This window comes from Rhodanobacteraceae bacterium, from assembly GCA_024234055.1.
Taxonomy (GTDB): domain Bacteria; phylum Pseudomonadota; class Gammaproteobacteria; order Xanthomonadales; family SZUA-5; genus JADKFD01.
The window spans coordinates 57672-288357 of the sequence record JACKOW010000002.1 but is presented as its reverse complement, the minus strand read 5'-3'; the positions used below and the strand labels follow the sequence as shown (position 1 = coordinate 288357).

At 63.4% G+C, this 230686-nt stretch carries 190 protein-coding genes, 1 tRNA gene and 1 pseudogene (1 of these 192 running past the window's edge); 90 read left to right on the top strand and 102 right to left on the bottom strand.

All coding sequences use genetic code 11. The features are described from left to right. Positions 1–325: 325 nt before the first annotated feature. Genes gatB through gatC form a run of 3 tightly spaced genes read right to left on the bottom strand, consistent with a single transcriptional unit; the run spans position 326 to position 3509 of the window. Complete coding sequence (gatB, locus tag H7A19_05565; protein MCP5474293.1) at positions 326–1759, bottom strand: Asp-tRNA(Asn)/Glu-tRNA(Gln) amidotransferase subunit GatB; 1434 nt, start codon at positions 1757–1759, stop codon at positions 326–328. Beyond that, positions 1756–3225: an Asp-tRNA(Asn)/Glu-tRNA(Gln) amidotransferase subunit GatA gene (gatA, locus tag H7A19_05560; protein ID MCP5474292.1), complete on the bottom strand. Its 1470-nt coding sequence runs from the start codon at positions 3223–3225 to the stop codon at positions 1756–1758. The genes gatB and gatA overlap by 4 nt, the downstream gene beginning before the upstream one ends. After that, positions 3222–3509, bottom strand: a complete 288-nt coding sequence (gatC, locus tag H7A19_05555) for an Asp-tRNA(Asn)/Glu-tRNA(Gln) amidotransferase subunit GatC (protein MCP5474291.1) — start codon at positions 3507–3509, stop codon at positions 3222–3224. The genes gatA and gatC overlap by 4 nt, the downstream gene beginning before the upstream one ends. Positions 3510–4197: 688 nt before the next feature. On the opposite strand from gatC, the gene H7A19_05550 reads away from it, so the two are divergent. Then, the gene (locus H7A19_05550; protein MCP5474290.1) at positions 4198–5502 is read left to right on the top strand and encodes a DEAD/DEAH box helicase; all 1305 of its coding nucleotides are present in this window, start codon (positions 4198–4200) and stop codon (positions 5500–5502) included. Positions 5503–5816: 314 nt separating this feature from the next. Here the strand turns inward: H7A19_05550 and H7A19_05545 are convergent, their stop codons facing one another. The 8 genes from H7A19_05545 to H7A19_05510 form a co-directional block, all read right to left on the bottom strand. Continuing rightward, positions 5817–6659 carry an ABC transporter permease subunit gene (locus tag H7A19_05545; GenBank protein ID MCP5474289.1) on the bottom strand — a complete coding sequence of 281 codons (843 nt, stop codon included), beginning with the start codon at positions 6657–6659 and terminating at the stop codon, positions 5817–5819. 193 nt (positions 6660–6852) lie between these two features. Beyond that, complete coding sequence (locus H7A19_05540) at positions 6853–7770, bottom strand: ABC transporter permease subunit (GenBank protein MCP5474288.1); 918 nt, start codon at positions 7768–7770, stop codon at positions 6853–6855. Beyond that, positions 7767–8924, bottom strand: coding sequence for a polyamine ABC transporter ATP-binding protein (potA, locus tag H7A19_05535; protein MCP5474287.1), 1158 nt, complete (start codon positions 8922–8924; stop codon positions 7767–7769). The genes H7A19_05540 and potA overlap by 4 nt, the downstream gene beginning before the upstream one ends. After that, a complete protein-coding gene (locus H7A19_05530; GenBank protein MCP5474286.1) occupies positions 8921–9343 on the bottom strand; it encodes a four helix bundle protein in 423 nt (140 codons plus the stop codon). Before H7A19_05530 ends, potA begins: the two co-directional genes overlap by 4 nt. A gap of 68 nt (positions 9344–9411) precedes the next feature. After that, positions 9412–10560 carry a polyamine ABC transporter substrate-binding protein gene (locus H7A19_05525; protein MCP5474285.1) on the bottom strand — a complete coding sequence of 383 codons (1149 nt, stop codon included), beginning with the start codon at positions 10558–10560 and terminating at the stop codon, positions 9412–9414. Between the two features lie 246 nt (positions 10561–10806). After that, the gene (locus tag H7A19_05520; GenBank protein ID MCP5474284.1) at positions 10807–12177 is read right to left on the bottom strand and encodes an aspartate aminotransferase family protein; all 1371 of its coding nucleotides are present in this window, start codon (positions 12175–12177) and stop codon (positions 10807–10809) included. 199 nt (positions 12178–12376) lie between these two features. Then, positions 12377–13765 carry a glutamine synthetase gene (locus tag H7A19_05515; GenBank protein MCP5474283.1) on the bottom strand — a complete coding sequence of 463 codons (1389 nt, stop codon included), beginning with the start codon at positions 13763–13765 and terminating at the stop codon, positions 12377–12379. 2 nt (positions 13766–13767) lie between these two features. Continuing rightward, the gene (locus H7A19_05510; GenBank protein ID MCP5474282.1) at positions 13768–14523 is read right to left on the bottom strand and encodes a gamma-glutamyl-gamma-aminobutyrate hydrolase family protein; all 756 of its coding nucleotides are present in this window, start codon (positions 14521–14523) and stop codon (positions 13768–13770) included. 626 nt (positions 14524–15149) lie between these two features. Here H7A19_05510 and H7A19_05505 point away from each other — a divergent pair. Both H7A19_05505 and H7A19_05500 read left to right on the top strand, forming a co-directional pair. Then, the gene (locus H7A19_05505) at positions 15150–16517 is read left to right on the top strand and encodes a glutamine synthetase (protein ID MCP5474281.1); all 1368 of its coding nucleotides are present in this window, start codon (positions 15150–15152) and stop codon (positions 16515–16517) included. A gap of 213 nt (positions 16518–16730) precedes the next feature. After that, entirely contained in the window at positions 16731–18032 is a 1302-nt protein-coding gene (locus H7A19_05500; protein ID MCP5474280.1) for an FAD-binding oxidoreductase, read from the top strand. Between the two features lie 244 nt (positions 18033–18276). Here H7A19_05500 and H7A19_05495 read toward each other — a convergent pair whose 3' ends face one another. From H7A19_05495 to H7A19_05445, 11 genes are all read right to left on the bottom strand, one after another. Next, positions 18277–20568, bottom strand: a complete 2292-nt coding sequence (locus tag H7A19_05495; protein MCP5474279.1) for a tetratricopeptide repeat protein — start codon at positions 20566–20568, stop codon at positions 18277–18279. Between the two features lie 189 nt (positions 20569–20757). Further along, a complete protein-coding gene (locus H7A19_05490) occupies positions 20758–23457 on the bottom strand; it encodes a DUF11 domain-containing protein (GenBank protein ID MCP5474278.1) in 2700 nt (899 codons plus the stop codon). A gap of 283 nt (positions 23458–23740) precedes the next feature. Beyond that, positions 23741–25102, bottom strand: a complete 1362-nt coding sequence (locus tag H7A19_05485; protein MCP5474277.1) for a M28 family peptidase — start codon at positions 25100–25102, stop codon at positions 23741–23743. Between the two features lie 159 nt (positions 25103–25261). Beyond that, on the bottom strand, positions 25262–26461 hold the full coding sequence (locus H7A19_05480; GenBank protein MCP5474276.1) for a hypothetical protein: 1200 nt from the start codon (positions 26459–26461) through the stop codon (positions 25262–25264). Positions 26462–26572: 111 nt separating this feature from the next. After that, entirely contained in the window at positions 26573–27313 is a 741-nt protein-coding gene (locus H7A19_05475; protein ID MCP5474275.1) for a glycosyltransferase family 2 protein, read from the bottom strand. A 9-nt stretch (positions 27314–27322) separates the two neighbouring features. Next, on the bottom strand, positions 27323–28726 hold the full coding sequence (locus H7A19_05470; protein MCP5474274.1) for a DUF2029 domain-containing protein: 1404 nt from the start codon (positions 28724–28726) through the stop codon (positions 27323–27325). Next, positions 28723–30210 carry a glycosyltransferase gene (locus H7A19_05465; GenBank protein MCP5474273.1) on the bottom strand — a complete coding sequence of 496 codons (1488 nt, stop codon included), beginning with the start codon at positions 30208–30210 and terminating at the stop codon, positions 28723–28725. The genes H7A19_05470 and H7A19_05465 overlap by 4 nt, the downstream gene beginning before the upstream one ends. A 3-nt stretch (positions 30211–30213) precedes the next feature. Beyond that, on the bottom strand, positions 30214–31575 hold the full coding sequence (locus tag H7A19_05460) for a DUF1624 domain-containing protein (GenBank protein ID MCP5474272.1): 1362 nt from the start codon (positions 31573–31575) through the stop codon (positions 30214–30216). Positions 31576–31698: 123 nt separating this feature from the next. Further along, positions 31699–31893: a hypothetical protein gene (locus H7A19_05455; protein ID MCP5474271.1), complete on the bottom strand. Its 195-nt coding sequence runs from the start codon at positions 31891–31893 to the stop codon at positions 31699–31701. Between the two features lie 90 nt (positions 31894–31983). Next, entirely contained in the window at positions 31984–32232 is a 249-nt protein-coding gene (locus H7A19_05450) for a hypothetical protein (GenBank protein ID MCP5474270.1), read from the bottom strand. A 204-nt stretch (positions 32233–32436) separates the two neighbouring features. Beyond that, entirely contained in the window at positions 32437–32757 is a 321-nt protein-coding gene (locus tag H7A19_05445; protein ID MCP5474269.1) for a ferredoxin family protein, read from the bottom strand. A gap of 614 nt (positions 32758–33371) precedes the next feature. Between H7A19_05445 and H7A19_05440 the strand changes: the two genes are divergently transcribed. Next, positions 33372–34391: an acyltransferase gene (locus H7A19_05440; GenBank protein MCP5474268.1), complete on the top strand. Its 1020-nt coding sequence runs from the start codon at positions 33372–33374 to the stop codon at positions 34389–34391. Positions 34392–34577: 186 nt separating this feature from the next. Next, positions 34578–36233 carry an IS1634 family transposase gene (locus H7A19_05435; GenBank protein MCP5474267.1) on the top strand — a complete coding sequence of 552 codons (1656 nt, stop codon included), beginning with the start codon at positions 34578–34580 and terminating at the stop codon, positions 36231–36233. A 221-nt stretch (positions 36234–36454) separates the two neighbouring features. Here the strand turns inward: H7A19_05435 and H7A19_05430 are convergent, their stop codons facing one another. The 5 genes from H7A19_05430 to H7A19_05410 form a co-directional block, all read right to left on the bottom strand. Beyond that, on the bottom strand, positions 36455–37624 hold the full coding sequence (locus tag H7A19_05430; protein MCP5474266.1) for a hypothetical protein: 1170 nt from the start codon (positions 37622–37624) through the stop codon (positions 36455–36457). A 336-nt stretch (positions 37625–37960) separates the two neighbouring features. Next, complete coding sequence (locus H7A19_05425) at positions 37961–38476, bottom strand: hypothetical protein (GenBank protein MCP5474265.1); 516 nt, start codon at positions 38474–38476, stop codon at positions 37961–37963. A 469-nt stretch (positions 38477–38945) separates the two neighbouring features. Next, the gene (locus H7A19_05420; protein ID MCP5474264.1) at positions 38946–39434 is read right to left on the bottom strand and encodes a GNAT family N-acetyltransferase; all 489 of its coding nucleotides are present in this window, start codon (positions 39432–39434) and stop codon (positions 38946–38948) included. Then, positions 39431–39703, bottom strand: coding sequence for a DUF1778 domain-containing protein (locus tag H7A19_05415; GenBank protein MCP5474263.1), 273 nt, complete (start codon positions 39701–39703; stop codon positions 39431–39433). Before H7A19_05415 ends, H7A19_05420 begins: the two co-directional genes overlap by 4 nt. 268 nt (positions 39704–39971) lie before the next feature. Further along, positions 39972–40490, bottom strand: coding sequence for a hypothetical protein (locus H7A19_05410; protein MCP5474262.1), 519 nt, complete (start codon positions 40488–40490; stop codon positions 39972–39974). A 419-nt stretch (positions 40491–40909) separates the two neighbouring features. On the opposite strand from H7A19_05410, the gene H7A19_05405 reads away from it, so the two are divergent. Beyond that, positions 40910–41257 carry a hypothetical protein gene (locus H7A19_05405; protein ID MCP5474261.1) on the top strand — a complete coding sequence of 116 codons (348 nt, stop codon included), beginning with the start codon at positions 40910–40912 and terminating at the stop codon, positions 41255–41257. Positions 41258–41330: 73 nt separating this feature from the next. On the opposite strand, the gene H7A19_05400 is transcribed toward H7A19_05405, so the two are convergent. The 6 genes from H7A19_05400 to H7A19_05375 form a co-directional block, all read right to left on the bottom strand. Continuing rightward, positions 41331–42815, bottom strand: coding sequence for an IS66 family transposase (locus H7A19_05400; GenBank protein MCP5474260.1), 1485 nt, complete (start codon positions 42813–42815; stop codon positions 41331–41333). A gap of 75 nt (positions 42816–42890) precedes the next feature. After that, positions 42891–43250, bottom strand: a complete 360-nt coding sequence (tnpB, locus tag H7A19_05395) for an IS66 family insertion sequence element accessory protein TnpB (GenBank protein MCP5474259.1) — start codon at positions 43248–43250, stop codon at positions 42891–42893. Positions 43251–44377: 1127 nt separating this feature from the next. Continuing rightward, positions 44378–45694 carry a hypothetical protein gene (locus H7A19_05390; GenBank protein ID MCP5474258.1) on the bottom strand — a complete coding sequence of 439 codons (1317 nt, stop codon included), beginning with the start codon at positions 45692–45694 and terminating at the stop codon, positions 44378–44380. A gap of 158 nt (positions 45695–45852) precedes the next feature. Then, positions 45853–46020: a hypothetical protein gene (locus tag H7A19_05385; GenBank protein MCP5474257.1), complete on the bottom strand. Its 168-nt coding sequence runs from the start codon at positions 46018–46020 to the stop codon at positions 45853–45855. A gap of 788 nt (positions 46021–46808) precedes the next feature. After that, positions 46809–48569, bottom strand: a complete 1761-nt coding sequence (locus H7A19_05380) for an AIPR family protein (protein ID MCP5474256.1) — start codon at positions 48567–48569, stop codon at positions 46809–46811. Positions 48570–48801: 232 nt separating this feature from the next. Next, positions 48802–49869, bottom strand: coding sequence for a patatin-like phospholipase family protein (locus tag H7A19_05375; protein ID MCP5474255.1), 1068 nt, complete (start codon positions 49867–49869; stop codon positions 48802–48804). A gap of 227 nt (positions 49870–50096) precedes the next feature. Between H7A19_05375 and H7A19_05370 the strand changes: the two genes are divergently transcribed. After that, on the top strand, positions 50097–50657 hold the full coding sequence (locus H7A19_05370) for a hypothetical protein (protein ID MCP5474254.1): 561 nt from the start codon (positions 50097–50099) through the stop codon (positions 50655–50657). 349 nt (positions 50658–51006) lie between these two features. Here the strand turns inward: H7A19_05370 and H7A19_05365 are convergent, their stop codons facing one another. The 6 genes from H7A19_05365 to speB form a co-directional block, all read right to left on the bottom strand. Then, positions 51007–51996: a hypothetical protein gene (locus H7A19_05365; GenBank protein MCP5474253.1), complete on the bottom strand. Its 990-nt coding sequence runs from the start codon at positions 51994–51996 to the stop codon at positions 51007–51009. Positions 51997–52241: 245 nt separating this feature from the next. After that, positions 52242–53702: a biotin carboxylase gene (locus H7A19_05360; protein ID MCP5474252.1), complete on the bottom strand. Its 1461-nt coding sequence runs from the start codon at positions 53700–53702 to the stop codon at positions 52242–52244. A gap of 20 nt (positions 53703–53722) precedes the next feature. Beyond that, positions 53723–56575 (bottom strand): aminotransferase class I/II-fold pyridoxal phosphate-dependent enzyme, encoded by a 2853-nt coding sequence (locus H7A19_05355; GenBank protein ID MCP5474251.1) that lies wholly within the window; start codon positions 56573–56575, stop codon positions 53723–53725. 76 nt (positions 56576–56651) lie between these two features. Further along, a complete protein-coding gene (locus H7A19_05350; protein ID MCP5474250.1) occupies positions 56652–57545 on the bottom strand; it encodes a carbon-nitrogen hydrolase family protein in 894 nt (297 codons plus the stop codon). Positions 57546–57639: 94 nt separating this feature from the next. Next, entirely contained in the window at positions 57640–58974 is a 1335-nt protein-coding gene (gene gabT, locus H7A19_05345) for a 4-aminobutyrate--2-oxoglutarate transaminase (GenBank protein MCP5474249.1), read from the bottom strand. A 317-nt stretch (positions 58975–59291) separates the two neighbouring features. Then, positions 59292–60287, bottom strand: coding sequence for an agmatinase (speB, locus tag H7A19_05340; GenBank protein ID MCP5474248.1), 996 nt, complete (start codon positions 60285–60287; stop codon positions 59292–59294). A gap of 629 nt (positions 60288–60916) precedes the next feature. Here speB and H7A19_05335 point away from each other — a divergent pair. After that, a complete protein-coding gene (locus H7A19_05335) occupies positions 60917–62416 on the top strand; it encodes an aldehyde dehydrogenase (protein MCP5474247.1) in 1500 nt (499 codons plus the stop codon). 299 nt (positions 62417–62715) lie between these two features. Here H7A19_05335 and H7A19_05330 read toward each other — a convergent pair whose 3' ends face one another. Then, positions 62716–63102 carry a hypothetical protein gene (locus H7A19_05330; GenBank protein MCP5474246.1) on the bottom strand — a complete coding sequence of 129 codons (387 nt, stop codon included), beginning with the start codon at positions 63100–63102 and terminating at the stop codon, positions 62716–62718. 154 nt (positions 63103–63256) lie between these two features. Here H7A19_05330 and H7A19_05325 point away from each other — a divergent pair, with 154 nt between their 5' ends. The 6 genes from H7A19_05325 to H7A19_05300 all read left to right on the top strand — a co-directional run bounded on the left by H7A19_05325 (position 63257) and on the right by H7A19_05300 (position 67767). Continuing rightward, on the top strand, positions 63257–64120 hold the full coding sequence (locus H7A19_05325) for an MBL fold metallo-hydrolase (protein ID MCP5474245.1): 864 nt from the start codon (positions 63257–63259) through the stop codon (positions 64118–64120). Between the two features lie 666 nt (positions 64121–64786). Continuing rightward, positions 64787–65305: a YeeE/YedE family protein gene (locus H7A19_05320; GenBank protein MCP5474244.1), complete on the top strand. Its 519-nt coding sequence runs from the start codon at positions 64787–64789 to the stop codon at positions 65303–65305. Next, positions 65302–65862 carry a YeeE/YedE family protein gene (locus tag H7A19_05315; protein ID MCP5474243.1) on the top strand — a complete coding sequence of 187 codons (561 nt, stop codon included), beginning with the start codon at positions 65302–65304 and terminating at the stop codon, positions 65860–65862. The genes H7A19_05320 and H7A19_05315 overlap by 4 nt, the downstream gene beginning before the upstream one ends. 19 nt (positions 65863–65881) lie before the next feature. After that, positions 65882–66118 carry a hypothetical protein gene (locus H7A19_05310; protein ID MCP5474242.1) on the top strand — a complete coding sequence of 79 codons (237 nt, stop codon included), beginning with the start codon at positions 65882–65884 and terminating at the stop codon, positions 66116–66118. 6 nt (positions 66119–66124) lie between these two features. Continuing rightward, positions 66125–66802 carry a hypothetical protein gene (locus H7A19_05305; GenBank protein MCP5474241.1) on the top strand — a complete coding sequence of 226 codons (678 nt, stop codon included), beginning with the start codon at positions 66125–66127 and terminating at the stop codon, positions 66800–66802. Continuing rightward, the gene (locus H7A19_05300; GenBank protein MCP5474240.1) at positions 66799–67767 is read left to right on the top strand and encodes a sulfurtransferase; all 969 of its coding nucleotides are present in this window, start codon (positions 66799–66801) and stop codon (positions 67765–67767) included. Before H7A19_05305 ends, H7A19_05300 begins: the two co-directional genes overlap by 4 nt. Positions 67768–67794: 27 nt before the next feature. Here the strand turns inward: H7A19_05300 and H7A19_05295 are convergent, their stop codons facing one another. After that, positions 67795–68829 carry an MBL fold metallo-hydrolase gene (locus H7A19_05295; protein MCP5474239.1) on the bottom strand — a complete coding sequence of 345 codons (1035 nt, stop codon included), beginning with the start codon at positions 68827–68829 and terminating at the stop codon, positions 67795–67797. Positions 68830–69032: 203 nt separating this feature from the next. Between H7A19_05295 and soxC the strand changes: the two genes are divergently transcribed. From soxC to soxB, 7 genes are all read left to right on the top strand, one after another. Further along, entirely contained in the window at positions 69033–70277 is a 1245-nt protein-coding gene (soxC, locus tag H7A19_05290; protein ID MCP5474238.1) for a sulfite dehydrogenase, read from the top strand. Beyond that, positions 70261–71319, top strand: coding sequence for a c-type cytochrome (locus H7A19_05285; GenBank protein MCP5474237.1), 1059 nt, complete (start codon positions 70261–70263; stop codon positions 71317–71319). The genes soxC and H7A19_05285 overlap by 17 nt, the downstream gene beginning before the upstream one ends. 58 nt (positions 71320–71377) lie before the next feature. Next, entirely contained in the window at positions 71378–71839 is a 462-nt protein-coding gene (soxY, locus tag H7A19_05280) for a thiosulfate oxidation carrier protein SoxY (GenBank protein MCP5474236.1), read from the top strand. Positions 71840–72031: 192 nt separating this feature from the next. Further along, on the top strand, positions 72032–72343 hold the full coding sequence (gene soxZ / locus H7A19_05275) for a thiosulfate oxidation carrier complex protein SoxZ (protein ID MCP5474235.1): 312 nt from the start codon (positions 72032–72034) through the stop codon (positions 72341–72343). Between the two features lie 40 nt (positions 72344–72383). Beyond that, the gene (soxA, locus tag H7A19_05270) at positions 72384–73193 is read left to right on the top strand and encodes a sulfur oxidation c-type cytochrome SoxA (protein MCP5474234.1); all 810 of its coding nucleotides are present in this window, start codon (positions 72384–72386) and stop codon (positions 73191–73193) included. 12 nt (positions 73194–73205) lie between these two features. Further along, positions 73206–73856 (top strand): sulfur oxidation c-type cytochrome SoxX, encoded by a 651-nt coding sequence (soxX, locus tag H7A19_05265; protein ID MCP5474233.1) that lies wholly within the window; start codon positions 73206–73208, stop codon positions 73854–73856. Continuing rightward, complete coding sequence (gene soxB, locus H7A19_05260) at positions 73856–75568, top strand: thiosulfohydrolase SoxB (protein MCP5474232.1); 1713 nt, start codon at positions 73856–73858, stop codon at positions 75566–75568. Before soxX ends, soxB begins: the two co-directional genes overlap by 1 nt. 11 nt (positions 75569–75579) lie before the next feature. On the opposite strand, the gene H7A19_05255 is transcribed toward soxB, so the two are convergent. Next, positions 75580–75921: a metal-sensitive transcriptional regulator gene (locus tag H7A19_05255; GenBank protein MCP5474231.1), complete on the bottom strand. Its 342-nt coding sequence runs from the start codon at positions 75919–75921 to the stop codon at positions 75580–75582. Between the two features lie 82 nt (positions 75922–76003). Here H7A19_05255 and H7A19_05250 point away from each other — a divergent pair, with 82 nt between their 5' ends. The 3 genes from H7A19_05250 to H7A19_05240 all read left to right on the top strand — a co-directional run bounded on the left by H7A19_05250 (position 76004) and on the right by H7A19_05240 (position 78319). Continuing rightward, positions 76004–76435 carry a YeeE/YedE family protein gene (locus tag H7A19_05250; protein MCP5474230.1) on the top strand — a complete coding sequence of 144 codons (432 nt, stop codon included), beginning with the start codon at positions 76004–76006 and terminating at the stop codon, positions 76433–76435. Continuing rightward, positions 76432–76875, top strand: a complete 444-nt coding sequence (locus tag H7A19_05245; GenBank protein ID MCP5474229.1) for a YeeE/YedE family protein — start codon at positions 76432–76434, stop codon at positions 76873–76875. The genes H7A19_05250 and H7A19_05245 overlap by 4 nt, the downstream gene beginning before the upstream one ends. 97 nt (positions 76876–76972) lie before the next feature. Further along, entirely contained in the window at positions 76973–78319 is a 1347-nt protein-coding gene (locus tag H7A19_05240; GenBank protein ID MCP5474228.1) for an outer membrane protein transport protein, read from the top strand. 69 nt (positions 78320–78388) lie between these two features. Here the strand turns inward: H7A19_05240 and H7A19_05235 are convergent, their stop codons facing one another. Continuing rightward, positions 78389–78841 carry a DsrE family protein gene (locus tag H7A19_05235; protein ID MCP5474227.1) on the bottom strand — a complete coding sequence of 151 codons (453 nt, stop codon included), beginning with the start codon at positions 78839–78841 and terminating at the stop codon, positions 78389–78391. A 251-nt stretch (positions 78842–79092) separates the two neighbouring features. On the opposite strand from H7A19_05235, the gene H7A19_05230 reads away from it, so the two are divergent. From H7A19_05230 to H7A19_05215, 4 genes are all read left to right on the top strand, one after another. Further along, positions 79093–80544: a tetrathionate reductase family octaheme c-type cytochrome gene (locus H7A19_05230; GenBank protein ID MCP5474226.1), complete on the top strand. Its 1452-nt coding sequence runs from the start codon at positions 79093–79095 to the stop codon at positions 80542–80544. Then, positions 80541–83222: a cytochrome b/b6 domain-containing protein gene (locus H7A19_05225; GenBank protein MCP5474225.1), complete on the top strand. Its 2682-nt coding sequence runs from the start codon at positions 80541–80543 to the stop codon at positions 83220–83222. Before H7A19_05230 ends, H7A19_05225 begins: the two co-directional genes overlap by 4 nt. Before the next feature lie 70 nt (positions 83223–83292). Beyond that, entirely contained in the window at positions 83293–83838 is a 546-nt protein-coding gene (locus tag H7A19_05220) for a YeeE/YedE family protein (GenBank protein ID MCP5474224.1), read from the top strand. Positions 83839–83880: 42 nt separating this feature from the next. Beyond that, positions 83881–85182, top strand: coding sequence for a YeeE/YedE family protein (locus tag H7A19_05215; protein ID MCP5474223.1), 1302 nt, complete (start codon positions 83881–83883; stop codon positions 85180–85182). 254 nt (positions 85183–85436) lie between these two features. Here H7A19_05215 and H7A19_05210 read toward each other — a convergent pair whose 3' ends face one another. Further along, a complete protein-coding gene (locus H7A19_05210; protein ID MCP5474222.1) occupies positions 85437–85955 on the bottom strand; it encodes a GNAT family N-acetyltransferase in 519 nt (172 codons plus the stop codon). A gap of 26 nt (positions 85956–85981) precedes the next feature. Then, complete coding sequence (locus H7A19_05205; GenBank protein MCP5474221.1) at positions 85982–86665, bottom strand: HAD family hydrolase; 684 nt, start codon at positions 86663–86665, stop codon at positions 85982–85984. Positions 86666–86825: 160 nt separating this feature from the next. On the opposite strand from H7A19_05205, the gene H7A19_05200 reads away from it, so the two are divergent. Both H7A19_05200 and H7A19_05195 read left to right on the top strand, forming a co-directional pair. Beyond that, the gene (locus H7A19_05200) at positions 86826–87986 is read left to right on the top strand and encodes a BtaA family protein (GenBank protein MCP5474220.1); all 1161 of its coding nucleotides are present in this window, start codon (positions 86826–86828) and stop codon (positions 87984–87986) included. Beyond that, entirely contained in the window at positions 87983–88603 is a 621-nt protein-coding gene (locus H7A19_05195) for a methyltransferase (GenBank protein MCP5474219.1), read from the top strand. The genes H7A19_05200 and H7A19_05195 overlap by 4 nt, the downstream gene beginning before the upstream one ends. A gap of 167 nt (positions 88604–88770) precedes the next feature. Here H7A19_05195 and H7A19_05190 read toward each other — a convergent pair whose 3' ends face one another. After that, positions 88771–89895 carry a trypsin-like peptidase domain-containing protein gene (locus tag H7A19_05190; GenBank protein MCP5474218.1) on the bottom strand — a complete coding sequence of 375 codons (1125 nt, stop codon included), beginning with the start codon at positions 89893–89895 and terminating at the stop codon, positions 88771–88773. Positions 89896–90100: 205 nt separating this feature from the next. Here H7A19_05190 and gdhA point away from each other — a divergent pair, with 205 nt between their 5' ends. From gdhA to H7A19_05160, 6 genes are all read left to right on the top strand, one after another. Continuing rightward, complete coding sequence (gene gdhA, locus H7A19_05185) at positions 90101–91459, top strand: NADP-specific glutamate dehydrogenase (protein MCP5474217.1); 1359 nt, start codon at positions 90101–90103, stop codon at positions 91457–91459. Positions 91460–91615: 156 nt separating this feature from the next. Further along, on the top strand, positions 91616–92212 hold the full coding sequence (petA, locus tag H7A19_05180; protein MCP5474216.1) for a ubiquinol-cytochrome c reductase iron-sulfur subunit: 597 nt from the start codon (positions 91616–91618) through the stop codon (positions 92210–92212). Next, a complete protein-coding gene (locus H7A19_05175; protein ID MCP5474215.1) occupies positions 92212–93453 on the top strand; it encodes a cytochrome bc complex cytochrome b subunit in 1242 nt (413 codons plus the stop codon). The genes petA and H7A19_05175 overlap by 1 nt, the downstream gene beginning before the upstream one ends. Further along, positions 93446–94207, top strand: coding sequence for a cytochrome c1 (locus H7A19_05170; protein ID MCP5474214.1), 762 nt, complete (start codon positions 93446–93448; stop codon positions 94205–94207). The genes H7A19_05175 and H7A19_05170 overlap by 8 nt, the downstream gene beginning before the upstream one ends. Before the next feature lie 370 nt (positions 94208–94577). Continuing rightward, positions 94578–95210, top strand: coding sequence for a glutathione S-transferase N-terminal domain-containing protein (locus tag H7A19_05165; protein MCP5474213.1), 633 nt, complete (start codon positions 94578–94580; stop codon positions 95208–95210). A 167-nt stretch (positions 95211–95377) separates the two neighbouring features. Beyond that, on the top strand, positions 95378–95854 hold the full coding sequence (locus tag H7A19_05160; protein ID MCP5474212.1) for a ClpXP protease specificity-enhancing factor: 477 nt from the start codon (positions 95378–95380) through the stop codon (positions 95852–95854). Positions 95855–95885: 31 nt separating this feature from the next. On the opposite strand, the gene H7A19_05155 is transcribed toward H7A19_05160, so the two are convergent. Continuing rightward, positions 95886–96233, bottom strand: a complete 348-nt coding sequence (locus H7A19_05155; GenBank protein ID MCP5474211.1) for a DUF3301 domain-containing protein — start codon at positions 96231–96233, stop codon at positions 95886–95888. 157 nt (positions 96234–96390) lie between these two features. Between H7A19_05155 and H7A19_05150 the strand changes: the two genes are divergently transcribed. Both H7A19_05150 and H7A19_05145 read left to right on the top strand, forming a co-directional pair. After that, positions 96391–98919, top strand: coding sequence for an SUMF1/EgtB/PvdO family nonheme iron enzyme (locus H7A19_05150; GenBank protein ID MCP5474210.1), 2529 nt, complete (start codon positions 96391–96393; stop codon positions 98917–98919). A 40-nt stretch (positions 98920–98959) separates the two neighbouring features. Continuing rightward, positions 98960–99784, top strand: coding sequence for an FHA domain-containing protein (locus tag H7A19_05145; GenBank protein MCP5474209.1), 825 nt, complete (start codon positions 98960–98962; stop codon positions 99782–99784). 175 nt (positions 99785–99959) lie between these two features. Here the strand turns inward: H7A19_05145 and nadC are convergent, their stop codons facing one another. The 3 genes from nadC to H7A19_05130 form a co-directional block, all read right to left on the bottom strand. Further along, complete coding sequence (gene nadC / locus H7A19_05140) at positions 99960–100928, bottom strand: carboxylating nicotinate-nucleotide diphosphorylase (protein ID MCP5474208.1); 969 nt, start codon at positions 100926–100928, stop codon at positions 99960–99962. Next, positions 100891–103425, bottom strand: a complete 2535-nt coding sequence (locus tag H7A19_05135) for a DUF1631 domain-containing protein (GenBank protein ID MCP5474207.1) — start codon at positions 103423–103425, stop codon at positions 100891–100893. Before H7A19_05135 ends, nadC begins: the two co-directional genes overlap by 38 nt. A 130-nt stretch (positions 103426–103555) precedes the next feature. After that, positions 103556–103822 carry a hypothetical protein gene (locus H7A19_05130; protein ID MCP5474206.1) on the bottom strand — a complete coding sequence of 89 codons (267 nt, stop codon included), beginning with the start codon at positions 103820–103822 and terminating at the stop codon, positions 103556–103558. Between the two features lie 82 nt (positions 103823–103904). Here H7A19_05130 and purE point away from each other — a divergent pair, with 82 nt between their 5' ends. The 3 genes from purE to pyrC are packed head-to-tail and all read left to right on the top strand — an operon-like array spanning position 103905 to position 106633. Further along, positions 103905–104405, top strand: coding sequence for a 5-(carboxyamino)imidazole ribonucleotide mutase (purE, locus tag H7A19_05125; protein ID MCP5474205.1), 501 nt, complete (start codon positions 103905–103907; stop codon positions 104403–104405). Beyond that, positions 104396–105529, top strand: a complete 1134-nt coding sequence (locus H7A19_05120; GenBank protein MCP5474204.1) for a 5-(carboxyamino)imidazole ribonucleotide synthase — start codon at positions 104396–104398, stop codon at positions 105527–105529. The genes purE and H7A19_05120 overlap by 10 nt, the downstream gene beginning before the upstream one ends. A gap of 60 nt (positions 105530–105589) precedes the next feature. Next, positions 105590–106633, top strand: coding sequence for a dihydroorotase (gene pyrC / locus H7A19_05115; GenBank protein MCP5474203.1), 1044 nt, complete (start codon positions 105590–105592; stop codon positions 106631–106633). 78 nt (positions 106634–106711) lie between these two features. On the opposite strand, the gene sodB is transcribed toward pyrC, so the two are convergent. The 13 genes from sodB to H7A19_05050 all read right to left on the bottom strand — a co-directional run bounded on the left by sodB (position 106712) and on the right by H7A19_05050 (position 118579). Beyond that, a complete protein-coding gene (gene sodB, locus H7A19_05110) occupies positions 106712–107290 on the bottom strand; it encodes a superoxide dismutase [Fe] (GenBank protein MCP5474202.1) in 579 nt (192 codons plus the stop codon). A gap of 83 nt (positions 107291–107373) precedes the next feature. Continuing rightward, positions 107374–107916, bottom strand: a complete 543-nt coding sequence (locus tag H7A19_05105) for a 3-hydroxyanthranilate 3,4-dioxygenase (GenBank protein MCP5474201.1) — start codon at positions 107914–107916, stop codon at positions 107374–107376. Positions 107917–108272: 356 nt separating this feature from the next. Beyond that, the gene (locus H7A19_05100) at positions 108273–108701 is read right to left on the bottom strand and encodes a RidA family protein (GenBank protein MCP5474200.1); all 429 of its coding nucleotides are present in this window, start codon (positions 108699–108701) and stop codon (positions 108273–108275) included. 27 nt (positions 108702–108728) lie between these two features. Then, entirely contained in the window at positions 108729–110183 is a 1455-nt protein-coding gene (locus H7A19_05095) for an aldehyde dehydrogenase (GenBank protein MCP5474199.1), read from the bottom strand. Positions 110184–110539: 356 nt separating this feature from the next. After that, the gene (locus tag H7A19_05090; GenBank protein ID MCP5474198.1) at positions 110540–111325 is read right to left on the bottom strand and encodes an SDR family oxidoreductase; all 786 of its coding nucleotides are present in this window, start codon (positions 111323–111325) and stop codon (positions 110540–110542) included. A 500-nt stretch (positions 111326–111825) separates the two neighbouring features. Further along, a complete protein-coding gene (locus H7A19_05085) occupies positions 111826–113877 on the bottom strand; it encodes a histidine kinase (protein MCP5474197.1) in 2052 nt (683 codons plus the stop codon). Positions 113878–113982: 105 nt separating this feature from the next. Further along, complete coding sequence (dnaB, locus tag H7A19_05080) at positions 113983–115356, bottom strand: replicative DNA helicase (GenBank protein MCP5474196.1); 1374 nt, start codon at positions 115354–115356, stop codon at positions 113983–113985. Between the two features lie 459 nt (positions 115357–115815). Further along, positions 115816–116265, bottom strand: a complete 450-nt coding sequence (gene rplI, locus H7A19_05075) for a 50S ribosomal protein L9 (protein MCP5474195.1) — start codon at positions 116263–116265, stop codon at positions 115816–115818. Positions 116266–116276: 11 nt separating this feature from the next. Next, positions 116277–116501 carry a 30S ribosomal protein S18 gene (gene rpsR, locus H7A19_05070; protein ID MCP5474194.1) on the bottom strand — a complete coding sequence of 75 codons (225 nt, stop codon included), beginning with the start codon at positions 116499–116501 and terminating at the stop codon, positions 116277–116279. 23 nt (positions 116502–116524) lie between these two features. Next, positions 116525–116941: a 30S ribosomal protein S6 gene (rpsF, locus tag H7A19_05065; protein MCP5474193.1), complete on the bottom strand. Its 417-nt coding sequence runs from the start codon at positions 116939–116941 to the stop codon at positions 116525–116527. Positions 116942–117141: 200 nt separating this feature from the next. Continuing rightward, positions 117142–117609 (bottom strand): bacterioferritin, encoded by a 468-nt coding sequence (gene bfr, locus H7A19_05060; GenBank protein ID MCP5474192.1) that lies wholly within the window; start codon positions 117607–117609, stop codon positions 117142–117144. Positions 117610–117766: 157 nt separating this feature from the next. Further along, on the bottom strand, positions 117767–117985 hold the full coding sequence (locus H7A19_05055) for a (2Fe-2S)-binding protein (protein ID MCP5474191.1): 219 nt from the start codon (positions 117983–117985) through the stop codon (positions 117767–117769). 60 nt (positions 117986–118045) lie between these two features. Further along, a complete protein-coding gene (locus H7A19_05050; protein MCP5474190.1) occupies positions 118046–118579 on the bottom strand; it encodes an RNA pyrophosphohydrolase in 534 nt (177 codons plus the stop codon). Positions 118580–118782: 203 nt separating this feature from the next. On the opposite strand from H7A19_05050, the gene H7A19_05045 reads away from it, so the two are divergent. Both H7A19_05045 and H7A19_05040 read left to right on the top strand, forming a co-directional pair. After that, positions 118783–121446 carry a DUF1631 domain-containing protein gene (locus H7A19_05045; GenBank protein MCP5474189.1) on the top strand — a complete coding sequence of 888 codons (2664 nt, stop codon included), beginning with the start codon at positions 118783–118785 and terminating at the stop codon, positions 121444–121446. 47 nt (positions 121447–121493) lie between these two features. Beyond that, positions 121494–121790, top strand: coding sequence for a PilZ domain-containing protein (locus tag H7A19_05040; protein MCP5474188.1), 297 nt, complete (start codon positions 121494–121496; stop codon positions 121788–121790). Positions 121791–121823: 33 nt separating this feature from the next. Here the strand turns inward: H7A19_05040 and H7A19_05035 are convergent, their stop codons facing one another. Next, positions 121824–123113 (bottom strand): succinylglutamate desuccinylase/aspartoacylase family protein, encoded by a 1290-nt coding sequence (locus H7A19_05035; GenBank protein MCP5474187.1) that lies wholly within the window; start codon positions 123111–123113, stop codon positions 121824–121826. After that, positions 123095–123568, bottom strand: a complete 474-nt coding sequence (locus H7A19_05030; GenBank protein ID MCP5474186.1) for a transcriptional repressor — start codon at positions 123566–123568, stop codon at positions 123095–123097. The genes H7A19_05035 and H7A19_05030 overlap by 19 nt, the downstream gene beginning before the upstream one ends. A gap of 759 nt (positions 123569–124327) precedes the next feature. Here H7A19_05030 and H7A19_05025 point away from each other — a divergent pair. The 3 genes from H7A19_05025 to ltrA all read left to right on the top strand — a co-directional run bounded on the left by H7A19_05025 (position 124328) and on the right by ltrA (position 127876). After that, positions 124328–124882: an OmpA family protein gene (locus tag H7A19_05025; GenBank protein MCP5474185.1), complete on the top strand. Its 555-nt coding sequence runs from the start codon at positions 124328–124330 to the stop codon at positions 124880–124882. 134 nt (positions 124883–125016) lie between these two features. Next, positions 125017–125784 carry a class II aldolase/adducin family protein gene (locus H7A19_05020; protein ID MCP5474184.1) on the top strand — a complete coding sequence of 256 codons (768 nt, stop codon included), beginning with the start codon at positions 125017–125019 and terminating at the stop codon, positions 125782–125784. Positions 125785–126550: 766 nt separating this feature from the next. Beyond that, the gene (gene ltrA, locus H7A19_05015) at positions 126551–127876 is read left to right on the top strand and encodes a group II intron reverse transcriptase/maturase (protein MCP5474183.1); all 1326 of its coding nucleotides are present in this window, start codon (positions 126551–126553) and stop codon (positions 127874–127876) included. A 32-nt stretch (positions 127877–127908) separates the two neighbouring features. On the opposite strand, the gene H7A19_05010 is transcribed toward ltrA, so the two are convergent. Next, positions 127909–128352: a YkgJ family cysteine cluster protein gene (locus tag H7A19_05010; GenBank protein MCP5474182.1), complete on the bottom strand. Its 444-nt coding sequence runs from the start codon at positions 128350–128352 to the stop codon at positions 127909–127911. Positions 128353–128613: 261 nt separating this feature from the next. Between H7A19_05010 and H7A19_05005 the strand changes: the two genes are divergently transcribed. Beyond that, positions 128614–129300 (top strand): alpha/beta fold hydrolase, encoded by a 687-nt coding sequence (locus H7A19_05005; GenBank protein MCP5474181.1) that lies wholly within the window; start codon positions 128614–128616, stop codon positions 129298–129300. Positions 129301–129539: 239 nt separating this feature from the next. Here the strand turns inward: H7A19_05005 and H7A19_05000 are convergent, their stop codons facing one another. From H7A19_05000 to H7A19_04985, 4 genes are all read right to left on the bottom strand, one after another. Continuing rightward, positions 129540–129995: a DUF3598 domain-containing protein gene (locus tag H7A19_05000; protein ID MCP5474180.1), complete on the bottom strand. Its 456-nt coding sequence runs from the start codon at positions 129993–129995 to the stop codon at positions 129540–129542. Positions 129996–130125: 130 nt separating this feature from the next. Continuing rightward, the gene (locus H7A19_04995) at positions 130126–131031 is read right to left on the bottom strand and encodes a hypothetical protein (GenBank protein MCP5474179.1); all 906 of its coding nucleotides are present in this window, start codon (positions 131029–131031) and stop codon (positions 130126–130128) included. Between the two features lie 202 nt (positions 131032–131233). Beyond that, on the bottom strand, positions 131234–132226 hold the full coding sequence (locus tag H7A19_04990; GenBank protein MCP5474178.1) for an NAD-binding protein: 993 nt from the start codon (positions 132224–132226) through the stop codon (positions 131234–131236). A gap of 289 nt (positions 132227–132515) precedes the next feature. Then, positions 132516–134903 (bottom strand): choice-of-anchor B family protein, encoded by a 2388-nt coding sequence (locus H7A19_04985; protein ID MCP5474177.1) that lies wholly within the window; start codon positions 134901–134903, stop codon positions 132516–132518. A 310-nt stretch (positions 134904–135213) separates the two neighbouring features. On the opposite strand from H7A19_04985, the gene H7A19_04980 reads away from it, so the two are divergent. The 3 genes from H7A19_04980 (at position 135214) to H7A19_04970 (ending at position 138010) form a co-directional block, all read left to right on the top strand. Beyond that, entirely contained in the window at positions 135214–135558 is a 345-nt protein-coding gene (locus H7A19_04980) for a cupin domain-containing protein (protein ID MCP5474176.1), read from the top strand. 304 nt (positions 135559–135862) lie between these two features. Continuing rightward, on the top strand, positions 135863–136825 hold the full coding sequence (locus tag H7A19_04975) for a phosphate acetyltransferase (GenBank protein ID MCP5474175.1): 963 nt from the start codon (positions 135863–135865) through the stop codon (positions 136823–136825). 6 nt (positions 136826–136831) lie between these two features. Then, on the top strand, positions 136832–138010 hold the full coding sequence (locus H7A19_04970) for an acetate/propionate family kinase (GenBank protein MCP5474174.1): 1179 nt from the start codon (positions 136832–136834) through the stop codon (positions 138008–138010). Between the two features lie 19 nt (positions 138011–138029). On the opposite strand, the gene H7A19_04965 is transcribed toward H7A19_04970, so the two are convergent. The 9 genes from H7A19_04965 to H7A19_04925 are packed head-to-tail and all read right to left on the bottom strand — an operon-like array spanning position 138030 to position 144421. After that, complete coding sequence (locus H7A19_04965; protein MCP5474173.1) at positions 138030–138851, bottom strand: F0F1 ATP synthase subunit gamma; 822 nt, start codon at positions 138849–138851, stop codon at positions 138030–138032. After that, entirely contained in the window at positions 138848–140368 is a 1521-nt protein-coding gene (locus tag H7A19_04960) for a F0F1 ATP synthase subunit alpha (GenBank protein ID MCP5474172.1), read from the bottom strand. The genes H7A19_04965 and H7A19_04960 overlap by 4 nt, the downstream gene beginning before the upstream one ends. Continuing rightward, complete coding sequence (locus H7A19_04955; GenBank protein MCP5474171.1) at positions 140358–141086, bottom strand: ATPase; 729 nt, start codon at positions 141084–141086, stop codon at positions 140358–140360. Before H7A19_04955 ends, H7A19_04960 begins: the two co-directional genes overlap by 11 nt. A 4-nt stretch (positions 141087–141090) precedes the next feature. Continuing rightward, the gene (locus H7A19_04950) at positions 141091–141336 is read right to left on the bottom strand and encodes a F0F1 ATP synthase subunit C (GenBank protein ID MCP5474170.1); all 246 of its coding nucleotides are present in this window, start codon (positions 141334–141336) and stop codon (positions 141091–141093) included. Further along, complete coding sequence (locus tag H7A19_04945) at positions 141333–142022, bottom strand: F0F1 ATP synthase subunit A (GenBank protein ID MCP5474169.1); 690 nt, start codon at positions 142020–142022, stop codon at positions 141333–141335. The genes H7A19_04950 and H7A19_04945 overlap by 4 nt, the downstream gene beginning before the upstream one ends. Beyond that, complete coding sequence (locus H7A19_04940; GenBank protein MCP5474168.1) at positions 142019–142297, bottom strand: hypothetical protein; 279 nt, start codon at positions 142295–142297, stop codon at positions 142019–142021. The genes H7A19_04945 and H7A19_04940 overlap by 4 nt, the downstream gene beginning before the upstream one ends. Beyond that, entirely contained in the window at positions 142294–142581 is a 288-nt protein-coding gene (locus H7A19_04935) for an AtpZ/AtpI family protein (protein MCP5474167.1), read from the bottom strand. The genes H7A19_04940 and H7A19_04935 overlap by 4 nt, the downstream gene beginning before the upstream one ends. Continuing rightward, positions 142578–143018 carry a F0F1 ATP synthase subunit epsilon gene (locus H7A19_04930; protein MCP5474166.1) on the bottom strand — a complete coding sequence of 147 codons (441 nt, stop codon included), beginning with the start codon at positions 143016–143018 and terminating at the stop codon, positions 142578–142580. Before H7A19_04930 ends, H7A19_04935 begins: the two co-directional genes overlap by 4 nt. Continuing rightward, on the bottom strand, positions 143015–144421 hold the full coding sequence (locus tag H7A19_04925) for a F0F1 ATP synthase subunit beta (protein ID MCP5474165.1): 1407 nt from the start codon (positions 144419–144421) through the stop codon (positions 143015–143017). The genes H7A19_04930 and H7A19_04925 overlap by 4 nt, the downstream gene beginning before the upstream one ends. A 183-nt stretch (positions 144422–144604) precedes the next feature. On the opposite strand from H7A19_04925, the gene H7A19_04920 reads away from it, so the two are divergent. Then, positions 144605–145288 carry a class II aldolase/adducin family protein gene (locus H7A19_04920; protein MCP5474164.1) on the top strand — a complete coding sequence of 228 codons (684 nt, stop codon included), beginning with the start codon at positions 144605–144607 and terminating at the stop codon, positions 145286–145288. Between the two features lie 198 nt (positions 145289–145486). Beyond that, complete coding sequence (locus H7A19_04915; protein MCP5474163.1) at positions 145487–146593, top strand: hypothetical protein; 1107 nt, start codon at positions 145487–145489, stop codon at positions 146591–146593. Positions 146594–146787: 194 nt separating this feature from the next. Here the strand turns inward: H7A19_04915 and H7A19_04910 are convergent, their stop codons facing one another. The 7 genes from H7A19_04910 to H7A19_04880 all read right to left on the bottom strand — a co-directional run bounded on the left by H7A19_04910 (position 146788) and on the right by H7A19_04880 (position 153034). Beyond that, positions 146788–147879 carry a DUF2652 domain-containing protein gene (locus H7A19_04910; GenBank protein ID MCP5474162.1) on the bottom strand — a complete coding sequence of 364 codons (1092 nt, stop codon included), beginning with the start codon at positions 147877–147879 and terminating at the stop codon, positions 146788–146790. An 18-nt stretch (positions 147880–147897) separates the two neighbouring features. Next, on the bottom strand, positions 147898–148380 hold the full coding sequence (locus H7A19_04905; GenBank protein MCP5474161.1) for a rhodanese-like domain-containing protein: 483 nt from the start codon (positions 148378–148380) through the stop codon (positions 147898–147900). Beyond that, positions 148377–149186, bottom strand: coding sequence for a DUF547 domain-containing protein (locus tag H7A19_04900; GenBank protein ID MCP5474160.1), 810 nt, complete (start codon positions 149184–149186; stop codon positions 148377–148379). Before H7A19_04900 ends, H7A19_04905 begins: the two co-directional genes overlap by 4 nt. Beyond that, complete coding sequence (gene arsS, locus H7A19_04895) at positions 149183–150136, bottom strand: arsenosugar biosynthesis radical SAM protein ArsS (protein MCP5474159.1); 954 nt, start codon at positions 150134–150136, stop codon at positions 149183–149185. The genes H7A19_04900 and arsS overlap by 4 nt, the downstream gene beginning before the upstream one ends. Further along, entirely contained in the window at positions 150129–150416 is a 288-nt protein-coding gene (locus tag H7A19_04890; GenBank protein ID MCP5474158.1) for a hypothetical protein, read from the bottom strand. The genes arsS and H7A19_04890 overlap by 8 nt, the downstream gene beginning before the upstream one ends. Continuing rightward, complete coding sequence (locus H7A19_04885) at positions 150416–151456, bottom strand: methyltransferase domain-containing protein (protein ID MCP5474157.1); 1041 nt, start codon at positions 151454–151456, stop codon at positions 150416–150418. Before H7A19_04885 ends, H7A19_04890 begins: the two co-directional genes overlap by 1 nt. A 324-nt stretch (positions 151457–151780) precedes the next feature. After that, positions 151781–153034, bottom strand: a complete 1254-nt coding sequence (locus H7A19_04880; protein ID MCP5474156.1) for a hypothetical protein — start codon at positions 153032–153034, stop codon at positions 151781–151783. A gap of 940 nt (positions 153035–153974) precedes the next feature. Between H7A19_04880 and H7A19_04875 the strand changes: the two genes are divergently transcribed. After that, positions 153975–154481: a DUF3016 domain-containing protein gene (locus tag H7A19_04875; GenBank protein ID MCP5474155.1), complete on the top strand. Its 507-nt coding sequence runs from the start codon at positions 153975–153977 to the stop codon at positions 154479–154481. Positions 154482–154772: 291 nt separating this feature from the next. Here H7A19_04875 and H7A19_04870 read toward each other — a convergent pair whose 3' ends face one another. Continuing rightward, entirely contained in the window at positions 154773–157139 is a 2367-nt protein-coding gene (locus H7A19_04870) for a GNAT family N-acetyltransferase (protein MCP5474154.1), read from the bottom strand. Between the two features lie 222 nt (positions 157140–157361). On the opposite strand from H7A19_04870, the gene H7A19_04865 reads away from it, so the two are divergent. The 6 genes from H7A19_04865 (at position 157362) to H7A19_04840 (ending at position 164619) form a co-directional block, all read left to right on the top strand. Beyond that, on the top strand, positions 157362–157817 hold the full coding sequence (locus H7A19_04865; GenBank protein ID MCP5474153.1) for a (2Fe-2S)-binding protein: 456 nt from the start codon (positions 157362–157364) through the stop codon (positions 157815–157817). A gap of 13 nt (positions 157818–157830) precedes the next feature. Next, positions 157831–159987, top strand: a complete 2157-nt coding sequence (locus H7A19_04860) for a xanthine dehydrogenase family protein molybdopterin-binding subunit (protein MCP5474152.1) — start codon at positions 157831–157833, stop codon at positions 159985–159987. Between the two features lie 16 nt (positions 159988–160003). After that, the gene (locus tag H7A19_04855) at positions 160004–161014 is read left to right on the top strand and encodes a glycosyltransferase family 2 protein (protein ID MCP5474151.1); all 1011 of its coding nucleotides are present in this window, start codon (positions 160004–160006) and stop codon (positions 161012–161014) included. Between the two features lie 3 nt (positions 161015–161017). Continuing rightward, a complete protein-coding gene (locus H7A19_04850; GenBank protein MCP5474150.1) occupies positions 161018–161770 on the top strand; it encodes a class I SAM-dependent methyltransferase in 753 nt (250 codons plus the stop codon). Between the two features lie 75 nt (positions 161771–161845). After that, positions 161846–161989 carry a hypothetical protein gene (locus H7A19_04845; protein MCP5474149.1) on the top strand — a complete coding sequence of 48 codons (144 nt, stop codon included), beginning with the start codon at positions 161846–161848 and terminating at the stop codon, positions 161987–161989. 305 nt (positions 161990–162294) lie between these two features. Then, positions 162295–164619 (top strand): hypothetical protein, encoded by a 2325-nt coding sequence (locus H7A19_04840; GenBank protein ID MCP5474148.1) that lies wholly within the window; start codon positions 162295–162297, stop codon positions 164617–164619. 364 nt (positions 164620–164983) lie between these two features. On the opposite strand, the gene H7A19_04835 is transcribed toward H7A19_04840, so the two are convergent. Both H7A19_04835 and H7A19_04830 read right to left on the bottom strand, forming a co-directional pair. Further along, the gene (locus tag H7A19_04835) at positions 164984–166516 is read right to left on the bottom strand and encodes an aldehyde dehydrogenase family protein (protein ID MCP5474147.1); all 1533 of its coding nucleotides are present in this window, start codon (positions 166514–166516) and stop codon (positions 164984–164986) included. Between the two features lie 130 nt (positions 166517–166646). Continuing rightward, positions 166647–166720, bottom strand: a tRNA-Arg gene (locus tag H7A19_04830). A 747-nt stretch (positions 166721–167467) separates the two neighbouring features. On the opposite strand from H7A19_04830, the gene hflK reads away from it, so the two are divergent. The 10 genes from hflK (at position 167468) to pspF (ending at position 178692) form a co-directional block, all read left to right on the top strand. Next, the gene (gene hflK, locus H7A19_04825) at positions 167468–168523 is read left to right on the top strand and encodes an FtsH protease activity modulator HflK (protein ID MCP5474146.1); all 1056 of its coding nucleotides are present in this window, start codon (positions 167468–167470) and stop codon (positions 168521–168523) included. After that, positions 168520–169458, top strand: coding sequence for a protease modulator HflC (gene hflC, locus H7A19_04820; GenBank protein ID MCP5474145.1), 939 nt, complete (start codon positions 168520–168522; stop codon positions 169456–169458). Before hflK ends, hflC begins: the two co-directional genes overlap by 4 nt. A gap of 630 nt (positions 169459–170088) precedes the next feature. Beyond that, positions 170089–171864 carry a DUF4397 domain-containing protein gene (locus H7A19_04815; protein MCP5474144.1) on the top strand — a complete coding sequence of 592 codons (1776 nt, stop codon included), beginning with the start codon at positions 170089–170091 and terminating at the stop codon, positions 171862–171864. A 265-nt stretch (positions 171865–172129) separates the two neighbouring features. Further along, entirely contained in the window at positions 172130–172354 is a 225-nt protein-coding gene (locus tag H7A19_04810; GenBank protein ID MCP5474143.1) for a zinc-finger domain-containing protein, read from the top strand. Positions 172355–172413: 59 nt separating this feature from the next. Beyond that, the gene (locus tag H7A19_04805) at positions 172414–173583 is read left to right on the top strand and encodes a glycosyltransferase (protein ID MCP5474142.1); all 1170 of its coding nucleotides are present in this window, start codon (positions 172414–172416) and stop codon (positions 173581–173583) included. Beyond that, the gene (locus tag H7A19_04800) at positions 173580–174851 is read left to right on the top strand and encodes an O-antigen ligase family protein (protein ID MCP5474141.1); all 1272 of its coding nucleotides are present in this window, start codon (positions 173580–173582) and stop codon (positions 174849–174851) included. The genes H7A19_04805 and H7A19_04800 overlap by 4 nt, the downstream gene beginning before the upstream one ends. A 1-nt stretch (position 174852) precedes the next feature. After that, complete coding sequence (locus H7A19_04795) at positions 174853–175665, top strand: glycosyltransferase family 2 protein (protein ID MCP5474140.1); 813 nt, start codon at positions 174853–174855, stop codon at positions 175663–175665. Continuing rightward, positions 175637–176581, top strand: coding sequence for a lipid A biosynthesis acyltransferase (locus H7A19_04790; GenBank protein ID MCP5474139.1), 945 nt, complete (start codon positions 175637–175639; stop codon positions 176579–176581). Before H7A19_04795 ends, H7A19_04790 begins: the two co-directional genes overlap by 29 nt. A 618-nt stretch (positions 176582–177199) precedes the next feature. Continuing rightward, on the top strand, positions 177200–177598 hold the full coding sequence (locus H7A19_04785) for an acyl-CoA thioesterase (GenBank protein MCP5474138.1): 399 nt from the start codon (positions 177200–177202) through the stop codon (positions 177596–177598). A gap of 32 nt (positions 177599–177630) precedes the next feature. After that, on the top strand, positions 177631–178692 hold the full coding sequence (gene pspF, locus H7A19_04780) for a phage shock protein operon transcriptional activator (protein ID MCP5474137.1): 1062 nt from the start codon (positions 177631–177633) through the stop codon (positions 178690–178692). A gap of 297 nt (positions 178693–178989) precedes the next feature. Here the strand turns inward: pspF and H7A19_04775 are convergent, their stop codons facing one another. Further along, on the bottom strand, positions 178990–179577 hold the full coding sequence (locus tag H7A19_04775) for a malonic semialdehyde reductase (GenBank protein ID MCP5474136.1): 588 nt from the start codon (positions 179575–179577) through the stop codon (positions 178990–178992). A 102-nt stretch (positions 179578–179679) separates the two neighbouring features. Between H7A19_04775 and H7A19_04770 the strand changes: the two genes are divergently transcribed. Then, positions 179680–180642 (top strand): mitochondrial fission ELM1 family protein, encoded by a 963-nt coding sequence (locus H7A19_04770; GenBank protein ID MCP5474135.1) that lies wholly within the window; start codon positions 179680–179682, stop codon positions 180640–180642. A gap of 697 nt (positions 180643–181339) precedes the next feature. Here the strand turns inward: H7A19_04770 and H7A19_04765 are convergent. The 3 genes from H7A19_04765 to H7A19_04755 all read right to left on the bottom strand — a co-directional run bounded on the left by H7A19_04765 (position 181340) and on the right by H7A19_04755 (position 187231). Then, a complete protein-coding gene (locus H7A19_04765; protein ID MCP5474134.1) occupies positions 181340–182350 on the bottom strand; it encodes an SRPBCC family protein in 1011 nt (336 codons plus the stop codon). 307 nt (positions 182351–182657) lie between these two features. Continuing rightward, on the bottom strand, positions 182658–184883 hold the full coding sequence (locus tag H7A19_04760; GenBank protein MCP5474133.1) for a glycosyltransferase: 2226 nt from the start codon (positions 184881–184883) through the stop codon (positions 182658–182660). Positions 184884–184993: 110 nt separating this feature from the next. Next, the gene (locus H7A19_04755) at positions 184994–187231 is read right to left on the bottom strand and encodes a glycosyltransferase (GenBank protein MCP5474132.1); all 2238 of its coding nucleotides are present in this window, start codon (positions 187229–187231) and stop codon (positions 184994–184996) included. Between the two features lie 164 nt (positions 187232–187395). On the opposite strand from H7A19_04755, the gene mrcB reads away from it, so the two are divergent. Next, entirely contained in the window at positions 187396–189606 is a 2211-nt protein-coding gene (mrcB, locus tag H7A19_04750; protein MCP5474131.1) for a penicillin-binding protein 1B, read from the top strand. Between the two features lie 313 nt (positions 189607–189919). Here mrcB and H7A19_04745 read toward each other — a convergent pair whose 3' ends face one another. The 4 genes from H7A19_04745 to H7A19_04730 all read right to left on the bottom strand — a co-directional run bounded on the left by H7A19_04745 (position 189920) and on the right by H7A19_04730 (position 195432). Beyond that, complete coding sequence (locus H7A19_04745) at positions 189920–191554, bottom strand: BamA/TamA family outer membrane protein (protein ID MCP5474130.1); 1635 nt, start codon at positions 191552–191554, stop codon at positions 189920–189922. Next, on the bottom strand, positions 191544–193517 hold the full coding sequence (locus tag H7A19_04740; GenBank protein ID MCP5474129.1) for an LTA synthase family protein: 1974 nt from the start codon (positions 193515–193517) through the stop codon (positions 191544–191546). The genes H7A19_04745 and H7A19_04740 overlap by 11 nt, the downstream gene beginning before the upstream one ends. A gap of 466 nt (positions 193518–193983) precedes the next feature. After that, on the bottom strand, positions 193984–195078 hold the full coding sequence (locus tag H7A19_04735) for a hypothetical protein (GenBank protein MCP5474128.1): 1095 nt from the start codon (positions 195076–195078) through the stop codon (positions 193984–193986). A 3-nt stretch (positions 195079–195081) separates the two neighbouring features. Further along, positions 195082–195432, bottom strand: coding sequence for a hypothetical protein (locus H7A19_04730; protein ID MCP5474127.1), 351 nt, complete (start codon positions 195430–195432; stop codon positions 195082–195084). A gap of 309 nt (positions 195433–195741) precedes the next feature. Here H7A19_04730 and lptD point away from each other — a divergent pair, with 309 nt between their 5' ends. From lptD to H7A19_04685, 9 genes and pseudogenes are all read left to right on the top strand, one after another. Continuing rightward, positions 195742–198081, top strand: coding sequence for an LPS assembly protein LptD (lptD, locus tag H7A19_04725; GenBank protein ID MCP5474126.1), 2340 nt, complete (start codon positions 195742–195744; stop codon positions 198079–198081). Beyond that, positions 198078–198602: a SurA N-terminal domain-containing protein gene (locus tag H7A19_04720; protein MCP5474125.1), complete on the top strand. Its 525-nt coding sequence runs from the start codon at positions 198078–198080 to the stop codon at positions 198600–198602. Before lptD ends, H7A19_04720 begins: the two co-directional genes overlap by 4 nt. Further along, the gene (locus H7A19_04715; GenBank protein ID MCP5474124.1) at positions 198502–199374 is read left to right on the top strand and encodes a peptidylprolyl isomerase; all 873 of its coding nucleotides are present in this window, start codon (positions 198502–198504) and stop codon (positions 199372–199374) included. Before H7A19_04720 ends, H7A19_04715 begins: the two co-directional genes overlap by 101 nt. Before the next feature lie 29 nt (positions 199375–199403). Further along, complete coding sequence (gene pdxA, locus H7A19_04710; protein MCP5474123.1) at positions 199404–200414, top strand: 4-hydroxythreonine-4-phosphate dehydrogenase PdxA; 1011 nt, start codon at positions 199404–199406, stop codon at positions 200412–200414. Beyond that, a complete protein-coding gene (rsmA, locus tag H7A19_04705) occupies positions 200414–201205 on the top strand; it encodes a 16S rRNA (adenine(1518)-N(6)/adenine(1519)-N(6))-dimethyltransferase RsmA (protein ID MCP5474122.1) in 792 nt (263 codons plus the stop codon). Before pdxA ends, rsmA begins: the two co-directional genes overlap by 1 nt. Positions 201206–201373: 168 nt before the next feature. Beyond that, positions 201374–201898, top strand: coding sequence for a hypothetical protein (locus H7A19_04700; protein MCP5474121.1), 525 nt, complete (start codon positions 201374–201376; stop codon positions 201896–201898). A 5-nt stretch (positions 201899–201903) separates the two neighbouring features. Continuing rightward, the gene (locus H7A19_04695) at positions 201904–202242 is read left to right on the top strand and encodes a hypothetical protein (protein ID MCP5474120.1); all 339 of its coding nucleotides are present in this window, start codon (positions 201904–201906) and stop codon (positions 202240–202242) included. A 93-nt stretch (positions 202243–202335) separates the two neighbouring features. Continuing rightward, the gene (locus H7A19_04690; protein MCP5474119.1) at positions 202336–204225 is read left to right on the top strand and encodes an MFS transporter; all 1890 of its coding nucleotides are present in this window, start codon (positions 202336–202338) and stop codon (positions 204223–204225) included. Positions 204226–204234: 9 nt separating this feature from the next. Then, positions 204235–205411: pseudogene (locus H7A19_04685) on the top strand (cation:proton antiporter). 418 nt (positions 205412–205829) lie between these two features. Here the strand turns inward: H7A19_04685 and H7A19_04680 are convergent. Both H7A19_04680 and H7A19_04675 read right to left on the bottom strand, forming a co-directional pair. After that, on the bottom strand, positions 205830–207404 hold the full coding sequence (locus H7A19_04680; GenBank protein ID MCP5474118.1) for a DUF853 family protein: 1575 nt from the start codon (positions 207402–207404) through the stop codon (positions 205830–205832). Positions 207405–208123: 719 nt separating this feature from the next. After that, on the bottom strand, positions 208124–212230 hold the full coding sequence (locus H7A19_04675; GenBank protein MCP5474117.1) for a mechanosensitive ion channel: 4107 nt from the start codon (positions 212228–212230) through the stop codon (positions 208124–208126). Positions 212231–212393: 163 nt separating this feature from the next. Between H7A19_04675 and H7A19_04670 the strand changes: the two genes are divergently transcribed. Beyond that, a complete protein-coding gene (locus tag H7A19_04670) occupies positions 212394–213032 on the top strand; it encodes a response regulator transcription factor (protein MCP5474116.1) in 639 nt (212 codons plus the stop codon). Between the two features lie 552 nt (positions 213033–213584). On the opposite strand, the gene H7A19_04665 is transcribed toward H7A19_04670, so the two are convergent. After that, the gene (locus H7A19_04665) at positions 213585–216737 is read right to left on the bottom strand and encodes an Rne/Rng family ribonuclease (GenBank protein MCP5474115.1); all 3153 of its coding nucleotides are present in this window, start codon (positions 216735–216737) and stop codon (positions 213585–213587) included. Positions 216738–217116: 379 nt separating this feature from the next. On the opposite strand from H7A19_04665, the gene H7A19_04660 reads away from it, so the two are divergent. Then, positions 217117–218286, top strand: a complete 1170-nt coding sequence (locus H7A19_04660) for an RluA family pseudouridine synthase (protein MCP5474114.1) — start codon at positions 217117–217119, stop codon at positions 218284–218286. 402 nt (positions 218287–218688) lie between these two features. On the opposite strand, the gene H7A19_04655 is transcribed toward H7A19_04660, so the two are convergent. Both H7A19_04655 and H7A19_04650 read right to left on the bottom strand, forming a co-directional pair. Next, positions 218689–219204, bottom strand: coding sequence for a transposase (locus H7A19_04655; GenBank protein ID MCP5474113.1), 516 nt, complete (start codon positions 219202–219204; stop codon positions 218689–218691). 203 nt (positions 219205–219407) lie between these two features. Continuing rightward, positions 219408–219908, bottom strand: a complete 501-nt coding sequence (locus H7A19_04650) for a hypothetical protein (GenBank protein MCP5474112.1) — start codon at positions 219906–219908, stop codon at positions 219408–219410. 761 nt (positions 219909–220669) lie between these two features. On the opposite strand from H7A19_04650, the gene H7A19_04645 reads away from it, so the two are divergent. From H7A19_04645 to H7A19_04610, 8 genes are all read left to right on the top strand, one after another. After that, positions 220670–221638, top strand: coding sequence for a WYL domain-containing transcriptional regulator (locus H7A19_04645; GenBank protein MCP5474111.1), 969 nt, complete (start codon positions 220670–220672; stop codon positions 221636–221638). 399 nt (positions 221639–222037) lie between these two features. Continuing rightward, the gene (locus H7A19_04640; GenBank protein MCP5474110.1) at positions 222038–222295 is read left to right on the top strand and encodes a winged helix-turn-helix domain-containing protein; all 258 of its coding nucleotides are present in this window, start codon (positions 222038–222040) and stop codon (positions 222293–222295) included. Beyond that, entirely contained in the window at positions 222295–222573 is a 279-nt protein-coding gene (locus H7A19_04635) for a WYL domain-containing protein (protein ID MCP5474109.1), read from the top strand. Before H7A19_04640 ends, H7A19_04635 begins: the two co-directional genes overlap by 1 nt. A 640-nt stretch (positions 222574–223213) precedes the next feature. Continuing rightward, positions 223214–224860: a type I restriction-modification system subunit M gene (locus H7A19_04630; GenBank protein ID MCP5474108.1), complete on the top strand. Its 1647-nt coding sequence runs from the start codon at positions 223214–223216 to the stop codon at positions 224858–224860. Further along, positions 224850–226151, top strand: a complete 1302-nt coding sequence (locus H7A19_04625; protein ID MCP5474107.1) for a restriction endonuclease subunit S — start codon at positions 224850–224852, stop codon at positions 226149–226151. The genes H7A19_04630 and H7A19_04625 overlap by 11 nt, the downstream gene beginning before the upstream one ends. Before the next feature lie 11 nt (positions 226152–226162). Beyond that, a complete protein-coding gene (locus H7A19_04620) occupies positions 226163–227263 on the top strand; it encodes an SIR2 family protein (protein ID MCP5474106.1) in 1101 nt (366 codons plus the stop codon). Positions 227264–227272: 9 nt separating this feature from the next. Beyond that, positions 227273–228682 carry a putative DNA binding domain-containing protein gene (locus H7A19_04615; GenBank protein ID MCP5474105.1) on the top strand — a complete coding sequence of 470 codons (1410 nt, stop codon included), beginning with the start codon at positions 227273–227275 and terminating at the stop codon, positions 228680–228682. Positions 228683–228789: 107 nt separating this feature from the next. Further along, positions 228790–230686, top strand: partial view of a type I restriction endonuclease subunit R gene (locus H7A19_04610; GenBank protein MCP5474104.1) — the 5' portion only. The gene runs 1289 nt beyond the window's last position; the window shows 1897 of its 3186 coding nt (coding positions 1–1897); the start codon lies at positions 228790–228792; its stop codon lies off the right edge, out of view.

The following is a 230686-nucleotide window of genomic DNA, read 5'->3' as shown; positions in this document are numbered from 1 at the left end:
GGCTTTGTGTAGCCCCGAAGTGCGCGCAGCGCTCTCCGGGCGGTGACGCGAAAGAGCCCCGGTGAGCCGCTACGCGACACACCGGGCTACGCGCACCGAGCGACTTTATGGCCCGTGCATAGTGCCTGGGCCGACCCAGGCAACTCTCCATGAACCCATATCGCAAGTTGTTGATGCGTCATTGCGAGGAGCGCAGCGACGAAGCAATCCAGGGTAGCGCCGCACATCCCTGGATTGCTTCGCTACGCTCGCAATGACGCCGAGGGTTCATGGCCCGTGGGCAGTTTCAGGCCGATTCAGGCAACTCGCAACGATGCGCCAGACCCTAACCCAACTTCGCCTTCAGCAACTCGTTCAACTGCGCCGGATTGGCCTGGCCCTTGGTGGCTTTCATGGCCTGGCCCACGAAGAACTGCAGCAACTTCTCGTTGCCGGCGCGGAATTGTTCCACCTGCTTGGGATTGGCGGCGATGATCTCGTCGACCACGGCCGCCAGGGCGCCGGTGTCGGACACCTGCTTCAGTCCCAGGCGCTCGATCACGGCGTCGGCCGACTCGTCGCTGTGCCAGAGTTCCTCGAAGACCTGCTTGCCCATCTTGCTGGACAGGCTGCCGTCGACGATGCGGTGCAGCAGTCCGCTCAGGCGCTCGGCACTGATCGGGCTGGTGTCAGGCGTGAGCGCGTTGGCATTGAGTGCACCCAGCCATTCGCCCAGCACCCAGTTGGCGCAGAGCTTGGCCTGTTCGGGCAGCGTTGCGATCAGGGTCTCGAAGTACTCGCAGACGATACGATCGGCCGTCAGCAGGTTGGCATCGTATTCGGTCAACCCCAGTGCATCGATATAGCGCTGACGACGGGCCTCGGGCAGCTCCGGCATGCGCTGCCTGGCGCGCTGGATGTCGTCGGCGGCGATCACCAGCGGCGGCAGATCGGGATCGGGGAAATAGCGGTAGTCGTGGGCCGATTCCTTGCCGCGCATGCTGCGGGTCTCGCCCTTGTGGGCGTCGAATAGTCGGGTTTCCTGTACCACCTTGCCACCGCTCTCGATCAGGCGAATCTGGCGCTCGATTTCGTAGTCGATGGCCTTTTCGACAAAGCGGAAGGAATTGACGTTCTTGATCTCGGCGCGGGTGCCGAGTGGCTCGCCCTGGCGCCTGACCGAGACGTTGGCATCGCAGCGGAAGGAGCCTTCCTGCATGTTGCCGTCGGAGACTTCCAGCCAGCGCACCAGGGTGTGCAGCGTCTTCAGATAGGCCACGGCTTCGGCCGCGCTGCCCAGCACCGGTTCGCTGACGATTTCCAGCAGCGGCGTGCCGGCACGATTCAGATCGACCCCGGTCTCGGCGTGGAAGGCATCGTGGACGCTCTTGCCGGCATCTTCTTCCAGATGCGCACGGGTCAGCTGCACGAACTTGCTGCTGCCGTCGTCCAGACGCACATTCAGGCCGCCACCGACCACCACCGGTAACTCGTACTGGCTGATCTGATAGCCCTTGGGCAGGTCTGGATAAAAGTAGTTCTTGCGCGCAAACACGCTGCGTTCGGCCACGGTGGCGCCCACCGCCAGACCAAAACGGATGGCCAGTTCCACCGCCTGCGCGTTCATCACCGGCAAGGTGCCGGGCATGCCGAGGTCGACGGCGCAGGCCTGGGTATTGGGCTCGGCGCCATAGGCCGTTGCCGCGCCCGAGAAGATCTTGCTGCGCGTGGCCAGCTGCACATGCACTTCGAGGCCGATCACGGTTTCCCATTGGCTCATGACCGTGCTCCTGCGGCGGGCTCGGCCCAATGCCATTCGGTGGCCTGCTGATAGCCGTGACCGGCGCCGATCAGCAGATCCTCACGCCAGCTCGGGGCCACCAGTTGCAGCCCCACCGGCAGGCCCTCGGAGAATCCGCACGGCACCGACAGACCTGGCAAGCCGGCCAGATTGACACTGACCGTGTTGATGTCGGCCAGGTACAGCGCCAGCGGATCGCTGAGCTTCTCGGCGAGCTTGAAGGCCACGGTCGGGCTGGTCGGACCGCCCAGCACATCGACCTCGGCAAACACGCGGGCGAAGTCGTTGGCGATCAGGCGTCGCACTTGCTGCGCGCGCAGGTAGTAGGCGTCGTAGTAGCCGGCGCTGAGCGCATAGGTACCGGTCAGGATGCGTTTCTGCACTTCGTGGCCGAAGCCTTCGGCGCGTGAGCGTCGGTAGAGGTCGTTGAGATCCTTCGGATCGCTGCAACGATGGCCGTAGCGCACACCATCGAAGCGCGCCAGATTGCTGGAGGCCTCGGCCGGGGCGATGACGTAATAGGCGGGGATGGCGTACTCGCTGCTGGGCAGATCGACATCGATGATGATCGCGCCGCGGCGGGCGTAATCGGCCAGTGCAGCCTCGACTGCTGCGGCCACTCCATCCTCGATGCCAGCGCCGAACCACTGTCTGGGCCGGCCGATGCGCAAGCCCTTGAGCGGCATCTCCAGGGCAGCGCTGACGTCCACCTTGGGTCGATCGGCGCAGGTGGCATCACGCGCATCGAAACCGCTCATGACATCGAGCACCCGCGCGCAGTCTTCCACCGTCAATGCGATCACGCCGGCCTGATCCAGGCTGGAGGCGTAGGCGATCATGCCCCAGCGCGAGACCCGGCCGTAGCTGGGCTTGAATCCGGTGACGCCGCAGAAGGCCGCGGGCTGGCGGATCGAACCGCCGGTATCGGAGGCGGTGGCAAAGGGCACCACGCGCGCCGCCACCAGCGCCGCCGAGCCGCCGGAGGAACCGCCGGGGACGCGCTCGGTGTCCCAGGGATTGCGCACCGGGCCAAAGTAGCTGTGTTCATTCGACGAGCCCATCGCGAACTCGTCCATATTGGCTTTGCCGATCAACACCGCACCGGCCTGGGAGATGCGCTCGTGGATCGCCGCGCTGTAGGGCGGCACGAAATGCTCCAGATAGCGCGAGCCACAGGTGGTGAGCACGCCTTCGGTGCAGAACAGATCCTTGTGCGCATAAGGAATGCCGCCGAGCGGCCCGGCCTGGCGGTTGGCGCGGGCCTGATCCGCAGCATCGGCCGCCGCCAGCGCATGCTCGGCCCCGATGGCGCTGATCAGCGCGTTCAGGCTGCCCTGGGTGGCGGCAACGCGCGCCAGTGACTCCTCGGTCAACATCCGCGCCGTGGTCTGGCCCGCCGCCAGCGCCGCCAGCTGATCGACGACCGTGTTCAAGGACTCGCTCATTCGATCACCTTCGGCACCAGGTAGTAGCCGGCGCTCTCGGCGGGCGCGATCGCCGCCAGGGCGTCGCGCTGATCGCTTTCTGTGACCTCATCAGGCCGCAAGCGCAGCGTCGGATCGCCCGGATGCGACAGCGGCGTCAGGCCGTCAACGGGAGCGGCCTTCAACGCATCAAACAGATCCAGCACCGCCGACAGTTCGCGCGTCAGCGCGTCCTCCTGATCGGCAGGGATGGCCAGTCGGGCCAGTTCGGCAATGGAGCGCACTTGAGCGCGGTCTACAGACACGGTCTACACACCAGAAGGGTATTGCGCCGCAACATAGCAAGGAATGGGTAGGGACTTGTAGGCTTGAGTGCCTGGTCGGGCGCGAAAATCGGTGTGTGTCGTGGGTTGTGGCCAGAGGCGGGACGCGAAGATCGCGAAGGAAAAGCAGAAAGGACGCGAAGGAAAGCGAGTTAGGCCAGGGTTGTCGGCGAGATCCGAGAGCCCGTCGCAGGAGCGACCTTGGGTCGGGATCTGGCGGTCGGTATCTCCCGCCGGCACAGGAGCTGGACGCGGTACCGGCAGGAGGCTACGGGCTTTCTGCTCTTGTGGGTCCAGACTTGTCTGGACGCTAGTGGCAAGCTGAGGGAGAAGCCTCCAGACAAGTCTGGACCTACAAATCGCGGTCCCCAGGCGTAATTTCCATAATCGCTATCGCTTTCCTTCGCGTCCTTTGCGTCCGTCTTCTATCTGCAATCCCGCCCCAGGTCCCGGTTTTCGCGATCTGTCGAGCGCCCCAGGTCACGCTGAACGCTTCCCTCGCCGGCGGTTCTGGACTGGATCGCTTTCTCGAACTTTATCCTGTAAGGTGCCGTCTGCTCGTGTGTTTCTGTTCGTTCGTCTTGCAGTCCACGCTTCTCGTTTCATCCCTATCCCGCGATCGGCGCAGCCTTGGCAACGCATCGAGATCGCACTCCTCGATGAGGTTTCCATGTCTTTTGATCCCCTGGGGCTTGCCCCTGAGTTGCTGCGCGCGTTGACGGCAGCTGGTTATGACTCCGCCACGCCGATTCAGGCCAAGGCCATTCCCGAAGTACTCGCCGGCCACGATCTGATGGCCAGTGCCCAGACCGGTACCGGCAAGACCGCCAGCTTCGCTCTCCCCATTCTGCAAATGCTCAAGGCCAGCGGCGAAAAGACCGTGCCCAAGGGCGTGCGTGCGCTGATTCTGGTGCCCACCCGCGAACTCGCGGCGCAGGTGCTGGCCAGCGTGCAGCGCTATGGCAACGGCATGCGTCTGTCCAGCGCGGCCATTTATGGCGGCGTCAGTGAGCGCCCGCAGATCGCCGCTGCCTCGCGCGGTATCGATGTGCTGATCGCCACCCCGGGCCGATTGCTCGACCTGATGACCCAGAATGCAGTCTCGCTCTCGGGCGTGCAGCACCTGGTGCTCGACGAAGCCGATCGCATGCTCGACATGGGCTTTTTGCCGGCCATCAAGCGCATCCTGCAGAAGCTGCCGAAGAAGCGTCAGACCCTGATGTTCTCGGCCACTTTTTCGCCGGAACTGCGCGAACTGGCGCAGACCATGCTGCACAACCCGGTGTCGGTCGATGTCAGCCCGCGCAACAGCACGGCGGTGAGTGTCGAGCACGTCGTCCACATGGTGGAAGATTCGCGCAAGCGCGATTCGCTGCTGCATCTGTTGCACGCAGCGCCGCGGCAGACGCTGGTGTTCAGCCGCACCAAGCACGGTGCCGACAAGATCGTGCGTTTCCTGGAGAGCTACGGTTTCAACGCCGCCGCGCTGCATGGCAACAAGAGCCAGAACGCTCGCACCCGCGCGCTGTCGGGCTTCAAGAGCGGCGAGATCATGGTGCTGGTGGCGACCGATATCGCCTCGCGCGGCATCGACATCAAGGAACTGCCGGCGGTGATCAACTTCGATCTGCCCAATGTGCCCGAAGATTATGTGCATCGCATCGGTCGCACCGGTCGCGCTGGCGCTTCCGGTCTGGCGATCTCGCTGGTCGGTCGCGAGGACCAGAGCTATCTGCGCGGTATCGAACGCGTGCTCAAGCAGCCGCTCAAGCGCGAGCCACTGGGCGATCTGAGCTTGCCGATCAAGGTGGCCGCCGAAGCATCGGCACCGCCGCGCCAGCCGCAAGGCCAGCGCAAGCCGCAACGCTCCGGCGCACCGGCCTCGCGCGGGCACAATCTGCGCAGCCAGGGCCAGCGCATTCCGGCGCGCGGCAATGGCGGTGGCCAGCGCAGCGGTAGCTCGTCTAGCCGTTAAGCGCTTGCTCCAATGACACCTCGCAGCCCGCACCGTGCGGGCTGCGTTGTTTGTGGGGTTTGCCGTTGCTGCCGACCTGTGGGAGCGGAATCTGTCCGCGATCGGCCTGGCATCGGTGGGCTCGGTTGGCGCATCACCGGTCGCGACACGAGGTCGCTCCTACCGTAGGAGCGACCTTGTGTCGCGACCGTCAGACTTGCCTTGTCGCGTCGCCGTTCGCGGACAAAGTCCGCTCCCACAGGGGCTGGGCTGCGCCTCGGCCTACGCTACAAACCGACAACCGACAACCGACACCCAATAACCACCAACCAGCCTCACTCCTGCTTGGTCGCCATCTTCATCTCCATCTGGCGACGACGCTCGGCGCGTTCCATGAAGTACCAGCCGATGACGCCGACCAGGGATACGGTGACGATCAGGATGGTCGCCAGGGCGTTGATCTTGGGGCTGACACCCATGCGCGCCGACGAGAACACCTGCATGGGCAGGGTGGTCGATGAGGGGCCGGAAACGAAGCTGGCCAGCACCAGATCGTCCAGCGACAGCGTGAAGGCCAGCAGCCAGCCGGAGATCAACGCCGGCGAGATGATCGGCAGGGTGATCACGAAGAACACCTTGATGCGATTGGCACCCAGATCCATTGCCGCCTCTTCCAGCGAGCGGTCTAGCTCGGCCAGGCGCGAGGAAATGATCACGGTGACGAAGGCCATGCACATGGTCACGTGGGCGATCCAGATGGTCATCATGCCGCGTGACATGTCGATGCCGGTCCAGGTGCTCAGGGACACGAACAGCAGCAGCAGCGACAGTCCAGTGATGACTTCGGGCATCACCAGCGGCGCGGTGATCATCGCCGCAAACAGGGTCTTGCCCGGGAACGCGCGCATGCGCGTCATCACCATCCCGGCCATGGTACCCAGCACCACCGACGCACAGGCGGTGTAGAAGGCGATGCGCAGGCTCACCCAGGCGGCGCTGAGCATCTGGTCGTCCTGCATCAACTCGCCGTACCACTTCACCGAAAAGCCCGACCACACCGTCACCAGGCGGTTCTCGTTGAAGGAATAGATGATCAGGCTGAGCATCGGCGCATACAGGAAGAAGAAACCGACGCCGAGGAAGAGCCAGCTCCATTTGGAGGTGCGGGATGCATTCATCGTGAAGCGCCTCGGTTGGAGAAGCGGGGCACGGGGCAGGGGGCAGGGGGCACGGGAAGCGCGGTGGAGTCCGCTGTCCGATGGCAGTCAGGCGGGAATCTCTCTGTCCATGGCCCTACAACCCGATTGCAAGAGATTTGCAGCATGCCGCGCTGCTCCCGTGCCCCGTGCCCCGTTTCTCGTGCCCCGTATCTCATACCAATTTCCCCTCCATTTCCTTCGACTGCGCCCGATGGAACATGACGATGGGGATGATCAGCAGCGCCAGCATGATCATGGCCACGGCCGAGGCCACCGGCCAATCGCGGTTGTTGAAGAACTCCTGCCAGAGCACGCGGCCGATCATCAGCGTGTCCGGGCCACCGAGCATCTCCGGGATCACGAACTCGCCCACGGCGGGAATCGCTACCAGCATGCAGCCGGCGATGATCCCGGCCTTGGACAGCGGCAGCGTCACCTTGAGGAAGGCCTGCCAGGGCTTGGCGCCCAGATCTGAAGCGGCTTCCAGCAAACGATGGTCGTGCTTGACCAGATTGGTGTAGAGCGGCAAGACCATGAAGGGCAGGTAGGCATAAACGATGCCGATGTAGACGGCGATGGGTGTGTGCAGCAACTTCAAGGGCTCGCCGATCAGGCCGATGTTCATCAGGAAGTTGTTGATCAGGCCATTGGGCTTGAGGATGCCCACCCAGGCGTAGATGCGGATCAGGAAGCTGGTCCACGAGGGCAGAATCACCAGCAGCAGCGCAATATTCCGTGTCGCCGGGCTCATCCGCGAAATGGCGTAGGCCATGGGGTAGCCGATCGCCAGACACAACAGGGTCGAAACAACCGCGATCTTCAGCGAACTCAGATAGGCGTTGACGTAGATGCTGTCACCAGCCAGGAACAGATAGTTCTCGCCGCGTAGCTTGAGGATGGGGAAACCGTCCACCCAGTAGAGGATGTCGGTGTACGGCGGCATGGCAATCGCGGCCTTGGCGAAGGAGATCTTCAGCGCGATCAGAAAAGGAATGGCAAAGAACAGCAGCAGCCAGAAATAGGGAATGGAGATCAGACCCCAGCGCGCGCCGGGGACAAAACGCCGCCAGCCACCGGTCCGGGCGCTCATGAGGTCAGCACCACGCCTTCCAGATCTCCCCAGGAGATCCAGACCGCGTCGTTCCAGGTGAAGTTCTCCGAAGCCCAGCGCTCCTGATTGACGAAATTGCACATCACCTTGTCGCCACGGTCCAATCGCACGTGGTAGACCGAGTGACTGCCGAAATAGGCGATGTCCTCGATGATGCCGTGAGCCTTGTTGTGTGGCTCGGTGGGTTCGTTCTTGCTGATGCGGACCTTTTCTGGACGCAGCGCAAATGCCACGTCCATGCCTTCGAATCCGGTCACGCCGTGGGCCACGTAGATCGGATCCGGCAGATTTGGACAATCGATGGTGATGAAGTCCTTCTCGTCCTTGTCGATCTTGCCCTCGAACAAGTTCACCGAGCCGATGAACTCAGCGGTGTAGCGGCTGTTGGGTTGCTCGTAGATTTCGTCCGGCGGGCCGAGCTGGCGTATGGATCCGGCGTCCATGATCGCGATCCGGTGGGCCATGGTCATGGCCTCTTCCTGATCGTGGGTAACCATCACGCAGGTCACGCCGAGCTTCTCGATGATGTCGACCAGTTCGAGTTGCATCTGCGAGCGCAGCTTCTTGTCGAGCGCGCCCATCGGTTCGTCCAGCAGCAGCAGTTTGGGGCCCTTGGCGAGGGAACGGGCCAGTGCCACCCGTTGCTGCTGGCCGCCCGACAGCTGATGCGGCTTGCGCTTGGCAAATCGGGTCATCTGGACGGTGGTCAGCATTTCGTCGACGCGTCGCTGGATGGCGGTCTTCTCCAGCCCGTCCTGCTTCAATCCGAAGGCAATGTTCTGCTCCACCGTCATGTGCGGAAACAGCGCATAGGATTGGAACATCATGTTTACCGGCCGCTGGAATGGCGGCAGACCGGTCAGATCATCCCCCGCCAGAATGACGCGCCCGGCGGTGGGCTTCTCAAAGCCGGCCAATACCCGCAGCAGCGTGGATTTACCGCAGCCGGAGGCGCCGAGCAGGGCGAAGATCTCGCCCTGACGAATGGTGATGCTGACATCGTCGACGGCGACGAAGCCATCGAACTCCTTGCGGATGGTGTCGATGACCAGATAGTCATCGCCACGCTTGTCCGGGCGCCCGCCGGGGGTGGACGTCGAGGCAGCGGGTGTCGCGTCGCCTGTTGCTGTCATGGATGGGCCTCGACGGTTGTCGGTTGTCGGTTGTCGGTTGTCGGTGAAGGTCGCGTTCCGCGACCCAGATGCCCAATCAATCCGTTTAGAGGGCGTGCCACTTCACCCAGTTGGTCTTCCAAAATCAAAAGTTGGTTCGGCGTGAGGTAATCAAGTTTGTGAGCCACGACCAACAGCGTGTGCAGCTCGGCCAGGCTGCCCTTGGCGATATTCAGGTGCTGAAGGAACTCTTTCCGATGCTGCCTGCCCTGTCCCTCAGCAATATTCGCTGGAATCGAAACCACCGCCCTGCGAATCTGATCCGTCAGGGCGTAGGTCTCGAAAGTAGGGAAGGTCCTGATGGCCAGGTAAACGGCCGGCGTCAGGTCGATTGCGCGCTGCCAAACCACCAAGTCCCGATAGCTCTGCTTCACATCCATCGTTTCCTCCGACAGCCAGCCAACGACCGACAACCGACAACCGACGACCAGCAACCAGCAACCAGCCTTTACTGGCCGGTCTTGATCGTGGTCCAGGCGCGGTTGAAGATGCGGTCGACTTCGGGCGGGATCACGGCCAGGTTGAACAGGGTGGCCGAGACTTCGTCGCTCGGGAATACGCGGCCGTCGGCCAGCACTTCCGGATCCACCAGTTTCTTGGCTTCGGCATTGCCGCTGGCGTAGCTGACGTAGTTCTGAATGCCGGCCATGACTTCCGGCTTCATCATGTAGTTGATGAAGATGTGCGCGTTGTTCGGGTGTGGGGCATCCTTGGGGATGGCCATCATGTCGAACCACACCGGTGCACCCTGCTTGGGAATGCTGTAGCCCACCTTGACGCCCTTGCCGGCTTCCTCGGCACGGTCGGCGGCCTGGATGATGTCGCCCGACCAGGCGATGGCCAGGCAGGCGTCGCCGTTGGCCATGGCATCGATCACCTGCGAGGAATGGAACTGGGTGATGTAGGGACGGATCTTCATCATCAGATCCACGCCCTTCTGGATCACTGCCGGATCAAAGCTGTTGGGCTCTTCGCCCAGATAGAGCAGGGCAATCGGCAGGATTTCCGACGGCGTATCGAGGATGTAGACGCCGCAATCGGTCATCTTCGAGATGTATTCGGGGTCGAAGATCATCTTCCAATCGTCGATGGGGGCGTTGTCGCCCAGGCGCTCCTTCAACTTGTCTTCGTTGTAGGCGATGCCGGTGGTGCCCCACAGATAGTTCACCGCATGCGCATTGCCGGGGTCGTTCTGGGCAATCAGCGCCTGGATCTTCGGATCCATGTTCTTGAGGTTTGGCAACTTGCTCTTGTCCAGCTCCATGAACACGCCGGCCTGGATCTGTCGGGCGAGGAAGGTCAGGGACGGCACCACCACGTCGTAGCCGGAGTTGCCGGTCATCAGCTTGGCTTCAAGCACCTCATTGCTGTCGAAGACATCGTAGGTGACCTTGATGCCGGTTTCCTTCTCGAAGTTGGCGATGGTGTCTTCGGCGATGTAGTCCGACCAGTTCAGTACATTCAGCACCTTGTCTTCAGCCTTGGGTGCTGCCGGTGCCGCGGGGGTGGCGGCTGCTGTATCTTTCGGAGCCTCGCTCTGGCCACAGGCCACGAGGCTGGCGATTGCCAGCGCCAACAAACCAATACGGAGTTTCATCAGGGTTTCTCCTTGAGGTTGGGCGGCTGCAGTCAGCGCATCCGCAAAGTGATCGATCGTTTTTCCCACTGAATGTGCAGCTTGTCAATCAGCTTCGAGAAGCGATGACCTGTGGCCTGCGGCTTTGAGGAGGGACGCGCGCCTGCGCGGCCGCTTGTGATCTTCAGGCAGATACACCGCCGCGCCTCGCCGCGGCGCCCTCCACAGCGACCGCCTGCTGGGTGAACTGCCGGTGGCAGAACTGGCTCAGCCGACAATCCCCAACTCCTTCGCGGTCATGTCCAACGACTTCCAGGCCTTCTCGACCAGCTCGTCGACCTGAGCGCGCGAGATGATCAGCGGCGGTGACAGCAGCATGGTGTCATTGGTGGCGCGCAGGATCAGTCCGTTCTTGAGGGCGATGTCGCGGCAGCGGCTGCCGACCTTGCCGCGTTCGGCAAAATTCTTGCGTTCGGGCTTGTTCGGTACCAGTTCGAGCGCGCCGACCATGCCGGCGATCCGGGCTTCGCCCACCAGCGGATGTGCACCGAGCTCCATCCAGCGTTGCTGCAGGTAGGGGCCGGTGTCGGCCTTGCAGGTATCGATGATGTGCTCTTCCTGCAGGATGCGAATGTTCTCCAGGGCCACGGCGCAGCAGACCGGGTGCCCGGAATAGGTGTAGCCATGGTTCAACTCGCCGCCCTTTTCGGCCAGCACCTTGGCGATGCGGTCGTTGAACATCGAGGCACCCAGCGGGATGTAACCACTGGTCAGGCCCTTGGCGATGGTCATGATGTCCGGGCGGAAGTTGAAGTACTGCGAGCCGAACCACTCGCCGGTGCGGCCGAAGCCGCAGATCACTTCATCGGCCACCAGCAGCACGTCGTACTTGCGGCAGATACGTTCGATCTCCGGCCAATAGCTCATCGGCGGAATGTAGACGCCGATGGCGCCCATGATCGGTTCGCCGATGAAGGCAGCTACGCGCTCTGGTCCCAGCTCTAGAATCTTGGTTTCCAGGCGGCGAGCGGCCACCAGGCCGTATTCCTCCGGCGAGAGATCGCCGCCGTCGATGAACCAGAAGGGCGGGTCGATGTGGTGGATGTTGGGAATCGGCAATCCGCCCTGATCGTGCATGCCCTTGAATCCACCCAGGCTGGCGCCGCCGACCGTCGAGCCGTGATAGCCGTTGAAGCGGCCGATGAAGATGTTCTTCTGCGGTTGATCCTGCACCGCCCAGAAATGCCGCACCATGCGCAATATGGTGTCGTTGGCCTCCGAGCCGGAATTGGCAAAAAAAGCGTGGTTCAAATCGTATGGCGATAGTTCGGCGAGCTTGGCCGATAGCCGTACGGTGGGTTCGGTGGTGCACTGGAAGAAGCTGTTGTAGTAGGCCAGCTCGGTCATCTGACGAGCGGCGGCGGCACCCATCTCGGGGCGTCCGTAGCCGATGTTGACGCACCACAGCCCGGCAAAGCCGTCCAGCAGCTTGTTGCCCTGGGAGTCCCAGACATAAGCCCCTTCGCCTCGGGTCAGGATGCGCGTGCCTTTCTGCGCCAGCGCCGCATTGTCGTTGAAGGGATGTAGGTGGTAGGCAGCGTCGAGTTGCTGCAGGGTGCGGGTGTCGGGTTGGGTCACAGATCCTCCGGCTATAAGAGCTGGTTGTCCGCAAAGGACGCAAAGGACGCGAAACAAAGCAACGGCAACGGATTTGACACGTTTGCTGATGTCGTTTCCTGTTTCAACCCAGCATTGAATTGATCCGATCGCTGTTGAGCTCTTCTTGGCGTCCTTTGCGTCCTTTGCGGAAAAATGATTTTGACTTGCAGCAGATTTCTCAAACGGTGAGCAACAAGAACTCCCGCTCCCACGAGCTGATCACCCGCAGATAAGTCTCGTACTCCTTGCTCTTGACTGCCGTGTAGCAGGCCACGAAGCGGTCGCCAAGCAGGCCGCGCAGGGTCTTGCAGCCGCGCAGCAGGGCCAGTGCTTCTTCGAGGGAGCGCGGCAGGGCGAAGCCCTTGTCCTGGGCGCTGCCGGTCAAGGGTTCAGTGGGCTGCAGCTTCTCGATGATGCCGAGGTAGCCACAGGCCAACGTGGCCGCCATGGCCAGATAGGGATTGGCATCGGAGCCGGCAAAGCGGCTCTCGACCCGGGTGTTTTCCAGCGTGTCCATCGGTACGCGCAGGCCGCAGGTGCGGTTGTCGTAGCCCCACTGCACATTGATGGGCGCCACGCTACCGAACACCAGCCGCCGGTAGGAATTGACGTTGGGCGCAAAGAAGGCCATCGCCGTGGGCACGTACTTCTGCAAGCCACCCAGATAGTTGAGGAACATCTCGCTGTGCTGCCCGGGTTCGTCGCCAGCAAACAGGTTCTCGCCGCTCTTGAGGTCGATCAGGCTCTGGTGGATGTGCATGGCACTGCCGGGCTCATTCTCCATCGGCTTGGCCAGGAAGGTGGCGTAGATGCCATGGCGCATTGCCGCTTCGCGCATGCTGCGCTTGAACAGGAACACCTGGTCGGCTCGCGTCAGCGCATCGGCGTGCTGGAAATTGACCTCCAGCTGACCGGCGCCCGATTCGTGGATCAGCGTATCGACGTCGAGTTCCATGGTCTCGGCATAGTCGTACATCAGATCGAGAATCGGGTCGAACTCGTTGACCGCATCGATGGAGTAGGACTGACGCGCCGTTTCTGGCCGGCCCGAGCGTCCCGCCGGCGGCTGCAGCGGAAAATCCGGATCGGTGTTCTTCTGCACCAGGAAGAACTCCACCTCCGGCGCAACCACCGGGCGCAGACCTAGGCCCTCATAAAGCGCCAGCACCCGGCGCAGCACATTGCGCGGCGCCAGATCGTGCGGACGGCCCTCGCGGGTGTAGCAATCGTGGATCACCTGCGCCGTGGGGTCGCTGGCCCAGGGCACCATGCGCACGGTTTCCGGATCGGGCCGCAGATACATGTCCGAATCCGAGGGACTGATCAGTTCATCGTATTCATCGGGATAGTCGCCGGTGACGGTGGTTGCGAAGATGCCCTCGGGCAAGCGCGTGCCATAGTCATGGGAAAACTTGGCAGCCGGGATGATCTTGCCGCGGGCATTGCCAGTGAGGTCGGGCACCAGGCACTCCACCTCGGTGATGCGGCGCTGCTTCAGCCATTGCTTGAGCGTACTTTCCTGCTCGGCGGCAATGTTCTGGCGTTTGTTGCTGCTCTTGCGCGACATGATCAGTTTCTCGATTGCGCCCGCGCGTGCACGGCGCCGGCGAAGGCCCGGAAGATTCCGAGATAGAAGGGATTTTCCAGCACGCGCCACTCGGGATGCCATTGCACGGCCAGCAGAAAGGAGTCGTCCGAATCCAGTCGTACTGCTTCGATCAGACCATCAGGCGCCGTCGCCTCCACCAACAGACGCTCTCCCAGTCGGCGTATGCCCTGGCCGTGCAGCGAATTCACCCGCACCGTATCAGAGCCGGCGATGCCTGCGAGCAAGCCGCCGGGCGTCAGTGCCAGATCGTGCGCAAGGCCGTACTGGACCTCCAGCGACTGGTCCTTGTCCTCGCGGTGATCATTGAATCCAGGCGCTTCATGCACTTTTTGCCAGAGGCTGCCGCCGAAGGCCACATTGACCTCCTGAAAGCCGCGGCACACGGCCAGCACCGGAATCTTGCGTTCCACCGCGGCGCGCACCAGCGGCAGCGTGATCAGATCACGCTCGGGATCGTGCAGATTGCCCTCGTAGCTCGGCTCGTCGCTGTAATGCCGCGGCTCGATATTGCTGGGCGATCCAGTCAGCAGGATGCCGTCGAAGGCGGCGAGCACCGAATCGATATCCAGCGCCGGGTCCATCGAGGGAATCATCAGCGGCAGTCCGACACCGCTGTCGATGATGGCCCGCAGATATTTTTCGCCCACCGCCTGGAATGGATGCGGCCCGATCTGCTTGCGATCGGAGGGTACGCCGATGAGCGGTACTGGTCGCATAGACACCCGCGGATGGGAGTGGCCAACGGTACCCGGGCGGCTGGCTTTTTTCAACGGGGCACGGGGGGAACGGGGCACGGGGCACGGGGCGCGGGGCACGGGGCGCGGGGCGCGGGGCACGGGAGAGCCTCGCACTCCGGCGTCATTGCGAGGAGCGCAGCGACGAAGCAAGCAATCCAGGGTAGCACCGCACATCCCTGGATTGCTTCGCTACGCTCTCCATGAACCCATCTCGCAAGTTGTTGATTTGCTGTTGTAGGTCACGTTGCTCGCGTAGCGAGCTACGTGACGCAACTCGATGTCACGTAGTCCGCTGACGCGGACAACATGACCTACGACGGCGGGTTCATGGCCCGTGCGCAGTGTCGGGCCGAAACAGGTGGCTCGCAATGACGCTGGTTGATTGCTTCTGTAGTCCCGATCAGCCTGGACCCAGAAGAGCTCGAAGCCCGTAGCCTTTCCCGAGTCCCGAGTCCCGAGTCCCGAGTCCCGAGTCCCGAGTCCCGAGTCCAGCGCCCTCGTGCCCTCCCGCCCTCCCGCCCTCGCGCCCTCCCGCCCTCGCACCCTCGTGCCCCCGCCGCCCGCCCTTTGCTACTATCCGATCGAATTCCCGATCCGAGTCGATCATGCGCGAGAGCTCCTTGCCGGCGGCCGATGCCGCTGTGCTGCAACAGATGGGTGGCTGCGAAATGATCGATTTGATCCTGCCCGATCTGAACGGTCTGCTGCGCGGCAAGCGGGTCACCCGCGATGCGCTGGCCAAGATCTACGACAGCGGTGTGTGTCTGCCGATGTCGCTGATTGCCACCGACATCACCGGCAACACCGTCGAAGAGACCAACCTGGGCTATGCCATCGGCGATGAAGACCGCATCTGCAGGCCGGTGCCGGGCAGTCTGCGGCCGGTGCCGTGGCAGCAGAAGCCGATGGCGCAGTTGCTGCTGAGCATGGAGGATGCCGCTGGCGGCGTGTTCAGTGCCAATCCGCGTGAAGTGCTGAAGCGGGTGCTAGATCGTTACAGCGCACTGGGCCTGACTCCGGTGGTGGCGGTGGAACTGGAGTTCTACCTGCTGGATGCACAGCTGACCGTCGATGGCCGCCCGCAGACCTCGATCAACCCGGCCACCGGCGCGCGCAATCACACCACGCAGGTCTATTACATGGAGGATCTGAACGACTATCAGCCTTTCACCGACCGCTTGGCCGACATCTGCCGCGCTCAGCTGATTCCCGCCGACACCGCCGTGGCCGAGTACGCGCCGGGTCAATTCGAGATCAACCTCAAGCACCGCGCCGACGCACTGCAGGCCTGCGACGACGCCATCTACCTCAAGCGCGCGATCAAGGCCGTGGCCGGCCAGCAGCAGATGCTCGCCAGCTTCATGGCCAAGCCCTTTGTGGAGCAGGCCGGCAGCGGCATGCATATCCATGTCAGCCTGCTGGATCGCGATGGCCGCAATGTCTTTGCCGGCACGCCCGAGGCGCCATCGCCCCTGATGCTGAATGCCATCGGCGGGATGCAGCAGACGTCGGGCGATTGCATGCTGATCTTCGCCCCGCACGCCAACAGCTATCGCCGCTTCGTGCTCAATGCCTTTGTGCCGCTCAACGATTGCTGGGGTTTCAACAACCGCACCGTGGCCATGCGCATTCCGCACAGCGACGCCGCCAATGCCCGCATCGAACACCGCATCGCTGGCGCCGACGCCAATCCCTATCTGGTCACCGCAGCGGTGCTGGCCGGCATGCTCCACGGCATCGAACAAGAAGCCGACCCCGGCCCGCCCATCGTCGGCAATGCCTACGAACAAACCGAAGCTCGCTCGCTGTACTGGCGGGAGACCATCAGCGAATTCCAGCAAAGCGAGTTCATCGCCCAACACCTCGGCAGCGAGTTCCGCTTCATCTACGGCCAGCAGAAACTGAAGGAGTTGCGCAGCTTCTACACCGAAGTGACCACGCTGGAGTACAGCTGGTATTTGCGGCAGGTGTGAGGTGAAGCCGGGACTCGGGACTCGGGACTCGGGACTCGTACAAGCGAGTTGGCCAAGCGTGCTCGCGCGACCAGTTCACTGGGATCTCACCGGTTTCGGCTTTTGTTTCAGCGCGCGCTCCCCGCTGACTCAACACGTGCCGTTTCGCTCTTCGAGTCCCGAGTCCCGAGTCCCGAGTCCCGGTTCAGGCAAGTCAGCCGCGGAGCACACGAAGTGACCCCCACCCACGTCCCCTCCTGGTACGCCGCCACCGCGAACCCCGCGCCGGATCATCCGCTGCTGCAGGGGGAGCACAGCGCTGATGTGGTGGTGCTGGGGGCGGGTATTGCCGGGCTGTCGACGGCGCTGGAGCTGGCCGAGCGTGGCTACTCGGTGATCGTGCTGGAAGCCGAGCGCGTGGGCTGGGGGGCATCGGGGCGCAGTGGCGGACAGGCCATCTTCGGCTACGGCTGCGATATCTCGAAGATCGAGGCGCAGCTGGGCTACGACGACGCCCGCAAGCTGTTCGACTGGTCCGTAGAAGCGGTCGACATGATCGCCGAGCGCATCCGCCGCTACAGCATCGATTGCGACTGGACCCCCGGTCACGCCCATGCCGCCATCAAGCCGCGTCAGGTCGACGAACTCAAGCAATGGCAGGACGATCTGCAGCGCCGTTGGGGCTACACCGGCACCGAGCTTTGGGACCAGACCCGCTTGCAGCAGGAACTGGCCACCGAGCGCTACCCGGCGCTGCTGTTCGATCCGCGCAGCGGCCATCTGCATCCGCTGAACTACACGCTGGGACTTGCGCAAGCGGCGATCGGCGAGGGCAACTCCGCGATTCCGAAGGGCCGGGTACGGATCTTCGAAGGCAGCCGCGTGATTGGCATCGATCAGGGCGAGCAGATCGTGTTCCGCACCGCCCAGGGGCGGGCCCGCGGCAAGTTCGGTGTGGTCATGGGCAATGCCTGGCTCAAGCATCTGCTGCCGCAGCTGGAGACCCGCTACATGCCGGTCGGTACCTACATCTGCGCCAGCGCGCCGCTCGGGGCTGAGCGCGCGCGGTCGCTGATCCGCAACAACATGGCGGTGGCCGACATCAATTTCGTGCTCGATTATTTCCGCCTGAGTTCCGATCAGCGCATGCTTTTCGGCGGGCGCTGCAGCTATTCCTCGCTGGATCCGCCGGGTCTGCGATCACGGATGCGGCAACGCATGGTCGGCGTATTTCCGCAGTTGTCAGACGTGGCCATCGATTACGTCTGGGGCGGCTATCTCGACATCACCATGAGCCGTGCTCCCCATTGGGGTCGCATCGGCGACAAACTGTACTTTGCCCAGGGCTTTTCCGGCCACGGCATCGCCGCCACCGGTCTGGCCGGGCGCGTCATCGCCGAGGCCATCGACGGCCAGGCGGCCCGACTCGATATCTACCAGCGCATCAAGCACCACCCATTTCCGGGCGGCCATCTGTTCCGAACCCCGGCCCTGGTGCTGGCGATGATGTGGTACCGGTTGAAGGACTCGATCTAGCCCGCATTTCTCACACCTGCGCGAGCAGATGCCCTCAATCTTGTGGTGAAAAAAGGGGATTCCGAGGCACGCACCAGTCACAGAGTGTTTGGCTGCATCTGCCCGCTTTGCGGACCTCGCTGGTTCTTTGCGACTATCGCTGCGTTGCTCCTCCTCGCAATGGAATCACCATTCCTCGTCGTCGCGTCTTGCGCTAGTCGCAAAGCCCTGCGCGATCTTCCGCAACAGGTGTGAGAATTGCGGGCTAGTGTGGCTCTCCCGCCGTGCTCGGCTTTGATCCCGCCATCTCACGCAACTGCGCTTCGTCGGCGGGGCGCCACCAGTCGCCGGACTGCTGCTTGGCCTGGTAGGCAAGTACCAAGGCCTCGCGGTGCTTGCCTTGAGCCCATTTCGCCTGTGCCGACAGCAGCAGATAGGGATAGGCAGGTGGGTTGAGCGTGGACGCAGTCTCAAGCTGCTCTGCGCTCAAGTCAGGGTTGCTACCGAGGTGCAACTCCGCCAGTGCCAGCAGAGACCGCAGCTGCAGATCATTGATCAGTTCTGCTTTCGCCACGTCCAGCGCGGCCGCGAAATCGTTCTGGGCTGAGTGCAGATCGCCCAGCCTGCGCTGCAGTTGCCCGCTCAGCAAATGGAGTTCGCCTTGCCGATCTTGATCAAGCAGCGTCTGGTCGGGACCAACTTGAGCCCGCAGCTGCTCCCGTGCGCTTCGAAGTTGGTTCTCGTCAGTGGCCGAATCGACCAGGATCCGCAGCTGCATGATTCGTGCAGCCTGCACCACGCGATGCTGCTTGCGGCTGCTGGCCAGACGCATCGCTTCGGCGGCATAGACCGTGGCATCCGGAAAGCGTTGTTCCGCCAGCGCCAGGGCCGCCAGCGCCAGATTGCCCTGACTCATCAGATGGAAGTCTGACTTGCTGGCCGCCAGATCGAGACCGCGTCGGGCGTGTACGCGGGATGCGCGAAAATCGCCTTGTACGCGGGCAATCCTGGACAGATCGAAGGCCGACGCAGCCACGCCCAGTTCGTCGCCGATCTGCTCGCGGATGGCAATGGCCACCTGCAACAATTGCTCGGCTTGTTGGTACTGCCCCAGCCGGCTGCGCACATCAGCCGTTCGCGACAGCACGCTGGCGAGTTCACGGCGATTGCCTTCGGCATAGAACAGCTCGCGAGCCTGGTCCAGGGGTGGCAGGGTCTCGCGCAGGCGGCCGCTGCGCATCAGAATGCTGGCCAGCGTGTTCAGGGCACTGGCGGCGATGCGAGGATGACGAACTCGATCGGCGCTGCTGACCGCTTCGCGGGCGAAGGTCTCGGCGGCATCCAGTTGTCCCTGGTCCCTCAGCAGCAGCGCCAGATTGGTGGCTGCTGCGGCGCGCGTGTCGGGACTGGTGGCGTGCTGGTACGCCAGCCGCAGACTCGCGTTGGCCTCGTCGTACTCACCCATGCGCCAGAAGGCGATGCCTTTGCCATTGTGTATACGGTTCAGCCAGAAATCCGATCGATGATGGCTCTGCAGCGCATTCAGTTCCGCCACCGCGCGTTGATAGTCGCCATTCCGGCGCAGCGCCACGGCCAGTTCATAGCGGGCAAAGTCGAAGTTCGGATCTTCGGCCAGACAGGCCTCGAACAAGGCGATCGCGCGCTTGATGTCCCCGGCGAACTGCGCAGCCATGCCGCGCAGCAGGATTTCAGTGGCGAAGGCCCTGGGGGATGTGATGCCTGCGGCCGCGCCGAATTCAGGACTGATCCCGGTGCTGAGTACCACCTGATCAAGACTGGCGCCGAGCAGGTCTTCCGGCTTGGAGAAGTAGCGGGTCTGGCTCTGCGCCTCGGTCTCGCGGCTGGCGCTGCCGAACTGCAGGGCATAGCGCTGATCCGGGTTGTCCGATACCGCCAGGCTGAGTTCCAGGTACTGCACGCCCGGACGCTGGGGTGAGTCCTTGTCGGCCACCGTCACCGACGTCGACCCGCCGGAAGCACCGAGCACGAAGCTCAGGTATTCGGCAAAGGGCCTGGAGAGTGATTCCCCGGCTTCGGGTTCGATGGGCCGGATGAAGATGGGCCCCGCCGCCTGCACCTGCGCTTCGGAGCCTGGAGTGACGTTCCAGCGGTCCCACAGGAGCACGACCAAGGTCAATGCAGCGATCACCCCAAGGCCAATCAGGCCGGGAAGCCATCGTCGCCGGGTAGCAACGGCGACGGGCACGGCGGCGGCGGCCTGGTCTTCCTCGATTTCGACATAGCCCACGAACTGGTAGCCGCGGCCGTAGCGGGTGACGATCAATTCCGGAGACTTGGCGGAGTCGCCAAGCACCTGGCGGATGTCCTTGATGACCTGCGGAATGGCGCTTTCCGACAGCGCATCATGCCCCCAGACCTGCGCCAGGATCTGGTCCTTGGTCACGACCTCCGGCGCGCGCTCAAGCAAGAGCTTGAGTACGCGCAGTGCATGGTCACGCAGCGCCACCGGTCCGTTCGCATCGGCCAAGGTGTCGCGCTCGCTGTCGAGGCGATAGACCCCGAAGCGGTAGATCATCGGCGCGGCACCCAGCCGTGGCCGGCTGCTCTCGAGCCGGTTCGCCGTTCAGCGGCTGAGCCTTGTCGGCCCAGGCGGGAGCCGTGATCCCCGGCGATGTCGTCAACCATCGGCCAAAGCCTTTGTCTTGCGATCCCGCGACAACGCTAACACAGCTGCCGCAGTGCCTTGATGAAGCCAGCCCAGCGATCATTGCGGTGACTCAAGACCGTCGGCGAAGATGAAGTTGTTCGTCGGCTCCAGGGCCGTGCCGCTGTTTCCGGTGCTGTCGGTATTGTTGGCGGGTACGGGGTCCAGCTGATCGGCGCTGACGCTTGCACTCAGGTCGAAGCTGCCGCTTTGAGTCGCCTGCGCGGTGACCTCGATCGTTTCTGTTTCCAGCAGGCCGAGCGTGTCGATGGTGCAGGGCAGGCTCAGGCAATTGGCACCGACCGCCGACTGGATCTGCAGGTTCTGGGCGCTGGTGCTGATCACAACCTGGTCGGCATCGTCGCCGCCGAAGTTGCTGATGTTCATGCGATAGCGAATGTCCTGGCCGCGATAGATCGGTGGCTGGCTGAGCAAGGTCAGTGATAGCAGCACGTCTGCCGCCTGCACGGCGGTAAAGCCATCGTTGGCGACGTTGTTCGCCAGCTGGGGATCTGACTGGGCCGCCTGGACAGAGGCTTCGATCGTGACTGGACCACTGAATTGCAGCAAACCCTGCACCAGGACATCAACGCTTTGGCCCACGCTCAGCGAGCCGATCTCGCAGGGCAGCTGATTCGGGCCGCAATTGTTGCTGACGCCGGTGACGAAGAAGTTCTCTGCGTCAAACTGCATGCGCACGTCCGTGGCTGGGGCCGGACCGGTGTTTCCGATACGCACGAGATAGTCGACAACCTGCCCATTGATGAATGGTGGCGAGGATTGTCTGAGCAGAGCGAGCTTGACGTCGGTGGCCGCCTCGGCAGAACCGCCGTTGAAACGATCATCGATGTTGTTGGCAGGATTCGGGTCGAAAGTGCTCTGGCTCACCTGCGCCGTGTTGTCGAAGCGGGTGGCCGTGATCTCGGCCGACACATTGAGCAGCAGCGATCCGCCCGGCCCGATGATGGCAAAGTTGCACGGTCCGGCAGGTTGGTTGCTGCAGTTGGTGATGCTGTTGATATCCAGGCCTTCGGGGGTGTCGGTAATCACCACCGAGGTGGCGCTGGCCGGACCTGAGTTCTCGGCCAGCAACTGGTAGTTGATGGTCTGACCCACCGAGTAGGGGCCGGGCGTGAGCAGGGTCTTGGTGATGCGGGTATCGGCGGCGGCAGTGATCGAGCGACTGGCGCTGGCGCTGTTGTTGGCCGGGTTCAGATCATTGAAGGCCACGACCGACGGCCCTGCACTCGCGGTGAGTGTGAAATTCCCAGGCAGACTGGACACTGGGGTCAGTTGCACCGTGATCGTCCGGAAGGGAGCACCTGCAATCAAGGCCGCAATCGGGCAGGGAATGGACTGGCAAGCGCCGTCGACTGACAACAGGCTGAGGTTGTTCAGCGCCAGATCGATCTGCGGGTAGCTGGCATCGCTGGGACCGTCGTTGTAAATATTCAGGTTGGCCGTGATGGTTTGCCCGACATGGTAGGGCGGCGGCGTGAGCACCACCACGGCGATCTGTACATCGACGTTCTCGACAAACTCGAAGGCGCCGATGTCACAGCCATTGATTCGGCTGAGCCCACGCTGGTCACTGGGCGGGCATTGGCCGTTGTCGCCGGCATCGATGGTGCTGCTGAGCGGGTGCACCCTTTGGGTCCAGGTCGGCCCGCCATTGTCTGCGGCAGGAAACAGGGTGACGCCGCCTGGCGAGGCCGAACCGGTGCAGGAGTCGTCCTCGAAGAAACTGCTGATCACCTGATTGACCGTGATGTCGTCGACGCAGATGCCCTGGAACAGGGTGTTGATGAAATTCACGGTGTTGCTCGATTCCACGCTGACATCGATTTCAAACTCGTCAAGCGTGGAAGATCTGAAAGTGAGCACGCTGTCGTTGGCATAGATGCTGGGTTTGTCGCCGGGCCCCCGGTCTTCCGTCATTGTGGTGTTCGTGAATGTAGCGGTGCTGTTTCCAGCGATGGACAAGTAAATGTCGGTATTCCGGGCGGTGCTGGTCGAGACATTCGTTCGATACCCGAAATAGCTGTCCGAGACATTGACCTGCGAATTGAAGAAATAGAAGACGCCCCCCAGCCCTTCGAGATGATTGGCGGTCATCGTTGACCGGGTGATGCTGACTGGCGAGTTTGATACGCGGATCGCTGCGCCCCGGATCAGATTGCCGTTGTCGCTCACGATGCGATTGTCGATGATCAGGCTGTCGGCGATGGTGAGTGTCGAACTGATGGCGCGAATACCGCCACCGCCGTCACCGGTATTGATCAATTCATTGTCCCGAATGACGGCGTGGTCCAGGGTCAGGCTGCCATTGCGGACCCGCACGCCGGCGCCACCGCCATCCAGTATTCCGCGCAGATAGCCGCCGCTGACCTCGATTCTGCGCAGGGTCAGGCTGCCGTTGTCGACGTCCAGTACGCGGAACTGGTTGGACTGCCCGGCCGTGCGCCGCAGGGTCTTGGTGCCGGCGTCAGCCGAGACGATGGTGATGGTGCTGTCGATCATCGGCAACTCGGAGGTGATCTCGATCAGCGCCGGGGCGATTCGTATGGTGTCGGCCCCCGATCCAGCCGGGCAGTCGCCGCGCGCGGCATTGGCATTGGCGGCGCGGATGGCATCGGCCAGCGTGCAGCCCGGTGTCGAACTGGTCGTCACCGTGATCACGGCCGCGGTGGCGGGCAAGGCCAGCAACCCGCAGGTGATGGACAGGGTGAAAGCGCGGATCCAGGTTGAGATCTTGCTCACGATGCATGCCTGTGGCTTCCAGAGTTGCCGGACACCCTGGACCAAGCGTCAGCCGAGATCATCTGAACTTCTTGAGCAACTCTGAAAGATCTTGAAATGCGGGGCTCAGATCATCACCTGCTGGGCACGACGCCCCTGGTCTTACCTGGGATGGCTGGACCAAACATCCAGGATCGATTCCAGCGCGTCGAGGTATCCCGGCCCGCGCACGATCGGTTCGCGCGGCTACCGCCAGAATGCGAAAGCAGGAATCGTTCGAGCTTCGTGTGGGATTCGCGCGGGCCTACTCGAAACCATCCGCAAACATGGTGGCGAGCCCGGCCTTCTCGGCCAGCATCGCAGCGTCCATCTTCAGGATTCCGCCGGCCAGCTCCCGCGCTCGGGTCATGTTGGCGGGTACGTCGGTTTCCTTGTGGTAATGCGGATAGACGCTGGCGCCGTTTTCCCAGGTGAACACCGACGGCACGCCGGCGCCGAGGAAATACCAATGGTCCGAGCCGGCGCTGGTCGCACTGCTGGTAATGATGTTCAACTCCGGCGCATAGGTTGCCGCTGCGGCACTGTACTCGCCCAGCAGGGCGACATGCGCGCTGGTGGTTTCCACGCGCGCATCCAGCGCTCCACTGGCGTCATAGCCGAGCATGTCCAGATTGATCATGTGCTTGACCTTGGCGATCTCACCCGAACTCTGCAGCGACTCCACATAGCGCCGACTGCCCCAAAGGCCCTGCTCTTCGCCCGAGAAGCACATGAACAACACCGAACGCTCGGTGTCCACATCGGCGAATACGCGCGCCAACTCGATGACCCCCGCGCAACCGGAGGCGTTGTCATTGGCGCCGGGCTGAGGCGCCAGCGTGCCATCGCAACGGGCTACATTGCGCGAGTCGTAATGCGCGCCAACTACTACCCACTCGTCCGGCAAGGTCTGCCCCAGCCTGAATCCGATCGGATTGTCGATGCTGATCGGTGGCTGTGAAGGCGTGCAGTTGCTGAGATTCTCCAGCGTGAACGTGAAGCGGCTGCTGACCAGGCCAGTGGCCTCGAAGTGAGTCGATATCCAATCACGCGCGGCGCCCAGAGCTGGACTGAAGCTGTTTCGATTGAAGCTCGCGAGCGTGCTCATCGTGGCGAACCAGCGCTCGGCATCAACCCGGTTGACCAGGTTCTGCACCGCAGATGACACGGCCGTGGCCGACTTGGGATGGGCCTCGTTGCGCTGTTCTCTGGCGACCACCCCGTCAGCCGGCAGCGCGCTGCCAACAATGCCCGAGCGCTCGGCGATACGGATCACGCTGGCGGGCTGGCGCAGCAGCTCGTAACCACCCACCACGCCCAAGGCTGGCTGCAAAGCCTGATGGGCGCACACATGATCGCGAACCCAGATTTCTTCCGGCGCCAGCAAGCCCAGTCCATCGCGCACCCGCGGCCTCTTGCTCCATTCTGCAAGCTGCGTCGGGTCCACACCGAGCAGCAGCTCGTTGCCAAATTCGGCTGCCCAGCGTACCGAGGGCTCATTCTTCAGCGCCTGCAAGCGATCCGCACCCAGCGCATGAATGTCGACAATCACGGTAGGCACTGGCTCCGCCGCGGCCGTACTGGAGGTCATGGCAAAGGCCAGCAGCAAGCGTCGACACACATTCATTCCGCAAACTCCAGGCGCAGGAGGCGCGATCTTAGCGCGCAATGGCGGCGCACGGCTGACGGACGCGACCATTGATGAAAGCCAGGCCTGGCCCCACCTGCGGTCAACGGCCGAATTCGCACGACGAAGCCGCAGGGTCTCCGCAATCGGGAATCCGCCTCATGTGGATGGTCTGGACCAACGGTCCAGGATCGATTCCAGCGCGTCGAGGTATCCCGGCCCACGCACGATCTCCTGGTATCCAGGGACAGCTCCCACCCATTTACCCAGGCGCACATTCGGCGATGCGCTGAGATAGGCCGTGGGCAATCCGAGCAGGGCAGGGCCGTCCATGCCCGCGGTGGTGACGCCGATCTGGCCGATCAAGCCGTGGTGCTGACGGAGTTCCTCAAACAGCTGAAGCTGGGCGCGGCGCATGTCGGCGCCCTGGAACAGCGGCAATTTCCAGCACAGGGTGAGGTCGATGCCGCCATCGAGCGTCATCGAGGAATCGATGGCGTCGCCAAAGAAGACAGGCGTGAGACCGGCGTTGAGAACCAGGCGTGCGATCTGCTGCAGTTCATCGAAATCCGTGTTGCGGTGGGCGTCGTGGTCGCTGATACGCACCCAGAGCAGCACCTTCTTGTTCGGATCATGGCCCAGTCGCTGGGCTACCCACTCGACCAGCGTGGACGCGCGTGCCTCGGTTCCTAGAAACGCCGCCCTCAAGCGAGCTTGAGCGTGATCGGGATTTTTCCGGAAGGCCCGCGCAATGATGTCGGTCAGGTGCTTGGGGTTGGCCGGGCGCGATCGGTAAGGAACGATCGCCCCGCCAAGGCCGGCGTCATGAAGAAACTGCCGCGCTTGCGGCTCTTGCCGGGTGCCGGCCTTGATCTGGATCTGAACGCCCGCCAGCAGTGAAGCGGCTGCCAGATACCATCCCTCGCCAAAGGAGAAACCGGGGTCGGTGAAAAAGGTATAGGCCTGGTTGCGCTCGTCCAGGGTGCGCTGAGCCGCTGCAGCCGCGCTTTCAGCCCGGACGGCGAGAGTCCCCGCCTGATGCTTGCGCAGGATGTCGGCATGCCGGCGAGCCTCCAGAGCGGATGCCCTGGCATTCTCGACGATGCCTCGCACCTTGGACCAACCGTCTTCGCAATCCTCTCTCGTCGGCGCGCGTTGGGCGCTGCGTGAGAGCTGTCCAGCACCGTAGCGCGCATCTTCGGCGCGCGCAGCATGGGCCACGACCAGTCGCTGTCGAATCCGGGTTCGCAGGCGCTCGTCATCCATGCCCGGAAGCGCAAGCGTGGCGAGGGCAATGCCGCGTTCGATCTGGATCCGATAGTGGTCACGAACGCCCGGCAGGTGCAACGTGCCTTCCAGCGCCTGGGCCTGATGCAGAATCTCGGCCGCTTCAGCGGCGAGCATCGCGGCTTCGACATCGGGCGCCGTCATCGCGGCGGTGTCTCTGCCCGGGTCCATGCGCCCGGCGCCTCAGCCGCGGAACTCGGGTGAGCGAGCCATCCTGCTGTTCCAGCGTAGTCGGGCAATCATGGACAAGATGCCGATGCCGGCATTGACCGTGCCTTTGACGGTACCGCTGATCTTCGATTTTCCGATTCGAACCTTCGAGTCCACCGGATATTCACCCATCCGCATGCCGTGGATGATCGCTTTTACCTGCATCTCCACCGTCCATCCGAAAGCCTGATCCTGCATGTTCAGCTGCTTCAGCGCTTCGCGACGAATCGCCCTGAAGGGTCCGAGGTCCGTGAGGCGGTAACCCCACAACCATCTGATCAACTGTGCCGCCAACCAGTTGCCAAATTGCTGAGGGATGGTGAGCGCCCCCTTCTCCCGCCGGCCCAAACTGCGCGAGCCAATGGCGATGTCATCTCCCTGCGCCACTCCCTGCAGCAGTACCATGGCCTGCGCCACCAGGCAGGAATCATCTCCGTCCACAAACAGCACGATGTCGCAATCGGGCAAATGCTCCAGCGCCGTCAGGCAGGCAATGCCATAACCGGGTTGCGCCTGCCTCACCACCGTAGCGCCCGCACTCAGCGCTTGCTCGGCAGTTCGGTCAGTGGATCCGTTGTCGCATACGATGATGGCATCGATGACCGGAACCGAGCCCTCATCAAGCAGTTCGCGCAACTGCGTCACCACTTTGCCGATGGCCTGCTCTTCGTTCATTGCCGGTATCACCGCGGCTACGCTAAGGCTCTGATACATGGATCATTCTCACCGATGGCCAGCTGATTCAGCGGATTCCGACGACAAGCCGCCGAGAGAGAAGCGTGCGATCAGCAGCACCCCGATCAGGTAGCTCATCGCAATCAGGTAGACAGGCCAGAGGGCCGGCGACCAGTTCCCGCAGCAGACGAACTGATCGAGCACTTCGTACAAACCCGGCAAGACGATGGTCCAGGAAAGTACGGCGATATTCGGGGCCATCGCCAGCAAGGGAACCAAGGGCATCGCGTACCAGGGGAAGATGACTGGACTCAGCACCAGGGGAATGGACAGCGCCGCTTGCATTGCGAAAGCCGGCGCGTAGTAAGCATCCGCCTGCAATCGCCTATGCCTCATCAACAGACCAAGGGAAACTGCCAGAAAACCAGCAAGCGCGAGCCCCAGGCAGATGAAGGCGCTCTGCCATGCAGAGAAGTGCGAGTCCAGAATCAAGAACAGAGGAGAGCCTGAGCGCCACTTCTGGAAGAAGACAGCGAGACTCCCCAAGGGTTTGAATCCCATTGCCAGGGCCAAGCCGTAGCCACCGCCAATGACCATCAGGCCGGGCAACAGGGCAGCGACAGCACTCCTGAGACTTCGCTGCATGAGGACCAGCGGCAGCAGACATACCACCGGCACGATCTTGATCAGCGCTCCCAAGCCCAATGCCACGCTCGCCAGTGACCAGCGGCGACCTACCCAGGCATGGAGGGCCGCGGCGACAGCCAGGGTGGACAGGGTATCCAGATGCAGGCCTACGCCGGTTTCCAGTATCAACAAGGGAGAAAAGGCCACCAAGGGAAAATGATGGGCAGCGCCAATACGTCTGAGGGTCAGGAAACCCAGAAGCAGCGTCATCAAGCCGGCGGATAGCAGCAACACCCTCCAGACCCATTTCGCCTTCTCGATTCCTGCCGCCGCGCAGGCCGTGAATACTGCCAGCGCCAGCGGCGGATACAGCGTCGGATACTGCCGATGTTCCAGCGGCGGACGCCAAGCCGCAACCTCGTCCTTCAACTCCGGTAGTTCATGATTGGACACGTAGGGGTCCAGCCCGAGCACCACCATTCTTCCGTCAAACAGATAGCGGTCGGCGTCATTTGAGGTGTAGGGCTCCGCGCCCAGCAACAGGAGTCTGCAAAGAACAGCAGCCACCGCAACGGTGGCCAGAATGGTCGAGTTGCGGATATGGAAGCAAGCGTACCAGGCCGCCAACATGCAAACCGCCATCACGCTGAACTGGACAATGGTCAGCGTACCGATCTGGCTCTTCCGGAAAACAAAGCCAGCGTCGACAGGGGCATTGAACAAGGCCGAAAGATAGTATGCGAACAGCGTGCTGGAGACCATCCCGGCGACGCTGATCAGCAAAATCCAGACCCGGATGTCCGCCCAGTTCCATGGGCGCTTCATGAAGGCGATCTTTCCCTGAGGTCCGGAATCAGGGACTGCATCGAAGACACCGCAAAACCCAGGCAAATAAAGATCAGGAAGGGCACAATCAGCCACTGCTCATTGTGAATCGCCCAGAGAATGACAAAGACGTAGATCACTACCAACAATAGTTCGATCATGACTCCCTTGGGCTTGATTGCCTGGTAAATCGCCGCCTGCAGGTGTTGAGGAATCACGCGTTGCCGGGCGATATCCCCGATCTTGGGCGTTCTGACAAATTCGCTGGCATTGCCTCGCAGAGCCTCAAATCCGGCACGCGCATTGGTCGTCGTCAGCTGGATCGCCAGCAACAACAACCTGGGCAAATACATGAGCGCCCTTGATCGCGAATGCCCCAAAGCCACCTGACCGTAATAGAGATAGACCAGATGGCCGCCAGAGGAGACCAGGATCAAGGACAGGTCAAGCCACCACATGCCCACCAGCTGATAGTGCGAACGAATCCACAACGACGGCAACAGGAAGAACAGGGTGTCGACGAGCAACACGAAATAGGCCAGATTATTGGACAGATGGAACGTGGCCTCGATTTTCTGAGCGAGCGTGATTGGCGCTCTCCAGACGGTGACCAGCAGTTTCATCATGACCTGCACGCCACCTTTTGCCCATCGGTGTTGCTGACTCTTGAATGCCGCCATGTTGGCGGGCAATTCGGCCGGACACTCGACCTCGTTCAGATAACCCATGTCCCAGCCCCGGAGTTGCGCCCGGTAGCTGAGATCAAGGTCTTCAGTCAGGGTGTCGGCGCTCCAGTTTCCGGCATCGATGATGGCTTGCGTACGCCAGATGCCGGCGGTTCCGTTGAAGTTGAAGAACTTGCCGCTGGCACTGCGCACTTGTTGTTCAAGACCGAAATGGGCATCAAGCATGATCGCCTGTGCTTCGGTAAGACTGGAGCTTGCGCGATTCAGGTGTTCCCAGCGAAATTGGATCATTCCCATTCTTGGGTTGGTGAAATGGTGAATGTTCTCGATCAGGCAATCGGGCGCAGGAACAAAATCGGCGTCGAATATGGCGATGAATTCGCCGCGGGTGTGGTCCATCGCGCTCTTCAGCGCTCCGGCCTTGTAGCCCTCTCGGTTGTTGCGCTGCACATGATCGATGGGAATGCCATTGGCTCGGTGGAAAGCCACCTTGTTGCTGATCAGTTGGCTGGTATCATCGGTTGAATCATCGACAATCTGAATGTGCAGTTTCTCTCTCGGGTAGCGAATGGCAACCGCCGCGTCTATCGCTCTTTCCGCCACGAAGCGCTCATTGTAAATGGGAATCTGAATGGTGAGCGTCGGCAGCTGCGCGAACCTTCCCGCAATGCAGCGGCTGGCGCTGCCATAACGCTTCCAGCGCACCGCCATGGATAATCGGTGCAAACCGAAGCTGCACAGGATGGTCAGCAGGAATATGTGGATGGAGAAAAAAATTGCGCTGATCGCGAGCAACATAAATTAACAGACTCGTGCCATTTGGGAACCTTTATCAGGGAGGCGCATGAGCCGAGCCTGCTTCTTGGCGAGTTTAACCGTGGAATTCATGGGGTCAATTGCATCGTCTGCGTGAGTTTGGGGCAGGTTGGTGGCGACGGCGCCACGGACAGGCATGTACGGCGGCCGAACCGCCGGCGCAAGAATGCGATCACCCGCGCGCACTGCGGCCGTCATCACTGTCATCGCCACAACGGCCACCGCCAGTCGCCTGAGCTGCGCAAATCGAGGCCCGTGCCTGAGCTCCAGGGCGTTCCAGGCCCGAAGGATCAAGGCCAGGGTGAGGAATATCAGAACTACCAGGCCCGCACTTTGCCAGACGCTCAGCCGTCCGGCGACGATGACTTCCAATCCGGGACTGATCGGCGAGCCGTACAGAAGCAACAGATGGGCGACGTAGAGCAGCAGCGAGTGCTGTCCGACGCGGCGGACCCAGATTCGGATCGCACCATCGCGTGCGCGCACCCGCTGCAGGGTGGCATCCAGCGCCGCCAACGCGCCGAGGGCAATCATCAGCCACCCCAGGCGCCTGAGGAAGAAATAGGGACTGACCTTCCAGTAGCGATGCGGCCCGAATGCGTCGGGCCAGAATTTGTCCAGCTGCAGTGACAGGGCGACGAGCACGACACCGGCAAGGGCGAATGCGACCGCGATGCGGATCAGCGGCACGCTGGCGGCGAGCCGCTTCAACCAGGCACCGAGAGTCACGCCAACGAGCACGAATCCCGCCCAGGGCACCAGCGGAAAGGTGGATCCGAACTCGGAGCTCAGGTAGCCCGCCAGCGGCAGAGGACCCAGTTCCGTGGCGGCAATTCGGGAGACGGCGGGGCCTGACAGTACGATCGCCGCACCCAGAACCAATGTGCTGACGGCCACCGGTATCGGCCTGCGCAGCAAGATCACCAGGAGTTGGCAAAACAGGAGCGCCGCGCCGATGTTCTGCAGCGCTTCAACGCGCGCGAACTGATTCAGGTCACTCTGCAGCCATTGGACGGCGTTCTCGGCTAGAGGCGGCAGCTGCAGGGCATAGCCGATGACGATCAGGCTCAAGTAGCGATAGAGCCGGTGGCGCAATAGGGGTGTCCAGCGGGCATGCTGATCGATCCGATCGGACAAGGTCGTGAAGCCGAAGGCGAGGCCGGCTCCGAACATGAACCCGGGTGCGGTATAGCCGTGTATGTAGGAATGCCACTGATACCAGAAGGCGCTGCGGTCCGCGGAGGCCAGGGTCAGGTAGAAGGCATGACCCTGCACCATCAGCAGTACTGCGAGGCAGCGCAGGCTGTCCAGAGCATCGAAGCGTTGAACGGCTGCAGTTGAGCGCAAGTCAGCCATCCAGTCCCTGGGCGCTTTTGCAGATCAGTCTAGCGTGCGCACCTGGGCCCACACCAGCCGAAATCCCGCTGGAAATGGCGGGGTCCCGGCGGGCTCGTTCTGGGGTCAGGTCCTTCAGGGGGCTGATCGGGAATAGCCGTTGATCAGCCAGTAGACCTCACCGGTGAAGCGCGGATCGGCTTGTCCGCGGTCACCAGATCGACCGTCTTCGGAAACTTGGGTCGCCTGATTGCGCCAACTGCCAGTCGGCGATCCCAGCACGGCGTCGGGATAGCCCCCGGGATCGCCGAGTTGTACTCGGCGTTTCAACCTCCGGGCGTGCCAACCGCTACAGCGCCGATGGCAATCCCGTCACGGCGTCGAGATTCCCACCCGGGACGCGCCGCAGGCATTGCCAACTCAGACCAGGCTGGACAGCGCCAGATGGTGTGCGGCGAAAGTCCTGGCTTCCACGATTCGGCACTCGCGTAGTGCCTGATCGGTACGCCCGGTGGCCACATATTGCTCACCCAGGCGCTGGATCCTGGCCTTGCAGGCAGCCATCGCCCGTTGGTGATAGCGGCGCAGTTCGGAAGCATCTGCGGCTGTCGAGCCAGCCATGGGCAGGGCGACAGCGACAGTCGCCATTACGAATTCACGTCGATTCAAGCCAGGCTCCTTTGCGACGGATGCGGCGAAACCAGACTATCACTTCGGGCGGGTCTGTGTAGGCGGTTGAAGGCCGATGGAAGGCCCTCACCCGCTCCTGCCATCAGCCACGTCATCAGCCCAGGCACGTTTGCGGGCGCAGGCCCGAACGGCCCGAGTACCGGGAAGATCCGCCAGATTCCGAGTGGCCATCGAGAAGGATCGCTAGAAGCCCAGCTCTGCTTTCCTGGCTTCTGCGCCTGGCAGCGCACCGGTATTTGAGGTGATCGGCTCCTCACCGCGATCCTTCGCCTCCACAGCGCGGCTGGCATTGAACTCTGCGGCACCCGCAGAAGCCTCCGGCACCTCGTCTTCCGCGTAGATCGCTTCCACGGGGCATTCGGCTACGCATGCGGAGCAATCGATGCATTCTTCCGCGTCGATGACAACTTGGTTGTCCAGTTGATAAAAGCAGTCAACCGGACACACCAGTACACAGTCCGTGAACCTGCAGCCGACGCAATTGTCGGTAACCACGTGAGCCATGCATTTCCTCCCCAAAGGACAAGACATCCAATGCCGCCATTTGCATCTGGCTGCAATCGGGGCTGGGCACTGGATCGTTTCCGTCGGTCACCGCCGCCAGCCGACTCGACACCCGCGATGCTGCGCCGATCAGTGGCGGGCGACAAGATCAACAGCCCGGGTAAGCTGTCGCTTGCCCGAATCCAGGGGCGGTTCGCTCCCGGTCAGCGTAGGCCGGGCAAGCCTAACGCACCCGGGCTACTCGTTGATGAGGATGGGTACGAATCAGGAGACAGAAAGAACCTGACCGGCCGACTTCGAGCGAGTCGCGACCCAACTAGTCCAACACGCCTGCTTTGCCAGTCCACGTTTACACTCTATGCTGAAGTCAACGCTGGAACTCTTTTCTCGCTTCCTCTGGTCAGCGCAACTTTTGGACGACGTCAGGCTCCCTGGGGGGAACGCGTGGTGCAACAATCGGAGACTCCGATTCCAGTAAAGGCGAGACTGCTCGGACTGGACCTGCTTCGTTTGCTCGCCGTCTTGCTTGTACTGGGGCGGCACATGCCCCTGCCCCCAGAGTCGTGGCCTGAGCTCGCGAGACTGCCGCTTTTGGTTTGGATTCAGGGGGCTGGGTGGGGGTGGACCTGTTCTTTGTCCTCAGCGGGTTTCTTGTCTCCGGACTTCTGTTCACTGAATACCAGGCGCGCGGTCGCCTTGGGATAGGGCGCTTTTACGTAAGAAGGGGCTGGAAGATCTACCCTCCGTTCTTCGCGCTGATCGCAGCAACACTGGGGTTGATACTTCTGCTGGGGCGGCCGATCCCCACGATCCCACTCGCGTCGGAGGTCTTTTTTCTTCAAAGCTATGTGCCTGGGCTTTGGAAACACACTTGGTCTCTCGCGGTTGAAGAGCACTTCTACATACTGTTGCCACTGACACTCGCTCTGATCATCCGCTGGAACCGAGCTTCATCGACGCCCCTGCGTCCAGTGCTTACCGTCGCTCTAGTTGTGTGCGTGGTTTCCCTTGTCCTGCGGCTGGTAAATTGGTATCTGCGGCCGAACTATGGCCACTACACGCACCTCGTCGCCAGCCACCTCCGATTTGATTCGTTGCTATTCGGCGTCGCGATTTCCTACGCATACCATTTCCATTCTGACAGATTCCTGCGGCTATTTGCGCCGCGTCGAAAAGCACTGATCTTGGTTGGGGCCATTCTGCTAGCCCCCGCATTTGTCCTGCACCTGGAAACGACGCCGTTCATCTATACCTTCGGGTTGACCGTCTTCTACGTTGGCAGCGGCATGATGCTGGTTGGCACGCTCCTGTCGCCAATCTCGATTCACCGATCGGTGACGTTGTCGGCCGCACTTGGGGCTTACTCTTATTCAATCTATTTGTGGCATTTGCCTGTTTTGTTCTGGGGGATTCCGCTACTTGAGATCGCCCTGGGAGTGCGACTGGACTTCGCCACCACGCTCGCCATCTACTTCGGGGGCTCGATCTGTTTCGGGGTCGCAATGGCCAAGTGCGTCGAGGTGCCAGCGCTGAGACTGCGCGATCGATGGTTCCCGTCGCGTAGTCCGGGCGCAGTCGAGGTTGAGCCAAACCAACAACCGCAGCAGACCCAGCCCAACCCGACGGGAACATGAGGCGCAAAGCGGGCAACCCAATTTCCGCACCCGCAAACGTCCGATCACGCCCGTTGTAGCCAACGGCGCCTGTCGCATCAAGCACTTGTGATCCATGACCAGTGCGCCTTTCGGAAAGCTCTGTAGTCACACGTTCAGGTTCATTTATATCTTGAGAGCGGGTGTACTGACGTGTAGCGTATGTGCATGTTCACGCGCATATCCCGATCTGGCGGTCGTGCCTACCTGCAACTGGTGGAGTCTTACCGCAACGACAACGGCGAGCCTCGCCAGCGGCTGGTGGCGAACCTCGGGCGCCTCGATCAGTTGCGACCGAAGGATCTCGATCCACTGATCACGGGCCTGCAGCGTGCCCTCGGGCGCACGCCGGCGGCATTGCCGCAGGTGGAGTTTGTCGGCGCCAAGGCCATGGGCGACGTCTACGCGCTGCACGCGCTGTGGCGCGAACTTGGGCTCGATGACGCTGTGTCGCGGGCCATGCGCTCGTCCTATCGCCGTTTCGACGCCACCGCCATGGTTCGCGCCATGGTTTTCAACCGCCTGTGCGAACCCGAGTCGAAGCTCGGCGTGCTGCGCTGGCTGGATACCGTGGCCATCCCGGAGCACCCCGAGCAGGTGAGTCACGATCATCTGCTGCGCGCCATGGATGCGCTGATGGATCGGGCTGGCGCGGTCGAGGATGCAGTGGCGAAGCAGTTGCGGCCGTTGCTCGACGACGAGATGTCGGTGGTCTTCTACGACCTGACCACGGTGCGCATCAGCGGCACCGGCGCGGTCGCGAACGATGTGCGCGCCCACGGGATGAACAAGGAGACCGGTGGCATCGCCCGGCAGTTCGTACTCGGCGTGATCCAGACTCGCGAAGGTCTGCCGATTGCGCATCAGGTGCACGCAGGCAATATCGGCGAGGTGACCACGCTGCTGCCGATGATTGAGGCCACGATCAAGCGCTACCGCCTCAAGCGCGTGATCCTGATCGCGGATCGCGGCCTGCTGAGTCTGGACAATCTGACTGCAGTCGAGAGCCTCAAGAGCGCCAGCGGCGAGCCGATCGAATACGTGCTGGCGGTGCCGGGCCGGCGCTACGGGGAGTTCGCCGAGCTGGTCGCGGCGGTGAGCTTTGCAGGGGGTGTGGGCGAAACCCGCTGGCAAGAACGACGTCTGGTGCTGGCGCATGACGCCGACCGTGCGCAAGAACAGCGCCTGGCGCGTGAGGCTGCCATCGCAGCGCTGGAGGCCGAAGGCGATCGCCTGGCCACCCGCCTGGATGCGCAAGACCAAGGCCAACCGCAGCGCGGACGTCGATCCAACGACCGACGGGCGTATCTCAAGTTCTCCGAAATGATCAAAGCGGCGCGTCTGTCGCGCATCGTGAAAGCTGATCTGCAGGCCGAGCGCTTCAGCTACACCGTCGATGCCGCAGCCAAACAAGCGGCCGAAACCCTGGACGGCAAACTGCTGCTGGTCACCAACACCGATCTGCCAGCCGCCACCGTGATCGAGCGCTACAAGGCGCTGGCGGACATCGAGCGCGGCTTCCGGGTGCTCAAGAGCGACATCGAGATCGCGCCCGTGCATCACCGCCTGCCAGAGCGGATCCGAGCCCATGCACTGATCTGCTTTCTGGCCTTGCTCCTGCATCGCGTGCTGCGAATGCGGCTCAAAGCGACGGCCAGCCCACTCTCCCCGCAGCGCGCCCTGGCGCTGCTGCGTCAAATCCAGCAACTGCACGTGACGGTGGACCAGCAACCCACCACCCGTACCAGCCAAATCAACCCCGAGCAGCGTGGCATCTTGCAGCAGCTAAAACTGCCGTTACCCGAGATCAACGCGTCGTTGTAGTGACAAATCCGTTATGCCTGCATAGCGGAATCAATAACTTATGGCTGCGGCTGCGGAACTTGGGGGGTCCAGTGGTGCTACCTCCCGGAGAGCGCTGCGCTCACTTCCGGGCTACGACAAGCAGTCCATCCAACGTAGCCCGGGCAAGCGCAGCGCGCCCGGGGCTCTTGGTGCGGGTCGTCCCGGGCGCGCTGCGCTGACCCGGGCTACTCCCTGTTCAACTATGGATTGCCGATCGCATTGGCGACGATCCCCAAGCCATTGCGCCCGTCACTGCCGACCAGCACCACGCGAGCGATTGCGCCCTGCGCGTCGCGCTCGACCCAGCCGCGCCCGTAGACCGGCGGACGATTCTCGAAGGCGAACAATCCCGGCACTGGGGCGATGTCGAAATCGAAAAAGGCCGTGCTGATGTTGCGGATGGTCACGCTACCGGTCCATTCGCAAGCGCCGCCATTGCGCTGCAGGCAAATTCGCTGGTTGTCCTCGAACACCAGTCGATAACTGTCGTCGACAATCTGTCCCAATGCGCTGAACTGGAACTGGCGGTTCACCAACGCCTGTAGCGGCGCCGGCTGGACCAGCTTTGGATTACGCGGAGCATCGGGACGCAGCGCGAGCGCATTCAACCAGTTTGAATCGAGGTTTGCCGCCTCGAAATGCAGTGGCCCGAACACTTGAACCGCCACGCCGATCTCGAAGGATTCGAGCGGGAACCCAGACCCTTCGTCATCCAAGGCCGTGTTGCCCAGCGCCTGCAGATTCAGTCCCGGCGCTGGCAACGCGGGTGGCTGGCCCAGGATGACTGGCGGCGCCGGCTCCACGCTGACGAAGCGCGGCCCGCGAATGCGCGGCGACGTGGCCCACAGGTGGCCGTCTTCGTCGACCGCTGCGACCAGTTCAGTCGATCCGCTTGGCTGGGTCGTGGCGTAGCTGCCCTGGTACAGTCCTTCCGGCAAGCGATCGGAGTCGCAAGGCAGGCCGCGAAGTTGCGACAGGCGTTGCATGTGGATTTCGCCGCTGCCGAAACTCGCCCCCAACGCACTTTGACCGCGATAGCGCAGCGTCAGATCCCGGCAGGAATGCACTTCCAGATCCACCTGTCCCCATCGATCCAGGTTCAAGGTGGCCGGATCAAAGTCGCCGAAGCGCATACCGCTGCCGGCATAGGCGATGCCATGAATCTCCTGACCCTCAATGCGGCCATCGATATACAGATGCACCGGACGGCCGTCCCGGTCATAGACATACCAGAAGGCGATTGCGCGATGCGCATCGAGTATTTCGATGGAGACACCATGACCGTCCTGCGCCGGGTTGTACCAGACGCCGCTGATCCCTGAAGGTACTTGAGCGACGCCGGTCACCGACCAGGCAAGAAGGATCATCATCAGAATATTCAGACGCTTGTGCATGGCTTCAGGCTTATCTCTGCGAAATTGCAACTGATCGGTGTGCGATACGAGTACAAAGTTCCGGAGTTTGCAGAAACTTGGGCGCCGAACCAGGCGGCCAGCTTCCGGGTGACCCGTTTTGTAAACGGCGGACGACTCGCGACATCGGTATACGTCACGTAGCTCGCTGCGCGAGCAACATGACCTGCAAAAGCCAACGTAGCCCGGGTAAGCGCAGCGCACCCGGGATTCTTGATGCGGGCCGTCCCGGGTGCTCGGCGCTGACCCGGGCTATTCGCTGGTGCGCCAAAGGGTACTCGGACCGCGCCTGTTTCACGGCGAAATCCGCATAAAAACCTGGGTGCTGCCAGTATCGTGATCGCGGTCGTACTCGGCGCCATTGGCGATGTACGTTTCATTGCGCGTGAGCTTTCCGTCCGGGGCGTGTCGTATCCAGAACGCATGTTCGTGCGAACCCGCAGGGTCTTGCAGATTGGCCCCGTCCAGGAACAGAAAATGGTGCGCCCCTGCGCCATCGGTCTCCGTAAAGACAAGACGAGGCGCATTGCCTTGCGGACAGTAGTGCGTCGCCAGCAGGCGAGTGCCGTCCATGGTGTACACCGTCATCGATTGCCGGGTTGGGCTCATCGTCCAGGTTTCGACCAGTGTGCTGCCACCGGCGATCTGTGTGATCTCGACCAAGGTCTCTCTGCCCGATTCGGTGGCGCGCCACTGGCCAACCAGGGTCTTGAGCTGCTCAAAGGCGGCCTGGGCTGGCGACTCGGCCGCCTGGCACAGCGCCGGGATCGAGAAAAACAGGCAGACGGCCAGTCGTGTATTGCATCGCATCGTGGTTTCCAGAAAGCCTCAACCCGCGGAAGGCGGATCTTCAAGCGCGGCAGAGCCCGCCACCCGGACCATGGACGGCGGCGAGCGGCTCCGCAACGCGGATTCCGCCGCCAATCGCCGAGCCGACATCAGTCCGCGCCCACCGGAGTGGCCTTTCTCATCCAGGCAGGTGATGCGCGCAACTCCAAGGCCGCAATCACGCGTGACCCGTCCTGATCCGTGTTCATTCTCGTGGGCCCTACGCGAGCAATGCGACCTGCGACAACCAGCGTAGCCCGGGTAAGCGCAGCGCACCCGGGGCTCTTGGTGCGGGCCGTCCCGGGTGCGCTGCGCTTGCCCGGGCTACTCGCTGCCGTCCCCGGCATGGCGCAGCCCCAGCGGAGTGGTCACTCCCACACTGAGCGCATTCAACTGCAGATCGGGCGGCCGACCACCGGCCACGGCCATCGTGGGCACGGCAGCGACAGGGTCATCCAGAGTTCAAGCGCAGCATCAGCGTCATAGGATTGAGCGGCGATGCCTGAAAACCGTAGTGCTCGTAGAATGCCTTGGCGCGGTCGTGCAGCGCGTGTACCAGCAGTGCCCGAACACCGGCGTTCTGCGAAACCGTCAACGCCCGAATCACGGCGTCCTGCAGTAGCGCACCACCCAACTTGAGGCCCTGGGCACGATGGTCGACCGCGAGTCTGGCGAGAACCATCACCGGAACCGGGTCGGGCATGTTGCGACGCACGGCGCTTGTGGAGATTTGGTGCGAGACAGCGCCCGCCGCCATCGCGTAATAGCCGAAAACACATTGATCCGGATCGGCCACGACAAAGGTGCGGCTGGCTCCACTGAACTGGTTGGTCAGAGCGCGGCGTTTGAGCCATTCGTCCAGAACCGCCTCGCCACTGGCAAAGTCATCCAGTCGATGGGTCGTGGCCAGCGGCTGCGGCGCACTGATCTGCAAGCTCATGCGGCGCCGGAGTTCCAAGGGGCCTTCACGGCCATAAGGCGCTCAAGCCCGGGATTGGCACTGGGAGGCGCGTCGAGCATTGCCAAGAACGCCTTGAATTTGCTGGCGTCCAGGCTGAAGAAGACCTGATCCAGCAGCACGGCCTGAGCGCGTTCGCAGGCCGCTTCAAGCATGAAGTCCGAACGGTTCTTGCCGAGCAGGCTCGCAGCTTGATCGATCAGGTCACGCTGTTCGGGCAGGGCGCGCAGATTGATGGCGGCGTCACGCATTGGCGTCTCCTATTTGTGCATACACAAGTGATATACAAAGTGTGGCGCCACGTGTAGCTGATGTCAACACAGATTCGAGCCGCGCCCAGCGGTGCCGGAAACATGCCGGTGCAAGCGCATGGCGGCGCGGGCACACGGGAATTCTTCGTACCAAGAAGCCCTGTGGCCGTCGTTGCCAACGCAGCCTGCGTAGCCCGGGTAAGCGCAGCGCACCCGGGGCTCTTGGTGCGTGCCGTCCCGGGTGCGCTGCGCTTACCCGGGCTACTCGCTAACGACCAAAAATTCCAATGGCCAGCGACTCGGGAATTGGAAAGAGGAAGAAATAGACGACATACAAAGCAAGGATGCCTGCCGCTGTCCCGAGTGCAGGCTTGGCGGCGGCCAGCTTGTCGTGTCCTTGCGACATCCGGTACTGGCCGATCGCCATGACGGCAATGGCGCTGACCCAAAGTGCGTAGCCCAAACCGAAGCCGTGAATGATCTCTCCCATCTGCGCGGTGTTTCGCACCATCCGCGGGTTCACCAGAAAGGTAAGGGCCACAGCAAGCGACCAGATCGCCAGCTTGGCAGAGGATTTCTGCGAGATCTTTCGGAAAGACAACAGAAACAGGGGGTTCGCGAACCAGGCGACTTGCCCGAACAACAGGCCCAACCAACCCAAAACCAGATTGTAGATGCCCAGATACTCGAAGAACCCATGCGGGGATCCCACGTAATAGCCGGGCATTCCGAGCGACAGCACGTACAAAGCAATGCTGACGGGCTTATGGATGGTCGCGAACTTCATGGGACTCACCCTTTCGGCTTGGGTGCCGGGTTGGCGATCGGCATTGGAGCCCGTCAAGGCTCGTCGGAGTGTGACTGCGCGGTGAGTATGCCCGACTCCGTGTTATCAAGCCCATGGAGCCCAGGTGCGGAAGCTGGTCGCTGCGCGACTCTGCCTGCAAGGTGCGCTGCAGGCGGTGCGGACAGGCGCCAGCGGCCGCCCCTGTTACACCCCGGCCGTTGCACCGGAGAAAACAGGAGACGTGCCATCTCATGACTGCTGGCCTTGGGTGTACAGATCCTGCGCGCACCAAACCCATGCCAGTGCCGAGCTGCACGCGAACCCGCCCCGCGCACCTTGCAAATTGGCTCAATCACTGCCGTCCTTCGAGGTCGTGACCCAGCTATGCTCGCTCCGATCGCATCCCGGATAACGCTTCCATGGCCGACCCCGAACAAGCCGTAGAACAAAAGAAGAAGACGCTATTTGGCAGCGTGATCAAGGGGCTGGATTACGTCATTCGCGGGCTGAGCCTGGTGGCTACAGTGCCGGTCGCATTCGCGGGCTTCGTGATCTCCGTGATGGCGGCTGGGCTTAACAACCCGATCATGGCGATCGGTGCATTCGCCAGCGGCCTTATGCTGGCGATGGTACTCGCCACTTCGGCGATCGCCCCACAACGACTCACGCAACGGCTGCCCGTGTCTGCGGACATGCGCGTGCTGCTGTCCCGACTACCGGTCTTTATCGTCTTGTTGGGTATGTATCTCTTCTCCCGCGCCGGGTAGCTGGAATGCGGTAGCAACGTAAGCTTTCGCCGCGCCCCATTCTTGCGCAACTCGTGGTCTTTCAGGCAAAGACTCAGATCGGCAATAGCGCCTCGTAGCGCGCATTGGCGTCGCTGCTTTCTGGGTCGATCAGCGGCAGCTCGCGCATGGTGCGGGTGAGGTAGCCAAGTGGCTCCAGTCCGTTGGCTTTGGCGGTTTCGATCAGACTCAGTAGCGTGGCGGTGACTTCACCGCTTCGCTCATTGCCGACGAACAGGTAGTTCTTGCGTCCGATGGCTGCCAATCGGAGGGCGCGCTCGGCGGCGTTGTTGTCCAGCTTCAGGCGACCGTCATCGAGGTAGCGCGCGAACGCGTCCCAGTGATTGATCAGATAGTTCATCGCCCGCGCGGTCGGTGCTGCCGGCGCCAGCTTGGGTCGGTGCTTCTCCAACCAGGTCTTGATCTCGTCGACAATCGGTTTGGCCAACTGTTCGCGGCGCTTCCTGATCTCGTCGGGGATCAGTTTGTCTTCGCGCGCCTTGCGCTCAATGGCAAACAGCGCGTTGATCTGCTCGACGGCCTCGTGGGCCAGCACGCGGGTTGGGGCGTGCTCGGCGATCTCGTAGAACTTGCGCCGGGCGTGGGCCCAGCAGGCCACTTCCTGGATATGCGGGTTCTGGCGATATAACTCGTCGTAGTTGCTCGCCGCATCGGCATGCAGATAGCCGCTCCAGCCTTTCAGGAACTGGCGCACGTGCTCGCCGGCCTTGGTCGGCGTGAAGTGGTACAGGATGATCGGTGGCTCCTCGCCGGCACTCGACAGGTAAGTCCACATGCGCATCTTGCGGGTCTGTTCCTTGGCCAGACAGGGCATCGTGGTCTCGTCGACATGCAATTCGCTGCGCCTGAGCAGATGTTGCTGCAGGTGCACCCACAAGGGCTTCAGCGCCGTACCGCCAGTCAATACCGCCTCGCACATCGTGCTGATCGGCAAGGTCACGCCCTGGCGCTGGTAGATCTCGCGCTGGCGGTTCAGCGGCAGGTGGTCGTCGTACTTGGCCACCATGATCTGCGCGATGAAGCTCTCGTCATAGATGCCGCCGGTGATCAGACGCGGCGGCAGTTTGGCCGAGACCACACCCATCTCCGGCACCTTCGGGTGCGCGTATTTCTCGACCTCGATGCGGCGCACATAAAAGCGGCCTGGTGTGTAGGCCAGGCGGTCGCTGGTCTCCACACCGATTTTCACCAGGCCTTCGATCTCGGCCGCCGGCGGCGTGATCGTCTCGACCTCCACCGGCAGGTTCTCGGGAATCTGCATCCGCTGCGAGGCTTTGCGCGGCGGCTTGCCCGGGGTCTTGGACTCCGACGGCGGCGTGCTCGGTTCCTCGACCGGCAAGGTCGTCAGATCGAACAGCGCACCCTGCAGGTCCAGATGCTCGCTGGCTTCCGATTGGCGACCGAACAGGCGCTTCTTGAGGATCGCCAACTCCAAAGTCAGCTTCTCGATCAGCGCCGACTGCAACTTGATCTGCTCGCGCAGAGCGGTGTTTTCGGCGAGGGCGGCTTCCAAAGTCATGCTGCCCACAATGCCCTCGCGCGCCCGCGTACGCGAGGGCAAAGCCATGAAATATCTGGGCTTTTTAATGGCGCCTCAAGCCACTCGCTCAAACCGCACCGGCTTCAGGCGGCGAACCGACAAATCCACCCCCTCCAGCACCAGACGCAGATCCGCTTCGCTCAGTTCACCGGCAGACACCGACGCAAACCGGCCCCGCTCCAGGCGTTTGTACATCAACCACCAACCATGGCGGTCGTACCAGAGGATCTTCACCTTGTCGCGGCCGCGGTTGAAAAACACATGCGCCGACGACAACGCCCTCAGCGGACCGAGGCTCGCCTGCACCCGCAGCGACAAGCCATCAATGCCCAGCCGGAAATCCACCGCCTGGGCACACACGCACACCGGCAACCCGCCCACCATCAGCGCAAACCCATCGAGCGAAATCGCCAAGTACCGCCAGCGAGATCACGACATAACCGATTGCGCCACGCCATGAACGTGGCATACGACCAACCCTGCGACCGACAATACGCCGCAGCGCTCAAGCCGCTCGCCGAAGCCGCCGAGATCCGCATGAACCACACCACCGAACCCAACCGCTGACGCTGCGCCATCGACATCCTCCAAACAAACTTGGGGATCGACAGACTTCAGCATCCGAAGGCGCTGCGCCAGATTGGGGTCGGGCGAATGGATACGTAGCAACGGATACCCAGACCTGATTCGTACCAATCCTCATCAGCCTCAGGTTTGGAGGCCCATCGAGCGCTTGATCACGCCTCTAGCGGGCCCAACTCATTGGCCCGAGCCTCTTTCCCGGCGAGGAACGGAGCTCTGATGAGGATTGGTACGAATCAGGTACCCAGAAATCCGAGCGTTCGGGATGCCAAGCACCGAGCCCGGCGGGCGGTCATGCGTGGACGTCACTGATGGACCCTCCACGACTTCTGCGTGTCCAATTTTCCACGCCAGGAACTGCATCCGAACCGAGAAAAGCTAGGTCAAAAAGAAAGTGGAGTTTGTGGTTGACCGGGGGCCCCCATACCTGTCCGTTGTCCAGGCTCGGGAGCATCGACAGCCGACCTAGAGACCAGGAGACGGGCACCGCGAAGTACATCAAGCCGTGCCGAGGCAGCTCAGGGGTGACGTAGTCGACACCTGAGGATCATAGACCGGGGATAATAACGCATCCTAGTTGGTACTGAAAGTCGGAGAAAGTGCACAGTATCTAGCTCTTCTTCTGGCTTGCTCCAAGTGCTGGAGGCCGTCACTCTAGCGTTGCCAGACAATGTTGCTGGCGACGACTAGAGGAGCAAGTCATGGGTATTTTCTCAAAGGCCAAAGACACAGCTGTAGTGGCCGCTGCGATCTACTCCGGTGCCACTGGGCCGAATGAAACAACCGTTGGGCATGTTGCAAGGTATTGTGTGCCTACCAGCGTCGAACGTGGTCGCGAACCAGTCAACAGTGGCGCGAAGACAGAATCGGCGGCCTCGGCCTCCCCTCCTGCTAAATCTACGGGCTTGGCCAGCCTGCTCTTCAAATAAGCGGAAGGCGGTGCCAGCAATGGTACCGCCTCAAAATGTATGAAGTTCCTTCTCGATTCGATAATTGAATGCGAGTAGGTCGCGAATGTCCGCAGTCCCGCAAGGCTGGCCATCGCGCCATTTTTCAAGTTTTGATTCGGCCATTAGAAGCGATCTGGAAAGATTTTCCGTATCTCTAAGACCTGCGATACGCGCGTAACAAAGCACAGCCCCCAAGAATTCCACTCGAGGGATGCTGGGTTCACCTTCAATCAGTCGTTCGTCTTCTGCCAAGGCAAGAAAATCATTTAATACAGTAGCGGAATAATGATGGCTAATATACTCGATTTGACTCAAAAGCCCTAGAGTGCGGGCGTGTTCAATATGAGTGAAATTTCCAGTTATTGCGAGTGTTCTGGTGACTAATTGCTCGATCTCATTGCGGGCCTTACTAGCATCGCGAGATACCGCATCACGGGCCAGAGCGGCATCACGATTGTAAAGCGCGCCTTCGAGACGATCAATGTGCCCAGTAAGGCAGCTCCAGTAGACTGCGTTGTCAAAGTGAGATAGCTTCTGTGAGAAACACACGTTAGTATCGGCAACGCAAAGCGCCGATAAATTGTAGAGGTCTGCGACAGTTAGTAGATGTCCCGAGTCACGGGCTAGATGAGCCAACCCTAATAGCTCCTCCGCGAGTAGGCCGACCAAGCCTTTTTGGCGAACTTTGCTATCATTTGAGAGTATATCTAGCCATCCCTTTTCCAATCTGTATCTGTACGTGAAGCAACGATCCGTAGATCTTTTGGCGTAATGGTCCAGCAAGAATTGAGCTCGACCTAGCCGGCGGCGTTTGCGATAGAATCTGGCCATCTCCAGAGCTATTGCGCTGCGCAGTTCATCCGTTACGCCAGTAGCCTTTCCTGTTGCAATGCCCATGAGTCTGGCCATTCCGACGCCAGAATTACTGATCAACGAGTGTAGTATTTCTTCAATATGGCCAAATGAGCCGGCTTTTGGCGGCTTTGTATTCAACTGTGCGGAAGGAGTTGCTGCTCGCAATAAGGCGTCGATTTTTGAGGGTGCATCAAAATATGTGCCTTTTTGTCCAACTCTGACCTTGGAAATATCTAACTTTAGATCCTTATCTAAAATATCATATTTCCGCAGACTTTCGCGCTGCCCCTTTTCCAATTGATGCTGCTCATCAACTGCTCTAGCCAATACCATCCGTCTCAGCTGTTCGCGGACGATTGGCGAGGTTGGCCTACCGATCTTCGCCCCATGCTCCAAAGTCGAAGCAACCTTCACTTCAGCGAGGTTACCCAAGGCGTCCAACATGAGACAAAGATAGCCAGTTTTCGCCATTTCAGAAGATCCTGGGAATTACGTCAAAGTTTTTTGTAGCTTCACAATAGAGCCTTCGCACAATATAAGCACGCTTGTTTTTGGCATCGTCAGCCCAGGTTTCGCTGCCATTTAGGGCAGACGTCGTAGACGGCAGTAACGTCGAGCCATCGCCTTGCTCAATACCCCATGCCCAGCTCCTGGGCCTGGGTAGCGAGTTCGCCGAGCGCCTTGTGGCGATCCGAGTCGACGCGCTTCTTGCAGGTGATGACGTCTTGGTAGGGAACCTGGCGATGTGTGCCCGTCTTGTGGAAGGGCAGCTCGCCGCGTTCCAGTAGCTGGACCATGTAGGGTCGGGATACATTCAGCACAGCCCTCCGCAATGCCTACCATTGCAATATCGTTCCTCAAGCCCGGCAGAATCTCCACTCGAGCCATGGCCAGCAGCGAGTGGATCCGCAATGCAGATTCCGCCGCCAATCGCCGAGCCGACAACAGTCCGCGCCCGCCTGAGTGGCTTACTTCTGCCGGGCAGCTGATGCACTTCACTGCTGGGTCGGAAGCACGCGTGACCCGTCCTGGTCCTATACTTCTAGGTGCCCATTCTCATCGCGCGTGGCCTTCCCCATCACCCAACAAGGTCGACGTACCTGACTATTGACTTCGGAGCCAAATACCGCGCCTGCACTACAACCTGTCAACGCTTGGCCTGTACCGTTACCAGCCCCCCCCATGACTCGGCGCCTCGGCGGCTCGCTTCGTCCTACCGAGGAGAGGAACTTCCCCTCCGATGTTCTGCCGGATCTGTTCTGGCACTTCTGGGTGTCCATTGTTGTTGTTCGCCGATTGGCCCATCCGCGACTTCTGGGCGCGACTTCTGGGTGTCCATTCTTGCTGCTATCCATTCTGGCTGCTAAAAGAAAGTGCAGTTTGAGGTTGACCGGGGGCGTCCATGCGCGTCCAGTTTTCCGTCTCGCCGATTGACTCATCCGCGACTTCTGCGTGTCCATTCTTGCTGGTGTCCATGCGAGTCCGGTGTTGTGGAATCAGGCGCGTTGTTAGAAGACGTCCTGCGGGTTCAGCCCTACCTTACGCCCTGCGCGGATTGTGTGTCCAATTTCACGAAGGCTGGACGCTACTTCGCAATTGCCAATTGCTTTGAGAATTTCTTGTAGGCGTCTGCATTTGCCCCTGCCGTTGCCTGCACCAGACTCCTGAATACTCCAATTGCCTTCTGGGCCTTCTCGGCATTTTTTAGCCCGTCATTAAGCGCATCCAGCAACTGCTGAGTGAATGGGGAGACAATATCGACCACTTCCTTCCATATCTGCATCGATTCCAGCGGGGATACCCTTTGGCCAAACGAAACCCGCGCGGAATTCGAAACTTTTTTCCCGGCAAAAACTTCAAGACACGAGGAAACCGCCGAAACAAACAAGTATGTTGAACCGCGATGACGGAAGTAATCCAACAACTCTTCCTCTTGAGATGTTAAGCCGGAAGACGCTTTCGAGCGCGCAACGAGACCACGCTTTTTCTCCTCAACGGCGCGCAATAGCCCATAGGCAAATACCAGATTCGCGCCATTCGCCTCATCATTGAAGTATCTAGAGTAAAGTTTATCGTTTACCCAAATTTCGCTTTTTTGATTATAGGCGACTATCGGCTCAAGGTTAAATGCTGCCAAGGATTGGCCCACGGTATAGGAGGGAAGAAGATTTCTATTTCTCTCAATTACATCCTTGTGACCGCCTCTTCTGCCTCCTTCGTATTTTGCATTAGGGATCTTTTCGATCTCATCTCGAAGACGCTTCTGGATGCGATCTGTGCTCCTAAAGTCAGAGGCAGTTACTTTGTTCTGACTGTTATTGTACTGAATTATGTTGTATACCAATTCAGCGTCCGACGTAGCGACAAAACGTGCTGGCACCAGAACTTTTTGATCGGGGTTCTTTGGCAAAGAACCAAGAGCCCCCGTCGTTTGGGCTCCGTTGACAATAGATGCGCCTTTGATTACAAGAAACGTTCTTCCCTTTTCCTTCCGCTCTTCGAAGGAATGGGTAAGGACCGTAATTCCGTTGTTAAAAACCCAGAAATTTTCCGGCTCATACTGGGCGGTCTTCTTAATTCCGTTATTTATATTCGCATCGCTTTTCCGAGAGCCAAGATAGTCTCTAACGTTCGCAGAAAAGAGGCTAGTCTTATAGGTCCTATAGAGCTTGTAAAGCTGCCTAGCCTGAATTGGGGCAACATATGCCTTCCAACCATTCTCATAAATTTCGAACCCCGATGAAACTTCAAATTTAATTTCTTCGTTAACAAGGATCGGCGAAAGGGTTTCCTTGTACCACTCCTCCAAACGGCCACTTCCGATCTCCAGGCTTGAGATGGCCACATTCGATGGACCGACGAGACTACTAATTACCGTATTCGCGGTATGTTCAACAGTAGTCAATTCATCACGAACGTTGTTTGACTCCGGGAGATTGTGTACATACCAGATTTCAAACCGCCTGATCTCTCCTGCCCTAATCGAATCCCTTAGCTCCTTTGCGGCGGAGATAATCCTCTTAGGCAATTCATCTAGGGGCCGCTGAAGGAGCCAAGCGACGGCCGTATTCAAATCAGATGCCTTATTGGCCGGCGCACTCGCTTTGGCCCTCTGCGACGAGTAGCACTGTGCAACAACCGCAACGCCCTCCTCCTTGTCGAGGTAGATTAGGTCACACTTTTTATCGTCAGTTCCATCGGTTACAGACTCAGCGGCAACACTATGAATGTCGTCAACGTTGAAGCGCAGAGCTAATGCGAAAAGTCCGATCGCGTTGTCAGCGTATTGCCCGAGATCGTCTCGCGCAGCGAGCGCTTTGATCCAGTTGTCGTTTTGCTTTTCCAAAAACACTCTCCCTATCTATGGCCTGAACCAATGAACCTATCTTGAAACCGCCGTTTGCTGGGACTCGTGGGGACCAAATTTAGTATCTTGGACACCCAAAGTTCCTGCGGATCATCGGAAGCCGATTTGGTCAGTATCCCCTGGGGCTTCTTGCATGGAATGCAACTGCAAAGAGCTGCAAAGTTGATGCCGGGTGTGCGTCGGCCTGCTCATGACTACTTCGTTTCCAAAATCAAGTATTAATCACGCCGGCCCTCCTAACCCCCACATCCGCCAACGCATACCCCCACTCCACCAACCGCTTCTGCACATCCGCATCAAACGCCGCCAAGCGCGTCGGTACCTTCGCCAGCGCAGCGGTCGCCGGGCTGTCTTTCATCAGGGCCTGCGGATCCTTGTAGCTGCCGATCAGGGTGTCGATGCCCCAATAGGCGCCTTTTTGTTTGCGGGTGCGGAGTTCGCGCATGAGCATGCGTTTACGCAGGGCGCGGGTTTGGTCGATTAGGATGTCGCGCACGCGGCTCATCTGCAGCGGGCCGCGGGTGGGTCGGGTTTCCAGTTCGAAGGGGGCGCCGGCGTCGCTGACCAGGGTGATGTCGATCTTTCCTTGCTGCAGGGCTTCCAGGCCCATGTTGTCGTACACGCCGCCGTCGCTCAGGACCAGTCGGCCGCGCATGTCGTCGCGCTCGGGGCCGGGGATGCCGCCGCTCCAGTGGCGGGGGTTGGTGTTGATGACGATGGGTGAGAACAGCGGCGGGAAGGCGCTGGAGGCGGCGACGGCGAGTGCCAGGGGCACGTCGGTCTTGCTGGAGCTGCCGAGCATCCAGTCGGCGATGTAATCCTGGCGGAAGCGGAAGTTTCGGCCGGTTTGCAGGCTGGTGGCGTAGAAGATGAAGGTGGGTTGCCCGGGCGTGCCGGCGGCCGGAATCTGCTTGAGCGACAAACCAGCGAACTGGTAACGGTCGTAGCAGTCCGTGAGGTATTTGCCGGCCGAGCGGAAGGGGTCGATCAGGCCCTTGAGGCCGACGCCGATGTCGATGGTGCGGTTGCAGAACTTCAGAACCTGTGTGCCTACGATGTCATCGAAGTTGCTGGCGCGGCAATCGATGAAATCCAGTTCTTTCCAGCGCTGGGCGAGGATGCCGGCGAGGATGGAACCGCCAGAGACGCTGGTGATCAGATCGAGCTTGCCGAGCAGGCCGCCATCGTTGAGGCGCTTGAGGCTGCCCAGACCGAAGAGCGTGGCGCGGAAACCACCGCCGGAGAGGGCCAGACCTAGGGTTTTGCCGTCGATTGCCACGGGCTGGGTCCTGAGGGCGTTGGCCGATATTGGTAGCGTTTGCGCATGTTGGCAATGGTTTGCGAAGGCAGTGGCTTTCGGAACAGCAAGTGTGGCTGGGGCGGGGGTTGTCTCAGGTGGGTGGGTGAAGCTTTGTTACGGCGGCGGGGTGTCGGGCTTGAATGTCTGCGCGTGCGTGCGCGCAGAATGGGGCTGTGACTTGGATTCTCTGTACAGGTGATCACGACATGCGCCACCCGGGTGTGCTGGGCCTTCATTACTCGCGTTGGTTGGCGATCACCGTGCTGGTACTCAGCACTGCCAGCCTGACGGGCACATTTCCGGTGTTGCTGTGGGTGTCGCAGCTCGAACGACTGGGGCCGCTGGGCTGGCTGGGAATGGCTGTGTTGTTACCCGTTTATCTCTGGCTCTATCGCTACGTCTACATCGCATTGACCCAGCGGGAGGCCGTGGTCACGCTGGACGCCCATGGCATCACCGACACCCGCAAGCGGATCGAGTTTGTGCATTGGCAGGACGTGCGGCAGGTGCGTCTGGGGATAGGCAGCCGGTCGCAGTATCTGTGCCTTGATCTGAAGCCTGCGGCGGTGCCTGGCTATCGTCGTGGGCCCGCGGCCTGGCACGAGTTCTGGCGCTTCTTCACTTCGCAGGGCGATTGGGATGTGTATCTGCTGACGCTCAGTGGTTCGCGTATCGAGGTCTGGAAATCGGCCGAGGCACTGCGCAAGGCGGCAATTCAGGCACGGGTTCGGGAGTTGAATCAGAGTCATGCAGCGCACGCGCACTAGATCCTGCCGAGCAAGCTCGGCACTACAAAGGCCTCGTACGCCGTGGCTTTGGTAGAGCGGAGCTTGCTCCGCTGCTTTGGCTGGGCTTTGGCTTTGCTTTGGTGAGGAGAGCGTCCAGACGAGTCTGGACCCACAAGAGCGGTAGACCCTGCCGAGCAAGCTCGGCGCTACAAAGGCCTCGTACGCCGATGCTTTGGTAGAGCGGAGCTTGCTCCGCTGCTTTGGCTGGGCTTTGGCTTTGCTTTGGTGAGGAGAGCGTCCAGACGAGTCTGGACCTGCAAGAGCGGTAGACCCTGCCGAGCAAGCTCGGCACTACGAAGGCTTCTTACGCCGTGGCGCTATGGGTGCGTCAATAAACCGCCGCGCGGAGGGTGGGGTAGTGCACCTGCCTTTGGCCGGGGATGAACTGGTCCATGCTCAGGGTCCACTGGGCGTGGGGCCAGCGGTAGCTGAGGGTGCGGCGGCGGGGGTGCAGGGCGGCGGTGTAGAGGGTGCCGCGGTCACGGTTGAAGGCCAGCGAATACAGCGGCGGGCGCAGGAAGGCGCTGATGAAGCGCTCGGGTGGGTCTTCGTGCAGCATCAGGCGGCTGAGCAGATAGCGCTCGCGTTCGACCGTGGCGGACTGGAAGGCGTGGTCGCGGATGTCGTCGCCGGGCTGGTGATTGGTGGCTACCGGTGCGGCGGTGACCAGGGCCGGGCGGTCGGGTGCCAGGTGCACGGTGGCGCGATCGCCCGTGGCATCGACCACGGTGATGTTGTAGGCCATGTGCGTGGGGATGCGCGCCAGGGCGGCGGCAGCTTCGCGGGTGTTGCGACAGGTTTCCAGCACATAGCGCAACACGATGGGCACGCCGAAACCTTCGCCGACCACGCGGCGGCCGCCGAAGGTCAGCGAGACCGCCAGACCGGATTCGTTGAGGCCATCGACCAGTCCCATCAGACAATCGCTGGTGCCGAGCACGCTTTGGCCGCCCCAGCGGCTCAGAAGGGCGGTGGCATCGAAGAACTTGGCCGAATAGTCGTAATTGCGCACCAGCATGGGCTCGTCGCCGGGCCAGACCGCCTGCGAGCAGGCGCTGTCATAGGCGGGCGGGCACCACAGGCTGAGAAAGCGCGCGGTGACATCGCCGCCACCGGCCAGCTCCACCCGCCGCGCCCAGATCGGCACCAGTTCGGGCATGTGCACTTCCAGCGCACGTCGGCAGGCCAGAAAGCTGGGTCGGGCCAGAAAGCCGTCGCGCAGATACCACTGCCGGTAGGCCGGCCACAGATGACGGTAGAGCCGCAGCCAGGGCTGCCCGCTGGCGTCGTCGGCGATGGCGTGGAAGGTGAGGTTCATGGTGGCCGGGTGGTGATCGGTTCGCGCGGGGTTTTGTAACACGAGAAGGCCGGATGTGCGTTCCGGTGTGGTGGAGGGCGCCGCGATGCGGCGGCTCTTGTAGCCCGAACTGCGCGTAGCGCTGTCCGGGCGGTGACGCGGAAGAGCCCCGCTGAGCCGCTGCGCGGCACAACGGGCTACGAGGGGCAGGGTCGATGCCTGGCGTCGAGCAGACACACGCGCCGCCGTGCCGCCGTCTGCAGACCTCATGCGAACTTGAAGTGGTGTTCGGCTGGCAGCTGCGGTGGCAGCTCGACCAGTGGCTCGGCGCGATAGTGTTTGCGGATGCCGTCGATCCACTGCTTCGAGCGTTCGGTGAGGCTGAACTTGTCGGTCATGGCGCGGCCGCGCAGCACCAGGATGCCGAGGTCGGCGCCTTCGTAGCGCCAGTCGCCCTTGCCGACGATGCGCAGGAAGAAGGCTTCGTTTTCGGTGCGCACGGCGCGGCGGTGATAGTCGAAACGGTCGAAATGCACCTCGCCGGCTTCGTCCATGCGCCAGATGCCGGTTTCCGGGGCGTGGGTGATCTGACCGATGGAATCCTCGGTGTGCTTGATGACCATCTGGCACCAGGAATCGATGTTGTCCGGATCGGCCCAGCGGGCGTTCAACTCGGCGATGTCGATGTCGAAGGGCACGTTGGAGAATTCCAGCAGATGGAACAGGGCCAGCGGCGCGTCGGCGTGGGCGAAGGCGGCGTGGTTGGTCATCGAGCTGGCGCCGGTGATGCGCGGATTGAGCTCGCCCAGATAGATCTCGCGGGATCTGGTGTCGATCAGGAAGTCGAGTTCGAAGTAGCCGCGATAGCCTTCCTTGCGCAGCTGCTCGCCGAAGGCAAAGGTGTAGTCACGGGCCTGTTCGCGGGCGCGCTTGGAGAAGGCGTTGGCAAAGATCTCGTTGCCGCACCAGCCGCCGCGATAGGGCGTGAGCTCGCTGAAGCCGACCAGTTCGGTCATCAGCGGGCCGACGATGGTGCCGTGCTTGGTGGCGCAGGCTTCAATGGCCGCGCCGCGGCAATTGATGCGCTTCATCACCTTGATCTCGCCCTGACCGATGATGTCGTGCTGATGCTTGCGGAACTCGGCTTCGGACTTGATGAAGAAAGTGGTGTGGCCGGAATCGCCGTAGGCCGACTGCAGCACCAGATCGGTACCGAGCTTGGCCTCTTCCGCCACGTCCATCAGTTGCGCGTAGTCATTGATCTCGGACAGTGTGTTGGGCACGCTGGGTACGCCGGCCTTGTTGCCGATGCGCACGGTTTCGATCTTGTTGTCGATGCGATTGCGCAGGCTGGCGGGCGGAAACCACACCTCGGCGCCGATTTCCTTCGACAGGGCTTCGGTCTGCTCGTCGAACATCAGGAAGATGAATTTGGGTTTGCCGCCGCGTTTGGCAACGTGGTCGATGACTTCCTTGTGCTGCAGCAGGTAGTTGTTGATGTCCTCGATCGACTGGAACTCGGCATGCGGTTGTTCGGAGGGACAGAACACATTGGGGTGCTGGCCGTCATAGCAATCGATGTAGCTGATGTAGCTCAGATTCTTGACCCACTCGTCGAGGCCGAGCAGGTTGAAATTGGTGGCGCTGACGAAGTACACCGGCTCCTCGAAGCGATGAAAGTAGCGGCGGATTTCGGAGATGTTCTTCAGCTTGCGGCGTTTGGGCATGGGATTGACTCCTGAGTTTGTCAGCGCGCGGGGCGGGCGTGGGCCAGCGCTTCGTCGGTGAAGACACGCAGTCCAAGGTCTGGCCGGTAGCCATGAATTTCCTTGACGTCGAGCGCGCGCATGAAATGCAGGATCTCCTTGGAGATGACCTGCCCCGGCACCAGAATCGGAAAGCCGGGTGGATAGGGAATGATGAAAGCGGTCGAGACCAGTTCGCGGCCGCTGTCCATGGCGGCTTCCATCGATCCATCCTCGATCGGGAAGTAGTCGCAGTTGGACTCGTCGTAGGCCATGAAGTAGGCGCTGCGGATGTCGCCTTCAGCCGTGCCTTCGGCCTTGCCGGTGCGGAAGGCATCGTGGAAGCGGGAGAAGTCGGGCAGCGGTGGATAATCCTGGGTCAGCGATTTCACGCGCCGGTCGAAGGCACGCTTTTCCATGGTGCTGGCATCTTCGAGCTGGGCATCGATGTCGGCGGCCACCCGCACCAGTACCTCGATCAGATAGGCCACCGACGAGCGCGTGGTGCCGATGTTGGTCATGAACAGCACGGTGTTGCGTGAGGTCTTGTTGATCTGGATGCCGTGCTTGTTCATCAGCACTTCGTTCTTGAAGGTATCGCCGTCATAGCCGGCGTGGCCCACGGCCAGCGTCACCCGCGAGGCGTCGAGGGCGAATTCGTCGCTGGCGAAGGCATTCCAGGTGTCGTTCCAGCCCTGCTCCTGATCCCAGTAGGCATTGATGCCCGACTCGCGATGGGCTTCGGGGATCAGCTCCTTGACGGTGAGTACCTTGAAGTACTTGCGCAGCAGCGGGTGTGAATCGATGGCCTTGCGCATGGCCATCGCCGCCTCGATCTGCTTCTGCACGAACTCGAAACCTTCCAATTCCACCTGACGGCGACCGACATCGAGCGAGGCGATGATCTGGTAGTTGGGCGAGGTCGAGGTGTGGGTCATGTAGGCCTCGTGGAAGGCCTGTTCGACTTCGCCTTTGAAGTCCTGATCGTGCACGTGAATCATCGAACCCTGGCGCAGCGAGGTCAGGGTCTTGTGGGTGGATTGGGTGGCGTAGGCGCGCACCCGCACCTTGGCCGGATCGGGCAGCAGCCGCGTTTCCAGCAACTGCTGGTCGCTGGCGCCGGCCAGTTCGGCCTGTTGCGCGGCGTAGCGCTGGGCATAGGCCGGATCGCGATAGCGCGCCCGCAGCAGTGCGGCGGTGGCCATGGCGGTGCGCTGTCGGTAGGTGGGCGCGAATCGGGCGAAGGCAAACCAGGCCTCGTCCCACAGGAACACCAGATCGGGCTTGATCGCCAGGCACTCTTCCATGACCCGCTCGACGTTGTAGATGATGCCGTCGAAGGTGCAGTTGGTGAGCAGCAGCATGCGCACGCGATCGAGCTTGCCGGCCTTCTTCAAGGTGAGCAGCTGATGCTTGATCTCGCGCAGCGGCACGGCGCCGTACATCGAGTATTCGCTGAGCGGATAGCTGTCGAGATAGACCACGTTGGCGCCGGCCAGCACCATGCCGTAGTGGTGCGATTTATGGCAGTCGCGATCGACCAGCACGATGTCACCCGGGCGCACGATGGCCTGGACCACGATCTTGTTGCAGGTGGAGGTGCCGTTGGTGGCGAAGAAGGTCTGCTTGGCACCGAAGGCACGCGCCGCCAGTTCCTGAGCGTGCTTGATCGGGCCGGTGGGGTCGAGCAGCGAGTCCAGCCCACCGGAGGTGGCGGAAGTTTCGGCCATGAAGATGTTCATGCCGTAGAACTCGCTCATGTCGCGGATCCAGTTGCTGCGGATCAGCGATTTGCCGCGACTGATCGGCATCGCATGAAAAACGCCGGTCGGCTGCTTGGAGTATTCCTTGAGCGCGTTGAAGAAGGGCGTGTTGTAGCGCGAGTTCAGGCTGCGCAGGATGTTCAGGTGCAGCTCGGTGAAGTCTTCCTGGTTGTAGAACACGCGGGCGCAGCCACCCAGGTCGCGCCCGGCGATCTCCTCCACCGAGCGGTCAGTGACCAGAAAGACATCCAGCTCCGGCCGGATCTTGCGCAGCAGGCGGCAGAGTTCGGGGCCGTAATCCTCGGGATCGATGGATGACAGATCCTCATCGCCCACCCGCTGCAGATAGCGCTTGAGAATCTCCAGGTGGTTGGCCGAGGCAAAGCCGAAGTCATGGCGCACCACCACCGACTGGATGTTGTGATTGAACAGCACCCCGATCAGCGCATCCTCGAAGCTGCCGACCGATACCGCTTCGTAGACAAAGCGATCATCGTTGCGACGTTGGTCGCGCAAGGCCTGGCACTGGGCCTCGTGCTGTGCCGGGCTGAGGTCATCGACGATCAGCACTTCGAAATAGGGTCGCGATTGCGATTTCAGCTCGTGGGTTTCGATGCGGTCCTGCTCATCGTCCAGTTCGCGCTCGTGGTCGGCATGGAAATCCGATAGGCGGCGGCGGTAGGTACCGGCCTGCAGCGAGCGCACCATACGGGTGACGGCGCGGCCGAAGTCGATGAAGTCCTCGCGCGAGAGCAGCTTGCGCAACTGCTCCAGGCCGCGCCTTCCGGGGAAGGCCCAATAGGCTTCGATGGGTCCGAGTGAACTCAGCAGGTGCTGGATCTTGTCCAGAAGCTGGGATCGGTGGCCATTGCGCGAGCCGCCGGCCAGTTGCCCGGCGAGACTCTTGAGGGCGGTCCAGCGATCGTTGCGCAATTGCGAGGCGGAATAGTAGTCGCTGAGGGAGCCGTTTCCGGGCGGGGCGGCGGCGGTGGTGGCCGGTGCAAGGCGGCTTGTGCCAGGTGCCGGATCAGCCGAGATCACCGGCGCCGGTTTCCTGGCGCGCTGAAGCGGTTTGCTTTTGTTTGTGGGCATGGCTTGCTCCTCATGCGGGTCGGGTGTTGGTAAGAGCCGACGGTGGGGTCTCCTTCTTGTCGGTTGCGAGGGCGGGTCAAACGAGCTTGCGCGGGGGGATTGGCGCCAGCATTTCCGGCGAGGCGGATTTCAGTCCGGCGTCGCCTCCTTTCACTGGCATGGATAGCGGCCCGAGCGTGCCCAAATAGGCATCGGTGCCGGAATCGCGGCGGTAGACGCTGAAATCGACAGTACGATCGCGAAAGCTCTTCAAGGGTTGGCCGAGGCCGTTGACGCCGGTTTCCCGCTGTCGGCGCACGCGCGCAAAATCGACTTCCACCGGCAGAGTCTCGTTGGACCCGCCGGCCTGCGCCAGCACGGTGCCGGTGGGATCGACCACACAGGAGCGGCCGATGCCACCGGCGCCCAGGCCATTGATGTCGAAGACATAGCACTGGAACTGCGCCGCCGTGGCCCGGGCGATGGCCAGTTCGACATCGCGATCGATGGTGCCGGTCAATACCGGATGGATCAGCACCTCGGCGCCCATGGCGGTCAGGGTTCGGGTGGTTTCGGGAATCCAGATGTCGTAGCAGATCGACAAACCACAGCGGCCCAGACCGGGAATGTCGAACACGCAGAAATCGGTGCCGCCGGTGACATCGTGCTCATAGGGCATGAAGGGAAACATCTTGCGATAGCGATCCACGACCACGCCCTCGGGATTGATCACCGAGGTGGTGTTGTAGAGCTTGCCATCACTGCCGCGCTCGAATACCGAGCCCGGGATCAGCCAGATGCCATGTTTGGCAGCAGCTGCCTGCAGGGAAGTCTCCTCAGGGCCGGGCAGTGTCACCGGCTGATTCGGAACCGGGCCGCATTGGGCCAGTTCGCTGAAGACGATCATCTGGGTCCAGGGGAATCGGATCATCACCAGATCGATCCGGTGCAGCATTTCGATCAGATTGCTGTGCAGCGCCGGGACCATCATCTGAACACCGGCTATAGCGAAGGGCAAGCTCATGAATTTCCTTGTGATTTGAGTCGGTGGGCTCCGTGCTGTCGGCCATGAATCCTGGGCTTTCTCAAGCGCCAGGTGCCAGGGTGCCTTGTTCGATGAAGGCCTCGCGCAGTATCCCGACGCCCTCGCGCAGCAGTTCGTCGGAGATTGTCAGCGGCATCAGGAAGCGGATCACGTTGCTGCGCACGCCGCAGGCCAGCACCACCAGGCCACGCTGCGCGCAGGCATGCACCAGCAGCTTGGTGAGCGCAGCGTTGGGCTTGGCCGCGTCGCCGTCTGCCACCAGTTCCATGGCCACCATGGCGCCGACGCCGCGGATCTCGCCAATCAATGGCTGCAGGCGTGGGTCTGCTCGCATCTCTTCAAGCAGACTGCGCAGCAGGTTGCCGACCTGGTCGGCCCGCGCACAGAGTTGCTCGTCCTCGATGACGTCCAGCACTGCGAGCGCCGCGGCGCAGGAGATCGGTGAGCCGGCGTAGGTGCCGCCGAGGCCGCCGGGCATCGGCGCATCCATGATCTCGGCCTTGCCGATGACGCCGGAGATCGGAAAGCCGCCGCCCATGCTCTTGGCGACGGTCATCAGATCCGGCTCGATGCCGGCATGTTCGATGGCGAAGAGCTTGCCGGTGCGGGCGAAGCCGCTCTGCACTTCGTCGATGATCAACACGATGCCGTGCTGATCGCAAACTGCGCGCAAGGCCTGCAGGAATTCCGGCGGTGCAATGTAGAAGCCGCCTTCGCCCTGCACCGGCTCGATCACCATGGCCGCGATCTGGCTGGGATCCAGATCCGCATGCAGCAGGGTGTCGAGCGCAGCCAGCGTGTGCTCGACGCTGACGCCGTGATAGGCGATCGGGTAGGGCAGGTGATAGACCTCGCCGGGCAGCGTGCCAAAGCCAGCCTTGTACGGCAGCACCTTGCCGGTCAGCGACATCGCCATCATGGTGCGGCCGTGAAAGGCACCGGAGAAGGCGATGACGCCGTTACGCCGGGTATGGGCACGGGCAATCTTGACGGCGTTCTCCACCGCTTCGGCGCCGCTGTTGAAGAAGATGGTCTTCTTCGGCGTCGGGCCTGGGGCGAGTTGGTTCAGGCGTTCGGCGAGTTGCACATACTCGGGATAAGGGTTGATCTGAAAACAGGTGTGGCTGAATTTCTCCAGCTGGCCCGCGACCGCGGCTTTGACCCGCGGATGCATGTGGCCGATGTTCAGCACGGCAATGCCGGAGGCGAAGTCGATGTAGCGCCGGCCTTCGACATCCCAGAGCTCGGCGTTTTCGGCCTTCGCCACGAACACCGGCAGCAGGGTGGAGACGCCGCGCGGAATGGCGGCCTGGCGACGGGCCTGCCAGTCAGCGTTCGTGTCCGGACTATCGGACGACACAGTGGATTGCGGCATGCCCCCTCCAATAGAAAGTCGATGGTTGTGATCTTGCAGTGCCCAGCATTCTACTGAGGCCTGCTGCCGCGACAGGGAACACGGTGCGCCAAGCACTGCCAACGGCGCGTGACCATGGCCTTTCGCGGTCAAGACAGAGTGGGCCAAGGATCCCTGGAACACGCCCACTCAGAATGAAAAAGGCAGTTGAATCAAGCGCTCCCATGGTGACCGCCCGCCAGCCAAAAAGCAAATCGGACGGCGCGCGACGCATTCACCCTGCCGAGTATTGCCTGGCGTTGCGGCTCCAGGTCAGCAGCAGCGAGCGCTCGCGCGAATCAGGATTGAGCCCCCGGATTCGAGGAAACTGCCGAGCGTCCCGCGGCAAAGGCAGCCAACAGCTCCTGGGCCACACTGGCGGCGGCCAGCGCGGTGATCTCGGCGTGATCGTAGGGTGGCGAGACCTCGACCACATCCATGCCGATGATGTCGAGCCCGACCAGCCCACGGATCAGTTCCAGCGCCTGATGGGTGGTGAAGCCGCCAACCACCGGTGTGCCGGTACCGGGCGCGTGAGCCGGGTCCAGAAAATCGACATCGAAGCTGACATAGCAGGGTCGCGAGCCGACGCGGGCGTGGATGGCGGCACAGGCCGCTTCGATGCCGGCCCGGTGCAGCCAGCGCGCATCGCGGACGTCGAAACCGTGAGTGTCGTCGTTGCGCGTGCGCATGCCGAGCTGGATGGAGCAGGCTGGATCGACGATGCCATTCATGGCTGCGTGGAAGAACATGCTGCCGTGGTCGATGCGTGGACCGGCATCGGCCCAGGTGTCGCTGTGGGCATCGAAATGGATCAGGGCAATGGGCTCGGCCCTGCGGGCGCGCAGGGCCTTGAGGATGGGGTAGCTGATGAAATGATCGCCGCCCAGTGCCAGCGTGGTCACACCGGCCGCGGCAATGCCGGCGAATGCCGCCTCGATGAGGTCCGGGATCAGTTCGGGCCGACCCTGATCGAACCAGACATCACCCCAGTCGACGATGTTCAGCGTCTCGCAGGGATCGATGTCCCAGGCATAGGGACCGCACCAGGCCAGCGAGGCCGAAGCGGCGCGGATGGCTCGCGGGCCCAGCCGTGTGCCTGGGCGATTGGTGGTAGCGAGATCAAAGGGCACACCGACCACGGCGACATCGACCCCGCTCAGATCCTTGCTGTAACGACGCCGCAGAAAACTCAAGGCACCCGAATAGGTGGGTTCGGCCAGGCTGCCGTAGGGCGAGCTGCGCGTGAACGCCAGATCGCAGGTCTTCGGGTGAGCGGGGTCGTCTTTGGCCATGGTACAGAAGTCCGAAGGGAAGCAGGGCGTCGGCGATCGTAGGCCAGCTGGCGCCCTTGACGCTAGGTGAACAGACACCGTGTCACTTAGGCCTTCGGGGCCAGCGTGACCTGCGAAAGCCAGCGCTGTGGTAGGTCACGTTGTCCGCGCAGCGGGCTACGTGACGTTTCTCGAACGGTCGGCTTGGTCGCGACACCTACAAGATTGCACGTAGGAGCGACCTCGCGTCGCGACCAGCCAACCGCACGAACGCAACAGCGGTTCGCGCCGCAAGGGCGGGGGTTCATGGCCCGTGGGCAGTTTCAGGCCGGAACAGGTGGCTCTCCATGAATCCATGTCCTAAGTCATTGAATTCCCAAATTCCAGCAAGAGCCGGCTCTTGTAGCCCGAAGTGCGCGTAGCGCTCTCCGGGAGGTGACGCCAAAGATCCCCGCTGAGCCGCTGCGCGGCACAACGGGCTACGCGCACCAGGCGGGTTCATGGCCTGTGCGCGATACAGGTGGCTCGCAATGACGCAGGATGGTGTGCCCTGGTGAGTCCAGACAATTCTGGTTCCACCACCCAGTAGGGATATGCTTCCAACCGACAACCGACAACCGACAACCGACAACCGACAACCAGGAACTCCCATGCCTGCAATGACCCAGGAACAATGGCTGGCGCGCGCCGCCGAGTTGCGCATTCCGCATCAGGCCTTCATCGACGGCAAGGCCGTGGATGCCGCGAGCGGCGCTACCTTCGATTGCATCAGTCCGATCGACGGCCGCCTGCTGGCCAAGGTGGCGTCCTGCGGGGCCGAGGATGTGGAGCGCGCGGTGGCTGCCGCCCGGCGCAGCTTCGAGGCTGGGGTCTGGTCCGCGCGCCCGCCGGTGCAGCGCAAGAAGGTGCTGCAGCGCTTCGCGGAACTGATGCAACAGTACCGCGAGGAACTGGCCTTGCTGGAAACGCTGGACATGGGCAAGCCGATCAACGACGCGCTCAAGGTGGATCTGCCCGCCAGCGTGCGCTGCATGAGCTGGACCGCCGAAGCCATCGACAAGGTCTACGGCGAGGTCGCGCCCACCGGGCCGGATGAGCTGGGGCTGATCACGCGCGAGCCGCTGGGCGTGATCGGCGCCATCGTTCCGTGGAATTTTCCGCTGCTGATGGCCAGCTGGAAGATTGCGCCGGCGCTGGCCACCGGCAATTCGGTGATCCTCAAGCCCTCGGAGAAATCACCGCTGACCGCCCTGCGCATCGCCGAGCTGGCGATGGAAGCGGGCATACCCGCCGGCGTGTTCAATGTGCTGCCGGGATTCGGCAAGGAAGCCGGTGAACCGCTGGCGCTGCACATGGATGTGGATGGACTGGTGTTCACCGGGTCGACCGGGGTCGGCAAGCATCTGATGGGCTGCGCCGCGCGGTCGAACATGAAACGCGCCTTCATGGAATGCGGCGGCAAGAGTCCGAACATCGTGTTCGCCGACGCGCCCAATCTCAAGCGCGCCGCCTACGCCGCCGCCTCGGGCATTTTCTACAATCAGGGCGAAGTCTGTACCGCCGCTTCGCGCCTGCTGGTCGAGCGCAGCATCCAGGACGAGTTCGTGGCCATGGTGGTCGAGGCCGGCCGCGACATGCGTCCGCGCCATCCGCTCGATCCGGACGCACCGACCGGGGCCATGGTCGACGACATCCAGATGCAGCGCGTGCTTGGCTACATCGGCAAGGGCAATGAGCAGGGCGCACGGCTGCGTCTGGGCGGCGAGCGCGTGCTCAGCGAAACCGGCGGCTATTACATCGAGCCGACGATCTTCGATCAGGTGCGCCCGGACATGAGCATCGCCGCAGAAGAAATCTTCGGTCCGGTGTTGTCGGTGATTGACTTCGATGAGGAAGCCGAGGCGCTGAAGATCGCCAATGACAGCGCCTACGGTCTGGCCGCTGGCGTGTGGACACGCGACATCAATCGAGCCCACCGCATGGCCCGAAAGCTGCGGGCGGGCAGCGTCTGGGTCAATTACTGGGACGGCGGCGACATGACCGCACCCTTCGGCGGCTACAAGCAGTCGGGCAACGGCCGCGACAAATCCCTGCATGCTTTCGAGAAGTACACCGAGCTCAAGGCCACCTGGATCAATCTGGCGGATTGAGGGGGTTGCGGGGAAGCGCCGGGTCGGATCGCCGGTAGGGGCGACCTCGAGTCGCGACCGGCCGGCCGCACGTCCGCCGCAGCGGTCGCGCCGCAAGGGCGCTCCTACAGGTGAACAAGGCAGGCGTTGCGCTCACAAGGCGTCCGCGGAGAGGAGCAGAGACCCTCTAGCCCGCATTTCTCCGCGTTCTCCGCGTCTCCGCGTGAGCTATCCAGCGACCCGTTGCGGATTGCGGCGGTGGAGGGCCTTTCCCGGAAATCAGGGGCGGCCGCGCACGCGCGCGGCCCTCCTCAAGACCCTCAAACCTGCACCGCTCGCTGCTCCTGGGTCCAGCCGTTGAAGCCACCTGCCAGCGACAGTGGCTCGACAAATCCCAGCCGTTTCAGGGCTTCGGCTGCCAGCGCGCTGCGGCCGCCGCTGCGGCAATACAGGGCAATGGGCTGATCGCGATGCGCCAACGCGGGGTCCTTGACGAAATTGACTGCAGGATGGCCGTCGATCTCGAATTCCAGCACGCCGCGCGGAATGTTCACAGCGCCCGGGACATGCCCTGCGGCAAACTCTGCCGGTTCGCGTACGTCGACGATCGGACAGCCGCAGCCTTGGAGCCGCAGCAGCTCGTCGGCATCGATTTCCTTGATCTGTGATCGGGCCTGGGCGATCAGATCCTGTACCGTGGTGCGCATGGGCTGCTCCGAGGGCGTCTATGATAAGATTCATCTACTTTAGATATAACTCATGTAATATGCAAGGCTGCGCCGTCGTCGTATTGCCTGGATGACGTCTGATTCCTCAGACATGGGGCAAGCGGCCCGGTCAGTCTTCCAACGGAGATCTCCCATGCAGCCTCAGGTTCGACCCTTCTTTCACGCCCCGAGCAATACCTACACCTACGTGGTGAGCGACCCGGTGACCAGGGTTGCTGCAGTGATTGATCCCTGTCTGGATTTCGATGCCAAATCGGGTCGCACCGGCGTCGATTCGGTCAGCGCGGTGCAGGACTTTCTGCGCTCTGAGGATTTGCAGCTGCGATGGATCCTCGAAACTCATGCGCATGCCGATCACCTGAGCGCCGGACGCTGGTTGAAAGCTCGGCAACCACAGGCAGTGCTGGCGATCGGCCGGGGTATCCGCGAGGTGCAGCAGACCTTCAAGTCGGTGTTCAACCTGGGCGATGGATTCGCCACCGACGGCAGCCAGTTCGACCGGTTGTTTGCCGACGGCGAACACTTTGCCATCGGCGAGCTGGATGCCGAGGTGTTGGCCACGCCCGGACACACCAATGACAGCGTCAGCTATCTGATCGGCGATGCCCTGTTCGTGGGCGATACCCTGTTCATGCCCGATGGCGGCAGTGCTCGCTGCGACTTTCCGGGCGGCAGTGCCACCCGCCTGTACCAGTCGATCCAGCGGCTGTATGCGCTGCCAGACCAGACCCGCGTGTTTGTTTGCCACGACTACGGCCCCAATGGTCGCGAATTCCGCTGTCAGACCAGCATTGGTGAACAGAAGGCCGCGAACATTCACTTGCACAACGGAATCGCCCAGGACGAGTTCGTGCGCATCCGTGAGGCCCGGGATGCCACACTGGACATGCCGACGCTGATCCTGCCCTCGATACAGGTGAACATTCGCGCCGGCGAGCTGCCTGAGCCCGAGGCCAATGGTGTGCGTTATCTGAAGCTGCCGCTGGATCAGTTCTGAGGGCTGACAGCAGCCGGCTCCTGTAGCCCGAAGTGCGCGCAGCGCTCTTCGGGCGGTGATGCCAAAGAGCCCCGGTGAGCCGCTGCGCGGGTCATCTCGGGCTACGCGCACCAGGCGGGTTCATGGCCCGTGGGCAGTCTCAGGCCGATACAGGTGGCTCTCCATGAACCCATATCGCAAGTCGTTGATTTTCTTTGTGCACCTGTAGGAGCGCCCTTACGGCGCGACCGCCGCTTCGGACGTGCGGCTTCGCGGTCGCGACGCGAGGTCGCTCCTACAGGCAAGTTCGTGGTTCATGGCCCGTGGGCAGTGTCGGGCCGATGCAGGTGATTCGCAATGAGCCGTCCACCGCAGACGATGCCGGCCGGAAGATTGCCGCGGACACTCCGAAACTGATCAGACCCACCTAATTCATGTGTAACTAATTTAGCGGGTTTCTTCGCTCTGCCCCTGGAACCTCGCCGGCCCGTGACGGAAATCTATCCGCAAGGCATTGATTTGAATGAAGAGCGCTCGTGATTTTGCGGCGTCTTGCTGCATGCCGAGATGTTGCGGTGCACGGTTGACAGCCGCTGTGGGCATCATGAAAACTCACTGAACATACCCGGGGTGGTATCTGATGCGCCCCGAACGGTTGACCCATGCACGGCACCTGGGAGGGTGAACATGAGTTCAGAGGCGAAGCCGTTATGGCGTCCGCATGCAGCGGGTTTGCTGCTGGGATTGGGGTTGCTGTTGACCTTCCTGCTGACCGGCCATGGGTTGGGCGGTAGCGGCTTCACGACCGCACTGGCAGCCGCCGGCGCAGATGCGCTGGCGCCTTCGGCCACGGCAGGGAACAGCTACCTCGGCCCGATGGTGTCGGATGGCAACAATCCGCTGAATGCCTGGATCACCTGGCAGGTGCTGGGCGTGGCCATCGGGGCCTTCATCGGTGCGGTCTCGGCACGGCGCTTTCGTTTCGATGTTGACGGGCCGACCCGGCTGAAGAAGGCCGGCCGGCTGGCCATGGCGCTGACCGGTGGGGTCATCGCCGGTTTTGGCGCGCGCATTTCCCTGGGTTGCACCAGCGGCCTTGGACTGTCGGGCGCGGCAACGCTGGCGACCGCCGGCTTCGTGTTCCTCGGTGGCTTCTTCATCTCCGGCGCGATCTTCGGCCTGCTCACACGGAGGCTTTGGCAATGAGCTTTCCTCTCGGATACACCGGCGTCATCTCCGGCCTGGTCTGCGGCCTGGTCTTTGGATTTGCCCTGGAGCGGGCCGGCTTTGCCAGTGCCTGCAAACTTACGGCACAGCTGCGATTTCGCGACTGGGCCGTGTTCAACGTGATGTTCACCGCCATCCTCGTGTGCGCGTTCGGCCTCTACTTCCTGCAACTGGCGGGATTGGTCGCCAGTGACAGCCTGTACGTGCCGACCACGTATCTCTGGGCCACGGCGCTGGGCGGCGTGGGCGTGGGCGCCGGCATGGCCATCGGCGGTTACTGCCCTGGAACCTCGGTCGTGGGATTCATGTCCGGCAAGATCGACGGTTTGGTCTTTTTCCTCGGCATCGTGCTTGGCACCTGGGTCTTTGCCGGCGCCTACGATGCCCTCAAGCCGATGCTTGAGGCGGCGCCGGGGCCTCAGGGTCAGACCCTGTCGCAACTGCTGCATGTGCCCGATCTGGTGGTCCTGCTGGCGCTGACCGCGGTGGCGGCAGGGGTTGGCTGGTTCACCGCGCGTCCTGCTGCCCGATCCTGAACCCCCTGGGAGTACGCAAATGACATCCAAGACCTCAAAGTCACGTCAGCTCAGTGAGCGCCTTTCTGCACTGCTGATGGTGTCCGCGCTGGCGGTGTTGCCGGCGGCGTGCGCCCAGCCTGACGACAGCCAGGCCCCGACCACTGCGAAGACCGAGCCGGCGGCGCCTGCAGACACCGCGCCGGCCGATCAGCCGGCACCGGCCAATCCCTGCGCACCCAAGCCGAAGAAGAAGCCAGCCAATCCCTGCGAGTAAGCGCTGATGAGCCGCAGCGTCCTGATCCCCGAGCCCACCACTCGCGAGCGCAGCCATCTGCGCAAGGCCGGATCGGAACTGCTGGAGGTCATGGAAATGCTGCAGCAACAGGGACGCAATGTGGTCACTGAATTGCAGGGGAAAAGACCGTCGATGACCCAGTGGCAACACTATCCAGATGACGATGCCACCGATCCGGTGAGCGGCTACCGCTGGTACTACCACGCCCATCCGGAAGCCAGCTCCCGGGGTGAGCACGGTCATTTTCATGTCTTCGCAGCGGCTTCTACTGGTCGCGGATACACCCATCTGCTGGGGCTGTCGATGTCCGCTTCAGGCCTGCCATTCCGGGCCTTCACCACCAATCGCTGGGTCACCAACGAGATCTACCAGCCGGCGGCTCGGGTACTGCGTCTGGCGCGGCGGTTCGTCATGCGGCAGCCCGCGCAATGGGCACTGGTGCACCGATGGCTGGCGGCCACGATGACGCTGTTCCGTCCGCAGATTGCATGGCTGCTGCACGAGCGTGATCGGCGCCTGGCGGCGGCGCAGATCCGTCGAGCTACCGTGTTTGAAGACCGTCGCACCCATGTGCTGTCGCAGTGTCAGCTTGATCTGCAGGCGCAGTTCAAATGGCTGGACGCTGCCGGCCCCCTCAAGATCCGCCATGGAGCCATCCGATGAAACTGCAAGCCGTGTTTGTCCTGCTGAGCTCGCTGGGTTTCGCAGCGGCCGCTGCCGAATTGCCTGGCCCGGTGGTTTCGGTTGCCTGGCTCAACGAGCATCGCGCGGAGGTGGTGGTTCTGGATGTGCGCAGTGATGTTGCCGGATTCACCACGGCGCCCGAGTGGTCCACCGACGCCAAGACCGGTGCCAAGGTGCTCGACAGCAGCGGCGGTCATATCGCTGACGCCCGGCTGGTGGACTTCAATGCCTGGCGAGTCAGCGCGACGATCGAAGGACACAAGATCGACAAGTTGATTCCCAGCGCCGAGGAAGTGCAGGCATTGATGCGGGGACTGGGCGTGGATGCCGATGACACGCTGGTCTTGACCACGCCAGGAGCCGATCCCAGCGATGTCGACATGGCCGCGCGGGTGTATTGGACGCTGAAGACCTACGGCGGGACACAGATGGCCCTGCTGGATGGTGGCAATGCCGCCTGGCTGCAGGCCGGCTACCCGGTCTCGACGGACGCAGCGGTCAAGCTGGCTGCCGGCAACTGGTCGGCGGGCGAGCGCAACAGCGCCTGGCTGGCGCAGGCCGATGATCTGAAGCCCGGCAAGGGCGGCCCGCAGCTGATCGATGCGCGCCCGGTGCCGCAGTACCTGGGTGTGGTCTACAAGAAGCCGGCAGTCGCTGCCGGTGGACACGTCGAAGGCGCGGTGAACTATCCCATTGAACTGCAGACGCGCCCGGTGGGCCTGGCGCAGATGTTCCTGACGCCCGAGCAATATCGCAGCGTCATGAAGGGCCTGGGCTATGCGCCGCAGGCTGGCGCCATCACCTATTGCAATACCGGACACATGGCGGCCGGGGCCTGGTTTGTGATGAGCGAGATCATGGGCAACCCGGACACCCGTTTGTACGACGGCTCCATGCACGAGTGGACCACGCTGGGTCATCCAGTGGTTGGCGTGGGTCTCTGATCGATGGGCCTCGATCAACTCCGGTCTTCAGCGAGCGCCTTCGGCGGCAGCGCCGAGCATCTCGACCTGCATTTCCAGGTACACGCTGTAGGCATTGCGCCGATTGGCGGCCTCGAAAGTGGGCAGCTCGGCATACGCGGACCAGTCGACGGCCGCGTAGGCCTCGTCGAAGCTGCTCAGTTCTTCGACCGCAGCGCCCATCTGCGCACGCAGGAACCGCAAGTAGTCGGAGGTCAGGCGCAGGTCGTCATCGACCGCGCAGGACATATCGCCATGGCCGGGCACGATGCAGCGCGGCTGCAGTGCGCGCATGGCCTCGATATCAGCCAGCCAGCCGCGGGTGTTGCCGTCTACCACAAAGGGCAATCGACCATTGAAGTAGAGGTCGCCGGCAAACAGCACCCGCGGCGCGACCACCAGCAGCATCAGGTCGTCGGGTGCATGGGCGTGACCGGCCGAGATCAGGCGGAATGCTGTCCCGCCCAGGCTGAAATCCATGGACTCACCGGCGCGCAGATCGAGCCAGCGATCGGCCGGCAGCACACGGGTTTGCGCATCCACCCAGGGTGCCAGCGTGGACCGACGCTCCCTGAGTCGCTGCTGAGCCAGCTCGGAGTCGAGATAGATTCGGCCCTCCTGACGGGCCCAGATCTCGGCGCCTGCGGCCTTGAACACCTGCAGGCCGTAAACATGATCGGCATGGTAATGGCTGACGATCACGCGGCGCACGGGCTCGTCGGTGATGCTCTTGATGGCCTCCAGCATGGCTTGCGCCAGTGCCGGCGTGCCGAGCGCGTCGAAGACCAACACGCCATCGTCGGTGACGACGAATCCGGCATTGCTGGTGTAGCCCTGATTCTCGGCACTGGCCTGACCGGATTCCCCGCGGAAGTACCAGATGCGATCGCCCACGGCTTGGGGATGGAGGGTAGGCGGGTTCGGGCTTTCCGGCGCTTGCGCAGCGGCCGAGCCACCCAGTCCAAGCAGCAGTATCAGGATTCCAGACCAGCAACGGGGATTCATGCGCTCCAGATCAGTGATGTAGCGGGAAAGGAGGGACATCGTACCGAAAGCCGGGGCCGGAATGCAGGTACTACCCACCGTATCGGTCAAGTGGCCGCCATCGGCCGCCGCACTGGAGGATTGCAGTGAGTTCCAACCAGACCCCGCGGGGCCGCCTGCTGCGCGCACCCGAGTCCTTCCTTGATCAGAGTTTCGTCAAGGACGTGAACAAGAATGGTTTCAACGAGGAGCGCCGGAGCTGGATGCGACGTGCCTTTGGCGCTGCAGCGGCCACCGTCGCTGGCAGCGCGCTGGTCTCCCGGGCACAGGCCGAAGGCTTTGTCGGCGATCCCAATATTCTGGAGTTGCCGCCGTGGTCGACCTCGCTGGGATTGCCGGTGGCGCATCGCGGCTACGGCATGCCGGCTCAGTACGAGATGAACCTGATGCGCCGGGAAAGCCCGGGGCTGGCCAGTGTGGCCCAGGCCTCGGTGGCATTCACGCCGCTGCAGGGCATGTTCGGCATCATCACGGCGTCGGGGCTGCATTTCGAGCGTCACCATCAGGGCTGGGTGGAGATCGACCCATCCAGGCACCGCCTGATGGTCATGGGTCTGGTGAAGAACCCCAAGGTCTACACCATGGACGATCTGATGCGCCTGCCTTCGGTCTCGCGCATTCATTTCATCGAGTGCGGTGCCAACACCGCCATGGAATGGGGCAATGTGGCGGTGCCAACCGTGCAGTACACCCACGGCATGCTCGCCGGCAATGAGTACACCGGCGTGCTGCTGTCCACGTTGCTCGACGATTGCGGGATCGATCGCAAGAAGGCCCGCTATCTGTTGGCCGAAGGCGCAGATGGCTCGGGCATGACCCGCACCATCGATATCGACCGGGCGCTGGACGACGCCATGGTGGCCTACGGCTCCAATGGCGAGATGATCCGCCCCGAGAATGGCTATCCGCTGCGTCTGGTGGTGCCCGGTGTGCAGGGCGTGTCCTGGGTCAAATGGCTGCGCCGCATCGAAGTCGGTGATCAGCCCTATGGCGCCAAGGACGAGAACTCGGGCTACTCGGATCTGATGCCGGACGGCATGCAGCGCCAGTACACCTCGATCCAGGAAGCCAAGTCGGTGATCACCTCGCCCTCGGGTGGTCAGACGCTGCTCGACAAGGGCTACTACAACGTCACCGGTCTGGCCTGGACCGGTCGCGGATCGGTCAAGCGCGTGGATGTGTCCTTCGACGGTGGCAACAACTGGCAAACCGCCAGGCTGGAGACCCCGATCCTGCCGAAGGCATTGACTCGCTTCAACATCGGCTGGGTCTGGGATGGCAGTCCGGCGATTCTGCAAAGCCGGGTGATCGACTCGACCGGATTCGTGCAGCCGACCTATGCCCAGCTGCGGGCGGTGCGCGGCACCCGTTCGGTGTACCACAACAACGCGATCCAGTCCTGGAAGGTCGCCGAGAGCGGAGAGGTGAGCAATGTCCAGGTGGGGTGACGGGGCAGGGGGCAGGGTGCAGGGGGCGGGGGTGCTCCTCGGTGTGCTGGCAGGTTTTGGCCTGTCGATCTCGACGGCGCCGGCCAGTGCCTTCGAGGGCATCGGTCGCACCGCTACGGAGGCCGAGATCCGGGCCTGGGATATCGACGTGCGCCCCGATTTCGTCGGGCTGCCGCCGGGCTCGGGCAGCGTGGCCGACGGCGAGATGCTGTGGATCGAAAAGTGCAGCTCCTGTCACGGCGATTTCGGCGACGCCAATCATGTGTTCCCGCCGTTGATCGGCAACACCACGGCAGAAGACATCAAGACGGGTCGCGTAGCTGCGCTGCGCGAGGGTGGGCGCACGCGCACCACGATCATGAAGGTGTCGACCGTGTCGACGCTGTGGGATTTCATCAACCGGGCGATGCCCTGGGACAAGCCGAAGTCACTGAAGCCCGATGAGGTCTATGCGGTGCTGGCCTATCTGCTGAATCTGGCCGACATCGTGCCGGCCGACTATGTGCTCAGCAATGAAAACATCGATTGGGTGCAGTCGCGCATGCCCAATCGCAACGGCATGACCCTGGACCACGGTCTGTGGAAGATCGACGGCAAGCCGGACACGCACAACAAGGCCTGCATGAAGAACTGTTTGCCCGCGCCGGTGATCAGTTCCGAGCTGCCCGAGTTTGCCCGTAGCGCCCACGGCGAGTTGCTCAAGCAGACCCGCGAATACGGTGCCATTCGCGGTACCCGGACGCTGCCGGAACCGGAGCCTGAAGCGGCTGCCGAGCCCGTCTCCAAGGTGCCGCGGGACGTGCTGACCGCCAATGGCTGTCTGGCGTGTCATGGCCTGGACGGCAAGGTCATTGGCCCGGGCTTCAATCAGGTGGCAGAGAAATACCAGGCACGCGCCGACGCTCTCGAGTACTTGAAGGGCCGCATCCGCAATGGTGGCACCGGCAGCTGGGGCGATGTGCTGATGCCGCCGATGCCGCAGCTGTCGGAATCGGATCTGGACCGCATCGCCCTGTGGCTCAGCGAAGGCGCCGAACACTGATGCGCCCGAACCCGAAACTTTCCATGAATCCATTACTTGAACACCACCGGAGACCCTCATGAACATGCACCGCCGTTCCTTCCTGGCGATGAGTGCCTCGCTAGTCGCCGTGGCCACCACGGCAGCACTGTGGCCGCTGCGAGCGCTTGCCGAATGGGTGCGACCGCAGGCCGCCTTTGAAGCCAAGGCGCTCGACGCGGTGTACGCCAGTCTCGGCGGTACACCTGAAGACAGCGATCAGATCACCTTCATGAGCCCGGAAATCGCCGAAAACGGCGCCGTGGTGCCGGTCAGCGTCAGCAGCAAGATCGCTGGCACCGACCAGATCGCGATTCTGGTGGAGATGAATCCGAATCCGCTGGCGGCGCTGTTCCTGATCCCCGAAGGCACCGAGCCCGGTGTCTCCACCCGCGTCAAGGTGGCCCAGACCTGCAGGCTGCAGGCCCTGGTTCATGCCGATGGCAAGTGGTACCGCAGCTCACGCGAGACCAAGGTCACTCTGGGTGGGTGTGGCGGGTGAAGCGAGAGCGTTTATCCGCAAAGGACGCAAAGGACGCCAAGAAAAGCGCAGAGATGGATGAGACAGTCAGAATTCTCTTTACCTGATCAAGCTGCTTTCCTTTGCGTACTTTGCGTCCTTCGCGGACAAAAAACACAGTCATCGGGCTTGCGAATAGTCAGGTGACGAGATCGAGACAACAGGAGTAGAGACATGGGTAACCCGATGCGCATACGCGCGACCACCACTGACGGTGTGACCGAGGTCAAGGCCTTGATGTCGCATCCGATGGAAACCGGTTTGCGCAAGGACAGCAGTGGCGAGGCGGTGCCGGCTCATCACATCAAGCAGGTGATCGCCAAGCACAACGACAAGGTGGTGCTGGCGGCCGAGTGGGGCGCTGCGGTGTCGCAGAACCCCTTCTTGCAGTTCCGCTTCAACGGCGGTGCGCCGGGCGACAAGGTCAGCATCGAATGGACCGACAACACTGGAGACAGTCGCAAGGACGAGGTCGTGCTGACCTGAGCCTGCGTCTCGCCATCGTCCCCGTCTGCGGAGTGTGCTGATGAACATCCAACTCAAACTGAGCCTGATCCTGTGCCTGTTGCTGGGCGGGGCACAAGCGGCCTCGGCCGAGGGCGACGACGACATGTTCGCCGAGTACCGCGCCATGTTTGGCGATGACAACCCGGCCGAGCTGGTGGAGATGCAGGGCGAGGAGCTCTGGAATGCCGAGCGCGGGCCCAAGAAGGTGTCACTGGCGACCTGTGATTTCGGACTGGGCGCAGGTGTGCTGGCAGGCGCCTATGCGCAACTGCCGCGCTATTTCGCCGATACCGGTCAGGTGATGGATCTGGAGAGCCGGCTGCTGTATTGCATGGAGTCGATCCAGGGCATGGATGTGAGTGCCCTGCGCCAGCATCCGTACTCCGAACAAGGGCAGCCGCAAACCGATCTGGAAAGCCTGTCGGCCTATATCGCAGCGCAGTCGCGGGGCATGCCGGTAGCGGTACCGCAGAGCCACGAACTCGAGCGCCAGGCCTTTGCCGACGGCGCGAAGATGTTCAATTTCCGGGCAGGCCCGCATGATTTTTCCTGCGCCACCTGCCATGGCCAGAGTGGCAAGCGCATCCGCTTGCAGGCTTTGCCGCAGCTGAACACGCCCGAAGGTGCACGCAGTTCCTTCGGCAGCTGGCCGGCCTACCGGATTTCGCAGGGCGCCGTGCGCACCATCGAATGGCGCATGGCCGATTGCATGCGGCAACAGCGTCTGCCTGGACTGGTGCTGGGCTCCAAGGTGGCCATCGACCTGATCACCTATCTGGGTGTGCAGGCCAATGGCGCCGACATGTCCGCCCCCGGTTTGAAGCGATAGGAGTTCCAGATCATGACCCACTATCGCCATCGAATCAGCGCGTTCACCTTGATGCTGGCGGCTGCATGGATCGCCGACGGAGCCGCAGCCAAGGACAAGCCCCGTCCTGCCGCCAAGGTGGTCGAAGCAGCGCTGGCCGACTCCTTCGAAGCCAAGGGGCAGGCGGGCCTGGATCGCTTGAAGCAGGACAAGATGCAGCAGATCTGCAGCGAGTACGAGGGCAAGCCGGTGCCCGACGAACTGGCACAACAGATCATCGACGAAGCCAGTGCCGGCTTGCGCTTTCCGGCAGATGGCCAGTACTTCGGCGATTGGCGTGGCGGTGAGAAGATCGCCAAGACCGGTACCGGATTGCAGAGCAGCGATGACCCGGCCATCGCCAATGGCGGCAACTGCTACGCCTGCCACCAGATGGCCGCCGAAGAGATGGCCTACGGCACACTGGCGCCGACGCTGGCCGAGTACGGCAAGTTGCGCGGCAACAGCGAGCCGATCGTGCGATATGCGTGGACGCGCTTGTGGAACTCGCATGCCTACAACCCGTGCTCGCACATGCCGCGTTTCGGCGCCGCCGGCATCCTCACCGAGGCCCAGCTCAAGGATGTGATGGCCTATCTGTTTGATCCGCAGTCGCCGGTCAACCAGAGCGGTGCCGCGCCATGATGCAGCGCCGCGAATTCCTGCAGGTGCTGGCAGCGGCCGCCGTTGCCGGCAGCCTGCCGGGCTGCGGGCGGGTGCGTCCGGATCGGGGTTTTGCCGGGCTCTACGAGGCGCCGCGCAGCGGCAATGTGCATCTGCTGCACTTCACCGACAGCCACGCCCAGCTGCTGCCCATCCATTTCCGCGAGCCCTCGGTCAACCTGGGTCTGGGTGAGGCGCTGAACCGGCCGCCGCATCTGGTGGGCAAGGCCTTTCTGAAACAGTTCGGCTTGCAGCCCGACACCCCGGCGGCGCACGCCTTCACCTCGCTCGACTTCGTCGAGGCCGCTCGACGCTATGGGCGGGTCGGTGGCTTCGCCCATCTGGCCACGCTGGTCAAACAGCTGCGGGCCTCGCGCCCTGGTGCGCTGCTGCTGGACGGCGGTGATACCTGGCAGGGTTCGGCCACGGCACTGTGGACGCGCGGCCAGGACATGGTGGATGCCTGCAAATTGTTGGGTGTCGACGTCATGACCGGACACTGGGAGTTCACGTTCGGCGCCGAGCGTGTGCAGCAGATCATCGATCAGGATTTCGCCGGCAAGGTGGATTTCGTTGCCCACAACGTGGAAACCCGTGACTTCGGCGATGCCGTCTTCAAGCCTTATGTGATCCGCGAGAGTGGCGGCGTGCCGGTGGCGATCATCGGTCAGGCTTTTCCATACACGCCGATTGCCAATCCAGCCCATCTGATTCCCGACTGGAGCTTCGGCATCCAGGAAGAACATCTGCAATCGATGATCAATCAGGCCCGCGGCGAGGGTGCGCAGGTGGTGGTGCTCCTGTCGCACAACGGCATGGATGTGGATCTGAAACTGGCCTCGCGCGTGCGCGGGCTGAACGCCATTCTCGGTGGTCACACCCACGATGGTGTGCCGACGCCGACGCTCGTCAGCAATGGCGGCGGGCAAACGCTGGTCACCAATGCCGGCAGCAATGGCAAGTTCCTCGGTGTGCTCGATTTCGATGTGCGCGACGGCAAGGTGTTGGGTCACCAGTACCGTTTGCTGCCGGTGTTCGCCGATGCGCTCGCCGCAGACCCGGAGATGTCGGCACTGATTACCCGCGTCCGTGAGCCCTATCTGGATCGCCTCAACGAGCCGCTGGCGGTCACCGATGATCTGCTCTACCGCCGCGGCAACTTCAACGGCAGTTTCGATCAGTTGATCCTGGACGCGCTGCTGGATGTCAAGGACGCCCAGATCGCCTTTTCGCCGGGCTTCCGCTGGGGCACCAGCTTGCTGCCCGGCGACACCATCCGCATGGAACAGCTGATGGACCAGACCGCGATCACCTATCCGCAGAGCACGCTGACGGAGATGAAGGGATCGATGATCAAGACCATCCTGGAGGACGTGGCCGACAATCTGTTCAATGCCGATCCCTACTACCAGCAGGGCGGCGACATGGTGCGTGTGGGCGGCATGGATTACGCCATTGAGCCGGGCGCGCCCGCCGGGCAGCGCATCCGCGACATGACCCTGGGCGGCAAGGCCATCGAGGCCGAGCGCAGCTACAAGGTGGCCGGCTGGGCGCCGGTGGCAGCCAATGCCGAGGGCGAGCCGATCTGGGATGTGGTGGCGACCTGGTTGCGCAGCCAGAAACGGGTGTCACCGCGGCCGCCGCAACAGCCACGGCTGATCGGCATCAGTGACAACCAGGGCCTGGACGCATGAAATCGAAACGCTCAGGCGTATTTGCTGAGGATGCCAAGCACCTCGGTCATGCGTTCCTGGCGCTCGTGGCCATCGGCGCTGTCGCCAATTTCGCTTTCGAGCGTGCACGCCATCATTTCAAAGAAGGCGCGATCCAGCGCTTTGCGTACTGCCGCCAGCTGCTGCGCGATGTCCTGGCACGGTTCGTCCTGCTCGATCATCCGCAGCACACCCCGAATCTGGCCCTCGGCGCGCCGCAGGCGCAGCACGACGCCGCGTTTGTGTTCATTGCGGCGGTTCTCAGGATTGTCGGCCACGGCGCAGCGCGCAGGAGTGCGTCGTTTCAGCTTGGAATTGGTCGAGGCGCTGGGCATGGCGGCTTTCTGGATGTGGATGGCCCGATTTTGCCACAGCGGGTCTCCCGATTCCCGGTATGCCCGATCTTTGAGCCTCGCCATGTCCGCTGACTCACTCCACCTGGCGATGACCGGCGGCCTGATGATCGGCGCTGCCGCGGCCCTGCTGTACTGGCTCAATGGTCGCATCGCCGGTGTCAGCGGCATCTTCGGTGATCTCTTTCTGGAACGCGGCGACGGCCACTGGCCCTGGCGGGCGGCCTTCCTGGCGGGATTGATGATCGGCTTTCTGCTGGTGCGCTCGCTGCATCCCGAACTGGCCCGGATCCATCTGCAGAGCGGGCCGTGGGCCTTGATCGCCGCTGGCCTGCTGGTCGGCTACGGCACCCGCATGAGCAGCGGCTGCACCTCCGGCCATGGTGTTTGCGGTATTGCCCGCATCTCCAGGCGATCGCTGCTGGCCACGGGTTCCTTCATGTTCGCGGCGATGCTCACAGTGGCGGTGGTTCGCCACTCGGGTGTGGTTCGATGAGACCGGTCACGGCACTGGCTTGCGGCACCTTGTTCGGTGCCGGGCTGGCGCTGTCGGGCATGACCGACCCAACTCGGGTGCTGGGATTTCTGGATGTGCTGGGCAATTGGGATCCAACGCTGCTGGTGGTGATGGCCGGTGCAGTGCTGGTGAGCCTGCCGGCCTTTCAGTGGGCACGGCGACACCCGCGGCCCTTGCTGGATGTCCAGTTCTTTCAGCCGGAACGCACGCGAATCGACGCTGATCTGTTGATCGGCTCGGTTGTGTTCGGCATCGGTTGGGGCATGGCCGGTCTGTGTCCCGGTCCAGCGCTTGCCGGCCTGGCATCAGGGCGCTGGGAAATCGCGTTGTTCGTCGCCGCAATGGCGGCTGGTATGGCCCTGCGCAGCTGGCAGATTCGCCGGCGCGCTGGCGCGGGGAGTCTTCGATGTTCAACCTGAGTTATCGCCACCGGAATCTGGTGCGGCGCAGGCGCCGCCACTAGAGCCACCACCAGCCGGAACGCGCCGCGTCGCCGGCGCCAAGAGGGGGAATTGCATGTCCAGTTCGTATACACCCGGTAGTATTGTTGCCCGTGCTCTGCCAGCTGCACTGCTGCTGATCCTGGGTGGTCCTGCGACAGCCACGAATGGCTATTTCGCCCACGGCTACGGCACCAAGAGCAAGGCCATGGCCGGCACCGGCGTTTCCTTGTCGCTGGACACCCTGGCGCCCGCCACCAATCCCGCGGGCCTCGCCGGCGTCGACGAGCAGATCGATTTGGGCATTGCCTATTTCTCTCCGGATCGCGGCTATGACGTCACCGGTGCTGCCACCGGCGCTTGCCTGTCACCGCAGCAATGTACCTTTGGTATCGGCCCGGAATCCCGGCGCAGTGACCGCGATTACTTCCTGATTCCGCATTTCGGCATGGCCCGCAAGTGGAGCGACGAGGTCACGGTGGGTCTTGCGGTCTACGGCAACGGCGGCATGAACACGCGCTACGTCGGCGGCTCGGCCACGGTCGGTGCGCCCATGGGGACCGTGCCACCGGGCACCGCGTTCACTCTGCCCGGTACCTTTGGCTCCGGCACCGCCGGGGTCGACCTGATCCAGTTGTTTGTGGCTCCCACCTACGCGCGCAAGTTCGAGAACGGCGTCAGCATCGGCATCTCGCCGATTCTGGCCATGCAGTCCTTCGAGGCGCGTGGACTCGGCAGCTTTGCGCCCTTCTCCTCGGCGCCGACCAAGCTGACCAACAACGGTCATGACCGCTCCTACGGTCTGGGCCTGAAGCTGGGCTTCCAGGCACCGATTGGCGACAGCGCACGCTTCGGTGCTTCGTATCAGACCAAGATGTCGATGAGTGAGTTCGACAGCTACGCCGGCTTGTTTGCGGGGCAGGGTGACTTCGACATTCCCGCCTCGGCGACGGTGGGCTTTTCGGTCGATGCCAGCGAGGCCTTGACCCTGGCCTTCGACATCGAATGGATCGGCTACGGCGGTATCGATTCCATCGCCAATCCGATCTTCCCGAACCTGCAGCAGGCTCCGCTGGGTGCCGATGGTGGGGCGGGCTTCGGCTGGAACGACATGACCGTGTACAAGTTCGGGGCTGCCTGGAAAGCCGATGCCCAGAGCACCTGGCGCTTCGGTTACAGCTTTGGCAACCAGCCCATCGATTCCAGCGAGGTCCTGTTCAACATCCTGGCGCCAGGCGTGATCGAGCAGCATTTCACGGTCGGATACTCGCGCGACACCGAGGGCGGCAACGGTTGGGCGGTCGCAGTCATGTACGCCCCATCGAAAACGGTCAGTGGCATCAATCCGCTGGATCCGGCCCAGAACATCAAGTTCGACATGAGTCAGTTTGAACTTGAGTTCAGCTACACCTTCGGCAGATAGGTGTAGCGCTGCTCGATGCGCGACATCTGCTGCCCGAACCTCGTCGGCGGCCGTTCCGGTCGCCGACGCTCAGGGCTTGATGTAGGCGGCGCCTTCCGCGATCTGCAGTCGGGCGATTTCGGCGACGCCCGACGGCACGATCTGCACGTCTGGCAACAGGCTTGCGGCGTCGATGTGGCGACCCTTGAGGGTATTGCCACAGACGCGGAACTCCACGCCCTCCAGCATCAGCGGGTCGACCAGCGCGTCATAGGAATTGCCGCGGTCGTCGGCGTGGCCATCGACCAGGAAGTCGACGCCAGCACCGAGCGCCACCACCACGATGCGGATGCCCGGATCGGCCGCATGGTGGTTGGTGATATTGCGCAGCATCGGGATGGCACGCTCGCTGTCGTCGATATGGTAGACGACCGTGCGCCGGGGCTCGGTGGCATCACCCGCGATCAGTCCCGGACTGGCACACAGCGCCCACAAGGCAAACAGCAGCAACGAGGGCAGGCGGCGGTAGCGTTTCGGGGACATGGGGCGAAATCCTGGTGGCAACTGAGGGCTGCGAATCAGCGCCGTTTGCGGGCGCCGCTGGGGCCAGTGTACCGAAGGTGCCTGGGCATGAACTTGATCGTGGCATGGGAAATCGTGCCGACCTTGATATGCATCATGCCTAAATTAGATCGCATGCGTATAAATGAGTGTGAAGCAGCCCCGGAACCGGCTGGTGCGAGTTTCACGCGTGAGCCGAGTCCTGAGCCGTCGTCTGCCTAGGGAGCATCGCGATGAATGTGCGCTTTCCAGCCTGGCTGATCGGCCTGATCGTCATCGCCCTGCTGATTGTCCTGCCGACGCTGTACTTCCTGCCCTCGGTTGAGAAGCCGCAGGAACCAGCCGCCGGGCTTCCCGTACGCGCCGTGCACGTGGATCACGCCGATATCGTCAAGGGTGACTTCAAGAACGGGCAGGAGGTCACCCGTGCCTGCCTGGTCTGCCACGAGAATGCCGCGGCCGAACTGATGCGCACCACCCACTGGACCTGGGAATCCAAGCCCTTCAACGTGCCCTGGCGCGAGGGTGCAGTGACCATCGGCAAGATCAACCAGATCAACAACTTCTGCATCGGTACTCAGGGCAATGAGAACAAGTGCATGAGCTGCCACGCCGGCTATGGCTGGGAGGCCGGCCGTGCTGCCCAGCAGGCCAATCCCGAAAACGTCGATTGTCTGGCCTGCCACGCCGATCCCGGCACCTATGGCAAGGGTCTGTTCGGCAATCCCGCAGACGGCGTCGACCTGCTGGCCGCAGCGCGCAGCGTTCGCGCCACCACGCGTGAGAACTGCGGCAAATGCCATTTCGATGGCGGTGGCGGCAACGGCGTCAAGCACGGCGATCTCGACGAGAGCCTGTACTTCCCCGACCAGTCGCTGGATGTGCACATGGGCGGCAAACACAATCTGCAGTGCACCGATTGCCATGTCACCAGGGCGCACCAGATTCTTGGGCGGATCATCGCCGACAACTACAGCATCGATTCCGCCGAGCAGGTCTCGTGTACGCAGTGCCATGTCGGCAAGATCCACAAGGACGAGCGCATCGGCACCCATCTGGCGGCTGTGGCTTGTCAGACCTGCCACATTCCGGCGATTGCGCGGGAAGAGCCGACCAAGGTCACCTGGGACTGGTCAAAGGCGGCCGACGCCGGTCGCGCCGAAGATCACTACAGCTATCTGAAGATCAAGGGCGAATTCACCTACGAATCAAACTTCGCACCCAGCTATCTGTGGTTCAACGGCAACAACGAATACCGCTATCTGCTCGGTGACAAGATCAACCCGGATGGTCCCACCTACATCAACAAACCCGCCGGCAGCATCAGCGACGCCAAGGCGAAGATCTTCCCGTTCAAGCTGCACAAGGCCAGGCAGCCCTATGACAAGGTGCACCAGTACCTGCTGCAACCGGTGACCTCGGGCAAGGACGGCTTCTGGACGAACTTCGACTGGAACCAGGCCTTCGAACTGGCGGTGCCGATCACCGGGCTGGCCTACAGCGGTGAGTACGATTTCACCGAAACCTACATGTACTGGGCGACCACGCACATGGTGCAGCCGGCACGCGATGCCTTGCAGTGTGAGGCCTGCCACTCAGCCACGGGCAAGCCCGGTCGTCTGGATTGGGAGGCCTTGGGTTATCCCGGTGATCCCATCGAATGGGGCGGGAGAAAGCTGCCATGAAATTCCTCGGGCGGACCGCACTGTTGTTGCTCACCGTGCTCGTGGGGCCCACCGTCGGGCTGGCTGCCGAGCTTGCCGGTGCCAATCATCTGCACCCCGACTTCGCCTTGCTGGATGCCGATGGCGTCAACGTGCTGGACAGCGGCGCGTCCCTGTCGACGATGAAAACCTGTGGCCAGTGCCACGACACGGCCTACATCGAAAGCCATGCCTTTCACGCCGATCTGGGTCTGAAGTCCTTCGCCGCCAGCGCCGAGTCCTGGGATTCCAGTCCCGGTCTGTTCGGACGTTGGGATCCGCTGAGCTACCGATATCTGAGTCGCAGCGGCGACGAGCGCCTGGATCTGTCTACGCCCGAGTGGCTGATGCAGTTGGGTGAGCGCGTGGTTGGCGGCGGCCCGGCCGTGCGCTCGCGTGCCGGGACGCCGTTGGTCGAACTGCCGCCTGATGGCGCAAGCCCGGAAAGCGCGTTGCTGGCCGATTCTGGCGCCATCACGCCCTGGGACTGGGCCGAGTCGGGTGCCATGGAGATGAACTGCTTTCTCTGCCATCTGGAACAGCCCAACGTCAGCGCCCGCGCCCAGGCGCTGCACCAGGGCCAGTTCGGGCGCGCCAACACGGCCACCCTGTCGGGCCTGAACATCGTCGAGGCAGCCGGACAGGGCTGGACCTGGAACCCCGCCGCCTTCAACGAGCAGCGTGAGCTGCAGAGCCGCCTGGTGGCCATCCAGGATCCGACCAACGCCAACTGCGCCGCCTGTCATGGCGAGGTGCACCCGGCCACCGACGAGCCCCTGACCATCAGCGCCTGTGATCTCGACTATCCGCAAACCGCCACCACCGGCCAGGTGATTGCCTCGCAGCGCATCAATGCCTCGGGTGTGAATCTGGCCGGCAAGGGCGAACTGCGCCAAGCCTGGGATATCCATGCAGAGCGCCAGCTGCAATGCACCGATTGCCACCACGCCTTGAACAATCCGGCGCACCTGAGCCAGACCCAGGGCAACAATCCCGCCCATCTGCGCTACGACCCGCGCTCACTCGAGATCAACGAGTATCTGCGTAGGCCGGACCACAACTTCGCCCGTGGCCAGAGCGCCCAGTTCAATCTGGCGCCCGAATACAAGGGCACGATGCGCCGTTGCGAAAACTGTCATGACGCCGCTACCAGCCATCAGGCCTGGCTGCCCTATGTCGAAACCCATATGGCAGCGATGGCGTGCGAGACCTGCCATATTCCCAAGCTCCACGCGCCGGCGATCCAGAGTCAGGACTGGACCTTGATCCGGACTGACGGCGCTTCAGTCAGTCGCTGTCGCGGTGTCGAAGGTCCACCGGGCGATGTCCGATCACTGGTGACCGGCTACCAGCCGGTGCTGCTTCAGCGCACTAACATCGATGGTCAGACCCTGCTGGCGCCCTACAACCTGATCACCAGCTTCTACTGGGTGTACCGGGACAGCGGCGGACAGCAGCGGCCGGTGCGACTGATTGATCTCAAGGCAGCATTTCTCAAGGACGGTGGCCACGCGCCCGAGATCGTCGACGCCTTCGATGCCGATGGCGATGGTCGTTTGAGCGACACCGAACTGGTGATCGACTCGCCGGCCAAGGAGCAGTTGCTGCAGGCCAGATTGAGCGCGCTGGGACTGGCAGAAGTGCACATCGAGGGACGCGTGCAGCCCTACAGCGTCAACCACAATGTCGTCCGCGGCGAAAGTGCGTTGAACGATTGCGGCGACTGCCACAACAAGCACTCCAGGCTGACCCAGTCCATGCCGCTGGCGGATCACGCTCCGGTGATGCCGGAATTCGTGGCCACCACCAATGTCAGCGGCAGTGGCGAACTGATCCGCGATCTGGCCGGCGCGCTGATCTATCAACCGCAGCCCGCGCAGGATCGGCTCTATATCTTTGGCGCCAGCCGCAACAGCTGGATGGATCGCCTGGGTGCGCTGGCCTTTGCCGGCACCCTGTTCGGGGTCCTGGGCCACGGTACGCTGCGCTATCTGGCCTGGCGGCGACGGCCCCATGGCGTGGAGCACACCCGCCGTGTGCGCATGTACGACGCCTACCGCCGGTTCTGGCACTGGCTGCAGGCGACCAGCATTCTGGTGTTGCTGCTGACCGGTTTGATCATCCATCGGCCCGACATCTTCAGTGTCTTTTCCTTCCGCGGCGTGATCACCCTGCACAATGTGCTGGCCGTGATTCTGGTCATCAACGCCGTGTTCTCGCTGTTCTATCACCTGGCGACCGAGCGCATGCGCGAGTACATCCCGCGTCCGCATGGCTTCTTTGACGATTCGATTGCCCAGACCAAGTACTACCTGTCCGGCATCTTCAAGGGCGAGCCGCACCCCTTCGAGAAGCGCGCAGACGACCGCATGAACCCGATCCAGAAACTGACCTACTTCGGCATCCTCAATGTGCTGTTGCCGCTGCAGATTGCGACCGGCGTGCTGATCTGGGGCGTGCAGCGCTGGCCGGAGTTGGCCAGCAGCCTGGGTGGTTTGCCACTGCTGGCGTCGGTGCATTCGCTGGTGGCCTGGCTGTTTGCCAGTTTCATCGTCGGTCATGTCTATCTGACCACCACCGGCGCGACGCCGCTGGAAGGCATCCGCGGCATGGTCACAGGCTACGAGGAAGTCGAGGATCACCCAGGCCCGGCGAAGTGATGCGCAGAGGGCCACGGCCCCGGATCTGGCGCGAGCGGTAGTCGCGGGGCAATCAACGAGGAGTGACGTGATGGCGATCAGATTCATCCAAACGGTATTCAAGCGGCAGGAAAAGCCCTATGTGCATCCCTATCTGGCGGGCGCCATTCTCGGGGTCGTACTCTTTCTGGCCTTTCTGCTGACCGGCAATGGACTCGGCTCGTCGGGGGCCACAAGCCGCATCGACGCGGCCCTGGTCGACATGGTTGCGCCTGCACATGTCGACAACAATCCCTACCTGTTGAAAATGGCGGGCGGCGACAAGAACCCGCTGGACGACTGGATCGTGCCGGTGTTCCTGGGTGCCTTGCTCGGTGGCTTCAGCTCCGGCGCCCTGAACGGGCGCCTGCGCCTGACCACGACCAAGGGACCGAACATTTCCAACGGTACGCGCTGGCTGATGTCTTTCCTCGGCGGCGTGATCTTCCTCTACGGCGCGCGCATGGCCCGCGGCTGTACCTCGGGGCAGGCGCTGTCCGGGGGCGCCACGCTCGCCGCCGGCTCGTGGGTCATCATGTTTTCGATCTTCGGCGGCGCCTACGCGCTGGCCTATTTCGTGCGCCGGCTGTGGCTGTAGCGCAGTTTCGCCTGCAGCTGCGCAAGCATTGAGGAGAAGCTCATGCACTTTCCACTGGAAGCATTCAGCGCCGTCAGCGCCAGCAATCCGTGGACCTATATCGTGTTCGGCGCCATCGGATACGCCTTCGGCTTCACGCTGGAAATGGCCGGATTCGGTGATTCTCGAAAGCTGGCCGGTCAGTTCTATTTCCGGGAGCTGACGGTTTTCAAGGTCATGTTCACGGCCATTGCCGTGGCCATGGTCCTGATCTGGGGGGCGGTGGGGCTGGGATGGCTCGATTTCAGCCAGGTCTGGGTCAATCCCACCTATCTGGGCTCGGGCATCGTTGGCGGACTGATCATGGGTGTCGGCTTCATCATCGGCGGTTTCTGCCCGACCACCTCGCTGGCTTCGGCCTCCACCGGCAAGATCGATGGCATGTTCTTCATGCTCGGCGGCTTCGTCGGTGCCTTCCTGTTTGCCGAGACCCAGGGCTATTACGATCACTGGTACAACAACGCCGGTTATTACGGGCGGCTGACCCTGGATCAGGTGTTCGGCATTCCGGCGCCGGTCATCGTGCTGATCGTGGTCTGCGCGGCGCTGTTCTTCTTCTGGGGCAGCGAGCGGGTCGAGCGCGCGGTCGCCGGAAAGGATCGGGCTGCAGAGCCGGGACTTCGCAAGTTCGGTGCAGCCGGCCTGGCAGCGGCGGCAGTGATGGTGTTGCTGATCGGCAGTCCGACGCTGGAGGACCGATACCAGAAACTCAGCTTCCAGCGCACCGAAACCATCGAACAGGAGAACGCCGAGCCGCTGACCCTGAAGCGGGTCTACAGCGCCGACGAGATGCTGGCCAAACGTCTGGTGTTCATCTCGCCGGCCGAGGCCTTCAAGGCCCGTTACAACCAGGCCATCCATCCCGTGCTTCTGGATGTGCGCCGGGAGTCCGACTACAACCTCTACCACATCGCCGATTCCATCAGCGCGCCGCTGGAGGGCCTGACCCAGCGCGTGCCCGAGCTGCTCGCCGAGCCCCCTGCAAATACGGTCTTCGTGACCATCAGCAACGATGAGTCGGCTGCGGTGCAGGCCTGGAAGCTGCTGGTGGCTTCGGGCGTGCCCAATGTCTATGTGCTCGAGGGTGGAATCAATCGCTGGATTGCCTTCTTCGGCAAGGAAGACAGCCTGCTGCAGCCGGTGGCCAGTGCTGCCGACGATGAATTGGGCTACGTCTTCAAGGCCGCATTGGGCAGCCGTTATCCCTCGTGCGCGCCTGACCCCATCGAAAACGAGCATCTGGAGTTCGATCCGCGCATCGTGCTGCAGCTCAAGCGCGACAAGTCGGGGGGCGGCTGTGGGTGAGGTTGGTGTCGGTGGCTGGTATCGGTTGAAGGGGCGCCGATGAGCTTTCAGGGCATGTCGCCAGATCGTTGGCGAACAGCCCGGGTGCCTGCTCCTGCGGGTCCAGACTTGTCTGGACGCTGCTGGCGATGTGCTGAAGAAGCGCGCTTGTGGAGGGGCGCGCGCCTGCCCGCCCGCGCCTGGTCTTCCGGTACAGCAAGGCGGCGCCGCAGCGCAGCGCCCTCCACATCGACCGCCCGCAAGCCCGTGCTCTATCAGGGTGTCGCCAGAGCCATCGCGTACAGGCACAGCTCATCGTCCTCCGGCTTGACCCGGTAGCGCTGCTCCAGTTGCATGCCCAGCTGTTCCAGCAGATGCCTTGAGCGGATGTTCTCGGGCGTGGTGATGGCCAGCAGACATGGCATCCGGAACTGCTCGCGTGCCAGTGCCACGCAGGCGCGGGCGGCCTCCAGGGCGTAGCCGACGCCGGCATATTGGGGCAGCAGCGCGTAGCCCAGATCAGGCTCGGGCAGGGTCTCGCGCTTGAGCAGCCCGCAGATACCGATCAGCTGATGGTCGACCTTGCGCTCGATCGCGTAGAGCCCGAAGCCGTAGCGTTCATACATCTCCAGCGGGCCCTTGCGCAGATACTCCTGGGCGTCGGTCAGCGTGCGCACGCCGCGATCACCGATGCCCGCCAGCCAGGTCGGATCATTGACCAGCTGGAAGATGAACTCGGCATCTCCCAGTTCCAGCCGCCGCAGGATCAAGCGCTGGGTTTCGACGACGTGCATCTGCGTGGCTCCAGGTGTGGCAGGGCTTAGATCGACTCGACGAAATCGGCGAGCTGCGCGAGGCAACTGACGGTATGCGGCGGATGTCCTCCGTGCTGCCAGCCCAGCGATTCGCGGTCCAGCCAGACCGCATGCAGGCCGGCACCGAGCGCTCCGAGCACGTCCTGCTCCGGATGATCGCCCACGTGCAGCGTTTCCGCCGGAATGCTGCCCGCCAAGGCACAGGCGGCATGGAAAATACCGGGGTCCGGCTTGGCCGCACCATGACTGCGGGCCGTGATCTGCGCCCGGAACAAGTGCTTCAGGCCAACGCGGTCCAGACAGGCGTTGCCGTTGGTCAGTGATACCAATGGCGCCCGCCGAGCCAGTCTCTCCAGGGCATCGCCCACTTCCGGGTAGAGCTCGACCCGATTGCGGGCCGCGTAGAACACTTCAAAGGCTTCATTGACCTCGCGTTCGCCATAACCATAGGGCGTCAGTGCGGCGCGCAGGCAGAGCATGCGCAGCGTGGTGAAGTCATGGCCGAGTTCCGGATGCTCCAGGAAGGTACGGTCGCGCAGGCGGCGCATCTCGGCGATCGGCAGAGCCGCCGCGACCTCCGGGCAGTTCTGCTCGAACCATTGCTGCAAGGCCAGATCAGCCCTTTCCATGACCGGCGCAATTGGCCACAGGGTGTCGTCCAGATCCAGCGTGATGGCGGTAATTTTCATGTGGCGATTCTAGCTTCGCCTTGCTGACGGCGGTGGGAACGAGTCGATGGCGCTGGTGACCATGGCACCCATCGGCGACTCGGGGATGCATTGATTCGGTCCCAAAACCGCAACATGGTCGACCTAAGCTCGTCAGGAACTTCCACTCGATGACGACCGCATGAAAATCGCGCATCGCGCATACGACGCCTGGTTTCGCAAGGTGCATGGCTCGCGTCTGATCTACAACACCTGCTGGGAAGATCCGCGCGCCGATCGCCAGTTGCTGGGCATCCAGCCCGGTGACCGCATCGTCATGATCACCAGCGCTGGTTGCAACACCCTCGACTATCTGCTCGACGATCCGGCGGGAATCGATTGCGTCGACATGAATCCGCGCCAGAATGCGCTGCTGGAACTGAAACTGGCGGTGCTCGCCAAGGGCGATCCCGAGCTCCTGTTCCAGCTCTTCGGGCGGGGCAATCATCCGGATTTCGCGGCGGTCTACCGAACGCTGCGGCCGCAACTGTCGGCTTCGGCGCAGGCGCATTGGGATCGGAGTCCGGGCGCTTTCAGCCCGCGTGGGCGTGGAAGCTTCTATTTTCGCGGTGCCTCCGGCGACGTGGCCTGGTGGGTGCGGACCCTGCTGCGCAGCTTGCAGCCGCGTCTCTGGCGCGAGATCTGTGGTCTGCTCGAAGCGTCGAGTCTGGCCGAGCAGCGCGAGCGCTATGCGCGCATCGAGCCACGCCTGTGGGGACCACTGCTGCGCTGGTCGGCGCGCCAACCGGCGGTATTGACGTTGCTGGGCGTTCCGCGGGCGCAGCGCAATCTGATCGAAGCCCAGTACCCCGGTGGCATCAACCGCTACATCGAAGACAAGCTGCGCTATCTGCTCACCGAACTGCCCATCCAGGAGAACTACTTCTGGCGGGTTTATCTGCTGGGTGCCTACAGCGCGCAGTGCTGCCCCAACTATCTGCGCCCGGAGCACTTCGCGGCGCTGGCGCAGCGTGCCGATCGGGTCCGAACCCATACCGCCACCCTGTCCGCGTTTCTGTCTGAGTCCCAGACCCGCTTCAACCAGTTCGTGCTGCTGGACCACCAGGACTGGATGGCCGCGCATCGCCCGGAGTTGCTGGATGACGAGTGGGAACTGCTGATCCGGCGCAGTGCCGCCGATGCCCGCGTGTTGATGCGCTCGGCCGGGCTCTCGATCGATTTCCTGCCGGAATTTGCCCAGGCCCGGTTGCGGGCGCACCCGGATGATTGCGCACACTGGCATCGCCTGGACCGGGTCGGTACCTATGGCAGCGTGCTCTGCGCCACGGTCGCTGCGGCATGAGTACGGCACCGGCCGCCGAGACGCAGGCACTGGCCCGCTACTACCGCTGGCATGCGCGCATCTATGACCTGACTCGTTGGAGCTTCCTGTTCGGTCGGGACCGGCTGATCGAGGAGATTGTCGCCCAAGTCGGTCCGGCACCGCGGCGGATCCTGGAAATCGGCTGCGGCACCGGCCGCAATCTGCAGGCGCTGGCAGAGCGCTTTCCCAAGGCCGAGTTGCACGGTGTGGATCTGTCGGCCGACATGCTGGATCAGGCCGGCAAACGGCTGGCGCACTGCAGCGATCGGCTGAAACTGCATCACAGCGCCTACGCCGGCCTGCCAGGCCAGTACGATCTGATCGTCGCCTCCTACCTGCTGTCCATGGTCGGCCCTGGGCTTGATCAGTTGCTCGCCGATGCCAGCGACAATCTGTCAGCCAGAGGACGCATCGCCGTCGTCGATTTTCGCGACACCCCCAAGCCGTGGTTCCGGCGCTGGATGGGCCTCAATCACGTGCATCTGGACGATCGTTTGCTGCCCCGCCTGAAAAGCCGCTTCAGGGTGCAGGACAGCGGCACCCGTTGCGCTTACGGCGGGCTTTGGCGCTGGTTCTGGTTTGTAGGCGGCAGGTGAGGCGGGGGCGCGGGGCACGGGGCACGGGGCACGGGGCACGGGAAACGCTGGCACAGTGCCGGCTCTTTGTGGGTCCAGACAAGTCTGGACCCACCAAAACCCGTAGCCTTTTCCCCGTGCCCCGTGCCCCGTGCCCCGTGCCCCGTGCCCCGTGCCCCGTGCGCCGTTCAATGCGGCTTCTGCGCCAGTCTTACATGCTTGGCGAATACCAGACCGGCGCGGACGGCTTCGAGGTCGACCATGGTGCCGGGGGCCAGATTGGCTTCGGCGTTGCGGAATTGGGCGAGCGAGCTCACCGGGCTGCCGCGGAAGCCGATCAGGATATCGCCGGGACGCAGTTCGGCTTGCGCCGCGGGGGAGTTGTTGGCCACGGCCTGAATCTGCAAGCCGATCCGCAGCTCGCCCGTGATCGAGTGGCGCAGTTCCACCGCCGCCAGTTCCACCCCCAGCCAGGCTCGGGTGACATAGCCCTGTCGCACGATGTCGTCGAGCACGGCCCTGGCGGTTTCCGCGGGGATGGCAAAGCTGATGCCCTCGGCGCCTTCACCGCGACCGAACATGGCGGTGTTGATCCCGACCAGCTGGCCCTCGGCGTTCACCAGCGCGCCACCCGAGTTGCCGGTGTTGACCGCAGCGTCGGTCTGGATGAGGTACTCGTAGCCATTCAGTCCCACGTTCAGACGCTCGTTGCCGATGGCGCTGACGATGCCCATGGTGACGCTCTGGCCAAGGCCGAAGGGATTGCCGATGGCCAGCACCACATCGCCGATACGCAAGGAGCCCTTGTCGGCGAAGTGCACTGCCGGCAGCTCATCGGCGTCGATCTTGAGCACCGCCAGGTCGGTATCGGGATCGGTGGCCACGACCCGCGCGTCTGTCGTGCGGCCATCCCAGAGCACGGCGCGGATGTTGTCCTTCTTCTCGACCACATGATTGTTGGTCAGCAGATAGCCGTCGGCGCGCACGATCACGGCCGAACCCAGACTCTCCTCCAGTCGCTGTCGCGGCGGGCCTACGGGCGAAAAACTCGGTCCCAGGAAGCGCTGCGCAGCCGGATTGCCCTCCAGTCTTGAATAGCTGGGCTCAGTCACGATGCGATTGGCGTAGATATTGACCACGGATGGCCCGGCGGCCCCCACTGCCGGGGCGTAGCTGCGTGGCGCATGGGCTTCCGCGCCATTGCCGCGAGCAGGCCAGCCGAAGCGCAACAGCAGGATCAGCAGCGCCAGGGCCAGTCCGGCGATGGCCCATCCGCCAAAATACCGGAGGTGTTCGCGTAAGCCGTTGGCCATGTGGTTCGAATTGTTCATCGCGACATTCTAGAGGGGTGCAGGCGGGATCGGGTCTGAAAGGAAGACCTGCAAAGCCGAAGAATTCTGGCCCGACAGTCATGCCGAAGTGTAACGTGGGCACCGTCAGGGCAGGATTTAGGGAGTATGGTTCTGAGCCTGCACGAAGACTGTCCGGCCGCTGTGGCCATAACCTGGGAGTAGAGACATGGGGCGTGATACGGTACCGAGTCTTGACGAGTTCGTAGAGGGTGTGGAGAAACGCAATCCAGGGCAGCCTGAGTTCATCCAGGCGCTGCGCGAAGTGGCCGAGAGCGTGCTGGAGCATATCCGGGCCAATCCCAAGTACAACGAGTACCAGATTCTGGAGCGGATGGCCGAGCCCGATCGGGTGATCTCCTTCCGCGTCTGCTGGCAGGACGATGCCGGCAACATCCGCGTCAACCGCGGCTACCGGATTCAGAACAACAGCGCCATTGGTCCCTACAAGGGTGGCATCCGCTTCCATCCGTCGGTGAATCAGGGCGTGCTCAAGTTTCTGGCCTTCGAGCAGACCTTCAAGAACGCCCTGACCGGCTTGCCCATGGGCGGCGGCAAGGGCGGTTCCAACTTCAACCCCAAGGGCAAGTCCGAGGCGGAAGTCATGCGCTTTTGCCAGTCGTTCATGACCGAGCTCTACCGCCATGTGGGTGAAGACACTGACGTGCCGGCTGGCGACATCGGCGTGGGTGGTCGTGAGATCGGCTACATGTTTGGCCAGTACAAGCGCATTACCAATCGTTATGTGGGCGTGCTCACCGGCAAGGGCCTGGAATACGGCGGCAGCCCGATCCGCACCGAGGCCACCGGCTATGGCGCCGTGTATTTCCTCGAAGACATGCTGAAGCGCGCCGGCAGATCCATCGAAGGTCAGACCTGCCTGGTGTCGGGATCGGGCAACGTGGCCCAGCATGCGGTGGAAAAGATCCTGCACCTCGGTGGCAAACCGGTCACCCTGAGCGATTCCGATGGCTTCATTCACGATCCGGAGGGCTTCACGCACGAGAAGCTGGCCTTCATCAAGGACCTCAAGAACAAGCGCCGCGGTCGTATCGAGGAGTACGTGAGCCAGTTCGGCGGTACTTTCCACGCCGGGCAGCGTCCGTGGATCGTCCCTGGGCATATCGCCGTACCCTGCGCCACCCAGAATGAGATCAGCGGTGCCGATGCCAAGACCCTGTTGGCCAACGGCCTGTACGCAGTCTCCGAAGGCGCCAACATGCCGTCGGACCTGGAAGCGGTGCACCTGTTCCAGGCGGCGCGCATCCTGTTCGCGCCGGGCAAGGCCGCCAATGCTGGCGGCGTGGCTGTTTCCGGTCTGGAGATGAGCCAGAACTCGGCTCGCATCACCTGGAAGGAAGATGAACTGCAGCGTCTGTTGCGCGACATCATGCGCGGCATCCATGAGCGCTGTGAGCGCTACGGTGGCGTGGCCGGCGACGCCAAGTACATCGATTACGTCAAGGGTGCGAATATCGCCGGCTTCGTCAAGGTGGCCGACGCCATGATTGCCCACGGCGTGGTCTGACTTGCAATTGCGGGGGCGCTGTGGCAGCGCCCCCGCCTTGCCGGACTGATCGACCAATCTCGTTGTGTGGGCTTGGACCGATCCTGTAAACTTGCAGGGTTTCGGGGCCGCAACCATGGGCCGCCGAGTGCTCTTTCGTTTCGTATGGAGTCAAGCATGGCAGCAGAGTCCGTCAACCACGGCCGGCGCCGGTTTCTGACCGCTTCGACCGTCGTTGTGGGTGGGGTAGGTGGCGTGTTTGCCGCCATTCCGTTCATCAACGCCTGGAAGCCCAGTGCCCGAGCCGTCGCAGCGGGTGCGCCCGTGGCCGCCGATATCAGCAAGCTAGCCGTCGGCACGCAGATGACGCTGCTCTGGCGCGGCAGCCCCATCTTCATCGTTCGCCGCAGCGAGGAAATGCTGCAGCGGCTGCCTGCTGAAGATGGTCGGCTGAAAGATCCGAAGTCAGATGTTCAGGATCAGCAGCCCGAGTTCGCCAAGAACGAGTACCGATCGCTGAAGCCGGACGTTCTGGTGTTGGTTGGGGTTTGCACGCATCTGGGTTGCTCCCCCAAGCTGCACGCCGAGGTCCAGCCTGAACCCTGGGATGCGCAATGGAAGGGCGGCTACTACTGCCCCTGTCACAATTCGCGCTTCGATCTCGCCGGCCGCGTCTACGAAGGCTCGCCCGCCCCGACCAATCTGGTGGTGCCGCCGTACCGGTTCGAATCCGATACGCGCGTGATCATCGGCGAAACCGAAGGAGCGGCGTAATGGCTGGCGAACGCACGACAACCGTCAACGGCATTCTCGGCTGGCTGGACCAGCGCATGCCGGTGGTCGATTTCTGGAACAAGCATCTGGCGCAGTACTACGCGCCCAAGAGCTTCAACATCTGGTACTACTTTGGCTCGCTGGCGATTCTGGTGCTGGTCAATCAGATCGTGACCGGCATCTGGCTGACGATGCACTACAAGCCCAGTGCGGCCGAAGCCTTCGGCTCGGTCGAGTACATCATGCGTGATGTGCCCTGGGGCTGGCTGATCCGCTACCTGCATTCCACGGGCGCTTCGTTCTTCTTCATCGTGGTCTACCTGCACATGTTCCGCGGACTTATGTATGGCTCCTATCAGAAGCCACGGGAACTGGTGTGGGTGCTGGGCATGCTGATCTTCCTGGCGCTGATGGCAGAGGCCTTCCTCGGCTACGTGCTGCCCTGGGGACAGATGTCCTTCTGGGGCGCCAAGGTGATCGTGTCGCTGTTCGGCGCCATCCCGGTCATTGGCGACGGTCTGGTACAGTGGATTCAGGGCGACTATCTGCCTTCCGATGCCACCATCAACCGCTTCTTCGCGCTGCACGTCGTGGCCCTGCCGATCTCGCTGCTGCTGCTGGTGGTGCTGCATCTGGGCGCGCTGCACGAAGTGGGATCGAACAATCCCGACGGTGTCGACATCAAGAAGAAGAAGGATGCCAAGGGCGTGCCGCTGGACGGCATTCCCTTCCACCCCTACTACACGGTCAAGGATCTTTTTGGTGCAGGCGTCTTCCTGATCCTGTTTGCCTTCGTGATCTTCTTCGAGCCCACATTCGGGGATCTGTTCCTGGAGTACGACAACTTCTCGCCGGCCGATCCGATGGTCACGCCTGCGCACATCAAACCGGTGTGGTACTTCACGCCCTATTACGCGATGTTGCGCGCGATTCCGGACAAGCTGTTTGGCGTCGTGGTGATGGGTGCGGCGGTGTCGATCCTGTTCCTGATCCCCTGGCTGGATCGCAGCCCGGTGCGCTCGATCCGATATCGCGGACCGCTCACCAAGATTGCCCTGGCCCTGTTCACGGTGGCCTTTGTCACCCTGGGTTATCTCGGCCTGCAGGCCGGTAGCGAGTTGCAAAAGCTGGTCGCCCAGATCTGCACGGTGATCTATTTCCTGTTCTTCCTACTTATGCCGGTGTACACCAGGATCGATTCGGTCAAGCCGGTACCTGATCGGGTGACCATGCATGATTAAGCGCCTGCTTCCCTGGATAGTTCTGGTCTTTTCGGTGCCGGCGATGGCTGCCGGCGGTGAGGTGGTACTGCAGCAGTCAGGGGCGAACATTTCGGATCGCGCGTCTCTGCAGCGTGGCGCCCAGCTCTACTTCAATTACTGCGGCAGTTGTCATTCGCTGCAGTACATGCGCTATTCGCGTCTGGCCAAGGATCTGGGCCTGACCGAAGAGCAGACCATGAAGTACCTGAATTTCACTGGTGCCAAATTCGGAGAGACCATTGTTGCCGCCATGCCTGCCGGCCTGGGTGAAACCGCGGTCGGAGGTGAAGACTGGTTTGGCAAGGCACCGCCGGATCTGTCGCTGATCGCACGTGCCCGACACAACGGCCCGGACTACATCTACAGCTACCTGTTGTCCTTCTATCCCGACCCCACGCGTCCGGGTGGCTGGAACAACACGGTGTTCCCGAACGCCTCCATGCCGCATGTGTTGTGGGAGCGTCAGGGCATACAGACGCTGCGCCCGGCCGATGAGCATGCCGAAGAAGGCCACGGCCACGCTGGACCGACCTTTGACCTGGTCAAGCCCGGCACCCGAACGCCCGAGGAGTATCGGCAGGACGCCCGCGACATCACCGCTTTCCTGCAATACGTCGGCGAGCCGGCGGCGCTGGATCGGGAGAAGTACGGGATCTGGGTGATTCTTTACCTGCTGCTGTTCACCGGCGTGGCTTATCTGCTCAAGCACGAGTACTGGAAAGACGTGCACTGAGTTGGCGTGAATGCGAGACCAGAAAAGCCCCGCTCCGCCGGGGCTTTTTTGTGTCCGCTCATGGCCTGGATCGGGCTTTCTCCGATGGGTGTCAGCGGACACGCTTGAGTCCCTGGGGATCGTCTGAACAAGTTGCGTGGCCGCGACGGCGGCGTTGCAGCCGCCGTCCCGCAAGCGTTGCGGCCAATAGCGCGTGCCGCGTCCTTCCAGTCCTCGGCATCGTAGCGACGGCTACGACTTTCGGGCTGCGCCTGTGCCCAAGCGTTTTTGTCCGCAACGCGGCTCATGGAACTTGTTCAGAGGATCCCTAGATTCGTCAGCGCGGGTCGGCTAATCTGGAGACTGCTGGGGGATTTTGGATAGCATCTTCATGTCACCGCCGAGCCCGCGATCACGCAGCGCGATGACGCTGTTCTCACATCTGGATTGCCCGCGCTCTCATGCCATGCGATTTGTGCTTGCGCTGAAGGGCCTGCCGCACGATCTGGTTTACGTTGATCCCGAGAGGCCACCCAAGGATCTGGTCGCGGCGGTGCCGGGGGCCATTCTGCCGACGCTGATGGAGCGCGAAGTCGTGCTCTACGAGCCGCGCATCATTGCCGAGTATCTGGATGAGCGCTTTCCGCACCCACCATTGCTGCCCAGTGATCCCCTGGGCCGGGCCCGCACCCGACTGACCTATTACCGGATCGAGCAGGAATGGCTGGCACCGTTGGACCAGATCAGGGCTGGCAGCGCTGCCGCCGCTGCCCGGGCCCGCAGCGAGTTGCGCGAGGCCTTGATCGAATCCGACTCGATCTTCAATGCGGCCAAGTTCTTTCTGAGCTCGGAGATTGGTCTGGCCGATTGTCTGCTGCTTCCGATCCTGTGGAGGCTGCCTGCGGCGGGTATCAAGTGGCGGGATCTGGGCCCCGGCATCGAGGCCTACACCCAGCGTCTGTTCAACACCCCGCTGTTTCAGCGCACCCTGTCCGACAGTGAGCGTGCACTGGCGGAATCCTGATCCGGACGTGACCAGGAGGTGCGGCTGCGGTCGTCAGGCGCCGGTATAGATGACATCATTACCCGAGCGCGCGAGCGCAGCGCTCACCGTCGTCGTCCGTGAATCCGGACGATTGCCGCCGACATTCCGCGACAATCGTGCGGAAATTCAAGGAGTTGGAAATGGAAATGACCTCCACGCGCCCCTATCTGATCCGAGCCATCTATGAATGGATTCTGGACAATCGAGGAACGCCCTATCTGCTGGTCGACGCCGGATTCGCAGGGGTGCGCGTGCCTAGGCAGGCCATCAAGGAAGGGCAGGTCCTGCTCAATATTGCTCCGCATGCCATTGACCGCCTCGAACTTGGCATCGACGAGGTGCGCTTCAATGCACGCTTTTCAGGCGTCAGTCAGAGCATCGTGGCGCCCGTGGGTGCGGTCCTTGCGATCTACGCCCAGGAAAACGGGCAAGGCATGATGTTTCCGGCAGAAAGCATTCCGGAAGAGGATTCGCCCGATGCCCCAGAAGCCGCGCAGTCCGCGGCCGAGCCCTTGATGGCAGTTCCCGACAGCGGTGCTGAGCAGGACCTCGGCAATGACTCCGACGAATCCGAGCCGCCGCGTCCGGAGCGAGCACGGCCGTCACTGCGCATCGTCAAGTAGACGCGCGCACGCCCCGGTTCGAGGTCCCGTCTCAGAGCTCGGCTTCGTCTTCCATCCACAGTTCGTGTCCGCCGTCTGCGCGGGGCACTTCTACCCATTGCAGCACACCCTGGTGAAAGCGGATGCGTCCGTGCTGCCGACGCTGGCCATCCAGACTCACGTCGAAACCATAATCGACCTGCCACCCCAGCCGCTGCCGATGACGGGCCAAGCTCAGGTGCTGTAGTGACACGGTGGCGTCCAGCAGTTGCAGGCCCGCGTCCCTGCAGCTGCGGGCGGCAACCAGCAGCGCCCGCTCGTGCAGACCCCGCAGGAGCTGCCAGGTGAGCACGCCGGCGGCCAGGAAGAGCATGCTGAAGAGTGCCACTGCACTACTCATGGACGAATTCAGATTTCGGGCGAGGGTCAGATGATGGCATTGCAGCTGTCCTTGTGGGCACTTCGCAGTAGCGTGCGGCGTTCCGCAACGACCGCGATTTATCCGGTCCGACAGGCTAGAATGACAAATTCTGATCTGACCGGACGATGACCTCGGCGTGGGGGCAATTTCGATACCAGGCTACGAGATCGAGCGTGAGCTCGGGGTCGGCGGGATGGCACGGGTCTATCTTGCGATCCAGTCTTCGCTCGAGCGTCGGGTCGCCCTGAAGGTGATGGCGCCGGCGCTGGCGGCTGACGCCAGCTTCTCGAAGCGATTTCTGCGCGAAGCCCGGACCATCGCCTCGCTGACCCACCCGCATATCGTCGCGGTGTACGAAGTTGGCGTCACCAATGACCATCTGCATTATTTCTCAATGCAGTTTCTACCCGGCGGCGATTTTGCCCAGCGCATGCGCAAGGGGGTGGACCAGGCAGAAGTCGTGCGCGTGCTTTGCGGCATCGCCAAGGCCTTGGGATTCGCCCATCAGCAAGGCGTGGTGCATCGCGACGTCACGCCCGGCAACATCATGTTCGACGGTGCCGACACGCCGCTGCTGACTGACTTCGGCATTGCCCGCGCACTCTCTGGCTCGACCCGGATCACCAGCACCGGCGTCAGCATCGGCACCAGCAATTACATGAGCCCCGAGCAGGCACGCGGGGGCGAGGTCGACGCCCGTTCCGATCTGTACAGCCTGGGTGTGCTGGCCTTCGAGGCCTTGAGTGGCCGGCCGCCGTACCAGGGACCCGACGGCTTTGCCGTGGCCTATGCGCACGTCTTCGAACCTATTCCCAGATTGCCGCCGGCTTTGCAGCATTGGCAGGCATTCATCGATCGGGCGCTGGCCAAGGATCCCAAGGATCGCTTCGCCAACGCCGATGAGCTGATACTTGGCCTGCAGCAGGTCGAGATTCCCAGGGGTTCGACGGCGATGCAGACGCTGCCGGCTGCAGTCGGCGCGAATGGCGAGTCCTTGCCCGCAGCATCGCGGTCCTCGACAACGATCATCGAAAACCTGGCTCGCCATGTGGGACCTGCGCCCCGTGAGCAGGGTGGCCGCTGGCAGCGATATGCCTTGATGCTGGTTCTCGCAGGCGGACTCATGGCCGTCGCTTACGGAGTTTTTCGGGGTCCGACCGCTGTGCCGGTGGCTGCCGTCCCTGAAGCGCAGCTGCCGGTCGCAGGAAAGATTCCAACGCCGGTGCCCCCGACTGCAGTCGATGTTACCGCCGCGCCTGAGTTGCCCGGGCCTGATTCAACCGACGACGATGCGCTGACTTCGCTGGAACCGTCTGCCGTCGACGCGACAGACAGCGACTACTCGGGCGATGAGCTGGGACTGCCCGATGCCGCGGAGTATGGGCCGGTGACTCCGTCGAAGCGTATTTCGGCCTTGCTCGAATTTGCACAATCGCTGCTGCCGATGCAGCGTCTGCAGTTGCCTCCCGAGGCCAATGCCACATTGCTTTTCTCGCGTGTATTGGAACTGGAACCGGACAATGAAGACGCCAGGGCCGGGCTGGCGGCCGTGGTAGATGCCTATCTGCAGCTGGCGCGGCAGGATCTGGACGCCGGCCGGGTCGCCGAAGGCAAGGACCGGCTGGATCGTGCGCGACAGGTGGCGGCCACTCCCGGGCTCGATGTGGCAGCACTCAATGCCCGTATCGATCTGGAGTGGAACACGCGGATTGCGAGTCTGAAGACAGCGGCACGAACGGCCTTGGACGAGTGGCGCGGGGCCGATGCCGAGAATCTGATCAGCCAGGCGCTGACGCTGGTTCCCAATGACGGCGAGTTGCTCAAGTGGATGCGGGAGGCCAAGGTGATTGGCAAACCGGGCTACCGCTTTCGGGACGGTGCAGATGGCCCGGAAATGGTCATCGTCGGCAAGGGTTCGGTGCTGCTGACCGGCGCACGCAAGGGCAGTGATCTGAGGGTCCCCATTGCTACGCCCTTTGCCGTGGGGCGCCGCGAAGTCAGTGTGACCGAGTTCGGGCGCTTCGTTCAGGCCGCGCGGTATGCGGTGACGGCGAGCGGATGCCGGGACAAGGACGGAGGATTCTTCTTCTCCGGCTCCTCCAAGGACCGAACCTGGCGTGCACCGGGCTTCAGTCAGACTGGCGATCACCCAGCCGTCTGTGTGGGGCATGACGACGCGGTCGCCTATGCGCGCTGGCTCAGCACGACGACCGGGCAGCCCTACCGACTGCTTTCTGAGGCCGAGTGGCAGTATCTGGGTAGCCAGGTACAGGTCAAGCCCTGCCTCAGCGGCAATCGGGCCGATCAGAGCTACAAGAAGGCCGAGGGTGGCAACAGCGCGTTGTCCTGTGATGACGGGTTTGCCGCCACCGCACCTTCGGGGCGCTTTGAGGCCTCCTCCGCTGGGCTTTATGATATTGAGGGTAATGTGCGCGAGCATGTGGCGGATTGCGCCAATGACAGCCACGCTGGTCGGCGCAAGGATCAGAAGGCCCGCACCGATGGAAAATGTGACGAGCACATGATCATGGGCAGCGCGTGGCACAGCGACCGCGACGAACCAGCGGTCATTGACCGGCGCAGTGAGAAGGACGATTGGTTGAGCAATACCGTAGGTTTCAGGGTGGCGCGCGATCTGGCGCCGGCAAACGAGGGATCGCGGTGAGCAACCGCCGTCGTCGATTCGAGATTATCTTGGGGGACTCATGAAGCTGCTCTTTCCGAATGGAGAACACGCACCGGTCGAATTGGAATCAGGGCGCGCCGTCTTGGGCAGCGGACCTGATGCCGACGTCGTACTGCATGCACCCGGCATCGCGCCCAGTCATGCCCATCTCGATGTGAAGGGCAGCAGCGCAACGATTTCGCTGCCAAATCCGGCCAATGAAGTGACCATCAACGGCAAGCCATTGACCGTGCCGGCCGAGGTCAAGCCAGGTGATCTGGTGACCTTCGCCGGCGTGCGCGTGCGCATCGTGGCGGTCGAGAAGGCCGCGAGTGCGCCGCCCGTGGTGAAGGCCAGAGACATTGACGTGGACGACGATGGCCGCACCAAGGTACGGATGGCGTTGCCGCGATTCGTGTTGCGTGGCGTCTCCGGCGTGACCTTCGGCAAGGTCTTTCCCATTCAGGGCACGGTCGTGATCGGTCGCCAGAACGAGTGCGAGATTCCGATTCCGTCCGAAGAGGTATCCCGGCGCCATGCCGAACTGCGGGTCACGCCCGACGGCATCATGGTCGAGGATCTGGGCTCATCCAACGGTACCTACGTCAACGACAAGCGCATCACACGCCAACTGATGAAGGCCGGCGATGAGCTTCGTCTGGATACCATCCGCTTCCTGCTGCTGGCTCCAGGACAGGAGATGCATCAGGTCAGCGCGGGGAGGGCCGATGCGCCTGCCGCGGCGGCCACATCCCACGGCACCGCGAAGGCGGGAGGCAGCAAGACCGGCCTGATGTGGGCCATCGTGGTGGTGGCGGTACTGTCGCTGGCGGCGGTGGCAGCCAAGGTCATGGGCGTGTATTGAGCTGGTGGTCAGCTGAAATTCGGTAAGCCATTGATTTGAAGACGCAACAGAAGCGGGGCAGAGGGCAGGGCCCGGCTTCGGGGCACTTTCGAACGGTGCGTCGAGATTGCTTGCCTGGGTCCTTGGTCCCGAACCTGAGTCGGCTGGGACCAGTAGCCTCGCCTGAAGCGTGGATTCAACCGGCGGTCTTCCAGCGCATCGACAGATCGATGGCGTGGACATGCTTGGTCAGCGCGCCGATGGAAAGGTAGTCCACGCCCAGCGCACAGAGTTCGCTCAAGCGCTCCATCTCGATGCCGCCAGACAGTTCCAGTTCGATCTCCGCTGGGCGTTCGTCCAGCGCCTGCCGCAGGTCGCCGGGGCTGAGTTCGTCCAGCATGATGCGATCGGGTCGCGCGGCGACGGCCTGACGGTACTCGTCCAGTGATTCCACCTCGATCTCGACCATGCAGCCGGGTGCCAGTGCGCGAGCTCGGGCTATGGCGGTGGCGATGCCCCCCGCAGCCAGGATGTGGTTCTCCTTGATCAGGATCGCGTCATACAGGCCCATGCGGTGATTCACACCGCCGCCTGCACGGACCGCATATTTTTGCGCGTAGCGCAGCCCCGGCAGGGTCTTGCGGGTGTCCAGAATGCGCGTGCGACTGCCGGCGGTGAGAGCAACGTATTGTGCGGTGATGGTGGCGGTGCCTGACAATGTCTGCAGGAAATTCATGGCAGCGCGTTCGGCGCTCAGCAGCGCGCGGGCCCTGGCGCTGACCGAGCAGAGGCGTGAGCCGGCGCTCACCCTGCCGGCTTCGGCGTGATCCCAGGTGACGACGGCATTTGCGTCCAGCGCATGCACGCAGGCCTCGAACCAGGCCTGGCCAGCCAGCACCAGGTCTTCGCGCGCCCACAATTCTGCTTCGCCGACGGCATCGGCACTGACCAATTGCGCACTCAGGTCGCCGGGGCCAATGTCTTCGGCCAGCGCTCTGGCGACATCGGCGGCGACCACGCGGGCATCAGGTGCCCCAACGATGATCGGATTGCAGGAGCGGTCGGTACTCACGCTGGGCTCTGAACTGGACCGGGGCTGGCGAGCATACTGCCTGCAGCCGTCCAGGTCAGGATGGCTGACCGGCCTCCGACGGATCCGAGTCATCGTCTTCAGTGTGCTCAGCGCGCGCCTCTTGACCGACCGTCGTCTTGAGCCTTTCGACGATGGCGTCGAGCGCCCGATCGAACAGGGGTACATCCTCGAGCATCATGGCTCGCCCATTGCGGAGTTCACTGGCGAGTGCCCAGACCGTCTTGTCGGCGACCTTGAGGCCCTTGCGGTTGACGAACAGGTACTTGCTGCTGATCGGGCTGATCCAGGACAGCTTGGCCCGCTCTGCGCGGCTTTCGTCATGACGAAACTCGACCCAGGTTCCAACCTTGATGGCACGCGCAATCTCGTAATGTTCGTCGCGGATTTCCGACTCTGGATCGACTTCCGCCTCTGGCTGCCGGGATTGCCGAGCCAATTCGTCGACGAAATTGTCCTCGGCAGGCGCCGCTGCAGGCGTGCTCTCCGCGGCGACGACCTCAGTCTGCGAGTCGCTGGGGGTCTTGACCTCGACCTCCAGGCCCGGTGTGTCCTCTGCACCTTCGCTGCTGGCAGCGACGGCAGCTTCTTCTGCTGCGGGCGCTGGAGATTCGTCCGCGGGAGGTGCAGCGGTCGGGTTGAGCTGCGATTCGTAGAAGCGGCCAAGGTCGGACAACAGGTCGCGCACGTCATTGTCGTGATAGGCGACCATCGCCAGGCCCTGGCGCAGGGCTTTCTCCAACTCCGGCACCAGTGCCCGCAAGCGCGCACGCTCGGAGTCCGTTTGCTTGGGATGGGCGGCCCAGACGAGTTCGTCGGCCACCCGCAAGGAGGTCTTCCAGGGATGCGAGCCCTCACCCTGTCTCAAGATGGTCAGCACGAGGACATTGGCCCAGGGCCGCGTCAGGATGTGCCGGATCACTTCCGGCAGATTCTTGCCCTCGATCCGGGTCAGGATCTCGCGGGCAGCGGTCTTGCGGGCACCCTGCAGGCGTTCGCGTCCACGCGCCGCCTCGGCTGCACGCAGTTCCGAGACTTCGGCGCGCTTCTTCGAGGAGCCGACAAAGTCGCGGAATTCCTTGAGCTGCCGGTCAAAGATCTGAACGTCGTCGTCGAAGTCCTTCAGCAAGACCTCGACCACGGACTTGACCTTGTCGTAGAAACGACCGTCCTTGTCGCTTTCTTCGCTCCAGGCCAGCCCCGCCTGCGCGAGCTCGTCCAGCAACAGACGCGCCGGATGCTCCTTCTTGGCGAACATGGCCTTGTCGAGAATCGCGCACTTCAGATAGGGAATCTGCAGCCGTGCCAGCAGGGCCTGCATTTCTGCCGGCAGATTTCGATCCTGCAGGATGAACTCGAACAGCATGCCGACCAGATCGATGGTGTCCTCGTCGGCCGAGGTGATCCGGTGCTTTTCGTCACCCGACCCCAGTCGGTGGAGCTGTCCGACCAACTCGTCCTTGATCTGCGCAGTCGGCGGCACCTGACCAGCAGCGACGTAACCCTGCCCGGGCGACAGGGTCACGGTCTGACTCTGCAAGATCGACAACGCGTTGATCAGGTCGTTGGTCGCAAATGACTGGCCCGGGATGACGCCGGAAGCACCGCCGCCGGCATAGCCGCCGTGCCCGGTGCCCGGAGCCCCGAGGCCACGCCGATTGGCCAGCAAGGAGCGCACGGTGTTGTAGAGCTCGGCCTGAAGTTCAGCCTCTGCCGCTGATGCAGCGCCATAGCCCGAATGGCCTCCGTGGTTGCCGACAGCGCCTCCGCCAACCTGGTCGTAATCGCCGCCAGCCATATCGGCATCAGCGCCCGCCATCGGTGCCATCGGCACTCGTGGGCCGGCTGGCCCCCCCGGACGCTGCGAGGCAAACTGGTTCTTCAGTTGCGGCAGCACGCCTGCATTGACCAGGTGCTGATTGATTTCGTCGTAGAGCTGATCCAGCCCGCCCATCACGTGCTTGTCAAAGAGCTTCAGGATCAGCAGCTTGACATGCAGATCCACCTCAAGCTCGACCAGAGTGGTCTGAAAGGCCCGGCACAGCAATTTGGGACCGACCGGGTTGTTGTCCTCGTCGATCTTGGTGCCACCAGCCAACACGGCCAGGCGCTGGTCCAGCGCGTAAAGATGCCGGCTGAAGCGATTGGACGCCTTGCCCGACATGGCTGACACCGCCAGTGATTCTTCCAGTTCCTTTTCGTCCAGCAGGGCCAGACCGCCCAGGCGTGGCGCATCGGATTCTTCGGCAGAGGACTTGTTCTGACCGAAGTTGGCGAAATTTCGGGTCAGGTTTTCCTGGAAGAGCCTTTCCACCAGTTGGCGTTTGCGCCGAACTTCGCGCATGCCATCAAAATAACGGGTCTGAACGACGTTGTTCTCGCCCTTCTCGGCCAGATCAAACAGGGCGTCGTCGGTGCCATCCAGCAGACTGCCGATGCACATCGCCAAGCGCTTCTGGGCGATGCCACGACACTGCTTGATCAGTTCGCCGACGCGGTCGACCGCCTGCGTCTGCAGCGCCTGGCGCTGCTGCAGATCGACGACCTTGTTGTTGTCGGGACCATTGGTCACGCCATTTCCCCTGATTGAACGCAAGACCTGGCTTAGGATGCTTTACCACCTACTAAGCGTAACCCACCCCGGGGTCACTGATCGCAAACGGCTGGAAAAGTTTGACACTGATCACAGTTTCAAAGCCAGCTCAAACGGGAAAGCCCTGCCACTGCATGGTGCCGATGCCTTCTTCTGGCAGCAATACCGGGATATCGTCCTCGACGCGGTAGATCACGCGGCCATCGTCGGTGATCAGGCCGGCTTCGAGCGCCGAATTCAGAGGGCGATGGTCGACATCCTGCACGCCGCCTGCTGCAATCGCGTTATTGATCCATTGCAGCTGATCGGCACGCAGAGGACGCAGCGGGCGCCGGGATACCGGGCAGCACAGGATTTCGAGCAGGCGCCTATCGATGGCCATAAGCATTGGAGCCCAGAACAAGGACCGCTAAGATAGCGCGGTACCCCATCCCTCTCCAGAGTGCACAGTGGAATTGATCCTGCCTCAAGTCGGCGTCGTCATGGGCTCGCGATCGGACTGGGAAACCATGTCGGCAGCGGCGGAAATGCTCGAAGAGTTGCGTGTGCCGCACGAGGTCCGTGTGGTCTCCGCCCATCGCACCCCGGATCTGCTGTTCAGCTACGCCGAAGAAGCCGAAGAGCGCGGCTTGCGGGTGCTCATCGCCGGCGCCGGCGGTGCGGCCCATCTGCCGGGCATGCTCGCCGCCAAGACCTGGCTGCCGGTCCTGGGTGTGCCGGTGCAATCGCGGGTACTGAACGGGGTTGATTCGTTGCTGTCGATCGTGCAGATGCCTGCTGGCGTGCCGGTGCTGACGCTCGCAATCGGGCAGGCCGGGGCGAAGAATGCCGCCCTGGCCGCGGCGGCGATTCTGGCGCTCGGCAATCCCGGACTGGCCCTGCGCCTGAAGGCGCTGCGCCAGGCGCAGACTGAACGCGTACTGGCTGATCCTGACCCACGGCGGCCGGCATGCGAATAGGCGTGATCGGTGGCGGCCAGCTGGCGCAGATGATGGCGCTGGCGGCGATGCCGCTTGGGCTGCGAGTGCACGCGCTGGACCCGGCGGTGGACGCCTGCGCCGGCGACGTGGCGCCGCTGGAAGTGGCCGCTTTCGATGATCTGGCGGCCCTGCATCGGTTTTCCGACATCTGCGACGTCATCACCTTCGACTTCGAGAATGTATCGGCGCCGGCGCTGGCCGAGCTGGCAGCGCTGCGTCCGGTGCGTCCCAACCCGCTGTCACTGGCCACGGCCCAGGATCGGGCGGCGGAAAAAGCGCTGTTTGCGCGCATCGGCACGGCGGTCGCTTCCTTTGCCGTGATCGATTCGCGCGAGCAGATCGAAGCCGCGGCCGATACGGTTGAGTTCCCGGCGATCCTGAAAACGCGCCGTTTCGGTTACGACGGCAAGGGCCAGATCAATGTGCCCACGGCGGCGGCGCTGGCTGATGCCTGTACTCGCCTGGGCAACGCGCCCTGCGTACTGGAAAGCCGGGTGCGCTTCCGGCGAGAGCTGTCGATCGTGGCGGTGCGTGGGCTGGATGGGCAGATGCTGTGCTATCCGCTGGTGGAGAATCTGCACGTGGACGGCATCCTCTCGGCAACACTGGCGCCGGCATGCGTCAGCAATGCGATGGTCGCTTCAGCCCGGCTCTGTGCCGAGCGGGTAGCCGAAGCGCTGGACTATGTGGGCGTGTTCGCCATCGAGTTCTTCGACCTCGACGGCGTGCTCGTCGCCAACGAAATGGCGCCGCGAGTGCACAACAGCGGTCACTGGAGCATCGAAGGCGCAGTCACCAGCCAATTCGAGAACCACATGCGCGCGGTGACCGGACTGCCTCTGGGCGACACCTCCGCGGTGGGCGCCTCGTGCATGCTCAATTGGATTGGCGAGATGCCCGATCGCGCTGCTGCGCTGAGTGTGCCTGGCCTGCATTGGCACGACTACGGAAAATCGGCCCGCGCCGGGCGCAAGGTGGGTCATGCCACGATCACCGCCGTCGATCGGCAGTCGCTGGCCGAACGTCTGATCCTGCTGGCCGAAAAGCTTGAACGCCACGGCCAGATCGCGCCAGTCATCGAGCGCCTGAGCGAATCGGCATAAGCCGTCGCCGGTACCCGTCTGCGGCTGTAGTCTCTCATCCTCTTTCCGCCCGAGCCGATCATGAGCCAGACCCTCACACTGACCCGTCCGGACGACTGGCATCTGCATCTGCGCGATGGCACGGCGCTGGCAGCGGTGCTGCCGCATAGCGCGCGACAGTTTGCCCGGGCGATCGTCATGCCCAATCTGAAACCGCCCATCACCACCACAGCGCTGGCCGCGGCCTATCGCGAACGAATTCTGGCGGCGCTGCCGGCGGATGCGGATTTCGAGCCGCTGATGACCTTGTATCTGACCGACCGTACCGCGCCCGACGAGATCCGACGCGCCCACGCCAGCGCTTTCGTACATGCGGTCAAGCTCTATCCGGCCGGCGCCACCACCAATTCGGATGCGGGTCTGACCGCCCTCAAGCATGCCTGGCCGGCGTTGGAGGTCATGCAGGAGCTGTGCATGGTGCTGTGCATACACGGCGAGGCGGTGGATCCGGCCATCGATGTCTTTGACCGTGAGAAGGTCTTCATCGACGATCAGCTGATTCCGCTGCGCAGACAGTTCCCGGCGCTGCGCATGGTCTTCGAGCACATCACCACCGCCGACGCGGCTGATTACGTGCGCGAGGCCGAGGGCGACATCGCCGCCACGATCACCGCGCACCATCTGCTGTACAGCCGCAATGCGCTGTTCCAGGGGGGCTTGCGGCCGCACTACTACTGCCTTCCCGTGCTCAAGCGCGAGCAGCATCGGCGGGCGCTGCTGGCGGCAGCGACCTCCGGGCACCCGCGGTTTTTCCTGGGCACCGATTCGGCGCCGCATGCGCGCGGCGCCAAGGAGAGCGCCTGCGGTTGTGCCGGCTGCTACACGGCGCTTCATGCGCTGGAGCTTTACGCCCAGGCTTTCGAGAGTGCAGGCGCGCTGAATCGACTGGAAGCTTTCGCCAGTTACTTCGGCCCGGACTTCTATCGCTTGCCGCGCAACTCGGCACAGGTCAGTCTGGTGCGCGAGCCCTGGTCGATTCCTGCGCAGCTGTCGATGGGCGAGGACAGTCTGATTCCGCTGGCTGGGGGCGAGCAGCTGAACTGGCGCTTTGTGGGCCCTGCCTGATTCAAGGTCAATCGCGTTTCGACGGCAAAACGGACAGAGCGCGCCCGGCGCTCTGCCCGTCGATCAGGCCTGGATGGATCAGCGCATCTGCGATGCAGCAAAGTCCCAGTTGACCAGGTTCCAGAACGCTTCCAGGTACTTCGGACGGGCGTTGCGGTAGTCGATGTAGTAGGCGTGTTCCCACACATCGCAGGTCAGCAGCGGCTTGTCGTCGCCGGTCAGCGGGGTGGCGGCGTTGCTGGTGCTGGTCAGCGCGAGACTGCCATCGGCCTTCTGTACCAGCCAGGCCCAGCCTGAACCGAAGGTGCCGATCGCGGTCTTGGTGAACTCTTCCTTGAACTTGTCGAAGCTGCCGAAGGCGGCATCGATGGCCGATGCCAGCGCGCCAGTCGGGGCGCCGCCGCCGTTGGGCTTCAGGCAGTTCCAGTAGAAGGTGTGGTTCCAGACCTGGGCCGCATTGTTGAACATGCCGCCGGAGGACGAGCGCACGATCTCTTCCAGGCTCTGATTCTCCTGCGGCGTGCCCTTGATCATGTTGTTGAGATTGGTGACGTAGGTCTGGTGATGCTTGCCGTAATGGAAATCGATGGTTTCCGGCGAGATATGTGGCACCAGGGCGTCGCGGGCGTAGGGCAGAGCGGGCAGTTCTATGGCCATGACAATTCCTTTTGGCGATTGATGGGGATGGAGACCGGCGGGACGACGCCCGCTCGACTTCCCTATTTTAGCGGGTCACCCGGTTAAGCGGATGTGGCCCCGGCAGCATCGGCGTACTTTGCGGGCGCTGGATTGACGTGTCCGCAGGCCACGCAGCTGCGCCGGGTCAATGAGCCGTAGAAGCGATCGAAGACCGCCGGAAATTGGGTCTCGATGTTCTCCAGCGCGAAGAATTCCTCGTAGATCTTGTGGTTGCAGCGTTCGCAATACCATTGCAGGCCATCGAATTCATGCGGCAGACGCTTGCGTTCGATAACCAGTCCGATCGAGTCGGGCATGCGTTGCGGAGAGTGCGGGACACCCGGCGGCAGGTAGTAGATCTCGCCAGCGCGGATCGGTACATCCACGGCGCGGCCTTCCAGTTGCAGCCGCAGCACCATCTCGCCTTCGATCTGATAGAAGAACTCGGGGCCCTCGTCGACGTGGTAGTCGGTGCGCTGGTTCGGTCCACCGACGATCATGATGATGAAATCGCCATCGACGATGCACTTGTTGCCCACCGGCGGCTTCAACAGGTGTCGATGCTCGTCGATCCAGGTCTGGAAATTGATCGGGGCAGTCCACATGGCGGTCACCGGCGGCTGGGATGGTGTCTAGGTTAGCGGATCAGGCGGCGGCCTGCGTCGGTCGGGCGCGGAACGCGCAACCGTAGGTTGGGCTAAGCGCAGCGTGCCCAACACGAGGGCGGAGCGTTGGGCACGCTGCGCTTAGCCCAACGGTCATGGCTGCGAGTCACTCGCCATCACCAAAGTCGCTGGTGCCATGACCGTTGCATAAGGTGTCTTGCCCAACCCCTGCCCAGCCCGTCCGGCCCGGCGGCAAGCCGCCGCGCGTTCGCAGGCGCGGCCGGCATGCCGGCCAAGCGCGCCAGGCTCACCCCCGAACATCGGGGAGGGAGCGACAGCACTCGTCTGAACGACGTTCACGGCAACCCACACCTCGCCACACACTTGAGCTCGATCGCGATCGGCGTGGGCAGCGCATCGATGCCGAGCGTGGTGCGGCAGGGCGCCGTGGCGACGTCGGGGAAATACTCGGCCCAGATCGCGTTGTAGGTCTGGAAGTCGCCGCTCATATGGGTCAGATACACGGTGACGTCGACCAGATCGGTCCAGCTGGCGCCGCAGCTTTCCAGCACGGCGCGCACATTGGCGAAGACCGAATGGCACTGGGCGGCGATGTCGTAGGCCAGCAGGCTGCCGTCGCTGGCGTAGACATTGCCCGGGATGGAATTGTCGACCGCCGAGCGTGGGCCGATGCCCGACAGGAACAGCAGGTCGCCCACGCGCCGCGCATGCGGGTAGCGCCCTACCGGCTTGGGGGCGTTGTCGGTCTGGATCGAGACGCTCATCGGACGGGCTCCGTCACAGGTCGAGATTCAACAGGCAATGGCGACATTCTTGGCCTCGGTGAAGAAACGCATGGCGTCGACGCCGCCCTCGCGACCGAGGCCCGATTGCTTGACACCGCCGAAGGGCGTGCGCAGATCGCGGGCCATCCAGCAGTTGATCCAGACAATGCCGCTTTCCACGGCGGCGGCAAAGCGGTGTGCACGGGCCAGATCGCGGGTCCACAGCGAGCAGGCCAGGCCATAAGACGTGCTGTTGGCATATGCCAGTGCCTGATCCTCGTCGTCGAAGGGCACCAGCGTGGCCACCGGGCCGAAGATTTCTTCCTGATTGACCCGGCAATAGGGATCGAGCTGATCGAACAGGGTAGGTGCGAGGAAATATCCGTCCTGGCAGCGGCCTTCCAAGCTCGGTCGGGTTCCGCCGACCAGCAGACGACCGCCCTCTTCGTGCGCCAGGTCGATGTAGCGCTGCACTTTCGCCAGATGCGCCGCCGAAACCAGCGCGCCGAGTTGGCACTCGGGATCGCGCGGATCGCCGACCTTCAACTGACTCACTGCGGCCACCAGCGCATCACGGAAGCGCGGCAGCAGGGAGCGCTCGACCAGAATGCGCGATCCGCACAGACAGATCTGGCCCTGATTGGAAAAGGCCGCGCGCACGCACTCGCTGACGGTGCGCTCGAAGTCGCAGTCGGCAAAAACCACGGTGGCGTTCTTGCCGCCCATTTCCAGCGACAGCTTCTTGAACTGGCTGGCGGTCGCCGATGCGATGGCGGCGCCGGTGGCGGTGCTGCCGGTGAACGAGATCGCCTTGACGCCGGCATGGCTGACCAGCGCCTGTCCGCAGCGGGGGCCGCCGCCCTGCACGATATTCAGCACGCCGGCCGGCAGTCCTGCCTCCTGCGCAATCTCGCCCAGCAGCCAGGCCGTCACCGGGGTGATCTCGCTGGGCTTGGCAATCACGCAGTTGCCAGTCGCCAGTGCCGGCGCGATTTTCCAGCTGAGCAGATACAGCGGCAGATTCCAGGGACTGACGCAGCCGACCACACCCAGCGGCTGGCGCAGCGTGTAGTTCAACGTGCCGGCTTCGTCATGATGGCTTTCCGAGGCTTGAGTCTCGGCCATGGCCGCGAAGAAACGGAAGTTGGCGATGGCACGGGGAATGTCCACGGTCCGCGCCACGGTGACCGGCTTGCCATTGTCGCGCGACTCTTCCTCGGCAAAGGCATCCAGACGCGCTTCGATCAGATCGGCCATGCGCCGCAGCAGCTTCGCCCGCTGACTGGGTGAAGTGCCTGCCCAGCTGCGTCGCGCACCCTGCGCAGCAGCGACCGCCCCATCGATATCAGCCGTATTGGAGTCTGGAACTTCGGCATAGACCTTGCCCGTTGCCGGCTCGTACACCGGCAGATAGGCACCCGAGGCCGGCGCCCGATAGTCGCCGTCGATGAAATTGGTCAACCGCAACAGGGAATCACGCATGAGGATCAGACTTGCCTGGATGCTCTGAGCATAAACCTCTGTGGGCGATTGTTCCGCAATGGCGCCGGTGGCAAGGATGGGTCAGGCCGCGATGACACAAGATCCGGCCATTGCAGGCCCAGGGCTTGTCTGGACGCACTTGGCACTGATGCTGGATTGCTCCGCTGCGCTCTCTATCACCCCTTATCGTAAGTCATTGAATTGACGAGGTTGGCGCAAGGCGGCTTTTCGTGGCACGAAGTGCGCGCAGCGCTCTGCGGGCGGTGACGCGAAAGCGCTCCGCTGAGCCGCTGCGCGGCACAAGCGACTACGCACGACCGTTTTCCGGGCAGACCGAAGATATTCACGCTCGGCACTTAAAGCGCCAGCGTGCGTCCGCCATCGACAGCGATGCTGACGCCGGTGATGTAGGAGGCCGCCGGTGAGGCCAGAAAGGCGATGGCCGCCGCGACTTCGCTGGCATCGGCAAAGCGCCCCATCGGCACGGCGCTGAGCATGGCGGCGGTGACCGTGTCCTCGCTGCTCTGGCTGGACTTGATCTTGCCGGCGATCAGACCGTCCAGGCGCGCCGTGCGGGTGAAGCCGGGCAGCACATTGTTGACGGTGATGCCCTCGGGCCCGAGTTCGGTGGCCAGGGTCTTGGCCCAGGAGGCCACCGCGCCGCGGATCGAATTGGACACGCCCAGACCCTTGATCGGCTCCTTGACCGAAGTCGAGATGACGTTGACGATGCGCCCGTAGCCGGCGGCGCGCATGCCCGGCAGCACCAGACCCGTCAGCAATTGATTGCACAGCAGATGCTGACCGAAGGTCTGCAGGAACTGCTCTTCGGTGGCGTGTTCGATGGCGCCCGGCGGCGGCCCACCAGTGTTGTTGATCAGGATCTGTGCCGGATGCCGGGCCAGCCAGTCGCTGACGATGCGCGCCAGGGCGGCACGGTCGGAATAGTCGGCGATCAACGCATGATGACGGCCGGGACCTGCTGCCTGCAAGGACTGAACCGCCTGCTGGAGCCGCTCATGGTCGCGCCCGATCAGCGTCACATCGGCACCCAGTTGCGCCAGTTCCAGAGCCGCCGCGCGGCCAATGCCCTGACTGCCGCCCCCCACCAAAGCATGACGCCCGCCTAGATCGAGTTGCATGGTTAGCCCCGCCGGTTTCGAGGTCTGCAGTCTAGCGGGGCTGGTTGCTGGTTGCTGGTTGTCGGTTGTCGGGACTCGGGATTCGGGATTCGGGACGGGACACGGGGCACGGGGCACGGGGCACGGGGCACGGGACGGGACGGGACGGGACGGGGCACCCTCATCCTGGCGTCATTGCGAGGAGCGCAGCGACGAAGCAATCCAGTGCTTCTGCGACTGTGTGGCTGGATTGCTTCGCTACGCTCTCCATGAACCCATATCGTAAGTGATTGATTTGCTGTTGTAGGTCACGTTGCTCGCGTAGCGAGCTACGTGACGCGACTCGATGTCACGTAGTCCGCTGACGCGGACAACATGACCTACGACGGCGGGTTCATGGCCGGTGGGCAGCATCGGGCCGAAACCGGTGGCTCGCAATGACGCCAGTGTGTGAGTCTTTTCCCGTGCCCCGTGCCCCGTGCCCCGTGCCCCGTGCCCCGTGCCCCGACATCAAGACGCTGCTACTTCATCCCCTTCAGCCGCAGGCGGAATTCCACGCCCTGGCTGTCGGTCAGATTGCTGGCAGCGGCTTCGCCCTGATGCAGTTCGGCGATCAGGCGCACGATGTAGAGGCCGAGGCCGAGGTGTGGGGAGACCGTGGCGCGGCCGTCGCGGACCGAGATCAGCGAGTCGAACAGTCGGTCCTGCATCTTCTGCGGCAGCGGCGGGCCGTTGTTGGACAGGACTAGGTCGATGCTGTCCAGTCGCGGCTCCAGTGCCAGGCGGATCCAGCCGCCGGGCGGGCTGAAGCCGAGGGCGTTGTCGACCAGCTTGTCCAGGGCCTGGTGGATCAGTTCCGGCGCGCCGTGGAAGGGTACGGGATGATCAGGCACGCTGACCCGGAATTCGCGATCTTCGGCGAGGTCGCGGTAGCCGGCGGCGGCGCCGAGCAGGAATTCGCGCAGATCGAAGTCCTCCGCCTCGGCGCCGGCGATGGCGCTCTCGATACGCGAGGCCTGTGACAAGGTGCGCAGCAGTGCGCCCAGGCGCTCGGCCCCGGAGCGGGCGCGCTCGGCATAGATCCGCGCCGACTCGGTCATGGCTTCCTGTTCCAGATTCTCCAGCGAGGACTTGACCACCGCCAGCGGCGTCGCCAGTTCATGCGAGAGCTTGCCGCCGAGCGTGCGCAGATAGTCGGTGTAGGCGCTGACCTGATCGAGCAGGCGACCGAAACTGCGCGACAGATCGCCGATCTCGTCGACCCGGGTCGAACGCGGGAAGCTGCCGATGACGCGACCCTCCGGGCTCAGCGCATTTTCGGCCGCATTGCGCAGCTTGCGGATGCGGAAGGACAGATAGCCGGCATAGCCGAAGAGGATGGCGGCGGCGATCAGCATGGTCAGCAATCCGCCCAGCAGCAGGCTGCCGAGGGCTCGATTGGTCCACAGCAGCAGGGCATCACTGGTCTGCTCCAGCAGCACCACGCCGCGCACATCTCCCTCGTGCAGGATCGGTACTGCGGCGGTCAGGATCACGCTGGCCTGACTGGCCGCCGGGCGCCAGCGGGCGCTGGGGGTGCCGGTCAGCGCGTCATCGACCTGCTCGTTGGCCAGTTGCAGCAAGTTGAAGGCATAACCTTCGGTACGCACCATCTCCGGGGCCAGCACATGGCGATAGACCAGTGCCCGCAGCCAGCGCAGAAAGCTCAGATCGTCGTCGTCGTCGGAGATGTCGCTGCCGGGACGCAGACTGCCTGTGCGCGCCAGCACATAGCCGCTGCGATCGAGCACGCGCATACGGGTGTAGTCGGGTACCAGGCTGGGTAACAGACTGCTGTCCTGCCAAAGCACCGATACCGGTCGCCACAAGCTCGCGCCTTCGCCGGTACTGGCAATCGCTTGCGGCAGATCGGCACCGGGCACCGGATAGTCGCGAACCGTCAGACCCAGTTCGAAGCCGGGATCGGCCAGGGGCAGGCGTAGTTCCGCGTGATAGCCACCGGGTCGCTCGATCCAGGCCGCGGGCAGGGCAAAGCTGGGCTCGCGGCCATCAGGGCCCGGTACCGGCGTTGCCGCGCTGACGCCATTGCCGCTGCGGGCGATGCGCCAATGGCGCTCGCCAAAGCGATCGCGCACGGCAACGTCGATCTGATCGGCGTGTTCATCCATTGTGCCGTCGACCGCTGCCGTCACCGGGGTGGCGTCGTCCACGTCCAGCCAGAGATTGACTGCACTCGGTCCCAGGCCCAGATACAGACGCGCGGACAGGTTGCCGCTGGTGGTCTGCAGGCGCTCGGGGGCCGCGTGCCAGGAGCCCCAGTCGTCGGCATAGCCATCGGCGTCGATATCCACGCGCATCGGTCGCGCATGCAGCACCTCGGGCGCAAAGAGCTCGGCTCGCAGGCGCGCTTCGGCGGCCGGTATGGTGCTTGCCAGGGTGCGCGCCGTGGCCACCAGGGTGCGCTCCTGACTCTGCCGCAGCGTGGTCTCCATCTGCACCACGAAGCGCCAGCCGGCCAGCGGGAAGACCGCCGCCACCATGGCGATCAGCAACAGTTTCAGACGCAGTGGCATGGGCAGACCTGCAACAGGATCAGGCGCCGGAGTTCAACGCAAAGTGCGGTGAGACGCAAAGGACGGGGCGGGGCAGTTTGCGGGCGGATCCTGGTCAAGCGAATGTCAGCCGTAGCTGTCGAAGACACTGCCGGCCTCGCGGGCGATGGAATCGAAGCGCGTGTACTGACCCCGGAACCACAGATCGATCGAGCCCGTGGGTCCATTTCGGTGCTTGGCGACGATGATCTCGGCGGTGCCCTTCTTCGGCGAATCGGGGTTGTAGTACTCGTCGCGATAGATGAAGCAGATGATGTCGGCGTCCTGCTCGATGGCGCCCGACTCGCGCAGGTCAGCCATCATCGGACGCTTGTCCTGGCGTTGTTCCAGTGAGCGGTTGAGCTGGCTGAGCGCGATCACCGGAACATTCATCTCCTTGGCGATGGCCTTGAGGTTGCGCGAGATTTCACTGATCTCGTTGGTGCGGTTTTCCCGGGTGCCGGGCACCTGCATCAACTGCAGGTAGTCGACCACGATCAGCGCCAGCCCATGCTCGCGCTTGAGTCGGCGGGTGCGCGCGCGCAGTTCCGACGGCGAAAGTCCGCCGGTGTCATCGATGAACAGCTTGGCCTGGGTCAGCAGGGTGATGGCGCTGGTCACGCGCGGCCAGTCCTCGTCGGCCAGATCGCCGTTGCGCAGGCGTTTCTGATCGACCCGTCCGAGCGAGGAAATCATGCGCAGGGCCAGCTGGGCGACCGGCATTTCCAGGCTGAAGATGGCCACCGGCTGGCCGCTCTGGATGGCCGCGTGCTCGGCAATGTTCATGGCGAAGGAGGTCTTGCCCATCGCTGGCCTGGCGGCCACGATGACCAGATCGCCACCCTGCAATCCGTTGGTCAAGGTATTGAGGTCGACAAATCCGGTGTCGAGGCCGTTCAGTGAGCCCTTGTTCGAATAGCGGAACTCGATGGCCCGATAGGCTTCCTTGAGGGCTTCGGAGATCGGCACGAAACTGCCGCGGCCGCGCTTGCCGCGCTCGCCGATGTCGAAGACCAGCTTCTCGGCGCCCTGCAGCAGCTCTTCACTGCTGCGACCTTCGGGCACCAGGATGTCATCGACGATCTGGGTACCGGCCTCCATCAGCTGCCGCAGGATCGACTTCTCGCGCACGATCTCGGCATAGGCGGCGATATTGGCCGCGCCTGGCGTGTTGTTGGCGATCTCGATGACATAGCCGATGCCGCCAGCCGCCTCGGCCTGTTCCTTGTTCTCCAGCCATTCGCCCAGGGTCACGGCGTCGCAGGGCTGACCCTTTTCCTTGAGCGCAGCGATGGCGGTGAAGATGATGCGGTGATCCTGCCGATAGAAATCGTCGGCCACGACCTTGTCGGAGATCTTGAAATAAGCCTCTTCGGACAGCATCAGCGCGCCGAGCACCGCCTGCTCGGCATCGAGGGAATAAGGCGGAGTGCGGGCATTGGGATAGCGAGGATCGGTCATGGCTTGATGCTAGCAGCCTGTCGCAGGTGGAAAGGGGACACCGCACACGAGAAAGGCCGGTGTCGGCGACATCGCGAGCCACCTGTTTCGGCCTGAAACTGCCCACGGGCCATGAACCACCGGCGTCATTGCGACCCCGGACTTGATCCGGGGGAAGCAATCCAGGGGCGTGCGGCGCTACCCTCGATTGCTTCGTCGCTGCGCTCCTCGCAATGACGCATCAACCACCTTGGATATCGGTGCGTGTTTGCAGAAGCGTCCAGACAAGTCTGGACCTACCAGAGCCCGAAGCCCGTAGCCTTTTTCCGTGCCCCGTGCCCCGTGCCCCGTGCCCCGTGCCCCGTGCCCCGTGCCCCGTGCCCCGTGCCCCGTGCCCCGTGCCCCGTGCCCCGTGCCTCGCCCAAGAAAAAGCCCGCGACACCTTGCGGCATCGCGGGCTCGTGCTTGTCTTGGTGCCGATCAGCTTTCCGGCTGGACGACGACCTTGACCATGGTGTGCACATCTGCGTGCAGATGCACTTCCACCTCGGATTCGCCGACGCGGCGGATCGGGCCTTCGCCCATGATCACTTCGGACTTCTCCATCGGCAGGCCGATGGCGGTGAAGGCCTCGGCGATGTCGCGTGCCGTCACCGATCCGTAAAGCTTGCCCTCGGTGCTGGCATTGGCCTTGATGGTGACGGTGGCGCCTTCGAGCTTGGTCTGGCGGCTCTGGGCTGCGGCGAGAATTTCATTCGCCTTGGCCTCGAACTCGGCGCGACGCTGCTCGAACTCGGCCAGGTTGGTGGCCGTGGCCGGAACCGCCTTCCCGTAAGGGATCAGGAAGTTGCGGCTGTAGCCGGCCTTGACGCGAACCTTGTCACCAAGGTTGCCCAGGTTCTTCACCTTTTGAAGCAGGATCACATCCATGGATCGGCTCCTCAGTGACTGTCAGTGTAGGGAATCAGCGCGAGAAAGCGGGCGCGCTTGATGGCGGTCGAGAGCTGGCGCTGGAAACGTGCGCGCGTGCCGGTGATTCGGCTCGGCACGATCTTGCCGGTCTCGGTGACGTACTGGCGCAGGGTATTCAGATCCTTGTAGTCGATCTGGGTAATGCCCTCGGCCGTGAACTTGCAGAACTTCTTGCGGCGAAAGAAACGCGACATGGTCTATTCCTCAAATGTGGCGATCAGGCGCTGGCTTCAGCGCTGGACTCGTCGTCAGCAGTGCTGCTGGCGGCCGGGGAGTCACCGGAATCGTCATCGCGACGGCGCGGCTTCTCGTCCTTGGTCTTCATGATCGCGGACATCTCGGTCACGGCTTCCTTCATCTGGATGATCAGATGGCGCAGCACGGCATCGTTGAAGCGGAATGCGTCCTGCAATTCTTTCAGGGCACCGGCGGAGCACTCGATGTTGAGCATGATGTAGTGCGCCTTCAACAGGCGCTCGATCGGGTAGGCCAGCTGGCGGCGGCCCCAATCTTCCAGACGGTGGATCTTGCCGCCGTCGGTCTCGATCATGGTGCGGTAGCGATCGATCATCGCTGGCACCTGTTCACTCTGGTCAGGGTGGACCAGAAACACCACTTCGTAATGACGCATGATGTCCTCTCGGAAAAAGCTTCCCGGAATACCGGTGAAGCGAGGTTTGTCACCTGGATGGTGACTGCGGCGCTGCCGATGGCAACGCTTCGTACCCCGGGCTGACAGGCAACTCGGGGGCGCGGAGTCTAAGGCCAGTCGGCCCAAACAACAAGTTTGGCCAATTTCGCAGGGCAGCGCGGGTTCAGCTCAGCGAGCTGGAATCAGCTGATCTTGTCCTGCAGGTACAGGGCTTCGCCGAGGCTGTTGATCAGGCTGAGCTGGGTCTCAAGCCAGTCCACGTGTTCTTCTTCGCTGACCAGGATCGCTTCCAGCAGTTCCCGCGTACCGTAGTCGCGCACGCTCTCGCAGTAGGCGATGGCGTCGCGCAGATCCGGAATGGCGATCTCCTCGAGCTTGAGGTCGCAGCTGATCACTTCCTTGGGGGTCTCCCCGATCAGCAGCTTGTTGAGCTTCTGCAGATTGGGCAGTCCGTCCAGAAACAGGATGCGCTCGATCAGTTGATCGGCGTGTTTCATTTCATCGATGGATTCCTTGTACTCGTGCTCCGCCAGGGACGCGTAGCCCCAATTGCGGTACATGCGCGAGTGCAGGAAATACTGGTTGATCGCCGTCAGCTCGTTGGCGAGGATCTGGTTCAGGTATGCGATGACCTTGCTGTCGCCTTTCATGTCGTTTCCAGGGCATGGATCGCGGGGCGATCGGATGACCGATCATAGCGAGCAGGGACGACGCTGGCACCTCCCGGTCGAATTCAGACTCATGCCAGTCGCGAGAGATCAAGCCTCATCAGTCCTTGGGCGCAAGGGGAGAGACTTGATAGGAAGCTCAGGCAGACAGAGGGGGCGCGAGTAGCTGCAGTCCCGGACGGCGATGGCCCTCGGTATGCAGAGCTTCCATCAGCACCGCCTCTGCGGTCTCCAGGCAGCAACCGCAGCCGGCAGTGCAGCCGGTGTTGGCAGCCAGTTCTCCCAGCGTGCGGATTCCGGCAGCTGCAGCTCGCCGAATGGCCGACTCGGTAACGCCATTGCACATGCAGACGTACATCGCTCCGAGGACTCCTCTGTGGTCCACGGTCAGCTTATTGCTAATGCGAATGGTTGTCAATTAGCCTCGCGCGCTGGCCAAGATGCCGGATTCAGCCGCCGGCGCCTGCGGTATGTCGATCAGGCGCCGCGCTGCCGGCGCCAGATGGCGCAGGGCACGCTCATAGACGCCACGCTTGAACGACACCACGTGATCCAGCGGATACCAGAAATCCACCCAGCGCCAGAGATCGAACTCGGGCCGATCGGTGCCGTCCAGGCGCACGCAGCTGTCGTCGGCAACCAGCTTCAGCAGGAACCATACCTGCTTCTGTCCGATGCACACCGGGCGCACATTGCTGCGCACGCAATGGCGTGGCAGGCGATAGCGCAACCATCCTGGGGTGGCTGCAAGAATCTCAACGTGCTGCTCCGACAGCCCGGTTTCCTCGGTCAGCTCGCGCAGCATCGCCTCCTCGGGCGTCTCGTCACTGTTCATGCCGCCTTGCGGAAACTGCCAGCCATCCCGCCGCACGCGACGAGCCCAGAAGACCCGTCCGCACTCCTGCATCAGGACGATGCCCACATTCGGTCGATAGCCATCCGGATCAATCATCCGGGTGTACTCCAAGCATTCGCTGCCCTGATTTTGCATTCCGCGGGGCCGACCGACAAGCGGTCAGTGCCCATATCCGCTGATTTCAGCGCAACTTTTGCCGGTATCGAACAAAAATTGGCGTTCAAGGCCGGCCAGAATGGATCGGACGGGGTCAACTCCCAGTACAATCAGGCAGTTCGCCAATACTCTGAGCGGAAAACATGAGCCGTAGCGCCAGTCCTGCTGCAGATTTCCTGCCCTTCGCAAAACTGACGCAGAAGAACATTCCGCCGCGTGTGCGCAGCCTGCTCGAAGGACTGTACCAGACTGCCTGGCCCACGCTGGAGGAGGGCGTGGGCAAGGCGCTCGATGATCTTGATCGCGACCTGTTTGCGCAGGCCGAACGGGTGATGAACTCGAACGAGCAGCAGCGCTTCCTGGAGAGCAACCGTGAATTGCGCAAGCAGCGCGGTGCCTTCACGCTGGCGTGTCGGGACGCTGTGCAACGCACCTTGTTGTGTCTGGTCGATCCATCGATTGAAGAAGTCACACTGACCAGCCAGAAGAGGGGTGTCGGCAAGGACCAGTTGAGCCTGGTGGACACGGCTGAACTGGAACAACAACTGGCGCTCTCGGAGATTGCCGCCAGAGCGGAGATTCGCGCCAGCAATGCGCTCCAGGCGTTGTCATACCGGCTGGCCGTCATCGTTGGCAGGGCGCCGATGGATATGGATGCGATGGCACTGGGGCCGAACAAGATCTGCGCTGCGATTGCTGAAGGTGCGCGCAAGTTCGAAATTCCGGTGCTTCACCGAATTGCGCTGTTCAGGAGAATCGACAAGGCCATCTTCAGGGACCCTGTGGGCTTGTACAACGCGCTCAATGGCTTTCTGGTCGAACATCGGGTCTTTCCCAATCTTCATCTTGGAGCTCGGACGCCTGCGCATCGTGTGCAGCCGCCCGAGCATGTCGCCACCGCTGAGTCCAGCGCCGAAACACGGTTGCCGGCGCAATCCGAAGCGGTCGAGCAAGGACCGGCGCGCGCCGCCAGGATGGGTGATGCTCCCGCCGCGTCCGGGCATTCCACACCTGCGAGCGCTGCGAAGTTCGACCCCGTCGACGGTGCCTTGGGTCAAGCTCCTGACGACGCCACGCCGGCTGAGCCTGCCATCGGGATGGGCACTGCCGCAGTGGCAGGTGCTGATCATGCCCTTGCCGAGCCCGCGTTGTCGGCGACGGCGAGCTATGACAGCCCGGCTGCCCGCGCTTTTCAGCAGATCATCGATGCGGATGCCAAGGGCCAAACCAGCCCGAGACCAGCCCAGGCGCCCAGCAGTCCGGCGGCCGATGCCCAGTTCTTTGACACCCTGCGCGAACTGCTGGCGGGTCGCCGCGGTCCCGCGAATGCGGCCGAGGCGGCTGCGCTCCAGGCGCGGCCTGTGGCCGAGGTCCAGGATGTGCAGTCGGTGCTGTCGGTGCTGCAGAGCCAAGCGCCGGCGCCGGTCATGGTCGATGGTCGTTGGGTCACTCGGACCAGCAGCCATATCAAGCGCGATCTCATGAGTCAGCTGCGCGGGCTGAATGGAGGTACTGCGCCGAGACTGCGTGAGGAGGATTCAGACACCATCGATCTGGTCGGCATGCTCTTCGATCACTTGTTGGCCGAGCATCGCCCCAACAGCACCAGCCATGGCTTGTTGAGCAAGCTGCAGGTGCCACTGATGAAGGTGGCTCTGGGAGACAAGAGTTTCTTCACGCGCCGCGATCATTCCGCGCGGCAGCTGCTGAACTCGATTGCCGAGACCTCGTCCTACTGGATCGAAGATGATGAGGCCGACCGTCCGGTTGTCGAAAAGATGCAACTGGTCGTGGACCGTGTAGTCAGGGAGTACGACGACGACGTCGGCGTGTTCTCGCATCTGTTCGATGATCTCTCCCGCCATCTCGGAAGCCTGCAGAAGAAGGCCGAGGTCGCAGAGCGCCGGCACGTTGAGGCCGCCAAGGGCAAGGAGAAGCTGGAGTTGGCCCGGGCGGCCGCGCAGGAGGCCGTTCAGCAGCGCTTGTTCGACGCCAAGCCGCCCGAGGCGGTGAAGACCTTGCTCGAGAACGCCTGGGCAGATGCGCTGGCGCTGTCTCTGCTGAGGCTGGGCGTCGACAACCCGAAGACGCGCGAGCGCCTTTCCCTGGTCGATGATTTGCTGGCGGTCTTCGCCGAGGGCGTGCGTCCCGAGGAGCAGGAAGACCGGCTGGAAGCCCTCCGGCCTTGCCTTGAGGATGGCCTCTCCGCCGTCGGCTTTCATGGCGAGGCCGTCGCCAAGGTCTGGTCGGACATCAGCGCGCTGATTGAGTCGGCGAGCGAGCAGGACCAGGCCGCGGCCACCCACGCGATCACCGAACTGATCGGGAAGACTCCGAGGCTGGGTGGAGAATCCGTTCCCGCTGCGACTGCAACTGCCGCTGCCGGTGCCAGTGCCAGTGCCGGTGCAGAGCCCGGTGTCGGTACCTCGATACTCCGGAGCCTGCACAAGACCGAGCGCCTGCCGGTGGGTCCGAAGGAACAGGCGATGATCGAACGGATCCGTCAGTTGCCCTTCGGCACCTGGTTCGAATTCACCATGAACCAGCAGGGTGAAAAGGTGCGCAGAAAACTCTGCTGGTTCAGTCCGGTCACCGGCCGCTGTCTGTTCCTGAATGCACGGGGTGTTCGCGCTGAAGAGAAGATGATCGACACGCTGGCGCGTGACGTGCTGCGGGGCAACGCCAAGGTCATCGATGACACGCGCGAATCGTTCATCGACCGCGCCTGGAAAGGCATCATGTCCGTGTTGAAAGGTGCCGGCATCGCTGGTAGTCCCGATGCAGCCGACAAGATGGGGCAGACATAGCCATGGTTGCGAGAAGGTCAGTCAGAAAACGCGTTTCGCAGGCCCTGGTGATCAGCAATGCGATGACCGGGGAGTCGATGGGTCGTATCGGCAACCTCTCGGTGGACGGCATGATGCTGATCACCACCCACGAAGTTCCCGATGGCTGCCTTTACCAGGTGCAGTTCCAGTTGCGGGACGCACAGCAACAGGTGCAACGCATGGAAATCGGGATCCAGTGCCTCTGGAGTGAAGCAGCGCGCACCGAGCACAGCTACTGGATCGGATGCAAAATCGTCGACATCAGCGATGCCCAGCAGCAGGTGCTGGACGCCTGGGTGGAGCGAGCTACCGAGACCGTGTGAAGCGGGTGAGTTTGGGTTTGGTGGCTGGGCCGCTTACTCGGGCACGTCAGCATCGCTGTCCGGTGTGTATTCCTCGACCTGCTCGGTCGAGCCCTCGGTCGCTTCCGCGGGTTCGCCTTCATCCATTCGTTCGGCTTCCTCGACCGCGGCAGGTTCACGTTCGGCGTCGCGCACCACCTTGGCTTCAGTGGCCTCCTCTCCGACATGAAAAGCGGCGTAACCGGGCAGCACCACCTGGTTGAGCGCCATACCGATCACGCGCCCGCGGACGGGCGAGACCAACTCACTGGACTCATCATTCAGCGGATTGACGACCCGCCCCAGCCGTTGGCCCTGGCGCACCCGGTCACCCAGGCGCACATCGGAGAACAGCATCCCCGGGCGCGCCACCCGCACCCAGCGTGATTCGTAGAAGATCGGCTGCGGCTCGCGCCATTGGCGCACCCGCTGGGTCATGCCCATATTGTTCATCAGCGTCTCGATCGCGGCCACGCCGTGTTCGATCTCGGCGGGCTCCAGCCGCACCGGGGCCCCAAGTTCGAAGGTCACCGCCGAGATGCCGGCGTCGGTGGCTGCGCGCCGCAACATTCCCCGGGCCGAGGGCGTATGCAGCACCGCCGTGGCGCCGAAGCGCCGGGTCAGGTCGACCACCCGCGGCAACCGAAGATCTCCGCGCACCTGCGGCAGATTGGCGCGGTCAAAGGAACCGGTATGAAAATCGACCAGGGCATCGCAATGGACCACCACCAGGTCGAAGAAGTCACGGGCGATGCGTGAGGCGCTGCTGCCATTGGCATTGCCGGGAAAGAAGCGGTTCAGATCGCGACGATCGGGAAGATAGCGAGAGCCGCGCGAGAAACCCGCCATGTTGACGATCGGCACGCCAATGACGGTACCGACCAGATCCTCTGGATCGAGCGAGCCCAGCACCCGCCGGATGACTTCAACGCCGTTCAACTCGTCACCGTGGATGGCGCCTGTCAGGCACAGGACGGGTCCGGGTCTGACGCCGTGAACGACGTTGATCGGAACCTGCATCGAATCGCCGAGGAAGGTGGCGCCGGAGCGCCAGAACAGGCGGGCCTTGGTGCCGGGTTCGATCCGTTCGCCCAGCAGTCGCAGCGCCGGGTCAGGCGGCATCGCAGCCGTTTCCCGAGCCATGTCGGCCTCGTCTGCGGCGCGTTCCTCGGGTTGCGCGGTTGTTGTGTTCGATTGAGCGGCGAGGCCATCACTTTCGGACAGCGCTTCATCCATGGCACTGTCCTGCGCCAGCAGTGGCGCACTCCACAAGGCCAACAGCAGTATCAGCGCGCCTGACTGCATCGTGCGCAGAGTCCGTAAACCTCGATCGTGTGCCGGTGCGGCTTGAAGCCTTGTTCCTTGGCCTGCGTGCGCAAACGATCGGCGACACCCTCGGCGTCCAGTTCCAGCGTCTCCTGGCACTGCTCGCAAATCAGGAACTGGCTGCCGTGGTCCGTGGCCTCGGGGTGCGGGCACGGGACGTAGGCATTCAGGGTCTCCAGTCGATGCACGAATCCATTGCGCATCAGGAAGTCCAGTGCACGATAGACGGTGGGGGGAGCCGCCGGCCCGGAGCCCTGCCTGCCGACCTTTTCCAGCAGGTCGTAGGCCTTCACCGGGCGCGAGTCTGCAGCCACTAGTTCGAACACCCGACGCCGGATCTCGGTCAGCCGCAAGCCCCTCTCCGCACAGGCCTTTTCCAGGCTGCCCAGCAGATCGGCACTGGCATGATCATGCTCTGGATGCGTGCAATGCATGGAATCCTTGCTTCCGTCTGTTGCCCGGGTCAGATGGCCCGTCCTCCTTCAAGTCTATCCCGTGTGCCAGTTCCACGGGCGCATCGTCTGTGTACAAAGTATGTGTACAACCCCCCGCAAGGCGCCGAATTCGACACGCCAGATCGGCGATAGTGACGCCCGCGGCAGCGCGTGCCGCGGCGAAACCTGACTGTATCCCTGCCGAGTCTGTTCATTGACCACTAACGATTGCGCGAAAATGGCGCATAATGAATGGGCCAGAGGGGAATGATCGTTGTCCCTGCGCTACACGGCAGGGTGCCCGGGCTGGAGTTATCAAAATTGGAGATTTCGGATATGAAGAAGACGCTGTTATGCGCCGCGCTCGCTGCGGCTGCCGCGCTTCCGATGCTTGCTTCGGCAGCACCTCGGGAAGCTGGGCAGTGGTACGTCTCGCCCATGGTTGGTTACGGTTTCTCAGACGAAGATCGGGTCTCCGACAATGGTCTGGCGGTAGCGCTGGGTGCGGGATACGTGTTCAAGGACAACTGGACGGTTGAAGGCACGCTCCGGTACAACAAGTACGATCGCAACAACGGTGACAACGAGCCTTTCGAGTGGAAGCAGAACGGCATCGATGTGTCCGTGCGCTACCTGCTCGACATGGACATGGCCCACCCGTACTTCGGTGTGCTGGCCGGTTACGGCAAGAACGAACTCGACGGTGACTTCGATGACTCCGGCTATCGCGCCGGCGCCATCGCGGGTTTCGAGTGGGACATCACCGACTCGGGCGCCCTGCGTTTCGAAGTGGGTCAGATCTACAGCGATTTCAGCCGCGGCGCCTTCCGGGACGGATTCTGGGATACCACCGTGACCTTGGGCTTCTCGCACTACTTCGGTGGCAAGGTAGCACCGCCGCCGCCGCCGCCGCCGCCCCCGCCGCCGCCGCCGCCGCCGCCGCCGAAGCCGCCGGAGCCGCCGGTCAAGCCCCTGCCGGTGTCGATCACGTTGAATGGCGTGAACTTCGACTTCGACAAGTGCACGCTGCGTGCTGACGCCATCGCCATTCTGGATGAGGCAGTGCGCGTGCTGAACGGCAACGAGATCCGCGTTGAAGTGGCGGGTCACACCGACGCCATCGGTACCGATCAGTACAACCAGAAGCTGTCGGAGTGCCGCGCCAAGGTGGTTGCTGACTATCTGACCGGCCACGGCGTGTCCGGTGCCAAGATCAGCGCTGTCAATGGCTATGGTGAGTCGCGTCCGATCGACACCAACGACACGGCCGAAGGCCGCGCTCGTAATCGTCGCACGGAGCTGAACGTGCAGTAATCGCCTCGCGATTGCAGCATGTGTGTCACGAAGAACCCGGCCTAGCGCCGGGTTTTTCTTTTCCGGTTCTGGCTCGGCACGCCGGGCGCCGGCTACGGTTAGACTCGAAACTCAGTTCCCACCGGAGTGCCGAGATGAATCCATTGATCCGACCCGAAGTGCGCGCTGCGGTCAGCGCCGAAGAATGGCAGGCGCGTGTCGATCTTGCGGCCTGCTACCGTCTGGTGGCCGCCTACGGTTGGGCCGATCTGGTGTTCACCCATATCTCGGCCAAGTTGCCCGGCCCCGACGAACACTTTCTGATCAATCCCTACGGTGCGCTGTTCGAGGAGATCACCGCCTCCAGCCTGGTCAAGGTCAATCTGAACGGCGAAGTGATCGGTGAGTCACCGTTCCCGGTCAATCCCGCCGGATTCACCATCCACAGTGCCGTGCACGCGGCACGAACCGATGTCGGCTGCGTGCTGCACACACACACGGTCAACGGCATCGGCGTGTCGGCACAGAAGGGCGGTGTGCTGCCGATCTCTCAGCAATCGATCTTCGTGCTCTCCAGCCTGGGTTATCACGACTACGAGGGCGTCGCCCTGCGCGATGACGAGAAGCCGCGGCTGGTGGCGGATTTGGGTACGAACACCTTCCTGATGTTGCGCAATCACGGTTTGCTGACCGTGGGCCCGACCATTGCCGACGCCTTCCTGGCGATGTATCTGTTCGAGACCACCTGCGCCATCCAGCTCCGGGCTCAGTCCGGCGGTGGCGAACTGGTCCAGGTGCACCCGCAGATTCTGGCCACGGCTCAGCAGCAGGCGCAGCAGGTCACCCGCAATCTGGGCGGCGCCCTGGCGTGGCCGGCCTTGCTGCGGAAACTGGATCGTATTGATGCCAGTTTCAGGGACTAGCCCGCATTTCTCACACCTGTTGCGGAGGGTCGCGCAGGGCTTTGCGACTAGCGCAAGGCGCGACGACGAGGAATGGTGATTCCATTGCGAGGAGGAGCAACGCTGCGATAGTCGCAAAGAACCAGCGAGGTCCGCAAAGCGGGCAGATGCAGCCAAACACTCCGTGACTGGTGCGTGCCTCGGAATCCCCTTTTTTCACTAGTAGATTGGGGGCATCTGCTCGCGCAGGTGTGAGAAATGCGGGCGTGCGCTCTGCAAGCTGCACGCGATCCGAGTTGGCATGAAGCCGACCCACGAAGCCAATGGCATGGCAGTGGTAACCGAGTCTTGCGTGCGCGACCGGTAACGGCGGGTACGAAGCGTAGACAGGAATACACAGAGGTATGAGGTTGAACCCCGAAAATTTCATCGTCGAAGGTGCCGAGGGCTACGCCCGAGTTCCGCAGGCCACACGATCTGGCGAAATGCCTGACCCAGATCGACCTTCCGGGGGCATGGGCTCGTATCGAGGTGTACAGGATTGGTGTGGAACAGAGGAGATCCCGGTGTCACCACAGGGAAGTGGGCACCCGGCACAAGGCAAGAACCGAGTGCAGGGGGGTCAATGGCATGGGGAAGTCGGATGTCGTCGTAGTAGTGATGAAGCCTGCGAAGTCGCAGTTTGGCGAGTGGGTGGAGCGAAGGGCGGCACCGAGCAGGGATCCTGCGGGAGGGAACGATGGGCCGCACGCTGAGGTGGGAACCCATCTGCCCAAGACTTCGGCGGGTGCAGGAGAGGGCGCGAGCCCATCCGGAGGAGCAGTTCACGTCGCTGGCCCACTTGCTCGATGAGGGCTCGTTGTTGCGTGCTTACCGCGGCTTGCGGGCGGACGCGGCAAAGGGCATCGACGGCGAGAGCAAGGCCAGCTATGGAAAAGGATTGGCGGCACGGCTGCAGCAACTGCATGAGCGACTGCGCACGGGTCAGTACCGAGCGCAGCCGGCGAAGCGCGCGACGATCAAGAAAGCGGATGGCAGCGACCGGCCGTTATCGATCTGGTGCGTGGAGGACAAGGTCGTACAAGGCGCGGTGACCGAGGTGCTGAACAGCATTTTCGAAGCCGACTTCCGAGGGCTGAGCTATGGCTTCAGGCCGCAGCGCAGTGCGCATATGGCCTTGCAGGCGGTGCAGACGGTGCTGCAGAAAGGACGCGTGAACTGGGTATTGGACCTGGATCTGAAGCAGTGTTTCGATCGCATCGAGCACGAGGCATTGCGACAGGCAATCAGGCGCAGGGTGACCGATCGCAGTCTGTTGCGACTGATCGACAAATGGCTGACGGTCGGGGTGGTGGAGCAGGATGGCAAGCGGACACGGCAAACGTGCGGCACGCCGCAAGGGGCGCCGATTTCCCCGCTACTGGCGAACATCGTGCTGCATGAGGCGATGGACGAGGTGGTGGTGGAATGGCGTCGGACAGCGGCGCGCGGCGAGGTGTACATGGTGCGCTATGCCGATGACGCAGTCCTGATGTTCGAGCATGAGGAGGATGCGGTAGCGCTGCGAGCGGTACTGGAGACGAGTCTGGCGCGCTACGGGCTGGAGATGAATGTGGCCAAGACCCGCTTGCTGGGTTTCGGCCGCACACCGCCGGGCGGGGGCAAATCCGGGAGTTTCGACTTTCTCGGGTTCACGCACATCGCCGGCCAGGATCGCCAGGGCCGCTATCTGGTGCGACGTCAAACGATGGCGAAGCGCTTCCGGCGCAGCCTGACGCTCGCCCGTGAGTGGTGCCGCGCGCACCTGCACGATCCCTTGCGCACACAGTGGGCTGAACTGAGTGCCAAATTGAAAGGCCACTACGCGTACTACGGCGTGCGCGGCAACATGGATGCGCTCAAGCGTTTCCGCGCCGCGGTGCGAGCGATCTGGATCAGTGTGCTGATGAAGCGCAGTCAGACGTCTCGTCTCCCCGTCGTGGTGGCGCTGGTCGACACTCACTTCGCGCTGCCGACTCCCCGCATCACCCACCCGGATGATTGGCTCCCGGTCTCGCCGGGTTACCTGCTTGGAAGAGCCGGATGCGGGAAATCCGCCCGTCCGGATCTGTGAGGGCGAAAGCCTGTAAAGGCTTAGCTACTCGACTAGCAGTGCCCTTCCGGCCCCTGGATCATGGGATCGCCCCATTCGGGCATTGCCGGCGCGTCTGTCAGTGACGTTGCCGCAGGGGCGGGCGTAGCCAACGCGGATGCCGGCACCCAGTCGGCGGGTGTCAGCACTGGCAGGCCGTGACGAATGCGGGCGCGATCGCATTGATCGCTGGCGCGTCCATGCTCCCACGAGGCTTCGACTTCCCGGCAGGGGCCTGGTCTTTGCGGATAGATGCGGCAATGCGCGGCCGTGCCAACGGTTCCGCCCAGTGCTATGCAGCGGCCACGATCGGCCGGGTCCATGCGCATGGATACCCTCAGGGGATCGAGCTTTTCTGTCAGATCCGGATCTATGCCGAGCGCTTCGGCTTCGCTCCAGTACATGGCAACGAGATAAGTGGCACAACAAGCGCCGCAACGCAGGCAGGGATGGGTCATGAGCTGGCTCCAGGAGCGCGCAGCATATCGCTGAATTCGATCCTGCAATCAGCACTGGCAACGCTGTATCCGAACCGGAAAGCCGGCGTTCAGATTGCCAAACTGGAGCTGCTCCAGATCCGGGATCGACGGCATCCGGCCCTGGCTCCCAGCTGTACCAATGACCACTGGTGGACACCTGTCCGCTGACGGCACTCTGTGGTCACCCGGGCCGACCGGCCCGGATTGTTCAGCACCGGGGAGGGTGGAATGAACGCACGCATGTCAGTGAGTCTGATCTTCGGTATTGGTCTGGTCTATGCCAGCGCAGCGACAGCCATCTGTGCAGACAATGTGGTTCTGGTGCATGGCAACACCGGCAGCCCAGCCGATTTCGACAACACCTACAATGAGTTGCGCGCTCGCGGCTATGCCAGCAACCAGATCTATAGGCCCAGCTGGGGCAGCGCCTACTGCGCGGCCTGCAACGATCACTATGGCAGTGAGGAAACGCCGGTGGCCAATGCCTTGACCCAGGCCAAGGCCAGTTCCTGCACCGGCAAGATCGACGTCATCGGCCACTCGATGGGCGCCACACTGGCGGCGCGCGAGATCAGCAAGCTGGGCCTTGCGGGCTCGGTGCAGACCTTCGTGGGCATCGCCGGGGCTTTTCGCGGCCTCTGGAGTTGCGGCAGCTATCCCTACAATGTCTGGAGCAGTACCTGCGGCGCCTGGGGCCTGTCGGTGGGCAGCCCCTTCGTCAACAGCCTGCAGGGCCAGGTCTTCGGCGCGCGCTCCTATTCGATCAAGTCCTGGAGTGACCAGATCGTCTGTTCCACCGGCTTCTGTACCGTGGGCGGCGTGCATTCGTCCACGGTTCCCAATGAAACCGGCACCGTGACCTTCGTGCTCGGACATTTCGGACTGGTGACCAGCACCGCGACGACCCAGGTCAATCTGATTCAGTAGCGCAATCTATGGACTGGTTCCGGTTGCATCTGGCGGTGCGCCTATTCCTGCATCAAACAGGGGGCAGGGAGCGGGGGGCAGGGGACCAACGTCGCGGCACGGTCAGATCATGCGTCGAGGTTGGACCTCTGCCCCCTGCCCCTTGCCCCTTCTATTTATGGCCTAGGAATCAATGAGGTAGCGCATGTTTGGTGAGAGCAAGTTCGTGTCGCGACCGCCGTCGCGCGATCCCCATAGCCTCAATGCCCCTGCCACGCACGGCTGACCAAGACCTCGTCGATCAGGGTGCGCAGGCGCACGCGGCCGGCCTGGATCCACTGCCACATGCGTGAGCGGTACTGGCCGCAATCGGAGATCTGGACCATCTCGTACAGATAGGAATCCGGCATGTCCCGGCGCAACCACGACAGCAGCAGCGTCCGATGGTGGCGATCCTCGGGGGCCTCGACTGCCCAGCCGTGGATCTGGCCGCTGTCCCAATGCAAGCGGCCATCGCGCCAAACCGCCGGGAAGTCGCGTGTTTCCGAGCGACCATTGGCCCAGCGGTAGATGTTGGTCTGGTGATAGGGGTAGGGGCCGGATTCGGGCAGCCGGCAGATGAGACGCGAATCGTGCTCGTCGACCAGATGGCCGGCGGCGTCCAGATAGCGGTAGTGCCCCTCCCAGATACCCTCGTGCCGCGCCAGCACAGGCATTGCAGTCTTCAGGTCAAGCATCGGTGATGCTCCCGGCTCAGATGGTCGTCACAGCCTACTCCGAGTTGCGCCGCCGCGGGATTGATCGAGGTCATCAGCCGCGGCCGGGGAGCGAACTCGCCTCAGGGAATCAGTCCAGACGAGCGCCTTCCGGGAACAGGAAGAAGCCCTGCGGCGCCGGCCAGTAGAACCACAGTTCAGGCTGGCGTTCCAGCGCCGACAGGAATCGGTCGTTGAGGATATCCACCAGGGCACCCAGATCCTGGGAGTCGGGTAGATCGATCAATTCCAGCGCACGCTGACGGGTATTCCAGTCCAGGCGCACATCGAAACAGCGACGAGGTCCTTCTGTTTGCAGCGCCAGCTTGAGAATGCCGCTGCGCCACCAGGCCTGGCGCTCGCCCGGAAAGCGTACGCTGACCAGGCCGGTATTGGGGCGCGGCGGCGTGTCGGCTGCCACGCAGACCAGTCCGCCGGCCGCGATGGTCTGGGCTATACGCTCGCGCGCGCCGCCGGTGCCGATGCCGCGATTGCCGCAGACCACGGCGACCATGTGCAGGCGCAGGCGCATGTAGGCGTAGCGAGCCAGGCCCACGCCCGGGGGGCGCGATTCCAGCGAGCGATACACCAGATGGACCTGGAATCCGGCCGCACGCAAGGTGGCCAGTGCCGGCAGGCCCTGGTTGAAGTTGAAGAAGTAGCACAAGCCACCGTTGCGGTCGGCTGCCATGGAGCCCTGTAGCGGCATCGTGGCAGCGAGCCCACGCCAGCCCCGCCCAAGGGCGCGAAACACATCTGCATGTTCCAGCAGAAAGCCGAAACGGAAGCGCCGGTCGAACTGTTCATCATGTCGGGGCAGTCCCAGCATCTCGCGACCGCCCCGACTGCCCGCCACCTCCTCGCGCATCAGCAGCGGACTCGCGGCCAGACGCCAGTAAAGGCGCAGGCACCAGCGCCAGGGCAGCACCGCGGCCAGACCCGGAACCAGCCACAGGGACAGCAGGTCGCGCAACTCGCGCTTGATGGCCAACCACATGAATGCAATCAGGTCTCGAATCAGGCGCCCGAGTCTAGCCCGCAATTCTCACACCTGCGCGTGCAGATGCCGCGATTCCGTCGCAGCGCAAGGCGAATCGGTGGCCACGCGGCACCGGCAGAGTGTACGGCTGCCAGGTATTCGAACGCCGGTTCAGCGCCGGCCGGCTCGCACGCCTGGGGCGATTGCGCCGATCGGCGTGTCAGCCGCCTTGCTCGTTCAGGAGCGCCTCCAGGGCTTGCACCCCGACTGGCGAAGCCATGACGATCAACGTGTTCCCCGGCTCCAGTTTGTGTTCGCCGGGCGGATTGAAGATCCATTGCTGACCTTGTCGCACTGCCAGCAGCACAAACTCGCGACCCTGCAGATTCAGGTCGGCCAATGGCTGCGCCTGGAAGTGCTCGCCCAGTCGTACTTCCTCCATCCGGAGTTTTTGCTCGCTGCGCAGCATTTCATCCAGAAAGGTCTGCACATTGGGTCGAACCATGGCCGTGGCGATGCGCAGGCCACCCGTGAAGTCCGGTGAGACGATGGCATCGGCTCCGGCCTTGCGCAGCTTTCTTTCGTTGCGTATGTCGTGGCAGCGCGCCACCACGCGTAGCGATGCATTGAGCTGACGCGCCGTGAGGGTGATCATCAGGTTGCGGCTATCGTCTCCGGTGACGGCAAACACGCCCTTGGCGGATGCAATATTGGCCGCCAGCAACAGATCCTCGTCGCTGGCATCCCCGTGCACATAGAGCAGGGTGGGTTCCTTGTCCTTGTGCTCGCGCAGGATCGGCATGCTCTCGTCGATGACCACGTACCGACGATGAGTCGCTTCCAGTTCCAGGGCGACATTGCGGCCCACGCGACCGTATCCGCAAACGATGTAGTGCCCTTTCAGCTTCTTGATCGCTTGTTCCATGCGCTTTCTCCGCAAGGCCAGATTGATGTCGCTTTCCAGTATCCAGACCGTCAGGGTCGAGAACAGAAACCACAGGCTGCCCAGTCCGGCCGCGCCAATGAACACGGTGAACATGCGACCGCCGCTGATGTGCGACAGATCGATGATCTCGTCGTAGCCGATGGTGGTGGTGGTGATGAAGGTCATGTAGAAGCAGTCGAACCACGAGTACCCGGGCCCGCCCAGCAGCTTGTAGCCCAGCGTGCCGATCAACTGCACGCCCAGCAGAGCGCCCATGCCCCAGAGCATCTTCACGCGGAATCGGTTGACCAGTGGGGCGTTCATGTTCGGGGTCCGAGCCTGGAGTCACCAACAGCATCATGCTGCAAGCCGGATTCTATCCAGCCGCCCGACTCTGTCCCGGTGTCTGGATCAAGGTCGCAGTTCCCCAAGGCGAGGGCTTCCACCCTGCGTCGGGCGATTGGCGTACCAGCCGCGCCTTGGGGGCACGCCGCAGGTGGCTGAGCGCCTTGACACCGATCCTGGCTCGCCCCGGCCCGGATTCGGCACCGGCTTCCGAGGAAATGGTCGCTGAGGGCTATTCGAAGCCGTTGGCAAATACGCTCGCGGACACCGCCGTGCACTGGCCCGGCGCCTGGACGTGATTGACGGCCACATCATCCACCCACCAGCCCTGGCCACCGGTATTGGCGTCGGTGGAGAAGCGCCAGCGCAGCTGAATCGTGCCGCTGTAGGCCGACAGGTCGAAGTTGACCGGATTCCAGTTCAGGTTGGAGCCGGTGAAGGCCGGTTGGCTGTTGGGGAAACCGCAGGCGTCGCTGCTGTTGGAATTGTTCATCGCAGCCGGATATCCGCCCACCGGACTGATCACCTGCCAGTTGCTGCCGCCGTCGGTCGAAATCTCCACCAGGCCGGCGTCCCAGCCGCTCTCGATGTCGTAGCGGGTCTGGAAACTGAGGGTGGCGCTCTGGCCCGGGGTGATGGTCAGGGCAGGGCTGTACATGGCCAGGCAGTTGCCGTTGGGGTAGGTGGAGTAGTAGCTGCGGCTGCCGCTGAAGGCCACATCGCTGACCACTTCCCAGCCGACATGACGCTGCGCACCGGTGGTATTGAGAATAGGCTGGCCCAGTTCCGCGCCGCTGACAAACTGGCCATCGACGAGCGGCCCGGTTGCGCTGGTGCTGAGGAACACCGGGTTGTTGTCGCCGCTGCCCTTGCCGGCATCCACGGCCTGGACGCGGTAGGCATAGGGTGTGTCGTAGGCGGCGGTGGTATCGGAAAATACAAGGCCACTGAGGCCGGCAACCAGCGTACTCGATTGCGCGGCATTGAACTCGGTGCCGGATGAACGCTCGACGGTATACGTCACCGGTCCGTTGCAGCGAGCGCTGCCGCCGGGCCAGGCCAGATCAATCGCGCAACTGCTGCTGCCAGCCGACTGGGCACTGGCGATGCCGGCGAAACTGGGTGGCGCAGTACACAGCCCGGTGGTCTGCGCAGCCTGGCAGGTGGAGAACTCGGACACGCAGCGTTGATCGGCGCTGCGCTGGCGCACACGGTAGCCGTAGCTGATGCCGCCAGAGACTGGCGAGTCGATCAGGCTGTTGCTGGTGAGTCCTTCAGCAATCTGGGTTTCCGGGCCGCCGCAGCCATCGATGGACCGGTAGACCTCGAAGCTCGCGCCGGCTTCACCCGGAGCCCAGTTCAGCGCGATCTGCTGATCGCCGGCGGCCGTGGCACTGAGGCCAGTGACGGCGTCGGGCCCGGTGCACAGATTCGGCTCCAGCACGAACAGACCATTGCTGATGTCGCTCAGGATAACGGTGCCGCTGGCGAAATAGGGATAGATGCTCCAGGCGCCACTGGTGCCGGAGGCGTTGCTCTCGGGGTGGGTGTCGAAGTACGCCGCTTCGGTAATGGTGCCGCCGTCGATCTGCGCCAGATCGAGGATGCGCAAGCCCGAGAGGTAGTTGGACAGATAGGCGTAGCGGCCCTTGACGTAGAGATTGTGGTCGGTCGCCGCCACGGCCGCGGTGTAGGTCATGTGCAGTTGCGGCGCGTCCAGATCGCTGACGTCAAAGACATAGGTGCGGGTGTTGTGGCCGAAATCGATCTCGTCGATCTCGTCGTTGACCAGGAAATAGCGGGCGTCGTCGGTCAGCCAGCCCTGATGGGTGTACGAGCTGCCGCTGTAGCCGGTGCGCGAGATCTGCACCGGCGCGTTCTTGTTGGTGACGTCGACGATGGTAATGGTGTCTTCGTTGGCGGCGAGGCAGATCTCTCGGCCGATGTAGTTGGCGTCCGGACCGGAATAGTTCACGCACTGGGCGTCATGGGTGTAGCCGTCGCTGCCGAAACAGCCGGCGAAGGTGGGTGTCAGCGGCGCGCGGATATCGATGGCGTGCAGTCCGGCATTGCATTGTTGCGTGCCCTGGCGTGATCCCACCGCATAGGCAAAGCCCGAATCGGTGTTGATGACGATGTTGTGGGCACGCCCGAACTGGTTGTAGTGGGCATCTTCGGTGAAGGTGGTGGGCGGATTGGCAACGCTGCGCAATCGGCGCAGATCGAAGACCTGCATGCCGTGGCTGGTGGCCTCTGAGACGATGAAGGCGTAATAGCCGCGGGTCTTGATGTCGCGCCACGAGGAGTTGCCACTGTGGGTGGGCAACACGCCCAGACGGATCGGGAATTCAGGATCGCTGATATCAACAAAGGCGGTGCCGTTGTTGAGCCCCATCAGGGCGTATTCCTTGCCGGTGTCCGGATCGGTCCAGCCCCAGCTGTCGTTGCCTGAGCTGCCGCCGAGTTGTGCCAGCGTGATGTGCGCGGCGAGATTGACGTTGGAGCAGGGATAACCTTCCGCCAACCCGGCAACACAGGGTGTGGCGTGGGCGGGAACCGGTGCTTGCGGCGAGGCGTGGGCGGACACGGCCACAACTGCGCTCAGCAGTATTACAAGCATCCATCGGCTCACAGTGGCATCTCGCGCAAGAAAGTTCGGAGTTAAGGTTAGCGCAAGCCGATCTTCACAGGTGTGATTGGGGTAGCGGCGTGGGGCACGAGGGCACGAGGGCGAGAGGGCACGAGGGCGAGAGGGCACGAGGGCACGCAAGATCAAAAGCCTGCGTCTACACTGCCTTTGCGTGCCCTCGTGCCCTCGTGCCCTCTCGCCCTCAATTCAACGAGAAGCGGCGTGCAGACGGGAACGCGCTTGTGCCGCCCGCGCCTCGCGGCCATCCTCTGGCACCAACAGGGTCATGGAACACAGCCGCATGAGCGATCTGGTGATCTTCGATGTCGACAGCCTGCAACCCGAACTGAGCGCGCCTCCGCCGGAGCGGATCATTGCCGGCAACCCGCAATTTCGGACCTGGAATTTCGATGAGGCGAGCGGTGGTCTGTACGCCGGCATCTGGGAATCCACACCTGGCCACTGGCGCATCCACTACGATGAATGGGAGTTCTGCCAGATCCTGTCCGGCGAATCGGTGCTGCACGAGGACGGCGCCGGATCGACCCACCTGAAGGCTGGCGACTGCTTCGTGATCCGCCCGGGCTTCCGCGGCAGCTGGGAAGTGCGAGTGACCACGCGCAAGACCTATGTCATTCGGCTGTGAGAGGCTTGCACGAGGGCGTGGCAGAGCTTTTGTGGGTCCGGACTTGTCCGGACGCTCTCCGCACGGGCTGGGGGGAAGCGTAGCCCGATGTGCCGCGCAGCGGCTCACCGGGGCTCTTTGGCGTCACTGTTGCGAGAGTGCGAGAGAGCTTTTGTGGGCCCGGACTTGTCCGGACGCTTCTGCCAGGCCGGAGCGAGCAGCGTCCAGACAAGTCTGGACCCACAAGAGCCCGAACCCCTTGGCCTTTCCCGTGCCCCGTGCCCCGTGCCCCGTATCCGTGTTTTCCCCACCTTTACGAGCTGCCATGAACCAACCCAAACACGAAAAATACCGGGCGCTGATCGACTACTGCAGCGATCTCACAGCAGAACCCTGCGCCATCGTGCATCCCTGCAATGCCAGTTCTCTGGCTGGCGCGGTGCGGGCCGGCGAACTCAATCTGATCGTGCCGATACTCGTGGGGCCAAGACAGCGCATCGAGGCGGTCGCCCGCGAGTCCGATCTGGATATCAGCAAGCTGGCGCTGATCGACACGCCGCACAGCCATGCCTCGGCGGCAAAGAGTGCCGAGCTGGTGCGCGAAGGTCAGGCGCGCATGCTGATGAAGGGCAGCCTGCATACCAACGAGTTGCTGGAGGTGGTGGTCTCGCGCGATGGCGGCTTGCGTACCGAGCGCCGGATCAGCCATTGTTTTGTCATGGACGTGCCGGTGCTGGATCGGGTGGTCATCATTTCCGACGCCGCGGTCAACATCTTCCCGACGCTGGCTGAAAAGGTCGACATCGTCCAGAACGCCATCGATCTGGCCCACGCGCTGGGCAACCACGAGCCCCTGGTGGCCATCCTGTCGGCGACCGAATCGGTCAACCCCAAGATCCAGTCGACCCTGGACGCGGCGGCCTTGTGCAAGATGGCCGATCGCGGCCAGATCACCGGCGGCCTGCTCGATGGTCCGCTGGCGCTGGACAATGCCGTCAATCTCAATGCAGCCCGGATCAAGGAGATCGATTCGCCGGTGGCTGGCCGTGCCGATATCCTGATCGCGCCCGATCTGGAAGCCGGCAACATGCTGGCCAAGAGCCTGAGCTTCATGGCCGACGCCGATGCGGCAGGCATTGTCGTCGGCGCCCGGGTGCCGATCATTCTGACCAGCCGCGCTGACAGTCTGGAAACGCGGCTGGCGTCGTCGGCCATTGCAGCCTTGGTCACCCGTTACAGACAGCTGCAGTTGGCCAAGGCCGTCCAGGGTGACCCGGCAAGGGGTTGAGCACGCATGGAAGGCCATGTCCTGGTGCTGAACGCGGGCTCCTCCAGCCTCAAGTTCGGGCTGTATGAGGGTGCCTCGAAACCTCCGGCCGTGCGCCTGCGCGGACAGATCAGTTCGCTGTCGCAGCGGCCGCATTTCAAGGTACACGACGATCAGGGTCGGAGCCTGTGCGAGCGCAGGCTCGAACAAAGCACGGGTCTGTCACAGGCGGCCGCGCTGGACTATGTGCTCGACTGGCTGGCCGAGTCGGCCGGCGCGCAAACCATCACGGCGGTAGGCCATCGGGTGGTCCACGGCGGCATGGCCCATGCTGAACCAGTGCTGCTGAGTTCATCGGTAATGGCTGAGTTGCGCGAACTGGTGCCGCTGGCGCCCTTGCACCAGCCGCACAATCTGGCGGCCATCGAGCGCATCGCCGAGCGTCATCCTGCGCTGCCCCAGGTGGCCAGCTTCGATACCGCCTTCCACCGCAGCAACAGCGAAGTGGTGCAGCGTTACGCGCTGCCCGAGGCGCTGCACCAGGCTGGCGTGCGTCGTTTCGGCTTTCACGGTCTGTCCTATGCCTATGTCGCGGGCGTGTTGAAGGATCACGATCGGCGCGCCGCCGAAGGCCGCACCATCGTGCTGCATCTGGGTTCCGGGGCCAGTCTGTGCGCGCTCAAGGGCGGCGTCAGCGTCGCCAGCAGCATGGGTTTCAGTGCGCTCGATGGCCTACCCATGGCCAGCCGCTGCGGCGCTCTGGATCCGGGCGTGATTCTGTATCTGCTGCAGGAACGTGGCATGACTGCCGATCAGGTGCAGGATCTGCTCTACCAGCAATCGGGATTGCTCGGCCTGTCGGGCTTGTCCGGCGATCTGCAACGATTGAGCGAATCGCCCGCCGCTGCGGCCCGGCTGGCCATCGATGTGTTTGTCTATCGCATCGTCCGCGAGATCGGCTCGCTGGCGGCGGCACTCGGCGGGCTCGATGCGCTGGTGTTCACGGCCGGCATCGGCGAGCACTCGGCGCGGGTGCGGGCCGGGGTGTGCGAGGCGCTGGACTGGCTGGGCATGCGCCTGGACGCTCGCGCCAACGATCGGCACGAGGCCCGGATCAGCAGCCACGACAGCGCCCTGCTGGCCCTGGTGATCGCCACCGACGAAGAGTGTGTCATCGCCGCCGACGCAGCTCGCGTGCTGGGCTGAAACGAAGGCTGGCGCGGTCTCAGAGCTTGCCCAGGGAGAGTTCGATGATCTCGGTGGTCATCTGTTCCTGACGCGCGCGCTGAAAGCTGCCCTGCAGTTCGGCGGCAATCTGTTTGACATTGGATTGGGCTCTGGACATGGCGGCAGCGCGGGCCGCGTTTTCGGCTGCGAAGCCCATCATCAGAGCCTCGCACAATTCGGCAAACACGTATTCGCTGACCAGCGCCGAGAGCAGGGCATCGGCTGGGAGTGTGGTCAGTGGCGCGGGCGCCGTCGATCGCGGGAAGCGCCCGAAATCGAAGGGAAACAGGATGCGGCGAATCAGCGACTGTCCGGCATTGGCCGCATCGGCGTAGAGCAAGACGATCTGGGTATCGGCTGTCTGCGCCAGGCGCTCGAACAGGGCATCGGCCAGCTGATTGGCCAGGTCCGGCACTTCGTTGGCATGCAGGGCGCTCTCGCTGGACCAGACGGGCGTCGCATCACGTTCCTGCAGCGCGGACAGCGTGCGACTGCCGACCGCCAGCAAGGCGTTGCCGCGCTGGTACTCGGTCAGCGCGGCATCGGCGATGCGCTCGGCAAAGGTGCCGGAAAAGCCCTGGGCGGCACCGATGACGATGGCCATGCCGCGCTGTTCGGCCGGTTTCGCGGTGGCCGCGGGCAGCATCGACAGCGCGGTCGACAGCGCCGCAGCCACGCTGGCCTCATGAGCGTGGATGGCGTCCAGATGGGTGCGCGCTTCCAGTTGGTGGGCGACGGCCAGCGCGCGCAGCGTGGAGACGATGGTCTCGATCTCGCGCACATTGACCAGGCGATCGTTGATCTGCTTGGTCTTGTTCACGCGCTGGAGACCGTGCTGGCGGTTTGTGCCGGGGTCATCGCTGCACGCACGCAGCCAAGCAGGATCTTGCGCGATGCCTCATCGATGACATCGGCCGTGACATCAAGATTGGCCAGGGCGGGCTCGGCGCCGAGCGCAGCCGGCAGCGCCGCCTTCAGCGCCGGGAACTGTTCGACCGGCAGTGCATCCAGAATGCCCTCAGCCAGCGCCGCCAGCAGCGCGATCTGGGCGAGGATGGAGATCGGTGCGAAGCGCTCCTGCGCCAGCAGCGCGCCGATGCGTTCGCCATGCTGCAGGCGCTTTTTCATCGCGGCATCGCCAAAGCCGCCGAAGCGCGAGAACATCTTCATTTCCAGATATTGCGCGTAGTCCAGTCGCACCCGTCCGGCCACGGAGCGCAGGGCGCCGGCCTGAGCCTTGCCGCCGACGCGGCTGACGCTGAGACCGATATCCACTGCCGGCCGTTGATTGCCCGCGAACAGCGCCGCCGAGGTGACGATCTGGCCATCGGCGATCGAGATCAGATTGGTCGGGATGTAGGCCGAGAGATTGTCGGCTTCGATCTCTGCGATCGGCAGGGCGGTGAGAGATCCACCGCCGCGCGCGGCCGAGAGTTTGGCCGAACGCTCCAGCAGTCTGGCATGCAGATAGAAGATGTCGCCGGGATACGCTTCGCGACCTGGTGGCTGGCGCGACAGCAGCGCCAGCTCCCGATGGACGGCGGCGTGCTTGCTCAGATCGTCGTAGATGATCAGGGCGTGGCCGCCGCGATCACGCACCCACTCGGCCATGCTGGTGGCGGCAAAGGGTGCCAGCCAGCGCAGACCGGGCTCGGCACTGGCCGCGGCGACCACGAAGATGCTGCGCTCCAGCGCCCCTTGTTCGCGTACCGCTTCGATCACGCGTCGCACCGCCGTGGCGCGCTGGCCGATGGCGACGTAGATGCAGACGAGATCGCTGTGTTTCTGGTTGAGCATGGCGTCGACCGCGATCGAGGTCTTGCCGGTGCTGCGTTCGCCGATGATCAGCTCGCGCTGGCCGCGGCCGATGGCAAACAGCGCGTCGATCACCAGCAGGCCGGTGGCCAGCGGCTCGCTGACAAAATCGCGATCAATGATGGCTGGCGCAGGACGCTCGGTGGGTAGCGACTCGGAGGCGTCCACCGGGCCCAGTTCATCCAGCGGCCGGCCCAGCGGATCGACCACCCGTCCCAACAGCGCCTCTCCGACCGGCACGGACAGCAGCCTGCCGCTGCGTTTCACTTCGGATCCGGCTTCAACGGCGGTGGCCGGATCGAGAAAGGCCGCCTGCAGCGCATCTTCGTCCAGATTCATCACGAAGCCGCGCACGCCCCCGGCGAACAGCAATAGCTCGCCCTGTCGGGCACCGGGCAATCCGGAGACGTGGGCCAGACCATCCGCCAGCGCAGTCACCACGCCGGTTTCCTCGGCCTGTGGACCGAGCCTGGTCGCCGCCAGTCGTGCTTTCAGCCGCTCCAGTGGCGGGTCAATCGCCATGCTTCATCGCATCGGCGAGGGTCTGCAGATCGTGCGCCAGCGAGTTGCGGAGCACGCCCGAGCCGGAACGCAGCTCCAGTCCGGCGATCAAGTCGGGATCGGTCTCGGCGCGCCAATCGACGACGCCCAGCGGTGCCAGCAGCGCACGCAGGGAATCGACTTCGGCCGGCTCCAGCGGCTGCGCCGCCAGCAGTCGCAGCTGGCCGCCAGCCAGCAGTTCGCGTCGGTTCTGCTCGGGCATCGCTGTCAACGCCTGCACCAGGCGCTCGCCATAGCCGGATGCCGTCGGCGGCTGCGGCATGGCAGCCAGTGCCCGGCGGGCCATCGCTTCGGCCAGATCACGGGCCCGCTCCAAGGTCTGTGCCTCGGCCTGCTCGATGGTCTGGGCGGCCGTTGCCTTGGCTTCGGTCATGATTTTCGCCGCCTCGCGCCGCGCATCGTCGAGCAGGGCACGGGTGTGGGTCTCGCTCTCGGCCTGCAGCGCTGCGAGCAGATCGTGTCGCGCTGCCGCAGTCTGATCGGCTTGCGCCTGTGCCGCTGCTGCGGCCTTTTCCGATGCCGCACGCGCCGCCTGGGCGGCGTCCAGTGCACGCTCGGTGTCGGCCTGGCGCCGGGCCACGATGGCGGCGATCGGCTTGAACAGGAAATGATGCAGGATCGCCAGCAGCAACAGCACGTTGGCGATCTGAAAGCCGAAGGTGGCCCAGTCAAAGCTCATCGCTTCATTTCACGAAGGGATTGGCGAACAGCAGCAGCAATGCGATCACGAGGCAGTAGATGGCCATGGTTTCGATCATGGCCAGGCCCACGAACAGCGTGCGCGAGATGGTGCCGGCGGCTTCCGGTTGGCGGGCGATGGCGTCCATGGCGGCGGCCACCGCGCGGCCCTCGGCCAGCGCCGGCCCGATGGCGCCGAACGACACCGCCAGGGCGGCGGCAATGATGCTGACCAGATCGACATAGTTCATGACTGTTTTTCCTTGTCCTTGGGGCTGCCTTCCTCGACCGCTGCGGCGATGAACACCAGGGCGAGCATGGCAAAGATGTAGGCCTGCACGGCGCCGGTCAGCAGATCCAGCGCCATCAGCGGTATGGGAACCAGCAGACCGGTCAGCGAGAGCACGATGCCGATGACGAAGACGCCGCTCATGACGTTGCCGAACAGGCGCACCATCAGTGAAAAGGCGCGCGTGATCTGCTCGATCAGATTGAGTGGAATCATGATCCAGCTGGGGCGCAGGAAGCTCCTCAGATAACCGATCAGGCCCTGTTCGCGCACCCCGTAGCCGATGGTGGCGAGGAACACGATCAGCGTCAGGGCGGCGTCGGTCTCGATGTGCGCCGTGGGCGGTTCCACCAGCGGCACCAGCGAACTCCAGTTGGCCGCCAGGATGAACAGCAGCAGGGTGCCGATCAGACTGCGCAGGCGTGACGGGTCGCCCGGGACCGAAGCTCGGATCTGCTCGTCGATGGCGCCGACCATCAGCTCCAGCAGGGCCTGGGTCTTGCCCGGCCGGATCGACAAGCGACGGGTCAGCAGCCACGAGGCCAGCGCCAGTGCAGCCACGATCAACCAGGTGGTCAGCACGGTCCAGCTGACCGGTATGGGGCCCAGCATGAAGGCGATGCTGACATTCAAGGGTGACTCGGTCATGGGGTCTCCTTTGGCGCGCGTCGCATCACCAGCACACGGCCGATGTACACGCCGGCCGCGGCGGCCAACAGGGTGCTCGCGCCGAGCCGCGCGCACAGATACAGGAACAGCGCCAGCATCAGTATTCGGGTGATTTGCAAAAGCACCGCGGCCGGCTCACCGGCAACGAGCCGCTCAGCGACGCGACGCAAACTGCGGAAGTGCAGCCAGCCCAGGGCCACGCCCGCCAGCAGGGCGCCGCTCCAGAGTCCGGCATGGGCGAGCACACCGCTCATTGTTGATGCATCCAGCGCAAGGCCAGCCACAGCCCCAGTGCCGCGCCGAGCATGGTCATGGCAGCGGTCAGGGTAATGCCGGTGGTCAATCGATGATCGAGCCAGCTGCCGGCGAACACGCCGAGCAAGGTGGGGACAACGATGATCCAGCCGAGGACGCCGATCTGGCCGAAACGACGGGCGAGGGAGGGCTCGGGGTCGCGCTCCCCGGCCTGCTGCCGCTGTTGGGTGCGACGGGCGGCCTCCGCCAGATGCGCCGCCTGATCCTGATCCCGAGTGCTCATTGGAAATGCTCCGCCAGCGCATCGCTGCCCGGTTTGGCGGCGAGGCGTTGCATCAAACTGCGGATGGCCTGCGCCTGCAGCCGGGTGTGCTCGGCACGGGCGGCACGCGTGACATCCTGGCGCGCCGCCATCTGCGTGGTCACCAGATGCTCCAGTGCGGCCAGATCGTCGCCAGCCACCGCCTCGCGGCAAGCCACCCGTACCTGCTGGCCGCCAGCCACACTGAGCACGCCACCGCGCAGGGCGCAGTAGTGCCAGATCGCATCCGTGCGGCGCCAGCGCAGTACCGAGGCGCCGAGCACGGTCAGCAAACCGGTGTGTCCGGGCAGGATGCCGAAACTGCCGCTGGCATCTTCGGCCCGCAGCGAGGCCACATCGTCGGCTTGCAACACGACTTCCAGGGGCGTGGTGATGGTCAGCGACAGCAACCCGCTCATGCGGATACTCCCTGGCGCGAGGCCTCTTTGGCGCGGGCTTCGTCCAGATTGCCGATCATGTACAGCGAAGATTCGTCCCAGGCATCGCATTCACCGGCCAGAATGGCCGCGCAGCCGGCCACGGTTTCGGCCACCGGCACAGATCGTCCCGGCATGCCGGTGTAGGCCGAGGCCACGAAGAAGGGCTGAGTCAAGAAGCGCTGCAGACGCCGGGCACGACCCACCAGCAGCCGTTCCTCCCGGCCCAGTTCCTCCACGCCCAGCAAGGCAATGACATCCCGCAGCTCGCGATAGTGCTCGATCAGTTCGCGCAAGCGCCCGGCCACACGGGCGTGCTCCACACCTACAACTAGCGGGTCGAGCAGCACCGAGGTGGTGGCGATCGGATCGATGGCCGGATAGATGCCCTCGGCGGCCAGCTGTCTGGACAACACCACGGTGCTGTCCATGTGTGCACTGATGGCCGATACCGCGGGATCGGTGAAATCGTCGGCCGGCACATAGACCGCTTCGATGGCGGTCACCGAGGCCTTGCCCACCGAGGCAATCCGCTCCTGCAGATGGGCGACTTCGGATTCCAGCGTGGGCTGATAACCCACTCGCGAGGGCATGCGCCCGAGCAGACCCGAGACCTCCGCACCGGCCTGGACAAAGCGAAACACGTTGTCCATCAGCAGCAGCACATTGCGCGATTCCTCGTCGCGGAAGTACTCGGCGACGCTGAGCGCCGTGAGCGGCACGCGCCAGCGCGCGCCGGGTGGCTCGTTCATCTGGCCATAGACCAGCACGGTGCGTTCGAGCACGCCGCTCTGGGTCATCTCGTGCAGCATCTCGTGGCCCTCGCGGGAGCGCTCGCCGACACCGGCGAAGACCGAGATGCCGTCGTAGCCGGAGACCATGGCCCGGATCAGCTCGGTGACCAGCACGGTCTTGCCCACGCCAGCGCCGCCGAACATGGCCGATTTGCCGCCCTGCGCCAGCGGCGCCAGCAGGTCCAGCACCTTGATGCCGGTCGAGAACACCCTGGGCTGGCCGCGTTGCGAAGCCAGCGTCGGCGATTCGCGATGGATGGGGCGGCGCGGCGTATCGGCGGGCAGATCCGCCCGTTGATCGCCGGTGCGCCCCATCACATCCAGCAATCGACCGAGCACGGCCTGGCCTACCGGCACCTTCAGCGCAGCCCCGGTCAGGCGCGCGGGGGTGCCGCGGGCGATGCCCTCGGTGGATTGCAGGGCGATGACGCGCACGCGTTGCTCGTCCAGATGGGCCTGAACCTCGGTCATGACGATGCTGTCGCCAGAGTCGATCTCCACGGCTTCGTGGATGGCCGGCAGCGCTCCGTCGATGCGCAGATCGAGTACCGGTCCGCGAACCGAGATCACGTGGGCGGTCGATGGCGCCATGGCTGATTCCGTCATGCTGTGCGCGGGTTGCGGCATCGGACAATGCGGGAGAGACGATTGTAGGTAGCGGCCAGGCGACTCACCTTGCCCTGGAACAAAGTCTGACCGGCACGCCCGGGAGGATGGCGTTTCCTTCCCGGCTTCCCCGGTCGTCAACCCGGCTCCGAACCAGGGCGTGATCTAATGACGGCCTCTGCGACGCGAGGATCGTCAGCCTTGCAGCTATCAGACGATGAATGGGCGACCCGCCGGGCGCTGCTGGAGGCCACGCGCGAATTGCTCGGCGCCGGGCTCAATGGCGGCATGGCCGGCAACCTCAGCCTGCGCTTCGGCCAGGGCATGCTGATCACGCCGAGCGGCGTGCATCCGCGGGCCATGCGCGCCGAGCAGATGGTGCCGGTAGGGGCCGATGGACAGGCCGAAGGCCCATGTCTGCCCTCGAGCGAATGGCGCTTCCACCTGGACCTGTATCTGGCGCGACCCGAGGCTGGCGCCATCGTTCATACCCATGCGCCCTTTGCCACCGCGCTGGCCTGTCAGCGCCGCGAAATTCCGGCCTTTCACTACACCGTCGCGCGTTTTGGCGGCGACCAGGTGCGCTGCGCTGACTACGCCACCTTTGGTACAACGGAACTGTCGCAGGCGGTGCTGGCGGCCATGCGCGGGCGCAGCGCCTGCCTGATGGCCAACCACGGTGCCCTCGTGATCGGGCGTGATCTGAGAGAGGCGCTCGACCGTGCGGCTGAACTGGAACAGCTCTGCCAGATCTACTGGCATGCCCTGCAGGGCGGTGAGCCGGTGTTGCTGGATGCGGAACAGATGAGCCAGGTGCACCAGCGCTACCGCAGCTACGGCCAGCCAGGTTAGTGGCACTACGGTTCAATGACGCATCAATAACTTGCGGTACGGATTCATGGCGAGCGCTGCAGGTTGGGTTTGGGACGTGCTCAACTGGGTTGCTCTTCGAGCAGCCTGTTCCAGCGCCGCATGCGACCCATGGCACTGTACGTTTCGCCGCTTGCGCGCCACCATCCGGGCGCAGCGAACCCTGGAGTGAAAGGACTCATGCGCCGTATCTGGATTGCCCTGTTGGTGGCCTTTGGCATCGGCCTGGCTTGGTGGTGGGCCCAGCGCGAAACGCCTCAAGCAACGCCGGGTGGAATGGCAGGCGACAAACATCAGCAGGCACCCAAGACTGATTCGGCCTCGACGGTGGGGCAAGCTGATTCTGCCGTTCAGCCTGAGCGGCAGCGCGCCAGCGCAGGGCCCGGCAAGCAGGCCTCCACCGCTGCCGCTGCAGCGGCGCCGGAGAGCCAAAGCTTGCCCGCTCCCGGCCTGCCCTTGCGCGAAACCGCCACCGAACTGCTGGCAGCCAGCCGCGCCGGCAGCCTGCCGGCGACGCGCCGGCTGATGCAGGAGCTGAGCAATTGCCAGCGCCAGCGCTGGGCCAGCATGCGCATGGACATGATGATTGCCTTCGAGGACTCGCCGCGCGCGCATCGGGCCGGAGGCGAGCGCTTCCGCGAAGCCATGTCCTCGGCGGCCGAAACCGTGGCGGAACTCGCCGAACAGTGCGCCGGGCTGCCCTCCGATTTCGACGAGGCGATCCTGTTCGAGGTGCAGCGTCGTGCCGCCGATGCCGGCGATCTGGCCGGGCAACTGAGCTTTGCCCTGGTACCGGCGCTGTCGCTGGGCAAGTCGCTGCAACAGCTCGATCGACTGGAGGTCTACAAGACCAGTGCGCCGCAAGCACTGCAGCGGGCGCTGGAGCAGGGCAGCGGCCAGGCCGTGGCCGGGTTCATGGATGCCTACGAGCATGTGTTCGAAGGTTGGCGCGGCCGGCCCGCGGAAGGCACTGCGATGCAGACCCAGGCCATCCAGAAGATGATGGAAACCGTGCGCCCGTTGACCCCGATTCAGCAGGTGCTGGGCGAAGACCTGGCCGTGGCCTATCGCTATGCACTGCTGTGCAAGCGCGTCTGCAATGGTACCGATCAGGCCCGCGCCGAAAAGGCGACGGAGCGCCTGGCGGTGGCACTGGAACCCGCCCAACGCCGACTGGCGCGGGACGAGGCCGCCCAACTCTACGACCAGTATTTCCACGCCCAGGCACGCCCGGACGACATCGATCTGGAGGCGATGCGCGATGCGGTGCTGGGCTTCCGGCGGTAGCTGGCGTTTGAAAGGTCGGCCCAGGAGCCTTTTTTGTCCGCAAAGGACGCAAAGGACGCAAAGGAGAGCAAAGGCTCCAGATTGGGAGTGGCGCGACCTGGGGCCGTAAAGCGCGTTTTCTCAGTCGCTCTTCTTGGCGTTCTTCGCGTCCTTTGCGGACAACGATCTTGATCTTGCAGCGTTCGCGCTGCCGCCTAAGTCGTTGAGCGAGCACGGCGGTTTTCCAGGAACAAGGCCAGCAGACTGGCCGCGATCGCCACAGTGAAAGCCAGCACGCCCAGATTGATGCCGAGCAGCCTCTTCTCGCTGCCGTCGGAGAGCGTCATCGATCCGCCGTAGCTCGCGCTCAAGGCGTAGGCGAGCAAGAATCCGCCGGTCACCAGTCCGGACAGCAGTGCCGCCATTCGCAACTGGCCGCTGCGCCAGATCAGCCACAGACACGTCAATGCCAGGCCGCAATGGGTGGCCAGTTGCCAGACCTCGTGCAGGCGGGCGTGACCCGGCCACTCGGGGTTGTAGACATGGCTGGCATTGATCTCGAAGACTGGCACCACCAGACCGAACATCAGCACACCCAGACTCAGCAGCAGGCGTGCGGGCAAGCCGGGGCCGGAGAGCGACGGCCTGGAGTCCGAGGCTGGCGCCGGAGACGTTGCCCCGGTGGCGATGCGGAAACCCGGTGCGTGCGATTCCAGACCGAGGTCCGGCGGCGGCATCCAGTACACCCTTGCCGTTTCCAGGCCTTCCACCTCGACGTCAAGTCTGTTGCCGACGTCGAGGCCACACTGTTGGCAAAAGCGCTCGCTCAGCAGCAGGTACTCGCGTGAAGGCACCGAGTTCTTCAGCAGGCGATGAATCAGGATCACGGGTTCGCCGGCCAGTTCGGTGTACTGACGCCACTGGCGGATGGCGATCTCGCCCAGATGCACGAAAACCTTCAGCGAGAGCCCCGAGATGTTGGCGCAGGCGTCGCAATCGCAGTTCGAGCGCGCCCGTTGCAACTGCTGGCGTTGCGCATGGAAGGCTGCGAAGAAACGCTGCGCCTGCTGATGGACATCCTGGGCGACGGCCGTGAGTTCACGCTCGGTTTCGGCCTCGGCATGGAGCAGCAGGGCGTCGCCCTCGAACTTGTTCAGCGTCAGTGGATGCGCCGAGCCTTCGACGACTGCCGTCAGCAGATCGGCGATGACCTGTTCGGCGTGGATCAGTGCAATCTCGCGCTTGCGGATGAAGTCGGTGTAGCCGCTGATGTCGGCAATCACCAGTACGGCCTGAGTCAAACGCATGGCTCGCTCTCCGTTGGATTACCAGACGGCCTTGAAGTTGTCCGGCACGGCATTCCAGCGTCGGCCATAGACGTGCACGGCCCGCGTGGGCTGTCCCTGCGGGTCGACCAGTTCCCCGCCGGCCGCCAGCCAGGCCAGGATGCCGCCGCGCAGATTGACGGCATCAATTCCGCGTTGGCGCAGTTCCCGGGCGACAATGCCGCTGCGCAGTCCGACCGTGCAATAGACCACGACGCGGCTCCCGGCCGGAATCGATTCGGCATCGAAGATGGCGCCAGGGATGACTGAGACCGTGCGTTCGGCCTGGCTGCGCACGTCCAGCATCAGCGGCTGAGGCTGTGCCCGTCGCACTTGTTCAGCGAGAGTCACGGGCACATCTGCCACTTGCGGCTCGATCGCCTGTACCAGCGCTTCAATACGTTGCTTCAGCGCCGGATCTGGCGCGGTCTGGCCGGAGCTGACGGTCAATGCCAGTGTCAATCCGAGCACCGTCGCGATCACGGCGGGCTCCGATTGAGGTTCCAGTCATAGTCCAGGAAGTCGATCTCGTACTCGCCCATCGACACCTTGCGCGCCGAGCCGTCGTCCATGCCCAGCTCCTTGCGGTAGTGCGCCGCAAACGATGCGACCGAATCGGTGCCGCGGAAGGGTTTATCGAAGTCCTCGCCATACCAGTCGAAGATCTTCGACAGATACAGGGTCTGTTTCATCTCGTCGAAGTAGTTGCGCGAGCGGTCGCCCAGGAATCGCTCGGTCTGATCCTCGAGCTGGGCGTCAAGCTCGGCCGGCGTGTAGGCCTCTGGCCGCAGGGCCGGGCAACCCACCGACGCGCAGTTGACGGCGAAGTGTATGCGCGGGTCATCGTAGTCAGGCGCGCCACGAATCAGCCCGTGCTCGATGCCGTCGAGGCTCTGTTCCTCGCCAAACAGGGTGAAGAAGCGCTTCTTCCATGGCGAGGTGAACAGCGAGCCCAGATCCTTGATGGATTCCGGGGTCGTCTCGGCGCGCAGGATCAGCTCGACGGTGAAAGCATTGTAGGCATTGAGCAGAAAGGCCCGGCGCTGCGGTTTCATCCAGCCATCGAATTCGCGCCGCGGCACCGAGCTCAAACCGGCCAGATAGGCCTCCAGAATGGCCTGGTCGCGACGCATGCCCTCGTAGTCGACCTGGCTGGCGTGGCCGTCGGCTGTCCATTGCACGTGTTTGGACAGCAGACTGTTCCAGGTCGAATGCTGCTGGTCAAAGCCGGATTGCGCGGCCAGCGTTGTGCTCGCCAGCAGCAAGAAGATGGTCAGGACGCGGTTCATGCCAGTGCTCCGCCACAGCTGGAGCCTTGCCCGGCGGTACAGCCGAAGCAATGCCCCGCGACGCCGATCTTGCGTGGTAGCGGCGCGCTCAGCAGATCGCGCAGATGCACCGGGCGTTCCTCGCCGCCCAGCGGCAGTTTCAGCATCTGGTTGAAGTCGCAGTCATAGAGCTGCCCCTGGTAATCGACACTGATCAGGCTGCGGCACATCACATGGGACAGGTTCTCGTCGCGGTGCGAATTCACCAGCGTCTCGATGTAGCTGTCGAACTTGCCCTTGGAGATCAGCCAGGATCCAAAGCGCTGGATCGGCATGTTGGCCAGGGCAAACAGTTCATTGAATTCGATGCCGAAATTGTCGCTGAGCAGGCGTTTGTAGTCGGCCTGCAGCTTGTCCTGCGCGGGCGGCAGAAAGGCGCCATTGGGGTTGTAGACCAGATTCAGTGTCAGTCCGCCGGCGCGCCCGTAACCCAGCGCGTTGAGCTTCTTGAGTGCCGCAATCGACGATTCGAACACGCCGTTGCCGCGCTGCTCGTCGACATTGGCCTGACTGTAGCAGGGTAGCGAGGCCACCAGTTCCACGCCCTCGGCCGCCAGGAAATCGGCCACCCACTCGTAGCCGGGTTCTTCGATGATCGTGGGATTGAGTCGGTCCATCACCCGCATGCCACGCGCTCGCGCGGCGCTGACCAGCCAGCGGAAATGCGGGTTCATTTCCGGCGAGCCGCCAGTCAGGTCGAAGGTGGAGACCTTGAGCCGATCGGCGACCTGCAGCGCCAGTTCCATGGTGTCCTGGTCCATCAGTTCGGTGCGTCGCGGACCGGCATTGACATGGCAATGGATGCAACTCAGGTTGCACAGATAGCCCAGATTCAATTGCAGCGTATCGATGCGCTCGCGCTCGATCTGCGGAAAGGCACGCGCCTGCAGCAAAGGCCAGGTGTCACGCATGGGCTACTCCCGAGATCCGCTTTCTGGGCCTTGCAGCGAGGGCGGATCGAGCTTCGATGGTGCTGACGGAGCCTTGATCCGACTGTGGGCGGCGCGCGGGTGGCGCAAAGGCCACGCGCACCCGTTCGTGGGCCAGTTCCGGCCAGGGCTCCGCCGGAATGCGATCACTGCCGAAGACCACCAGCACGAACTGATCGACGCTCTGCAGGTGCCGGGTCAGTTGGGCGCGCGACTCGATGTCGTCATCGGCACGCAAGACGGTACAGATTCGGGTGTTCATCAGCAGCAGGCTCCGGCCGCGGGGGTGGACGACGGTGCCGGGGCGCAGTCGAACAATCCATGATGGGTCTGCTTGTCGCCCTGCAGTCGGAAATGCCTTGCATAGCGGGTGTCGGCCAGCATGTCGAAAGTGTTGCCGCAGACCAGCATCGGGCGGCCCGTTTCCAGACGGTGATGATCGTCAAGCTCGAAGGCGTGTGGCAGATTCGGCAGGGTGCCGAGATAGGTGGCAATCTGGCCATAGTCTTCGCAGCGGTCTTCCAGCGGCAGCTTGAAGGCGCGAATGGTGATGGAGCGGAAATTGATCATGCCAATCCTGGCGATCACGGCCTCATCGAACAAGGGCACAGGACTGCTGCTGACGGCGCGGGCATCGGCGCAACCGGCGGCGGCGATCATGCGCCGGAAGTCCTCGGTGTAGAGGGCGCCGGCCAGGCACTCACCGAGTAGCACCGGGTCATGACGGAGCGAGTCAGGTATGCGGCGATCGGCGAAGACATCCGAGAAATACAGTTCGCCGCCAGGCCTGAGCACGCGCATGATTTCGCTGAACACACGGCCCTTTTCCGGCGACAGATTGAGCACGCAGTTGGAGACCACGACATCGACACTGGCATCGCCTATCCCGCAGCCTGCCAGATCCTCGATGTAGCCCTCGATGAATTCGACATTGCTGCGCGCATGCGAATAGCGCTCCACGTGCCACTGCTGATGCTGGCGGGCCATGTCCAGCTGCTCGGCGGTCATGTCGACGCCGATGACGCGGCCGCTTTCTCCGACCAGTCTGGACAGCAGATAGGCATCACGACCGCTGCCGCAACCCAGATCCAGAACCGTCATTCCCTCCAGCGCTGGCGGCAGCGGGGAACCGCAGCCATAGAAGCGGGCTTTGACCTCCGGATGGACGTCCTCCAGCAGGCGCCGCAGATGCACCGGCATGGCCTCGGCGGTGCAACAGGCGCCGGTCTTCAGATCGCTGCTCGACTGCAGCACTTCGCCGTAGTAGCGGCGGACGTCGTCCAGGCTTTGCTGAATAGACATGATGCTCCCGTGGATCCGGTGATGTAGACAGGATGAAAGCTAGCAGATTGGCCCGAAGACCCGGTGATGGTGGCGCTCCTTGGCCGCGTCAGAGGAGAGTGTCCGGCTGGAGCGGAACAATGGGTACAGGCCAGTGAACGCGAGGCGCTGATGGCGATGCGGGGGACCTGCGTTTCATGGCCTGGCCTTTTTCGGAGGATGGACAGGCAGACCGCGGGCGAAGCAGAAGGCTTTCAAGCCACCGAAGGTTGCAGGTTCAACGGACCGAGAATCAGGTGTTCCCGGCAGCGACCCGCGCCATTGCGGCGCGGGTCGTGGAGCGTGTCAGCGGAAGCCGGCGATGGTCGCCCGGGTGTTATTCAATACCCGCTGATTGTGGTTCAGATTGGTCGTGCCCATGGGAACCCCGTTGCGGGTCTTGGCCGGGTTCGACCAGTAGTTGATGCGCGTGCAGTTGTTGCTGCAGGCATAGGCCATGATCGTGCGCCAGCCGCCGGCGGCGTACTGATAGCCGTGGCCATAGGCATACGGCGTGCTGGTCGGGTCATTGGCGGGATCATGACGGGCGCTCTGCAGATGGCCGACCTCGTGACCGAAGCTGTAGTAGCCGGTGGCACAGCTGTAGTGCACGGCGGCAAAAGCCGTCGCGGCGCTGGAACCGATGCCCGAAGCCAGACCGCAGGAGCTGGCATTGTCGATCATGAACACCACCACGTCGGCGGCGTTGCTGTTGCGCAGCGAATGCACGCTGTCGAGGATGCCGTCGTTGGTGCTGCGAATGCGCGCCAGATCGGTCGAGAAGCTGCCCGACTCGACGTAGGAGGTGGTGTAGATACCCGCTGCCTGCATCGTGATCGAGACGCCCGAATTGGCATAGCCGGCATTGGTCTCGCTGATCGCCAGATTGACGAAGTTGGTGACGTTGCCGATCTTGGCCTTGGCGGCATTGGTCACCACCACCATGACCCGAATCACCGTGTTGGCCTTGGTGGCAGCCTCGCTCTCACCGGCAGCGTGTTCGTCGTCATGGGCTTCGATGCCGATGTTCTCGATCGGCAGTGACTTGTACTCAGCCGGATGCTCAGGCGGCATCCGGGCTTCGTCGATGGCTGCCAGCACATGGCCGGAGCTGGACGGAAACAACTTGTAGAGCTGGCCGTTGATGCGGATGGTGCCGGTGATCTCGTTGCCACCCTTGACCAGGGTGACGCTGTTCATCAGGTCATCGGCATTGAAGTCGTTGTCCGCCGACTTCGACTTGCCGCCGACGGTGCCGTTCCAGATCAGGCTGCCATCCTCGGCAAAGCTGGCGCTGTCGCGGCGCACGGTCACGCGTTGCTTGCCGCCCAGGGCGATCTCGAAACTGTCGGTGTCGTAGGCCAGCGCCGAGCTGTCCACCTGCATCGGCGTCAGGCTGATGGTGGCGCGATCGGACTGCAGTCCGTTGACGACCTGATCGGTGCTCTTGAATCCGGCATTGGAAGGCTGCAGCAAAGGACCTGCAGCGAATGCAGCGCCAGCGCTCAAACCCCAGGCGATGGCCAGCGCGACGCGCCAACCGGTGTGTCGGTAGTTCATGGATGAATCCCCAAATCAAAGTTGAAATTACGGCCCACCGTCGAAGGCTCAGCAGCAGTGCTGCGGATCCCCATCCACAACACTTTCACCCACACGGCGATTGGCTTATCCGCCGGAATGATGAGTCCGTCAATGTGCAACGCAGCAATGTGTTAGCGTGCTAGCACAATGGAATTGTGATAGGCGTTTTGGAAAGGCTGCAGGAAGGGCGGCGCGTCGCGACCGGCTGCGCTACCGGCGCCGCGACGACTCCGTCCTGAGGCAGGTCGCGGCAAGAAGCCGAACGCAGAGAACACAAAGGAAAAGCAGCGAGCGCGCGGAGAGAAGCAGAGCCGTCCTGGACGGGCTTTTCTCTGCGTTCTCAGCGATCCTCTGGGTTCTCAGCGTCAAGACTCTCTGCCAAGGGGCGAGAAGTGCCGGCTCGCGCGCCACGAGGGCGCTCCTACCGCACCAGGTTCATGGCCCGTGGGCAGTTTCGGGCCGAAACCGGTGGCTCTCCATGAACCCACACCGTAGTTGTTGATGCGTCATTGCGAGGAGCGCAGCGACGAAGCAATCCAGGGTAGCGCCGCGCACTCCTGGATTGCTTCGCTACGCTCTCCATGAACCCATATCGTAAGTTGTTGATTTGCTGTTGTAGGTCACGTTGCTCGCGTAGCGAGCTACGTGACGCAACTGGAAGTCACGTAGTCCGCTGGCGCGGACAACATGACCTACGACGGCGGGTTCATGGCCCATGGGCAGTGTCGGGCCGAAACAGGTGGCTCGCAACGACGCCTCAGGCGTGTCAGCCTTTCCCGAGTCCCGAGTCCCGAGTCCCGAGTCCCGAGTCCCGAGTCCCGAGTCCCGTTCAGCCGCCTTAATCTCCGCCTGCCGGTTGGCGTGATAACGTGGGCGCATCGTGTCGAGGCACCGACACTTGATAGCGGATGGAGGCGTCATGCGTACCTTGGTTCTGATCGGCTGCGCGCTGGCAGCCGCGTTGCTGAGCACACCGGTGCCCGCGGCTGACCACGGCCCGGTGACCGTGGTGTTCGTGCAGCCCGAGAAGTTCACCGATGTCCGCGATCGCCAGTTCGCCAGTCCGCCGGACAAGAACCCCAATCTGAGCGGATTGCGGCGCTACCTCGAGACCCGCGGCAAACGCTATCTGACCGGCGGCCAGCAGCTTAAGATCGAGTTCACCGACATCGATCTGGCGGGCGACCACCGTGCCCAGAGCAACGTCGAACTGGCCGATGTGCGCCTGGTGACCAGCCTGTATCCGCCTAGGCTGGAGTTCAACTACCGCCTGACCGATGCGACTGGCACCGCGCTCAAGTCCGGCACCGTCAAGCTCCGAGACCTTGGTTTCGACACCACTTCCACCGGCACCGCCAGCGGCCCGCTACGCTACGAACAACGCATGCTGGACAAGTGGTTGCGACAGGAGATTCGTGGGGAGTAAGGCCATAGTCGACGCGAAGGCGGCACCAGTCCATGTCGACTCGAGGGGCCTGAGCGCACGCCAACTTGCCGACCGAAGGCCTGTGCCAAGAATTCGATGAGCCCATGCTCAAGGTGTTGAATCGGCACACCGTTGTCAGGTAGACCGCGCTGTGGGCAACGTGACCTGCATTCACGGCCATCGTCAGGTGGCTCGCAACGACGACGGTTTCGCGATTCTGCAACTCCAGACTTGTCTGGACCCACGGGGGCCCAAACCCCGCAGCTTCTCCCGTGCCCCGTGCCCCCAGGTTCACAGCCCCAGCGTCAACCGGATCAGATGATCCTTGAGCTCTTCGCGGAAGCCGAGCTTGCGGGCCAGCGCGCGCATGGCCTTGTTCTCGGGCAGGGTGTCGCCGTAGATCTGCTGCAGGCCGGCGGTTCGGGTGAGTTCGATGATGTGCATCATCAAGCGCGTACCCAGACCCTGGCCGGCGAGTTGGCTGGGAATGACGATGGCGAATTCGGCGCGGCCGAGGTCGGGTTCGAAACTGGCGCGGACGACGCCAAAGAGCTTGGCCTGACCCGGCGGTTCCAGATCGGCCAGCACCAGGGCGATCTCGCGGTCGTAATCGAGCTGGGTCAGCCGCGCCGCCAGATCGTGGGTGAGTGATTTCAGCGGATACAGGAAGCGCATCCGCACTTCGTCGGGGCTGAGCTGGGTGAAGCCTTCCTGCAGCGCGGGCTCATCCTCGGCGCGGATCGCACGCAGCAGCACCTGTTGGCCATCGGCCAGCTGCAGCGGCAGCGCCAGATTCCAGGGATAGGTGGCGAAGGCGCTGCTGGCGCGGCGGGCTTCCGGTTTCCAGTCGAATTGCAGATGCGCTTCGATCTCGCCGCCCGGGATCAGGTGCACACCTTCCAGTTCCATGCGCACGATTTCACTGCGCTCTACCATCAACTCGGCCATCTGCAGCAAATGGCTTTGCAGCGTGGCCCGCAGATCCGCATCGGCAGTGCTGGGTCCCCAGCCGCGCTCCAGCAGTCGATCGGCACGCAAGCGATCCAGTGGCAGGCACTCGATGTGTTGCCTTCCAGGGCTCTCGGCAATGGCATAGGGGCCGAGGCTGGCATGGCTGCGCAGGCCCAGACGCGCCGATTCGCCGCGGCGATCCGGATTCCAGTGCAGATCCACGCCGATCGAGGCGAGTAGAGCGGTTCCAAGTTTCTGCGGGTCGGTGCCCAGTTTCACCACCAGCCTGGAAATGTCGGCGGCGTCCACGCTCGGCCAGCGCAGCAGTGGCGGCGGTGTCTGCGTGAGTTCGACCTTCTGCCGGTAATGCCTGCGGTTCAAACCGTAGGCGCGCACGGCTGCCTCGGGCGTGGGGAAGGCGGCGATGCCGCGCTCACTGAGAATGCGCCTTGCATGCTGCTGTTCGGCACCGGCGAAGGCCGCCAGCACCAGCGCCTGACCCCGGGCCACCGGCTCCAGCGCCTCGGCGATCTGGCTGCCGCTGCTGAAACTGGTGGGATGGTGCAGCAGCAGCACGACATCGGTATCGGCGTCATCGGCCAGTGCTGCCGTGGCCGCGGCATAGCGTCTGGGGCCGGCGTCGCGCATCAGATCCAGTGGATTGCTGACCGCCGAGCGCGCCGGCATCAGCACCTTCAGCGCCTTGACGGTGTCGGCCGAGGGCTGTGCCAGCGTGCCACCGGACTGGATCACGGCATCGGCGGCCAGAGCGCCCAGGGCGCTGCCATTGCCGGCGATGAAGAAGCGTGAACCGGCGTGGGGCCAGGCCGGCAGATCGACATTGGCGGCGGCGCAGAATTCCTCGAGATCACGTGCCTGCAGCATGCCGGCGCGCAGGAAGGCGGCGTGGTGCACGGCGTCAGACAGCGCGGCAGCGGCGTCTCCGGGGGCGCGACCGGCTTCCTGCGGCTTGAGCACCACCAGCGGTTTGCGGAAGCCCAGCGTACGGGCTGCCGACATCAGGCGGCGGGCATTGCCCAGTTGCTCCACATGCACCAGCACAGCGCGGGTATCGGGGTCGCGGGCAAACCAGTTCAGGCAATCGGCGATATCCACGTCCAGCTCATCGCCCAGGCTGATCAGGGCCGACATGCCGATGCCACGTTGGGCGGCCCAGTCGGCCATCACACCCGAGACTGCGCCGGAGGTCGAGACAAAACCGATACCGCCGGGCGGCGGCAAGGCCGGGCACAGACTCAGGTTGAGTCCGCTATGGGACAAGGTGATGCCCTGACTGGCAGGGCCGATCAGGCGCAATTCGCTGCGGCTGACCTGGCGCTGCAGGCGCTTGAGCAAGCTCGCCCGGGAAGCCCAGGGCCAGCCGGTTTCGGTGGCGATGCCGACCACCACGGCGCCCGCGCAATGACGCCTGGCCAGCCGCTCGGTAATCTCGGCAACGCTGGCCCAGGGCGTCATGATCATGGCCAGATCAATGCCCGGCGGCAGTTCACCGACGTCTCTCAGGCAGTCACGGCCGAAGACCTGATTGCGCTCGCGGTTGACCAGATGGATGTTGCCCGGGAATTCGGATTCCAGAAGCTGTCGAGTGAAGGCGGTGCCGAGGGAGTCAGGCTGGTCGCTGGCGCCGATCAAGGCGATCGATTGCGGGGCCAATAGTCGATCGATGCTGCGTATGGGCTCGGTCACGGGATCCCCGTTCGCGTTTCGGCGTGTACGCCCTGGGCTCACATTATCGCGCCGGCTGTGGTGGTGCCGTCACTCGAACCTTCGGGCACCCGGTTCAGCAGCGAGCAGGGAATCTCTGAACAAGCATCGCCAGCCGCGTTGCGGAGTTGGATCGATTCTGCAACGCGAAGCTGACAGTCCTGAGCGTATCCTAAGGCGATACCTGGCGCGGTGGAGACCACGATGAAGCTCGAAGTCAACGGCAAGACTCACGATATCGACGCGGCGGAGGACATGCCGCTGCTGTGGGCGCTGCGCGACATCCTCGGCATGACCGGCACCAAGTTCGGTTGCGGCATGGCCCTGTGCGGTGCCTGCACGGTTCATTTGGACGGCGTCGCCACACGCTCGTGCACGCTGCCGCTGTCGGCAGCGGCGGGCAAGAAGATCACCACCATCGAAGGCATCGCCGAGGGCGAGACCCTGCATGCGGTGCAGCAGGCCTGGCTGGATCTGGACGTGGTCCAGTGCGGTTATTGTCAGTCGGGCCAGATCATGAGCGCCACTGCGTTGCTGGCCAACAACAAGAAGCCCAGCGATGCCGACATCGATGCCGCCATGGGCGGAAACATCTGTCGCTGCGCCACCTATCCGCGAATTCGCGCGGCCATCCACGCCGCCGCTGCCAAGCTGGCCTGAGCCGGAGATCGCCATGAATGACATCATCAATCTGTCGCGCCGCGGCTTTCTTCAAGGCAGCGCTGCCCTCGGCGGTGCCCTGGTTCTCGGCTTCCACCTGAGCACTCAGGCCTGGGCCGAGAAAGCCACCACCGGGTCTGCTGCTGTGGATCTGAACGCCTTCCTGACCATCGCCGCTGATGGCGCCATCACCGTGCACGCCAAGCATTCGGAAATGGGCCAGGGCATCCTCACCTCGCTGGCGATGATCATCGCCGAGGAAATGGACGCCGACTGGGCCAAGGTCAGCGCCGTTCCCGGCGATGCCAGACCGGAGTTCGCCCACGCCCAATGGGGCATACAGGCCACCGGTGGCAGCACCAGCACCTACACCTCCTACGAACAGATGCGCAAGGTGGGTGCGACGGCGCGGGCCATGCTGGTCGCGGCTGCGGCGGCGCGCAGCGGCCTGGATGCGGCCAAGCTCAAGACCGCCGATGGTGCTGTGGTTGGCCCTGACCCGGGACAACTCTGGAACTACGGTGAGCTGGCGGCCGAGGCGGCCAAGCTGAGCCCCCCGGCCGATGTTGTGCTCAAGGATCGCCAGCAGTTCAAGCTGATCGGCAAATCCCAGCACCGTCTGGATGGTCGCGCCAAGGTCACCGGCACCGCCGAATTCGGCATCGACGTCAAGGTGCCTGGCCTGCTGACCGCCGTGATCGTGCGTTCGCCGGTGTTCGGCGGCACGCTGAAGAAGCTGGATGGCGAGGCCGCCAAGGCAATGAAGGGCGTGCGTCATGTGGTCGAGGTGCCATCGGGCGTGGCCGTGGTGGCCGATCACTACTGGGCCGCCAGCAAGGCTGCCGAAGCGCTGGTCCTGGAATGGGATCCGGGCGCTGCGGCCGGATTCTCGACCGAAAGCCAGGCCAGGGATCTGGACCAGTTGCTGGCCGGCGAGGGTGCCGTGGCCAAGCAGGAGGGCGACGTGACGGCCGCCATGGTCGAGGCCAAGGATCCGATCGCAGCCGAGTTCGATTTTCCCTATCTGGCGCACGCGCCGATGGAGCCGATGAACGCCACCGCCGATGTGCGCGCCGACAGCGTGACGGTGTGGGCGCCGACGCAGTTCCAGACCTTCGACCAGATGGCGGCGGCGAAGGTGGCAGGTGTCACCCCGGACAATGTGGTGCTGCATACCACGCTGCTCGGCGGCGGCTTTGGCCGGCGCGCCAATCCGGCCTCGGATTTCGTCAGCGAAGCGGTCGCGGTTTCCAAAGCCGTCGGCGCGCCGGTGAAGGTGATCTGGTCGCGCGAGCACGACACCCGCGGTGGCTACTATCGGCCGCGTACGCGGGTATCGGCACAACTGGCACTGGACAGCGACAAACAGCCGCAGGCCTTGCGCGTCAAGATTGCCAACCAGTCGATCATGGAGGGCACGCCTTTCGGGGCCGAGATTGCCAAGACCGGCGTCGATCCGAGCCAGGTGGAGGGTCTGGACAACTGGCCCTATGCCACGCCCAATCTGCTGGTGAGTTATCACAAGGCCAGCGCTGCGGTGCCGGTGCTGTGGTGGCGCTCGGTGGGTCATACCTTCAGCGCCTACGTCAAGGAAACGCTGATCGACGAGGCCGCCGAACGCGCTGGCGCAGATCCCATCGATTACCGCATCAAGCTGCTGGAAGCGCATCCGCGCCAGGTGGCGCTGCTCAAGAAGCTCAAGGCCGAGTCGGGCTGGGGCAAGGCGGCCAAGGGCCGATTCCAGGGCGTGGCCATTCACGAATCCTTCAATTCGCTGGTCGGCGAAGTGGTGGAGATCTCGCTCGAAGGCAGCACGCTCACCTTGCACAAGCTGACTGCCGTCGTCGATTGCGGCAATGTCGTCAACCCGGATACGGTCCAGGCGCAGATCATGGGCGGCTCGCTGATGGGGCTGTCGGCCGCGCTCGGCGAGGCCATCACCTTCAAGGACGGCCGCGTGGTGCAGTCCAACTTCCACGATTACCCGGTGCTGCGCCTGCCGCAGGCGCCGGCTGTGGCCGTGCACATCATCGAAAGCGGTGCCGCCATGGGCGGCGTGGGCGAACCCGGCACACCGCCGGCGGCGCCGGCTCTGGCCAACGCCATCGCCAGGGCCAGCGGCAAGCGCTTGCGCGTGCTGCCGCTGGATCTGGCATCCTTGTCGGCCTGAGACAGCCGGTTCTTGCATGTCCCGTGACCAGATTGAACATGGACCGAGCAGTGAGCGGTCAACCCCGCACAGCGTGCCCGCAATGAGTGGCGAGTTGCTGTCGATCGTGGTGCCGGTATACAACGAGGAATCGGTGTTGCCGGCATTATTCGATCGTCTTGAGGCACTCGCAGGCGGACTCGACCTGGCGGTTGAAATACTGTTGGTCAGCGATGGCAGCACTGACAGCACCAATGCTCAGATTCGCGCCCAGATCGATCTCGACCCTCGTTATCACGGCATCTTGTTAGCACGGAATTTCGGACATCAGGCCGCGGTATCGGTAGGCCTGGAGCGAGCCAGTGGCGACTTTGTCGCGGTCATCGATGGCGACCTGCAGGATCCCCCCGAGGTTATCCGAGATCTTCTGGCGCGTGTGCGGAACGACGCCGATGTGGCCTATGGTGTCCGTGCCAAGCGCAAGGAGGGCTGGTTCAAACGTAGCCTCTATGCCACTTTCTATCGACTGCTCCGGCGGATTGCAAATATTCCGATCCCCCTGGATTCAGGAGACTTCTGCTGCATGCGACGTTGTGTGGTGGAAGCCATGTTGCAGCTGCCGGAGCGCAATCGCTTCATCCGTGGCTTGCGCGCCTGGGTGGGCTTTCGCCAAGTGGGGGTGAGCTATGAGCGCAGCGCCCGATTTGCCGGCGAAACCCACTACACCTGGCGCAAGCTGATGCGGCTGGCCACTGATGGCTTGTTTGGATTCTCAACCCTGCCCGTCACGCTTATGCAAGGACTGGGCTTCATCATCTCCATGGTGTCGGCCCTGGTGGCAGCAGTGTATTTCGGCTGGTACCTGATAGACAGCCAGCGCTTTCCTACCGGCTTTGCGACCTTGATTATTTCTATGTGGATGCTGGCCGGACTGCAATTGCTGTTTCTGGGTTTCATTGGGGAATACCTGGTGCGTACCTATGACGAGAGTCGCCGTCGCCCGGCAGCCATCATCGCCGAGCACCTGCATTCCGTTCGGGATCTCTAGCCCGTGGACGCTGACTACGGACAGCATTATCGTGAACTTTATCGCCGTCATTGGTGGTGGCGCGCGCGGGAACAGATCCTGTTGCGTGCGCTCTCGGCGCTGGATCTGCCCCCCGCTTCCCGTATTCTCGACGTCGGATGCGGCGATGCACTGACATTCCCTGTGCTGGAGCGATTTGGCTCGGTTGAAGGTATCGAAACCGATCAGCGCTTGCTTGATCCCGACAATCCGCGGCGGAGTAGGGTGCACACCGATCCACTCGGCCATCCACGCTACAGCCGCAGGCAGTTTGATCTGGTGACAGCGCTGGACGTTCTGGAGCACTTGGAGGACGACCGCGCTGGACTTCGGCAGATGTTGCGTTTGCTCAAGCCCGGTGGGCGATTGCTGCTGACCGTTCCGGCATCCATGGCACTGTGGGATCAGCACGACGAGATCAACCAGCATTTTCGCCGCTATTCAGCTGCAACGTTGCGTCAACTGCTACCAGCGGATGTAGAAGTGATGCAGTTGCGCTATCTGTTTCAGGGCCTGTATCCGCTGAAATGGATGGTTGCCAGGATCAATCGCTTGAGGCCGAACAATCAGCTGGCGCAGCACAACATACCCAGGCCATGGGTCAGCAATATGATCACGGCATGGTGCAGCCTCGAAGATCGCTTGCTGTCGCCGCTACGTTTTCCATTTGGAACCTCGCTGCTCGCCCTCATCCGGCTTCGCGAGTCTGAATCGGACATGTCTGGCAATCAGCAATGACCACTGCGCTCCCGGCAACGGCAGAGTACTGGACAGAGACGGCGACGATCGCGGGCTGGCTGCCGGCTTCGCCTCATGGCGTCAACATTGAGGGCGAAGGTCGAGCCCACACAGTTGCGCGCTCTGGCACTGGATGAGGGGCATTCGCAGTCCCTGGAGTTGATCGCTTTTCGCATCCATGCCTATTGCAACATCACTGGCTGCCAGACCTTTCCCTGAACCGCGTGCATGGCCTTTGCCCGAATCGGTGCGGTCGAGCGCACGACAAACGTATTCAGTGATGAATCGGGCCAAATATCGACGTGTTCGCGCTGAATCGAGGCAGACTCGGCGCTGACCGTCGTTTGCCACGTCAGATCGACGAGAGCGGTTTGCGCGGAAAGGAGATCGGGATGAGCTTGCAAGCATCGCCGCTTTTGATTGTCAGTGCCGCTGTGCTGCTGGCGGGGTGTGCCGGCACTCGTTCCGTCGCAGTACCCGATGCCGCGAGCGCGTCCTGCGCGCCTGCGCCATTTGGCGACGCCGTGCTCTACCTTCGAGGTTCCCTCAGCAGCTGGGCAGCGCTTGAGGAATACGCATTCCAGTATCGCTGCGATGGCTACTATCTCAATGTCGAGGCGAGCGCCCATCAGGAATTCAAGCTGGCCGATGCAGCTTGGACGCCAGCGACCAGCTTCGGCGCGGCAGTCGGCGGCGACAACACGCTCAGCGACTCGTTGCCTTTGGTGCTCGCCCGGGGTTCTGATCCTGGCGGCAATGCCAATCTGCGCTTCCGTTTTGCCGGCGAACATACGGTCAAGCTGGTTCTGGATCAGGGCAAGGCCACGATGACCATAGGCCCGAAGAGCTTTGATGATCCGCGGGCGCGGCCAGTGACCGATCCGGTGGCCCTGAGTCTGCGTTTCGATTCTCGGGTTCTGGAGGACAAATCGCCGTTTGGTGCGGTGGTCGCCGGTCAGCCGATCGACTTTGCCCTGACGGCCTTGCCCGGCGTCGACAGCGCCACGCTGGTCATTGAGTCACGGCTGCTGGCAGGCAATCAGGAGCAACTGGGCTACCACGAACTGGCCCGGATTCCGATGCGCGCACAGGCCAGCGGTGACCGCCAGCGCTGGCAGGCTGCCCATCGATTCGACGACATCGGCGTTTACGGCTACTGGTTCGACGTGATGATCGGCGGGCAGCACTACGTCTACCAGAACAACCGCAATACCGTGTTCTGGACCCGCGAGCGCGGCAATGGCGGCGAGGGACTGGTCAGTTTCGCGCCGGAATCCCCCGAATCCATCCGCCGTTATCGCCAGACGGTCTATCTCGCCGACTTCGTCGTGCCCGAATGGGCGCCGGACATCATCTATTACTACATTTTCCCGGAGCGCTTCCGCAACGGCGATCGCTCCAATGATCCTGAACCCGGCGTGCAGCGCTTTCACGATGGCACGGTCGAGTTCCACAGCGACTGGAACGACCGGCCCTGGCTCAATGGCACGGGCGATAGTTCCGATGCCCGTTACAGCAACGATTTCTTCGGTGGCGATATTGCCGGCATCATCGAGAAGCTGGACTACATCCGGGATCTGGGCGCCAACACCCTGTATCTGACGCCGGTGTTTCAGGCCGCCAGCAACCACAAGTACGACACCGCCGACTATCGCCGCGTCGATCCGGGCTTCGGCAGCGACGCTGACTTCGCGCGTTTGACGAGCGAGGCCGCCAAGCGCGGCATTCGGGTGATCCCCGATACCTCGCTCAATCACACCGGCGAGGACTCGCTGTACTTCAACCGCTACGGCAACTACCCGGGCATCGGCGCCTTCCAGAAAGGCGAAATCCGATCCGACTCGCCCTATGCCTACTGGTACCGATTTGATCCCGACAACGCCGAGCAGCCCTATCAGGGCTGGGTGGGCGTGCGAGATCTGCCGGAGTTGAACAAGGACTCCCGCGCCTTTCGCGATTTCGCCTACGGCAAACCCGATTCGGTGATGCTGCACTGGCTGGATCAGGGCGCCGCCGGCTGGCGCATGGATGTCGCCCCCTGGGTGCCGGACGATTTCTGGCGCGAGTGGCGCAGCGCCATCAGGGCCCATCGCCCCGATGCGCTGACCGTGGCCGAAACCTGGTTCGACGCGTCGAAGTTCCTGCTCGGCGACATGTTCGATTCGACCATGAACTACATCTTCCGCAATGCCGTGCTGGAATATGCCGGTGGCGCCGATGCCAGGCTGATGTACGGCCATCTCGAATGGTTGCGTGAGGCCTATCCGCCGCAGGCGCTGTATGCGCTGATGAACCTGCTGTCGACGCACGATCAGGCGCGCTCCTTGCACGTGTTGGGCGACCATGGGCCAGAGACCGATCCGGTGACCCGGGCGCTGGCCAAGCGTCGATTGCTTCTGGCCATGCTGTTGCAGATGAGCTACCCCGGCTCGCCAGCGATCTTCTATGCCGACGAGGTCGGCGTCACCGGCGGCGACGATCCCTACAATCGGGTGACCTATCCCTGGGCCGATCGGGGCGGTGAGCCGGATCTGGCCATGCTCGAACAGGTGCGGGGGCTGACCCGAATGCGGCAGGAACACGCCGTGTTGCGGCGCGGCAGTCTGGATGCGCCGCTGTATCTGGACGAGCATCTGATCGTGCTCCTGCGGCGGCTGGGTGATCAGATCGCCATCGTCGTGACCAACAACAGCGAGAGCGAGCAGAAGCTCTTTCTGGAGCTGCCTGAAGATCTGTCAGAAGTCGGTTTGCGCGATGTGCTCGCAGGTCAGGATTTCGATGTGGAGAAGCGGCGATTGGCGTTGAAAGTGCCGGCGCTGTCAGGACGGGTGCTGGTTGGATCGCGGTAGCGGCCCGAGTTGCGCCTTTGAGTAACTCGGGAATGCGTCGCAGCCTTGAATCGGCGTCATTGCGAGCCATCTGTGTCGGCCCGACACTGCCCAGGGGCCATGAACCACAAACCTGCCTGTAGGAGCGACCTCGCGTCGCGACCGGCAAGCCGCACGTCCGAAGCAGCGGTCGCGCCGCAAGGGCGCTCCTACAGGCGAACCGAACCGGGGGGGTCATGGCCCGTGGGCAGTTTCAGGCCGAATCAGGTGGCTCGCAATGACGCCCCAAGACTCTCCCGAATGGGTCAGACAGGCGTAGCGCCGCATACGCGGCGCCATCCCCGGAAATCCCATGGATCTGCGCAGTCGCAGACTGCGCGCATCCTTACAGGTCGAACTTGATGCCCTGGGCCAGCGGCAGCGCGTCGGAGTAGTTGATGGTGTTCGTCTGGCGGCGCATGTAGATCTTCCATGCATCCGAGCCGGACTCGCGTCCGCCGCCGGTCTCCTTCTCGCCACCGAAGGCGCCGCCAATCTCGGCGCCGGAGGTGCCGATGTTGACGTTGGCGATGCCGCAATCCGAGCCGGTGGCGGCCAGGAAGCGCTCGGCATGGCGCATGTCGGTGGTGAAGATCGACGACGACAGGCCTTGTGGCACGCCGTTCTGGATGGCAATGGCCTCATCCAGGGTGTCGAAGGGCATGATGTACAGGATCGGCGCGAAGGTCTCGGTCTGGATCACTTCACAATCGGGAGCGAGACCGTTGATGATCGTCGGCAGCACGAAGTTGCCCGAACGATTGACGACGGCACCGCCGCTCAGCACCGTGCCGCCGGCGGCCTTGGCGGCTTCGATGGCCTGGGTGTAGCGGGCAACCGAAGCCTGGTCGATCAGAGGGCCCATCAGGGTGCCTGCATCCAGCGGATTGCCGATCTTCGATTCGACCTGCTGGTAGGCCTTGACCACGCGCGCGGTGACGTCGTCGATGATCGAGCGGTGGACGATCAGGCGGCGGGTGGTGGTGCAGCGCTGACCGGCGGTACCGACGGCGCCGAAGACGATCGCCGGAATGGCCAGGTTCAGATCGGCGCTGGCGTCGACGATGATGGCGTTGTTGCCGCCCAGTTCCAGCAAGCTGCGGCCCATGCGTCGCGATACGCGCTCTCCGACCATGCGCCCGACCGCGGTGGAGCCCGTGAAGCTGATCAGCGGGATGCGGTGATCGTCGACGAAGGCCTGGGCAATCTCGCTGCCGATGTCGTTGAACAGGAAGAAGATGTCCGGGAAGCCGGCGGCGCGCAGGGCTTCGTTGCAGACCTTCATCGAGGCCACCGCGGTCAGCGGCGTTTTCGGCGACGGCTTCCAGATCGTGATGTCGCCGCAGACGGCGGCCAAAAAGGCATTCCAGCTCCACACCGCCACCGGGAAGTTGAAGGCGCTGATCACGCCGACGATGCCGATCGGATGCCACTGCTCGTACATGCGATGGCCAGGACGCTCCGAATGCATGCTGTTGCCGTACAGCTGACGCGACAAGCCGACGGCGAAATCGGCAATGTCGATCATTTCCTGCACTTCGCCATCGCCCTCGGGCTTGATCTTGCCCATTTCCAGGCTCACCAGTGAACCCAGCGCATCCTTGTGCTTGCGCAGGGCTTCGGCGCACAGGCGGATGGCTTCGCCGCGACGCGGTGCCGGCGTGGTGCGCCAGATTTTGAACGCAGCCTCGGCGCGGGCCATGATGGTGTCGTAGTCGCTGCGGCTGGACGCATAGGTGCGCGCGATCACTTCGCCATTGGCCGGATTGACGCTGCTGAGCACGCCGGAATCGGTGGTGGTCGACCACTCGCCGTTGCCGAGATAAGCGCCACTGTTGTCAGCCGACAGGCCGAGGGCGGAAAGAACTGCGTGGGACATGGGAACTCCTGGGATGTGTCTGGAGGGCACGAGGGCGAGAGGGCACGAGGGCACGTGAAATCAGGAGCTGAATGCTCTGGCTTCTTCGTGCCCTCGCGCCCTCGTGCCCTCGTGCCCTCTCGAAAAGGTGCGCCCCCGACACGATTCGAACGTGCGACCTTCCCCTTAGGAGGGGGACGCTCTATCCAGCTGAGCTACGGGGGCATTGAACCCGCCATTATAGCGGCTGGCTGCCCGGCGCGTCGGCACAGCCGCCGGGCGTTCATCTGACAGCGGCCCAAGGGCAAGCTGTTGTTGGTCCAGACAAGTCTGCGCCATCCAGAGCAGGCGTCATTGCGAGTCGCCTGTTTCGGCCCGACACTGCACGGTGGCCATGAACCCGCCTGGCGCGCGTAGCCCGTTGTGCCGCGCAGCGGCTCAGCGGGGCTCTTTGGCGTCACCTCCCGGAGAGCGCTACGCGCACTTCGGGCTACAAAAGCCGGTTCTTGCCGGAATATGGGGATTCAATGACTCAGGACATGGGTTCATGGAGAGCCACCTGTTTCGGCCCGAAACTGCCCGCCGGCCATGAATCGCCAGCGTCATTGCGATCCCGGACTTGATCCGGGGGAAGCAATCCAGGGGCAGGCCACAAAGCACTGGATTGCTTCGTCACTGCGTTCCTCGCAATGACGCTTCAACAACCAGCAACCAACAACCAATAACCAGCAACCAACAACCAGCAACCAGCAACCAGCAACCAGCAACCAGCAACCAGCAACCAGCAACCAGCAACCAGCAACCAGCAACCAGCAACCAACAACCAACAACCAACAACCAGCAACCAACAACCAACAACCAGCAACCAGCAACCAGCAACCAGCAACCAGCAACCATGCCCTCCGGCAGTCACTATTCGTTGCGAGTCTGCGTATCCTGTGGGCTTCCAGATCATGGCCGGAGGCCTATGCGATGAGCGAATCCGATGAAAAGATCGCCGCGCTGTTCAAGCGGGCGCGTGAGGGAGCAGGGGGCAACGGGGCTGGCGGTTCGCGTCGTTCCGGTGCCACTGATGGCGCCAAGGCGCTGTCCATTGCCGTGATTGTCGCGCTGGGCCTTGCGGCCTGGGGCGTCTTCAGCAGTTTCTACACGGTGCAGCCGGAAGAGCGCGCCGTGGTCAAGCGTTTTGGCGCCGTGGTGTCCATCAACGACCCCGGTCTGCATTTCAAGCTTCCGTTCGGCGTCGACGTGGTCCAGAAGGTGGCTACCGAACGCGTGCTCAAGCAGGAATTCGGCTTCCGCACGCTGGGTTCGGACGACGAGCGCTCGCAGTATTCGCCCAACGATTTTCCGGACGAGTCGCTGATGCTCTCGGGCGATCTCAACATCATCGATGTCGAGTGGGTGGTGCAGTACCGCATCTCCGACCCGGTGAAGTACCTCTACGAGCAGCGCGATCCGGACCGAACGCTGCGCGACATTTCCGAGTCGGTGATGCGCAGGGTGGTTGGCAACAGGCTGGGCAGCGAAGTGCTGACCACGGCCCGCGTCGCCATCGCCGGCCTGGCTCGCGATGAGATTCAGAAGGCCATGACGGCCTATGACAACGGTATCCATGTGGTCACCGTCGAGTTGCAGGATGTGGTGCCGCCGGCGGCCGTGAAACCGGCGTTCAACGAGGTCAACGAGGCCCGCCAGGAGCGCGAGCGCATGATCAACGAGGCCACCAAGCAGGCCAACCAGGAGATCCCCAAGGCCAAGGGTGAAGCCAATCGAGCCTTGTCCGAAGCGCAGGGCTACGCCACCGAGCGGGTCAATCGCGCCAAGGGTGAAACCGCCCGCTTCAATTCGATCTTGACCGAATACCGCGATGCACCCGAAGTTACGCGCACACGGCTTTATCTGGAAACGCTGAATGGCGTGTTGCCTACCGTCGGCACGGTGCTGGTGGTGCAGGACGGTCAGGTATCGCCGCTGCCGTTGATGAATCTGCGCGACGCCGGCCGCAAGCAGGAGAATGCACAATGAGCCGCCCCTTCCTGATTTTTCTGGCCGTGATCGTGGCCTTCTTCATCGGTCAATCGGTCTATGTGATCGACCAGGCCGAGCAGGGCATTGTCGTGCAGTTTGGCGAACCCGTGGGCGAGGTCGTGACCGAGCCGGGTCTGCACTGGAAGCTGCCCTTCATCCAGAACGTGCGCCGCTTCGACAAGCGCATCCTGCCCTGGGATGGTGATGTCTCGCAGGTGCCCACCCTGGGTCGCGAATTCATTCTGGTCGATGCCACCGCGCGCTGGCGCATTGCCGATCCGCTCAAGTTCCTGCGCTCGGTGCGTGATGAAACCGGGGCCCGCACGCGCCTGGACGACATCATCGACTCGGTGGTGCGCGACATCATTTCCGGCACGGATCTGGAAGAGATCGTGCGCTCGGCTGACTGGGCGGTGGACGTCAAACTGCTGGATGAGGAAGGCGTGGCTCGCGAGGACGTGGATCTGGAAAAGCCGAAGAAGGGTCGTGGTCGACTGGAACAGGAAATCCGCGTCGCCGCTTCCAAGCAAACGCCGGAACTGGGCATCGAACTGGTGGATGTACGCCTCAAGCGCATCAACTACATCGACAGCGTGCGTGCTCAGGTCGAAAACCGCATGGTCTCGGAGCGCCAGAGCATCGCCGCGCGCTTTCGCTCAGAGGGTGAGGGTCGCAGCCAGGAAATCCTCGGCGAGATGCAGCGCGAGCTGCGCACCATCCGTTCCGAGGCCGAGCGCCAGGCCGCCGAGATCCGCGGCAAGGCCGACGCCGAAGCGACCAGGATCTACGGTCAATCCTACGGCGCCGATCCGGAGTTCTATGCCTTCATGCGCACGCTGGAGAGCTACCAGACCATGGGCGAGAACACCACGCTGATGCTGAGCGCCGATTCGGAGTTCTTCCGTTACCTGGAATCGACCCGCAAACGCTGACCGGCGGCCCGCCGGTCCGCCCAGGCACTTTCATCATTGCGAGCCACCTGTATCGGCTCGACACTGCCGACGGGCGCTGAACTCGCCCGGCGTCATTGCGACCCCGGACTTGATCCGGGGGAAGCAATCCAGGGGTGTGCGGCGCTACCCTGGATTGCTTCGTCGCTGCGCTCCTCGCAATGACGCATCAACAACTTGCAATACGGGTTCATGGAGAGTGGTTCCAAACCATGAACGTTGGGCACGCTGCACTTTGCCCTGCAGGAGACGGCCCGAGCGCAGCGCAGGATCGACCGATGGACTGCATCACGGACGATTCAGATCCCTCCGAAAATCTGTGCGCTGTTCTTGGCGTTCTCTCTGCTCCTCCTTTGCCATTCCGCGTCCCGCTTCTTGCCACGACCGGCCTCAGGGCAAGATCGCCGCCCAGCAGCTCGCAACTCTTTGTCTGCACAAAGTCCTGATCTTTGCTGCACGGCACGGCCACGAAATCCGCACGCCGAATTGATACCAATTGCATCGTGCGTTGATGCCTGATTTCACATGCTGACCCTGCGCTGCCGATTCCCGGCAGACGAGTGGCAACGCTTGAGCGTTGTTTCCCCTCTGGCATCGCAGGAGTCATCCATCATGTTTCGAAAACCCATCGTCGCCGGCACGCTTGCTCTGGCACTGATTTCCTTCGGTAGTGGCGCCCTGGCCAATGCCCGGGTCACTGTCGGTCATTTCGCACCTTTCGCACCCACGCTGCAGGGCACTTCAGTCAGCATTCGCGTCAACGGCCAGACCGCTCTGCAGAACGTGCAGTTCGGCCAGTTCACCGAGTATCTGACGCTGGGTGGAGCGGGCAGCTATACCGTGGAAGTGCTGCCCACGGGCACCAACACCGTCGCCATCAGCGCGACGCTGGATCTGGCCGACAACACGGACTACACCGTGCTGGCGGTCGGCGACGGCAGCAATCAGGCGCTGTCGCTGCTGCCGCTGGTCGATGACAACAGCGCGCCGCCGGCAGGTCAGGTCAAGGTGCGCGTCGTTCATGCCGCGCCCTTCGCCAACACGCTGGCCGCTACCGAAGTGTCGGTGCGCGACAACAACAACGCCATCGTCGGCGGGCTCGGTCGGGTGCCATTCAAGGGCGCCAGCGGCTATCTGACCCTGCCGGCCGCCACCTACGATCTCAAGGTGGCCACGCCTGATGGCAACACCACGCTGATCGATCCCAAGCCCGCTGCCTTGCCGGCTGGCGGCATTCTGACGCTGGTGGCCACGGGTGGTGCCAATGGCTACGCGACCGGCATCACCGCGATCGCCGCCGGCGCCGCTCCGAGCAATCCGCTGCCCACCTTCGCCATCGGTCCGGTCAAGGTCCGCGTTGCCCACTTCGCCCCATTTGCCGCCACGCTGGACGGCACCGCGGTGCGCGTGCAGGTCAATGGCGCCGAGGTGCTGAGCAATTTCAAATTTCGCGAGTTCACCTCGGAACTGGATCTGACCCAGGGTTCCTACCAGATTGAAGTGTTCCCGCAGGCCTCGGCAACGGCAGCCATCAGCGGTACTGTCGAACTCGACGGCAACAAGAGCTACACCCTTGCCGCCGTGGGCAACGGCTCGCTGCAGCCGCTGGCCCTGCAGCAGTTTGAAGATCGCAACGGTGCGGCCCCGGCCGGCCAATATGCGCTGCGCATTGCCCACACAGCGCCGTTCGCTGCCAGCGCCGAGGCCACCTCGGTTTCGATCCGCACGGATGGTGGCGATGTGGTGGCAGGCTTGTCCAGCGTGCCCTACGGCGCCGCCAGTGGCTATCTGGAGCTGCCCACCGGTACGCTCGATGTCAAGGTGGCCACCCCGGATGGCAATACCAATCTGATCGACCTGGCGCCACTGAATCTGCCGGCTGGCGCCATCGCCACCGCCTATGCCGTCGGTGATGGCATCAACCAGCCGCTGGGCATTGTGGCCATTCCGGTCGGTGATGTGCCGCTGGAGGCCAATGTCGATCAGAGCGTGGATGGCATCTGGTTCAACCCGAGCCTGAGCGGCCAGGGCTGGAGTTTCCACAGCCTGCCGGCGCAGAACCGTCTGGTCGGTGCCTGGTACACCTACTCGAATGACGGCAGCGGCCGTCACCTCTGGTACACGCTGGACTCCTGCCGTTCGGCTCCGGGTTCCAGCACCTGTGCCATTCCTGGTGGCTTCGACAACCGCGAAGTGGAACTGTCGATCTATGAGAGCGAAGGCGGCTTGTTCAATCAGCCGGCCCCGGTGGTCACCCGTGATGTGGGTGTCATGACCGTACGCTTCCTCAGCTGCACCCAGGCCGAGCTGCGCTTCCAGATCGGCAGCTTCACCTCGGCCACCGTCCCGATCAGCAATCTGATCCCCAAGCCCGGCTGCAGCCTTTGATCTGCTTCGTCTGAACGGGTTGAGTCAAGCCCCCGGAGTTGGCGCTCCGGGGGCTACTTCATGGTCTGGCCGCGGACAGCGACCATTGCTTCAACACGGCGATGGGGCGAAGAGCCAGCGAGGGCCGAAGGCGGGCGGCTGCATACGGACACGCCGGAATGCCGCGAGATCCGACTAACCCCCACCACAAAGGAATCGTGTTATCCGCCCGCGCATCTGCGACGGGCTGCTAGACTTCCGCATCTCTCTGCGCCCGAGTCTTAGCATGGCCCGACATGACCCGAGTCAGGATCGACTGATCCAGCCCAACGCCGAAAACACCTATGAAGTCGGGCCCGCCGATCTGCCGCTGGCCTGTCCGATGCCCGGCATGCATTTGTGGAATTCGCACCCGCGGGTCTATCTGCCGGTCGAATCCAGCCCCTCGGTCAAATGTCCCTATTGCGGAGCCGTGTACACGCTGAAAGGCGCGCCGGTCCACGGCCACTGAACGGCAAACGCCGGCGGCGTCACTCCTCAGCTCGTGCGTCCGCAAATCCGATTGAGCCCATGAGTTCCGCAGGCGCCAGGACCTCAGGGCCGCGTTGGACCGTCGTCCAGCTGATTCCGCGGCTGTCACCGGGTGGGGCCGAACGTTCGACCATGGAAACGGCGCGGGCGCTGGTAGCCGCTGGTCACCGATCCATTGTCGTGTCGGGGGGCGGTCGTTGGGTATCGCGCCTCAAGGCCGAAGGCAGTGAACACGTGCAATTGCCCATAGGCTCCAAGGACCTGGGGGCAGTCTGGACAGCGCTGCGCTTGCGCCGGCTGATGCAGCGTTTGCGGCCCGATCTGGTGCATGCGCGCTCGCGGCTGCCGGCGTGGTTGCTGAAACTGGCGCTGCTGGGTAGCGGTGTACGCGTCGCCAAGGTCAACACCGTGCACGGTCTGAATTCGGTCTCGCGCTACAGCCGTATCCTGACCCAGGCGGATCGGGTGATTGCGGTCTCGCAGACCACTCGACACTACCTGCTGGCCAACTATCCCGGGATGGATGAATCGCGTCTGCGGATCGTGCCGCCGGGTGCCGATCCCGTGGAATTTCCACCGGGCACGCAGTGTTCCGACGAATGGCTGGAGGCGTTGCACCAGGATTTTCCGGCGCTGGCGGGCGGCATGCTGATGACCTTGCCCGGTCGCGGCACCCGTCTCAAGGGTCATTCTGATGCGCTGCAGCTTCTGGCGCGTGTGCGTCAGGCCGGTGTTGACGCGCGCCTGTTGCTGTTGGGCGTGGTCGAAGAATCCCGACGACCCTATGTGCGCGAGTTGCAGACGCTGGCTCGCCAGCTGGGCGTTGATGAGTTCGTGGCTTTCAGTGTCCCCCGGGGCGATGTGCGCGAGGTCTACGCGGCAAGTCGCCTGGTGCTGCAGCTCTCGACCCGTCCGGAGAGTTTCGGGCGAGTGGTGGCCGAGGCACTCTGCCTGGGGCGGCCAGTGCTGGGCTACGCCCACGGTGGGGTCGGCGATCTGCTGCGTGAGCTGTATCCAGCGGGGTGTTCGCCCCTCGGTGATCTGGCTGCATTGACCGAGCGCGCCTTGCTGCTGCTGCGCGAGGCGCCGGAAGTCGACACCGCCCGCGTGCCCACGGTCAGTGATTCCCAGAGACTGACGTTGTCGGTATATGCGGAGTTGCTGGAAGGCGCGGCACCGCATCCGGCGGCGCTGGCCCGGTTGCCATGAGCCAGCCTCTGCCGAATTCGGCGCTGACGCTCGCGGCCTTGATACTTCTGGTACCGCTGCTGCTGCCCTTTTCGCGCAGCGTCGAGGTGCCGCTGCTGACCGGTGCCATCATCGGGATCGTCGCCATCCTCAGGTCTGCCAATCAGATTCTACGGGTGCCGACCGGGAAGCTGCTGCTGCTGGCATTGGCAGCCTATGTGATGGCGGCGCTGTTGTCCGCGGTGGATGCGGTGGCACCGCAAAAGAGCTGGACCAACATGCTCGCGGCACTGCGTTTCATGGCTTTCGCCGTGGGTCTGCTGGCGCTGGCCGCGCAGGCGCTTGTTGCCGGCGTGAGCTCGAAGCGATTGTCGCGCCTGCTGATCCCGGCCGCGGCGGCGCCGATTGCCTTGTGGGTACTCGATGCCTTGCTGCAGGCGGCGACCGGCTGGTCGCTCGGTGGGCCGGCGGATGCTGACCGTCTGAGCGGTATCTTCGGTGCCGATGACCTCAAGCTGGGACCGCTGCTGTCGGCTCTCTCACCGCTGTTGCTGTGGCCGCTGCTGCCGGGACCACGCTGGCGCCTCGGCGTCTGCTACCTGGCCGTGCTGACGGTGGTGTTGCTGGCCGGCGCTCGTGCGGGCTGGGTGAGTTTTGCGCTGGTGAGCCTGCTGCTGGCCTGGCGGCTGGCTCGGGGGTCGAAGCGGGCGCTGCTGGCCTGGGCAGGTGCGGCGCTGTTGGCGGGCGTGTTGCTGGCCAGTGCCGGCTATCAGCTTTCGGATGCCTTCAAGGCCCGAGTGGACCGCACACTTGCAGCTCGTGATGGCCAGCTGGATGTCGCACTGGCCGGTCGATTGCCGATCTGGCATACCGCAGCGTTGATGTTTGCCGCGCACCCGGTCAATGGTGTGGGTGTTCGCGGTTTCCGCCATGCCTATCCCGAGTTTGCGGCTGCAGACGACCCCTGGGTGGATTCGGCCCGCGGCACCGGCGCCGCCCACGCCCACCAGATCGTGCTGGAATTGCTGACCGAAACGGGTTTGCTGGGACTGAGTCTGTGGCTGGCAGCGGCAGGGCTGTTGTGGCGTTGTTCCCGGCGCACGATCGACGATCCCGCCGCGCACGCCCCTTGGGTGGCGCTGCTGGTGCTGGTGTTTCCCCTGAATACCCACCTGGCCTTTTATTCGGTGCCGATGGGAATCACCCTGTGCTGGTTGCTGACCCTGGCTTGCCTGCAATCGGGCCTGCGGGCCGTCGGCGACGCCGTTGAATCGACGCTGGTGCGCTGACATGAGCGACCAATCCTCTGCAGCAACATCCCCCAGTTCCGAGGCTCGGCGCCAGCCGCTGTCGCTGGTCGTGACCACCCTGAACAATGCCGCCACCCTGCGCCGCTGTCTTGGGAGTGCGGCCTTCGCCGACGAACGGCTGCTGGTCGATTCCGGCAGCAGCGATGACACACTGGCGATCGCCGCCGAGTTCGGTTGTCGGGTGCTGCACAAGCCCTTCGCCGGCTACGGGCCGCAGAAACAATGGGCCATCGAACAGGCCCGCCATCGCTACGTGCTCCTGCTGGATGCCGATGAGTGGTTGCCCGAGGACTGTCAGCTCGAAATCCAGGCGCTGCTGGCGGGCATGGTAGCGGGACAGCCCGGCCTGGCCGGCTACCGCATACCGCGCCGTGAACTGATCTTCTGGCAATACCAGCATCGCGGCGCGCGCCTGAATCGCTATCTGCGCCTGTTTGATCGCCAGCGCTTTCACATGAGCGCATCGACGGTGCACGCGGCGCCTGAGGTGGACGGGCCAGTGGCAGATCTGCGCTACGCCTTCCACCATGATGGCGAGCCTGACATCCACACCAAGGTGGCCAAGATCAACGCCTATTCCAGCGGGCTGGTGGCCGACAAGCTGGAGCGTCAGGTGGGATTCGTGCGCACCCGCATGCTGCTCTACCCGCCCTGGTTCTTCCTGCGACAGTACTTCGGCAAGCGCCAGTGTCTCGATGGCTGGGCCGGTTTTGTGCAGAGCGCGGTGGGCGCATTCTATGTCTTCCTGAAATACGCCAAGGTCTATGAAGTCCGACGCCGACATCGCCGCTGAGCGCCTGAGCTGGCGCTGGCGACTGCTGTTTGCGCTGGCGCGCTGGCTGGCGAGGCGGCCGTACCGACGCCAGATGCGCATCGCCCATTGGCTGTCTGGTCCGATGTCGCTGCTCGCCGGCAAACGGGGCGCCATCGTGGCTGCCAATATCGGCTTGTGCTTTCCCGAGCTGAATGCCGAGCAGCAGTCGCAGCTGGTCTGGCGCAATCTGCGCTCGACCGCCGTGAGCGTGTTCGAGACCACCATGGCCTGGTTTGCGCCGCGCAAGGTCACGGCAGGCATCGTCGAGGTGGAAGGCCTGGAGCATCTGCAGCAGGCGCTGGACGCCGGCAAGGGCGCGCTGTGCCTGTTCAGCCATTTCACGATGATCGAACTGGGTGGACGGCTGCTGTCCGAGGCGCTGGGCAGGCCCATGCACCAGATGGTGCGACGGAATAACGATCCTGCCGTGGAAGCCATCATCGATGGCGCCCGCCGCCGCTTCTGCGAGCGCACGCTGGAGAAGAAGAATCTTGGCGATCTGCTGCGCTCGCTGCGGGAGGGCCATCCAGTGGGTTATGCGCCGGACCAGAACTTCAATCTGCACATGGCATTCGTGCCATTTTTTGGCCAACCCGCCGCCACCCTCACCATGACCAGCCGCATCGCGCGGCTGTCCCGGGCGCCGGTGCTCTGCTGCTGGATCAGCCGCAAGCCCGATGGCTACGGCTACCGCTTGCGCATCGATCCGCCACTGGCGCAGTTCCCCGGCGCCGACCCGGTATCCGACACCGCACGCATCATCGCCCTGCTGGAAACCGAAGTGCGCAAGGTGCCCGAGCAATACCTCTGGGCCCACCGCCGCTTCAAGACCCGTCCGGACGGCAGCGCGCTGGCCTACGAGGCCAAGCTGCTGAAACCCAGGCATCGGCGGTGAAGCAGTTGTCGGTTGCTGGTTGCTGGTTGCTGGTTGCTGGTTGTCGGTTGTCGGTTGTCGGTTGTCGGTTGTCGGTTGTCGGTGCGGGATGTCCGGCGCTTGCGCCTGTGGGAGCGGACTCTGTCCGCGACAGCTCGAAAACCCGTCCCGGCGTCATTGCGAGCTGCCTGTTCCGGCCCGGCACTGCCCACTGGCCATGAACCACAAGCTTGCCTGTAGGAGCGACCTCGCGTCGCGACCGGCAAGCCGCCCGTCCGAGGCAGCGGTCGCGCCGCAAGGGCGCTCCTACAGGTGAACAAGTCGAATCAAAAACTTGCGATAGGGGTTCATGGAGAGGAGCGTAGCGACGAAGCAACCCAGGGACTTGCGACAACGCATCTGGATTGCTTCCCCCGGATCAAGTCCGGGGTCGCAATGACGCCAGTTCATGGCTCGCGTGCGGAATCTGCCCAAGCAAATGGCTTGCAATGACGCCAGATATGCGAGCCTTTCCCGTGCCCCGTGCCCCGTGCCCCGTGCCCCGTGCCCCGTGCCCCGTGCCCCGTGCCCCGTGCCCCGTGCCCCGTGCCCCTACAACCGACAACCGACAACCGACAACCGACAACCAGGCCCCCCTTCGTGCTCATCGAAACCACCGTTCCCCTGCGCTGGCGTGATCTCGACGCCTACAACCATGTCAACAACTCGGTGTTCCTGACCTTTTTGGAGGAGGCCCGCATACAGTGGTTCGACAGCCTTGGCAGTCCCTGGCGCAGTGCCGAGTTCGAGCCGATTCTGGCGGCAACCACCATCAACTTCCGGCGCCCGATCCAGTATCCGGAGACCTTGCGGATTCGATTGGGCACTGAACGCATCGGCCGCACCAGTCTGACCATTGCCCAGCACATGTACGCAGCCGACGATCCAGCCGTGTGCTATTCCGATGGCCAGGCCGTGCTGGTGTGGGTGAATCCGGTCGATGGCCGCCCGGTACCCCTGCCAGAAGTCGTCCGGCAGGCTGCCGGCGCCACCGACTAGAATGGGCGCCTGACCGCCTTTCGGATACGTGCATGGCCGATGCCGACAACAACGATCTCTCGCTGCTGGGCTCAGCGCCTGCTTTTGCCGAGGTCATGGAACAGGTGTCGCGGGCGGCACCGCTGGACCGGCCGGTGCTGGTGATCGGTGAGCGCGGCACCGGCAAGGAACTGGTGGCGGCGCGTCTGCACTTTCTGTCCCGGCGCTGGGATCGGCCCTTCGTCAAGATGAACTGTGCAACGCTGGCCGAATCCCTGCTGGAAACCGAGCTCTTCGGTCACGAGGCGGGCGCTTTTACCGGCGCCACGCGCCGTCATTTCGGACGTTTCGAGATCGCCCATGAAGGCAGCCTGTTCCTGGATGAACTGGCCAATGCCTCACAGCGGGTGCAGGAGAAGATCCTGCGGGTGATCGAATATGGCGAGTTCGAACGCGTCGGCGGCCGCGAGACCATCCGCACCAATGTGCGCCTGATCGCGGCCACCAACCTCGATCTGCCCAGTGAGGCGCGTGCCGGTCGCTTTCGTGAGGATCTGCTCGACAGGCTGGCCTTTGACGTGATCACGCTGCCACCGCTGCGGGCCCGGCAGGAGGACATCCTGCTGCTGGCCGAGCACTTTGCCACGCGCATGAGCCAGGAGCTCAAGCGCGATCTCTTCCCCGGATTCAGCCAGCGCGCGCAGACGCAGCTGCGTGAGCATCCCTGGCCGGGCAATGTGCGCGAACTGCGCAACGTGGTCGAGCGCGCGGTCTACCGGATGGATGATCTGGAGGAAGAGATCGACGACATCGGCTTCAACCCCTTCGAGTCGCCGTGGCGCCCCGCACCCAGAAAGCTGGGCGAGGATGGCAGCCCGGCGCCGGCAGCAGTTGCGGCCGAGCCCGCGCCGGAGCAAGGGCTGGAACTCGACCTTCCCGCCGATTTTCGTGCCGAGATCGAACGCATCGAGATCTCATGGCTGGAGACGGCCATGCAGCAAGCCCGCTTCAACCAGCGCAAGGCCGCCGAACTGCTGGGTCTGAGCTACCACCAGCTGCGCGGCTATCTGCGCAAGTACAAGCTGGTGGGTGGTAATGAAGACGATGAGGGCTAGCCGTCAGGGATCCACTGAACAAGCCGTCGTTCCCGCGGAAGCGGGAATCCACGCATACGCAAGTAGCTGAGAGCACTGGATTCCCGCTTGCGCGGGAATGACGGTTAAGACCTGTTCAGAGCCTCTCTGGATCTGTAGTCATTGGTCCGCAAAGAACGCCAAGAGAAGCAGAGAGATTCATCAATCACTGCGAGCCTGTCCATGCATGCGGGCATATCATGTGACTTGCTCTTCTTCGCGTCCTTTGCGTCCTTCGCGGACCATTGCTCCTGATGCTATTCAGAGGGGGCGTGATCCTCAGGCGATCTTGCAGACCTCATCGAAGTTGAAGCGGGGTCCGCGCGGATGCAGTTTGCTGGCGTCGCCATAGCCCAGGTTGACCAGAAAATTGGAGCGGATTTCGGTGCCGGCGAAGAATTCGGCGTCGACCTTGGCGTTGTCGAAACCCGACATCGGTCCGCAGTCCAGACCTAGCGCCCGCGCGGCGATGATCAGATAGGCGCCCTGCAGCGTGCCGTTGCGGAAGCCGCCGGTCTGAATGGCCTCGGGCTTGCCGGCAAACCAGCTGCGGGCGCTCTGGTCATGGGGGAACAGCCGCGGCAAATGTTCGTAGAAGGCATAGTCCCAAGCCACTATCGCCGTCGCCGGTGCAGCCATGGTCTTGGCCAGATTGCCTTCGCTCAGCGCCGGCTTGAGTCGCTCTTTTGCCTCGGCCGACTTCACGAAGACAAAGCGTGCCGGAGAGCAATTGGCGCTGGTGGGGCCCCATTTCAACAGTTCGAACAACCGCTTCAAGGTCTCGTCGCTGACCGCTTTGTCCTGCCAGACCGTGTGGGTACGGGCTTCGGTGAAGAGCTGGGCGAGGGCGTCGTCGTTCAGTGCCATGATCAATCCTGGATTCGAAGAGGGCCTGATCATAGCGATACGGCGTGAAAGCGCTTGTGAGCATCACTTGGCAAGCGCCGCGCAACTGGCGATGCTGCGTGCATGGAGCTTTCGCGCAAACTGACGGTCTACAGCGATGGCGCCGCTGGCAACGAGCTGCCGGCGCTGGCCCTGGCTGCTGCACTGAGCACTGAGCCGGCCAGCTGCGTGCGCTTGCGAGCACCCTGGCCGCAGCGACTGTGGCTGCCCCACGGGCCGGTGCTGGCGGCTGCTCGCTGGCAACCGCCTCTGGACCCGGAAGCATGGCCGGATATCGCAATCGGTGCCGGGCGCATGGGTGCCGCTGCTCTGCTGACCGTCGGCCTAGCCAGCAGGGGCAGGACCCGCACCATCCAGATTCTCGATCCAAGGATCAATCCAGCGCACTACGATCTGGTGATTGCGCCGGCCCACGATCGCTTGAACAAACCCAATGTGATCGTGGTCGAAGGTTCGCTACATGCCATCGACAACGCCTGGATCTCCCGCGAACGGCTGGCGCACGCCGCGCTGGGGCGGCTGGCCTCGCCGCGCACGGTCGTGCTGGTCGGCGGCCATCGACGCGGGGTGAAGCTCGGCCGCCAGGAAATCGAGCGCCTGGCCGAGACGCTGCAGAACTGGCGCAATCATGACGGCGGCAGCTTGCTGCTGCTGGGCTCCAGGCGCACCCCCAATGCCTGGCAGAAAGCCTTGCGCCGGGCGCTGCCGCAAGCGGACGTGTGCTGGTTCGGCGCTGCCGATGGCGACAATCCCTATCGTGGAGCGCTCGCCTGGGGTGATCGTTTCATCGTGACCGCCGACTCGGTGAACATGCTGAGCGAGGCGTTGGGGACCGGGCGGCCGGTGTACAGCCTGTGTGCCGGCGTGCCTGCGGGAAAGCTCGGGGGTTTTCACCGCGCCCTGGTCGAATCCGGCCGCCTGCGCCCGCTGCGCGCCCAGCCCGCCGTCTGGGACTATCCGCCGTTGCGGGAACTGGAGCGGATCTCGCCGATCGTGCGTGAGCGACTGTCGCTGGGTACGGGGTAGGGCGCGAGGGCAGAGGCCGGCGCAATGTCAGGGCGTCATTGCGAGCCACCTGTTTCGGCCCGAAACTGCTCACGGGCCATGAACCCCCGGTGTCATTGCGAGCGTAGCGAAGCAATCCAGGGGCGTGCGGCGCCACCCTGGATTGCTTCGTCGCTGCGCTCCTCGCAGTGACGAATCAATAACTTACGGCATGGGTTCATGGAGAGCCATCTGTGTCGGGTGTCGGCCCGACACTGCCCATGGGCCATGAACCAGAAACCCGCCTGTAGGAGCGACCTCGCGTCGCGACCGGCAAGCTGCACCTTCGAAGCAGCGGTCGCGCCGCAAGGGCGCTCCTACAGGTGAACGAAGCAAATCAACGACTTGCGATATGGGTTCATGGAGAGCGTAGCGAAGCAATCCAGGGATGTGCGGCGCTACCCTGGATTGCTTCGTCGCTGCGCTCCTCGCAATGACGCATCAACAACTTGCGATATGGGTTCATGGAGACTGCAGCGAAGCAATCCAGAGTCACGGCATCAGAAGCGCTGGATGGCTTCGCCGCGCTATCCATGACGCCGGCTCTTGTGGGTCCAGACTTGTCTGGGCGCTTCTGTCTCACCGGGCGAAGAGCGTCCAGACAGTCTGGACCTGCAACAGCCGAAAGCCCGTAGCCTTTCCCCGTGCCCCGTGCCCCGTGCCCCGTGCCCCGTGCCCCTTACTCCACCGGCAGGTAGACCACACTGATCAGCTGATCTTCGGGCGTATCGCCGGGATCGCTGACAAACTCGGTGTAGACTCGATCGTGGGCCTTCAGCTTGTGTACCGCGATATAGGCCTCGCCCTTGCTCTGGGCATCGCCGAGGCCGGCATAGGCGCCGACGTAGCGCACGCGCACGGCGCGACCGGCGTAGGTCTGGCCGGCCTGCACCGGGGCCTGCAGCTCAATATCGGTGCGTGCAACCGGAATGGCCGCATCGAAGCCATAGCCGCGATCATCCCAGTAGTTGTCGATGCCCAGCACCGGGCCGGTGGGAACCAGTTCCGCCGCATTCATCAGCGGCAGGATCAGTCCGTAGGCATCGGCATAGGCCTTGGAGATGGCGTCCAGATCCTGGGAGCTGGAGGCGGTGACGTACAGGATCGGGCGCGCCGCGACGTCGATGAGCTCGATGTCCGCGCCTGCGATGTCGGTATTCGGAAAGGTCTCGACCAGCGCCTTCAGTTGGACCAGGCCCTTCTCGTAGTCGGCGCCGACGAAGCGGTCCATCAACAAACCGAAATAGCGGCCGACCAGGTCATAGCCGAAATCGGTCTGAAAGCCCCAGGTGACCCGTGTGCCCTGACCTTCCGGTGTGAGTTTCAGCTCGACCTTGGCAACACCCATCTCACCGAAGTCCAGATCCGTGGCAATGCGCGAATCGGGTTCGCTGGCGGTGATGGTCTGGGTGCCCACGCCCACCGCTTCATTGCCCTTCCAATCCATCCTGGCACCGACGCCGCTGGACGGGCCGCTGTAACTGTATTCAGCTGCTGGATCGAGGCCGTACCAGGGCGACCACTCATTGAAGCGCTCGAAGGAGTTCAGTACCGGGAAGATCAGGCTGGCCGGCCGATCAATGACGATGGAGCGCTCGACTCGCGCGCTGGAAGGGAGAAACAGACCGACGATCGCCAAAACGACGATCAGGCCGATGATGCCGAGGAACAAGCCTTTGAGCACTTTCACGGGATCAGCCTTTGGATGACGGGAATCGCAAGTTTACGAGATGTGACGCAGGCGTGCAGGGGAAAGGGGCAGTGGGCGTGACGATGCGCGGCTGTTGTGGGTCCGGACTTGTCCGGACGCTCTTCAGCATGTCGCCAGAAGCGTCCAGACAAGTCTGGACCCAGTGCGCTCGCAAGCGCACACACACAGCACGGTGGAAGTCCGTGTCCCCGTGCCTTTTCCCGTGCCCCGTGCCCCGTGCCCCGTGCCCCGTGCCCCGTGCCCCCCCGTTCCCCGTGCCCTCGTGCCCCGTGCCCCGTGCCCCGTGCTACCGCCGCCGATCCAGTATCTGCGCCAGCGCCGTGCGGGCGGCATCGAAGGAGAAATGCGACTGGATATTGGCCAGGCCGGCGTCGGACAGCTGCAGCCAGAGTTCGGCATCCTGATAGAGCCGGATCACGGCGTCGGCGAAGTCGTCGGCGTTCTCGGCGACCAGCGCCTCCTGGCCTGCGACGATTTCCATGCCCTCGACCGCGATCGGCGTGGCCACGACCGGCTGGCCGTAGGCCATGCTCTGGTTGACCTTGCCCTTGACCCCGGCGCCGTAGCGCAAGGGCGCAACGCTGATGCGGCAACCGTCGAGAAAGCGGCTGATGTCCTCGACAAACCCGTGCACTTCGATGCCGTTGCCGGTCAGTGCTTCCACCTCGGCGGTAATCTTGCTGCCGACGATATGGAAGCGCAGTTCGGGCAGGCTCTGACGCACCCGCGGCCAGATCGCCCGGGCGAACCAGAGTACGGCGTCGACATTGGGCTGGTGCTGGAATCCGCCGACGAACCAGATGTCCTTGCGCTCGGCGAACTCGGCGCGGCGTCCCGCCACCTCATGAATGTTGGAGAGCACTTCCACGCGCCGGCCTGGGGCCTCGCGGGACAGCAGTTCCTGTTCGACCGGGCTGACGACCAGGGTGACATCGCAACGGCGGATCAGGTCGAGCTCGGCATTGCGGGTGATCCCGGCCTGTCGGGCCAAGGCTTCGCTGCCGGCCACTGCGGCAGCGCGCTGTTCCCGCAGATAATGCAGATCGACAGTATCGAACAGCAGCAGGGCCTGTGGCGCATGCTCGCGGGCCAGATCCACGTACTGGCAGGCGACGTAGTGGCGACTGAGCATGATGGCGTCGAACTGCGGGCCGCGTTCGCGGAAGAAGCTGACCGGATCGCTGATCCAGGGGTGGAACAGCACCTCCACACCCAGCGCCCGCAGAGCGTCGGTGTAGCCGGGCACGTAGGCGCGGTTGTCGGCAAAGAAGGTGCATTGCCAGCCAATCGAACGCAGCACGCGAACCAGATTGATGTAGCGCACCGAGCCCGAATCCTGATCGGGCGTGGGCGTGGTGGCATCGATCAGCAGGATGCGGCCACGGGCGCGATGGGTGGCAGCGCGCCAGATGCCGGCGTGGTCGGTCGGGGCCGGTTGTAGCGCCAGGTCCGCTTTCCATCGCTCCAGGAACTTGCCCTGGTTGATGACCTGAAAGCGCTTGGTTCCAGTGCTGGTGTCGGTGCCGCCGGTGATGCCCTCGAAATGCACCACGCGGGACGCCGGCTGGTAGATCACGCGCAAGCCGCGGCTGCGCACCTTGAAGGCCAGATCAGTGTCTTCGTAGTAGGCTGGCTTGTACAGGCTGTCGAAGCCGCCGAACTGCTCGAACAGGGACTTGCGGATCATGATGGCCGCGCCCGAGCAGTAATCGGCTTCGCGCGGGTAATCGTAACGGGGATCGTCGGGATGGTCGAAGCGACCGTAGTTCCAGCCTGAGCCATCACTGAAGACGATGCCGCCTGCCTCCTGCAGGCGTCCGTCCGGATACACCAGTTTTGAGCCGACCAGGCCGACGTCGCTGAACTCGTCGAAGCTGCGCAGCAGTGGTTCCAGCCAGCCTGGCTGCACGGCGGTGTCGTTGTTGAGGAAGAACAGATACTCGCCGCGGGCCAGCTCTGCGCCGGCATTGCAGGCGCCGATGAAACCAAGGTTCTGCGGATTCTTGTGGAAGCGTACACCGCTGATCCGCGGCACTTCACTGGCGGTGGCATCACTGCTGCCGTCATCGACGACGATGACCTCGAAGGCCGTGGCGCTCGCCGTGTCTGCCAGCGCCTGCAGACACTGCCAGGTGTGATGCAACTGGTTGTAGACCGGGATGATGATGGATACCCGCGGCTGCTCGCTGCCCGGCATCGGGAAGGGCTGGTAACTGACTGCCGGCGTTGGATGTTCGATCTGTTTCGGGGTCGCCGGTTGCTGCGACTGTTCCTTGAGTTCCTGACGGGCGCGCGACCAGGTGCCGCGCAGGCCGCGTCGCGTCAGGCTGCCACGGAAACGTCGCAGCAGCGTCAGCAGCCGGGCCGTGCGAAAACGCAGCGAAGCCCGTGCGCGCTTGAGAAACTGGCCGACCAGACGCAGCGGTGCCGTCAGGCGCCAACTGGTGCTGGACAGAATTTCAGCGCGGTGATCGGCCAGCACGTTGCGTTCGTGCTGGAGGGTCTGCAGCATCGCTTGCAGTTTTACCTGTTCGGCCTCCAGCTCGGCCCTTGCTGCGATGGTGCCGAGATGTTCCTCGCGCTCCCTTTGCAGCGACAGATTGAGCTCGTTGATCTGCTGGTTCAGGGCCTCTTGTGCTGCGGTGTTGCTTCTTCCATCGCTCTCTCGAAATCGTCAGTGAGGCCCCGCAATCGGGATTCCATACGTCTTTGGCGGGTTTCAGCGTCGACCACGCTCTGTTCGTGGATGCGTTCGCGCTCGCCCAGCCATTGACGGGTGCGGGTCAGTTCCTGATCCAGCGACTGCGCCCAGCGGGTGCGCTCGCTCAGCTGCCGACTCAGGTTGAATCCCCAGTCGGCCCGTCGCACCAATTCGGAATCCTGCTCCTCAATGCGTGCCTGTGCCGCAGTCAGCCTGAGTTCCTGGTCATTGACCGCATCGGCCAGCAGGGATCGCTCCAGGTCCGAACTGTCGGCGCCCTTGACGGTGTAGCGCAGCGGCTCCCGGGCGCCGCTGGGCAGCAGAGGCAGATAATCGAGTGCCATTTCGTCCAGCGTGCGCGAGGGGCGCTTGCCCAACTCGCGCCTGATCTGGTTCAGCGGCCCCTGATCGCGGCTCAGGGCAAGCAACAGGGCCTGGATCTGATCGCAATCGGGATCCACCAGGATGCCGCTCAAACCGTCTTCGATACGCTCGGCATAGGCGCCCAGGCGGGTTGCGATCGGCGGTATTCCGAGATCCCACAGCTCGCTCAGCGTATAGGAAAAGGTCTCGGAGACGGTGCTCGGCAGCAGTGCCGCGTGTGGCTTGATGCGAGCCAGAATGGCCGGCAGCCGGGCATGACTGTAGTCCAGCAGAATGTGTGCACCGGATACGCCAAACAAGGCTTCAGCGGCCTTGCCGGCTCCGATCAGAAAGACATCGATAGTGCCATTCAGACGCGGCAGCAGTTGTCGGAGCAGGTGCAGGCCCTTGGCGTCGTTGATGCGGCCGAGCACCAGCAGTCGCAGGCGCTCCGCGCTGTGCAGCTTCAGGTCGACGGCACTCAGCTCCGCCCGCGCCGCGGCGGCATCCGGCCAGGACGCCGTGCCGTGGGCAATGTGTCGTTGCGGCAGTGTTGCCAGCCCGGGTGCCACCCGCTGCAGATTGCCCAGGACCGATCGTGACGGCCCGATCACTTCGGCTGAGGCCTGCCGCAGAAGTTCGACGGTTCTTGCGGCCATCGATTGCCACCAGTGGGCATCAAGTTCGGTGAAGGCGCCGCCACGCAAGGTGGCCAGATCCTGACCTAGTTCTGCCGCATCGAAGCGCGCCCCGACATCGCCAAAATCGCGATGCAATGCCGGCCAGAAGGGGAAATAGTCATGCGCCATCCAGCGCAGCGGCAAACCGGTGCGAAGCGCATCCAAGGAATGTCCGATCAGCGACGAAACCCAGATCTGCTCAACGTCGTAGTCTTCGATCCATTCCGACAGCAGCTCGGCATAGCCGGCGTGGTGCTCGCAGATGGCGCCGATGGACGGTGTCAGCAGATGTCGCCGCAGCACCGGCCCGCCGCGACCATCCTTGAGTTCCAGGAACTCGCCGTGCCGTCGCCGCGAAGGACTGCCGCTGGCCTGCAGCAACAGATGGTGCCTGCCGGAATCTGCTTGGGCCAGATCGAGCACGAAGCGCTGGGCACCACCGCCCCAGCCGTGCAGGATATGAAGAACGACAGGCCGGTCATCTCGCGTGGCTTGTGCCCAGGGTCCGACGCCGTGCACGGCTTGTTGATGAAGTTGTCGGCGCAGGAACGCCAGGGGATGAGCCGGCGCGCGCTCACGGCGATCAGCGGGTGTCGGCAGTCCCTGTATCGGCAGCTCCGGCGCATGAACGTAGAGATGATCGAGCACCGCCAGCGTGGCATCGGCATCGGCCTCGGCTGCCAGCGCCACCAGCGCCGGCTGTTCGGCCCCGAGCTCGAATCGGCGCCACGCACCCAGTGCAAAGATCGCGGCGTCCAGCGCTTCAGGGTTGCTGGCCTCAAGCTGGCTGTCAGGTGCTGCGGCGGTCAGTTGCGGATCGAGATTGGTCATCGCCGTCACCGGGCCGCCATGACCTGCTGCGCCCTTCAGAAGGCGCGACAACGCATCGGGGGCCAGCCAGAGTTGAGTCCGGCGCACGCGCAGCAGCGTGCGTGCGCCATGTTTCAGGCGCAGTTGTCGAAGCTCGCTTCGCCAATCGTTGACAACCGGCAGTGTTTCGATCGACAGGTCCGACTGACCAAGCGCCGCCACTGCCGCCTCCATGGCAGTGTCGCGGACTTCGGCAGGCAGTAACAAAACCAGTCCCGACTGGGACGTTGGAGCGTGTTCGGACATGCGGTCTGGTTCATCTGGCGGGGTCGGGGCTGCCCGTAGAGCAGGCCGGCCCCGATCGTGGGCCGCGGATTATCCCGCATTTCTCCAGCTTGTTGCGGGCCTGCCCGGCAATCGCCCGCAGTGGCCCGTTCGCTGTCGGCATCGCTCCGCTTATGCTCGCAGCCATGCGAATCTGGTTCTGGCGTCTGTTCTGGTTGGGGCTCGGCCTGTTTCTCGGGGCGGCGGGGCCGACCATTGTCTATCTGAACCGCGTGATCGACGCGCGCTTTGACCTCGGCAAGCAGCCGGTGGCCAGCCGCGTCTACGCGCGGCCACTGGTGTTGCAGCCGGGCATGCGCATCAGTGCCGACCTGCTGCAGATCGAATTGTCCGAGGCCCGCTACCGCAGCGATGTCACCGCATCCGCGCCGGGCAGCTACCGCCGCGACGGCGAGCATTTCGAGATCTACACCCGCAACTTCACCTTCAGCGATGGCGAAGAGCGCTCCGAGCGCATCGATGTGTTGCTGGAAAAAGGCAGGATCAAGCGCCTGATGCGCCTGCCGGATCGTCAGGCGCTGCCGCGCAAGCGCCTCGATCCTGCGCGTATCGCCACGATCATGCCGGCCGATGACACCGAGCGCCTGCCACTGGCGATCAAGGACATGCCCGGTTTGCTGGTGGCGGGTATCCAGTCGGTGGAAGACCGGAATTTCAAGGATCACCCCGGCATCGATATCTGGGGCATCGCCCGCGCCATGTGGGCCAATCTCAAGGCCCGGCGCTGGGTGCAGGGCGGTTCGACCATTACCCAGCAGCTGGTCAAGAACACCATGCTCAGCAATGCGCGCGACTTCCGTCGCAAGAGCAGCGAGATCGGTCTGGCCCTGCTGATCGACGCCCGCTTTGACAAGCGCACCATCCTTGAGGCCTATCTGAACAAGGCCTACATCGGTCAGAACGGTGCCTTGGCTGTGCACGGCTTCGGCGCCGGCGCCGAATTCTATTTCGGACGCTCGCTGGAGTCGCTGGACCCGGCCGAGATCGCCTTGTTGATCGGTCTGGTCAAGGGGCCGTCCTACTACGATCCGCGACGCAATCCGGAACGCGCGATTGCCCGTCGACGGGTGGTGCTGGGACAGATGCTGGAGACCGGCCTCATCAGTCAGCCCATCTACGAGCAGGCGCTGAAGGCGCCGCTGGCGGTGGTGCCAAGGCCGCCCTCGCGGGTGCGCTACCCGGCCTTCGTGCAGCTGGTGCGTGAGCAGATCCGACGTGACTACGATCAGGAACGCTTGCAGAGCGAAGGTCTGTCGGTATTGACCACGCTGGATCCAGGCGCGCAGGCGCTGGCGGAGGCGGCGCTGACCAAGACCATTACCGCCGTCGATCCGGACAAGGTGCTGCAGGGTGCAGTGGTGTTGACCCGTGCTCGCGATGGCGAAGTGCTGGCGCTGGTTGGTGGCCGCGACCCGCGGGTCGCCGGATTCAACCGGGCCATCGAAGCCAGTCGTCCGGTGGGCTCATTGCTGAAGCCCTTTGTCTACCTGCTGGCGCTGTCACAGCCCGGCAGATACAGCCTGGCAAGCCTGATCTCGGATGCCCCGATCAATCTGAAGCTGCCCACTGGCAAGGTCTGGAAACCGCAGAACTACGATCACAAGACCCACGGCACGGTGCCTCTCGTCGATGCCCTGGCGCGCTCCTACAATCTGGCGACGGCCCGGGTGGGACTCGATATCGGGGTCAAGTCGCTGGCTCGATTGATCGACAACATGGGCGTGCAGGCGCCCAGTGATCCTCAGCCCTCGTTGATCCTGGGTTCCATCGGTCTGAGTCCGCTGGAAGTGGCTCAGCTGTATCAGACGCTGGCCAGTGGCGGTCAGGTAGTGCCGATTTCGGCGGTGCGCGCGGTGCTCGATGACAACGGCCAGGCGCTCACCCGCTTTCCGCGGCCGGCGGGCAACCCGGCCGGTGCCGACGTGGTCAAGCTGGTCACCGTGGCTCTCAACGAAACCACGCTGTCGGGCACGGCCAGCAGCCTGTCAGGTGGCTCCGGCATCCGCCTGGACTCGGCCGGCAAGACCGGTACCTCGGACGATATGCGCGACAGCTGGTATGCCGGCTATACCGGTGAACATCTGGCCGTGGTCTGGCTGGGGCGCGATGACAATCAGCCGACCAGGTTGTCCGGCTCCACCGGCGCACTCAAGGTCTGGACGGCGCTGTTCCGGCAACTGCCCAGCGCCGATCTACGCCTGGAGTTCAGCGATGCCATCCGCTGGCTGCCCTTCGACACCGGCGACAACTGCGGCCGCATCCGCTTCTATCCGGTGCTGCCGCCCTATGAGCCGGCCAACACGCGCTCGTGCATGGAGCAGCTCACGGTGCCCTGAGGATTTTCTGCAAAGAGCCAAAAAAGCGTTGTCCGCAAAGGACGCCAAATACGCAAAGGAAGCAGAAGCACAACAAATGGATCGACTCAGATCGAGACGCCCGAACAGACGATCAAATGTTCCGCTCTTTTTTGCGTCCTTCGCGTTCTTTGCGAACCAATGCTCTTGACCGGCCGAGGACTCTCTGAACAAGACGTCATTCCCGCGAAAGCGGGAATCCATGCATGCGCAAGTGCATGAAAGCGCTGGATTCCCGCTTGCGCGGGAATGACGGTCAAGACTTGTTCAGATTCAGAGGGTCCCTGACCCAGCATCAGAAACTCTGCTCCGTGCTGATCAGGAACTGCAGCTTGGAGATGTCGGCGCCGCCATCGAGCGGGTGGGCGATGTCGATATGGATGACCCGTCCGAGCCCTGAGCGGGTGTTGGCCAGCCGCAGGCCGAAGCCGATGTCCTTGAGTACACCCAGGTTGTCTGGGCCCTCGGGCGTGTCGCCCCAGACCCGGCCGGCGTCCATGAACACCGCGCCGCCGACCCGGAACAGGCGGAAGGGGTACCAGTCGGTGTAGAAGCGCTGCTCCAGGGTGACCAGCGCGCTGCGCTCGCCATTGGCGTAGCGGTAGGGATAGCCACGCAGGCCGTTGTCGCCACCCAGCGCCAGCGGCTGGTCCAGATCCAGGTTCTGGCCGATGTCGCCTCTGACCCGCACATGGGTGGTGGTGAAGGCGTTGAAGCGGTGGTCATAGCGGGCGTCGATGGTGCTGAGCGTGCCGGCGCTGCCGCCGTTTTCGTAGCGTCCGCTGAATTCGCTGGACACCAGCCACGACTGGGTGTCGTTGGGACGATCACCGTAGGACAACGCGCCCTTGTAGATCCAGGCCCGGCGGTCAGCTCCAAAGGCCCCGGCGGCCAGACCCAGCCTGGCACTGGCGTGCCAGCCGAGCAGGATGTCTTCGGCCCGGCCCATCTGATCGCGATTCTGCTCGACGACGAAACGATTCTGAATCAACTCGTAGCCTATCCAGGGGTAGATCAGCTTGCGGTCTTCGGGCAGCAGCGTGGTGCCGATACCGTCGATGGGCGCGACTGCGCTGAAGCGGTGCTCCTCCAATGCCGCACCGAAGGTGAAGCGTTGGGTCAGGTCGCCGATCAATCCCGGTGACCAGCCGGCCTGGATGTTGAAGCCGCGCTGGTCGTCCAGATAGCGGTCGATGGTCTCGCCATAGCGATAGCGCTGTTCGCGGCGCTCGTCGTCGAGCAGATCGAAGCCGGCGCTCCAGCGGGTGTCCAGGGCAAAGAAGGGTCGGGCCAGGCCCAGCCGGTATTCGTGGCCATCGCTGTTGTTGGCCGCGACCACGTTCAATTCCCAGCGCGCGCGCCCGATCTGCGGGGCCCTGAAGGCCGCAAAGCGGGAGTCGCGATCCTTGTCGGAACTGTATCCCAGGCTGAGCTGCATGCCGAGGCCGAGGAAATTGAGCTCCTCGAAGCCGACCGAGGCCCGGTTGCGGCCACCACTGCGGCCAAACTGCAGGGCCGGGCGCAGACTCCAGATATCGCGGGTGCGCACTTCGACGATCACCTTGCCGCGTTTCATCCGCACCGGGCGGATCCTGGCGTCGAAGAAGGCGCGGCGGCTGCGCAGCAGGCGCTCGGACTCGGTCACGGCCTGTTCGGTGTACGGATCGCCGACCTTGAACAGCAACAGCCGCTCGATCGTGCCTTCGCGCGTCTCCACATGCCAGCGATTGGCCAGACGGTAGAGAAAACGGTTCTCTTCGGGCTGCTCCAGATCGAAGACATCGCCGGCATAGATGCGGATTTCACCGATGACGGTGCCTTCGGCCTCCAGCTTCTGGCGATCGAGCTTGGCGGCCTGCAGGCCACCGCAGGCCAGGATGCCGAGCAGCAGTCCAAGGAACTGACCGCGGAACTGGATTTCACTGGGCATCGGCTGCTCCGGCCAGAGGGGTGTTTCGAATGGGTGCGTCGAGGCGCATGGCGCCGCTGCCAAAGGCTTCGCTGGCTACCTGGTAGTAGCTGATGGCCTCATTGGTCATGCGCTCCGAGGCCTCGTCTTCTGGCTGTTCGACGCCGGTCGCTGCGTCGACGACCCGGGTGCGGGCATTGGGCTTGAGTTCGATCACACGCCCGTCCTGGTACCAACCGACTGTCTGGTAGTTGGCCAGCAAAGCGCGCTGCGGGGCGTCGGGGCTGAGCATGTCGCTGCCGAAGAAGCGTGACTCATAAGGCACGTTCATCAGGCCGAGGATGGTCGGCGCCACATCGATCTGCGAGGCAATATGCTCGACGGTGCCGGGGGCGATCTTGCTCGGCGCCCAGATCACCATGGGAATCAGATAGTTGCGTGGCGGCAGATCCATCTTGCCGCGGCCACGATGGGTGTGATCGGCGACGAAAATGAACAAGGTATGGTCAAACCAGGGCTTGCTGCGTGCGCGCTCGACGAAGTCGCCGATGGCCCAGTCGGTGTATTTGACACCGCCTTCGCGCCCGGTCTTGCTGGGGATGTCGATACGCCCTTCCGGGTAGGTGTATGGGCGATGGTTCGAGACCGTCATGATGTGCGCAAAGAAGCGTCGCCCGGCGGTTGCTTCCTTGTCGATCTCGCGCAGCGCGAGGGTGAACAGATCCTCGTCGCAAACCCCCCAGATGTTCTGGAAATGGATGTCCTCAGGCGCCAGTTCGGTGCGGTCATGGACCCGGTAGCCGTTGCCGCTGAAAAAGGCCTGCATGTTGTCGAAATAGGAATAGCCGCCGTAGATGTACATGGGCGTGTAGCCCTGCTGGGCAAAGACCGAACCCAGACTGTAGAGCTTGTCGTTGTTGGGGCGCTTGACGATGGAGTGGCCCGGCGTCGGCGGCACCGACAGCGTCAGCGCTTCCAGTCCGCGCACCGTGCGCGTGCCGGTGGCGTAGAGCTGCTTGAACAGCAAGCCTTCATCGGCCATCCGGTCAAGATTGGGTGTCAGCCCTTCGGTATTGCCAAAGTGCGCCAGATAGCTGGCGCTCAGGCTCTCGATCGACACCAGCACCACATTCCAGTCCTTCTGCGGGCCGGCGGGTTGCACCTCGCGTCGCAGGTCAAAGGGCGTCAGCGGCGGTCCCTCGATGTTCAGCGCCGCCCGAACGCCGCTCAGCGCCTGCGTCTGCGGCAGCGTTCGATAGAAACGCTCGTAGTCGATGGAGTTGGACTGGTAGGCATGGAAGAAGTCGAAGGTACCGTTGCCGGCGAGCTCATTGGCCTGGGCGTCGTTCGAGTACTCCTTGTAACTATCGTCGAGCAAGGCGTAGGCCGTGACCGGCAACAACATCCAGACCAGCGTGCGCGCCAGACGGCCGCCAAAGCGCGGCGCAGCCTCGCGCAGGGGGGCGCCGATCCAGCGCAGGATCAGGCGCCAGAACAACAGCGTGATGATGGCCACGGCCGACAGCAGCAGCGGCATGGGATAGCTCTCGCGGATATTGCCGATGACCTCATTGGTGTAGACCAGATAGTCGACCGCGATGAAGTTGAAGCGCGAGGCGAATTCGTTCCAGAACACGAATTCGGCCGCGGCGACGAAGACCAGCAGCCCGGCAAAAGGCAACAAGCTGAAACGGATGAAGCGACGGCCGAAGCCGCCATCACGTGGGCCGGGCGTATGTCGCAGCGTCAGCAACAACAGCAGCATCGGCAACATCATGAAGCCGGCCATGCCAATGTCGAACACGGCGCCGATCAGCATGGCGCCCACGATCCGCCCGGACCAGAACACGCTGGCATCGCCGTTGTACAGCGCCAGCCCGATGCGCACGGCGGCGTTGAACAGCACATAGACCAGTGTCAGGCCAAGAACCGCGCGGTAGGGGCCGCTGGCGAACCAGCGGTAGAAGGTTTGAATCAATCGCATGCCTGACGCGCTTCGTGGAATTGAAGCGCCAGTGGAGCACACGCGGATTGTGCCAAGGTTAGCTGCGGGTCAAATTTGCGTTAGGCAATGGTATGGCAATGTTGCGGGGGTGCGAGCGTGCCGGGTGGTGCGATGGTTTGAGGCGAACGAGGGGCAGCGGAGGGCAGAAGGGGCGAGGGGCAGGGGTCAGGGGGTCAGGGGGCAGGGCCGTGCGTCACGGACAGATCGTGCGGCGAGGTGCGTCCCCTGCACCCTTCACTTCTTCCAGCTTGTAAAATCAATGACCTGCGATCTGTCTGCTGAGAGTCCCGGTCGCCCCTGGCAGTGCGCTTGTTCCCGCAACAAACTCGGGCGAGGGGAAGTGGGGCACGCCGCAGCACGGTCAGATCATGCGTCGAGGTCGGTCCCCTGCCCCCTTTTTTGCAGTTATGAAATCAGCGGTTTACGACATTCTTGGTGAGGTCGGCTAGCCGCGTTGATCCGTGCTCTCGAACGCTTCGGCATTCGCCGTATTCGAGGACGTGCCGACGTACGCCTGCACCCAGCTGGCCAGCGTCTGTGCCGAGGCGTCACCGATGAACTCGGCATGTTGCCAGCCCGGGTCCGGCTGGGCGCGCAGTGCAAGCAGGCGCGTCGCCCGAAGGCCGAGTTCACGCTGTCCGGGCGTCAGATCGCCGGCCTTGAATACCAGCGCACCATGGCGCAGCAGTCTGACCACGCTCCGTTCGACCAGTGCGGCATTCGTCCCGGTGCTGGTCCAGCTGGCGGCAGCGATTGTCGGATCCCAGTGCAACTGGTCGTCGTCGGCGTTGAGCTCGGTCAGGCTGCTGCCGCCAGCGGGCGGCGCGAGATGGCCGCATTCATGAAACTGCACGTCCACGTACCAGAAGTCTGATGAGCGCAGATCGACGCGCTCGTGGACGACCCAGCCCAGACTGTGCGGATCCACGGTCACGCCGCGAATCTCGGCCAGCGTGCCCAGTTGCTGGGCAGAGACGAAGCGGAAGTGTTCGGGAATCTGCAGGGTGGCGAAGGCCGGGGCCAGCCGCACCAGGCTGCGGCGGAAGCGCAGCTCGTTGAGCGGGATCTGTCGAATCTGGGCTGGCGCTGCGGCGAATTGCATCTCTTCGGCCGCCGCACTGCCGCTGCGTGTATTGGCGACCGACGTGGCGACGATGCGTCCCGCGTTGCCCGCCGGCTCGTCTTCGAACTCCAGGGTCATGCCCATGGCTACCTGGCGTTTCTCGATCATGGCGGCAGTTTCCGGGTCGTGCTCACGCAGGTAGGCGATGTCGTCCGCATCCATGTTCAACGCCAACTGGTCGGCTGCCTTGTGGGTGTTGTAGATCAGCATCAGCGACGCCAGAGCGGTCAGCACGAAGGGAATGCGGATGTCGCTGTCGCGATCGCCCCAGTTGGTGAATAGCGGAACCACTGCGATCGGCCAGAAGATGAAGGTCATGGCGCCCATCGTGGAGCTGCTGCGGCCCACGCGCAGCGCCATCCACACCACCAGAACGAAGATCACCAGATACCAGAAGGTGAAGGATCCGAGATTCATGGCTTACTCCAACTCGGTACTGGCGACTTGATTGCGACGCAGCGCCAGTTCGGCGTAACCGCCGTGCAGTTCCGCCCGCAGCAGCAAGGATTGGTCATCGACACTCTCGATGCGGCCGCGATGGGTGCGGCCGGTGTCGGTTTGCACCTTGACCTTGACGCCCTTGAACTGGCTGAGCTCGGACCAGCTGATCCGGTAGCCGCTGCGGATCCCGGTGACCGTGGCCGAGTGGCCAGGCGCCGACATGTAGCGTTCGATCCACGCTTCGTCAGGGTCCGTGGCGGCCCGTGCGGTGGAGATCGTCAGCGCGCAGAGGGTCAAGGCAGACAGCAGGAGGACATGCCAGCGGTGCATGAACGGGCTCCGGTATGCGGCGGGTTTGCAGATGGGGAGTTGCATCCAGTCATTGCCATCGCCACCCCGGCGAGAGCGCCGGGTCGTATTGACAACAACTGTGACATCAAGTCTACGTGATCTCCCGGGCGACGGCCAGAGCGCCTAGGCATCCGCCGCGCGGCAGATCGATCCGCTGATCCCGACGGTCATGGTTCGGGCCAATCCGCATCTGCGCCTTTCGTCAACGGCCTGCCTATGCCATCGTACGCGGCTGCGGCGGCCCCCACGGCCGCATACCTGTCCAATGGCATGTTGATGGAACTGCGGATGATCCAATCGAAACGACCATCGCGCTGGCTGCTGCTGGGAGTGGCGATGACGCCCTTGTCCGCCGCGCTGGGCGCCGAGCTGTGCCCGGTAGACCCCTGGCACTGTGTGCGCGACGGCCAGACCTGGGTCTGCAGCGGTCAGCCTAAGGCGCTGGACAGCGAAACCGTTGATGCGGCTGCCCGGGCTGCCGCGAACACCGAACTCAGCGGTGATCGGCTGGAGGGTGTCGATGGGCAGAACATGACGCTCACCGGGAATGCCCGCGCCATCCGCGCCGATCAGCGCCTGCAGGCCGAGAGCATCGAGTACGACATCCAGAAGGACAGCGCGCTGGCGAAGGGGGCGGTGCGCTATGAAGACGCCACCAACGCTTTCTATGCCAATGAGGCCCGTGCCGATCTGGGCAAGGACAGCACCGAGCTCAGCGATGTGCGCTATGCGCTGAAAGCGCTGCGCGGGCAGGGACGGGCCAGCGAGGTGCGCACCACCGGGGGCAAGCAGACCCATCTGGAACAGGTGACCTACACTGCCTGCCCGGGCGAAGATCCGGCCTGGCAGATCGAGGCCAGCAGCCTGGATATCGACAACGAGGCAGGTCAGGCCAAGGCCCGCGATTTCAAGGTCCGGGTGGGCGGAATTCCGATCCTGTATTCGCCCTATGCCAGCTTTCCCATCGATGATCGGCGCAAGACTGGCTTTCTGGCGCCAAAGCTGGGATTCGGCAGCGATGGACTGGACTTTGCCGCACCCTGGTACTGGAATCTGGCGCCGAACTACGATGCCACCCTGACGCCGCGCCTGATCAGTGATCGTGGCGTGCAGGCCGGTGGCGAGTTTCGTTATCTCTACAGCGGCGGTAGCGGCCTGATCGACGGCGAGTGGCTGCCCAACGACAAGCTGCTGGATCGCGATCGTGAGCGTCTGCGCCTGCGCCACAACGGGGTACTGCTGCCGGGCCTGCGCCTGGACGCCGACATCAATCATGTTTCGGACGATCGCTACTTCGTCGACCTGGGCGATTCGCTGAACACCTCGTCGACCTCGGTCCTGTCCAGTCTGGCGCAGCTCTCTGGCGGTGGTCGCAACTGGAACTGGAGTCTGCTGGCCGACGAGTACGAACTGATCCTGCCGGATGTGGAAGAACGCTTTCAGGCCGATCCCTACAAGCGATTGCCGCGCGCTGCGCTGAATTTCAATGATCGCCGCGGTGGCTGGCGCTATGGCGTCCAGAGCGAGTGGGTGAACTTCAGTCGCGACAGCTTCTGCGTTGATGACGGCAGCGGCGGCTGCATCAGCACCCAGTCTGCCGAAGGCCGACGTCTGGATCTGGCGCCGTATCTCGGCTACGAGTGGCAGCCTAGCTTTGGCCATCTGCGCCTGCGCAGCACCCTCAGGCACACCAGCTATGAGCTCGATCGGCATCTGCCTGCCAACAGTCCCTGTCGTCTCGATGGCAGCTGTGCCGATAGCATCGATCGGACCACACCCATCTTCAGCCTCGACAGTGGCCTGATCTTCGAGCGCCCAAATGCCTTTGGTTTCAACGGTTTGCGCCAAACGCTGGAGCCCCGGCTGTACTATCTGTACGTGCCCGAGCGCGATCAGAGCGCCATTCCGGTCTTCGATACGGCACCGCTGGATTTCAGCTTCAACCAGCTGTTCCGGGAAAACCGCTACACCGGCGCCGATCGTCAGGCGGACGCCAATCAGCTGACGCTGGCCGTGACCTCGCGACTGCTGGACGATGAGCTCGGCAATGAACGTGCAGCGTTCAGCCTGGGTCAGGTCTACTACTTTGATGCGCCGACGGTCTATCTGCCCGATGAACTGGCGGCCGGAATCGTTGACGATCGCCAGCGCTCCGCTTATGTGGCTGAAGTGCGGGCGCGCCTGAGCGGAACCTGGTCGATCACCGGTGGTCTGCGTTATGACCCGGAGACCGATCGCACCGATTTCGGCGCGCTTCGGCTGCAGAAGCGATTCGGCGACCAGGGTTTGCTGAATCTGGGCTATCGCTATCGTCCGGACCAATTGGAGCAGGCTGATGTCTCGGCGCTGATTCCGATCAACGACAACTGGCGAGCCGTGTTTCGCTGGAACTACTCATTGCGCGAGCGCACCACGCTCGAAGCAGTGGCCGGATTCGAATACATCAACTGCTGCTACAGCGTACGTTTGCTTTCAAGGAATTATCTTCGTGGCATAGGTACAGAGCGCCGCAACGCAGTCTTCCTGGAGTTCGAGCTGACTGGACTTGGCTCTCTGGGACGCGATACGGGCGACTTCCTGCGCCGTGCTATTCTCGGTTATCAGCCTTTCGGGGGCATCTCGGAATGAAGTTCAAAGCACTGATTTTTTTGGGTTTTTTGGCAGTTTTCGCGAGTGCGTCGGAGGTCCGCGCGCAGTCCACGCTGACCCCGGTGGACAAGATCGTGGCCGTGGTCGATGAGGACATCATCCTGCGCAGCGAACTCGATCAGGCTTTGTCCGGCATTCGCCGTCAGTACGCCGGTCGCGAGAACCAGCTGCCGCCCAATGATGTGCTCGAACGTCAGGTGCTGGAACGCCTGACGCTGGTGCGGCTGCAGTTGCAGCGCGCCGAAGCCACCGGTGTGAAGGTGACCGACACCGAAGTTGACGACGCCATCACCCGAATCCTTCGCCAGAACAAGATCGACTTCAACCAGCTGCAGCAGCAGCTCTTGCAGGACGGATTCTCGCTGGCCGAGTTCCGTCGCACCATGCACGATGAACTTGATGGTGCAGAAGCTGCGTCAGCGCGTGATCGAATCGCGTTCCGATGTCAGTCCCTCGGAGTTGGAAATTGCGTTGGCCAGCAGCACCGCGCGCAAGGGTGAAGTGCGCTTGTCGGTGCTGCTGATCGGTGTTCCCGATGGTGCCAGCCCGGAGCAGGTCGACACCGCACGCACCAAGGCCGAGGGCGTGAAGAAGCTCATTGACGAAGGCAGCATTGATTTCACCGCGGCAGCCATCCGTTATTCGGATGCCGGTCAGGCGCTGGAAGGTGGCGATCTGGGCTGGCGACGCTACGACCAGGTACCGCCGTCCTTCGCCGATCTGGTGGCGGGCATGAACATTGGCGATGTTTCTCAACCGATGCGTACGCCCAGTGGCTTCTATCTGATCAAGCTCACCGACCGCCGCGAAACCAGCAAGATCGTGGTCACCGAATTCAATGCGCGCAAGATCGTGGTCCGGATTACCGAACTGCAGACCGAGGCTGAGGCCAAGCGCGAGATCGATGCCATCTACGATCGATTGCAGCGTGGCGAGGATTTCGAAAAGCTGGCCAAGGAGCAGTCGGACGACGATGCGACCGCACCGCTGGGTGGGGAAATCGGCTGGTTTCCGCTGGAAGGACTGGATCCGGAATTCTCCGAGTTGATCACCACGCTCAAGGATGGCGAGTACAGCCGTCCCTTCCGCGAAGCGACCGGCTGGCTGATCGTCAAGCGCACCGGTACCCGTCAGGCTGATCGTACCGAGTTCTATGTGCGTGGCCAGATGATGGAAAGTCTGCGCATGCGCAAGGGCGAAGAGGCGTACGAGCAGTTCCTGCGCCAGCTGCGTGGTGAAGCCTATATCGACTATCGACTGGCCAAATCCTGATCAGCGGGTCAGTGCCGGCCAGTGGCGACATGAAGACACATCGGATCGCGCTGACGGCGGGTGAACCCGCGGGGATAGGGCCGGAATTGCTGGTGCGTATTGCTCAGCAAGCCTGGCCCTTTCGCGTGGTGGCCATTGCCGATCGACGCTGTCTGCACGGCGCCGCGGCACGTCTGGGTCTGCCGTTGACACTGGTGGAAGATGAGCCGACCGAGCGCGAGTCGCTGCCGGCCGGGCATCTGGCCCTGGTGTCGACAGCACTGGCGCGCGCGGCCACGCCGGGGCAGCTTGATCCCGACAATGCTGCAGCGACGCTGTCCATGCTGCGCACCGCCGCCGACGGGGCCTTGCATGGCCGCTTCGATGCGATTGTCACCGCGCCGGTGCAGAAGAGTGTGCTTGACAGCGAGCAGCATCCGTTCTCGGGCCATACCGAGTATTTTCAGGCTCTGGCCGGCACCGAGCATGTGGTGATGATGCTGGTGGCGCCCGGCGATGGCACCCGGCCGGCCTTGCGGGTGGCGCTGGCGACCACCCATTTGCCGCTGCGTGCCGTCGCCGACGCCATCGCGCCGGACATGCTGGAACGCTGTCTGCGCGTGCTGGAGCAGGGTCTGCGCCGCGATTACGGCATCCCGGCGCCACGCATTGCCGTGCTCGGTCTGAATCCGCACGCGGGCGAGGACGGGCATCTGGGTCTGGAGGAGCAGCAAGTGATCGAACCGCTGCTGCGCAAGCTGCGCGCAGAGGGCATGCAGCTGGATGGACCGCTTCCGGCCGATACCGCTTTTGCACCCAATCGACTGGCGCACACCGACGCCTATCTCGCCATGTATCACGACCAGGGGCTGCCCGTGCTCAAGTTTGCTGGCTTCGGCAGTGCCGTCAACGTGACGCTCGGCCTGCCCTTCGTGCGCACCTCGGTCGATCACGGCACGGCACTGGATCTGGCCGGCACCGGCAGGGCAGATCCGGGCTCGCTGCGGGCAGCGCTGCTGGAAGCGGCGCGCATGCTCGACGCGCGCTCGCAGAACGCCTGATGCACGCGCGCAAGCGTTTTGGTCAGAACTTCCTGCGCGATCAGGAAGTCATCGATCGCATCGTGCGCGCGATCAAGCCCAAGTCCGGACAACATCTGGTCGAGATCGGTCCCGGTCGCGGCGCCATGACCTGGCCGCTGCTGCAGGCGCTGGGGCAGATGACGGCGATCGAGATCGACCGCGATCTGGTGCCCTTGCTGCGCGAGCAGAGTCAGGCGCACGGGCAGTTGAGCGTGGTCGAGGCCGATGTCCTCACCGTCGACTTCACCGCGCTAGCCGCCGGACGCATGCTCCGGGTGGTCGGCAATCTGCCCTACAACATCTCCACCCCGGTGCTGTTCCATCTGCTCGACCACGCGCCCGTGATCCAGGACATGCACTTCATGCTGCAGCGTGAAGTCGTGGAGCGCATGGCTGCGCCCCATGGCGACAAGGTCTACGGGCGATTGAGTGTGGCCCTGCAGGCACGCTGCAAGGTCGAAAAGCTGTTTCGGGTGATGCCCGGCAGCTTCTGGCCGGTGCCCAAGGTGGAATCGGCGATCGTTCGACTGACACCGCTGCACGATCCAGAGCGCGAAGCCTTGGCCCCGGCCCTGGATCGGGTCGTCCGCGCTGCCTTCGCGCAACGCCGCAAGACCCTGTCCAACGCCCTCCAGGGCGTGCTCGATCCAGTCACCATCGCCAGTTGTGGCGTACGCCCCGACAGCCGCGCCGAACAGGTCCCCGTGAGCGGCTTTCTGGAACTGGCCAGGGCCTGGCAGTCGATCGCAAACAACCAGGCGCCTGCGTAGGAGCGACCTCGCGTCGCGACCGCTGCTCCCTGCGGCGGCAACAGAGTGTTTTTCCGCGAAGGACGCAAAGAACGCAAAGGGAAGCAAGATCTGTTTCCGTCACGCGCCTCAGCATCTGACGAATCTGATCTTCTTCGCGTCCTTGGCGTCCTTTGCGGATAAGTGCTCTTGAACCAGGTGTCAGCGAACACTACGCTGGCCGCGGCAATGACCAATGACCCGGGCACCGGCATTGACGCCTGGTCTAGCCTGCACGGATTCTTCACGGAGATGTCCATGCGCGCCTTCCGCCTGTCCTTGCTGCTGCCGATGCTGTTACTCGCTGCCTGTGCCGCGATGCCTGATTCGCCGGATTCGGCTCTACAGGCTGCCATCGACCATCCAGATCGCAGCGCCGCAGACCGAGAGCGCGATACCCGCGACCAGCCGCAGGCGGTGCTCAAACTGGCCGGATTCGGGCCGGGCATGACCATCGCCGACATCTTTGGTGGTGGCGGCTATTACAGCGAGATTCTGTCGCGACTGGTGGGTCCGAATGGACGGGTGCGGCTGATCAACAACCAGCCCTACCACGACTATGCCAAGGCCGACGCGGTTCCGCGCTTTGCCAATGACCGGTTGCCCAACGTCAGCTATGAGATCAATCCGTCGGAGAACATGAAACTGGGGTCGCCTCGCTGGATGGCGCGCTGATCATCATGTCCTACCATGATCTGTATGTGGCTGATGAGGCTGGCGGCTGGCCGGCGATCGAACCTGGTCAGTTCATCGACCAGATCGTGACCGCACTCAAGCCGGGTGGCGTACTCCTGATCGTCGATCACTCGGCCGCGGCTGGAACCGGCAAGACCGCCGCGCAGACCCTGCACCGCATCGAAGAGGCTTTCGCCATCGCCGATTTCAAGGCGCATGGGCTGGAGTTTGCCGGCTCGATCCCGGCGCTGCGCAATGCGGACGACAGTCGAACTCTGGGCGTGATGAATCCAGCCATCCGCGGTCAGACCGATCGCTTTGTGCACATCTATCGCAAGCCCTGAGCGATGGTCATCACGCGTCCTGGCTGAGGAGGGCGCCGCGCTGGGGCGCCGAAGTGCTAGCCTCGCCGTCAACTTTCGCGCGCGCGTATACCCATGTCCGGACACAGCCAATTCGGCCTGCTGGCCCAGCGCCGTTTTCTGCCTTTCTTCCTCTCGCAGTCGCTGGGTTCCTTCAACGACAACGTCTTCAAGCAGGCTTTCGTGGCCCTGGTGGTGTTCGTCGGGGCGATCAAGACCGGGGTCAGCGATGCCAACTTCTCGCTGCTGGCCGGAGCCCTGTTCATCCTGCCCTTTTTCCTGTTTTCGGCGCTGGGCGGGCAACTTGCCGACAAGTACGACAAGGCCAGACTGGCGCGCTGGATCAAGGGCGCCGAGGTCCTGCTGATGTTGGGGGCGGCTGCCGGCTTCCTGCTCAAGAGTGCACCGATCCTGCTCGGCATCATGTTCCTGACCGGGCTGCAGTCGACGCTGTTCGGGCCGCTCAAGTACGGCATCCTGCCGCAGGTGCTGAGTGACGAGGAACTCACCGGCGGCAATGGCCTGGTCGAGAGTGCGACCATGGTGGCCATCCTGCTCGGCACACTGGCCGGCACGACGATGGTCAGCAACCCCGAGACCGGGCTGATGCTCACCGCTGCGGTGGTGATTGCGGTGGCCGTTGCCGGTTGGCTGGCGGCGCTGGCCATGCCGGCCACTGCGCCGGTGGATGCGACCCTGAAGGTCAACTGGAATCCCTTCACCGAGACCTGGCGCAGTCTGAAGTTTCTGGCGGGCAATCGCACGGTCTTCCTCAGCTGCCTGGGTATCAGCTGGTTCTGGTTCTACGGCTCGATGTATTTCCTGATCCTGCCGGTGTACGTGCGCGACATCGTCGGCGGTGGTGCCTCGGTATTCACGCTGATGCTGGCCCTGTTCTCGATCGGCACCGGCATCGGCGCCCTGCTGTGCGAGTTGCTGTCGCGGCGCAAGGTGGAGATTGGCCTGGTGCCGTTCGGCTCCATCGGCATGACCCTGTTCGGGCTGGATCTGTATTTCGCGCTGCCGCAGGCCAGCGGACTGGCTGATCTCAGCATCGCCGGCTTTCTGGCCACGCCCTTTGGCTGGCGCCTGACCATCGATCTGGTCCTGATGGCGATCTTTTCCGGCTTCTTCATCGTGCCCTTGTTCGCGCTGATCCAGCAGCGCAGTGCTGCCAGCCATCGCTCGCGGGTGATCGGCGCCAACAACATTCTCAATGCCATTTTCATGGTGACGGCATCGCTGCTGGCCGGGCTGTTGATGAATGGCATTGGCCTCAGCCTGCCCCAGGTGCTGCTGGTGACGGCGCTGTTCAATGCCGTGGTCGCGGTCTACATCTACACGCTGGTGCCCGAATTCCTGCTGCGCTTCATCGCCTGGATCCTGGTCAACGTGATGTACCGGCTGCGTATCCGCGGCATCGACGCCATCCCCGATGAGGGGCCGGTGCTGCTGGTGTGCAATCACATCAGCTACGTCGATGCGCTGGTGGTGCTGGGCTCGGTGCCGCGCCCGGTGCGCTTCGTCATGTACTACAAGATCTTCGACATGCCGATTGCGAAACAGGTGTTTCGCTGGGCCAAGGCCATCCCGATCGCCGGGGCCAAGGAAGATCCGGTGCTGATGGAGAGGGCCTTCGAGGAGGTTTCGCGGGAACTGCGCGACGGCAACATCGTCTGCATTTTCCCCGAGGGCGGCCTGACCCGCGATGGCGAGATCGCGCCTTTCCGTCCCGGCGTCGAGCGCATTCTCCAGCGCGATCCGGTCACGGTGGTGCCGATGGCCCTGCAGGGACTCTGGGGCAGCGTGTTCTCGCGCCAGAATCAGCTCCTCGGACGGCTCAAGCTGCCTCGGCGCTTCTGGTCCCGGGTGGGCCTGGTGGTCGGCAAGCCGAGGCCCCCGGAGGAAGCCCGTGCCGCCACGCTGGAGGCCGACGTGCGCGCGCTGCGGGGCGATCAGCCCTGAGATTGGCCCATGAACACCGCCGAAGTCTTCCTGATTGCGCTGACGATCATCTTCGCCGCGCCCTATCTGATCTGGCGGCTGGGGCGCACCGAATACTGGGCGCCGCTGGTCGTGGTCCAGATCGTCACCGGCATTGTGCTCGGTCCGGGCATGCTGGGATCGATCTTTCCCGACTATTACGCCTTCGTCTTCGATGCGCCAGTGATTGCGGCCCTGAACGGCATCGCCTGGTGGGCGGTGATGCTGTTCGTGGGCATTGCCGGCATCGAGCTGGATCTGCATCAGGCCTGGCGCTACAGGCGCGAGAGTGGAATCACCGCCGGGCTGGCCTTTGCCTTGCCGCTGCTGCTGGGCAGTTTGGCGGGCGCCGCGCTTGCTGTATTTCCCGGGATGGATTGGCGCCCGTGCACAGCACTGGCAGTTCATGCTCGGCATCGGCATGGCCTGCGCGGTCACGGCCTTGCCGATCCTGATCCTGTTCATGGAGAAACTGGCGATCCTGCGCCAGCCCCTGGGCCAGCGGATCCTGCGCTATGCCAGTCTCGATGACCTGGCGGTGTGGGCGGTACTGGCGCTGATCCTGCTGGACTGGGATCGGGTCGGTCGGCAGCTGCTGTTCCTCATCGGATTTACCGTCATCGGCTTCGGATTTCGCCGCTTGATGCGCAAGGTGCCCGAGGCAGATCGCTGGTATCTGGCGCTGATCTGGCTGGCGCTGGTGGGATTTGCCGCTGACTGGTCCGGACTGCATTTCATGGTCGGCGCCTTCCTGGCCGGAGCCATCATGGACAGCCACTGGTTCCATCAGGAGCGCATGGACCTGCTCCGCAGCCATGTGTTGCTGGTACTGATGCCGGTGTTCTTCCTCAGCACCGGCCTGCGCACGCAGTGGCAGGTGGGTGGGGCTGCGGTGTTCCTGGCAGCAGGTGCACTGTTGCTGGTGTCGGTGAGCGGCAAGCTCGCCGGCGTGCATCTGGCCGGCCGCATCCTGGGCTGGCCGGCCGGACAGGCCAGCGTGATCGGCTGGCTGCTGCAGACCAAGGCCCTGATCATGATCATCTTTGCCAATGTGCTGCTGGACAAGGCCATCATCAGCAACGAGACCTTCACCGCGCTGCTGATCATGGCGGTGCTCAGCACCATGCTGACGGTGCCGATGGTGACGCCGCGGCTGCGGCGGGTGTAGCGGGCTCGGCTCGCTGTGGGAGCGGCTTCAGCCGCGATCAGGGCTTCGTTGCAGGTTGGAGCTCGCGGTCGCGACGCGGCAGCGAAGACCGGAAACCGTGTCGGGCTGTATGCCAGAAGCCGAACGCAGAGAACGCAGAGATGCGCAGAGAACGCGGAGAGAAGCAGATCGGTCTTCAATGAGCCTTTCTCTGCGTTCTCCGCGGCCCTCGGCGTTCTCCGCGTTGAGGCTCCTGCCCGCAACTACTCGACAGGGTCCGATGGTGTCGTATCCCCTTGGTGACCGTCGCGACGCAAGGTCGCTGCTACGAAGATACGGACGCCTGGAGCGACCTCGCGTCGCGACCGGCGCAGACGCCGACCCATCGGGACATCAATCACACCGGCGATCGCGGACAGAGTCCGCTCCCACAGGTGGGCTATTTGCGGGTCAGCGCACCGAGGATGCCGCGCAGCAGCTGCCGGCCGAACTGGCTGCCGACCGAGCGTGCCACCGACTTGGCGAATGCCTCGCCCACGCCTTCGCGCTGGCGGCCGCGGGAAGCCGGCTTGGCGGCGGGTGCCGGTCGTGGCGCGGCCGGGGCCCGCGGCCGCGGCGCAGGCGCCGGGGCGGGCGGTGGCGTTTCGGGCTTGCCCCAGGGCCAGTTCAGCGACCAGCCGCCACCGTCCGAGGCCGGCACCTCGGGCGCTGCTGGCGCTGCCGCGGGAGGTTCGGCGCGCTGCTTGAGTACCTCGTAGGCGGATTCGCGGTCTATGGCCTCATCGTATTTGGTGCCGATCGGGCTCTGCGCGCGCACCGCCTGGCGTTCCTCCTCGGTGATGGCGCCGATGCGGCAGCCCGGCGTCAGGATCCAGGCGCGCTCGACCATCTCCGGTCGGCCGCCCTCTGTCAGAAATGACACCAGCGCCTCGCCCACACCCAGCTCGGTGATGGCCGCGACCACGTCCAGCTTCGGGTTCGGTACGAAGGTTTCGGCCGCGGTCTTGACCGCCTTCTGGTCACGCGGCGTGAAGGCCCGCAACGCGTGCTGCACGCGGTGTCCGAGCTGGCCGAGGATGTCGTTGGGGATGTCATCGGGGTTCTGGCTGCAGAAATACACGCCGACCCCCTTGGAACGGATCAGCCGCACCACCTGCTCAACGCGCTGCACCAGCGAGGGCGGGGCGCCATCGAAGAGCAGATGCGCCTCGTCGAAGAAGAACACCAGCCGTGGCTTGTCCAGATCGCCGACTTCCGGCAACTGCTCGAACAGCTCGGACAGCAGCCACAGCAGGAAGCTGGAATACAGCTGCGGTTTCAGGATCAGCTGCTCGGCGCTCATCATGTTGATCACCCCGCGACCTTGCGGGTCGATGCGGAAGAAATCCTTGAGCTCGAAGGCCGGCTCGCCGAAGAAGGCGCGGGCCCCGACATCCTCCAGTCCCAGCAGCGCCCGTTGCACCGCGGCGATCGAGGTGCTCGATACCAGACCGAATTCGGCCGAGATGCTCTTGGCGTTCTCGGAGACGTAGTTGAGCATCGCCCGCAGATCCGGCAGATCGATCAGCAGCAGGCCTTCCTGATCAGCCACCCGGAAGACCACGTTGAGCACGCCCGATTGCACGTCGTTCAGATCCATCAGCCGCGCCAGCAGGATCGGCCCCATCTCGGTGATGGTGGTGCGCAACGGATGGCCGTTCTTGCCGTAGATGTCCCAGAACACCACCGGATTGGCGCCCGGTTTCCAGCTGTCCTCGATACCGAGCATCTTCAAGCGGTTGCGGAGCTTGTCGCCAAGCACGGCGGCCTGCGACAGGCCGGCCAGATCGCCCTTCACGTCGGCCAGAAACACCGGTACGCCCTGCTTGGAGAATTCTTCGGCCAGCAGCATCAGCGACACGCTCTTGCCGGTGCCGGTGGCACCGGCGATCAGGCCGTGGCGGTTGGCGTACCTGGTCAGCACCGAGAGATCACGGGAACCGCGCGCGATAGGAATCAATCCGGGAGTTGTCATGGCCTGGGAAAGTTGCTGCAGAGAAGTCCCTAGGCTATCGGTGATTGCGGCAAAAAGGGAAATGAAAGTGCGTTGGGGGGGGGACGAGGGCACGAGGGCACGAGGGCGCGACGGCAGGAGGGCAGGAGGGCAGGAGGGCAGGAGGGCAGGAGGGCAGGAGGGCAGGAGGGCAGGAGGGCACGAGGGCACGAGGGCGCGTGAAGCCGAGGGCCTGAGAGCGGGACGACCAGACGGCAAGAGAGCACAGCCCACCTCAGCGTCTTTGCGAGGAGCGCAGCGACGAAGCAATCCAGGGATTTGTGAGCGCGCATCTGGATTGCTTCGCTGCGCTCTCCATGAACCCATATCGCAAGTCGTTGATTTGCTGTTGTAGGTCACGTTGCTCGCGTAGCGAGCTACGTGACGCAATTGGATGTCACGTAGTCCGCTGATGCGGACAACATGACCTACGACGGCGGGTTCATGGCCGGTGGGCAGCATTGGGCCGATACAGGTGGCTCGCAATGACGCCAGTATGATGGAAGATGCGTCGCGCCCTCGTGCCCTCGTGCCCTCGTGCCCTCGTGCCCTCGCGCCCTCGGCTTCACGCGCCATCGCGCCCTCGGCTTCACGCGCCCTCGTGCCCTCGCGCCCTCGGCTTCACGCGCCCTCGCGCCCTCGTGCCCTCGTGCCCTCGCGCCCTCGCGCCCTCGGCTTCACGTGCCCTCGTGCCCTCGGCTTCACGTGCCCTCGGCTTCCCGAGCCCTCTCGCCCTCGTCGACGGCCTTCTTCGCCGTCGGGCGATGCAGATGCAGATCCAGCTGCGGGTAGGCGATGCTGATGCCGAGGCGCCGGAAGCTGTCGATGATCTGGGCGTGCAGGTCGTCGCTGACCCGCAGGCGGTCACCGATTTCTCGAACGAAGCAGCGCAGTTCGAAACTCAGCGTGCTGTCGGCCAGGGCCATGAACAGTGCTGCCGGTGGCGGGTCAGCCAGCACCGCCGGATGCTGCTGCGCCAGCTGCAGCAGGGTCGAGCGCACCAGGGCCGGGTCGGAGTCGTAACTCACGCCCACCTTGATGATGATGCGGGTGGTGGTGTCGCTGAGCGTCCAGTTGACGAAACGCTCGGTGATGAAGGTCTTGTTGGGGATGACGATCTCGCGATTGTCGAAATCGGCAATGGTGGTGGCGCGGGTGCGGATGCGCCGCACCGTGCCGGTCAGCTCACCGATGGTGACCACATCGCCAACCCGGAATGGGCGCTCGAACAGCAGGATCAGGCCAGCGACGAAATTGCCGAAGATCTCCTGCAGGCCAAAGCCCAGCCCCACCGAGAAGCCGGCGGCCAGCCATTGCAGATGGCCCCAGCGCAGGCCCAGAAAGCTGAATACCGCCACCAGCAGGACAAAGGTGATGACATAACGGGTGACAGCAACGATGGCATAGCGCATCGAGGCATCCGCCAGAAAACGCTCCAGCAGCATGATTTCCAGCAGGCCGGGCAGATTCCTTGCCGCACTGATGCCCAATACCAGCGTGATCAGCGCCAGACTCAGATCTGCCAGCGACACCGCCCGCATCTGGGCTGCGCCATCGACCATCTCGCTGGTGTGCCAGAGCACGATCCGATCAAGCAGGGTGAAGGCCGGCGCCACCTCGGCCAGCGACCAGGCCAGTCCGAGCACCAACAGCAACACCGTGAAGGCACGCAACAGTCGCCGCGACTGCGAACTGGCCAGGCGCACGTCGACGCTGTCCTGGACGAGCTCGGGTGCGTCCAGATTGGCGCCGCCGGCATCTCCCTTGTCGGCTTCCCCGGCCTGCGCCTGTCTGGCCAGGGCAAGGCGCCGTTCACCCAGCATCAGCCAGCGCAAGACCAGGCCGTGTGCGAGGCTGACGGCCAGCAGCACCGCCAGCGTGCTCAGGCTGAGCTTCAGCAGCAGGGCTGAGGTCAGCACGAAGCCGAACAGAGGCAGTGCCGCGAGCATCAGGAAAGCGAGCGTCAGTCCCAGCCGCAGGGCGCGCTTCATGCCCGACTGATGTCCCGGGCTACCGCCGCGTGTCGACAGCAAGCGCTCTGGATGCAGCAGCCACCAGCTGATGGCCGCCAATGACAGATGCAGTATCACCAGCACCATGCGCAACAAGGTGCCATTGGCGCTGTCCAGGTCGCGCGCAAAGCAGACGCTGGCGAGCACCAGCAGGGGAATGAACGCCAGATAGAGGAAGGAGCGCAGCCGCAGGATCGCTGCACGACGAGCGCGCGGCCAGCGCAGATGCGCCTGGGCCAGACCGTTGTCGCGGCACATGGCGATGGTCAGCGTCAGGACGTACAGATAGGGAGCGATGGCGCTGAGCGCTCTACCGAGGCTGTGGGTGAAACGGCCGCCGGCGCCCACGCTTTGCAGGATGTGTCCGAGCATGAGCATCAGCAGCATCATCGGTGCCGCGCGCACGGCCGTCAGCACCAGTGCACGCATCGTGTAACGGTAACGGTCCTCGCGCACCCTGCGCAGATTGTCGGCCAGCTGCTTCAGCGCCCGGTCGATGCGGCGGCGCAGCAACACCAGGACCAGAGGCAGCAGCAGGCCAGCGATCCACAGCGGATTCTCGGGCAAACGGTCCAGGATCCTTTCGGCGACATGACGCCAGCGCGTCGGCTTGAGCAGGTCCCGCCATTGCTCCCAGAGTTCCCCCGTCCAGCGCAGACTGACCGGCGGGTGGCTGGGCACCCACAGCAGATTCTGGTCCAGCAGCGCGGTGAGTTGTCCGGCGCTGCCGATGAGTTGCTCAAGCTGCGTGTCGGCGTCGCCCAGCAGCTGGGTCAAGCGCAGATACTGCTGCTGCAGGCGTGGCAGCAACTGCACCCGCAAGAGCAGCAGATCCGTGAGCTGGGCCTTGCGTTCCGGTGCCAGCGGCGGCTCGGAATCCGCTTCCGCCAGGCGTTCCGCCAGCGCGCCTTGCACGCTGGCAAGCGCATCGCGTTCCTCGGAAAGGGCGATCTGGGCCAACTGGGCCTCGGCCGCCTCCGCGCGCATGTCCAGTTGCTGGGACCGAAGCGCGGCCGTGCTGGGCAGTTTGCGGCGCTCGGCCATCAGCACCTTGCCGATCGAGTCGGTAATGCCACCGATCTTGATACGGGCCTGAGCGTTGCTCAGCGACAGGCCGGTGCGATTGGTCTGCGTGGTCAGGGCCTGCACCCGCTCTCGCAGCTCAGCGATCCGCTGGGTCAGGGCCAGCAGTTGTTCGGCGCTCTCGAGATTCTCCCGGGCGAGATCGCGCAAGGGCGCAGGCGAATTCTCATGAAGTTCGGCTTGCGCCTGAAGGCGCTCGATCTCGGTGCTCAGTTCATTGTTGCTGCGCTCTGCAATCAGCTGCTCCAGTGTCGCCACGCGCTCGTTGCGGTCACTGAGATCACGCGCCAGATTCTGCTTGCGCGCCTCGGCGCCTTCGAGCTGCAGGTCGAGTTGGCTCTGCTCAGCCAGCAACAGCGCCTGACGCGCACGCAGCGCGCGCAGATCGGCCATCTTGCCCAGGCGCTCGATGCGCTCCTCCAGTGTGCCGCCTTCCTCGCCGGGGGACAGGGAGTCGATACGTGCGCTCAGTTCGCTCAGTTCCCGTCGGAGCGGGCCGGGACGCTGCTGCCACTCATTGCTGGCGTTGGTGGCCTGGGTCAACTTGTCCTGAAGCGCGGTGCGTGCAGCCTGCTCGGTGGCCAACAATTGTTCCAGATCGTTGACCGAGGCCCGCTGGGGCAGACTGCCGCGCCAGCGCAGCAAATCCTCGGCCCGGGCCTGCTGCTGATCAGTGGCTTGTGCGCGCTCGATATCGGCAGTGGCTGTCTGTGCATCGGCGCTGAGGGCAGCGATTCGCGCGATACTGGCATCGGCCTCGCCATCACGGGCTTGAGCGCTGTCAATCTGCGCGAGTGCCGCGCTCCGTTGCTCCTCGTCCCAGTCCTTTCTGGAAGCCACTTCGGACTTGAGCAGAGTGATCTCGGCAGACACTGAGGCCGGAATCGGCACCGCAGGCGCCAGGGCGATATCGGCAGATGAGCGACCTTCCCAGCGCGCGCGCAGAGCGGCTTCTTCGGCCACGGTGATGCTGGCCAGCGCCTGATCCAGCACGCGCTTGAGATCCGGCAAATCCGGACGTATGCCAAAGGCCAGATCGGCTTCCAGACCAGGCTGACCCACCACCCGAAGTGCGCGCTTCAAACCGCTGCGTTGCATCGCGTGGTCGGCACTGAGAAGATCGCCGATGTAGACATCAGCACGTCCTTCGGCCACCTCCAGGAGGGCCGCTCGCACGCTCGGCGCGGCTTGCAGCTCCGCATCAAAGCCGGCGTCGCGCAGCAGCTCTGCCCAGACATGCCCTTGGACCACCGCGATACGACGCTCTCGCAGGGAATCCAGATCGACAACGGAGTCGGCCTCGGCGCGTCCGATCATGGCCGCCGGCAGATGCAGATAGGGCCGGCTGAAGAGCATCTCGCTGGCGCGACGATCGGTGGCGAATACGCTGGTCAGCATCTCGACGCCGCCGCTCTTCAGTTGCTCACGGGCGGAATCGAAGTTGTCGGCGCGCCGGATATCGAAGCGCAGACCGCTGCGCCTTGAGATCAGTTGCAGCAGATCGGCAGACAATCCGACATGGCGCCCATTGGCATCCAGCGAATCCAGCGGCGCCAGATCAGGGTCCGGTGCCACCCGTACGGATTGCTGGCGTTGCACCCAGGCCTGCGCTTGCTGGTCGAGAACGTCCTCGGCCCACGCTTGATGGCCCGGCAGCGTCAGGACCAGGCAGTGCAAGGCGAATACCAGGTACCGGAGGACGTTGGGTCGCATGAACTCGGGAGCTTGTGGGCGGGGAGGAAGGCGCCAAGCATAGGGCACCGCCGGGCCCGCATACGGCCAGCATTTTTCTGCCTGGGTCAGGCATCTACGCGGATTTCACACGGGTGATCGATTCGTGCAAACTTGCACCAGAGCGAATCACCGGAGCGTTGCCATGACCATCCGAGTTGCGATCGTCGATGACCACGCCATCATTCGGGTGGGATTTCGCGGAATGCTGGCCGGCGATTCGGGTATCGAAGTCATTGCCGAGGGCGAATCAGGCGAGCAGGCGTTGCAGATCGTGCGCGAATCCGCGCCGGACGTATTGATCCTGGATGTGAGCATGCCCGGCATCAGCGGTGTGGAAGTCACCCAACGCCTGGCCCGGAACAAATCTCGCACGCGCGTGGTGATCGTCACCATGCACAGCGACGGGCCCTTGCCTCGCTTGCTGCTGGAAGCAGGCGCCAGCGGTTTTCTCACCAAGAACTGCAGCGAGGAGACCCTGCGGCGTGCAGTCCGCACCGTGGCTGCGGGTCAACGCTTCATCGACCATGACATCGCCCAGCGTCTGGCCCTCGCGGCGACCAGCGGCGAGCAATCACCTCTGGACCGTTTGACCGCCCGTGAACTGGGGGTGGCCTTGATGCTCGGGCGCGGCGTGCGCTCGGTGGACATCGCCGAGCGACTGCACATCAGCGAGAAGACCGTCCACACCTACAAGTCGCGTATCTACGACAAGCTGGATGTCGATACCGAATCGGCATTGACGCTGATGCTGCTGCGCTACGGCTTGCTGACCGAGGCTTGAGAGCGGGGCAGGGGGCAGGGGAAGAGCGTGCACCGCTGCGTTGCCATCCGACGCGGCAACCTAGCCCGCATTTCTCACACCTGCGCGAGCAGATGCCCCCAATTCCCTAGCGGTACAAGGCGATTCCGAGGCGCGCACCAGTCACAGAGTGTTTGGCCGCATCTGCCCGCTTTGCGGCCCTCGCTCGTTCTTTGCGACTATCGCTGCGTTGCTCCTCCTCGCAATGGAATCACCATTCCTCGTCGTCGCGCCTTGCGCTAGTCGCAAAGCCCTGCGCGATCTTCCGCAACAGGTGGGAGAAATGCGGGCTAGCAAGGAATGCAATTCAGGTTGGCCCACAGGGCCTGTCTGAAAACGGCGACAGGCCAGGAGCGTCACGTAGCCCGCTGCGCGGGCAACATGACTTACGACAGGCAATTTGCCGGCTCTGGTGCGTTGGCCCGCAGGGCCTGCGTGACGGCACCGCTACATTCTTCGCCACAGCGCCGGCGCACCGCCTCGTCCATGATCACCCGGAACGCGCCAGGCGCGTTCCGGGCTCATAGCGGTCGATCAGCTGTTGCGGCTGTCGTCCGATGTCGGCGCCGGGGCAGCTTCGGTGTCAGCAACCGAGTCTTCGGCGGCTTCGGCCGTAGCCGCTACCACGGCTTCCTCTTCCTTGTCCGCTTCCGGCTCGTCGGCCACCACGGCCGCGACGCGCTGCGATGCCTTGGAGAACAGATCGCCCGATCGCGGAGGCGGCGGGGTCACGGGTGCCTTGGGCGTCGGCTCTGCGGATGCGGCAGTCGGGGTCGCCTCAGCCTTGACAGCCACTTCAGCGTCAGCAGTTGCCTTCGACGGTGCCGGTGTGTCCGTGGACAGCGCAGCTGGCGTCGGCTCTGCAGCGACTGGCTCGAGCGCGGTCGGGGCCGCTGCTGCAGCCACGTTCGCAACAACGGTCGGGCCTTGCGCCACCACCGGTACGGGCTGGGTGTCGGCCAGTTTCGGCTCGGGCTGAGACGGGGCCGTAGACTCGGGCGCGGCTTCAGCAACCGCTGTCGGGGCCGGCTCGGCCTCCGCGGGTGTTGCGATCGCGGCTTCTGCTGGCACCACGGGGGGATTCGCGACAGCGGCGGATTCCGGCATGGCAGCGGCTTCTGACTGGCCAGACGTCGCGTCAATCGCCGGGTTTGCCTCGGACTCAGGCGCCGGTACCGGCGGCATCTTGTGTGTGATGTCGGTGCTGGTGGACTCGGTGGACTCGTCCGACTCCGATTCGTTGTCTTCGGACCAGTCGCTTTCGGCATCGGCGGCCGCCGGATTCTCGGCTGTTCCAGCCGCGTTGCCTTCCTCGCGACGACCACCGCGGCGACGACGGCCACCACGGCGACGGCGCTTGCGTGGCGCGCCTTCTGCTGTTGCGCCTTCACCCGTGGCTGCGGTGGGTGTGGCCGTGCTTTCGCTCACCGAAGACGCGCTCGCATCGGTGGCCTGATCTGCCATCACGTCTGCGCCCAGTACACTCGCGGCGGTAGCGGTCGCCGCTGCTGCCAGCAGGGCGTCGTCGCTGGTGGCCGGTGCGGCCTCAGGCTTTCTCGGCTCGCCCCGTTGGCGCTGCGGCCGGTCCTGCCGCCGCGATGGCTGCTGCGCTGCAGCCGGGTCACGGCTCGCCTGCGCTTCGCCGCCCGTGGCTGGCGCCGGCTGCTTGTTCTGCTGCCTGGGATCCTGGCGCTGGCGATCGCCGCGCTGGCGCTGCTGTCGGTCGCCGCGACGATCAGAGTCCGCTGCTGCCGGACTGGCCGCAGCGGTCTCGCTGCGTTCCTTGCGTTCGCCACGGTCGGATCGATCGGAACGATCCGGGCGATCCCCTCGGCGACCGCGGTTGCGGTCACGGTCGCGGTCGTTGCGCTGGGAACCGCGGTTGTTGCTGCCGGCGCTTCCGCTCGCACTGGATTCTTCGCTTTCCGGCTTGGTGTCGGCTACGGCCGTGTCGGCAGCGGGTGCTGCCGAACGCTTGCGCAGCCAGCCCATGAAACGCGCCACCAGGCCCAGATGCTGCACCGGCGCCGGGATCTCCGCTGCCGGTGCGGGCTGTTCCTCGACGGCAGTGCGCACCGGTGCCGGCATCTGCGGGCGTATGCCGCTGACCGCAGGTGCTTCTCCCTGGGCCTCGGTGCCGCCGCCGGCCATGGCCTTTTCCATCGCCACCGAAGCCGGCGTCTGTACTCGGGCGTAACTCGGACGGGGATTTTCCTCGACCTCCGAGGCTCGCACGCGCTGAATCTCGAATTCCGGGGTTTCGATGTGCTCGTTGCCAATGACGATCACCGGCGTCTCGTGGCGCTGCTCGATGGCACTGATGGCCGCGCGCTTCTCGTTCAACAGGTAATTGGCAACTTCAGTCGGCACCTGGACCACCACCTGCCCGGTGTTGTCCTTCATCGACTGCTCTTCGATCAGGCGCAGGATCGACAGCGACAGCGATTCGACGCTGCGGATGCGGCCGTTGCCGGAGCAGCGCGGACACATCATCGCGCTGGATTCACCCAGCGACGGGCGCAGTCGCTGGCGCGACAGCTCCAGCAGGCCGAAGCGGGAAATGCGGCCGATCTGCACGCGGGCTCGATCCAGCTTCATGGCATCGCGGATGCGATCTTCCACTTCGCGCTGGTGACGCTGGTTTTCCATGTCGATGAAATCGATCACCACCAGTCCGCCGACGTCGCGGATGCGCAACTGGCGAGCAATTTCTTCGGCGGCCTCAAGGTTGGTATTGAAGGCCGTTTCCTCGATGTCACCGCCCTTGGTGGCGCGCGCCGAGTTGATGTCGACCGCGGTCAGGGCTTCGCCCGGATCGATCACCAGCGAGCCACCGCTGGGCAGCCGCACCTGGCGCGAGAAGGCGCTCTCGATCTGACTCTCGATCTGGTAACGCGTGAATAGCGGGATCGAATCGTTGTAGAACTTGAGCTTGCGCAGATTCGGCGGCATCACCTGCTGCATGAAATCGCGCGCTTCGTTGTAGACCTCTTCGCTGTCGACCAGGATCTCGCCCACGTCGCTGCGCAGATAGTCGCGCAGGGCACGGATGATCAGCTTGCTCTCCTGGTAGACCAGGAAAGGCGCCGGACGCGACTTGAAGGCCCCATCAATGGCCTGCCAGAGTTGCGTCAGATAATTGAGATCCCACTGCAGTTCTTCGGCATCGCGACCCATGCCCGCGGTGCGCACGATCAGGCTCATGCCATCGGGCACTTCGAGCTGATCCATGGCCTCCTTCAGGGCCTGCCGATCCTCGCCCTCGATCCGGCGCGAGACGCCACCGGCATTGGGGCTGTTCGGCATCAGCACCAGATAGCGGCCAGCCAGCGAGATGAAGGTGGTCAGGGCGGCGCCCTTGTTGCCACGCTCTTCCTTCTCGACCTGCACCATGATCTCCTGGCCTTCGCGCAGGATTTCACGGATGTTGTTCTTCAGGCTGGTGCCCTCGGCAAAGTATTGCCGCGAGATTTCCTTGAGTGGCAAAAAGCCGTGACGATCGCCGCCGTATTCGACGAAACACGCCTCAAGACTGGGTTCGACTCGGGTGATACGAGCCTTGTAGATATTCGATTTTTTCTGTTCCCGTGAAGGAATTTCCAGATCGAGATCGTACAGCGACTGGCCATCGACGATGGCTACACGCAGCTCTTCCGGCTGCGTGGCGTTAATCAACATTCTCTTCATTTTTATTGTTGCCCTTGCCGCTCAACCACCGCGACCCTTCTTTCCGCTGAGGCCGCAACCGACTTTGCCATTGGCAAAAGCGTGGGCGGCGCCTGGAATGTGAAAGGCGAGGCGGGAGCGCGCTTACAAATCCTTGGGTTACGCAAGGCCCCATGCGGGGTCTCGGGTCCTCCGTCCGACGGCTCTATACTCTAGCTTCCCTGGACGGTTCCTTGCCCTGGCCCCTGATGGGTGGCCAAGACGCGGACCGCCCGATCATAACAAGCTCAGGCGGCGGAAGCATCCTCAGCGTTGGAAAGCGACTATGCGCAAGAGTTCCAGGCCTGCCGGGCGGGGTGCAACGCCGCCAGCAAAGGGTGCGAAGGGCAACAAGCGGGTGATGAACGTCACTGGCAGCCGCGCCGGACGCTCGTCAGAGCCGCGCAAGTCGCCTTCCGGGCGGGTTGCCGCGGCAGCCAAGGACGGCCCGGCACGCGAGCAGTCACGCAAACCGTCGGCCAGGTCTGTCTCGCGAAAGCCAGAATCCGGCCGCACAGCGCGCCCAGAGACGCCGCGATCCCGATCTCTGCCGGCGGCGTCGCCTCGGCCCGCGCCCGCCCCGGCGCCGCCTCCCGAGCCCGTGGCCGTGCGTATCGAGACGGTGGACAGCGAGCGCGCCGGCCAGCGCATCGACAACTTCCTGGCCTCACGCCTGAAGGGTGTGCCCAAGAGTGCCGTCTACCGGGTGCTGCGCACCGGCCAGGTGCGGATCAATGGCAAGCGCGCCAAACCCGAACAGCGCCTGGAAGCCGGCGATCTGGTGCGCATCCCACCGCTGCGGGTGGCTGAAGCGGGCGAATTGGCCGCTCCCTCGGAGGGCTTGCGCGACACCCTGGCCGAACGCATCGTGTTCGAAGATGGCGAATTTCTGCTGCTCGACAAGCCCAGCGGGCTGGCGGCCCACGGCGGCAGCGGCATTTCCCTGGGGGCCATCGAGGCCATGCGCGCCATCCGCCCCACCCAGAACATCGAACTGGTGCATCGCCTCGATCGCGACACCAGCGGCTTGTTGCTGCTGGCCAAGAAGCACAGTGCACTGCGCCGATTGCAGGCGCTGATCCGCGAAAACAAGGTGCAGAAGCGCTATTTCGCCCTGATTGCAGGTTCTCCCAAACAGGAACGCTTCGAGGTCGACGCCGCACTGCACAAGAACCAGCTGCGCGGCGGCGAGCGCATGGTCGAAGTCAATGAGGACCTGGGCAAGGCCTCGCTGTCACGCTTCAAGGTCATCGAGCGCTATGCCGACGCCACCCTGGTCGAGGTCGAAATCGTCACCGGCCGCACCCACCAGATCCGCGTACACGCCCAGCACATCGGTCATCCGCTGGCCGGCGATCCCAAGTATGGCGACGAGAACTTCAACAAGTTGATGAAATCCCGCGGCCTCAAGCGCCTGTTCCTGCACGCCCACAGCCTGCGCTTCCCCTGGGGCGACAGCGGCGACGAGCGCCAGTTCAATGCGCCGATGGGGCCGGATCTGCGCGCGGTGCTCGACAAGCTGGGGCGCTGAGCAGGCGCCCAGCCCGATGAGCCGCGCGGCACAACGGCTCTTGTAGCCCGAACTGCGCGCAGCGCTGTCCGGGCGGTGACGCGGAAAAGCCCCGCTGAGCCGCTGCGCGGCACAACGGCTCCTGTAGCCCGAACTGCGCGCAGCGCTGTCCGGGCGGTGACGCGGAAAAGCCCCGCTGAGCCGCTGCGCGGCACAACGGGCTACAAAAGCTCCTGTAGCCCGAACTGCGCGCAGCGCTGTCCGGGCGGTGACGCGAAGAGCCCCGCTGAGCCGCTGCGCGGCACAACGGGCTACAAAAGCTCCTGTAGCCCGAACTGCGCGCAGCGCTGTCCGGGCGGTGACGCGGAAAAGCCCCGCTGAGCCGCTGCGCGGCACAACGGGCTACGAAGAGCTGGGTCGGCTCTACTCCAACTCCATGGTCGAAACTCCTACCGGCGGCACGTGTCCCCAACCGGGCAGGTACCACGCCAGCGCTTGATAGCGCCGGAACGAGGTGTACGGATAATCTTCCGGGCGTGCCGTCAGGCCGTGCTTCACTGGGTTGTAGTGCACATAGTCCAGATGCCGACGAAGATCGTCTTCATTGCGAATCACGTGATCATAGAAGCGACGTTGCCACAAATTCTGGAGCCCGTGGCGCCGAACCATCCGCAGCTTGAGCGATTGAATGAACGCGCCGAAATCCGTGGATCCGTGAACGATCAGATGCAGATGGTCCGGCAAGATCACATGGGCGAAAACGCGCATCCCGAATTCGACTCGCAACTCCGCGATCACTTCGAGCAACAGCGGCTCAAGCCCCGCCAGCAGCGGCAATCGGTGACGCGTCACCTGAGTGACAAAGACGGGTCTACCCTCAGGATCAATTCGGCGCACGTTCTGCATGCTTGGCAGCATTTCATTCGCAAGCCAGTCCACGAACCGGCATTTCCCTGAAATCGCCGTAGGAAATTTCCGACAAAAGCCCCGCTGAGCCGCTGCGCGGCACAACGGGCTACGAAGAGCAGGAGCCTCGGCCGTTGTAGCCCGAACTGCGCGCAGCGCTGTCCGGGCGGTGACGCCACCCAAAAGAAAAAAGCCGCTGGAGCGGCTCTTTCTGCACATCACTGATCTTGGCAGCCTCAGGCTGCCTTTGGTAGCGGTGGCGTTTCCGCCGCCTCATTCGACTTGGGTGCTCGCCTGGTGCGGGAGAACCGTCCAGACAGATCACGTCGCAAGCCCTCCAGACCTTCGCTGCGACCAGTAAGCTTCAGCAGCCCGTAGGCCTGCAAGGCCACCGTCATGATGTCGTTGCCCAACGCCGCATCGGTATCGTTGCCACGTTCGCACAAGCGGGTGATCCGCGTCAGGATCGGACGCAGCTGATCCAGCAGTTTCAGATCGGTCAGTGCCGATCCGACCGGAATATTGGCCGGGATCATCTGCGGATTCTGGCTGATGATCTGCAAGGCCTGACGGCTGAAGCTTTCGCTCTTCACTCCCATCCGCTGCATGCGACGCTTGTCGCCCTGGGTGAGGGCCACCAGGCCCGCCAGTTCGGTTTCCAGTGTCGTCAGCGCCGCGTCCACGGCAACGATCTGGGCTTCGGTGAGAGTGAGGTTCACGAGATTTTGAATCGACATGTTGACTTTCCTTTTTGGTTTCTTTCGAGATGCGGCGGTGCCCCTTGGCGCCGACCGCCCCCCGGGCAGTGCGTCCGGGGTGAGGCTATTCAACCGGCGCGCCATGTCAGCCGGTGAAACGCGGGTTAAATGTGTCTGAACGGAATGCCTGGGCGCTTCGTTATCGGGACCGAAACATCCAACGATTGCGTTCGGCACCCCATCGATGGGCCAGCCGTACTCGTCAATGGACGCCGTTCGTCTGCGTTTGGGCCAGCGAGGCTCATGCTGGAAGCTCGCCGGTCCATCGTTGGGCCAACCACACTCGCCGATGGACGCCCCGCGCCCGCTCTTGGGCCAGCCGCGCTCGCGCTTGAACCTCGCCCGCCCAAAGATGAGCGCCGCGAGCTCAACGGTGGGCAGGGCGACCCCCAACGATGGACGCCGCCAACCCGAATTCGGGCAACACGCTGCCCGACGATGGGCGCCGACGGTCCAACGATGGACGCGCCCAGCCCAAGGCTGAGCAAATTCCGTTCAACGATGGACGCCGCCAGCCCACCGATGGTCAAGGCACGGCCCAACGCCGAACGCTGCCAGCCCATCGCAGAGTCCGACAGCCTCAACGACGGCCGTCGGCAGCCCAACGATGAAAGTGGCCAGTCCAACACTGCGGCTCGCTTCCACGCACACGTGCGCAGGCGGTCATTGATCGGCGCCACATTGCCGCCACGCCATCCCAACGGCAACATCCTCCCACCCACCGCACCCAACCCCGCCCCATGGAACGCACCGAACGCATCGCCCTGTTGCACGGCTTGCTGAGTCGAAATCGCTACGGATTGAGCAATGACCGGCTGATGCAGGAAGCCAACTGCTCGCGCTCCACGCTCTACCGAGACCTGAGCTTCATGCGCGACACCCTCGGCGCACCGCTGGAGCACGAGGGCGATCCCGCCCGGGTATGGCGCTACGTCTACCAGGGCGCCGATACCTTCCAGCTGCCCGGCGTATGGCTCAGCGCCGACGAGCTCTACGCACTGATGCTGGCCCAGCAGGTGCTGCAACGCAGCGGTGCCGGCCTGCTCAGTCAGGCACTCGGACCCTTGCAACCGCGCATCCACAAGATCCTGGGCGACAAGGCCCGCCGCCTGGACCGATTGCGCGTGCTGCGCACCCAGGCCCGCAACGCCAATCAGAGCGTCTTTCGCATCGTCACCGAAGCCGTGCTCGAAGGCCGCCAGCTGCGCTTCACCTACGAAGCCCGCTCCACCCAGCAAGATCGCGAACGCCTGGTATCACCGCAGCGGCTCACCCACCACCGCGACAACTGGTATCTGGACGCCTGGGACCCAGCCCCCGCCGCCCTGCGCCGCTACGCCCTGGACCGCATCCGCAAGCCCGAACTCACCGACCAGCCCGCCCACGACATCCCCATCACCCAGCTCGACACCCATCAAGCCGCCGGCTACGGCATCTTCGCCGGCCCGGTCAGCGCCACCGCCACCATCCGCTTCAGCCCCCACGCCGCCCGCTGGATAGCCGACGAAATCTGGCACCCCAAACAACGCCAGCGAGTCCTCCCCGACGGCAGCCTGGAACTCACCATCCCCTACGCCCAGCCCCGCGAACTGCTGATGGACATCCAACGCTACGGCGCCGACGCCGAAATCCTCGCCCCACCCGAGCTACGCCAGCAGATGCGGGACACGCTGATGGCTGCATTGGAGCGGTATCCGAAGCCGGAGTAGGGTGATCCGCCGGAGGTTAATCCGCCGATCAGGCACACTCGACGCCACCCGATTTCAAGGAGAGCCAAGCTTGCTCAACGGCTTTTCCCACCCCCGCTGTTGGAGTGCCCTGCATTTGGCCCCAGCCATGCCGGGATTGCTCACTTCCCGCCAACGTGGTCCGAAAAAGGCGATTATTCCGGGGTGCATCACCAGGAGATCGCGGTCGCATGAGCCGAGCGTACCATCCGCCATTCACAGTGACCGCCAAGGCCATTGCGCAAGCGGCGGCCGTTGCCGAGCAGATCGGTCGGCTGGGCACTGAAAAGGGGCCGGGTGGTGCACGCACATCAAGAGGCTTACTACCAGGCGCTGAGAGACAGCACTCGCGCGAGCGATTGCGCGGTGTTCATCGAGTTCATGTTGGAAAGGCTGCTCGAAGCCATCGCCGCTGTGTCCGAAACGCCGGTGAAAACGCGGGTGAAAACGCCGGTGAAAACAGACGCGCAACTGCTGGCTCTGCTACGCCGACAGCCCACCCTGACCCTTGCAGACGCGGCAGCGCACCTGGGCAAGTCCGTCAGCGCCGTTGAACGCCTGGTACGCAAGCTGCGCGAAGCTGGCCGACTGCGTCATGTCGGCCCGCAGAAGGGAGGCCATTGGGAAGTGCTGTCTTGATGTCAAAGGCGAAATGTAGGTGTCGCCAGCACCATCCACTTCACACCCCCGCCGTCCGCTGGATAGCCGACGAACACCGGCACCCCGCCCAGCGCCGGCGACAACTACCCGACGGCAGCCTGGAACTCACCATTCCCTACGCCCAGCCCCGCGAACTGCTGATGGACATCCAACGCTACGGCGCCGACGCCGAGATCCTCGCCCCACCCGAGCTGCGCCAGCAGATGCGGGAGATGCTGGTGGCGGCGCTGGCCAACTATCCCCAGCCAGCCAAGTAGAGTAGGGCGCGCCGCCACCCGGGATCACCGAGTTGCACTCGGCGCTCTTGATTCCCGATGGCTGGCCAGCAGACCCGCAGGGCGGGACCCGCCCGCGAAAGGCTCGCACTTCGCGAAACCACGCCGCCGGCGGATCCCGCCGCCCATCCTCCGAACACCCTGCCAACAACCCTATGACCGCGCGCGACACGTGTGCGCGAAAGCAGGAAAGCAGAAGCAGGCCGAGTACCTCCAATAGCGTGGTGCTGAGGAGAGCGAAGCTCAGCACCAGGGTTTCGAACCCGCGGCGATGATGGCCAGCACACCGATCGCCCCGGCTCTGGTGTGGCGGCGCTGCGTGCTGACGCTCTTAGGTGGCCATACGCAATCGCAAAAGTCGCCACTGGCGGACCCCAACTGAGACTATCGTTGCCTTTGCGACACCTAACCCCTAATCCCGCGATCGCACCGGGACACGTGCGCTAACGAAGCGGACAAGCGGATGGCTCGGTTGGTTACGCCAATGACGGAAGTAAAAGGCAATATCGGGGTTTGATAACTGTGCGATGTTTGGGTGTGCTCCGATTTCCCCAATCCAAGCGGGCTGCTGGCAGACTGCGACCCAGGGTAGCAGCGCCACGACCCCACAGCCGGATTTCCGATGAATAACGAAGAACAACAGTTCCTAAACGACCTCGACAAGAAGCTCTGGACCGCAGCCAACAAGCTGCTGCCGATGCTCGACGCCGCGGTCTACAAGCACGTCGTCCTCGGCCTCATCTTCCTGAAATACGTGTCCGACGCCTTCAAGGAACGCCACGCCGAGCTGGAAGCCGCTTTCAGGAACCCGGCGCACGATTACTATCTGGGCGACGACGCCGGCGACCTGATCGGCGGAGAACTGGAAGCCCGCGACTACTACACCGAGAAGAACGTCTTCTGGGTGCCGGCATTGGCGCGCTGGGACTTCATCCAGTCGCACGCCAAGGTCGCGTTGGGCGCCAAGGTGCAGGTCACAAACGGCAAGACCACGGAGTACGAGTTCAAGGGCATTGGCCGGCTGCTGGACGACGCGCTGGAGGCGGTGGAGAAGGAGAACCCCAAGCTCAAGGGCGTGCTGGAGAAGGACTACGCGCGCAAGCAGATCGACTCGGCGCTACCTGGGCTGATCGACCTGATCGCCGAGGTCCCCTTCCACCACGGAACGCTCAAGGCTAAGGACATCCTCGGCCATGTGTACGAGTACTTCCTCGGTGAGTTCGCCATCGCGGAAGGCAAGAAGGGCGGGCAGTACTACACGCCCAAGAGCATCGTCACCACTATCGTCGAGATGCTGCAGCCCTTCCAGGGCCGCGTGTACGACCCCTGCTGCGGCTCGGGCGGCTTCTTCGTGCAGAGCGAGAAGTTTGTCGAGGAGCATGGCGGCCGTGTGGGCCAGCTTTCCATCTACGGCCAGGAGTCCAACCCCACCACCTGGCGGCTGGCGTCGATGAACATGGCCATCCGCGGCATGGACTATGACTTCGGCAAGGAGCCGGCCAGCACCTACACGCGCGACCAGCACCCCGACCTGCGCGCCGACTTCATCATGGCCAACCCACCCTTCAATATGAAGGAGTGGAACGCTGGCGTGAAGGACGACGACCCGCGCTGGAAGTACGGGATACCGCCCGCGGGTAACGCCAACTTCGCGTGGATGCAGCACATGATTTACCACCTGGCGCCGCAGGGCAGCATGGCGCTGCTGCTCGCCAACGGCTCGATGAGCAGCAACACTAACAACGAGGGCGAGATCCGCAAGGCCATGGTCGAGGCCGACCTCGTGGAGTGCATGGTGGCGCTGCCCGGCCAGCTCTTCACCAACACGCAGATCCCGGCGTGCATCTGGTTCCTTGCGCGCAGCAAGGCCGAGCGGGGCAGCGGCGAGTTGCGCTGGCGCGACCGCGCGGGCGAAACGCTCTTCATCGACGCCCGCAGCCTGGGCTACATGAAGGACCGCGTGCTGCGCGATTTCGGCGCCGACGACATCCGCAAGATCGCCGGCACGTTCCACGCCTGGAAGCGCGGCGAGGGTTATGCCGACGTGCCCGGCTTCTGCAAGGCCGCGAAGCTGGACGACATCCGGAAGCACGAGCATGTGCTTACGCCAGGGCGATACGTGGGCGCGGCGGAGCAGGAGCCAGACGGCGAGCCGTTCGAGGAGAAGATGGCGCGCCTGACAGGCCAGCTCGATGCGCAGTTTGGCGAGAGTGCGCGACTGGCGAGGGTGATTCGCGAGAACTTGGCGAGGTTGGGATATGGCAGCTGACGGCTGGCTCCAATCGCCATTTGCCGAAGTCATCGACTTTCAGGAGGGTCCAGGGATTCTTGCGAAGGACTTTCGGGATCACGGCGTCCCGCTCGTACGGTTGGCGGGGCTTGGCGCGGGTAAGTCAGTATTGGCGGGCTGCAACTACTTGGATCCAGAGACGGTCGCGCGGAAGTGGTCGCACTTTGCGCTTCAAGAGGGCGACATCTTGCTTAGCACGTCTGCTTCACTGGGGCGAGTAACTACTGTGGGAGCTGATGGCGTCGGTGCGATCGCCTACACGGGGATCATTAGGATGAGGCCACGAGACCATCGGGTGGTCGCCCCGTTTATCCGATATCTATTGGCGGGGCCCGAGTTTCAACGGCAGGTGGAGGCCGCCGGAGTCGGAAGCGTTATCAAGCACTTCGGTCCGATGCACCTGCGACGCATGAGCGTTCAACTGCCGCCCCCAAACGAGCAAAGCGATATCGCCCACATTCTCGGCACGCTCGACGACAAGATCGAACTGAACCGCCGGATGAACGAAACGCTGGAGGCCATCGCGCGGGCGATCTTCAAGTCCTGGTTCGTCGACTTCGACCCCGTCCGCGCCAAAGCCAGCGGCGAGCCGCCCGAGTCCGTGTGTCGCCGCCTCGGCCTCACCCCCGACCTCCTCGCCCTCTTTCCTGACCGACTCGTCGATTCCGAACTCGGCGAGATTCCGGAGGGGTGGGCGGTGAAGTCGCTCGACGAAATCGCCAACTACCTCAATGGACTTGCGCTCCAAAAGTACCCGCCCGAGAGCGAAATCGAGTGGCTGCCCGTCATCAAGATCGCGCAGCTGAAAAGCGGATCGTCGGTGGGCGCCGACCGGGCTTCGCACAGACTGGACCCGGACTACGTGGTCGACGACGGAGATGTGCTTTTCTCCTGGTCAGGTAGTCTCGAGGTCGATGTCTGGTGCGGTGGGCGCGGCGCGTTGAATCAACACTTGTTCAAAGTCACCTCCAAGAGCTTCCCGAAGTGGTTCTTCTTTCACTGGACCAGAGAGCACCTCGCGCACTTCCGAACCATCGCCGCCGGCAAAGCGGTCACGATGGGGCACATCCAGAGAAAGCACCTGACTGAAGCGCTCTGCGTCGTGCCGAGCGGCGCGCTGATCAAAGCGGCGGACAACATCGTCGCGCCGATGCTCCAGACCGTGATCGAAAACAGGCGGCAGGCGCGAACACTTGCCGCCACTCGTGACACGCTACTCCCGAAGCTCCTTTCCGGCGAACTCCACGTTCCGCTCGACGGTGCCGCATGAGTTCTGCCGACATGCGAGAAGATCCTCTCGTTCGCGAGGCCATCAGGCTCCTCAACGAGGAGTACGAGGCAAACAAGGACTTCAACGAGTCGTTCGAGGCTGACGAGCCAGTCCGGATCGGCAGGCTCGAGTTTCCCAAGAGTAGGGCGTTGTTCTGGCTGGATCGCGATGCCTACTACGAAGCCCAGGAGGAGTGGAAAAACGACTCGCTCCAAGATCAGCACGAACTGTGCTTCACGCTGCTGCGCGCCAACGGGCTAGAGACGCCTTTCTCTGAGCTGGCCGCAGCCGTCGAGCGCGGTCGCGTCGTGCCCTTCGTCGGCGCTGGCATGTCCAGGCCCATGGGAATGCCATTGTGGGGCGACGCACTCCGAGAACTCCTGGGCCGCATGCCCGGCGCAAATATCGCTGCTATCAACGCGCAAATCGACACGGGCCAGTACCTGGCGGCAGCTCAGGCGTTGGTGGAACACGATGCCGTGAAGGCGGAGAACTTCGTGAGCACGAAGTACCGAGTACAGAGGATCAAGTTGGCAGGGCCGATGATGCTGCTGCCCCGCGTCGCCAAAGGCTGCGTCATCACCACCAATTTCGACGACGCAATCGAGCAGGCCTACGGGCACGATGACGTGCGGTTCGACGCTTACATGCATGGCAAGCAGGAGCACAACTTCTTCCGGCGCCTAGTGCGTGGTGACCGTTGCTTGCTGAAGCTTCACGGCGATGCGGACAACCCCGCCACCCACATCCTTACGCAGGCACAGTACGCGGAGGGCTATGGCAAACCGTTCGATTTCCAAAAACCCCTGCCGAAGGCGCTGCGGCAGGTGTTTGTCTCGCAGTCGCTGCTGTTCCTGGGATGTAGCCTGGAACAGGATTGGACGCTGGAGTTGTTCGAGAAGGCCAAGCAGGCTGATGAATACGCCATCCCCAACCACTACGCGATCCTGCCCGCGCCCGCCGACGCCCAGGCCAAGCAGAAAAAAGAGACGCGGCTGCTCAAGTTGAACATCCAGCCGCTGTGGTACCCAGACAACGAACACGCCTTCGTCGAGCGCTACTTGCAGCTCATCATCGATGTGGCCGAGCGCCGCATCAGCTACAACGGGTGAGGTCGCGCGATGCGCACGACCGTCCAGCAAATAGACCTCTGGCGCCAGGCCCCGTCCGAGCATCAACGTCTGGAGTTCAAAGAGGCGAAAGAGCAGTTCGACAGCCGCAAGCTGGCCGAGTACTGCGTGGCGCTGGCCAATGAGGGCGGCGGCGTGCTGTTGCTCGGCGTGGCAGATCGGCCGCCACGTGCCGTGGTGGGCACGCGGGCGTTTGCTGACACCGTGTCAGCGGCGGAGAAGCTGTTCCAGGGACTGGGTTTCCGCGTGGACATCGACGAGGTCTCGCACCCTGACGGGCGGGTGCTGGTGTTCCATGTGCCCTCGCGTCCGCGCGGCACCGCCTACCACCACGATGGCAAGTACCTGATGCGTGCCGGCGAGGCACTGGTGCCCATGAGCGAAGACCAGTTGCGGCGCATCTTCGCCGAGGGCCAGCCAGACTGGCTGGAGGAACCGTCGCGCGTGGGACTCGACGCGCAGCAGGTGGTGGAACTGCTGGATACACAAACCTTCTTCGAGCTGTTGAAACTACCGTACCCGACGGAACGCCGCGGCGTCCTCGACCGGCTCATCCGTGAGCGGCTGGTCGACGAGCTTGATTGCAGCTACACGATCCGTCGGCTCGGTGCGGTGCTCATGGCGCGACGGCTGGAAGACTTTCCAGAAGTGGCACGCAAGGCGCCGCGCGTTGTGGTCTATTCCGGTGATTCGAAGCTCGAAACGCGGCTCGACCGTTCGGCCAACCAGGGTTACGCGGTGGGATTTCAGAACCTGGTGCGCTTCGTGATGTCGCACCTGCCCCAGAACGAGGTCATCGAGGATGCGCTGCGCAAGGAGGTGAAGCTGGTGCCGGACGTAGTGATGCGGGAGCTGATCGCCAACGCGCTGATCCACCAAGACTTCACCATGCAGGGCGCGGCCGTCGCGATCGAGCTCTACCGCAATCGCATCGAGATCGCCAACCCCGGCGAACCGCTGGTGCCGGTGGAACGCTTCATCGACGGTTATCAGTCGCGCAACGAACGGCTGGCCGACTTGATGCGGCGCATGGGCATTTGCGAGGAGAAGAGCAGCGGAATCGACCGTGTCGTGCACGCCGCCGAGGCCTACCAACTTCCGGCGCCGGACTTTCGTGTGCAGTTGCGGCGCACGGCAGTTACGATCTACGGGCCGCGTCCTTTCGAGCAGATGGACCGCAACGACAGGGTGCGGGCCTGCTACCAGCACGCTTGCTTGAAATGGGTAATGTCGCAGCGCATGACGAACCAATCGTTGCGCGAGCGCTTCCATCTGGGCGAGGACAAGGCAGCTACCGCTTCGCAGGTGATCGCCGCGACGATTGAGGCTGGATTCATCAAGGCGGACGAGAGTGTCGGCGGCTCCCGCAAGTTCGCCCGCTACCTGCCGTTCTGGGCCTGAGGTTCTTTAATCGTGATCCGGGTGGAGACTGGACTGGTGCCAAAAGGATTATCTGAATCAATGAGTTGCTTATTTAAGGCTTTCCCCAGCCATGGGCGTGCAGCGCCATGACTGAAGACCAGCTTGAACAACTCGCACTGACCTGGTTCCAGGACGCCGGCTGGGAATATCGCCATGGCCCCGATTTGGCGCCCGATGGTGAAACACCGGAGCGCAGCGACTATCGGCAGGTGGTTCTCACCGGCCGCCTGCGAGAGGCGCTGCAGCGGCTGAACCCCGGTGTGCCAGATAGTGTGCTCGACGAGGTGCTGCATCGGGCGACCAAGCTGCATGAGCCGTTGCTCATCCAGAACAACCGGCGCTTCCACGAGGCGCTGGTGGACGGCCTGCCGGTGGAGGTGGAGCAGGACGGCCACAAGCGCGGCGACCGGGTGCGGTTGGTCGACTTCGAACACCCGCAGGCCAACCGCTGGCTGGTGGTGAACCAGTTCACCGTGCAGGGCAGCAAACAGCCACGTCGGCCGGACCTGGTGTGCTTCGTCAACGGGCTGCCGATCGCAGTGATCGAGCTGAAGAATCCGGCCGCCGAGCAGGCCGACATCTGGTCGGCCTTCAACCAGCTTGACGCCTACAAGGCCGAAATTGCCGACCTCTTCGTGTTCAACGAGGCGCTAGTGATCTCCGACGGGCTGCACGCGCGGGTGGGCTCACTCACGGCCGACCGCGAGCGCTTCTTGCCGTGGCGCACGGTGCGCAACGAAAACGACCGGCCGCTGCTGCAGTTCGAGCTGGAGAAGGTGGTGCGAGGCTTCTTCGCCCCCGAGCTGCTGCTCGACTACCTGCGCTACTTCGTGCTGTTCGAGCAGGGCGATGACGGCGTCGTGAAGAAGATTGCTGGCTACCACCAGTTCCACGCGGTGCGCGAGGCGGTGCGCGTGGCGGTGATCGCGGCGACGCAGGCGCCGGCGACGGTCAATGAAGTGCGAGACGAGCGGGCAACCTATGGCAAGCGGGTGGAGCCTGGTTCGCGTAAGGGCGGCATCGTCTGGCACACCCAGGGCTCGGGCAAGAGCATGTCGATGGTGTGCTTCGCCGCCAAGCTGATGCAGCGGCCCGAGATGCAGAACCCGACTATCGTTGTGGTGACCGACCGCAACGACCTGGACGGTCAGCTGTTCCAGACCTTCATGGGCGCACGGGGGCTCTTGAAGGAGACGCCGCAGCAGGCCGAGGACCGGGATCAATTGCGCGCGCTGCTGGCCGGGCGGCCCTCCGGCGGCATCATCTTCAGCACGGTCCAGAAGTTTTCACCAGGCCCGGATGAAGAGCACTTCCCGCGGCTAACCGACCGGACCAACATCGTTGTGCTGGCCGATGAGGCGCACCGCTCGCAGTACGGCTTTCGCGCCGTCCTGGACAAGAAGTCCGGCCAGTTCAAATACGGCTTTGCCAAGCATCTGCGCGACGCGCTGCCGAACGCCACTTTCGTGGGCTTCACCGGCACGCCGGTGGAGACTGATGACAAGGACACACGCGCGGTGTTCGGGGATTACGTCAGCGTCTATGACATTCAGGATGCTGTGGACGACGGCGCGACGGTGCCTATCTATTACGAAAGCCGCCTGGCCAAATTGGATATCAACCAGGCCGAGATCGAGCAGCTCAGCAACCAGGTCGAAGAGATCTTCGAGGACGAGGAGAGTGTCGCGCTGCGCGAGGCGGCAAAGACGAAATGGGCCGCCTTAGAGAAGCTGGTGGGCGCGGACCCGCGCGTCCAGCAGGTGGCGGCCGATTTGGTGAAACACTTCGAGGCGCGCCTTGCCGCTGTGGACGGCAAGGCCATGGTGGTGGCGATGAGCCGACAGATCTGCGTGGACCTCTTCAACGCCATCACCGCGCTGCGCCCGGGGTGGACCGGTACGTTGCTGGCGGGTCAAGACGCCGACAAGCCCAGCCACTACAGCCCCGATGATGGCGTCGTACGCATCGTGATGACAGGCTCTG

Excerpts from the sequence above, each read along its gene's own strand:
- gatB (MCP5474293.1), bottom strand. The coding sequence starts at position 1,759 with ATGAGCCAATGGGAAACCGTGATCGGCCTCGAAGTGCATGTGCAGCTG.
- gatA (MCP5474292.1), bottom strand. The coding sequence starts at position 3,225 with ATGAGCGAGTCCTTGAACACGGTCGTCGATCAGCTGGCGGCGCTGGCG.
- H7A19_05550 (MCP5474290.1), top strand. The coding sequence starts at position 4,198 with ATGTCTTTTGATCCCCTGGGGCTTGCCCCTGAGTTGCTGCGCGCGTTG.
- H7A19_05545 (MCP5474289.1), bottom strand. The coding sequence starts at position 6,659 with ATGAATGCATCCCGCACCTCCAAATGGAGCTGGCTCTTCCTCGGCGTC.
- H7A19_05540 (MCP5474288.1), bottom strand. The coding sequence starts at position 7,770 with ATGAGCGCCCGGACCGGTGGCTGGCGGCGTTTTGTCCCCGGCGCGCGC.
- potA (MCP5474287.1), bottom strand. The coding sequence starts at position 8,924 with ATGACAGCAACAGGCGACGCGACACCCGCTGCCTCGACGTCCACCCCC.
- H7A19_05530 (MCP5474286.1), bottom strand. The coding sequence starts at position 9,343 with ATGGATGTGAAGCAGAGCTATCGGGACTTGGTGGTTTGGCAGCGCGCA.
- H7A19_05525 (MCP5474285.1), bottom strand. The coding sequence starts at position 10,560 with ATGAAACTCCGTATTGGTTTGTTGGCGCTGGCAATCGCCAGCCTCGTG.
- H7A19_05515 (MCP5474283.1), bottom strand. The coding sequence starts at position 13,765 with ATGTCGCGCAAGAGCAGCAACAAACGCCAGAACATTGCCGCCGAGCAG.
- H7A19_05510 (MCP5474282.1), bottom strand. The coding sequence starts at position 14,523 with ATGCGACCAGTACCGCTCATCGGCGTACCCTCCGATCGCAAGCAGATC.
- H7A19_05505 (MCP5474281.1), top strand. The coding sequence starts at position 15,150 with ATGCGCGAGAGCTCCTTGCCGGCGGCCGATGCCGCTGTGCTGCAACAG.
- H7A19_05495 (MCP5474279.1), bottom strand. The coding sequence starts at position 20,568 with ATGATCTACCGCTTCGGGGTCTATCGCCTCGACAGCGAGCGCGACACC.
- H7A19_05485 (MCP5474277.1), bottom strand. The coding sequence starts at position 25,102 with ATGAATGTGTGTCGACGCTTGCTGCTGGCCTTTGCCATGACCTCCAGT.
- H7A19_05475 (MCP5474275.1), bottom strand. The coding sequence starts at position 27,313 with ATGTATCAGAGCCTTAGCGTAGCCGCGGTGATACCGGCAATGAACGAA.
- H7A19_05470 (MCP5474274.1), bottom strand. The coding sequence starts at position 28,726 with ATGAAGCGCCCATGGAACTGGGCGGACATCCGGGTCTGGATTTTGCTG.
- H7A19_05465 (MCP5474273.1), bottom strand. The coding sequence starts at position 30,210 with ATGTTGCTCGCGATCAGCGCAATTTTTTTCTCCATCCACATATTCCTG.
- H7A19_05445 (MCP5474269.1), bottom strand. The coding sequence starts at position 32,757 with ATGGCTCACGTGGTTACCGACAATTGCGTCGGCTGCAGGTTCACGGAC.
- H7A19_05435 (MCP5474267.1), top strand. The coding sequence starts at position 34,578 with ATGTTCACGCGCATATCCCGATCTGGCGGTCGTGCCTACCTGCAACTG.
- H7A19_05430 (MCP5474266.1), bottom strand. The coding sequence starts at position 37,624 with ATGATGATCCTTCTTGCCTGGTCGGTGACCGGCGTCGCTCAAGTACCT.
- H7A19_05425 (MCP5474265.1), bottom strand. The coding sequence starts at position 38,476 with ATGCGATGCAATACACGACTGGCCGTCTGCCTGTTTTTCTCGATCCCG.
- H7A19_05420 (MCP5474264.1), bottom strand. The coding sequence starts at position 39,434 with ATGAGCTTGCAGATCAGTGCGCCGCAGCCGCTGGCCACGACCCATCGA.
- H7A19_05415 (MCP5474263.1), bottom strand. The coding sequence starts at position 39,703 with ATGCGTGACGCCGCCATCAATCTGCGCGCCCTGCCCGAACAGCGTGAC.
- H7A19_05410 (MCP5474262.1), bottom strand. The coding sequence starts at position 40,490 with ATGAAGTTCGCGACCATCCATAAGCCCGTCAGCATTGCTTTGTACGTG.
- H7A19_05405 (MCP5474261.1), top strand. The coding sequence starts at position 40,910 with ATGGCCGACCCCGAACAAGCCGTAGAACAAAAGAAGAAGACGCTATTT.
- H7A19_05400 (MCP5474260.1), bottom strand. The coding sequence starts at position 42,815 with ATGACTTTGGAAGCCGCCCTCGCCGAAAACACCGCTCTGCGCGAGCAG.
- H7A19_05390 (MCP5474258.1), bottom strand. The coding sequence starts at position 45,694 with ATGGCGAAAACTGGCTATCTTTGTCTCATGTTGGACGCCTTGGGTAAC.
- H7A19_05385 (MCP5474257.1), bottom strand. The coding sequence starts at position 46,020 with ATGGTCCAGCTACTGGAACGCGGCGAGCTGCCCTTCCACAAGACGGGC.
- H7A19_05370 (MCP5474254.1), top strand. The coding sequence starts at position 50,097 with ATGCGCCACCCGGGTGTGCTGGGCCTTCATTACTCGCGTTGGTTGGCG.
- H7A19_05365 (MCP5474253.1), bottom strand. The coding sequence starts at position 51,996 with ATGAACCTCACCTTCCACGCCATCGCCGACGACGCCAGCGGGCAGCCC.
- H7A19_05360 (MCP5474252.1), bottom strand. The coding sequence starts at position 53,702 with ATGCCCAAACGCCGCAAGCTGAAGAACATCTCCGAAATCCGCCGCTAC.
- H7A19_05355 (MCP5474251.1), bottom strand. The coding sequence starts at position 56,575 with ATGCCCACAAACAAAAGCAAACCGCTTCAGCGCGCCAGGAAACCGGCG.
- H7A19_05350 (MCP5474250.1), bottom strand. The coding sequence starts at position 57,545 with ATGATGGTCCCGGCGCTGCACAGCAATCTGATCGAAATGCTGCACCGG.
- gabT (MCP5474249.1), bottom strand. The coding sequence starts at position 58,974 with ATGCCGCAATCCACTGTGTCGTCCGATAGTCCGGACACGAACGCTGAC.
- speB (MCP5474248.1), bottom strand. The coding sequence starts at position 60,287 with ATGGCCAAAGACGACCCCGCTCACCCGAAGACCTGCGATCTGGCGTTC.
- H7A19_05335 (MCP5474247.1), top strand. The coding sequence starts at position 60,917 with ATGCCTGCAATGACCCAGGAACAATGGCTGGCGCGCGCCGCCGAGTTG.
- H7A19_05330 (MCP5474246.1), bottom strand. The coding sequence starts at position 63,102 with ATGCGCACCACGGTACAGGATCTGATCGCCCAGGCCCGATCACAGATC.
- H7A19_05325 (MCP5474245.1), top strand. The coding sequence starts at position 63,257 with ATGCAGCCTCAGGTTCGACCCTTCTTTCACGCCCCGAGCAATACCTAC.
- H7A19_05320 (MCP5474244.1), top strand. The coding sequence starts at position 64,787 with ATGAGTTCAGAGGCGAAGCCGTTATGGCGTCCGCATGCAGCGGGTTTG.
- H7A19_05315 (MCP5474243.1), top strand. The coding sequence starts at position 65,302 with ATGAGCTTTCCTCTCGGATACACCGGCGTCATCTCCGGCCTGGTCTGC.
- H7A19_05310 (MCP5474242.1), top strand. The coding sequence starts at position 65,882 with ATGACATCCAAGACCTCAAAGTCACGTCAGCTCAGTGAGCGCCTTTCT.
- H7A19_05305 (MCP5474241.1), top strand. The coding sequence starts at position 66,125 with ATGAGCCGCAGCGTCCTGATCCCCGAGCCCACCACTCGCGAGCGCAGC.
- H7A19_05300 (MCP5474240.1), top strand. The coding sequence starts at position 66,799 with ATGAAACTGCAAGCCGTGTTTGTCCTGCTGAGCTCGCTGGGTTTCGCA.
- H7A19_05295 (MCP5474239.1), bottom strand. The coding sequence starts at position 68,829 with ATGTCCCTCCTTTCCCGCTACATCACTGATCTGGAGCGCATGAATCCC.
- soxC (MCP5474238.1), top strand. The coding sequence starts at position 69,033 with ATGCGACGTGCCTTTGGCGCTGCAGCGGCCACCGTCGCTGGCAGCGCG.
- H7A19_05285 (MCP5474237.1), top strand. The coding sequence starts at position 70,261 with ATGTCCAGGTGGGGTGACGGGGCAGGGGGCAGGGTGCAGGGGGCGGGG.
- soxY (MCP5474236.1), top strand. The coding sequence starts at position 71,378 with ATGAACATGCACCGCCGTTCCTTCCTGGCGATGAGTGCCTCGCTAGTC.
- soxZ (MCP5474235.1), top strand. The coding sequence starts at position 72,032 with ATGGGTAACCCGATGCGCATACGCGCGACCACCACTGACGGTGTGACC.
- soxA (MCP5474234.1), top strand. The coding sequence starts at position 72,384 with ATGAACATCCAACTCAAACTGAGCCTGATCCTGTGCCTGTTGCTGGGC.
- soxX (MCP5474233.1), top strand. The coding sequence starts at position 73,206 with ATGACCCACTATCGCCATCGAATCAGCGCGTTCACCTTGATGCTGGCG.
- soxB (MCP5474232.1), top strand. The coding sequence starts at position 73,856 with ATGCAGCGCCGCGAATTCCTGCAGGTGCTGGCAGCGGCCGCCGTTGCC.
- H7A19_05255 (MCP5474231.1), bottom strand. The coding sequence starts at position 75,921 with ATGCCCAGCGCCTCGACCAATTCCAAGCTGAAACGACGCACTCCTGCG.
- H7A19_05250 (MCP5474230.1), top strand. The coding sequence starts at position 76,004 with ATGTCCGCTGACTCACTCCACCTGGCGATGACCGGCGGCCTGATGATC.
- H7A19_05245 (MCP5474229.1), top strand. The coding sequence starts at position 76,432 with ATGAGACCGGTCACGGCACTGGCTTGCGGCACCTTGTTCGGTGCCGGG.
- H7A19_05240 (MCP5474228.1), top strand. The coding sequence starts at position 76,973 with ATGTCCAGTTCGTATACACCCGGTAGTATTGTTGCCCGTGCTCTGCCA.
- H7A19_05235 (MCP5474227.1), bottom strand. The coding sequence starts at position 78,841 with ATGTCCCCGAAACGCTACCGCCGCCTGCCCTCGTTGCTGCTGTTTGCC.
- H7A19_05230 (MCP5474226.1), top strand. The coding sequence starts at position 79,093 with ATGAATGTGCGCTTTCCAGCCTGGCTGATCGGCCTGATCGTCATCGCC.
- H7A19_05225 (MCP5474225.1), top strand. The coding sequence starts at position 80,541 with ATGAAATTCCTCGGGCGGACCGCACTGTTGTTGCTCACCGTGCTCGTG.
- H7A19_05220 (MCP5474224.1), top strand. The coding sequence starts at position 83,293 with ATGGCGATCAGATTCATCCAAACGGTATTCAAGCGGCAGGAAAAGCCC.
- H7A19_05215 (MCP5474223.1), top strand. The coding sequence starts at position 83,881 with ATGCACTTTCCACTGGAAGCATTCAGCGCCGTCAGCGCCAGCAATCCG.
- H7A19_05210 (MCP5474222.1), bottom strand. The coding sequence starts at position 85,955 with ATGCACGTCGTCGAAACCCAGCGCTTGATCCTGCGGCGGCTGGAACTG.
- H7A19_05205 (MCP5474221.1), bottom strand. The coding sequence starts at position 86,665 with ATGAAAATTACCGCCATCACGCTGGATCTGGACGACACCCTGTGGCCA.
- H7A19_05200 (MCP5474220.1), top strand. The coding sequence starts at position 86,826 with ATGAAAATCGCGCATCGCGCATACGACGCCTGGTTTCGCAAGGTGCAT.
- H7A19_05195 (MCP5474219.1), top strand. The coding sequence starts at position 87,983 with ATGAGTACGGCACCGGCCGCCGAGACGCAGGCACTGGCCCGCTACTAC.
- H7A19_05190 (MCP5474218.1), bottom strand. The coding sequence starts at position 89,895 with ATGGCCAACGGCTTACGCGAACACCTCCGGTATTTTGGCGGATGGGCC.
- gdhA (MCP5474217.1), top strand. The coding sequence starts at position 90,101 with ATGGGGCGTGATACGGTACCGAGTCTTGACGAGTTCGTAGAGGGTGTG.
- petA (MCP5474216.1), top strand. The coding sequence starts at position 91,616 with ATGGCAGCAGAGTCCGTCAACCACGGCCGGCGCCGGTTTCTGACCGCT.
- H7A19_05175 (MCP5474215.1), top strand. The coding sequence starts at position 92,212 with ATGGCTGGCGAACGCACGACAACCGTCAACGGCATTCTCGGCTGGCTG.
- H7A19_05170 (MCP5474214.1), top strand. The coding sequence starts at position 93,446 with ATGATTAAGCGCCTGCTTCCCTGGATAGTTCTGGTCTTTTCGGTGCCG.
- H7A19_05165 (MCP5474213.1), top strand. The coding sequence starts at position 94,578 with ATGTCACCGCCGAGCCCGCGATCACGCAGCGCGATGACGCTGTTCTCA.
- H7A19_05160 (MCP5474212.1), top strand. The coding sequence starts at position 95,378 with ATGACCTCCACGCGCCCCTATCTGATCCGAGCCATCTATGAATGGATT.
- H7A19_05155 (MCP5474211.1), bottom strand. The coding sequence starts at position 96,233 with ATGAGTAGTGCAGTGGCACTCTTCAGCATGCTCTTCCTGGCCGCCGGC.
- H7A19_05145 (MCP5474209.1), top strand. The coding sequence starts at position 98,960 with ATGAAGCTGCTCTTTCCGAATGGAGAACACGCACCGGTCGAATTGGAA.
- nadC (MCP5474208.1), bottom strand. The coding sequence starts at position 100,928 with ATGACTCGGATCCGTCGGAGGCCGGTCAGCCATCCTGACCTGGACGGC.
- H7A19_05120 (MCP5474204.1), top strand. The coding sequence starts at position 104,396 with ATGCGAATAGGCGTGATCGGTGGCGGCCAGCTGGCGCAGATGATGGCG.
- pyrC (MCP5474203.1), top strand. The coding sequence starts at position 105,590 with ATGAGCCAGACCCTCACACTGACCCGTCCGGACGACTGGCATCTGCAT.
- sodB (MCP5474202.1), bottom strand. The coding sequence starts at position 107,290 with ATGGCCATAGAACTGCCCGCTCTGCCCTACGCCCGCGACGCCCTGGTG.
- H7A19_05105 (MCP5474201.1), bottom strand. The coding sequence starts at position 107,916 with ATGTGGACTGCCCCGATCAATTTCCAGACCTGGATCGACGAGCATCGA.
- H7A19_05100 (MCP5474200.1), bottom strand. The coding sequence starts at position 108,701 with ATGAGCGTCTCGATCCAGACCGACAACGCCCCCAAGCCGGTAGGGCGC.
- H7A19_05095 (MCP5474199.1), bottom strand. The coding sequence starts at position 110,183 with ATGCGTGATTCCCTGTTGCGGTTGACCAATTTCATCGACGGCGACTAT.
- H7A19_05090 (MCP5474198.1), bottom strand. The coding sequence starts at position 111,325 with ATGCAACTCGATCTAGGCGGGCGTCATGCTTTGGTGGGGGGCGGCAGT.
- H7A19_05085 (MCP5474197.1), bottom strand. The coding sequence starts at position 113,877 with ATGCCACTGCGTCTGAAACTGTTGCTGATCGCCATGGTGGCGGCGGTC.
- dnaB (MCP5474196.1), bottom strand. The coding sequence starts at position 115,356 with ATGACCGATCCTCGCTATCCCAATGCCCGCACTCCGCCTTATTCCCTC.
- rplI (MCP5474195.1), bottom strand. The coding sequence starts at position 116,265 with ATGGATGTGATCCTGCTTCAAAAGGTGAAGAACCTGGGCAACCTTGGT.
- rpsR (MCP5474194.1), bottom strand. The coding sequence starts at position 116,501 with ATGTCGCGTTTCTTTCGCCGCAAGAAGTTCTGCAAGTTCACGGCCGAG.
- bfr (MCP5474192.1), bottom strand. The coding sequence starts at position 117,609 with ATGAAAGGCGACAGCAAGGTCATCGCATACCTGAACCAGATCCTCGCC.
- H7A19_05055 (MCP5474191.1), bottom strand. The coding sequence starts at position 117,985 with ATGTACGTCTGCATGTGCAATGGCGTTACCGAGTCGGCCATTCGGCGA.
- H7A19_05050 (MCP5474190.1), bottom strand. The coding sequence starts at position 118,579 with ATGATTGATCCGGATGGCTATCGACCGAATGTGGGCATCGTCCTGATG.
- H7A19_05045 (MCP5474189.1), top strand. The coding sequence starts at position 118,783 with ATGAGCCGTAGCGCCAGTCCTGCTGCAGATTTCCTGCCCTTCGCAAAA.
- H7A19_05035 (MCP5474187.1), bottom strand. The coding sequence starts at position 123,113 with ATGCAGTCAGGCGCGCTGATACTGCTGTTGGCCTTGTGGAGTGCGCCA.
- H7A19_05030 (MCP5474186.1), bottom strand. The coding sequence starts at position 123,568 with ATGCATTGCACGCATCCAGAGCATGATCATGCCAGTGCCGATCTGCTG.
- H7A19_05020 (MCP5474184.1), top strand. The coding sequence starts at position 125,017 with ATGAATCCATTGATCCGACCCGAAGTGCGCGCTGCGGTCAGCGCCGAA.
- H7A19_05010 (MCP5474182.1), bottom strand. The coding sequence starts at position 128,352 with ATGACCCATCCCTGCCTGCGTTGCGGCGCTTGTTGTGCCACTTATCTC.
- H7A19_05005 (MCP5474181.1), top strand. The coding sequence starts at position 128,614 with ATGTCAGTGAGTCTGATCTTCGGTATTGGTCTGGTCTATGCCAGCGCA.
- H7A19_05000 (MCP5474180.1), bottom strand. The coding sequence starts at position 129,995 with ATGCCTGTGCTGGCGCGGCACGAGGGTATCTGGGAGGGGCACTACCGC.
- H7A19_04995 (MCP5474179.1), bottom strand. The coding sequence starts at position 131,031 with ATGTGGTTGGCCATCAAGCGCGAGTTGCGCGACCTGCTGTCCCTGTGG.
- H7A19_04990 (MCP5474178.1), bottom strand. The coding sequence starts at position 132,226 with ATGCTCTGGGGCATGGGCGCTCTGCTGGGCGTGCAGTTGATCGGCACG.
- H7A19_04985 (MCP5474177.1), bottom strand. The coding sequence starts at position 134,903 with ATGCTTGTAATACTGCTGAGCGCAGTTGTGGCCGTGTCCGCCCACGCC.
- H7A19_04980 (MCP5474176.1), top strand. The coding sequence starts at position 135,214 with ATGAGCGATCTGGTGATCTTCGATGTCGACAGCCTGCAACCCGAACTG.
- H7A19_04975 (MCP5474175.1), top strand. The coding sequence starts at position 135,863 with ATGAACCAACCCAAACACGAAAAATACCGGGCGCTGATCGACTACTGC.
- H7A19_04970 (MCP5474174.1), top strand. The coding sequence starts at position 136,832 with ATGGAAGGCCATGTCCTGGTGCTGAACGCGGGCTCCTCCAGCCTCAAG.
- H7A19_04960 (MCP5474172.1), bottom strand. The coding sequence starts at position 140,368 with ATGGCGATTGACCCGCCACTGGAGCGGCTGAAAGCACGACTGGCGGCG.
- H7A19_04955 (MCP5474171.1), bottom strand. The coding sequence starts at position 141,086 with ATGAGCTTTGACTGGGCCACCTTCGGCTTTCAGATCGCCAACGTGCTG.
- H7A19_04950 (MCP5474170.1), bottom strand. The coding sequence starts at position 141,336 with ATGAACTATGTCGATCTGGTCAGCATCATTGCCGCCGCCCTGGCGGTG.
- H7A19_04945 (MCP5474169.1), bottom strand. The coding sequence starts at position 142,022 with ATGACCGAGTCACCCTTGAATGTCAGCATCGCCTTCATGCTGGGCCCC.
- H7A19_04940 (MCP5474168.1), bottom strand. The coding sequence starts at position 142,297 with ATGAGCGGTGTGCTCGCCCATGCCGGACTCTGGAGCGGCGCCCTGCTG.
- H7A19_04935 (MCP5474167.1), bottom strand. The coding sequence starts at position 142,581 with ATGAGCACTCGGGATCAGGATCAGGCGGCGCATCTGGCGGAGGCCGCC.
- H7A19_04930 (MCP5474166.1), bottom strand. The coding sequence starts at position 143,018 with ATGAGCGGGTTGCTGTCGCTGACCATCACCACGCCCCTGGAAGTCGTG.
- H7A19_04925 (MCP5474165.1), bottom strand. The coding sequence starts at position 144,421 with ATGGCGCCATCGACCGCCCACGTGATCTCGGTTCGCGGACCGGTACTC.
- H7A19_04920 (MCP5474164.1), top strand. The coding sequence starts at position 144,605 with ATGACGGCCTCTGCGACGCGAGGATCGTCAGCCTTGCAGCTATCAGAC.
- H7A19_04915 (MCP5474163.1), top strand. The coding sequence starts at position 145,487 with ATGCGCCGTATCTGGATTGCCCTGTTGGTGGCCTTTGGCATCGGCCTG.
- H7A19_04910 (MCP5474162.1), bottom strand. The coding sequence starts at position 147,879 with ATGCGTTTGACTCAGGCCGTACTGGTGATTGCCGACATCAGCGGCTAC.
- H7A19_04900 (MCP5474160.1), bottom strand. The coding sequence starts at position 149,186 with ATGAACCGCGTCCTGACCATCTTCTTGCTGCTGGCGAGCACAACGCTG.
- arsS (MCP5474159.1), bottom strand. The coding sequence starts at position 150,136 with ATGCGTGACACCTGGCCTTTGCTGCAGGCGCGTGCCTTTCCGCAGATC.
- H7A19_04890 (MCP5474158.1), bottom strand. The coding sequence starts at position 150,416 with ATGAACACCCGAATCTGTACCGTCTTGCGTGCCGATGACGACATCGAG.
- H7A19_04885 (MCP5474157.1), bottom strand. The coding sequence starts at position 151,456 with ATGTCTATTCAGCAAAGCCTGGACGACGTCCGCCGCTACTACGGCGAA.
- H7A19_04880 (MCP5474156.1), bottom strand. The coding sequence starts at position 153,034 with ATGAACTACCGACACACCGGTTGGCGCGTCGCGCTGGCCATCGCCTGG.
- H7A19_04875 (MCP5474155.1), top strand. The coding sequence starts at position 153,975 with ATGCGTACCTTGGTTCTGATCGGCTGCGCGCTGGCAGCCGCGTTGCTG.
- H7A19_04865 (MCP5474153.1), top strand. The coding sequence starts at position 157,362 with ATGAAGCTCGAAGTCAACGGCAAGACTCACGATATCGACGCGGCGGAG.
- H7A19_04860 (MCP5474152.1), top strand. The coding sequence starts at position 157,831 with ATGAATGACATCATCAATCTGTCGCGCCGCGGCTTTCTTCAAGGCAGC.
- H7A19_04855 (MCP5474151.1), top strand. The coding sequence starts at position 160,004 with ATGTCCCGTGACCAGATTGAACATGGACCGAGCAGTGAGCGGTCAACC.
- H7A19_04845 (MCP5474149.1), top strand. The coding sequence starts at position 161,846 with ATGGCGTCAACATTGAGGGCGAAGGTCGAGCCCACACAGTTGCGCGCT.
- H7A19_04835 (MCP5474147.1), bottom strand. The coding sequence starts at position 166,516 with ATGTCCCACGCAGTTCTTTCCGCCCTCGGCCTGTCGGCTGACAACAGT.
- hflK (MCP5474146.1), top strand. The coding sequence starts at position 167,468 with ATGAGCGAATCCGATGAAAAGATCGCCGCGCTGTTCAAGCGGGCGCGT.
- hflC (MCP5474145.1), top strand. The coding sequence starts at position 168,520 with ATGAGCCGCCCCTTCCTGATTTTTCTGGCCGTGATCGTGGCCTTCTTC.
- H7A19_04815 (MCP5474144.1), top strand. The coding sequence starts at position 170,089 with ATGTTTCGAAAACCCATCGTCGCCGGCACGCTTGCTCTGGCACTGATT.
- H7A19_04810 (MCP5474143.1), top strand. The coding sequence starts at position 172,130 with ATGGCCCGACATGACCCGAGTCAGGATCGACTGATCCAGCCCAACGCC.
- H7A19_04805 (MCP5474142.1), top strand. The coding sequence starts at position 172,414 with ATGAGTTCCGCAGGCGCCAGGACCTCAGGGCCGCGTTGGACCGTCGTC.
- H7A19_04800 (MCP5474141.1), top strand. The coding sequence starts at position 173,580 with ATGAGCCAGCCTCTGCCGAATTCGGCGCTGACGCTCGCGGCCTTGATA.
- H7A19_04795 (MCP5474140.1), top strand. The coding sequence starts at position 174,853 with ATGAGCGACCAATCCTCTGCAGCAACATCCCCCAGTTCCGAGGCTCGG.
- H7A19_04790 (MCP5474139.1), top strand. The coding sequence starts at position 175,637 with ATGAAGTCCGACGCCGACATCGCCGCTGAGCGCCTGAGCTGGCGCTGG.
- pspF (MCP5474137.1), top strand. The coding sequence starts at position 177,631 with ATGGCCGATGCCGACAACAACGATCTCTCGCTGCTGGGCTCAGCGCCT.
- H7A19_04775 (MCP5474136.1), bottom strand. The coding sequence starts at position 179,577 with ATGGCACTGAACGACGACGCCCTCGCCCAGCTCTTCACCGAAGCCCGT.
- H7A19_04770 (MCP5474135.1), top strand. The coding sequence starts at position 179,680 with ATGGAGCTTTCGCGCAAACTGACGGTCTACAGCGATGGCGCCGCTGGC.
- H7A19_04760 (MCP5474133.1), bottom strand. The coding sequence starts at position 184,883 with ATGCTGCAGACCCTCCAGCACGAACGCAACGTGCTGGCCGATCACCGC.
- H7A19_04755 (MCP5474132.1), bottom strand. The coding sequence starts at position 187,231 with ATGTCCGAACACGCTCCAACGTCCCAGTCGGGACTGGTTTTGTTACTG.
- mrcB (MCP5474131.1), top strand. The coding sequence starts at position 187,396 with ATGCGAATCTGGTTCTGGCGTCTGTTCTGGTTGGGGCTCGGCCTGTTT.
- H7A19_04745 (MCP5474130.1), bottom strand. The coding sequence starts at position 191,554 with ATGCCCAGTGAAATCCAGTTCCGCGGTCAGTTCCTTGGACTGCTGCTC.
- H7A19_04740 (MCP5474129.1), bottom strand. The coding sequence starts at position 193,517 with ATGCGATTGATTCAAACCTTCTACCGCTGGTTCGCCAGCGGCCCCTAC.
- H7A19_04735 (MCP5474128.1), bottom strand. The coding sequence starts at position 195,078 with ATGAATCTCGGATCCTTCACCTTCTGGTATCTGGTGATCTTCGTTCTG.
- H7A19_04730 (MCP5474127.1), bottom strand. The coding sequence starts at position 195,432 with ATGCACCGCTGGCATGTCCTCCTGCTGTCTGCCTTGACCCTCTGCGCG.
- lptD (MCP5474126.1), top strand. The coding sequence starts at position 195,742 with ATGATCCAATCGAAACGACCATCGCGCTGGCTGCTGCTGGGAGTGGCG.
- H7A19_04720 (MCP5474125.1), top strand. The coding sequence starts at position 198,078 with ATGAAGTTCAAAGCACTGATTTTTTTGGGTTTTTTGGCAGTTTTCGCG.
- H7A19_04715 (MCP5474124.1), top strand. The coding sequence starts at position 198,502 with ATGGTGCAGAAGCTGCGTCAGCGCGTGATCGAATCGCGTTCCGATGTC.
- pdxA (MCP5474123.1), top strand. The coding sequence starts at position 199,404 with ATGAAGACACATCGGATCGCGCTGACGGCGGGTGAACCCGCGGGGATA.
- rsmA (MCP5474122.1), top strand. The coding sequence starts at position 200,414 with ATGCACGCGCGCAAGCGTTTTGGTCAGAACTTCCTGCGCGATCAGGAA.
- H7A19_04695 (MCP5474120.1), top strand. The coding sequence starts at position 201,904 with ATGTCCTACCATGATCTGTATGTGGCTGATGAGGCTGGCGGCTGGCCG.
- H7A19_04690 (MCP5474119.1), top strand. The coding sequence starts at position 202,336 with ATGTCCGGACACAGCCAATTCGGCCTGCTGGCCCAGCGCCGTTTTCTG.
- H7A19_04680 (MCP5474118.1), bottom strand. The coding sequence starts at position 207,404 with ATGACAACTCCCGGATTGATTCCTATCGCGCGCGGTTCCCGTGATCTC.
- H7A19_04675 (MCP5474117.1), bottom strand. The coding sequence starts at position 212,230 with ATGCGACCCAACGTCCTCCGGTACCTGGTATTCGCCTTGCACTGCCTG.
- H7A19_04670 (MCP5474116.1), top strand. The coding sequence starts at position 212,394 with ATGACCATCCGAGTTGCGATCGTCGATGACCACGCCATCATTCGGGTG.
- H7A19_04665 (MCP5474115.1), bottom strand. The coding sequence starts at position 216,737 with ATGAAGAGAATGTTGATTAACGCCACGCAGCCGGAAGAGCTGCGTGTA.
- H7A19_04660 (MCP5474114.1), top strand. The coding sequence starts at position 217,117 with ATGAACGTCACTGGCAGCCGCGCCGGACGCTCGTCAGAGCCGCGCAAG.
- H7A19_04650 (MCP5474112.1), bottom strand. The coding sequence starts at position 219,908 with ATGTCGATTCAAAATCTCGTGAACCTCACTCTCACCGAAGCCCAGATC.
- H7A19_04645 (MCP5474111.1), top strand. The coding sequence starts at position 220,670 with ATGGAACGCACCGAACGCATCGCCCTGTTGCACGGCTTGCTGAGTCGA.
- H7A19_04640 (MCP5474110.1), top strand. The coding sequence starts at position 222,038 with ATGTTGGAAAGGCTGCTCGAAGCCATCGCCGCTGTGTCCGAAACGCCG.
- H7A19_04635 (MCP5474109.1), top strand. The coding sequence starts at position 222,295 with ATGTCAAAGGCGAAATGTAGGTGTCGCCAGCACCATCCACTTCACACC.
- H7A19_04630 (MCP5474108.1), top strand. The coding sequence starts at position 223,214 with ATGAATAACGAAGAACAACAGTTCCTAAACGACCTCGACAAGAAGCTC.
- H7A19_04625 (MCP5474107.1), top strand. The coding sequence starts at position 224,850 with ATGGCAGCTGACGGCTGGCTCCAATCGCCATTTGCCGAAGTCATCGAC.
- H7A19_04620 (MCP5474106.1), top strand. The coding sequence starts at position 226,163 with ATGCGAGAAGATCCTCTCGTTCGCGAGGCCATCAGGCTCCTCAACGAG.
- H7A19_04615 (MCP5474105.1), top strand. The coding sequence starts at position 227,273 with ATGCGCACGACCGTCCAGCAAATAGACCTCTGGCGCCAGGCCCCGTCC.